Source organism: Mesorhizobium sp. WSM4871 (assembly GCF_055811295.1).
In genome coordinates this window covers 109263-274050 of the sequence record NZ_JBVVPU010000012.1, presented here as the reverse complement: position 1 = coordinate 274050, position 164788 = coordinate 109263, and the positions used below count along the sequence as shown (strand labels likewise).

The 164788-nt window shown below is 61.0% G+C and carries 135 protein-coding genes, 1 tRNA gene and 3 pseudogenes (1 of these 139 running past the window's edge); 55 read left to right on the top strand and 84 right to left on the bottom strand.

What is annotated here, in order from left to right; all coding sequences use genetic code 11:
• Window positions 1-233: 233 nt before the first annotated feature.
• On the bottom strand, window positions 234-1556 hold the full coding sequence (locus AC0L2H_RS24590) for a DUF3422 family protein (protein WP_473592654.1): 1323 nt from the start codon (window positions 1554-1556) through the stop codon (window positions 234-236).
• Between the two features lie 206 nt (window positions 1557-1762).
• Between AC0L2H_RS24590 and AC0L2H_RS24585 the strand changes: the two genes are divergently transcribed.
• The 3 genes from AC0L2H_RS24585 to AC0L2H_RS24575 all read left to right on the top strand — a co-directional run bounded on the left by AC0L2H_RS24585 (window position 1763) and on the right by AC0L2H_RS24575 (window position 4639).
• On the top strand, window positions 1763-2566 hold the full coding sequence (locus tag AC0L2H_RS24585) for a FadR/GntR family transcriptional regulator (protein ID WP_473592653.1): 804 nt from the start codon (window positions 1763-1765) through the stop codon (window positions 2564-2566).
• 18 nt (window positions 2567-2584) lie between these two features.
• The gene (locus tag AC0L2H_RS24580; RefSeq protein ID WP_473592652.1) at window positions 2585-3721 is read left to right on the top strand and encodes an alpha-hydroxy acid oxidase; all 1137 of its coding nucleotides are present in this window, start codon (window positions 2585-2587) and stop codon (window positions 3719-3721) included.
• Between the two features lie 123 nt (window positions 3722-3844).
• Entirely contained in the window at window positions 3845-4639 is a 795-nt protein-coding gene (locus AC0L2H_RS24575) for a metallophosphoesterase (protein WP_473592651.1), read from the top strand.
• Between the two features lie 60 nt (window positions 4640-4699).
• Here AC0L2H_RS24575 and AC0L2H_RS24570 read toward each other — a convergent pair whose 3' ends face one another.
• The gene (locus AC0L2H_RS24570; protein ID WP_473592672.1) at window positions 4700-4840 is read right to left on the bottom strand and encodes a hypothetical protein; all 141 of its coding nucleotides are present in this window, start codon (window positions 4838-4840) and stop codon (window positions 4700-4702) included.
• A 412-nt stretch (window positions 4841-5252) separates the two neighbouring features.
• A complete protein-coding gene (locus tag AC0L2H_RS24565) occupies window positions 5253-5951 on the bottom strand; it encodes a type 1 glutamine amidotransferase (RefSeq protein ID WP_473592650.1) in 699 nt (232 codons plus the stop codon).
• An 88-nt stretch (window positions 5952-6039) separates the two neighbouring features.
• On the opposite strand from AC0L2H_RS24565, the gene AC0L2H_RS24560 reads away from it, so the two are divergent.
• The 4 genes from AC0L2H_RS24560 to AC0L2H_RS24545 all read left to right on the top strand — a co-directional run bounded on the left by AC0L2H_RS24560 (window position 6040) and on the right by AC0L2H_RS24545 (window position 10173).
• On the top strand, window positions 6040-6681 hold the full coding sequence (locus tag AC0L2H_RS24560; protein WP_473592649.1) for a hypothetical protein: 642 nt from the start codon (window positions 6040-6042) through the stop codon (window positions 6679-6681).
• A gap of 31 nt (window positions 6682-6712) precedes the next feature.
• The gene (locus AC0L2H_RS24555; RefSeq protein WP_473592648.1) at window positions 6713-7447 is read left to right on the top strand and encodes a 16S rRNA (uracil(1498)-N(3))-methyltransferase; all 735 of its coding nucleotides are present in this window, start codon (window positions 6713-6715) and stop codon (window positions 7445-7447) included.
• 164 nt (window positions 7448-7611) lie between these two features.
• Entirely contained in the window at window positions 7612-8985 is a 1374-nt protein-coding gene (locus AC0L2H_RS24550) for a glutamate--cysteine ligase (protein ID WP_473592647.1), read from the top strand.
• A gap of 102 nt (window positions 8986-9087) precedes the next feature.
• Window positions 9088-10173 carry a DUF937 domain-containing protein gene (locus AC0L2H_RS24545; protein WP_473592646.1) on the top strand — a complete coding sequence of 362 codons (1086 nt, stop codon included), beginning with the start codon at window positions 9088-9090 and terminating at the stop codon, window positions 10171-10173.
• A 437-nt stretch (window positions 10174-10610) separates the two neighbouring features.
• Here AC0L2H_RS24545 and AC0L2H_RS24540 read toward each other — a convergent pair whose 3' ends face one another.
• Window positions 10611-10898: a DUF1127 domain-containing protein gene (locus AC0L2H_RS24540; RefSeq protein WP_473592644.1), complete on the bottom strand. Its 288-nt coding sequence runs from the start codon at window positions 10896-10898 to the stop codon at window positions 10611-10613.
• 178 nt (window positions 10899-11076) lie between these two features.
• Between AC0L2H_RS24540 and AC0L2H_RS24535 the strand changes: the two genes are divergently transcribed.
• Window positions 11077-12033 (top strand): LysR substrate-binding domain-containing protein, encoded by a 957-nt coding sequence (locus AC0L2H_RS24535; protein ID WP_473592643.1) that lies wholly within the window; start codon window positions 11077-11079, stop codon window positions 12031-12033.
• 84 nt (window positions 12034-12117) lie between these two features.
• Here AC0L2H_RS24535 and AC0L2H_RS24530 read toward each other — a convergent pair whose 3' ends face one another.
• Complete coding sequence (locus AC0L2H_RS24530) at window positions 12118-14334, bottom strand: bifunctional diguanylate cyclase/phosphodiesterase (protein WP_473592641.1); 2217 nt, start codon at window positions 14332-14334, stop codon at window positions 12118-12120.
• A 118-nt stretch (window positions 14335-14452) separates the two neighbouring features.
• Between AC0L2H_RS24530 and xseA the strand changes: the two genes are divergently transcribed.
• Both xseA and AC0L2H_RS24520 read left to right on the top strand, forming a co-directional pair.
• Window positions 14453-16027: an exodeoxyribonuclease VII large subunit gene (xseA, locus tag AC0L2H_RS24525; RefSeq protein ID WP_473592639.1), complete on the top strand. Its 1575-nt coding sequence runs from the start codon at window positions 14453-14455 to the stop codon at window positions 16025-16027.
• 40 nt (window positions 16028-16067) lie between these two features.
• A complete protein-coding gene (locus AC0L2H_RS24520) occupies window positions 16068-17198 on the top strand; it encodes a DmpA family aminopeptidase (RefSeq protein WP_473592670.1) in 1131 nt (376 codons plus the stop codon).
• A 61-nt stretch (window positions 17199-17259) separates the two neighbouring features.
• Here the strand turns inward: AC0L2H_RS24520 and AC0L2H_RS24515 are convergent, their stop codons facing one another.
• From AC0L2H_RS24515 to uxuA, 3 genes are all read right to left on the bottom strand, one after another.
• Entirely contained in the window at window positions 17260-17514 is a 255-nt protein-coding gene (locus tag AC0L2H_RS24515; RefSeq protein WP_473592638.1) for a hypothetical protein, read from the bottom strand.
• 319 nt (window positions 17515-17833) lie between these two features.
• Window positions 17834-18175 (bottom strand): hypothetical protein, encoded by a 342-nt coding sequence (locus tag AC0L2H_RS24510; protein WP_473592637.1) that lies wholly within the window; start codon window positions 18173-18175, stop codon window positions 17834-17836.
• Window positions 18172-19356: a mannonate dehydratase gene (gene uxuA, locus AC0L2H_RS24505; RefSeq protein WP_473592636.1), complete on the bottom strand. Its 1185-nt coding sequence runs from the start codon at window positions 19354-19356 to the stop codon at window positions 18172-18174. The genes AC0L2H_RS24510 and uxuA overlap by 4 nt, the downstream gene beginning before the upstream one ends.
• 167 nt (window positions 19357-19523) lie before the next feature.
• On the opposite strand from uxuA, the gene AC0L2H_RS24500 reads away from it, so the two are divergent.
• The 3 genes from AC0L2H_RS24500 to AC0L2H_RS24490 are packed head-to-tail and all read left to right on the top strand — an operon-like array spanning window position 19524 to window position 22234.
• Complete coding sequence (locus AC0L2H_RS24500) at window positions 19524-20315, top strand: FadR/GntR family transcriptional regulator (RefSeq protein WP_473592634.1); 792 nt, start codon at window positions 19524-19526, stop codon at window positions 20313-20315.
• Entirely contained in the window at window positions 20308-21093 is a 786-nt protein-coding gene (locus AC0L2H_RS24495) for an SDR family NAD(P)-dependent oxidoreductase (RefSeq protein WP_473592633.1), read from the top strand. The genes AC0L2H_RS24500 and AC0L2H_RS24495 overlap by 8 nt, the downstream gene beginning before the upstream one ends.
• Window positions 21094-21097: 4 nt before the next feature.
• Window positions 21098-22234, top strand: a complete 1137-nt coding sequence (locus tag AC0L2H_RS24490) for a mannonate dehydratase (RefSeq protein ID WP_473592632.1) — start codon at window positions 21098-21100, stop codon at window positions 22232-22234.
• A 52-nt stretch (window positions 22235-22286) separates the two neighbouring features.
• On the opposite strand, the gene AC0L2H_RS24485 is transcribed toward AC0L2H_RS24490, so the two are convergent.
• From AC0L2H_RS24485 to AC0L2H_RS24370, 24 genes and pseudogenes are all read right to left on the bottom strand, one after another.
• Complete coding sequence (locus AC0L2H_RS24485; protein WP_473592669.1) at window positions 22287-23060, bottom strand: SDR family NAD(P)-dependent oxidoreductase; 774 nt, start codon at window positions 23058-23060, stop codon at window positions 22287-22289.
• A gap of 86 nt (window positions 23061-23146) precedes the next feature.
• Window positions 23147-24430 (bottom strand): ABC transporter substrate-binding protein, encoded by a 1284-nt coding sequence (locus AC0L2H_RS24480; protein WP_473592668.1) that lies wholly within the window; start codon window positions 24428-24430, stop codon window positions 23147-23149.
• A gap of 103 nt (window positions 24431-24533) precedes the next feature.
• Entirely contained in the window at window positions 24534-25304 is a 771-nt protein-coding gene (locus AC0L2H_RS24475; protein WP_473592630.1) for an L-iditol 2-dehydrogenase, read from the bottom strand.
• A 195-nt stretch (window positions 25305-25499) separates the two neighbouring features.
• On the bottom strand, window positions 25500-26672 hold the full coding sequence (locus tag AC0L2H_RS24470) for a hypothetical protein (protein ID WP_473592628.1): 1173 nt from the start codon (window positions 26670-26672) through the stop codon (window positions 25500-25502).
• On the bottom strand, window positions 26669-27067 hold the full coding sequence (locus AC0L2H_RS24465) for a hypothetical protein (RefSeq protein WP_473592627.1): 399 nt from the start codon (window positions 27065-27067) through the stop codon (window positions 26669-26671). Before AC0L2H_RS24465 ends, AC0L2H_RS24470 begins: the two co-directional genes overlap by 4 nt.
• A 79-nt stretch (window positions 27068-27146) precedes the next feature.
• Window positions 27147-29105: a mechanosensitive ion channel family protein gene (locus AC0L2H_RS24460; protein WP_473592625.1), complete on the bottom strand. Its 1959-nt coding sequence runs from the start codon at window positions 29103-29105 to the stop codon at window positions 27147-27149.
• A 20-nt stretch (window positions 29106-29125) separates the two neighbouring features.
• Window positions 29126-29482: a DUF1622 domain-containing protein gene (locus AC0L2H_RS24455; RefSeq protein ID WP_473592624.1), complete on the bottom strand. Its 357-nt coding sequence runs from the start codon at window positions 29480-29482 to the stop codon at window positions 29126-29128.
• Entirely contained in the window at window positions 29482-30399 is a 918-nt protein-coding gene (locus tag AC0L2H_RS24450; RefSeq protein WP_473592667.1) for a formylglycine-generating enzyme family protein, read from the bottom strand. The genes AC0L2H_RS24455 and AC0L2H_RS24450 overlap by 1 nt, the downstream gene beginning before the upstream one ends.
• Window positions 30400-30549: 150 nt before the next feature.
• A pseudogene (locus AC0L2H_RS24445) lies at window positions 30550-32040 on the bottom strand (arylsulfatase); the annotation flags it as partial.
• A 14-nt stretch (window positions 32041-32054) separates the two neighbouring features.
• Window positions 32055-32231: a hypothetical protein gene (locus AC0L2H_RS24440; RefSeq protein ID WP_473592671.1), complete on the bottom strand. Its 177-nt coding sequence runs from the start codon at window positions 32229-32231 to the stop codon at window positions 32055-32057.
• Between the two features lie 94 nt (window positions 32232-32325).
• Window positions 32326-32769 carry a YidH family protein gene (locus tag AC0L2H_RS24435; RefSeq protein WP_473592622.1) on the bottom strand — a complete coding sequence of 148 codons (444 nt, stop codon included), beginning with the start codon at window positions 32767-32769 and terminating at the stop codon, window positions 32326-32328.
• Between the two features lie 62 nt (window positions 32770-32831).
• A complete protein-coding gene (locus tag AC0L2H_RS24430; RefSeq protein WP_473592621.1) occupies window positions 32832-33242 on the bottom strand; it encodes a hypothetical protein in 411 nt (136 codons plus the stop codon).
• A 92-nt stretch (window positions 33243-33334) separates the two neighbouring features.
• On the bottom strand, window positions 33335-34339 hold the full coding sequence (locus tag AC0L2H_RS24425; RefSeq protein ID WP_473592619.1) for an HAD family hydrolase: 1005 nt from the start codon (window positions 34337-34339) through the stop codon (window positions 33335-33337).
• An 86-nt stretch (window positions 34340-34425) separates the two neighbouring features.
• Window positions 34426-36804 (bottom strand): arylsulfatase, encoded by a 2379-nt coding sequence (locus AC0L2H_RS24420; RefSeq protein ID WP_473592618.1) that lies wholly within the window; start codon window positions 36802-36804, stop codon window positions 34426-34428.
• A 65-nt stretch (window positions 36805-36869) separates the two neighbouring features.
• Window positions 36870-39299: a sulfatase-like hydrolase/transferase gene (locus AC0L2H_RS24415; RefSeq protein WP_473592616.1), complete on the bottom strand. Its 2430-nt coding sequence runs from the start codon at window positions 39297-39299 to the stop codon at window positions 36870-36872.
• Between the two features lie 420 nt (window positions 39300-39719).
• Complete coding sequence (locus tag AC0L2H_RS24410; protein WP_473592666.1) at window positions 39720-41015, bottom strand: alpha/beta hydrolase; 1296 nt, start codon at window positions 41013-41015, stop codon at window positions 39720-39722.
• A 1-nt stretch (window position 41016) separates the two neighbouring features.
• Window positions 41017-41343 (bottom strand): hypothetical protein, encoded by a 327-nt coding sequence (locus AC0L2H_RS24405; RefSeq protein WP_473592615.1) that lies wholly within the window; start codon window positions 41341-41343, stop codon window positions 41017-41019.
• A gap of 25 nt (window positions 41344-41368) precedes the next feature.
• The gene (locus AC0L2H_RS24400) at window positions 41369-41989 is read right to left on the bottom strand and encodes a L,D-transpeptidase (protein WP_473592613.1); all 621 of its coding nucleotides are present in this window, start codon (window positions 41987-41989) and stop codon (window positions 41369-41371) included.
• Between the two features lie 107 nt (window positions 41990-42096).
• Window positions 42097-43065: an ABC transporter substrate-binding protein gene (locus AC0L2H_RS24395; RefSeq protein WP_473592612.1), complete on the bottom strand. Its 969-nt coding sequence runs from the start codon at window positions 43063-43065 to the stop codon at window positions 42097-42099.
• A gap of 186 nt (window positions 43066-43251) precedes the next feature.
• The gene (locus tag AC0L2H_RS24390; protein WP_473592665.1) at window positions 43252-44052 is read right to left on the bottom strand and encodes a hypothetical protein; all 801 of its coding nucleotides are present in this window, start codon (window positions 44050-44052) and stop codon (window positions 43252-43254) included.
• A gap of 65 nt (window positions 44053-44117) precedes the next feature.
• On the bottom strand, window positions 44118-44453 hold the full coding sequence (locus AC0L2H_RS24385; protein WP_473592610.1) for a hypothetical protein: 336 nt from the start codon (window positions 44451-44453) through the stop codon (window positions 44118-44120).
• Entirely contained in the window at window positions 44450-45265 is an 816-nt protein-coding gene (locus tag AC0L2H_RS24380) for a DUF2092 domain-containing protein (RefSeq protein ID WP_473592609.1), read from the bottom strand. Before AC0L2H_RS24380 ends, AC0L2H_RS24385 begins: the two co-directional genes overlap by 4 nt.
• A 110-nt stretch (window positions 45266-45375) precedes the next feature.
• Window positions 45376-46152 carry a transporter gene (locus tag AC0L2H_RS24375; protein WP_473592664.1) on the bottom strand — a complete coding sequence of 259 codons (777 nt, stop codon included), beginning with the start codon at window positions 46150-46152 and terminating at the stop codon, window positions 45376-45378.
• Window positions 46153-46231: 79 nt separating this feature from the next.
• Window positions 46232-46540, bottom strand: coding sequence for a hypothetical protein (locus AC0L2H_RS24370; protein WP_473592608.1), 309 nt, complete (start codon window positions 46538-46540; stop codon window positions 46232-46234).
• Between the two features lie 323 nt (window positions 46541-46863).
• Between AC0L2H_RS24370 and AC0L2H_RS24365 the strand changes: the two genes are divergently transcribed.
• Window positions 46864-48582 (top strand): tetratricopeptide repeat protein, encoded by a 1719-nt coding sequence (locus AC0L2H_RS24365; protein ID WP_473592606.1) that lies wholly within the window; start codon window positions 46864-46866, stop codon window positions 48580-48582.
• A 119-nt stretch (window positions 48583-48701) separates the two neighbouring features.
• Window positions 48702-49229, top strand: coding sequence for a hypothetical protein (locus AC0L2H_RS24360; protein ID WP_473592605.1), 528 nt, complete (start codon window positions 48702-48704; stop codon window positions 49227-49229).
• A gap of 246 nt (window positions 49230-49475) precedes the next feature.
• Here AC0L2H_RS24360 and AC0L2H_RS24355 read toward each other — a convergent pair whose 3' ends face one another.
• Genes AC0L2H_RS24355 through AC0L2H_RS24325 form a run of 7 tightly spaced genes read right to left on the bottom strand, consistent with a single transcriptional unit; the run spans window position 49476 to window position 56834 of the window.
• Window positions 49476-50345, bottom strand: a complete 870-nt coding sequence (locus tag AC0L2H_RS24355; RefSeq protein WP_473592604.1) for an ABC transporter ATP-binding protein — start codon at window positions 50343-50345, stop codon at window positions 49476-49478.
• Complete coding sequence (locus AC0L2H_RS24350; protein ID WP_473592603.1) at window positions 50329-51309, bottom strand: ABC transporter ATP-binding protein; 981 nt, start codon at window positions 51307-51309, stop codon at window positions 50329-50331. The genes AC0L2H_RS24355 and AC0L2H_RS24350 overlap by 17 nt, the downstream gene beginning before the upstream one ends.
• Complete coding sequence (locus AC0L2H_RS24345) at window positions 51306-52157, bottom strand: ABC transporter permease (RefSeq protein WP_473592602.1); 852 nt, start codon at window positions 52155-52157, stop codon at window positions 51306-51308. Before AC0L2H_RS24345 ends, AC0L2H_RS24350 begins: the two co-directional genes overlap by 4 nt.
• A 28-nt stretch (window positions 52158-52185) precedes the next feature.
• Window positions 52186-53187 (bottom strand): ABC transporter permease, encoded by a 1002-nt coding sequence (locus AC0L2H_RS24340; protein WP_473592601.1) that lies wholly within the window; start codon window positions 53185-53187, stop codon window positions 52186-52188.
• Window positions 53188-53215: 28 nt separating this feature from the next.
• Complete coding sequence (locus AC0L2H_RS24335) at window positions 53216-54973, bottom strand: ABC transporter substrate-binding protein (protein WP_473592600.1); 1758 nt, start codon at window positions 54971-54973, stop codon at window positions 53216-53218.
• A gap of 37 nt (window positions 54974-55010) precedes the next feature.
• Window positions 55011-56171, bottom strand: a complete 1161-nt coding sequence (locus AC0L2H_RS24330) for a mandelate racemase/muconate lactonizing enzyme family protein (RefSeq protein WP_473592599.1) — start codon at window positions 56169-56171, stop codon at window positions 55011-55013.
• Window positions 56172-56174: 3 nt separating this feature from the next.
• Complete coding sequence (locus AC0L2H_RS24325) at window positions 56175-56834, bottom strand: GntR family transcriptional regulator (RefSeq protein WP_473592598.1); 660 nt, start codon at window positions 56832-56834, stop codon at window positions 56175-56177.
• Window positions 56835-56963: 129 nt separating this feature from the next.
• Between AC0L2H_RS24325 and AC0L2H_RS24320 the strand changes: the two genes are divergently transcribed.
• Entirely contained in the window at window positions 56964-57785 is an 822-nt protein-coding gene (locus AC0L2H_RS24320; RefSeq protein ID WP_473592597.1) for an NAD-dependent epimerase/dehydratase family protein, read from the top strand.
• Window positions 57786-57794: 9 nt separating this feature from the next.
• Complete coding sequence (locus AC0L2H_RS24315) at window positions 57795-58667, top strand: SMP-30/gluconolactonase/LRE family protein (RefSeq protein WP_473592596.1); 873 nt, start codon at window positions 57795-57797, stop codon at window positions 58665-58667.
• Between the two features lie 46 nt (window positions 58668-58713).
• On the opposite strand, the gene AC0L2H_RS24310 is transcribed toward AC0L2H_RS24315, so the two are convergent.
• The 7 genes from AC0L2H_RS24310 to AC0L2H_RS24280 form a co-directional block, all read right to left on the bottom strand.
• A complete protein-coding gene (locus tag AC0L2H_RS24310) occupies window positions 58714-58998 on the bottom strand; it encodes a hypothetical protein (RefSeq protein WP_473592595.1) in 285 nt (94 codons plus the stop codon).
• 172 nt (window positions 58999-59170) lie between these two features.
• Complete coding sequence (locus AC0L2H_RS24305; RefSeq protein ID WP_473592594.1) at window positions 59171-60124, bottom strand: alpha/beta hydrolase family protein; 954 nt, start codon at window positions 60122-60124, stop codon at window positions 59171-59173.
• A complete protein-coding gene (locus AC0L2H_RS24300; protein ID WP_473592593.1) occupies window positions 60121-61152 on the bottom strand; it encodes an ABC transporter ATP-binding protein in 1032 nt (343 codons plus the stop codon). Before AC0L2H_RS24300 ends, AC0L2H_RS24305 begins: the two co-directional genes overlap by 4 nt.
• On the bottom strand, window positions 61149-63077 hold the full coding sequence (locus AC0L2H_RS24295) for a dipeptide/oligopeptide/nickel ABC transporter permease/ATP-binding protein (protein ID WP_473592592.1): 1929 nt from the start codon (window positions 63075-63077) through the stop codon (window positions 61149-61151). Before AC0L2H_RS24295 ends, AC0L2H_RS24300 begins: the two co-directional genes overlap by 4 nt.
• Complete coding sequence (locus AC0L2H_RS24290; RefSeq protein ID WP_473592591.1) at window positions 63074-64018, bottom strand: ABC transporter permease; 945 nt, start codon at window positions 64016-64018, stop codon at window positions 63074-63076. Before AC0L2H_RS24290 ends, AC0L2H_RS24295 begins: the two co-directional genes overlap by 4 nt.
• 12 nt (window positions 64019-64030) lie before the next feature.
• Window positions 64031-65551, bottom strand: a complete 1521-nt coding sequence (locus AC0L2H_RS24285; RefSeq protein WP_473592590.1) for an ABC transporter substrate-binding protein — start codon at window positions 65549-65551, stop codon at window positions 64031-64033.
• Window positions 65552-65586: 35 nt separating this feature from the next.
• A complete protein-coding gene (locus tag AC0L2H_RS24280; RefSeq protein ID WP_473592589.1) occupies window positions 65587-66771 on the bottom strand; it encodes a CaiB/BaiF CoA transferase family protein in 1185 nt (394 codons plus the stop codon).
• Window positions 66772-66946: 175 nt separating this feature from the next.
• Between AC0L2H_RS24280 and AC0L2H_RS24275 the strand changes: the two genes are divergently transcribed.
• Window positions 66947-67864 carry a LysR family transcriptional regulator gene (locus AC0L2H_RS24275; protein WP_473592588.1) on the top strand — a complete coding sequence of 306 codons (918 nt, stop codon included), beginning with the start codon at window positions 66947-66949 and terminating at the stop codon, window positions 67862-67864.
• 351 nt (window positions 67865-68215) lie between these two features.
• Here AC0L2H_RS24275 and AC0L2H_RS24270 read toward each other — a convergent pair.
• Window positions 68216-68432, bottom strand: a pseudogene (locus AC0L2H_RS24270) (antitoxin); the annotation flags it as partial.
• A 566-nt stretch (window positions 68433-68998) separates the two neighbouring features.
• On the opposite strand from AC0L2H_RS24270, the gene AC0L2H_RS24265 reads away from it, so the two are divergent.
• Window positions 68999-70375, top strand: coding sequence for a carbohydrate porin (locus AC0L2H_RS24265; protein ID WP_473592587.1), 1377 nt, complete (start codon window positions 68999-69001; stop codon window positions 70373-70375).
• Window positions 70376-70515: 140 nt separating this feature from the next.
• Here AC0L2H_RS24265 and AC0L2H_RS24260 read toward each other — a convergent pair whose 3' ends face one another.
• Genes AC0L2H_RS24260 through AC0L2H_RS24250 form a run of 3 tightly spaced genes read right to left on the bottom strand, consistent with a single transcriptional unit; the run spans window position 70516 to window position 73705 of the window.
• On the bottom strand, window positions 70516-72072 hold the full coding sequence (locus tag AC0L2H_RS24260) for a DHA2 family efflux MFS transporter permease subunit (RefSeq protein ID WP_473592586.1): 1557 nt from the start codon (window positions 72070-72072) through the stop codon (window positions 70516-70518).
• Window positions 72069-72587: an isoprenylcysteine carboxyl methyltransferase family protein gene (locus AC0L2H_RS24255; protein WP_473592585.1), complete on the bottom strand. Its 519-nt coding sequence runs from the start codon at window positions 72585-72587 to the stop codon at window positions 72069-72071. Before AC0L2H_RS24255 ends, AC0L2H_RS24260 begins: the two co-directional genes overlap by 4 nt.
• Complete coding sequence (locus AC0L2H_RS24250) at window positions 72584-73705, bottom strand: type III polyketide synthase (protein ID WP_473592584.1); 1122 nt, start codon at window positions 73703-73705, stop codon at window positions 72584-72586. Before AC0L2H_RS24250 ends, AC0L2H_RS24255 begins: the two co-directional genes overlap by 4 nt.
• 392 nt (window positions 73706-74097) lie before the next feature.
• On the opposite strand from AC0L2H_RS24250, the gene AC0L2H_RS24245 reads away from it, so the two are divergent.
• Both AC0L2H_RS24245 and AC0L2H_RS24240 read left to right on the top strand, forming a co-directional pair.
• Complete coding sequence (locus tag AC0L2H_RS24245) at window positions 74098-74877, top strand: alpha/beta fold hydrolase (protein WP_473592583.1); 780 nt, start codon at window positions 74098-74100, stop codon at window positions 74875-74877.
• Window positions 74878-74994: 117 nt separating this feature from the next.
• Window positions 74995-75861, top strand: a complete 867-nt coding sequence (locus AC0L2H_RS24240; protein WP_473592582.1) for an MBL fold metallo-hydrolase — start codon at window positions 74995-74997, stop codon at window positions 75859-75861.
• Window positions 75862-76101: 240 nt separating this feature from the next.
• Here the strand turns inward: AC0L2H_RS24240 and AC0L2H_RS24235 are convergent, their stop codons facing one another.
• Complete coding sequence (locus AC0L2H_RS24235; RefSeq protein WP_473592581.1) at window positions 76102-76452, bottom strand: DUF1330 domain-containing protein; 351 nt, start codon at window positions 76450-76452, stop codon at window positions 76102-76104.
• Between the two features lie 699 nt (window positions 76453-77151).
• Between AC0L2H_RS24235 and AC0L2H_RS24230 the strand changes: the two genes are divergently transcribed.
• The 4 genes and pseudogenes from AC0L2H_RS24230 to AC0L2H_RS24215 all read left to right on the top strand — a co-directional run bounded on the left by AC0L2H_RS24230 (window position 77152) and on the right by AC0L2H_RS24215 (window position 79942).
• Entirely contained in the window at window positions 77152-77424 is a 273-nt protein-coding gene (locus tag AC0L2H_RS24230) for a hypothetical protein (protein WP_473592580.1), read from the top strand.
• 131 nt (window positions 77425-77555) lie between these two features.
• A pseudogene (locus AC0L2H_RS24225) lies at window positions 77556-78025 on the top strand (malonate decarboxylase subunit alpha).
• 154 nt (window positions 78026-78179) lie between these two features.
• Window positions 78180-79022, top strand: coding sequence for a formate/nitrite transporter family protein (locus tag AC0L2H_RS24220; RefSeq protein ID WP_473592579.1), 843 nt, complete (start codon window positions 78180-78182; stop codon window positions 79020-79022).
• Window positions 79023-79324: 302 nt separating this feature from the next.
• Complete coding sequence (locus AC0L2H_RS24215) at window positions 79325-79942, top strand: sigma-70 family RNA polymerase sigma factor (protein ID WP_473592577.1); 618 nt, start codon at window positions 79325-79327, stop codon at window positions 79940-79942.
• 163 nt (window positions 79943-80105) lie between these two features.
• Here AC0L2H_RS24215 and AC0L2H_RS24210 read toward each other — a convergent pair whose 3' ends face one another.
• A complete protein-coding gene (locus tag AC0L2H_RS24210; protein WP_473592575.1) occupies window positions 80106-80765 on the bottom strand; it encodes a response regulator transcription factor in 660 nt (219 codons plus the stop codon).
• 530 nt (window positions 80766-81295) lie between these two features.
• Here AC0L2H_RS24210 and AC0L2H_RS24205 point away from each other — a divergent pair.
• From AC0L2H_RS24205 to AC0L2H_RS24180, 6 genes are all read left to right on the top strand, one after another.
• Window positions 81296-82357, top strand: coding sequence for a helix-turn-helix transcriptional regulator (locus AC0L2H_RS24205; RefSeq protein WP_473592574.1), 1062 nt, complete (start codon window positions 81296-81298; stop codon window positions 82355-82357).
• Between the two features lie 99 nt (window positions 82358-82456).
• Window positions 82457-84745, top strand: a complete 2289-nt coding sequence (locus AC0L2H_RS24200) for an FdhF/YdeP family oxidoreductase (protein WP_473592573.1) — start codon at window positions 82457-82459, stop codon at window positions 84743-84745.
• Between the two features lie 1130 nt (window positions 84746-85875).
• Window positions 85876-86601, top strand: coding sequence for an alpha/beta fold hydrolase (locus AC0L2H_RS24195; protein ID WP_473592663.1), 726 nt, complete (start codon window positions 85876-85878; stop codon window positions 86599-86601).
• Between the two features lie 393 nt (window positions 86602-86994).
• The gene (locus AC0L2H_RS24190; RefSeq protein WP_473592572.1) at window positions 86995-90168 is read left to right on the top strand and encodes an efflux RND transporter permease subunit; all 3174 of its coding nucleotides are present in this window, start codon (window positions 86995-86997) and stop codon (window positions 90166-90168) included.
• A gap of 92 nt (window positions 90169-90260) precedes the next feature.
• The gene (locus AC0L2H_RS24185; RefSeq protein WP_473592571.1) at window positions 90261-91415 is read left to right on the top strand and encodes an efflux RND transporter periplasmic adaptor subunit; all 1155 of its coding nucleotides are present in this window, start codon (window positions 90261-90263) and stop codon (window positions 91413-91415) included.
• 280 nt (window positions 91416-91695) lie between these two features.
• Window positions 91696-91932 carry a hypothetical protein gene (locus AC0L2H_RS24180; protein ID WP_473592570.1) on the top strand — a complete coding sequence of 79 codons (237 nt, stop codon included), beginning with the start codon at window positions 91696-91698 and terminating at the stop codon, window positions 91930-91932.
• 162 nt (window positions 91933-92094) lie between these two features.
• On the opposite strand, the gene AC0L2H_RS24175 is transcribed toward AC0L2H_RS24180, so the two are convergent.
• The 6 genes from AC0L2H_RS24175 to AC0L2H_RS24150 all read right to left on the bottom strand — a co-directional run bounded on the left by AC0L2H_RS24175 (window position 92095) and on the right by AC0L2H_RS24150 (window position 101049).
• Window positions 92095-92880: a sensor histidine kinase gene (locus AC0L2H_RS24175; protein WP_473592568.1), complete on the bottom strand. Its 786-nt coding sequence runs from the start codon at window positions 92878-92880 to the stop codon at window positions 92095-92097.
• A gap of 378 nt (window positions 92881-93258) precedes the next feature.
• Window positions 93259-96156 carry an ATP-binding protein gene (locus AC0L2H_RS24170; RefSeq protein ID WP_473592567.1) on the bottom strand — a complete coding sequence of 966 codons (2898 nt, stop codon included), beginning with the start codon at window positions 96154-96156 and terminating at the stop codon, window positions 93259-93261.
• Between the two features lie 663 nt (window positions 96157-96819).
• Window positions 96820-97572 (bottom strand): response regulator transcription factor, encoded by a 753-nt coding sequence (locus tag AC0L2H_RS24165; protein WP_473592566.1) that lies wholly within the window; start codon window positions 97570-97572, stop codon window positions 96820-96822.
• Window positions 97573-97574: 2 nt separating this feature from the next.
• A complete protein-coding gene (locus AC0L2H_RS24160) occupies window positions 97575-97964 on the bottom strand; it encodes a response regulator (protein ID WP_107648337.1) in 390 nt (129 codons plus the stop codon).
• Window positions 97961-98608: a response regulator transcription factor gene (locus AC0L2H_RS24155; RefSeq protein WP_473592564.1), complete on the bottom strand. Its 648-nt coding sequence runs from the start codon at window positions 98606-98608 to the stop codon at window positions 97961-97963. The genes AC0L2H_RS24160 and AC0L2H_RS24155 overlap by 4 nt, the downstream gene beginning before the upstream one ends.
• Window positions 98605-101049, bottom strand: a complete 2445-nt coding sequence (locus tag AC0L2H_RS24150) for a PAS domain-containing protein (protein ID WP_473592563.1) — start codon at window positions 101047-101049, stop codon at window positions 98605-98607. The genes AC0L2H_RS24155 and AC0L2H_RS24150 overlap by 4 nt, the downstream gene beginning before the upstream one ends.
• A 537-nt stretch (window positions 101050-101586) precedes the next feature.
• Between AC0L2H_RS24150 and AC0L2H_RS24145 the strand changes: the two genes are divergently transcribed.
• Window positions 101587-101883, top strand: a complete 297-nt coding sequence (locus AC0L2H_RS24145; RefSeq protein ID WP_473592562.1) for a hypothetical protein — start codon at window positions 101587-101589, stop codon at window positions 101881-101883.
• Window positions 101884-102148: 265 nt separating this feature from the next.
• On the top strand, window positions 102149-103675 hold the full coding sequence (locus AC0L2H_RS24140) for a DegQ family serine endoprotease (RefSeq protein ID WP_473592560.1): 1527 nt from the start codon (window positions 102149-102151) through the stop codon (window positions 103673-103675).
• A gap of 163 nt (window positions 103676-103838) precedes the next feature.
• On the opposite strand, the gene AC0L2H_RS24135 is transcribed toward AC0L2H_RS24140, so the two are convergent.
• The 7 genes from AC0L2H_RS24135 to AC0L2H_RS24105 form a co-directional block, all read right to left on the bottom strand.
• Window positions 103839-104897 carry a helix-turn-helix domain-containing protein gene (locus AC0L2H_RS24135; RefSeq protein ID WP_473592559.1) on the bottom strand — a complete coding sequence of 353 codons (1059 nt, stop codon included), beginning with the start codon at window positions 104895-104897 and terminating at the stop codon, window positions 103839-103841.
• Window positions 104898-105135: 238 nt separating this feature from the next.
• On the bottom strand, window positions 105136-105312 hold the full coding sequence (locus tag AC0L2H_RS24130) for a hypothetical protein (RefSeq protein WP_473592558.1): 177 nt from the start codon (window positions 105310-105312) through the stop codon (window positions 105136-105138).
• Window positions 105313-105747: 435 nt separating this feature from the next.
• A complete protein-coding gene (locus tag AC0L2H_RS24125) occupies window positions 105748-106095 on the bottom strand; it encodes a hypothetical protein (RefSeq protein ID WP_473592556.1) in 348 nt (115 codons plus the stop codon).
• Window positions 106096-106328: 233 nt separating this feature from the next.
• Complete coding sequence (locus AC0L2H_RS24120) at window positions 106329-107231, bottom strand: hypothetical protein (protein WP_473592555.1); 903 nt, start codon at window positions 107229-107231, stop codon at window positions 106329-106331.
• 80 nt (window positions 107232-107311) lie between these two features.
• The gene (locus AC0L2H_RS24115) at window positions 107312-107740 is read right to left on the bottom strand and encodes a hypothetical protein (RefSeq protein ID WP_473592554.1); all 429 of its coding nucleotides are present in this window, start codon (window positions 107738-107740) and stop codon (window positions 107312-107314) included.
• A 1045-nt stretch (window positions 107741-108785) separates the two neighbouring features.
• The gene (locus tag AC0L2H_RS24110) at window positions 108786-111926 is read right to left on the bottom strand and encodes an efflux RND transporter permease subunit (RefSeq protein ID WP_473592553.1); all 3141 of its coding nucleotides are present in this window, start codon (window positions 111924-111926) and stop codon (window positions 108786-108788) included.
• Window positions 111923-113095: an efflux RND transporter periplasmic adaptor subunit gene (locus tag AC0L2H_RS24105; protein ID WP_107648327.1), complete on the bottom strand. Its 1173-nt coding sequence runs from the start codon at window positions 113093-113095 to the stop codon at window positions 111923-111925. The genes AC0L2H_RS24110 and AC0L2H_RS24105 overlap by 4 nt, the downstream gene beginning before the upstream one ends.
• Before the next feature lie 219 nt (window positions 113096-113314).
• Here AC0L2H_RS24105 and AC0L2H_RS24100 point away from each other — a divergent pair, with 219 nt between their 5' ends.
• The 4 genes from AC0L2H_RS24100 to AC0L2H_RS24085 all read left to right on the top strand — a co-directional run bounded on the left by AC0L2H_RS24100 (window position 113315) and on the right by AC0L2H_RS24085 (window position 118837).
• Window positions 113315-113842, top strand: coding sequence for a hypothetical protein (locus AC0L2H_RS24100; RefSeq protein WP_473592551.1), 528 nt, complete (start codon window positions 113315-113317; stop codon window positions 113840-113842).
• Between the two features lie 572 nt (window positions 113843-114414).
• Window positions 114415-115713 carry an HlyD family secretion protein gene (locus AC0L2H_RS24095; protein ID WP_473592550.1) on the top strand — a complete coding sequence of 433 codons (1299 nt, stop codon included), beginning with the start codon at window positions 114415-114417 and terminating at the stop codon, window positions 115711-115713.
• Window positions 115710-117296, top strand: coding sequence for a DHA2 family efflux MFS transporter permease subunit (locus AC0L2H_RS24090; RefSeq protein WP_473592548.1), 1587 nt, complete (start codon window positions 115710-115712; stop codon window positions 117294-117296). The genes AC0L2H_RS24095 and AC0L2H_RS24090 overlap by 4 nt, the downstream gene beginning before the upstream one ends.
• Before the next feature lie 41 nt (window positions 117297-117337).
• Complete coding sequence (locus tag AC0L2H_RS24085) at window positions 117338-118837, top strand: efflux transporter outer membrane subunit (RefSeq protein ID WP_473592547.1); 1500 nt, start codon at window positions 117338-117340, stop codon at window positions 118835-118837.
• 174 nt (window positions 118838-119011) lie between these two features.
• Here the strand turns inward: AC0L2H_RS24085 and AC0L2H_RS24080 are convergent, their stop codons facing one another.
• From AC0L2H_RS24080 to AC0L2H_RS24055, 6 genes are all read right to left on the bottom strand, one after another.
• Window positions 119012-119308, bottom strand: coding sequence for a hypothetical protein (locus AC0L2H_RS24080; protein WP_473592545.1), 297 nt, complete (start codon window positions 119306-119308; stop codon window positions 119012-119014).
• 263 nt (window positions 119309-119571) lie between these two features.
• A complete protein-coding gene (locus AC0L2H_RS24075; protein ID WP_473592543.1) occupies window positions 119572-119994 on the bottom strand; it encodes a hypothetical protein in 423 nt (140 codons plus the stop codon).
• A gap of 447 nt (window positions 119995-120441) precedes the next feature.
• On the bottom strand, window positions 120442-121338 hold the full coding sequence (gene rpoH / locus AC0L2H_RS24070) for an RNA polymerase sigma factor RpoH (protein ID WP_473592661.1): 897 nt from the start codon (window positions 121336-121338) through the stop codon (window positions 120442-120444).
• 136 nt (window positions 121339-121474) lie between these two features.
• Window positions 121475-121849 (bottom strand): response regulator transcription factor, encoded by a 375-nt coding sequence (locus AC0L2H_RS24065; RefSeq protein ID WP_245436999.1) that lies wholly within the window; start codon window positions 121847-121849, stop codon window positions 121475-121477.
• A 117-nt stretch (window positions 121850-121966) separates the two neighbouring features.
• The gene (locus AC0L2H_RS24060; RefSeq protein WP_107648319.1) at window positions 121967-122635 is read right to left on the bottom strand and encodes a response regulator transcription factor; all 669 of its coding nucleotides are present in this window, start codon (window positions 122633-122635) and stop codon (window positions 121967-121969) included.
• A complete protein-coding gene (locus AC0L2H_RS24055; RefSeq protein ID WP_107648318.1) occupies window positions 122632-124071 on the bottom strand; it encodes a sensor histidine kinase in 1440 nt (479 codons plus the stop codon). Before AC0L2H_RS24055 ends, AC0L2H_RS24060 begins: the two co-directional genes overlap by 4 nt.
• A 388-nt stretch (window positions 124072-124459) precedes the next feature.
• Here AC0L2H_RS24055 and AC0L2H_RS24050 point away from each other — a divergent pair, with 388 nt between their 5' ends.
• From AC0L2H_RS24050 to cyoD, 6 genes are all read left to right on the top strand, one after another.
• Window positions 124460-125041 carry an HdeD family acid-resistance protein gene (locus tag AC0L2H_RS24050; RefSeq protein WP_473592542.1) on the top strand — a complete coding sequence of 194 codons (582 nt, stop codon included), beginning with the start codon at window positions 124460-124462 and terminating at the stop codon, window positions 125039-125041.
• Window positions 125042-125303: 262 nt separating this feature from the next.
• Complete coding sequence (locus tag AC0L2H_RS24045; RefSeq protein ID WP_473592540.1) at window positions 125304-126530, top strand: oxalate decarboxylase family bicupin; 1227 nt, start codon at window positions 125304-125306, stop codon at window positions 126528-126530.
• A 133-nt stretch (window positions 126531-126663) separates the two neighbouring features.
• Window positions 126664-127614, top strand: coding sequence for a ubiquinol oxidase subunit II (gene cyoA / locus AC0L2H_RS24040; protein WP_473592539.1), 951 nt, complete (start codon window positions 126664-126666; stop codon window positions 127612-127614).
• A gap of 1 nt (window position 127615) precedes the next feature.
• Window positions 127616-129619: a cytochrome o ubiquinol oxidase subunit I gene (cyoB, locus tag AC0L2H_RS24035; RefSeq protein ID WP_473592537.1), complete on the top strand. Its 2004-nt coding sequence runs from the start codon at window positions 127616-127618 to the stop codon at window positions 129617-129619.
• A complete protein-coding gene (locus AC0L2H_RS24030) occupies window positions 129616-130287 on the top strand; it encodes a cytochrome (ubi)quinol oxidase subunit III (protein WP_473592536.1) in 672 nt (223 codons plus the stop codon). Before cyoB ends, AC0L2H_RS24030 begins: the two co-directional genes overlap by 4 nt.
• Window positions 130284-130685 carry a cytochrome o ubiquinol oxidase subunit IV gene (gene cyoD / locus AC0L2H_RS24025; protein ID WP_107648313.1) on the top strand — a complete coding sequence of 134 codons (402 nt, stop codon included), beginning with the start codon at window positions 130284-130286 and terminating at the stop codon, window positions 130683-130685. The genes AC0L2H_RS24030 and cyoD overlap by 4 nt, the downstream gene beginning before the upstream one ends.
• 198 nt (window positions 130686-130883) lie before the next feature.
• Here the strand turns inward: cyoD and AC0L2H_RS24020 are convergent, their stop codons facing one another.
• The 3 genes from AC0L2H_RS24020 to AC0L2H_RS24010 form a co-directional block, all read right to left on the bottom strand.
• Complete coding sequence (locus AC0L2H_RS24020; RefSeq protein WP_473592535.1) at window positions 130884-133727, bottom strand: ATP-binding protein; 2844 nt, start codon at window positions 133725-133727, stop codon at window positions 130884-130886.
• A 492-nt stretch (window positions 133728-134219) separates the two neighbouring features.
• Window positions 134220-134296: transfer RNA gene (locus tag AC0L2H_RS24015), tRNA-His, on the bottom strand.
• Window positions 134297-134724: 428 nt separating this feature from the next.
• The gene (locus AC0L2H_RS24010) at window positions 134725-135183 is read right to left on the bottom strand and encodes a phasin (RefSeq protein ID WP_473592534.1); all 459 of its coding nucleotides are present in this window, start codon (window positions 135181-135183) and stop codon (window positions 134725-134727) included.
• A gap of 262 nt (window positions 135184-135445) precedes the next feature.
• Here AC0L2H_RS24010 and AC0L2H_RS24005 point away from each other — a divergent pair, with 262 nt between their 5' ends.
• Window positions 135446-139183, top strand: a complete 3738-nt coding sequence (locus AC0L2H_RS24005; protein ID WP_473592532.1) for a PAS domain S-box protein — start codon at window positions 135446-135448, stop codon at window positions 139181-139183.
• Window positions 139184-139412: 229 nt separating this feature from the next.
• Here the strand turns inward: AC0L2H_RS24005 and AC0L2H_RS24000 are convergent, their stop codons facing one another.
• Window positions 139413-141389, bottom strand: coding sequence for an acetoacetate--CoA ligase (locus AC0L2H_RS24000; protein ID WP_473592531.1), 1977 nt, complete (start codon window positions 141387-141389; stop codon window positions 139413-139415).
• Between the two features lie 202 nt (window positions 141390-141591).
• On the opposite strand from AC0L2H_RS24000, the gene AC0L2H_RS23995 reads away from it, so the two are divergent.
• Window positions 141592-143442: an AsmA family protein gene (locus tag AC0L2H_RS23995; protein ID WP_473592529.1), complete on the top strand. Its 1851-nt coding sequence runs from the start codon at window positions 141592-141594 to the stop codon at window positions 143440-143442.
• 25 nt (window positions 143443-143467) lie between these two features.
• Here the strand turns inward: AC0L2H_RS23995 and AC0L2H_RS23990 are convergent, their stop codons facing one another.
• The 6 genes from AC0L2H_RS23990 to AC0L2H_RS23965 all read right to left on the bottom strand — a co-directional run bounded on the left by AC0L2H_RS23990 (window position 143468) and on the right by AC0L2H_RS23965 (window position 150554).
• Entirely contained in the window at window positions 143468-144286 is an 819-nt protein-coding gene (locus AC0L2H_RS23990; RefSeq protein WP_107648307.1) for an ABC transporter permease, read from the bottom strand.
• On the bottom strand, window positions 144283-145254 hold the full coding sequence (locus AC0L2H_RS23985) for an ABC transporter permease subunit (RefSeq protein WP_473592526.1): 972 nt from the start codon (window positions 145252-145254) through the stop codon (window positions 144283-144285). The genes AC0L2H_RS23990 and AC0L2H_RS23985 overlap by 4 nt, the downstream gene beginning before the upstream one ends.
• 9 nt (window positions 145255-145263) lie before the next feature.
• Complete coding sequence (locus AC0L2H_RS23980; protein WP_473592525.1) at window positions 145264-146403, bottom strand: ABC transporter ATP-binding protein; 1140 nt, start codon at window positions 146401-146403, stop codon at window positions 145264-145266.
• Between the two features lie 69 nt (window positions 146404-146472).
• On the bottom strand, window positions 146473-147573 hold the full coding sequence (locus AC0L2H_RS23975) for a polyamine ABC transporter substrate-binding protein (RefSeq protein ID WP_473592524.1): 1101 nt from the start codon (window positions 147571-147573) through the stop codon (window positions 146473-146475).
• Window positions 147574-147923: 350 nt separating this feature from the next.
• Entirely contained in the window at window positions 147924-148877 is a 954-nt protein-coding gene (locus AC0L2H_RS23970) for a DMT family transporter (protein WP_473592523.1), read from the bottom strand.
• Window positions 148878-149105: 228 nt separating this feature from the next.
• Window positions 149106-150554, bottom strand: coding sequence for a helix-turn-helix domain-containing protein (locus AC0L2H_RS23965; protein ID WP_473592522.1), 1449 nt, complete (start codon window positions 150552-150554; stop codon window positions 149106-149108).
• 244 nt (window positions 150555-150798) lie between these two features.
• On the opposite strand from AC0L2H_RS23965, the gene aceA reads away from it, so the two are divergent.
• The 4 genes from aceA to AC0L2H_RS23945 all read left to right on the top strand — a co-directional run bounded on the left by aceA (window position 150799) and on the right by AC0L2H_RS23945 (window position 153623).
• On the top strand, window positions 150799-152088 hold the full coding sequence (aceA, locus tag AC0L2H_RS23960) for an isocitrate lyase (protein WP_473592521.1): 1290 nt from the start codon (window positions 150799-150801) through the stop codon (window positions 152086-152088).
• Between the two features lie 52 nt (window positions 152089-152140).
• On the top strand, window positions 152141-152383 hold the full coding sequence (locus AC0L2H_RS23955) for an SMc00767 family acetate metabolism repressor (protein WP_473592519.1): 243 nt from the start codon (window positions 152141-152143) through the stop codon (window positions 152381-152383).
• A gap of 300 nt (window positions 152384-152683) precedes the next feature.
• On the top strand, window positions 152684-153073 hold the full coding sequence (locus AC0L2H_RS23950) for an ANTAR domain-containing protein (protein WP_473592518.1): 390 nt from the start codon (window positions 152684-152686) through the stop codon (window positions 153071-153073).
• A gap of 55 nt (window positions 153074-153128) precedes the next feature.
• Complete coding sequence (locus AC0L2H_RS23945; protein ID WP_473592517.1) at window positions 153129-153623, top strand: DUF305 domain-containing protein; 495 nt, start codon at window positions 153129-153131, stop codon at window positions 153621-153623.
• 49 nt (window positions 153624-153672) lie between these two features.
• Here AC0L2H_RS23945 and AC0L2H_RS23940 read toward each other — a convergent pair whose 3' ends face one another.
• The gene (locus AC0L2H_RS23940) at window positions 153673-154389 is read right to left on the bottom strand and encodes an HAD family hydrolase (protein ID WP_473592516.1); all 717 of its coding nucleotides are present in this window, start codon (window positions 154387-154389) and stop codon (window positions 153673-153675) included.
• Window positions 154390-154533: 144 nt separating this feature from the next.
• Between AC0L2H_RS23940 and AC0L2H_RS23935 the strand changes: the two genes are divergently transcribed.
• The 3 genes from AC0L2H_RS23935 to AC0L2H_RS23925 all read left to right on the top strand — a co-directional run bounded on the left by AC0L2H_RS23935 (window position 154534) and on the right by AC0L2H_RS23925 (window position 158446).
• Complete coding sequence (locus AC0L2H_RS23935; RefSeq protein ID WP_473592514.1) at window positions 154534-155970, top strand: glutamine synthetase family protein; 1437 nt, start codon at window positions 154534-154536, stop codon at window positions 155968-155970.
• Window positions 155971-156106: 136 nt separating this feature from the next.
• On the top strand, window positions 156107-157393 hold the full coding sequence (locus tag AC0L2H_RS23930; RefSeq protein ID WP_473592513.1) for an NAD(P)/FAD-dependent oxidoreductase: 1287 nt from the start codon (window positions 156107-156109) through the stop codon (window positions 157391-157393).
• Between the two features lie 225 nt (window positions 157394-157618).
• Complete coding sequence (locus AC0L2H_RS23925) at window positions 157619-158446, top strand: SH3 domain-containing protein (RefSeq protein WP_473592512.1); 828 nt, start codon at window positions 157619-157621, stop codon at window positions 158444-158446.
• Between the two features lie 62 nt (window positions 158447-158508).
• Here the strand turns inward: AC0L2H_RS23925 and AC0L2H_RS23920 are convergent, their stop codons facing one another.
• A complete protein-coding gene (locus AC0L2H_RS23920; protein WP_473592511.1) occupies window positions 158509-159804 on the bottom strand; it encodes a Mur ligase family protein in 1296 nt (431 codons plus the stop codon).
• A gap of 85 nt (window positions 159805-159889) precedes the next feature.
• Complete coding sequence (locus tag AC0L2H_RS23915) at window positions 159890-160636, bottom strand: SDR family oxidoreductase (protein WP_473592660.1); 747 nt, start codon at window positions 160634-160636, stop codon at window positions 159890-159892.
• 222 nt (window positions 160637-160858) lie between these two features.
• On the opposite strand from AC0L2H_RS23915, the gene zwf reads away from it, so the two are divergent.
• From zwf to edd, 3 genes are all read left to right on the top strand, one after another.
• Window positions 160859-162328, top strand: a complete 1470-nt coding sequence (gene zwf, locus AC0L2H_RS23910) for a glucose-6-phosphate dehydrogenase (RefSeq protein WP_473592510.1) — start codon at window positions 160859-160861, stop codon at window positions 162326-162328.
• Complete coding sequence (gene pgl / locus AC0L2H_RS23905) at window positions 162310-163020, top strand: 6-phosphogluconolactonase (RefSeq protein WP_473592509.1); 711 nt, start codon at window positions 162310-162312, stop codon at window positions 163018-163020. Before zwf ends, pgl begins: the two co-directional genes overlap by 19 nt.
• Before the next feature lie 70 nt (window positions 163021-163090).
• Window positions 163091-164788 carry the 5' portion of a phosphogluconate dehydratase gene (gene edd / locus AC0L2H_RS23900; protein WP_473592507.1) on the top strand. Its footprint extends 147 nt past the window's final position, so only the first 1698 of its 1845 coding nucleotides appear in the window; the start codon lies at window positions 163091-163093; its stop codon lies off the right edge, out of view.

The window sequence follows — 164788 nt, the reverse complement described above, 5'->3', positions numbered from 1 at the left end:
CCTTGTGGGGAGGGGCTAGGGGTGGGGGTCCATCGTAAAGCGAAAGCCTTGGCTTTTCATCTGCGATTGCCCTGCCCTTGAGGGGGAGATGGCCGCGAAGCGGTCAGAGGGGGTCGTCTCTCGTAGATCGCCGACGCCATCTTCTGTCGTGAGCGAGGTTGGCGCTCCACGCGAGGCGACCCCCTCTGTCGCCTTCGGCGACATCTCCCCCTCAAGGGGGGAGATTGCGCGACCTACTCGCCCGGATGTTTCGCCGGCTCGGAGTGCGTCCGGCGCACGCGGCGCACGCCCCACCAGACGAGCAGGATGGCCAGCGGCACCGAGGCGGCGGTGACGACTTCCGGCGCGATGGCATGACCGAAGATCGAGGCGCCCTTGGCGAGGTAGCTGATGAGGCCGACGACATAGTAGGAGACAGCGGCGACGGACAGGCCTTCCACCGTCTGCTGCAACCGAAGCTGCAAGCGGGCGCGGTTGTTCATCGACGCCAGCAGGTCGCGGTTCTGCTTCTCGACCTCGACATCGACCCAGGTGCGCAGCAGCGTGGTGGCGCGGGTGAGCTTGCGTGACAGGTTGGCCTGGCGCTCCTCGACCGAGCGACAGGTGCGCATGGCGGGCGCGACGCGCCGTTGCAGGAAGCCGCCCCAGGTGTCGTAGCCGGGCACCGCCTCTTCCTCCAGCGCTTCCAGCCGCTCGACGACGATGCCGTCATAGGCGCGGCTGGCGCCAAAGCGGTAAAGGCTGGAGGCGGCGTCGGCCTCGAGTTCCGCGGCAAGCTCGGTCAGGTCGGCAAGCAGGGTCTGGCTGTCACGGGTCTCGGCCACCTTCATTTCAAGTGTCGTCTGCGCCAGCCTGTCTTCGATGCGGCGGGCGCGGCCCGACAGCGTCAGCGCCAAGGGCAGGCCGAGCATGGCCAGCGTGCGGTAGGTTTCGATGTCGATCAGCCGCTGCGACAGCGCCCCGGTGCGCGCCGGCGTCAGGCCGCGATCGAGCACCAGCATGCGGGTCAGGCCATCGCCATCCTGACGAAAGTCGGTGACGATGGCGGCGTTGCCGCGCTCGACCAGCGAATAACACAGGCTGGTCGGATCGAAGCCGGCGATGAGCCTCTCGCTGGCCTGCGTCCATTTGCGGATTTCGAGCCTGATGCCTGAAATGACTGTTCCCGGCGGCGAAAATCCATTGCCGAAGGGAGAGTCCTCCTGCGCCCTGCCGCTTTCGGAAAGCGGCCCTTCCCACAGATAGGTCGAGAATTCCGTGTGCCGCTCCCAGCGCAGCGAGCCCTGGCCCCATTTCATGGCGTGGTGGCGGGCATGACGGTCGGGCGCGGCGATGCCAAGGCGGCGCGACAGTTCGGACAGCACGGCCATGTCGACGCCGGATCCGCCTTCGGTCATGAAGGAAAGCTGGATCAGAACGCGCGGCTTTTCGACCAGCGGATGCGGCCGGGCGTGGACCTCGCCAAGCGCGCCGGGCCTTCCCTCGTATGCCGGGAAGCCCATGACGCTGCCCTTGGCGCGCGGCTGGAATTCGAGATTGGACGGATCGTCCGACACGGCTGGTCCCCCTCTTTTTGACCCTTCGTGCAATGGCGTCCTCTAGAGACAATCGTCCTGGGACGCAAACAACAAAGTTTAGCCGAGGGCGATACTGCGCCATGGCGTCGAAGCGACCCGATCGGGGCGAATTGGATAAATAATTTGACCAGTTCGCGACACTGGCTTTATCCTGCGCGACACCGGTTCAATTCCCAGGCGCCCCTTTGAGCGACATTTTCTCCAGGATCGAGCATTCGCGCACTGCCGACGAGGTGGTGCAGCAGATCGAAAACCTGATCCTCGAAGGCGTGCTGCGCACTGGCGACAGGCTGCCCGGCGAGCGCGAGCTGGCGCGCCAGTTCGAAGTGTCGCGGCCGATCCTGCGCGACGCGCTCAAGGAGCTCGAAGGTCGCGGGCTTTTGACGACACGGCCCGGCGGCGGCACCCATGTCGCCGATGTCATCGGCCAGTTGTTCACCAAGCCGGTGACGGACCTGATCTCCATGCACCGCAAGGCGGTGACCGACTATCTGGAATACCGCCGCGAGATCGAGGCCGTAGCGGCCGAATACGCGGCGCGGCGCGCCACCAAGGACGATCTGGCCCTGCTCGACCGCATCATGGCGCGCATGGACGAGGCGCACCGGACCGGCGACTTCGACGACGAGGCGGAAATCGATGTCGAGTTCCATCACGCGATCTGCGAATGCGCGCACAATATCATTCTTTTGCACACGTTGCGCGCCTGCTACCGGCTGCTGTCAGAAGGCGTGTTCCAGAACCGGCTTCTGGTGTTCAGCGTGCCGGGCGCGCGCGAGGCGCTTTTGGCACAGCACCGGGCGATCCATGCCGCTGTGAAGGCCGGCGACCCGGCCGCGGCCAGGCAGGCGGCGATGGACCACATCAACTACGTCGAACGATCCATGGCCGAAGCCGAGCGCAGCGGCGACTGGCAGCGCGTGTCACGGCTGAGGCTCAAGCAACGCTCCGACGCCGGCGACAACGTACCGGCACGTAGACATTCCTAAGGACAAGTCGAGACCATCATGAGCGCCATACTCACCATCGCCGATCTCAAGGATCTCGCGCGCCGCCGGGTGCCGAAGATGTTCTTCGACTATGCCGATTCAGGTGCGTGGACCGAAAGCACCTATCGTGCCAACGAGGAGGATTTCGGCAAGATCAAATTCCGCCAGCGCGTGCTGGTCGACATGAGCAACCGCTCGCTGGAATCGACCATGATCGGCGAGAAGGTGGCGATGCCGGTGGCGCTGGCGCCGACCGGGATGACAGGCATGCAGCATGCCGATGGCGAGATGCTGGCGGCGCAGGCGGCGGAAGAATTCGGCGTGCCGTTTACGCTCTCGACGATGAGCATCTGTTCGATCGAGGACGTCGCCTCGGTGACGAAAAAGCCATTCTGGTTCCAGCTCTATGTGCTGCGCGACAAGGATTTCGTGCTGGGCCTGATCGACCGGGCGAAGGCGGCAAAGTGCTCGGCGCTGGTGCTGACACTCGACCTGCAGATCCTCGGCCAGCGTCACAAGGATGTCCGCAACGGGCTTTCGGCGCCGCCCAGGATGACGCTCGCGAACATTGTCGACATGGCCATCCGGCCGCGCTGGTGCCTGGGCATGGCCGGCACGCCGCGCCGTACCTTCCGCAACATCGTCGGCCATGCCAAGGGCGTTGGCGACATGGCCTCGCTGGCGTCGTGGACGACCGAGCAGTTCGATCAGCATCTGTCATGGAAGGATGTCGCCTGGATCAAGGAGCGCTGGGGCGGCAAGCTGATCCTGAAAGGCATTCTCGACAAGGAGGACGCGCTGATGGCGGCCAGGACCGGCGCCGACGCGATCATCGTTTCGAACCATGGCGGACGCCAGCTCGACGGCGCGTCGTCGTCGATCATGGCGCTCGAAGAGATCGCCGATGCGGTCGGCGACAGCATCGAAGTGCATATGGATGGCGGCATCCGCTCGGGCCAGGACGTGCTGAAGGCGCTGTGCCTCGGCGCCAGGGGCACCTATATCGGCCGTCCCTTCCTTTACGGGCTGGGCGCGCTCGGTAAGGAAGGTGTTACCAAGGCGCTGGAAATCATCCGTAAGGAGATGGACATCACACTGGCGCTGTGCGGAAAGCGCCTGGCGACGGACATGGGCAAGGACCAGCTTCGGCGCTAAAGCGCGCCGCGTTTGTACGGAAACATGCGATGACCGCGAGGCTGCCCTATCTTCTTGTTTGACCATCACTTTTCCGAAAACCGGTTTCCACTATATGGGATCATGGTCTAGACTCGTCATGGCATGAGCACTGAAGCGACACAGGCATTGGCCGCATCCGGCATCCACTTCCTCAACGCGCGCGCGCCCGACGGCGTGCGGCTCTATGCGATCGGCGACGTGCATGGCCGGCTCGATCTGCTGGCCGCCATGCATCGAGGGATCGCGGCGGAGATCAGCAAGGAACGGCCGGCCGACTGGCGCGTGGTCCATCTCGGCGACTATGTCGATCGCGGGCCGGCCTCCAAGGACGTCATCGACTTTCTGATCGAGGTGCGGAAGCGCGATCCGCGTTACCTGATGCTCGCCGGCAACCACGATATCGGCTTTCTCGATTTTCTCGATGCCCCCGAACCGGATGGGCTGTTCATGCGCTATGGCGGCATCCAGACCGCGCAGTCCTATGGCGTGGCGCTGCCCCAAGGCAGCGCATGGTTTGGCAGAAGCGAGGCGGCGCTACGCCAAGGGCACGCGGCACTTGTCGAGGCTGTGCCGAAAACCCATGTCGACTTCCTGCGGTCGCTGCCGTTTTCACTGACATTCGGCGACTTCTTCTTCTGTCATGCCGGCATCCGGCCCGGCGTCGCGCTGGAGGAGCAGGACACGCAGGACCTGATGTGGATCCGCGATGTCTTCCACAACCATCCCGGCCTCTATCCGAAGATCGTGGTGCATGGCCACACGCCCGTGCCGGAGGCCGAAGTCATGGCCAATCGTGTCAATGTCGACACGCTCGCCTGGCAATCGGGAAACCTGACCGCGCTCGTCGTGGACGGGGCGGACAAGCGCATTCTGGCGATATCGGGGGAAAAGGGCTAGAGCGGGGAGAACACGTTCAAAAGCTACTGCGTGTGCTCGGTTCAAGCCCGGCAAATCGTATCAGCGAAGCGCGGCGGTAACGCCGTAACCGTCGACGGCGTTGTGGTTGTTGGCCACGTCGCCGGCATAGGTGCCAAAGCCGAAAAGCACGATGGCGGACAGCATGGCAAAGGACAGAAGCGCTGCTTTCACGGACGTCATCTCTGGTTGAGCTTTCTGCATTTGTGCATGAAGACTGTTACGAATCTGTTGAAGAAGCGAGTTACCAAGATCTTTTAAGGTTTCGCGCTTCTAGGCGTTTCCTGTATCGGCCGTGTGTCGCTTCGCGGCGAAAAAAGGTTCATCGCGTTGCGCGGAAGATGCAGAGCGCGCGTCTTCTAGGATGGCAGGCGGACACAAGCCAAGGATGAAACAAGCAGTCCACAGCGGATTTTCGCTCGCGTGCTAAATATGCAACGTCCGGTATGGCAATCGGAGCGCGGCGCCTTGCAGGCGCAAATATCTTCCAAAGCGCGTCGCGTTCGACCGGCCTTATGCGACGCGCTTCAGATTCTTGCTTTTACGCATGTCGCTACCGCAAAACCGCTGCACACTTTTGCGCGACATGCATTAGTCAGATCGTCGCCACCCAGGCGCGGGCGATGGCCAGGCCAGCGGCGTCGGCCAGCGGTCCGTTGCTGGCCATTTCGCCGTCGAGCTTGCCTGCCCAATCCGGATTCCGGGCGGCGATGAGCGGGGCAAAGGACGCGCTCCAGTCGCGAACCATCGGCTGGTCGGCCTCGAAATGGAACTGGAAGCCGTAGACCGCGCGGCCGATGCGGAACGCTTGGTTCTCGGCGACGTCATTGCCGGCCAGCCGCACGGCGTTTTCGGGCAGCACAAACGTATCGTCGTGCCATTGGAAAATGGGAAAGTTTTCGGGCAGCGTTTCGAGCACCGGATCGACCTTGGCATCGGGCGTCAGTGAGACGCCACACCAGCCGAATTCATTGGCCGCGCCGATCCGGTTCTCGCCGCCGAAGGCGCGGGCGACCAGCTGGCTGCCGAGACAGATGCCGAGCACGGCGCGGTCCTTGCCGGCGAAATCGCGGGTCAGTTCGAGCAACGCGGGAAAATACGGATAGTCGTCGTCGGCCAGCGCATTCTGGCCGCCGCCAAGCACCACCATGGCGTCATGCTGGGCGGCGTCCTGCGGCAAGGCTTCGCCCTGATAGGGGCGGCGCAGATCGAGGTCGGCTCCCGCTTCAGCAAGGGCGGCGCCGACCTGGCCAAGGCCGGTGTTGTCGTAATTCTGGACCACCAGCACCCGCATGGAAGAAACCTGCTGACATGTAAATGATGCCACGAGCGATATCATGGCACCGGCGTTTCAGCCAAGATGCGTATTCGGGGAGAAAGCTATGCCACTGCAGAACCGCGTCGATCCGTTCGGCGCCATCCACGCCGTCCCCGAACGCGGCCTGTTCACGGGCAATCGCGGCATCATCCATGACCCCCAGACCAAGACGCTGCTGAAAAAGCGCTGGGCGCTGCAGGCCTGGATCATCTGTGTGTGCCAATTCCGCGATGTCAGGCGCGAGCCGATGGGGCGCAACCGGCCAGGCGGCAAGGCAGGCTGGACCGAGTTGTTCTTCCTCGATGAAGTGACGGCGCTCGCTGCCGGGCATCGGCCCTGCTTCTTCTGCCGACGCGAGCATGCAAGCGACTTCGTCCGGCGCTTTGGCGAGGCTTTCGGCATAGCCAAGCCACGCGCGCCGATGGTCGACAAGCGGCTGCATCGGGAGCGGCTGGCATCGGGCGGGCGACCACCGGCTGTGGATGATCTTGCCGGGCTGCCGGACGGCGCCATGGTCGCGGATGACGCCAAAGTCTACGCGCTGCGCGGCGGCAAGGCATTGCTCTGGTCGTTTGCCGGCTATGACGAAGCGGTGGCGTTCGATCGCTTTGCCGGCCGTCCGCTCGGCCTGCTTACGCCGGCAACAACTCTTTGCGTGCTGAGGCAGGGCTACGAGCCGGTCTGGCATCCCACCGCCGAGGCTTGACGGCAACGGCCGGCTCGCCCATTCCTCGGCGATGCGTGCCAATTACAAGATGCAGCGGCTGTTCGTGCCGGACGACCTCGGACCCGACATCGAGTTCGAGGCGAGCCCGCAGCAAAGCCACTATCTGATGCACGTGCTGCGGCTCCAAGAAGGCGCCGAAATCCTGCTGTTCAACGGCCGCGACGGCGAGTGGTCGGCGGCGATCGCCGCCAAGTCGAAAAAGGCGGTGCGCCTGAAGACACTGGCCCCGCAGCGGCCGCAGCCGCCGTTGCCCGACCTCGTCTATTGCTTTGCGCCGCTCAAGCAGGGGCGGCTCGATTATCTCGTGCAGAAGGCGGTCGAAATGGGCGCCGGCATCCTGCAACCGGTCATCACCCAGCACACGCAAGTGGCAAAGCCCGGCATCGACCGCCTGCGCGCCAACGTCGTCGAGGCGGCCGAACAATGCGGCATACTGGCGGTGCCGGAGTTGCGCGAAGCGGAAAAATTCGAACGCCTGCTCGGCAACTGGGACAGAGAGCGGCGGCTGATCTTCTGCGATGAGGACGCTTCGACCAACAATCCCCTGCCGGCGCTGCAAGTGTTGAGAGAAAGCAAGCTCGGGCTGCTGGTCGGTCCGGAAGGCGGCTTTTCCGAGGACGAGCGCAAGATGCTGCGGGCGCTGCCTTTCGTCACCGCCATTCCGCTCGGGCCCCGCATCCTGCGCGCCGACACGGCCGCGGTGGCCGCCCTTGCGGTGATACAGGCGACGGTGGGCGATTGGTGAGACCGGCCATGAATCAATTCCTCTTGACCTGTGGCTCAGGATTTTTCTCTTGATCGGCTACTGACATTTCGTCCATCTAGCGCCGGCGGCCATCCGGCCGCCTGCAGCGCCGTGCGTCCTTTCGGACGCGCAAAGGCCGCTGTAGCACTTTGATCGGAACTTTCATGGCGCGCGACACAACCGATTTCAGGCCTATCGAAGGCGTCGACGAGCTTGTCGAGCATCTGGCCGAAGGCAACAAGCCGCGCGACAAATGGCGCATCGGCACCGAGCACGAGAAATTCCCGTTCTATGTCGACGGCAACGCGCCGGTGCCCTATGGCGGCGAGCGCGGCATCCGCGCCATCCTCGAAGGCATGCAGGAAAAGCTCGGCTGGGATCCAATCATGGACGCAGGCCGCATCATCGGCCTGGTCGAGCCGACCGGCCAAGGGGCGATTTCGCTGGAGCCCGGCGGCCAATTCGAACTGTCGGGCGCGCCACTGGAAACGATCCACCAGACCTGCCGCGAGGGCAATGCGCATCTGGCGCAGGTGCGCGAGATCGCCGAGCCGATGGGCATCCGTTTTCTCGGCCTCGGCGGCAGCCCGAAATGGTCGCTGGCCGAGACGCCGAAAATGCCGAAGTCGCGTTACGAGATCATGACGCGCTACATGCCCAAGGTCGGCAGCAAGGGCCTCGACATGATGTATCGCACCTGCACCATCCAGGTTAACCTCGACTTCGAGAGCGAAGCCGACATGCGCCGCAAGATGCAGGTGTCGCTGAAGCTGCAGCCGCTGTCGACGGCGCTGTTCGCCAACTCGCCTTTCACCGAAGGCCGACCCAACGGATTTCAGAGCTGGCGCGGCGACATCTGGCGCGACACCGACAATCAGCGCTCCGGCCTGCTGGAATTCTGCTTCTCGCCCGAATTCGGCTTCGCCGACTATGTCGAATGGGCGCTCGACGTGCCGATGTATTTCGTCATCCGCGACGGCCGCTATCATGACATGACGCACGTCACCTTCCGCCAGTTCATGGCGGGGGTGGCCCGCAACGAGATACCGGACGGGCTGCCGACAATGGGCGACTGGGCCAACCATCTGTCGACGCTGTTCCCCGACGTGCGCCTGAAGCGGTTCCTTGAAATGCGTGGCGCCGATGGCGGGCCGTGGCGGCGCATCTGCGCGCTGCCGGCCCTCTGGGTCGGGCTGCTCTATGACGAGGCGGCGCTCGACGCAGCCGAAGCGCTGACCTCGAACTGGACCTATGAAGAGGTGCTGGCGATGCGCGACGCCGTGCCGGAGCAAGGCATTTCGGCGTCCTTCCGCAACACGACCTTGCGCGAGATCGCCCGCGACGTGCTTGTCATTTCACGCATGGGATTGAAGAACCGCGACAAGAAAAACCGCGACGGCTACGACGAAACCTCGTTCCTCAACACATTGGACGAAGTTGTCGCGCGCGGCACCACCAGCGCCGAAGAGCTGCTCTCCGCCTATCATACGCGCTGGGGCGGCTCGATCGAGCCGGTGTTCATGGAGTACGCGTATTAACCGTTCGCTATCCGCTTGGCCGACTGCTCGGCAGAAGTCGCTTCAATCAGTGATGGAAACGAATTAAGTTCTCTCCACGAGGATTTTCCGGAGGAGAAACCAATGCCTTCCTTGTTCGACATTCTGGCGCAGGCCCAGAACGGCAACGGCATGCAGGCGCTTGCCCAGCAGTTCGGGCTTTCGCAGCAGCAGACGCAATCGGCGGTCGAGGCGCTGCTGCCGGCCTTCTCGCAGGGGCTGAAGCGCAACACGTCCGACCCTTATGGGCTCGGCTCCTTCATGACGGCGATGGCCAGCGGCCAGCACGCCAAATATTTCGAAGACGCAAGCCGGGCCTTCTCGCCGCAAGGCGTCGATGAAGGCAACGGCATTCTGGGGCATCTGTTCGGCTCGAAGGATCTGTCCCGCGCCGTTGCCAGCCAGGCCGCGCAGGCGAGCGGCGTCAGCCAACAGGTCTTGCAGCAGATGCTGCCGGCCGTGGCTTCGATGGTCATGGGCGGCCTGTTCAAGCAGACCACAAACCAGATGCAGGCGGCAGGCGGCTTCGGCGGCGGCGGCAATCCGCTCGGCGAGCTCATCGAGCAGATGATGCGGCAGGCGGGCGGTGGCGCCCAGGCTCCACAGCAACGCCAGGCGCCGCAGCCTGCCAGCCCGGCCGACAATCCGCTTGGCAAGGTGCTGCAGGATATGTTCGGCGGTGGCGGCCAGCAGCCGCAAGGCCAGTCCCAGCAGACACAGAACCCGATGGGAGACAATCCGCTCGGCAAGGTGCTGCAAGACATGTTCGGAGGTGGCGCGCAGCAGCCGCAGCGCCAGCCCCAGCAGACGCAGAACCCCATGGGCGACAATCCGCTCGGCAAGGTGCTGCAGGATATGTTCGGCGGCGGCGCGCAGCAGCCGCAGGGACGGACCCAGCAAACGCAGAACCCCATGGACGACAATCCGCTCGGCAAGGTATTGCAGGACATGTTCGGCGGCGGCCAAGGAGGCGGCATGGCTGGCGGACAGCCAGCGCCGCAGCAGCGCCAGGCGCCGCAGCCGGCGCCCAATCCGAGCGGCAGGCCGAGAAACCCATTCGACGATCTGTTCGGCAAGATGTTCGAGACGGGTGCGCAGCAGCGCGACGACTACCAGAAGGGAATGGAGTCGATCTTCGACCAGTTCAAGCAGGGAATGGGTCGGCGGTAGGTTGAGTATATTGAAGAAATGAGCTTAGGCCAGATTGTCACCAACGTCTTGATAATTGCTTCTATACTCGGAGCTGCCTACGCCTTTCTTCGATATGATCTTGTAGACCCAAGAAAGACCCCTAGCTTCCGCGACATTCAAGACGCTCTGAAGCACGGCAAGCCGATTTCATCACAGTGGAAGCCATTCGACGAAGCCAATCGCACCGGATATGGAATTTGGGTCCTGTGCTTTTTGGCTTTCGGGACTTTGATCTTTACTCACGACTGGCTTGCTCATTTCATCGACCAGTTTTGAGCAAAAAAATGCCCGGTCCTCGCGGGACCGGGCAGGATGCAGGCGGCCGGGGGGAAACCGGCAGGGAGTGGGAGCCTGCGATAGTCCTTGGCCGCGTCGCCCCTCAAAAAAAGTTCAACGCGACCGAAACAGCAACGCAATCAGGCCACTTTGCGGGCCAGATCCTCGATGGTGTCGGCGCGGTCGGTGGCGATCGCGCGCAGCCTGACCGTCGGATCGCGGCCGAACGGCACATTGGCGACGTGCAGGTCGGCGCGCGTCAAACCGATATCGGCGAGCTCGGCGTCCGACATCTCGCCGAGGCGATAGAAGGCGCGGCGATTTTTCCAAGCGCGGCAGGCATTGGCGACCGCATTGGCCACGCGCATCGCAACGGCCGGACGCGTGGTGATGCGCGAGGTCTCGGAGGCGAATTCGAACGTAGCCATGTCAATCTCCTTCGGATGCGAACGGGCAAAACCAAGCGTATCGGCGCCGGGAAAAGCGCCGTTCCGGTCCGGATTCACCTGCGTTCATGTGGACAATCGAGAATTTGCCACGGCGCGATTGATTAATCCAACGAATGTTTCTAATCCTAGACATCAACACTAGTGATGGATTGGGCCGATGAAAGCACCTCTCGATCTCGATCAGTTGCAGACCTTCATCTCGATCGCCGACACCGGCAGCTTTACCCGCGCAGCCGAGGAAGTGCACCGCACCCAGTCGGCGGTGTCCATGCAGATGCGCCGGCTGGAGGAGCGGATCGGCAAGCCGCTGTTCGAGAAGGACGGGCGCACCAACAGGCTGACCGAGGAAGGCGACAAGCTGCTTTCCTACGCAAGACGGTTGCTGTTCCTCAACCGGGAAACGCTGGCCGCGTTCGACGACCGACGCCTCGAAGGCACGATCCGCATCGGCACGCCGGACGACTATGCCGATCGCTTCCTGCCCGAGATCATGGCGCGGTTCGCGCGCTCCAATCCGCGTGTCGAGCTGACCGTGATCTGCGAGCCGACGCCGGGGCTGGTCGAGCATATCAAGCGAGGCAATCTCGATCTGGCCTTGGTGACGCACAATGACGCGCATGGCCAATCGGAAGTGGTGCGGCGCGAGCCGTTGCTGTGGGTCACCTCGGCCAACCATGCGACGCATGAGCAGGACGTGCTGCCGATGGCTTTCGGCCGGCCGAACTGCATCTGGCGGCGCGCCGCCGTCGATGTGCTCGACCGGCAGAACCGCGACTATCGCATCCTGTTCACCAGCTTCTCGGCAACCGTCATCACCGCCGCGGTGCTGTCCGGCCTGGCGATCTCGGTGCTGCCAGAATGCGCGCTCAGGCCCGGCATGCGGGTGCTGGGCGACGCCGACGGGTTCGGCGTCCTGCCCGATTGCCGCATCGGCATCATGCGCGGCCAGACATCGCGGCCGGAGATCGTCGAGGCGCTGGCCCGCCATATCTCGGAAAGCCTGGACAATATTTCGGTGCCGCTCGGCGAAGAGGCGGGAAGCTTCGACTTCGCCGCGCTCGCCGTTGCGAAGATGAAGCGGACCAAGCCGAACCAGATCCTGCCGGGCTGGTAAGTTCTCTCTGTTTTAGGCATGGCGTCTTTCCAGAAGCGCCAGGCACCCCCGGCTCAAGCCGAGGGCATGCTTTGGGCGGCTTTATCAGGCGTGGGCGATGGCATGCCCGCTTTGGTCACCGGTCGACAGGCCCGGAAGGGTGAGCAACTGGGTTGTCTCCAGCGGCGGCGACAGCAGGTAACCCTGCAATTGATGGCAGCCCATGCCAACGAGCTGCGCTTTCTGTTCCTCTGTCTCGACACCTTCCGCGGTGACTTCGACCTTGAGGGCGACGGCGAGGTCGATCAAGGCCCGCACGATCGCCGACGAACTGCCGTCGCCGTCGTCGAGGAGGCGCACGAAAGAGCGGTCGATCTTGAGCTTGTCGATAGCATGGCGGCGCAGATAGCTCAGCGACGAATACCCCGTGCCGAAATCATCGAGCACGATGCCGACACCAGACTGCCGCAGGGCAGCCAAAGCCATTCTGGTGGCATTGCTGCTTTCCAGAAGAACGCTTTCCGTGATCTCGATCTGCAGGCGCTCCGGCGCCAGCCCGGTTTCCCTGAGAACGGATGCAACCTGCTCGGCAAAACCGAAATCGCGCAATTGCAGCGGTGACACATTGACCGCCACCCAGGGCAATCTGGTGCCAATGGCGAACCGGCAGGCCTCGTGCAACACCCATTTGCCGAGTTGACCGATCATGCCACGCTCTTCCGCGATGGCGATGAATTGCGCCGGCGGCAAAGCGCCGTGGACCTCGTGCGCCCAGCGGATGAGTGCTTCCGCGCCGAGGATCGTCCTGCCATCGGCTGCAAAGATCGGCTGATACACCAGTTTGATGCCGGTTCCCCCATTCAGGGCATTGCGAAGCTCGCTCTCGACTTTGCGTTTGCGCAGCAGAAGATCGTCCATGTCGCCGGCGAATACCTGATAGCGGCCACGACCGTTCTTCTTGGCCTCGTAAAGAGCGATGTCGGCCTTGCGCAGCAAATCGTCGGAGTCGACATCGGGACCCGACGAGATCGCAATCCCGATGCTGGCGCTGATGAAGACCTGATCGTCCATCAGCTTGAAGGGTTCCTGCAGCCTTTGCAGAAGTTGTTCCGAAATATCCTCGGCGGTCCTGATATCGCGGATATCGATCAGGATCAGGGCGAATTCGTCACCGCCGAGCCGAGCCACCGTATCGATTTCGCGAATTGTTTGCTGAAGCCTGGCCGCGGTCTGGCGCACGAGTTCGTCACCGGCCGGATGGCCAAGCGTATCGTTGACATGCTTGAAGCGGTCGATATCGAGGTAAAGCAACCCGACCCTGGCCTTTTCGCGACTGGCTGTCAGGAGGGCCTGCCGGAGCCTGTCCTCGAAAAGAGCTCGATTGGGAAGACCCGTAAGCGTATCGTGAAAAGCCAGATACTGGGCCTGGTCCTGGCTGGTCTGCAATGCGAATGAGGCCCGGCGAAGACGTCGCAACAGGAATGCCAGCACGCTTGCGGCGAGCAACGCGCCGATGACCAGTGCCGGCCCCGCCTTGCGCACCAGCGTCAGGCCAGGACGCTCCTGGTCCCAGCCGATATAACCCAGAATGACACCATGCGAATCCACCAGCGGAATGGCGGCCGAGCTGATCGGCTGCGACAAGGGCAGCAGATGTGCACCGGCCAGCAGGTACTTCCCGGCGATCTTGCCGATGACGCGATCATTGATGAATTGCACCGAAACATGGAGGTATTCACTGCCCGGCGCCTGGGTGACACGGTCGGTACTCGGTATCAGCGGCATGATGCTGACGATGGCAGGTTCGCCACCGAGCGGCACCAGGTCTTCGGCAATCAATTTGGCGGGGTCGCCAGTCTGGTTTTCTTTCGACGCCTGGCTGATCAGTCGGCGCAGTCTTTCGACGGTAGGTAGCAGGGCGGGCTTGTCCTCGCCATAGGTCGCCGGCGCCACCACCTGTCCTTCACGCATCGCATGGACCGGATTGTTGGCCGCGTCCAGCACATAGACCCGGTCATGTCCGTAGTAGGAATACATCCAGACGCTGATGTTCTCGACCATCCAGTCCTGATTGCCCGCCTTGACGTTGACGACGGCATCGTCCCAGACAGCGATACTTTCCTGCTCGCGCTCCACCGCCGCGATCTGATCCTTAAACCCATTGGCGAAAAAGATTTTCTGGCGTTCGAGGGAGACATGGTCGGCCTGCACAACAGCGTAGAAGCCGAAGCCTACGACCATGGCCAGCGCAAAAGCGGCGAGCGCCAGCACGGTCAGAGTGACGTGGAACGTCAATGGACTGCGGTTTACACGTGCGCTCATGCGTCGTGGGCACCTCCTTGCCGCAGAGTCAACCAAATCAGGCTTAAGATGACGTTATGAGATCAGCCATGACGGGGAACGCCTTGACGCGGGCGGACAACCGCCCCTCAATCGTTCCATGAGCGACGCTGCATCCGAATCACGCACCAACGCCACCGAATACACGGTAAGCGAGATTTCCGGCGCGCTGAAACGCACGGTCGAGGATGTCTTCGGCCACGTGCGCGTGCGCGGCGAAATATCGGGCTATCGCGGGCCGCATTCTTCCGGCCATGCCTATTTCTGCCTGAAGGACGACCGTGCGCGGCTCGATGCGGTGGTCTGGAAGACCACGATGAGCCGGCTGAAGTTCCGACCCGAGGAAGGCATGGAGGTGATCGCCACCGGCAGGCTCACCACCTATCCCGGAAAATCCAACTACCAGATCGTCATCGACAATCTCGAGCCCGCCGGCGCCGGCGCGCTGATGGCGCTGCTGGAGGAGCGCAAGCGGCGGCTGCAGGCCGAAGGCCTGTTCGATGCCGGGCGCAAGCGGCGGCTGCCTTTCATGCCGCGCGTCATCGGCGTCGTCACCTCGCCGACGGGTTCGGTCATCCGCGACATCATCCACCGGATCAAGGACCGGTTTCCGCTGCATGTGCTTGTCTGGCCGGTCAGGGTGCAGGGCGAGACGGCGGGCGCGGAAGTGACCGCCGCCGTCAACGGCTTCAACGCGCTTGCCAGGGATGGCGCCATCCCACATCCCGACCTGTTGATCGTGGCGCGCGGCGGCGGCAGCCTCGAGGACCTCTGGGGTTTCAACGACGAAGCGCTCGCCCGTGCCGTCGCTGCCTCGCGCATTCCGCTGATTTCGGCCGTCGGCCACGAGACGGACTGGACGCTGATCGACCTGGTGGCGGATGTGCGGGCGCCGACGCCGACGGGTGCCGCCGAAATTGCCGTGCCGGTCAAAGCAGATCTCGAAGCGACGCTTGCGGGTCTCGGCGCACGGCTCAAAGCTGCCGTCTCCCGCAATTTCGAACGCAAACGCCAGCTCGTGCGCGCTGCCGCCCGCGCGCTGCCCTCACCCGATCAATTGCTGGCGCTGCCGCGCCGCCGCTTCGACGAGGCAACAAGCCGGCTCGGCCGGGCGCTGTCGGTCAGCATCGATCGCAAGCGGGCCAGGCTGCAAGGACAAAGGCTGACGCCGGCCACCCTGTCGCGACGCATGAACGAAGCCCGCACGCTCACCGGCCGCGATCTCGCCCGCGCGCAAGCTGCGTTCTTCGCCATCGTGCGCGAGCGGCGGGCGCGGTTTTCACGCAACGCGGCGCGGCTGTCGCCCGCGCCGATCGCAAGGCGGCAGAAATTGCAGGCCGATGCACTGACGAGGCTGACGCGGCGACAGGACCAGGCGATTTCACGGCGGCTGGACCGCCTGCGCGGGCAACTGACCCAGGCCGACCGGCTGCTGGCGACGCTGTCGCACAAGGCCGTGCTGGCGCGCGGCTTCGCCCTGGTGAAGGACGCCGACGGAGCGGTCGTCAAGCATGCGGCGGAAGTGGCGCCGGGAATGGCGCTTTCGCTGGAGTTCGCCGACGGCGCCGCGGAGGCCATTGCCACCAGCGGTATGGCACAACCGGCAAGACCGAAGGCAATTACGAGACCGGCCGCCAAATCCAGGGAGCCTGGCAACCAGGGTTCCCTGTTCTGAGCAGCCATGGCTTTTGAACACCTATGACTTCTGTGCACCCATGACCGGCAATCCGCACCAACAGACACCTTCCGGCAGATGGCGCGCAAGAGCGTTCGGCATCGGTTTTGACGGCGCGCCCGGCCGGTTCAACGCCATCACCGACGTGCCCGGTGTCGCCGTGGGTTACACCACGCTGATTATGGGCGACGGGCCGCTGGTGGTCGGTAAGGGACCGGTGCGCACCGGCGTGACCGCTATCCTGCCCAGACCGCACGCCGATCTCGCCACGCCGGTCTTTGCCGGCATGTTCAGCCAGAACGGCAATGGCGAACTGACCGGTTCGCATATCATCGAGGAAACCGGCGCCTTCAATTTTCCGGTCACCATCACCAACACGCATTCCTGCGGCGTCAGCCGCGACGCGACCTTGCGCTGGATGCAGAAGACATTGCCGCAATCGCTCGAAAGCGCCTGGGCGCTACCGGTGGCGGGCGAAACCTATGATGGCTTCCTCAACGACATCAATGGCCACCATCTTGGGGTCGAGCATGTCTTTTCCGCTCTCGATGCGGCCGCAAGCGGGGCGATCGAGGAAGGCAGCGTCGGCGGCGGCACCGGCATGATCAGCTTCGGCTTCAAGGCAGGCTCCGGCACCGCGTCGCGCATTGTCGAATGGCGGGGGAGCAGCTACACGGTCGGCGTGTTCGTGCAGGCAAATTTCGGCAAGCGGCATAATTTGACCATTCGCGGCGTGCGTGCCGGGCCCGATCTCAAGGAGCCGGCGATCCGCGAAGGCACGCCACGCGCCGAAAAGGGCTCGATCATCGCCATCGTCGCCACCGACGCACCGTTCCTGCCACATCAGATGAAGCGACTGGCGCGGCGGGTGCCGCTTGGCGTCGCCATGACCGGCGGGTTCGGCTATCATAGTTCGGGCGATATTTTCCTGGCCTTTTCTACGGCCAACCCGGAGGCGTCGCTGGCGCCGTCAGGGCGCATCGCCAAGGCCGATTTCATCCCCGACAGCGATATCGATCCGTTCTTCGACGCGGTGATCCAGGGGGTGGAGGAAGCGATCCTCAATGCGCTCACCGCCAATGACGACATGACCGGGCGCGACGGCAATTTCGTGCCGGCGCTACCGAAGGCATGGCTCAAGGACAGATTCGGTGCGGGTCCAACGGAATAGGGCCGTACGGGCTGTCAGGCGGGCTTGAAAGCCGCGACCTCTTTCCCCGGATTCGGCATTTCTACTCGGCAGCTTTGCCCGCGTTCTTTTCGTCTTCTTCGGCCTCGGCTGCCTCTTCCAGCCGCGACGCGATGAGCTCCTGGATGTCGCCGACCTCTTCCTGGATATCCTCCAGGGGTATGCCGGCTTCCGCAGCCTTGGCCGCGCACTCCTTCGCAAGGGTCTCGGCCTGCTTCTCGATCCTCTCCGGCGAGGGCTGGCACTGGACCTTTTCGCCGATCCACCCCTGCAAGAACTCGATCGCGTGTTCACTCATACTGCTGTTCCCTGGCGGTCGCCGCATCGGCCCGAAAATCGGAATCGATTTTCGGAAAGCACGATGCGCAAGCTTAAGTTCTTAGAGCGTCCTTTGCGCGTCCAACGGACGCGCGGCGCTCTAACCCCGTTGGTAATCATAAACGTCGCCACCCCGCAAAGGATGCATATTCCATTCCAGCCGAGTCGTCGTCACCCGGCAAGCCAATCTTGTCCAAGCTCCACAGAGCTGATGGAATCGCAGGTTCAAGGAGCACGTTCTGTTCTAGAGGAGACTGGTACCGTTCGCTGGGATCCATGGCGATCCCGCGCTATTGTTTCTATTCGCTTTTTCCCGGTTTTTTAAGACCGACATTTATCACAAAAGGTGTCACAACATGTAGCGCATTTACGGTCGCTCCACGGACGTGAGCCGTCGAAGCCGCCGCTATATAGTGACATCCCCATGCAATGTCGACTCTGCTCGCCATCCTGCTTCCTTCCGCCGCGCCGCACCACAAACTGCCCTCGCCGGTCTTGAGGTCATAGCGGAAGATGCCCGAGCGATTGTCCTCGCCAACACTGTCCGACACGTAGAGCCAGCCTTTGGCTTCATCAACGATCGGATAGGCAAATAGTTTTACATACGCAAACAGCGACCGCTTATCCGCCGAGACTCTCAAGCCAGCCCGAATCGCTCCACGGCGCGCATGATGCCGCGCAGCTCGGCGAGGCCTTTCAGCCGGCCGATCAAGGAGTAACCGGGGTTGATCCTGGTCTTGCCGATATCGTCGGCGAGCAGGTGGCCATGGTCCGGCCGCATCGGAATTTGCCAGTCGGCGCGGCCCTCCTTGCGACGGCGCGCTTCCTCCTGCATCAAGGCGAGGATGACATGCGCCATGTCGGTGCCGCCCTCGAGATGCTCGGCCTCATAGAACGAGCCGTCGTCCTCGATGGTGATGTTGCGCAGATGGACGAAATGGATGCGGTCGGCGAATTCCTTGACCATGGCGACAATGTCGTTGTCGGCGCGCGTGCCGTAGGAGCCGGTGCAGAACGTCAGGCCGTTGGCTGGGCTGTCGACGGCATTGAGGATGAAGCGCGCATCCTCGGCGGTCGAGACGATGCGTGGCAGGCCGTAGAGCGAGAAGGGCGGATCGTCGGGATGGATGCACATGCGCACCCCCTCCTCTTCGGCCACAGGAATGATCTCGCGCAGGAACCAGGCAAGATTGTCGCGCAATTCCTTCGGCCCGATCGCATCGTATTCCGCCAGCGCCTCGCGAAAGCTGTCGCGGTTATAGCTGCGCTCGGTCGCCGGCAGGCCGGCGATGAGGTTGCGCTCGATCTGGTCGATCTTCTCGGCGCTCAGTTCCTTCAGCCGCGCTTCCGCCTCGGCGATGCGGGCGGCGCTGTAGCCTGCCTCGGCATTCCCGCGCTTCAGCACGAACAAATCATAGGCCGCGAAATCAATCGCATCGAAACGCAAGGCATAACCCGTCGTTGGCAGCCGGTAGGCCAGATCGGTGCGGGTCCAGTCGACCACGGGCATGAAATTGTAGCAGATCGTTGCGATGCCGGACTTCGCAAGCGCTCGAATGCTGTCGCGATAATAGCCGGCGTAGCGCACGCGTTCCGGTGCGCCGATCTTGAAGGAATTATGGACCGGGATGCTCTCGACGACCGACCAGGTCAGCCCTGCCGCCTCGATGATCCGCTTGCGCTCCTGAATGCTCTCGAGCGGCCAGGCGCGGCCATCATAGATATCGTGCAGGGCCGAAACCACGCCTGTCGCACCTGCCTGCTTGACATGATCGAGTGTCACCGGGTCGTCCGGTCCATACCAGCGCCAGCACTGTTCCATAAGGCCTCCTAAGTGTGAGACGGCGACCATATTGTTGGACCACAGCGCTGTCAACACGCTGGAATACGCCTCGCATCGACCGTTTCTGGCCTACCGGCAGCACATCGGTTGATTTAATGCCCGTTTGACGGTAGTTCTGGTCCAACAAATATCGAGGAGACAATCCCTTGGAGCAGATTGGTCAGGACCCAGCGGAAGCGACGGAAGATGCCGGGGTCAGCAGCTCGGCCGTCGACCAGACGGTGCGGCAGATCCTCGACCTCATCCGCAATCGCGCCATGTCCGTCGGCGACGTGCTGCCCACCGAACGGGAGCTTTGCGAATTGTTCGGCGCCAGCCGCAACACGATCCGCGAGGCGCTGCGCACCATCCGCACCTATGGGCTGATCGATCCCAAGCCGCGCGTCGGCGCGGTGCTGGCCGATCGCCAGAACGTGGCGATCCAGAATTTTTTCGCCGCGCAGATGGATATCTCGAAGACCTCGTTCCACGACATCCAGGGGTTTCGCCGCATCATCGAAGCGAGCATCGGCGACCATGTCATTCTCAACGCCAGCGCCGCCGAACTCGACGCCCTGGACGAGGTCAACGGCCTGATCGAAACCAGCAAGGATGTTCAGGAGGCGGCACAGCGCGATTTCGATTTTCACCTGGCGCTGGTGAAGCTCGCCGGCAACCGCATGCTGGTACAGACCTATCAGTTCCTCTCGCCAGTCATCCTGCACATCATGACCGTCGGCAAATCCATCCGGCCGATCCTCAGCGAAACACGCCGCGCCCATGGCGAGATCATCGCGGCGCTGCGCGCGCGTGATCGTATCGCCTATAGCTACCTGATGAGCCGACATCTCGATTTCGGCTTGCGCTTCGTTCCCGACGATCTCGAAAACGTCCGCACCTCACCGGCGATCCCGGCGCAGCCGAACCCGGCATCTTCCAAGGATTTGCATCATGTCTGACTTTGAGAACAAGGTTGCGCTGATCACCGGCACGACCGGCATCGCGCTCGCCACCGCAAGCCGTCTGGCAGAAGGCGGCGCCGCGATTATCGCCTGCGGCATCGACCGGGCGGCCAATGCCGCGATGCAGGAAAGCCTCGCCAAAACCGGAGCAAATGCGCTGGTGCAGACCGTCGATGTCTCCGTTTCCGACCAGGTTCGCGACGCGGTCGCGGCCGGCGTCAAGCGGTTCGGCGGCATCGACATCATCGTCAATTCCGCCGCGGTCCATCCGTACGGAACGGCGACGACGACCGACTGGGAAACCTGGAACCGGGCGATGACCGTCAATATCGGATCGATCTACCTGACCGCACATTTCGGCATCCCGGAAATGATCAAGCGGGGCGGCGGCGCCATCGTCAACGTGGCTTCGGTGCAAGGCTTCGCCTGCCAGCAGAACGTCGCGGCCTATGCCACCACCAAGGGGGCCATCCACACGCTGACGCGCTCGCTGGCGCTCGACTACGCGGCGGCCGGCATCCGGGTCAATTCGGTGAGCCCAGGCTCGATCCGCACGCCGATCCTCGAGAAGGCGGCGCGTGGCGACAATGGCAGCGATGCCGACGTCGAAGAGGCCTACAGGCGCTTCGGCGCGGCCCATCCGCTTGGCCGCATCGGCGAGCCGGAGGAGGTAGCGGAGCTCATCGCCTTCCTGTGCTCGGCGAAGGCCGGGTTCTGCACCGGCGCGGACTACAAGATCGATGGTGGCCTGACCGCCGGCATCGGCGTGAAATAGAGCCATGAAGATCGGTCTTGGCCTTTACCGGGAATCGCTGACGCCGGAGAATTTCCGCTTTGCCCGACAGGCGGGCGCCACCCACATCGTTGCCCACCTGACCAACTATTTTCGCGGCCGCGATCCCTCGCTCTCCGCCGGCGGCGAAGAGGCAGGCTGGGGCGACTGCTCCACCGATGAGCTGTGGAACCATGAGGATTTCGCCGGCCTGGTGAAGACGGTGCGCGACAGCGGACTGGAGATCGCCGCGATCGAGAATTTCTCGCCCCGCTTCTGGTCCGATGTGCTGCTCGGCGGTCTCGATCGTTCGAAGCAGATCGAAGGGCTGAAACGCCTTGTCCGCGATGCCGGGCGCGCCGGCATCCCCTGCATTGGCTACAACTTCTCCATCGCCGGCGTCTGGGGCTGGTCGCGCGGCCCTTTTGCCCGCGGCGAGGCGATTTCTGTGGGTCTCGACCTCGCCGCCATCGATGCCGATCTGCCTCTCCCCGACGGCGTCGTCTGGAACATGCGTTACCGCGCCGGGCGGCCGAACGCCGAGCCGGTGACGGTCAGCAGCGACGAGCTTTGGCAGCGGCTCGAACTCTTCCTGCGCGAAATCGTGCCGGTGGCCGAGGAAGCCGGTGTGATGCTGGCGGCGCACCCCGACGACCCACCGGCCGAGTCGCTGCGTGGCGCCGCGCGGCTCGTCAACCGGCCGGAGAAATACGACCGGCTGATGGACATAATCGACTCGCCGGCCAACGGGCTGGAGCTCTGCCTCGGCTCGCTGCAGGAAATGCCGGGAACCGACGACATTTACGGGCACGTCAGGCGCTTCGCCCGACGCCGGCGCATCGGCTACATCCACTTCCGCAACGTGCGCGGCAAAGTGCCGAACTATCACGAGACCTTCGTCGATGACGGCGATATCGACATGGCCGAGATTGTCCGCATCCTGCGCGACGAAAATTATGACGGCGTGATGATCCCCGACCATACGCCGGAAATGTCCTGCGACGCGCCCTGGCACGCCGGAAAGGCTTTTGCGCTCGGCTATATGCGCGCGCTGGTCCAGAACGCAGCGGCGCTGGGGCCTTCTCGTACCAATCCGACAAGCCGCCGGACGCGACGCGATCTATGGGCGACCAATACCTTGTGATCCTGCCATTCCGCACACCAGAATCGCCGCCTGTGGCAATTCGGGCTCCCCGTCACCAGATGGTGTATCCGCAATCGACGGGCAGTGTAACGCCGGTGATGGCGCTGGACGCATCGCTTACGAGGAATAGGATCGCGGAGGCGATCTCGTCCGGCCGGGCGACGCGCTTCATAGGCGTGAAGCTCATCCAGATCGGAAAGCGGGCCGGATCGGTGAAACTCGAGTTCGACATCGGCGTGTCGACATAGGTCGGCGCTACGGAATTGACGCGGACGCCCCGCTCCGCCCATTCGCCCGCCAGTGACTTGGCAAGGTGATGGATTCCCGCCTTCGACACGTTGTAGTGGGCCTGCCTTTGCGGATTGTTGGATATAAGCCCCGATATGGAGCCGACGGCCACGATCGAGCCTCGCCCCCGCGCGAGCATAGGCTTGGCGAATTCCCGGCAACCCCAGAACGCGCCGTTCAGGTTCACGTCGAGGATCTTGCGCCAGTCCGAATCCGTAATGGATTCAGCTCCCGTATCCGGCAGCGTGATCCCGGCGTTCGCGACCAGGATGTCGATGTTTCCGACGCGTTCGTTGGCATCGGCTGCGGCTCGTTCTACGGCATCCGGGTCGGAAATATCGAGCGTTATCGCTTCGGCCTGATAGCCCTTCGCCGCGAGATGCAGCAGCGCCGTGTCGAGCAATGCCGGATCGCGATCGGCAATCACGACCTTCGCGCCGGCCTCCGCCAGAGCTTCGGCTGTCGCCAAGCCGATGCCGCGACCGCCTCCGGTAACGACGGCGACCGACCCGGCCAATGCATACTTCACCAAGTACATCAAAATGTCCTCCCAGCAAAATGCGGCAGGCCGTCGACGGTCCGCCGCATTGCCGGCATCGTCCATGAAAGCCAGCCAGAGCGCGCCTACTTGATATAGCCACCTTCCGTCATCGTGTTCTCGACACTCGCCTGCGCTTCGCCGAGTGCCTGGTCCACCGTCTGCTGGCCACCAACCACCGAGGCAATCGCCTGGCCGACGGTCGTGCCGATACCCTGGAACTCAGGTATCGCGACAAACTGGATACCCGTATACGGCACGGGATCCTTGGTCGGATGGCTCGGATCAGCCTTCTGCAGGGCCTGCAGAACCATCTCGGCGAAGGGTGCGGCCTTCTTGTAATTCTCGTTGGCATAGGTGGATTTGCGCGTGCCTGGAGGCGCGGCGACCCAGCCCTCGGTCTCGCCGACCCTTGCGACGTACTCCTTCGACGTAGCCCACTTCACGAAGGATTTTGCGGCGTCGAGCTTCTTGGTGGTGGCGGGAATCGCGAGTGACCAGGCCCAGAACCAGCCGGCGCCCTTGTCGGTAACCTTCACTGGCGGCTGCGCATAGCCGATGGCGTCGCCGACCTTGGAGAAGTCCTTGTTGTAGAGGCGGCCAGCGGCCGACGTTGCGTCGACCCAGATCGCACACTTGCCGCTGGCGAAAAGCGCCTGGTTCTCATTGAAGCCGTTCGAGGTGGCGCCCTCCGGGCCATCGGCCTTCAGGAGTTCGGAGTAAAAGGTGATGGCGCCCTTCCACGGCTCGGAGGTCAGTTGCGGCTTCCAGTCCATGTCGAACCAGCGACCGCCGAAGGAATTCACGATGGTACTGACGAGACCCATATTCTCGCCCCAACCTGGCTTGCCGCGCAGACAGATGCCGTATTGTTCTTTTGATCGATCGGTCAGCTTGTCGGCGAACGTCTTGATTTCATCCCAGGTCGGCTTCTCCGGCATCTTCAGACCGGCCTTTTCGAACAAGTCCGTTCTATAGAGCGTGAATGAGCTTTCCGCGTAGAAGGGGACCGCATAGAGCTGTCCATCGACGGAGAGACCATTGCGCAGGGATTCGAACACGTCTTCGTAGTCGTAGTCATCGCCGAGGTCGTTCAGCGACGAGAGCCAGCCTTGCTTGCCCCAGATCGGAGTCTCGTAAGCGCCAATCGTAACGATGTCGAACTGACCGCCCTTGGCGGCGATATCCGTGGTCACACGCTCGCGCAGAACATTCTCTTCGAGCACCACCCAGTTGACCTTGTTGCCGGTTGCCTTCTCCCACTCCGGCGCAAGCTTCTGCATGATAATCATGTCGCCATTGTTGACGGTGGCGATCGTAATGTCCTCGGCTTGCGCGATAGCGGTCCCGCTCAACAGGGACCCGAGCATCAGGTTCGCAATTGTTGCTTTCCTCACTTCACTTCTCCTTGCGATCCGTTTCTCCTCCTTCCGTCAAGCCACGAAAAGATCGCGACACGTGGCTTGACGAACCTCAGGCCATCCAGTTGCCGCCATCGACCCCGTAAGTCTGGGCGACAATGTAGTCGGCATCGTCACTGGCCAAGAATGCCGCCATGGAAGCGATTTCGTCGGGCTTCCCCATTCGCCCGTAAGGCACGCCGGCCGAAACCTGTCGCTTGTTCTCGCCCACGGGGATGTTCATGTACTTGGCGCAGAGAGAATCGACGTAGTCGTACATCGGCGTGTCGATGACGCCAGGCGCGATCGCATTGACGTTGATGCGATGCTTGGCCAACGCAAGCCCCGCGCTCTGCGTCAAGCTGATGACCGCCGCCTTTGAGGCACAATAGACCGAGACCAGTGGCTCGCCGCGACGTCCTGCCTGCGATGCCAGATTGATGATCTTGCCGCCCTTGTCGCGCTCGACCATGTGGCGCGCGACAGCCTGTAAGGTGAACAGCAGGCCTTCGACATTTACGGAAAAGACCCTGTGGTACGATTCCCGCGTTACCTCGAGCAGCGGCAGCATGTCGAAGACGCCCGCGTTGTTGACGAGGACGTCGATGCCGCCAGCCTTTTCGGCGATCATCTGGATCATATTCTGCACCGACGCTTCGTCGGTAACGTCCACTGCTATGGGCTTGGCGCGCGGCCCGATCGCCTCGGCCGTGGCGCGCGCCTCGTTCTCGACCCTGTCGGCGATAAAGACGTCGAGGCCCTCCAGCGCATAGCGCTCAGCGATGGCGCGCCCGATGCCCTTGGCCCCACCCGTCACTACCGCAACCCTGGCAGTGAATTTCATCGACCGCTCCTACCCGACACCTGCCCTCAACAACGACAAGCCGGAGGGTATGGCAGCGAGGATAGCTACGGATGTTCACCGGTGCAAGATATTTCAGAAATTTTATTCACCGCCTTGGAAATTCATGCGCCATAGGTTCAGCAGGGTGTCGCCGACGGTCAGCGCGAACACCGAGACGCGTTTCCCTCACCTCGTCTAGAAAAGCAGCCCTTTTAGATCTGCGAGGATTTGTTCAGCGGGCAGTACCAAAAACACGACCGGGACGAATGGAAGCAGCAAAGCGACACCGAGGGCGACAACGCTTTTGAGGTCGATCGGGACCAGCCGCAGCGAATAGACATTGGCGACGATCGCGTACAAATCAGTAGTCGCCGAGAAGTCTGGCCTTTCCAGCGCGGAATTGTCCACAAGTCGACCGCGCCCAATCCATTTCTCTTCGAAGGCAGCGCCAACCCTGTTGGCAAGCGCTCCGTATTCGAACGAACCGTTCTGCAACGTCTTCATCAAGATCGGCGTAAAAAGGAACAAAGGCGCGGCAAACAAGGCGCCGACAGCCACCAATAGGCTTGCGCTAAAAATCAACGTGTCTCTCGGCATCACGCCGTCGACCAAGACAATCTGCGCTGAACGCCCGGCGACGATCGCAGCAAGGGCCATCGCGATTGGGGAAAATGCCCGCAACGAATATCCGAGCACGGCCAGGCCGGCCGCACCATCCGGATGGGATGCCAAGAGCCGAAGCTCGGTCCTGGCGATCCGCCACAGGAAGCGCGCCCACAGAGCAAGCCTCCACGCCCAGCCAAAGAGCAAAATGAGGAGCAGAGGGAGGCTAACCAGCACGTGCCACCAGCCTGCCAGCGAGAAGGTAGGCACGGGGTTGGCAGTCTTGTGCCAGACCGCAAACTGATCGAACGGCAGCGAAAAGGCCACCGCAAAGACAACGAGATAGGCAAGAGCGATTACTACGATCTCTGCGGCGTTCGAATTGAGAAGCACGCGGGTAGATGCAAGGGCGGTGTCATAAGATCCACGGTCCTTGTCGGTGACAAGCCCGGCATCCGCAAAGTGGCGCACGATGGCATTGAGCCTTGGCGCGCACTGTGCTTCAGCCAAAACGAGGAGTGGCGCGGTGATCAGGTACCGTGCATGCACAGCCACATCCCAAAGCAGCGACGTAATTCCACCGGAATGCACAGCACTTTGAAGGCCTGCCAAAACGAGAAGAGGTAGCCATCCTATCAATCCAACTATCAGTGCGCGGCGGCCAACGTTGAGATGGCTGCCCTTCACTAACCCGAGACGACGCTGAATACGTACAGGCGGACCATTCTCAAATATTGCGTCGCTTGCGTGCTGAGTTTCAATCATGTTTGCGGCCTGGAGCTAGACAGTCGGGACCGCGACCACGCAACACCGAGGAGCACGGTCACGACGACATGAATCGCGGCCGCTGGCCACAGGAGCAGCCCTGCGAACTCACCCTGAAGGCCCAGGAATGCGAAGTAGACTGCCACGAGAACGTTGTAGAGCAGCATCGCAGCAAACATCGGGACAGTGCCGGAACCTCGCCCCGCAAGCCAGCAACCAAAGCTCAGCGCCAATAGCGTGACCCCTGCCACCCGCGCCACGACTGTGGCTATTGCCGGAAGTTCCACGCCAAAGAGCAACCAGGCGACGATGCCGGGGACAACGATAAGGGCCATACTGGTAATGCCCTCTATCGCCGCTTCAACGCGCAGCAGCACGGTCGCTGACATATTCACTCCGTCGCTCCTATTTCAGCTCGAAACTCATAGAGTTCGCCGATCCGGCGCAAGGCTACCGGCAGATGTCACAGCTTTCCTACTCCGTTGTGCTGGCCTTTCTTCTGCGCCGATTGGTGTGCGCCTGCGCGACGGCCAGTTTCAGTTCGGGTGTGATCTCCAACGGCGCATTCTCTGCCTCATGCGGGTTCTGCAGCCCCTGGACATGGACGGTCGGAAATGGGAGTTCGACGCCCTGCTCCTTGAAGACTTGGCGGATGCGTACATAGAATTGGCGTTTCATAGCGAAGGCGCCTCCGGGTCGGGTTGTGGCCTTGACCCTCAATACGATGCCGTACTCGCCGAACTCCTGTACGCCCTGCATCTTGATTGGCTCGATCACCCAAGGCTTGAACTCCGGATCTTCCGCCAGTTCGAGGCCGACTCGCTTGATCAGCTTGCGAGCGAAGTCGATATCGGTGTCATAGCCAACGGTGATGTTGAATTTGTCGGTAACCCAGTCACGGCTGAAGTTCTCGATTTTGCCCATCTGACCATAGGGAACTGTCGCCAGGGAGCCTCGGGTGCCGCGCAGCGTCATGGATCGAACGGAGATTTTCTCCACAGTACCCTTGGCACCAGTTGTTTCGATGTATTCTCCAGCCCGAAACGCATCGTCGACCAGGAAAAACAGGCCGGAAACGATATCCTTGACCAAGGTCTGGGAGCCAAATCCGATCGCCAGCCCAAAGACACTGAGTCCTGTGATCAATGGCCATACGTTGACGCCAATTGAAACCAGGATCGAGAGCGAAGCCATGACGAGAACGCTCGACTTGCCGATCGCCCCCAACAGAGGAACCAGTGTTCCAAGCCTCGAGCGCGGCATGTTTGGACTGGGTAGGTCGCTTGGATTGGGCAGGCCGTCAATACGCGAAATCCGGTCGATCGCCGTCGAGATGAGATTCCACAGGAAAGCGGCCATCAGCGCGATCAACGCGACTCCAAAAGCCTCGCGGGCGACCGATCTGAGATCGATGCCGAGGCCGACCGCCAAAGGCGTCGCCCATATCGTCCCAAGCAAAGCAACCACCACGATCACCAGCGCCAATCTGGCGGTCTGGCGCGAAGCCACGGCAGCGGTCGAGGTGCTGCGGGATTCCAAGCCGCGCTGGGCCCAAGCCCAAACGATTGCGTCCAGATGCGGAATGGCAACAACCATCAGTGCGCTCGACAGCACCGCCAAACCTGGAAGCGCTACACCTAAAGTACGCGCGATCTGGGCGTTAGCCGCGATGAAAAGCAGAATGCCAATCACGATTGCAGGCCATACGCGCGCGAATCCCGCCCGCCACCGGCCTCTGGGGCGATGGCCCGCTACCGATCCAGCCATGGTTCGCCGATTGCGCCAAACCGCCCTGATCAGCAGGACCAGGGTCGGGATGGTCACCAGAGACGTTCCAATCAAATCCGTTATGCCTGGTCCCGCGCTCCACATTCGCAGTGTCGCAACCACCGAAAGGCCGCCAAGCGCCCATATGAGCGCGAACGTCAGATCCCTCGCCTGGGCAACGAGATGGATTGGACGGTCGCGAAATTCAGGGCGGACTTTTGCGAGGATGACGGCCTGCACGGCGAAGATCATGATGCATGCCGCGACGGTCAAGGCTGTCCAGAGCCGCAACGTCCGCAGGGGCAGGCCCGGGCCGGCGAGCAGCTGCGCGACGAGCAGGCCGGCCGCCAAAGCCGCGACAGCCGCGGCCGAACGGTATAGAAAGCGGCGCCATCTGCTGCCGTCGGCACTCTCCGGCTTCGCCTGCCGGCTTATCAGTACGAATGTGCCGGCGACGATCCCTGAAACCAGAATGATTTGTAAGCAAAGGCCAATAAACGATGTCGACGCGGCAGCCAGCGAGGTCCGCAGGCTCTCGAACTCGGCAGGCGTTTGCAACCAAGCCAGGTAGCGCGCATGCACGCCCTCCGCGAAGCGTCCTGAAACTTCCTCCAGTGCCGTGGTGAGTGAAGTGACGTCCGCGCCCGCCGTTGGATTGTCGCTCACGTTGCTCGTCCTATTTTATGTTAAGATGTCTTCTCTCGAGCGCCTAGATCTTCGCGGACCTCCGACATGTCCCGCTCAAGGAAATAGTTGAGGAACGTTCGGATCACCGCAATCGACGCCAGGCGTCCAATCTCGTCCCAACTTGGGTTGATCGAGGTCTGGATGATGTCGGCCGCAAGCTGGAAAGTCAGGCCCGCCACCAGCCAACGTGCATAGCGAAGCCAGACGACGCGTCCCTGCGTGCGCGTCGAAGGGAAAAACACGGCGCGAATGGCGCAGACGAATGCCTCGATTGTTCCGTACACGATTGCAATGAGGGCGATTGCATCGATAAGCAGGACGGCATACCCGGTGATGACGGCGAAGCCCTCTTGCATCACTCCCTCACGAGTGAACGAACGATGCAGCGCAAGCCGAGATGGCAGGTCGATGTATCAACCGGCTGCGACATGCGCGCTGCAGGCCGATATCGCCGACAGTAATTGGGCGCGCATAGATAAGAGCCGCCTTTGGTTACCTTGCGCGGGATCATGATCTCAGGGGTATGAGGGTCAAAACTAGCTTCGCGCTGGCCGCCCCGCGGATTGTCGATCGTACAGCACGGGCTGTCGATCCACGAGTGCTCCTGATACCAATCCTTGGTCCACTGCCAGACATTGCCCGCCATATCGTGGAGCCCGAAGCCGTTGGCCGGGAACGAACCGACCGGAGCCGTCCACTCGTAGCCATCCTCGTTGCTATTTTCGTAGGGAAACTCGCCTTGCCAGGTATTGGCCAGATGCTTGCCGCCTGGCGTCAGTTCATCGCCCCAGACAAATTCGGCGCCGTCGAGTCCACCGCGGGCTGCGAACTCCCACTCGGCTTCAGTCGGCAATTCCTTGCCCGCCCATTTCGCATAGGCTTCGGCATCCTCGAACGCGACATGGACCACCGGGTGGTCGCCCAGCTTCTTGATGGAACTCGCCGGGCCGCGCGGATGGCGCCAATTGGCGCCGCCTACATAGACCCACCAGTTGTAGGAGTTCCGGATATCGACCTTCTGAGCCGGCTTCTTGAACATGGAGGAGGACGGCACCAGAAGTTCTGGTATCGCTCCGGGGTAGTCCGCGGGATCTGCCGGGCGTTCGGCCAGCGTCACATAGCCGGTCTCTGCTACGAAACGTTCGAATTCGCGATTGGTTACCGTGTGGCAGTCCATCCAGAAGCCGTTCACCTTGACACGGTGAGCCGGCGCCTCTTCCGGGTAATGCTCGTCCGAGCCCATGAGGAACGTGCCGCCAGGAATCCACACCATGCCTTCGAAAGGCGGCACGCCGTTATTCCGATCGAGCGTGGTCAGATCAACAGAGTCATTCAACAGAGCACCTTTTTGTACCGTCCCAATTACCGAAGGCGATCATAGGCGGCGCCGGGAGGCGGGATGCCCGCCGCCCGGCCAACGGCGCTAGTGTCCGCCTCCGCCCGTAGCGGTCACTGCCTCCATCACATGATCGAGGTTGAAGCTTCCTGGCTTCTGGCGCGGCGGGAACTCGCGGAAACTCTGCAGCCATCGTCCCACGAAGGCGCCCGCGGGTGCGATCATAAACATGTGCTCGGCGAACCAGCGGCCATAGTCCATGCCGATCTGATGCGCGAGCTCAAACGGGTCCATCCGTAGATTGGTCAACATCGGTGCACGCAGCGCCACGAAGGGCTCCTGCCAAACATGCAGGCCGTGTGCGTCTTGCCGCAGGAAGGTAACCTTCCAGTTGCCGTAACGCAGGGCGGCGACGCTGCCGTCATCGGTCCAATAGATGAACTCCTGGCGTGGCCATTTGGCCTCGCCCTTCAATGCGGTCGTGAGGTCGTAGCCGTCGAGGTGGACCTTGTAGTCCCGGCCCATGGCCTTGTGACCTTTCAGGAGCTTCTCCTTGATGTCAGGCTCTCCAGCCGCGGCCAGGATCGTCGTGAGCATGTCCTCATGCGATCCGATATCGTTGATGACCGTGCCGGGTTTGATCACGCCGGGCCAGCGAATGGCACAGGGCACCCGATAGCCGCCTTCCCAATTGGTGTTCTTTTCACCCCGGAACATCGTCGTGCCACCGTCGGGCCAGGAGAAGGACTCCGAGCCGTTGTCGGTAGAGTACATTACCATGGTGTTCTCATCGAGACCGAGTTCCTTGAGCTTGGCCAGCATCTCGCCAACCTGGCGGTCGTGCTCGACCATGCCATCGGCATAGATGCCAAGTCCCGTCCTTCCCTGCACCTCCTTCTTGAGATGCGTGAAGATATGCATCTTGGTGGAATTCCACCAAAGGAAGAACGGCTTGTCCGCTTTTTTTGCACGCTCCATAAAGTCGATCGCCTTGGCGGAGACCTCTTCGTCGAAGGTCTCCATGCGTTTCTTGGTCAGCGGACCGGTGTCTGTGAGGCGGCCGTCAGCGAAGCTGTGAATGACGCCGCGCGGACCAAAGTTCTTCTTGAAATTCGGAAACTCCGCTTCCTTCGGATAGTCGGGGTTTTCCGGCTCTTCCTCTGCGTTCAGGTGGTAGAGGTTGCCGAAGAACTCGTCGAAGCCGTGGTTCGAAGGCAACATCTCGTCACGGTCGCCGAGGTGATTCTTGCCGAACTGCCCGGTCATGTAGCCGTGGTTCTTGAGCAGGCCGGCGATCGTCGGATCTTCCTTCTTCATGCCCTCAGGCGCTCCCGGCAGGCCGACCTTGGTGAGACCGGAGCGGATGGGCGACTGCCCGGTGATAAATGCCGCACGACCTGCGGTGCAGCTCTGCTGCCCATACCAGTCGGTGAACAGCGCTCCCTCCTTGGCGATGCTGTCGATGTTGGGCGTCTTGTAGCCCATCATGCCCTGGTTGTAGGCGCTGACATTGAACTGGCCGATGTCGTCGCCCCAGATGATAAGAATGTTGGGTTTCTTGTCTGCCATTTTCGTCTCCTCCCTATGTTTTCTTACGTTTTCGTGTTGCCACTCGGATGCCGCGCCATCCTTGCCTTCATGCCCTGGTGGTAGGCGCTGGCATGGTGGTCCGGCCCCATCTGGAAATTGCCACCGGGAACCCAAACCATGTTTTCAAAAGGCGCCGGCGCGGAGTCCCGGTCGCTGCCGAGGCCAACAGACCCGCTCATGGAAGTTCCCTCGGTATTGTCGCAACCGCTGCCGTCCGCGATGCTGAGTCGAATTTCGTGCCGATGGAGTTCATCCTTTTAGCTCCTTGACGGACTAGGCTACGCGGAAGAGCACCACGCCAAAGGCAAGCAGCCCGGTAAGCATCAATATGACCGCCAATGCGAGGATCGGCGTTCGCATTTCGTGGACCTGAGCCCCTGCGATGGGGCGATACGGTGCGCTCCACAGATAGCGGACGCCCCAGCGATACTGGATGAGTGAGATCGCCAGTGCCAATATCCCCGCGGCTATGAGGGCGAGCCCGATGTAGCGTGGGGCCTGAGGGCGAAGCGCCTCGGCGACTCCCTGCATGGAATCAAGGCGATCGAAGAACTGAACGATCGTGAAGCCGAAGCCGATGCAAGCAATCGACGTGCGAATCCATGCCATCATCGTGCGCTCGACACTGAGACGCGTACGCAGCCAGGAGAAATGGCTTTCCGCAGTGACATGGACCGCGAACCTCGCTTGATTATCTTCCACCGGCTGGCTCGCCATTTTGGTACCTTTCTCTATCGATTGGCTCGTTCGCCCTTCCCCAGATGAGTCTTTTCGGTCAGTCACGATCGGCGGTCCTCAACGCGTCCGCTCCACCAGCGCGCGATGCGCGCCGCCGGGCCTCGGATCAGGAGATAGGGAACGAAGGCGAGGACAATCGCGACGGCCACGGCTTCAAAGGGATAGAAGGTGCCGAGTTCGATAATCTGATAGGCCGCGTCCAGGATCAGCGCGAGCACCATGATCTTGCCTGTCGACCTCACGCCTTCGCTCAGCCGCTGGCGGCGTTCGTCAGGCTTGGACAGGACCGTCCAGAAATACGGCGATCGCCCTTCGCGCGCGTCCTTGATGCCGTCGCGTATCGCAAAAAGGGTCGCCATTGCAGGCTGAAGGACGAACCTGAGCGCCAACGGCCCACTAGGCCTTGCGACGAGGTCTTCCCAAAAACGTTGCAGAATGTCTTCGATTGCCATCCCTGTTCATTCCTCGTGCGGAAACGGTAGCCTAGTTCCGGCTCTGCGCCTCTCCGATGCTTCATCAGATACTCTGACGTCGGTGATGTCGCTCATGGCTGGGCCTTGTGAGGGCTCGGGAAAATGGTGTTCCAGTCGTCCTTCATGTTCACGACGGTCCAGCCGTTCGCCTCGGCTTCATCAAGCGCCTTGTCGAGACGGCCGATGGACGATTGCCGGTCATAGGCCCATTCGCGTTCCGCATCGGTGTGATGAACGATCAGTCCGAAGCGCGCCCCAGACGCGGCCGTCGTCCATTGCAGCATCTGCAGATCGCCGTCGGAATTGCCGAATGCCGCGATCGGCCGGCGGCCGATATGCTTCTGGATGGCGACCGGCTTGCCGGCCTTGTCGTCGATGAAGTCGACCTCAGGCAGCTTGACGAGAACCGGCTTGCCATCCCGGATCTCGAATTTCAGCCTGCCGCTGCTGCCGATCACCTGCTCCGGCGGGATGCCGTAGACTTCTTCGGCGAAGACCCGCATGAACTCGATGCCACCGCCGGAGACGATGAAGGTCTTGAAGCCATTGGCGCGGAAATAAGCGAGCAGTTCGAGCATCGGCTGATAGACCATTTCGCTGTACAAGCGGCCGGTCTTCGGATGCTTCGCGGTGGCGATCCAGGTATGGACAACACCCGCAAATTCCTCGGATGTCATCCCCGCATGGGTCGCGACGATGATCTCAAAAACTGCCGGCTTGCCTCCGGCGAGCGCAACTTTGAGGTCGCCCCTGAGCAGAGAAGAGAAGGGTTCCTTGTCCTTCCACTCGGGACGCCGTGGCGCCAACGCCCTCACGCGATCGAGTGCAAAAGCAAGCTGGAAGTATGCCGGCTGCTCGGACCAGAGCGTGCCGTCATTATCGAATGTCGCGACGCGTTCGGACTCGGGCACGAAATCGGGAGAGCCTTGCGCTGTCACCCGCTCGACGAACGCGACGACGGACTGCTTGGCTTGACCTTCGTTCCAGGATGGAAGTGCATCGGCAGCGTGTGCATTGGTGGCGGCAGCCAGAGTGCCAGCGAACACCGCAGTCATAAGGCCGTCTTTGATTTTCATTGCACGTTCTTCGTTCGCTGGAGTCACGCCCGCCATCGGGACGGGCGCGACCTTTGAATGAACTTGGCGTTTTCTTCAGCGCCGCATCACTGCCGAGCCATCGCGACGCGGAGAGCCTCTTCAGGCGAGACCATGTGGTCTGCGGTCTCCGCACCCTCGGCGATTGCGAGTTGCACGCCCCTGACACTGCCGTTGAATTCGTTGCCGTGTGGACCGTAGTCAGGCGATACCGAAGCACCGGTATCACAGCCCACGTCGAGGCCGTCATCTGCCGAGAACACCATCGGGGCGGTGGCTTCGACTTTGCCTTCCCCGACCTTCTTGCCGTCGACGAAGAGTGTGGCCACACCGCCCTTGCCGAGCCCGCCGCCCGCATAGGCGAACTCCATGCGCACCTGATGGGATCCTGCCGGAATGTTGCTCGAAGACTCGGCGTAGAAATGCTTCACGCCGATCAGGTTGTAGCAATATTTCAGCTTGCCATTCTTGGCGTAGAACGCCCAGCCGCCGATATTGCCACCTTGCGCGACAATCACGCCCTCGGCGCCGCCTTCCGGCACATCGATTTCGGCCGTCACGGAATGCGACTTGTTCTTGATGCTGATCACAGAGTTCTCCGAAAGCCGCCCCATGCCGCCGAAGAGGATCTGCGTGTTGCCGCGGATCAGTACGGGCCGACCAGCCAAGTCGGAGTTGAAGCGCTCTGCGGCGCGATCGTCGAGCGGAAGCACGTTGTAGCGCGTCGCCTCGATCAGCCAGAGCCGCTGCAGGGCGTGCAGCTTGTCCGGCATCTCCTTCGCGAGGTTTTTCGACTGGCTCCAGTCCTTGTTCGTGTCGTAGAGCTCCCAGGTATCGTCGTCGAAGGCGGGGATATTATCGCCGACCAGAAGCCAGGGCGTCTTGTGCCGCGTCACCGCGGTCCAGCCCTTGTGATAAATGCCGCGATTGCCGAACATCTCGAAGTATTGAGTTTCGCGGCGCTCGGCCGCCTTCGCATTATTCATCGAGTAGACCATGCTGACGCCCTCGATCGGCGCCTGCAGGACACCCTCGACCGACACCGGATGTGGCAGGCCCGCCGCCTCGAGAATGGTCGGCGCGACGTCAATGACATGATGGAATTGCGAGCGAACCTCGCCTTTGGCCTTGATGCCTTTCGGCCAGCTCACGATCGTGCCGTTGCGCGTGCCGCCCCAGTGGGAAGCGACCTGCTTGGTCCACTGATAGGGCGTGTTCATCGCGTGCGCCCAGCCGACCGCATAGTGGTTGTAGGAGTCCGGCCCACCCAGCTTGTCGAGACGCTCCATCAGGAATTCCGGCGTCTCGAGTGCCGCGAGGCCGTTGAAGTTGGCCATCTCATTGTAGGCACCGATCAACGTGCCTTCCGCCGATGCGCCATTGTCACCGATGATGTAGTAGATCAGCGTGTCGTCGGTGATCTTGAGCCGGTCGAGCGTGTCGAAGAGCCGTCCGACATGATGATCGGCATATTCAAGGAAGCCGGCATAGACTTCCATCTGACGGCGCAGCACGGGCTTCATCTTCTCGTCCATGCTGTCCCACGACGGAATCTGCTCGTGCCGAGCGGTCAGCTCGCAATCCTTGGGAATGACGCCCAGCTTCTTCTGCCGCGCATAGGTCTCCTCGCGCACCTTGTCCCAGCCCTGGTCAAACTTGCCCTTGTACTTGTCGGCCCACTCCTTCGGCACATGGTGCGGCGCGTGCGCGGCGCCGGGCGCAAAATAGATGAAGAAGGGTTTGTCGGGCATCAGCGCCTTCTGCTGACCGATCCACCCGATCGCCTTGTCGGTCATATCCTCCATGAAGTGATAGCCCTCTTCAGGCGTCTTCTTCACCTCGATCGGCGTCGTGCCTTCGTAGAGCGACGGATACCACTGGTGTGCCTCGCCGCCGATGAAGCCGTAGAAATACTCGAAGCCGCCGCCGCCGGTCGGCCACGCCGTGAACGGGCCGGCCGGGCTCGTTTCCCAAACGGGGACCTCATGGCACTTGCCGAATTGGGCAGTGGCGTAGCCATTCAGCTTCAGGGTCTTGGCGAGGGGAGCCATGGTGTTCGGTAGAACCGAGGAATAGCCCGGAGAGCCGGTCGCGGCTTCCGTTATGCAGCCCATGCCGACCGAATGATGGTTGCGGCCGGTGAGCAGAGCCTGCCGCGTCGGCGAGCACAACGCGGTCGTGTGAAAGCGATTGTATTTCAGGCCGCGCGCCGCGAGGCGGTCAGCGTTCGGTGCGTTGCAGGGGCCACCAAAAGCGCTTGTCGCGCCAAAACCTACGTCATCGAGCAAGACTACGATGACATTGGGCGCGCCCTTGGGCGGACGCAGCTGCTCGATCGGCGGAAACTTGGTGTCTGGATCCTTGGCATCGTAGGTGATGAGGCCCGTTCGCGGCCGTGATGGAATCGGCAGGGCGGTGCGGTTGACCTTGTCGTTTTCATTGCTCATGGTTGTTCTCCTCTGATGCATGCGCAACGCGAACAACGTCGCCATTGCGGGCTGCTGGCATTGCCTTACTGTCGCGCCATCGCGACCTTGAAGCGCTCCTCCGGCGAGATCATGTGGTCGTGATCGTCCTTTTCGAGATCGATCTGCACCCAGTTCACTTCGCCGCTGAACTCGTTGCCTGTCGGCCCGTAGTCCGGCGACACCGGCGAGCCGCCTTCCTTGCCTACGTCGCAGGTCTCGTCGGCCGAGTAGACCATCGGCACCGTCTGCTCGAGACGGCCCTGACCCACCTGCTTGCCATCGACGTAGAGCGTGATGTCGCCGCCCTTGGCGAGGCCGCCGCCGTCGTATTTGAACTCCACGCGCAGCTGATGGTGGCCCGCAGGGATGGACTGCGTCGACTCGATGAAGGTGAGCTTGATGCCGAAGAAGTTGTAGCAGTATTTGAGCTTGCCGCCCTTCGCGTAGAGGCTCCAGCCGTTCGTGTTGCCACCCTGCGCGATGATGACGCCCTCGGCGCCCGATTTCGGCACCTCGACATCAGCGGTGACCGAGTAGGATTTGTTTTTGGTTGAGACGACCGAGTTCTCGGAAAGCCGGCCCATGCCGCCGAAGAGGATCTGGGACTTGCCCTTGATCAACTGAGGGCGTCCCGCAAGGTCAGGGTTGAACCGTTCAAAGGTCCGATCATCGAGCGGCAGCGCGTGGTATTTGCAGGCTTCGATGAGGAAGAGCCGCTGCAGCTCGGCGAGTTTCCCAGGGTTCTCCCTGGCGAGATCGTGCGCCTGTGTCCAGTCCTTGTTCGTGTCGTACAGCTCCCAGACATCCTCGTCGAAGCCGCGCTTGTAGGCTCCCACCCAAGGGACGCCGTGTCGCGTCACCGCAGTCCAGCCCTTGTGGTAGATGCCTCGGTTGCAGAACATCTCGAAGTACTGGGTTTCGCGCCGCTCCGCCGCTTCGGGGTCGTTGAATGCGTAGAGCATGCTGACGCCCTCGACCGGCGCCTGCTGCACGCTGTTGACGATCGTCGGGTGGGGAATCTTGGCCACTTCCAGGATGGTGGGCGCAATGTCGATCACGTGGTGAAACTGGTTGCGGACTTCGCCTTTCGACTTGATGCCGTTCGGCCAATGCACGATCGTGCCGTTGCGCGTGCCGCCCCAGTGTGAGGCGACCTGCTTGGTCCACTGGTAGGGCGTGTCCATGGCGTGCGCCCAGCCTACTGCATAATGGTTGTAAGCGTTCGGCCCACCGAACTCGTCGATCTTCGACCTCAGGAACTCCGTGGTTTCGAGGGTCCCCATGCCATTCAGGACAGCCATCTCGTTGAAGCAGCCGTTCGGCGTGCCCTCGGCCGAGGCGCCGTTGTCGCCGATGATGTAGTAGATCAGCGTGTCGCCGAGCACCTCCAGTTCCTTCAGCGCGTCGACCAGGCGCCCGACGTGGTGGTCGGTATGCTCGAGGAACCCGGCATACACTTCCATCTCGCGCGCGAAGATGGGCCGCATCTCCTTCGGCGTCTCGTCCCAGGCGACAATTTCTGCCGGCCTCGTCGTCAGTTCGGCACTCGCCGGGACGACTCCGAGCTGCTTCTGTCGGGCGAAGATCTCCTCGCGCAGCTTATCCCAGCCCTGGTCGAACTTGCCCTTGTACTTGTCGGCCCACTCTTTCGGCACGTGGTGCGGCGCATGGGTGGCGCCCGGCGCGAAGTACATGAAGAACGGCTTGTCGGGCATCAGCGCCTTCTGCTGGCGCACCCACTTGATCGCCTTGTTCGCCATGTCCTCGGTGAAGTGGTAGCCTTCCTCGGGCGTTTTCTCCGGCTCGATCGGCGTGGTTCCTTCGTAGATCGCCGGGTACCACTGGTTGGTCTCGCCGCCGATGAATCCGTAGAAATACTCGAAGCCCCCACCTCCCGTGGGCCACTGGTCGAACGGTCCCATCGGACTCGTCTGCCACACCGGCACTTCATGACACTTGCCGAACTGTGCCGTCGAATAGCCATTGAGCTTGAGCGTCATGGCGATGGGCGCCTTCTCCTTCGGCCAGATCGAGCTGTAGCCGGGCGCCGAGGTGGCGATCTCGGTTACGCCACCCATGTTCACCGAGTGATGGTTGCGGCCCGTCAGCAGCGCGGATCGCGTCGGCGAGCAGAGCGCCGTGGTGTGGAAGCGGTTGAACTTGAGGCCGTTCTTGGCGAGGCGTTCGGCGGTTGGCGTGTGGATTACGCCGCCAAACGCGCTCGACGCGGCAAAGCCCACGTCGTCGAGAAGCACGATGAGCACGTTGGGCGCCCCTTTCGGCGGCCGTAATTGCTCGATCGGCGGAAATTTAGTGTCCGGGTCCTTCGCATCGTAAGTTGTCAGTCCGACATATTGCGGGTCCGGTATCGGAAGGATGCCGCGGTTGATCATGTCTTTCCCGTCGCCCACAAGTTGTTCTCCCCTCCTATGCCTGCTTCCCTGACGGCGAATTAGGCGGCAGCGTTCGACCAACGCTGCCCGTCCGTATCGCCTGCGCTAAACGCAGTCGTGGCTAACGGGCCGTGGCAGGCAACTTTCTTCGTGGCACCTGGTTTGTGCCCGTTTGGCTGGGTCAGAGTATTGCTTGGAGACAGCGGCGGAACGTAAGTTACGTGGGGGGAAGTGTAAGCGCTGTGGGCAGATGGCCTGAACTTGTTGATACATATCGAAGATCCGACGGCGGCGAGGCCTGCGTGCGCCAGCGACGCGAAAACAACCACTTGACCAGCCCGCCCCAACGACGCGTCGACCCAGACGTGTCCGCCAGAGCAGCCTGGGCTCTTCCTCATGCAGAGCTTTGAAGGCGTCCGACCATTCGGCATGGACGTGGTAGCAGGGATGCCGGGGACGCCGCGCCGGTTGTTCGAGCTGTTCCATGCGCAAGGACGCACATCACTGCTTGCATTGAGGCGCCTTCGCCTTGCCACTGTCACAGGCAATACCGGCTGCGGGTTTTGACTTGTTCGAGCCGGCTAGTGACTCGACGTGCTTGCTATAGTTGTCGCGCGTATTCTGATCGACCACCGCAACGGGTGCCGAAATCACCAGCCCTGCTGCGCTGCCAGCTGCCGCTGCCGCGCCGGTCGTGGCTTGTACGATCGTGTCGCCCAAGCCTATCCTGTTGTCGGTCAACGTCTGGCCGCCGGCCATTCGCCGCCCTATCAGCTGCACGATCTGCGGAGATGAGGCAAACTTGCCGTGATGCAAGCGGTCTCCGGATTTGATCTTCGTCAGGTCGATGACGGTTACATTGTTACCAGCGAGTTCTTCCTTGTAGGGAGCCTGCTCAGGATCGATGGATCCGAGCCGCGGGATATTGCCCCAGACCCGCCGGGAAGCTTTGAGGGCGCGATCGTCCTGCGAGACAAAGAGGGTGAACTGCGGATGCTGTTTGCCCATGTCGGCAATCTGCGTGCGAAACACGTCGACATCGACGTCAGGTGCTGCCAGCATGACGTTCTTGAACTTCGCCGGCAGGCCGCCATTGCGGATTGCCATCTGGCGCAAGGCCTCCAGCGCGAGCCAGTTGCCCATCGAATGGGCGAGTATCGAAACCTCTTTTACTTCGCCATCGCGCGCAAGATATTGGAACAGCGTCTCGAGCGCATTTCGCGTGTAGTTGGTGCTTTCGCGATCGTAGCCATAGGCCAGCGTACTGCCTCGGGAAGGCCATGTGACCAAAATCGGAGCACTGTCGGTGCCCGTATCGTGGGCGATCTGCGCAAAGCGATAAAGCGAGTCTTCAAAGCGGTTGTTGAAGCCGTGGACGAAGACCAGGACACTGTGGTCCGGGCTCTTTCTCACCGAGGCATGTAACCACGCCTTCGCGCCCTCTACCGATAATTCCTGGGCTTTCAGAACCGCGAAATCCTTAGCCGGGTTCGATGGCAGCTTCTTGGGCCACGCGACCTCGCCGACCTTGCGCACCGACGCCGGTGGGATAGACACCGTAATGTCTGAAAATGCAGGAGCCAGTCCGCGCTCGCCCGTATACATCTCGGCCGGATTGGCAGAACGAGCGCGGGTCGTCGCCACCAACACCTCCACCTTGCTGGACGTAGGAGAGGTATCCGCTACCGGCAGCAGCACGTTGGTTGGCCGGGACGCACATCCGGCGATTGAGAACAGCAGGGCGCATACGAGGGCGCGTCTCGCCGACAAGCCGATCCGCCAATTCACCCGACGCATATCAGGTTGGTTCCACGGATTTGACATTGCCGTCCGTATCCACCAGGCAGTTGGTCTTCTTGCCGCCGGCATCGAGTTCGACCTGATAGGTCTTGGAGTCGACCTTGCTCGAGGAAACCGGAAGCAGCTTTGCGCTGTCGACGCCGCTCGCCGTGGCAACAGCGTTGGCACAAAGCAGCTGGAGGTCAGCCGGGGCCGTCTCAACCGTGGTCCTCGACATCTGATCGGGCGCCGGCGGAGGAGTGCTGGTGCACGCGCTCAAGGCCCCCGCGAGTAATCCAAGGCCCACGCCCACGATCGATCTTCTGACTGCATGTTTTGCCGACATTGCCGGTCCCTCCTCGAACGCTGCCTCATACACCCCTGTAAAGGGCCGCCCCCTGCATCAGCACGATAACCTTGGCTCCGACCTTAACGCGCGAGGCGAGGTCGGTGATGTCGTCGTTCCTCATCCGGATACATCCTGATGACACGTCGAGCCCGATCGTCCATGGTTCGGGCGTGCCGTGTATTCGGTAGATTGTGTCCTGATCGCCCTCATAGAGATAAAGCGCCCTTGCCCCGAGCGGATTGTCGGGGCCGCCCGGCATGCCTGCCGCAAATTTCACTGCTTTCGGATCACGGGCGACCATTTCGGCTGGAGGCGTCCAGGTAGGCCATTCCGCCATGCGGCCGACGCGCACGATACCGGCCCACCCAAACCCTTCCCGGCCGACGCCAATGCCGTAGCGCATCGCTTGCTGACCGGGCTGCACAAGATAGAGAAAATGCTTGTTGCCATCGACGATGATCGTACCGGGCACCTCAGCGGTGCGGAACTTGACCATCTGCGGGCGAAATGCCTCGGGCACCTGCTTGTGGGCGGCGTAGTATTTTCGCGCTTTCTTCTTGTCGTATTCGACCCATTTATGGGTCTGCGGATCGAAGACTTGCGTCTGAGCGGCATACGCCAATGTCGCGCCGATCGCAGTCATGACAAGCACCGCGCCAATGACCAGGCGGCGGCCTAAAACTCCGCGATCATTGCTTTTCGGACTGTCCGACCGGTTTGCGAGCGAAAGCGTCATGTGCGTCCCTGTCCCTATTTCGACCAGGCGTTCAGCCGGCCTTGGTGCTTTGCGACCCAGGCCTGCGCGAATTTGGCGGGATCTTGCCTATCGACCTGCAATGCGTAACTCATCTCGGTGACTTCCTCCGGTGTGAAGTCGATATGGGAGAGGAAGGCCGCTACTTTCGGCAGGCGCTTCGCCGTCGACGAGGCAAACCCGATGTAGAAATGCGATGCGTCCCAGGCCACCGGCGCCTCCGATTTCGACAGCCAGTCAGGGTCGTCGCTCGGCATCACGATATGCCACTTGGCGGGATCGAATTTCGGCTCAGTCAGTTGGACGATGTCATGGAGCCTGAACATGTGGTGCGGACTGTAGCAGTAGAATGCTATCGGCTGCCCGGTGGCCGCAGCCGCATCCACTGCAGCCATTGCCATGTCTTCCGGCATCTGAAGGAGCGTCATCGTTTTTTCATAGCCGTAGCTCTTCGCCCGGATCTTCTCGATGCTCGTCGACGACCAGCCTAGCGCACCTATCCATATTTCGCCTTTGCCATCGCCGTCGGTGTCGAAGACCGCCGCCTTTTTCGGATCGGCCAGGTCAGAAATGTCCTTGACGCCAAATTTGTCCGCCGTCTCACGCGTCACGCAGATGCGCTGCGCCGACGGCACACCCTTTGGGCTGAGGTCCACGGTTTTGCGCCCATCGACGTATTTCTTGACGAGTGAATCGAAGTTTGGAAGCCAGACTTCCGGATAGACGTCGACCTCACCAGTATCCATTCCGGCGAATGCCGTCATGGTGCCCATCTCGCGCACGTCGGCGTCCAGATCGAGTTTCTGCTTGATGCCGAATTTGATGATATTGGCCGCTGCCTGGCCCGACGGCCAATTGGGCATTGCGATGACAAGATCCGCCGCATGGGCCGGGCCGTATGCCGCCAACAGTGTCAGCGCCACCAGCGACACTTTCCGCAGACACCGCCGCAATCGACTGCCCATATTCTTCTCCTCGCCTTGGGACTGGCGTGAACCGCGGTGCGCCGGTCTCCCAGCATAGCTCTGGGTAGACTGGAGAAGTGACTTCCCGCGAGGAAGGTAACTAACTGTATGCTACGGCAGAAACGCACCTCTTGGCGTGGAATGGACTTTCAGCCGGCTGTCTTCAGGAACAGCATGGATTGCCACCTAGAAACGCATGACCAGGCCCATTATCGGACCCTGCTGCACAACGTCGAACACAAAGCCGTCATTGTCGTATTTGACGCCCAGGGCGCGGTAGCCGGCGACTGCCGAAAATCGCTCGTTGAACCGATAACCCAGTGCGGCTGCGACATCCCAGTCGACACTGGCGCCTCCTGCACCAACCATGCCCCAGCCCGTCAGATAGACTTCGGGCGTGAACGAGTAGGTGGCGCGGACGCCGACCAACCCATCCACCCAGGTCTTTCCATCGCTGGCAGAGACTCCGTCCAGGATACCGCCATGGAAGTCCAGGTTGTTGTGTACGGACCAGACCTTCATACCTCCGACGAGATCGAGACGTCCGGCGTCAGTCTGGAGGATTGAATAGCCTGCTCCGATCAACCCCGCGAATGTTTCGGACGTGAGATCGACACTGGTGGCCAGCACGCCTCTCGGCGTGCCATTGCCGGCGGACACCTTGACATACATGAGGTCGCCGAAAATGCTGTAGCGGTCGTAGCGTGCCTCGGCGACGGCCATCGCCGCGAAATCAAGGTTCTTCAGGATATCGCCGAAATCTGCATCGACCTCGACGGTGGGGAGACCGAACGATCCCACCTCACCAGAGAGGCCGGCCGCCCAGAAATACGGAGCGACGGCGAACGTCCAACCTTGTTCGGACGCCACAGGCTTCAGATCCGGCGTCACCGGGGAGACCAGATCGGCCGCTCCGGCAGGATGGGCGAGGCAAAGGAGACAAAGAACGGCACCGCCGCGAGTTAGTACCTGATAGAAGGTTTTCATCATCCTGGCTCGCTTCCGGGTTTGGCTCGCAGTGCCGGCTTCATTGGGAATGCGGAGTGTGACCGTCAATCGACATATACCACAACGTATCGACCGCCGTATGGCTGATAGTAGGTCCCACCGCATTGCGACAGCGTCATGCCATTTACAACCACCCTTACGCAGGCGGCCGGCAGCGCGGCTACGTAAACGGTGGACCGTCGAACCACGCGGCGCGTTGTGCGACGGGCAACGCCAGCGACACTTCGCGGCGTGGCAGGCCTGCCGACCCGCGCTTCGGCGCTGGAGACGAACGAACCGAGCGGGACAAGCCGGCTGTCCAGCAGGCCATCGGTAACAAGGAACCCTGCGACGAGGCCCAGGGCCAATGCGAATCTACGATACTGCGCTATGCGTTTCATTCTGCGTCCTCCAGGGAAAGTTCGCCGATCTGGTCCGAATATATCTGTTCAATCTTTTTCGCGTCGGCCGGCGGCGTGAATGAAAACAGCTTGGCGTCGATCTTGGGGGCGACGTTCCAGTTGCTCAGCTTTAGTGCGTATTGTGGTGCTCCTGTCACCCACTTGGTGGTGATGACATATTTGAGCGGCAGCGGCTGGTCGCCCTTGCGGATCCAGATCTGCCAGTCGACGTCTTCCGTCCGGAACGCCAGATGATCGCAGACCTCGCCACCGATGACGGCGTCGCCGACCAATTTGCCTTCCGCGGCACCTTCGGTGAGGACCGAATAGGGGTCCGATGACATCAGGTCCGCGCCGGCAGCATCCAGCCCGGTCGACACCCTGAACTCCTCGACCGCCTCGTCGATACTTGGACCGGGGCTTTCGATTTGGGCAAAGGCATTTATGACTTTGCCGTAGAGCGAGATGGCCTTGCCGTCGAAGGTTACCTCGACATCGGCATAAGGACCCTTCCGGGTCATTCGGAACCCTTCGCCACGCGAGGCCGTGAGCGAGCCCGAGGCGCTGTACTGGATCTTCTGGCCGGCCTTGTCGACGATCTCGTGGTCGGTATCGTAATCGACGCTGAATGCCTTCAGGCCCTTCAAGTAATTCATCGAGGCGACAAGGACGTCGTTCGCGTCCTTGTCTATGGCGCTCTGACTCCATGCCGGAGCACAGGAGAGCGCCAATCCGACGGATGCCGCCAACAGAAGCCTGCCCCTGGGCTGCAGTCTCGATACCAGTCTGGAATTCAATTTGGTCCGGTTCATCTTCTTCACCCGCTGTGCGATTGCGATTGCATGCATTTCCAAGCCATGCCGAAGCTACCTTTGAGGCGTCGGGCACATGGTTATTCTCGGCTAGCCATTCGCCTCCGATCTCATTGCTTCGGAAAGAGGAACGTGACGGCAGTGCGGAAGCCGAAACCGTCAGGACCGCTGTCAGGGCTTTCAGCCCAGTAGCGCACGCCCGCGGTCAGGCTGATTGGCTGCTTGTCGATGACCACCAGCTTCGAGACCTGGAAGTTGATCGGGGCCGACCACTGCTGCGCTTCCCAATTGTAAGTGCTCTCGGTGTTCAGCGTGAACGTCCAGGCGTCCTTCGTCGTGTAAGAGACAAACGGCTGCAGGAATGTGGAGCTTATGTCGCTGCGATCGCTGTCGCCGGCAAACGACCAGATATGGTTGGCCAGCATACCGACCGTCCACCCGTCGAATTGCTTCAAGACGACGGCAGTCGGGCCCGCCCCCCATTTTTGGCCGCCAAGCAGCTCGTCGGTCGCAATTGGCAAAAGGAACACCGGACCGATACCCCAGATGATCCCGCTGGCGGTGGGCTTGGAAGGCGAGAGGAACAGGCTTTCGGATATGTCGCCGAGACCGAACTGCTCGCCGGACGGTCCCGCAATGTCATTTTGCCAGGCGATCGGCACGATGGTGCGCGAAATCAGGTTCCAGTCGTCGTTGAGCGTGAACGGGATGACCGGCTGGACATTGACATAGGCCTTATCGCCATCGTTCGGACCGTAGCCACTGTCGTAATTGAACTGGATCGGAACGCTGATCAGCGAGGCAATCGGATTGGACAGCTTCTTGGCAAGGTCCTGGGTATCGTCGGCCCGGGCGGCCGTCCCGACCAGCAGCACAGAGAGCAGCATCGCGGCCATTTTCAGGTGCCGATCGCTTGACAGAACTTTCAAAGCCAACCCTCCGTTCGACAAAGGTGATCGCAGCCGCTCAACGCTGCGAACCGGGATTGAAGCCAGCTCGTCGGGCAGCCTCCGATTCCAGGACGACTGCTCCGACTTCACCGATCAACCGGTCCACCAGTTCCTGCCACTCAATTCGCCTGGCTTCGCGCAATTCCGGCGCGGCCAGATCTACCTTGGACAGTGCAAGCTCGGCCTCCGCGAGTTCCTCGCACATCTCGCGAAAGCTTTCGTTGCGATCGATCAGACGATGGATCGTCAGTTCGAACTGCGGAAACCGACGCACCGCCGCCGAGGCCGCATTATGTTTTCTGAGCTGTCCGTTTTGGGTGGCCATGGCACAATTCAATGATCTGGCCGAACTATATTGGCGGGGGCCAGCTGCGGAATGTAAGTTACGTGGAGGAGTGTGTAATTGGCGAAGGAAAAAGACGGCAAAAAAGCGCCCGGCAAGGCAAACATCCGGTGCCACAACCGGGGACAACCATAGCGAGAGAAAAATATCTCATTTCTTGGGGATGGCCGCTCTCGGATTGCCCTCATTTATCGATCCGGCCGAATTATGTTGTCACGATCTATCCGCGAGGTGTAAATTACTTTGAGGAGTATATTGTCCAAGGAAAAGCCCGATAAACGGGCGTCTGGGCAAGCGGGGAAACGTTGATACAACCGGGGACAGCGGCAGCCAGAGAGCAAGATCTCTTTTTGGGAGATTGCCGCATCCAGCTTGCCCGCATCCTCAATAGTACAGATTTCGACGCTACAGGCCGAGAACATCGATTTTTTAGCTACGTCGTGGAAGAAACGCTGGCTGGACGGGGCGATCGTATCAAGGCCTATTCGATTGCGGTCGAAGTGTTCGGTCGCGGTCAGTCCTTCGACCCTCAGTCGGATCCGATCGTGCGCATCGAGGCTGGTCACCTTCGTCGGGCGATCGAGCGCTATTACCTGACCTCCGGTCAAGCCGATCCTATTGTCATCACGATACCAAAGGGCGGCTACGTGCCTGTCTTCTCGTATCGCGAGCAGACAGCCTTGGCGGAGCTTCCGGCCCCGATCGTTTCGCGCCACGTCACGGAGCATGCCGTCCGGTGGACAAAATCGCGATTGCTGATGCCAGCTGTCCTTGTGGTGCTTCTTGCAGTCGCTGCATCAGCGGCCTGGTGGTGGTGGACGTCGGACAGATCGGTTGCGCCAGAGAGGCCTCGACTGCTGGTGGAAGCGTTTGACAGTCCAGCCGGCTCCGACGCCGCACATGCGGTGGCGATCGGATTGAAGGAGGAGATTGTCCAGCAGCTTTCCAAGTTCGGGGATATCCTGGTGATGGAGTCGGCCGCAAGGGAGGGCGATACCTCGATACCGCCTCCCCGATTTGTCGTCGCTGGAAGCGTAACCCTCTCCCCAGACGGCTTTTTGCTTCGGGTCAGATTGATCAATCGCGCCGACAATTCAATTCTATGGGCAGATAGCTACAATGGTCCGTTGCAAGTCACGGCATTTGTGAATGCCGAAGCCGAGATTGCGCGCAGCGTATCCAAGAACCTGGCCCAAACGTACGGGATAATCTTCCAGGCGGACCAGAATCTCGACATGAGCAAAGCACCAGACGATTGGGCAGCCTACGCCTGCACCCTTTCGTTCTTTGAGTATCGGATAGAGGTCGACGCGGAACGGCGTTCATCGGTGAGGACTTGCCTCGAGAAGACCGTGGACAGATTCCCGGCTTACGCGACTGCATGGGGCCTTCTCTCGTTGATTTACATAGACGACTATCGTTTCGAGTTTGCAGCCGATCCTGCGTCCTCATCAGCAACGCTCAAGCGTGCCCTGGACGTAGCAAGCCGAGCGATGGCGCTTGATCCCTTAAATATGCGAGCTCGCCAGGGTAAAATGCTTGCGCTCTACTTCAACAAGGAAATCGACGCGGCATTGAAGCTCGGCAAGCAAAGCCTGGAAATCAATCCCAATGACACCGAGTTCATGAGCGAATATGCGGAGCGCTTGTCTCTTTCCGGAAATTGGCACGACGGATGTGCAATACTCACCGAGGCGCGCGGACTGAATCCCGGAGCCACGGCTTACTATGAGACGGATCTGGCCCTTTGCTCGTATTTTACCGGCGACTATCCGCAAGCAGCTTCCTGGCTGGCGAAAAGTCCCGCTCCCTCAAATCCTCTCTACCATTTGGTCAGCGCAGCTGTGTTCGGTGAAGGCGGAAACGCAGCCGAAGCCAATCGCGAGCGCATCTGGCTGGAGCAGAATAGTCCAGACCTGGTAAAAAACCTTCGCAAGGAAGTCTCAAAACGTTTGGGACGTCCGCAAGATGTCGAATTCTTCCTCGGCTCGCTGAGGAAAGCTGGGCTGAAGATCGCCGGTTGATCTGACACGGGTAGCATACAGTTAGTTACCTTCCCCATAGGGCGGAAAGGCAGCAGTTTTTGCGGACGCCGAGGTTCCTGATCACTTGGTGCCAACGTCCACAAAAGAGGGGAATATTTATGCGAAACTTCATGACACTCATCGCGGCAACGTCAGTAGCAATGTCGTCCGCGATGGCAGCCTACGCACAAAATCAAAATCCCCTTCCCAAGGCGAGCGATGTGCTTGTCCGATACGGGGACGACATCGAGGGCTGGACGGTCTATGCAAATCAAACCCGCGGAGATTGCTTGATCGTGCGCCAAGATGGCCCAAGTTCGGTGCAAATGGGCGTTACTGCAAATCAGGAGGTCGGGTATCTTGGCGTGTTCACGAAGGTGGATATCGGCCTTCAGAACGGGACCCAGTCGCAGATCTTCGTCTCCATCGACGGCCATCTCTATAGCGGTGTGGCCACCAGTTCGAGCGGCGAACTCAAGGGCGGATATTCTGGCGGCTACATCTTGACAGACGACCCGAAATTCAAGCGCGACGTGGCGAAGAAATATACAATGATCGTATTTCCGGAAACCAAGGGGACCTTCGTCGTCGATCTGAAGGGCACTTACAAGGCAATGGCAATGGGCCGCAAGTGCCTCAAGCAATGACCGCACGCCCGGTCACAGTCGAAATTCAAACTGAGACACGACCGGGCACAGCGGCCCTTGAGACGTCGGTGCGCCTCGGGAAATGGAGGGCAAGCGGAACTCCTGCGCCTTGTCGGGTTCGAATGAAATTCGCTGGCTCGCGAAGCAATGCTGGTCAGACCACACAGACCATCCCGTTAATTTCCAACTGACTCCACTATCGCTTCGGCCAGCCGGCCGCGCAAATGCCGGCTGCTCGGCGCTCGCCTAGTGGATCACAGCCTGTTCGGCTGCCTTCATCTCCGCGACCGCTGCCCCGATGTCCTCGCCGTCGCCCCAATGGCGGTCGAGGTCCGGCCAGGGTATCGAGTTGACTAGCAGGCGGGTGTAGGGATGCTGCGGGTGCTCGATGACATGGCCAGCGTCGCCGCGCTCCACCACGACTCCCTTGTGCAGCACGCAGACGGTATCGGCGATGTGATAGGCCGTGGTTATGTCATGTGTGATGTAGATGATGGACACGCCATACTCGCGCCGCAGCGAGGCGACGTTGTTCAGGATCGTGGCGCGCAGCGAAGCATCGACCATGGACACCGGCTCGTCCGCGATGAGTATCTTGGGGCGCATCATAAGGGCGCGGGCCACCATAAGCCGCTGCCGCTGGCCTCCGCTCATCTGGTGGGGATAACGCCCGAGCGTGTCGTCTGGATTCAGACCGACGCCGATGCACGCCTCCTCCATCAGGCGGCGCGTCGCAGCGCCACGCGCCGCGAGCCCGAACATGCGGATCGGCACGGTCAGCGCGTGGTCCACCTTATAGAACGGATTATAGGCGGAGAACGGGTCCTGTGTCACAGCCTGAACCTCGCGCCGGAACGTCATCAGCGCCGACCGACCGGCGTGGCTGAGATCATTGCCCCGGTAACGCACCACCCCCGTCGAAGGCTTGTGAAGACCGAGCAGGATGTTGCCCAGAGTGGACTTGCCGCTGCCGCTCTCGCCCACCACGGCGATGATCTGAGGGTCGGCATCGTCCAGCGTCAGGCTGAAAGGCTGCAGCGCGGGCTTGCCGGCACGGCGAAACAGGCCGTGCGTGTAGGTCTTGCTCACCGCGTCGAGCTCAAGCAGGTACGACATGCGGCTTCTCCTCGAGATAGCATGCGACGACCCGGTCCGCGTCCACAGCGAAGTTGCCCGGAGGCTTGGCGCGGCAGATGTCCATGACCGACGGGCAGCGCGGCGCAAAGGCGCATCCGGGCGGCAGCCGGGCAAGCGACGGCGCCGTTCCGGGAAGGCCTACCATGCTGCCGCGGTTCTTCAGCGTCGGGACGGACTGGATCAGCATCCGCGTGTAGGGATGGCGGGGATCGCGAAAAATCTGCTCGGTCGTGCCCAGTTCGATGATGCGACCCGCATACATTATGGCGATCTTGTCAACGAACTGTGCCATCAACCCCATATCGTGTCCGATCAGGATCAGGCAGCATCCGGTCAACTTCTGGAGACGGCCGAGCGTGCCCATCACCTGGCGCTGCGTGACGACATCGAGCGCGCTCGTCGGCTCGTCCGCGACGATCAGGCGCGGCTTCAGCATCATGCCGATGGCGATGCAGACCCTCTGCTTCATGCCGCCGCTAAGCTGGTGCGGATAAAGCTTGGCCGTCTCGGCCGGCAACTCGACCCCGGCAAGCGCTTCCGCCACGATCTTCTGCACGTCGGCGGTAGCGGACGCCACGTCATGGTCGACGATGGCGTCCGCCATCTGCGAATAAATCGTCTTGACCGGATTGAGCGAATTCATCGCCCCCTGCGGGATATAGCTGACCAACTTAAGGCGCGCGGCGCGGAATTCTCTGTCGGTCAGGCCGGTCAGGTCGATGCCGTCCAGGCGGATCGTGCCGGCGGCGATATGGCCCGGCGGCGTGACCATGCGCATAAGCGCATGCGCCGTGGTGGATTTTCCCGACCCGGATTCGCCGACGATGCCGAGACGCTCGCCCGACCGCACGGAGAAGGTGACGCGGTTCGCCCCCCTCACCGTCCGTTCAGGGAGGCGGTAGTCGACCGTTAGATCTCTGACGTCCAGACCAGCTTTGCTCATGACTGCCTGCTCCTCAAACGGGGATTTGCAAACGAGTCCAGGCCGGCGCTGATCAGATAGAGGGCGATGAACAGGATGGTGAGCACAGTGACAGGCGCCAGGATCCACCACCACAGCCCCCGCATCAGGGCGGTGTAATACAGCATCCAGAAGATGGTCATGCCCAAGGTCGGCTCGTCCATCGGCCCGAGGCCCAGCGCCTCAAGCCCGATCGCCGACAGGATCGCCGAGGACGTCGCCAGGACGAAACTCGCAGAGAGATAGGGCAGCAGGTTCGGCAATATTTCCTTGAAGACGATGCCGACCCCGCCAACGCCGCCCAAGCGGGCCGTCAGGACAAAACCGGCCTCGCGCAGCACCAACGCCTGGGAACGGACCTGACGGGCCGGACCGAACCAGGCAAGCGACCCGATCGCAAGCGCCATGCCCGTCGAGCTGAGCTGGCCGCGAAACGCCGACGCTATGACCACCAACAGCAACAGGGGTGGAATTGTCAGCCCGACGTCGATAATCCAGCGGGCGATAAAATCGACGGCGCCGCGATAGTAGGCGGCGAGAAGCCCGACCGTGGCGCCGATTGCCACCCCCATCAGGCCGGACAGCACGCCGACTTTCATGGTGAGGCCTGTGCCCAGGATGATCACGGCAAGCAGGTCCCTGCCCTGACTGTCCGTGCCGAAGGGTGCTTCTAGTGAGGGAGCCAGGTTCGGCATGGCCGACAGCGGCTCCGACAATTCCATGTTCCAGAACAGCTGTCCGCAGACCGCGAACGCGATCAGCGTGGCCAGCATGAATGATCCGATGACCAGGGAGGGACTGCCGCGGCGGATGAACCGACGCGCTTGCACGAACAATGCTCCCGGCGTGCTCTGCACTCTATCCATGACCCACCTGAACCCGGGGGTCGAGCAGCGGATAGATGAGGTCGAGGATCACCATCGACACCCCCGTAACCAGAACGAGAATGAGGACGCATCCGTTGATCGTGAAGTAGTCCGACAGCTTCACGGCTTGGAACATCAGTGTCCCGATGCCCGGATAGTTGAACACCATCTCAACCAGGACCGACCCGGTGATGAGCTGGCCGAAGGTCAGCGCCAGAGCGGTGATCTGCGGAAGCATCGCGTTGCGAACTCCATAATGCAGGAAGACGCGTCTCGGCTTCAGCCCCTTCGCTTCCGCGAAGGTCATGTAGTCCTCGCCCTGGATGCTGACCATCATGCCGCGCATGCCGATCGACCAGGTGCCCATGGACGCGATGATGATGGCAAAGGCGGGCAGCAGGGAATGATAGAGGACGTCCAGCACGAAGGAGACGGACATTGTCCGCTCGACGCCAAGTTGGTGACCGCCGCCATTGGGAAACCACTGCAGGCGGAAGGCGAACACGTAAACGAGCACCAGCGCGATGAGATAGAACGGTATTGCCGCCAGCACCATCTGGAACGGCAGCGACACGCGAAAAATGCGCGGTGCACGCGGCCACGCGGCCAAGGCTCCAAGCAGGCCTCCGATCAGGAATGCCAGGATCGTCGTCGTACCGAGAAGACCGATTGTCCATGGCAGCGCGGCCGCGATCTGGTCGGCGACCCGGGTCGGATAGTTGGCGATCGAGTAGCCGAGATCGAACCGCAGCACGCTGCCTATATAGTCCAGATACTGCTCCCAAAGCGGACGATCGAGACCGAAACGCTCGGTGTATGAACGCACCATGTCCTCGACGCCGGTCATCGAGCCGCCGCCCTGGCCGGCGATTTCGGCAAGCCGCTCCTCGATCGGATTCGTGCCGGTGAGACGCGGCACGAAGAAATTGAGTGACGCGGCAGCAAGGATCATGCTGAAGAGCATGGCCAGCCGCGTGGCCAGGGTTATGAGCATCTGTGCGTTACCTGCCAGGATACCCGTCTCAGGCGACGGGCTTTACCATGTGGGCGATATAGGTTGACGTGGCGACGTGGTTCGGCGCGGGCGGCATGTAAGGGTTGGAAGTACCCGGCCAATTGGTCCAGTAAGTCTGGTTCATCGGCAGCCGATGGATGTGCTGGGAGATCGGCACCTCCGGCACCGCCGCATACCAGATGTCCATCGCCTTCTTGACGTGCTCATCAATGGCCGGATCGCCGGGCTTCAGGGCGACGATGGGATCCACGGCCGCATCGTATTCCGGATTCTGCATCCTCGCGAAATAGAGCGAGGGCTTGCCGACTGGAATGAAATTCTTGCTGTGGAACGCCTCCAGCGTTGCGAGCGGGTCGAAGATGCTGCTGTTTCCATGGCCGGAAAGAACCAGCGGACAATTTCCGGATCGCATGATCTTCGAAGAGTCCGGTGTGGAGTAGAAGGTAACCTCGAACCCACCGCGGCGCAGCTGCTGCTGCACCAGAGGTCCTATCTGGTTAAGCAGGGCCAGCCCGTGCATGTCGCCGCCGGCGCGCTTGCCGTCCTTGGACCAGAACTTGTCGCCGTCGCGTTCGTAGCCGGCCTCCAGCATCAGCTTCTCGCTGGCGGCGAGATCATAGACGCCGACATCGTTCTTCTTGGCTGAGTCCTCGATCAGATCGATGTATTTCACGAGCGGCGGGAACGCCGGGAACGGACCACGGCTCGGCTCACCCGCGCCGGCAAATGCGACGTCGATGATCTGCTTGGCGTTGATGGCATAGGCAAAGGCCTTGCGGACACGCACGTCGTTCCAACGCTCGTCAGCGCTGTTGAAGAAGACCGACACCGGCCACCAGTCGAGGTTGCCTAGCGGATTTTCGGCGCCGGAGAAGGTGGTCAGCTTGTCGTTCTGGCGCAGCAGTTCCTGGATGAGCTGGGCATCCTGGATATCGGCCGAGATGTCGATCATGTTCGAGACGGAGAGCTGCGCGACGCGGTCGCGCGACCCGCTCGGAACGGTGATGATCCGCTCCGGGCCCGGTAGCGGGCGGAACCCGGTCTTGGCCCCCCACCAATCCTCGCGCCGTTCGCAGATGATTTCGCTGGGGGCGGTGCTCACCACCTTCCAGGCCGACGTCGACACCGGCAGCCCCTTGGCCAGATCGAAGTTGGTGAAAGTGGCCTTATCCGCGACATCCTTCCAGATATGTTCAGGAACCCACTGCAAGCCAAAGGCAAAGTAGGCAATTCCAAACTGGAACATGTGGCGCGGATCCGGCTGGGTGAAGTCAACCCGGACCGTCTGGTCATCGATGACGGTTGCGCTCGCCACTTTCGTCGACACGATCGCCGCATCGCGCATGTTCCTGGCGTTCTTGCCGTTGTCGACCAGCATATTGTAGGTGAAGGCTACGTCACGCGCCGTGAAAGGCTGGCCGTCGCTCCACTCGACGCCCTTCTTCAGCTTGATCGTAACCGATTTGAAGTCAGGCGCGTATTCGAAGCTCTCGCCGATCCACGGAATGACCTCATCCTTGTACAGGTTGTAGTAGAACAGCGGCTCCGTCGCGTACATGAAGCCGTTGCGCAGGTCGACGCCCGGGGAATAGTAGTTTGCGTTGGACGTATTGGTGAAGACCGGACCGTCGACCGAACTGGCGACGATGTAGGTGCGGTTGCGCTCAGGAGCGGACCAGCCGACTGAGGGCATGGTCGCGGCCAGCGCCAAGGTGGCAGTGCCAGCCAGAAATTTCCTGCGGTTGACCTGATGAAGCGTGCTCATTGTTTCCTCCCTGGAACAAAATCGAAATGGTGGCGTGTCACCAGTTGGTGAGGGCTCCGTCGGCGCGGTAAAGACGCGGCATTTGATAGAAGGTGAACTCTCCGGCCTTGCCGAGTTCGCGCTCGTCAATCTCGATGCCGAGGCCAGGGGCCTCCGGGATCGGAAAGTTCGGACCGGCAAGCTGCGGCTTGGTGGTGAACACGGACGATTCCTGGCGGTTGTGCTCCTCGCCCGGGCTCTGTCGGCATTCGAGCCAGCTGAAGTTGGGGATCGCGATGGCGAAATGGATGCTGGCCGCCGTGCATACCGGACCAAGCGGGTTGTGCGGCATCATGTCGATGTAATGGGCCTCGCACAGCCCTGCGACTTTCATCGCTTCGGTGAAACCACCGACATTGCAAATATCGATGCGGGCATGTTGCGTCAGACCCCTCTCGACATAGGGCAGGAACTGCCATTTCGAAGAAAATTCCTCGCCAATGGCGAACGGGATCGGGGTCAGGGTGCGTAGCGTCGCGTAGGCGTCCGGAGTTTCATCCCTGATGGGCTCTTCGATGAAATCGAGCGTTCCCACGGGCATGCGCTGACAGAAGCCGGCGGCTTCCGCTACAGACAGGCGGTGATGCCAATCAATGCCGAGAACGACTCCGGAGCCAAGGACCTTGCGGCACTCGATCATCCAGCCGGCGGTGATCGATAGCGATTCCCACGGCTCCAGCCGACCCGGGTTCTCCGGCGAAGGATCGGCCCGCCCCAGGCGCAGGCACGTCCACCCCGCGTCGACGACCTTCTTGGCCCGCGCGATCATCTCGTCGAGCTTAGCCGCCTTGACCGTCGCGAAGGTCGCCACATGATTACGCTGGCGACCGCCAAGCAGCTGGTACACCGGGACTGCAAGGGCTTTGCCCTTGATGTCGTGCAGCGCGATATCGATCGCCGAGATGGCCGCCGTGAGAACCCGCCCACCCTCGAAATACTGGCTGCGGTACATTTCCTGCCAGAGCGCGCCGATGTCCATGGGGCTGCGGCCTATCAGAATGCGCTCGTAGTGCTCGACCGCCCCCATGACTGCACGTTCCCGGCTGGCAAGCCCGGATTCGCCCCAGCCATAAAGGCCGGCATCGGTCTCCACCTTGACGAGAAGCTGGTTTCGATCCCCGACCCACAGCGGGTAGGATTTCACGGCGGTTATTTTCATGAACTAATGCTTCCGCCTGAATGCTGGAGGGAGACGCGACAGGAGGTCGTCCCTCGATGACCGGACATGCAGCGCCGCGACCTGGCGCGCGCGAGCGCCGTCCCGCTGCTTGAACGCGTCGATGAGTTGGTGATGCTCCTGCTGCACCGTTTGCAGCCGGCTTTCGCTGAAGCCGCAATTGAGGCGCAGCGCGCGGGTCAGCGCGAGATGTCGTTCGATCACCTCCAGCGCCTCCCTGTTGCGCGACGCGTTGTTGATGATCTGGTGGAATTCCCGGTTCAGATCGAAGGCGTCGATGAGGCGCCGTTCGGCGACGGAGAGGTCGTGCTTTTCCTGCAGGGCCTCGAGCAGCGAGATCTGATGCGGCGACGCGGCCTCGGCGAACGCCGCCGTCAGGAAGCTCTCGATCGCCTCGCGCACGTCGAAGATGTGGATCAGGCGCTGTTCGTCTATCGCCCGGACGCGCGCGCCGCGGTTGTGCTCCATGACGATCAGGCCCTCTCCCTGAAGCACCTGGAGCGCCTCGCGTACGGGAGCGGCGCTGACGCCATAACGCTCGGCAAGGACGCGGACCTTCAGCCACTGGTCGGGAACGAGCAGCCCACGCGCAATGTCGTCGCGCATGCGGGCTGCGACACGCGAGTAGCGCGTCTCGCCATCCACCTCTTCCGTCTGGCCATTCAGCTCTTGCAAGACACCAATCCCCAACGCGGAATATTTTCTTGAAAATAATATACCAAAATGTAAAATCGTACGTCAATCCAGGTTTTCATATTTTTAAAGGAGAGCGCATTGGAGCGGAAGGACGTGCTCATCACCGGTGCGACGGGCAATCTCGGCCGCAAGCTGGCGGGTCATTTCAGCCTCATGCCGGGTCTGAGGCTGCGGCAGATCTGCTTGAATCCGGAAAACGACCCTGCGGTGATCACGGCCGACCTGAGCGAAATGCGCGATGATTGGATCTCGCAATTCGACGGCGTCGATGTCGTCGTTCACCTGGCCGGCAATCCCAAGCCATCGGCCAGCTGGTCCGTCGTGCAGAAGGGAAACGTCGACGTCACACTGAACGTCTACGAAGCCGCCCGCCGAGCCGGCGTCAAACGCGTGGTGTTCGCCAGTTCAAACTGGGTTATGGCGGGCTACCGCTTCGGCGACGAGCGTCTGACGACGGATCTGCCCCCGCGCCCGATCAATGGCTACGGCGCCGCCAAGCTGTTCGGGGAACGCCTGGGGCTCAGCCTGCTTGCCGGCAACGGCATCTCCTTTATCGCCCTGCGCATCGGTTATTGCCAGCGCACCCCCGGGAACCTGCCCGGCCCTCACTTGGCATACGGCGCATGGGGTCAGCAGATGTGGCTGAGCGACAGGGATCTCTGCCAAGGCTTTGAGCGCGCCGTGCTTGCCGAGAACGTCGACGCCGCGATCCTGAATCTCATGTCGGACAATGCCGGCATGAGGTGGGACATCTTGCAAACCATGCGCACCATTGGATATCGGCCGGCGGACGGCCATCGTCTGGTGACCGACGACAATGTCGTGCGGTCCGACGAGGCGGCGCGCGCCGATCTCGAGCGCTGGCATGAACTGACTTCCGTCTTGTCCACGAAAAACTAAGGGAACCACATGCTCACTGGCTTGCGCCGTCTCGGGTCGACGAATGACTTTCTTGGCGAGGGTCCGATCTGGTCCGTCGCCGACGAGTGCTTCTACTGGGTCGACATCCGCGGCTGCCTTGTGCGGCAATGGACGCCGGCGACCGATGAGGTCCGAACATGGGTCGCGCCGAGCTTCGTCGGCTCGATAGCGCCGCGGGAGAAAGGCGGCCTGCTCGTCGCCCTTCAGTCCAGCCTCGCGCTGTTTGAACCGGACCGCGGCGTATTCGAGCACTTCGTTTCGCTGCCCGATGTGACATCGGAGCAAAGGACAAACGACGGTAAATGTGATCCGGTCGGGCGCTTCTGGGTAGGCACGATGAACATTGTCACCCGTCTTCCGGATGGCGTGCTCTACTGTATCGAGCCCACCGGCGCGGTGCGTATCGTGCTTCGGGATCTGGCCGTGCCAAACAGTCTGGCCTGGGATAGCTCGGGCGCGACGATGTATTTTTCGCAGACGCGCGACCGCAAGATGCTGCGGTACGCTTTCGACGTGGACAAAGGCGCAATCGATGCGCCTGATCTCTTCTTCACCACCGAACCGCCCGGTACTCCCGATGGTGCCACAGTCGACGCCGAAGACCACCTGATCTTCGCGGAATACGGCAACGGCCGGCTGGTCAGGCTGGACCCTCAGGGACAGATCGCCGGCATGACAACAGTTCCCTGCCAATACCCGACCAACTGCGCGTTCGGGGGCGAGGATTTTCGCACCGCGCTGATCACGTCGTCGAACTGGCTGATCCCGGAAGACCAGAGGTCCAGCAACCCCAAGGAAGGCGCCGTGTATGTCGCGATGAGCGACGTCCCGGGCGTCGCGGCGACCTGCTTCAAACTTTGATCGGCGGGTGCCTCGACTTGCCGCAAGGTGGGGGCGGCATCGGGCGTTACGGCTCGGACTGACCGGCCTTGTTCATGGAATTCAGGAGATCGAAGCCCCTCGACTTCAGCCATCGGACGCCTGCGCATAGGTCCCGGATAGCGCACTCCAGAAGCAGCGCCACGTCACTGCCGAGATAACGCGTGTTCAAGCCGAGCGCGGCGATCCCGCGCTCGACGAGCGACGGCAACGGATAATGGCCCATGAAGTTGCTGGTCGGGTGGATGACAATTGCGGCCACACGCGCTTTGGGCGGCGCGGCAAAGGAACCCCAGATGCGCGGTCGGAGCATGGCGAGGCCGGATTGCGTATCCGCCTGGGCCCGGCTGTGCGCTGTTCCCAAATCCGGCCGATTGCCAATATTTCAATCCGCGCCTTGCGTTTGAAGTTCTTGGCTATGCCGATCATGAGGCCCGGTACTGGCGAAACCCGGTTTCAGGTTGGAACGATGAGGACACTTGCAGCTATTTGTGCCTGAACAGCAGCGGGCACTCGCAGACCTGGCCGGCTATCCCTCGTAGCCACGCCTTCGCGTACGGGTCGCTTGTCAGATAGGCGTCGAGGAAAGCGAGCGTGAGTTCCTCGACCGCCTCTTTCTGTGCCGGCACGTGAGATTGCACCGGGCGCGCAATGCCGCCCAGATAATGATCGGCATCGGTGAGCACGGCGAGGTATTTGTCGCCAGGTGGTGCGAACTCGTAAGGCTCGACTTTCCCACGCCAGTCCTGACCCTTGGCTCCACCATCCAAGGTACCCGTGATATTCAGCATCGGCCCGCTGATGCCATTCCATGAGCCTTCGCGCAGACCTTGCTGGTCACGTCCTTGGGCGCTGAGCAGGATCGCGGCTTCAAAGCGCTCGTCCCTGAAGCTACGTGTTCCCTCGCCGGGCAGATCGATCTCTGCGCCAGCGAAGAGCTGGGCTGTATAGGCGCCGAAGGAATGACCGGCGATGGCACTCGTAACGGGCCGGGCCGGCCGCCCGCATGTCGCGGCGAAAACCGTATCGAGCGCGTCAAGCACTTCGCGCACGATGCGGATGCGCTCCAGCCAGTAGAAGGGAGAATGCAGGATTTCATACATGCGCGGCCGAATTCGAGTGTCCGCGGTCCAGCCGTCGAGCTCGCCAGTCGGGTCGACGCCAAGTTCCGGTTCGGCAGCGACGACGGCGCCCACCCAGTCCGGAAAGGTCGGATGGACGACGAGAAAGCCATGCGCCGCCCAGCGCTCGGAAAGCGCGGCATAGTCGCGCCCGCTCGCGCCCAGCCCATGACAGAAGATGACACACGCCTTGGGGGCGCCGGCGGCCGGCCAGCGGCAGGTCAGCGGCAATACCGTGCTGCCGGTCACGCCCGCTAGCACGATGTCCGCACGGACTATCGGGGCACCGGATGCCGGAAGGTAACGCTCGCCGGTCATGAGACAACGGATCCCATGCGCTCCGGCCGATCAGTCGGCCGCTCCGCATCGATCGCGTAGAGGAAGCAGTTGGCGACCCCACCGCCTTCGACAGGATATGCGGCAGGCACCTCGGTTTGACACCGCGGCATCGCAAGCGGGCATCGGTTCCGATAGGGGCAGCCGATGTCGGCTGTGCGCGGTGCTTGTTGCGCGGGCTGCAGCTTGCGCCTGGCGCGACGCTCGCGCTGTCTGGCGGGATCGAGAAGCGGAACCGCATCCAGCAGGGCCCGCGTATAGGGATGCGCCGGTTGGGAATAGACGCGGTCGGCCGGTCCCTCCTCGACGATGTGCCCGAGATACATGACAGCGATGCGGTCCGAAATATGGTGCACCAGCGCGAGGTCGTGCGCAATCAGCAGATAGGCCATGCCGAGTGCGTTGCGGCGCTCGTAGAGCAGGTTGATGATCTGGTTCTGCGTTGACACGTCGAGCGCGCTGACCGGTTCATCCAGCACGATCAGCCTCGGTTGCAAGGCCAAGGCCGATGCGATGGCGATACGCTGCCGCTGCCCGCCTGAGAATTGATGCGGATGCCGGGAAAGGTGCTCCGCCGAAAGCGACACCATCTCGAGAAGCTCGACCGCGCGAGCGCGCCGTTGCGTCCGGCTCATCGTTGCATGCACACGCAGCGGCTCGGTGACGATGTCTTCGACGGTCATCGCCGGATTGAGGGACGAGAACGGATCCTGGAAAACCGCCTGGATCTGCCTGCGGATCATTTCGGGATAACTCCCCTTCATGCTGGCGAGTTCGGCGCCATCGAACCGGATCGATCCCGATGACGCCGCCACGAGGCCGAGAACCGTGTTTGCGATCGATGATTTCCCAGAGCCGGATTCGCCAACCAGGCCGAGCGTCTGTCCGGCCCGTATCGACAGTGTCGCGCCCTTCACCGCATGAAAGGGCTCCGGACGAATCCGAAAGGCGGAGCGGCGCCAGTAGGTGACCCAGAGATCGTTGATTTCGAGCAGGGGTTCGCCGGTCATGTCACGCCCCCGAGTTCCAGGTCGCCGGCCCTAACGCAACGCACCTGCCGGTGGCCGCCAATCAGGTGAACGCGGCGTTGGCAGACATCCTGGCTGAACGCGCAACGGTTCGAGAACCTACAGCCGGAAGGCCACGTTCCCGGCCTGGGCACGGTTCCGCGGATCGTCGGCAGTGGCGGATTGCGGGTTGCCCCATGCGGGCTCGCTGCGATCAGCCCGGCGGTGTAGGGGTGGCGAGGTTTCGCGAACAGTTCGTCGACGGTCGCGGCTTCGACGATTTCGCCGGCATACATCACCGCTATCCGGTCGCAGATGTCGGCGGCCACCGCGAGGTCGTGCGTGACGAACAGGATGGCCATGCCAAACTCGTCCTGAAGATCGCGGAAGAGATCGAGGATCTCCTGCTGCACGGTCACGTCGAGGGCCGTGGTCGGCTCATCGGCGATGAGCAGTTTCGGATTGCAGCTAAGCGCCCTGGCGATGGCGATGCGTTGCGCCATGCCGCCGGAGAGTTCGTGCGGATAGGCCCTGGCGCGCTCAGCCGGATTGGGGACGCCGACCCGGTCGATCAATTCGACGGCCCGCGCCCAGGCCTGCTGGCGCGAAAGCCCCTTATTCGTCCGCAGGACTTCGGCGATCTGGTCTCCGACGGTAAAGGCCGGATTGAGGCTCGTCGTGGGGTCCTGGAAAACCATCGCCACCTCGTTGCCGCGGACTTCCCGCAGCTCGCTCTCAGAAAGCGAGCGCAGATCGGTCCCGCCAAGCGTGACCGCGCCCTGGGTGGCGCGGCCGGCAGCGCCGATCAGGCCGAGGATCGCCAGGCCGGTGATCGTCTTGCCGCTGCCCGATTCACCGACGAGCCCCAGCGTCTCGCCGCGTGCGATAGTGAAGGAGAGATCGGTGATGACGGATACCTCGCCGCCGTCCCTCGGTGAGACCACAACCTTCAGGTGCTCGACCCGCAGGATATCGTCTTTCCCGGCGGGCGGCGGCGGGGAAAGATCCTGCGCGTCGACGCCTGCGGCATCGCATGCTTTCGTCGGCCGTGCCGGGCTCGCACCAACCGCAATGCCGCGGCCCATCGAATCGCGCAGCACGTCGCCGAGCAGATTTACCGACAGAACGGTGACGATGATCGCAATGCCGGGCGGAACGGCGAGGAACCAGTTCAGGTCCATGAACGCAGCCGCCGAATTGAGCATGGTACCCCAGCTCGCATCCGGCGGCTGAACGCCGAGGCCGATGAAGCTGAGCCCCGCCTCGGACAACAACACCGCGCCGACGGTGAGCGTCACCTGCACGATCAACGGCGGCGCGATGTTCGGCAGGATGTGGCGCAGCAGAATGCGCCTGTCGGACGCGCCGATCACGCGCGCCGAGCGCACATAAACTTCCTCGCGTTCGGCCAGCACCACGCCGCGTGCGAGCCGGAGGAAGGAGGTCGAATAGAGTATACCCAGTGCAACCATCGCCTTGTGCAACCCCGCCCCAAGCAGCGCGATGATGACGATCGCCACCATGATGCCCGGGATCGAGACGAGCGCCTCGACCATGCGCATCACGACCCAGTCCCACCAGCCGCCGCGATAGCCAATGAAAAGCCCTAGCGGCACCCCCAGCACGATTGCGATCGCCGTGCCTTCGGCAGCGGCGATGACGGCGATGCGACAGCCGTAGATCAACCGGGACAGCACGTCGCGGCCGAGGTCGTCGGTGCCGAGCCAGTGTGCGGCCGACGGCCCTTGCAGCGCCTCGATGAGGTTCTGCTTCAAAGGATCGTAAGGTGCGACCCAGGGTGCGAAGACTGCGAGAAACGCGAGCAGCGCGAGTATCGATACCGCGATCACCACGATGATGCCGGAGGCGCCGAGACGGAGCCGGCCGCGCCTGGATTTATCGGTTCTCGCGAGAAGAGGAGTGGTCACGACGGCCGCGCTTTTGGATTTAGAAATCCGTAAAGCAGGTCGGTGGCCAGTTGAACGATCACCACGAGGCCGACCATCACCAGGACCAGCCCCTGGATCATCGGGATATCCTGTTGTCGTACCGCCCCAATTGCCAGGGTGCCGAGGCCGTTTATGGCGAAGACCTGCTCGACCACCAGTGCGCCGCCCAGCAGGACGGTGATCTGGAACGATAGGACCGCCACTACCGGCACCATCGCGTTTGTCAGCGCATGCTTGAAGATCACGCGCCGCGCCGACAGGCCCTGGGCGCGGGCCGCACGTATGTAGTCCTGCTGCAGCACCCCGGCCATCGCCGAGCGGACCTGGCGCGCGATCGCCGCACTGGAGGACGTGCCGAGCGCGATCGACGGCAGCAGGACGCTGCGCAGCCAGCCCCACGGAGAATCGGAAATGGCGGTGAAGCCGGTCGCCGGGAACCAGCGCAGGCTGACGGCAAAAATCGCGACCAGGAGGAGGCCGAACCAGAAGTTGGGTACCGCCTGTCCGAACGTCGCGCCCAGCGTGGCAAAGCGGTCTATCCAGGAGCGCGGACGCAGCGCCGCGGCTACCCCGGCAAGAACGCCAACAACGATGGCGATCACCGCCGAGACGGCCGTCAGCGAAAGCGTGACGGGAAGCCGCTGCATGACCGCCCCCGTCACGCTGACGCTGTTGAAAAAGGAATTCCCCAGGTCCCCCTGCACGGCACGGCCGAGCCATTGCACGTAGCGGACGTAGACCGGCTCGTTAAGGCCGAGCCGCTCGCGCAGCATCTCGTACTGTTCCTGCGTGCCGTTGTCGCCGAGGATCAAGTCCACCGGGTCGCTCGGCAGCAGCGACGTGAACGAGAACGTCAGCACCGAGACGATGAACAGCAGGGGTATCAGCGCAAGAAGCCGCCGCAAGATCAGTCGGAGCATGGGAACCTGGTATCAGTTGGCCTTCAGGCCACGCAGATTGATCGAATCCTCGGCGAACCGGTAGACCACGGTGGGATTATTCGCCGTCTTTTCGCTCACGCCGATCAGGATCGGCGTATTGCTGACGAAGATCAGGAATGCCTCCTTGGCCAGGTCCGCCGCCATCTTCTTGTAGATCGGGGCCCGAACGTTCGTATCAGGCGACTCCAATCCCTGCTGCGCAAGTGACAGCAACGCCTGGCTCGGCTTGGCCTTGAAGGGATTGTAGGCGGCGTCTTCGTAGATATAGCGGAGCGCCACGAATTTCGGGTCGGTGTTGGTGGCCCATACGAGATTGGTCGCCGGGAAGTCCGTCGTGCGGCTGCGGCGGGCAAGAGTGCCCGGCTCCACCGGCACGATGTTCATGGTGATGCCGATTTCCTTGAAGAAGCCAGCCAGTGCCTCCAGGCGCGACTGGTAGATCGGGATCGACGGCATATCGAAAGTGAAACCGTTGGGGAACTTCGACTTCGCCATGAGCTCGCGTGCCTTGTCGAGATTGTAGGCGTAAACGCCGTCAACCGCCGGGTCATACGCCCAGTCGCCTTTAGCGTAAGGCTGGTAGGATTCATCGGCGAGTCCGAACTGCACGGCTTTGCCGAAAGCCGCGCGATCGATGGCGAATGCCATCGCCCGGCGGACGTCGACGTCGGCAAAGGCTGGCACCTTCGTGCCTTCCCGGTCGGAGATCACCACATGATAGTTGAGGCCGCCTGCGCCTCGGATGAGCTTCAGTCCGGGTGTGCGATCGATGATCGCCGACTGCGGGTTGGCAAGCCAGTTGCCGGCGTCGATCTGGCCGGTCTTCAACGCATTGAGGCGGGCGGTATCGTCGGGAAGCTCCCACACTTCGTAGCGCTCCAGGCCGATCTTGTCCTTGTCCCAATATGTCGGGTTGGGCTTGTAGACGCGCACCTCGCCCTCGCGCGAGTCTTCCTTCGAGTAGACATAGGGACCGGTTCCAATCGGATTGCGATCGATAGCCGGATCGGCCATCGCCGCCGGCGCGAGCATCATGCCACCGGTGGAGCAAAGGCTGTCGATGATTGCCGGATCGGGCTCCTTCAGCTTGATACGAAAGCTGTATTCATCGGCCGCCTCGGCGCTGTCGACGGTCTTCAGGCCCTCAATGATACCCAGCTTCAGGCCGCGGTTGATGTTCTCCGCCGCGACCTTGGCGTTGAACGCCTCGCCATTGCTGAAACTGACGCCCTGCCTGAGCGTGATGGTCACGTTGAGACCGTCGATCTTGTAGTCGGTGGCGAGCAGCGGGACAGGCTTGCCGTCGAGACCCTTCTCGAAGAGCGATTCATAGACGGGCCGCAGATAGGGAACCCCGCTGCCGCTCTGCTGCTGCGGATCCATGGTGATGAGCTTGACCTGTTCGGCGTATCGGAACGTACCCGACGGTTCCGCGCCCGCGGCGGTGACGCCAAGGCCTACGCTCAAGGCGACGGCCATCGAGACCATCGCATTTCTTATCCAGCGTTTCATGACTTTCCTCCCTAAGATCGCCGGAAGCCCTTTCGCTATGACCGTATCGTCCTTGCCGGACGGGCCGTCGCGAAAGAGGTACCGGAACTGAACATGTCGTTGTCCGCGCCGAGCTTGGGCGCCGGCGGCAGCGATGGTCGTCCACCATCGCTCCAACGGAATGCGGGACCAAGCGCGAGGGGCTCACCCTCGACGCCGATGCCCGGGGTCAGCGGATAAAGTTCGGCGAGATATTCGTTGAGATCACGGACCCGCGAAGCGGGCACGCCGGCGGCGTTCAACGCCGCCTCAAGCTCGGCAGCCCGATTGACAGCGAAAGCGGCAGAAAGCTGCCGGCGCAGCCCGTCCGTCGCCGCATCGGCGAGAAAGGAGCCGGCCGGCAGTTTGGCCGGCACATGCGGCGGCCTTGCCAGTTCGGGGCAGCCAAGCAGCCGGCAAAGCGTGGCGAACTGCCCCATCGTGTTGGCGGCAACGGAAATATGCCCATCGGACGTAGCGAACGTCTCCGCGCCCGGGCTGCCGACGAAGCCGCGGTTTCCTACTCGTACCGGCGCCTTTCCTGTTGCGATCGTGTTGGCGGCCGGTCCCGACATCAGCGCGAGCGCGCAATCGACCATTGAGACGTCCAGCGTTATCGACGCTGTATCCCCACGCAGCCGGCGGACGATGGCGGCGAGGATCGCCTCCGCCGCCGACATTCCCGTCGCGATATCGATGACCGGAAAACCGACCTTGATTGGTGGATCGTGCGGGTCGCCACCCTGCAACGCCATCATGCCGGTCGCCGCCTGAATGACATGATCGTAGGCGCCCCGCTCGCTGTTTGGTCCGCCCTGACCCCACCCCGAAATGGAACAATAAATGATATCAGACTGCGCCTTCGACAGGTCCTCGGGGGCAAGCCCGAGCCGCCGCGCCACGCCCGGCCGAAAATTCTCGACGAAGACGTCGCAGGTTTCCGCAATGCGCAGCACCGTGGCAAGGCCTTCCTCGGCGGCGAGGTCGACGACAATGGACTTCTTGCCGGCGTTGAGCGCGCGAAAGCCTGGCGTGAGGCCCTCGAGTTCGGGCTGCATGTCGAGCGCGCGCATCGGATCGCCGCCGCCGGGGCGCTCGATCTTGATCACTTCGGCGCCCATGCAGCGAAGATGATGGGTGGCGCAGGGACCGGCCAGTACGTGAGTGAGATCGAGCACTCGAAAACCTTCGAGTGGCAGCATGCGGTTCTCCTGTCCTCGGGCGCGAGGCTGCGCATCGATCGCAATCGGCGGATCGAGGCGTAGCTCGCGAGGCTCCTCCCCAGAGCCGAAGGCGAGCATAGGATCGAGCATGATGTTACTGGTAGTTATAATTACTAAGGTCTGTGTTATGAAATCCTGAAACCAGGATGGTGCGATGGACCTCAGGCAAATCCGCTATTTCGTCGCTGCCTGCGAGGAAGGTTCCCTAAGCGCCGCCGCGCAGCGGCTGAACTGCACTGCGTCCGGGGTGAGCCAGCAAATGAGCGCACTTGAGGCGAGGCTCGGCGCCGGACTGCTCGAGCGTACGAGGCGCGGAGTGAACCCGACTGCCGCAGGATGGCGCTTCTATGATCGTTGCCTCACTGTACTGAAGTCGGTCTCCGAAGCGGAGATGGAGCTTCAAGACTTTTCGGCCGGATTGAGCGGGACCGTATCGGCGGGATTTGCGCCCGGCCTTGCCAGGGCTGTGCTGCCGGCGGCGCTGGCGCGTTACACGAATGACTATCCGCGTGTCGACATCGAGATCGGCAGCGGAACGGCGGACGCCCTGGTGGCGGAAACCTCGGAAGGCGCGCTCGATTTTTATGTCGGCCAGTTCGTCAAGCCGCAACTTGGGCTCGCTGCCATGCCGATCGGGCGATTTCCCGTCGCCCTGATCTCTGGTTCGGGCTGTGGTTTCAGGCCGATGGAGCCCATTCGGCTCCATGAAATCAAACCGCTCAAGCTGTCCATACCGGCGGGGACCCACAGTCTGCGCCCGCGCATTGAGGAGGCCGCCCGCAACGGTGAGATTTTGGTCGAGCGAACCATCACGATCGCCAGCCTTTCCGCCGGACTTGAGTTCGTGGCCCAAACCGACTGGTCGTCGATCCTCCCCTTCTGGATCGGCCTAAAGGAACTCGGGAACGACCGCGTCACAGTCAATCCGATCGCCGATCCACATCTGAGCGTGGAACTTGCGCTGATCCATCCGGCTCAACGCCCGTTGTCTCGTCCGTCCCGCCAACTCTACGACCATTTTCGGCTGGAGTTGCAGCGCTGCGAAGAGGAATGGCAGTCCATCATGCGCTGACCTCCCTTTCTAACCTTCTGTCGGTGCGCGCTCCCTCTTCCGCGAAGAACGTGCGTGGATCCACGGCGGCATAGCGAAAGAGAAACTTATTCATACGCACCGACAAATGGTGACCGAAGGAGACCAAAAATCCTATAATAAATTCAATTACTTAGCTGGAAATCCGATGGTACCGTTGGCTGGGATCGATATGCCTACCAAGTTGTTGTTTTTGTTGAATTTTGTTCGCTTAATGCCTCGATTTGTATCACAATAGGTAGCACAATAGGTAGCACATTTCTGGCGACTGTCTGGGCGTACGCGAGCCGCGAAGACGCCGCAATGTCGATCCGCCCTGATGTTCCGGATCATTAGAGGCTTGGATGAAGCGTCTTTGCGGCGCTGCCAGGTTCGCAGGCCACTCATGCCAACCGCCTTTTCGATCGACGCTGTCTTGTTGATGAAGACCAGCTGTCCGACGAGGTGATTTAGCGCCGAGCCCGCAGACCGAGTAGAAGCAGTTCATGCGCGTCAAGGGCACTGTCGATCGACGCGACAGTATACGAGACCCGCCGAGCAATGCCTCCACCCTTTGGAGACCTTGCCGGAGCTGAAATACGGAATCCCAATCAGGCGGTCGCGAGAAGCAGTTTGGCCTGCATCTCCTCAAGCAGCCCCAAAATGGGGCTGTAACTTGAATGCGTTAGTCACGCTTCGCCGTTGATCCGTTAGCTCCCGCCAAGGACGGCGTTCTTCATTGCGAAGCCCGGAGGATTTACCAGAACACTGGTCTCGTTGACGTTTTCGTGTCTCAAGATCACAGTGTTCCCGGATCATTCCGCTACGCCAACGGGGGGTAACTTGGCGAGCCTGATTTCCACCTCACCGAGCGAGGTCAACGAGGGCATTTCCATCAGCGAGCGTTCAAACTATGGCCACCGCCAGAAGCACATGTATGCAGTGTTTGCATACGACAGGACTTTGTCGCTAATTTAGTACTGCGGCTTAAGGGATGTCGACGCATCAGCGGCTGACTCGGCTGCAACGGATGATGAAGTCAATTGCAATGCTGGATCGCAATGCATGATCTCGCTTCGGGGACTTAGTCGTTTTCGGAATGACACAATCCGCATGAGAACTAGTAGGCCGTCGCGCATGGCTCGACTCAAGTCTCAATGTGGGAGCGGCATTTGCGGAATCGCAGTTTTTGCGATGCTGACATTTCCAACACTCGCTGCGGATGCGACGCCGCATTCCATTTGGGAGTGGGGCAATTTGACCGGCGACTGGTCCGGTGCACGAACAGCGCTCACCGATCGTGGGATCACGCTTACACTGGACTACGTAAGCGAAATGATAGCGAATTTGCGAGGCGGACTCGAGCGTCAAACGACTTACGAAGGCCGTCTGGAAGCTTCGGCGGACTTCGATTTCGACAAGCTTACGCACTGGCGAGGCGGTTCAGCGCATGTGACGGTCTATCAGATCCACGATGTGAACCAAAGGAACGCGGCTGACAGCGTCGGAAGCCTTGGAGACCCTAGCAACATCGACGCGTTGCCCACCACACGTCTTTTTACGGCCTGGGTTCAGCAGGAGTTTCCCAATAAAAACTTGTTTCGGATAGGCCAATTGTCAGCCGATGAAGACTTTTCGGTAATGAAGTCAGCAGGCAACTTGCTGAATGGAGCTTTTGGCTGGCCGGTTCTAAACGGGGCAGATATGACGAGCGGCGGCCCCGCATATCCGCTCGCCACCCCAGGCGCCCTGGCGGTGTTCTATTTGCAGCCGGATGTCGTTCTTCGTGCCGGGGTATTCAGTGGGAATCCAGCTGGGAACGATTGCCAGGACGACCCGCAGGTTTGTAACCGGCATGGAACCACATTCAGCACTAGCGGCGGTGTGCTGCTGATGGGGGAACTAGCCTACGAGATCAACCAGGAAGACGGGGCCGGCGGTCCCGCCATCGCCCTTAAGATCGGCGGTTGGTACCATACGGGCACATTTGCAGACCAGCGGTTCGGCCGCGACGGTGTCGGCAACGTTGTATCGTTGGCAAATCCCAGCGTGGTTGAACCTCTTACGCACCGAGGCGATTGGGCGTTATATGGCCTGGTGGACAATACGCTTTTCACTTCTAGTCAGATGAGTGTCAGTGCGTTCCTGCGGGGGCAGTTGGCACCTTCCGACCGCAACCTTGTATCATGGGGGGTGGATGCCGGTATCGCTATCGAAGGTCTCTTCGAAAATCGGAAGGACGACACACTGACCATGGCTGTAAGTCATTCTCGCATTAGCGCCAGGGCGGCCGGCCTGGATAGGGATACATCCGCTGGTTCAGCCGGCTATCCGATTAGGGATGCCGAGACGGTTTTTGAACTGAATTACTTCGTCGCGGTTTCGCCTTGGTGGTCAATTCAACCCGACATTCAGTATGTTGTTCATCCCGGCGGAAATGTTCCTGATAAAACGGGAAAGCAAGCTGTCAACGATGCGTTCCTGGTAGGCGTGCGCAGCTCGATCAGCTTTTAGCATCAGCGAGCGGGCCTAAACCATCATGCGAGGCGCTGCGTGTAGCTTAACCGGGCTCCCGTCGCGTTCCGCGGGTACACCCAGCCCGCGCGGGATCTAGATCTGCGATCCTGTATTTGGATCGGAGACAGGCTTACTGTTTACGCCGTCGCTGCCTGAGGTTGTGTCGGCCGCCGTGTCGCCGGCACAAGCAAGGCAAGGGTAAACCCTAAGATCATGGCACAAGCCAGCATGGCCCACGCCTCATTAATGGCTTGGGTGAGCGCCGCCTTTTGGATTAGCGGCTGCACGATGGCTTCGACGGCGGGGTCGATATGCTTTGAAACGGGGCCTGTCACGAATCCGGGTGGCAGACCGATGAGCGTCGCAATCTTGCTGTCGCCTGCCAGGAGATCCTCGCCAAGGTTTTTCGCAATCGTTGGAGATCGTCCCCAAATGACCGTGTCGATCAACGCCAGGCCGATGGCCCCGCCAAGATTGCGCATGAGATTGAACAAGGCGCTGGCGTCAGGGAGATTTTCTGGTGAAATGTCGCCAAGCGCCAGCCGGGTAGGAGGCAACAGGCATAGCATGATGGCGGAGCCACGGATGACCTGTGGCCAAAACATGCCATCGAAGTCTGTCCCGGTCGTAGAGAAAGCACTCATCGCTAGGCCCGAGCCAAAAACCGCGAACCCAAACATGGATAGAACTTTCGCGGAGATGCGCGGCTCTAACCAGACAGCGACAGGCGATGTCGCCATTTGCGTGATGCCAGTGACGAGCATGATGAGCCCGACGGTCAGCGAGCCGTGATCGCGTACGAAAGACAGAAAGACGGGCATCAGATAAACCGAGCCGTATAGTCCCATGCCAAAGATGAAGCTCAGTGCGCAGCCGAGGGCAAAGCTCCGCTCGCGGAAGAGGTGCAGGTTCAGGACTGGCGATCGCTGTCTTAGCACGCGGGCTCCCAGGGTAACGCCTGCTCCCAGACTGAGGACCAGCAGGAGCGGGGTAGGTCCTTGGAGCCAGCCGAGGGTAGGCGCTTCCTTCAGCCCGATCTCCAAGGAGGCCAGGCAGGTCGCCATAAGAGCCAGACCCAGGACATCCAGAGTGCGTAGCAGCGATCGGTCCAAGTTTTCTTTCGCCAGCATCGTCATGCCCAACGCACAGGCGATGATGCCGGGAGTCACATTGACCAGAAACAGCCAATGCCAAGAGGTCGTCTCTGTAATCCAACCGCCAGCTACCGGGCCGACGCTCGGCGCGAGGACCGCCAGCATTCCAGCGATCATTGTCGCAATCCCCTGGAGATGTATGGGGAACAGCAGGAAAACAGCGGAGAATACGAGCGGGATAAGCATTCCGCCGGAAAAGCCCTGCAATATCCGCCAGGCGATCAGGGTCTCGAATCCGTGGCTTGCCGCACAGCCGATCGAGGCAACTGTAAAGACGCCGACGCCCGCCGAAAACAGGATGCGCACCCCCAAGGCGCGTGTCAGAAATCCGGTCAGCGGGATCGCTATCACCTCGCTGATTAGATAGGCGGTCTGCACCCAACTCATCCGATCGTCGCCGATGCCAAGAGCAGAGCGGATTGCTGGCAGCGCAGTCGCGACAATCTGCACGTCCAGCACGGCCATGAACATGCCGAGGCACATCGCAGCAAAGCCTATCCATGTTGCGAATTGGACCCGGACCGGTTCGTCGTCGGTCATAATGCGCGACCGACTGGCCTCGGACGCGCAATGCCAAGAGCTTTGTTCTCAGCCGGGATGCGCACAAACAGCATAGCCGCATTCAAAGCGGAAAATATCAGGGCATACCAGCCTAGATGGAAAGCCATCGGCAGCAGTGCAATCTCGGCGACGACCACCAAATAGTTGGGATGCGAGATCACCGCGTACGGTCCGCGCACAACCAGAGGCGAGTTCGGCAATATGATGATACGTGTCGTCCAGCGTCGTCCCAACGTCGCCAGGATCCAAATCCGAAGGGGTTGGACGGCGAGGTAGGCGAGCAGGAACCCCACGTCGACGGAACGGCCCGGCGCCAGCCACCACAATCCCCCGAGCCAACTTGCATGAAGTATAACCAGGAACGGGTAATGAGCAGGCGCCGCTTCCCACGCGCCTTTGTCGAGAAGCCTTTTTGTGTTGTGATGGGACAGGATCAGCTCTCCAAGCCGTTGGAGAGTTACCAATGCAAGGACCAGAACCGCTTCCATCGTCATGTCGCCCGCACGAGAGACACACATGATGCGCTGAAGCCCGGTCCCATGGCCAAAAGAGCGGTCCGCTTCGGCAGTCCCTCGGCAATTGCCCTCGCCAGAACGAACAGGACGGTTGGTGCCGACATGTTTCCGAAGTCGCTTAGCACCGTTCTCTCGTGATCAAGCGATCCTTGGTTTAATTCCAGCGAGCGCTCAATTGCAGTTACCACCTTCGCCCCTCCGGGGTGGCAGATGAAGCGTCCGATGTCGGCCGCGCCGAGCCCTATGCGTGCCAAGACACCTTCTACCGCCGGGCCCAGGTTGGTCGTGGCGAAAGCCGGCAGGTTCGGTGCAAGCAGGACGCCAAATCCCACGGGATCCATGTTCCATCCCATGATGCCGAGAGTATCCGGCCACAGATGTTCGCCTGCGCCGTCGATCATTGCGATGCCTGCCTGACCAGAGCGCAGGACACACGCTGCGGCGCCGTCACCGAAGAGCGCCGTGGAAATCACGTTGGTCTTGTCAACAAGGTCCGAACGAAAGGCCAGCGAGCACAACTCGAGAGACACCATGAGGACTGTCGACCCGGGCCGAGCCGCAGCCATGCGCGAAGCAATGGCCAGGCCGCTCACGCCGCCGGCACAACCAAGGCCGAATACCGGAACGCGTTCGATATCGGGTCGGAATCCCATCTGTCGATGCACGACCGCGTCCAGGCTCGGTGTCGCAATCCCCGTGGAAGAAATGAAGACAACGACATCCACGTCTTTTGCCACGCATCCTGCGGCGTCGAGCGCCTTGTTTGCAGCCTCGACGAACAAACGGCTACCTTCCTCCACGTACACAGCGGTGCGCTCAGGCCAACCCCGCGGTTCGAGATACCAGGCAACTGGGCGCGCGACGTGCCGCGTACGTATGCCAGTGTTAGCGAAGACGCTCGCCATACTCGGTGAGCGCTCGAAAAGATCCGTGAAAAGGAGTTGCGCCATCGCGGCTACTTCCTCCTGCCCGACTACATACGGTGGAAGCGCCGTGGCCAACGAAAGCAGGCCGACGAGGTGGCTTGCGCCGGATACGCCAGCCGAAATATCAACGTCGTGCTGCAGGGGTGCGGTGAAGTCAATCCTGTTAAGCATGGTACCATAACGACCCCAGTCGCCAACTGCAGCGCTGGACGTCGTCCTCAATCCGGGTTTCATCACTCCAGCGAAGCCCGGGCATATCTTCGTTATGCTCGATAGATATCTTCCGGCCTTCACAGAAGATCAATAAATAGCCAAATCGAAATATAAATTATACGCTATACCTTGGTTTTAATTTCTAGCTAAATGTTCAACCAATATATACCTTTGTATAGATTGGCCTTGCGATTGCCGTGGCGGCATATCTGCGCCTGCGCTTTGCCTAGCGCCTTGAAGCTGTTTCTGCAGTTGCTGGAAGTCCCACCCGGAGCTCAGGCCGCGTATAACCACGCATAACCGTTTGGCGATTTCCCACACATAACTTTCTCCATCATGGACGAAACATCATGCGCAAAACGATCAAGAACCTGGCACTCGCAGCAGCTGTCGGCTTTTCGGGAGCTGCGCAGAGCGCCGACGAACCGATGCCCACGATCGTCTTGGTACACGGTGCCTTCGCAGGATCGTCGAGCTGGAACGGCGTCATCGAAGAGTTGGAAAAGGATCGTTTCCACGTCATAGCGGCCGCCAATCCGCTGCGTGGAGTGGCCAGCGACGGAGCCGCTGTGTCAGCCGTGGTCAAGTCCTTGACGGGCCCAGTGATCCTGGTCGGTCACTCATATGGCGGTGCAGTGATCACTGAGGCTGCGAACGGCAACGCGAATGTGAAGGCCCTTGTCTATGTGTCGGCATTCGCCCCCGAAACGGGCGAGACTAGTCTCGGCCTGACGGAGAAGTTTCTGGGCAGTACACTTGGCGACACGCTCGCTCCGCCGGTGGCGCTGAGCAATGGCGTGACCGATCTCTACATTGAGCAGTCCAAATTCCCTCAGCAATTTGCCGCCGATGTACCGACGGAGCAGGCACGGTTGATGGCTGTGACCCAGCGGCCGGTGGCGCAGGCAGCTCTTACCGAGGCCTCGGGTGTGGCTGCCTGGAAGGCGGTGCCCTCATACTGGATCTACGGCACGGCTGACCGGAACATCCCGCCGGCCGCGATGGAGTTCATGGCCCACCGGGCCAAGTCGCGGGCCACGGTGGCAATCGACGGCGCTTCCCATGTTGTCATGATATCCCATCCAAAGCAGGTGGCTTCACTGATCAGGGACGCGGCAAGCGCAAAATAGTCACTGGTCGATGGCAGAACGAGCCGTCCGCCCGGGCTGCCCCGTCGTCCATCCCGCATCTGTCGAACGCGGGCGGTTCCAGGGTATACGGTAAAGTTATGACTAAGGACCTTGACTATGACATCGAGCACACCTCACCTCAGCGACCTCCAATATGATGTGCTGACGGTCACACGGCCGGGGCTTGCCCGCGATCTGCCGCCGGGCAAGGAGGACCTGGCGTGGGTGGCAAACTCCTCGACGCTGATCCACGGCGCGCGCTACGCGGTGCTGGTGGATACGTTCCTGACAGTAGAGCAGTCACGCACGCTGGTGGACTGGGTTGCTGTCAGCGGCAAGAAGCTCATCACCATCTATGTGACGCATGGTCACGGGGATCACTTTTTCGGCTTGGCGGCATTACTGGGACGCTTCCCGGAAGCACGGGCCCTCGCCGCGCCAGAGGTGGTTGGAGCCATGCGGAGCCAATTGACCGAGGCGTGGCAGAAAGACTTCTGGCGCCGCCTCTTCCCCAACCAAATTCCGGAGCATCTGCGCGTCGCCGATCCGCTTGAGAGCGGCACGATGGACTTGGAAGGCCACAAGCTGGATGTTGTGGACACCGGCCGCACGGACACCGCCCATTCCACCGTCCTGCATGTGCCGTCGATCGGCCTGATCGTTGGGGGCGATGTGGTCTACAACGGCATCCACCCGTATCTCGGCGAGACCAATACCGAAAGCAGGCTCGAGTGGATTGCCACGCTGGACAGGCTGGCTGCCCTGAAGCCGAAGGCGGTGATCGCGGGCCACAAGGTGCCGGCGAACAGGGACGACCCAAGCATCGTCGCGGAGACGCAACAGTATCTGCGAGATTTCAATCGCCTCGACGCGGTCACGTCCAACGCACGAGAACTCTATGACGCGATGCTGGCGCTGTATCCGGGTCATGCAAATCCCGGTTCGCTGTGGGGCGGTGCAAACAGGGCCAAGCAGCGCAGCTAGGACAGACGGGCGACGCCACTTGCCATGGGCATTGACTAGCCGGGGCTTGCTAGGTTTCCCTAAATCGCGTGTGCCCTGCACGAGCGAACATCAGGATGCGACAGATTCATCAAAATCTGCGGACCTGCGCAGGCTGCCTATCGCCCTCGAACATCAGAGTTGACGTCGACAACGCGCACGCGTCCGGACACGGAGATGGCGCCAGCACGTCGCTCGGACCAATCGAGACAAGCAAACGTTTCAGGCTCTTTTGAGCGCCCGACGGATGTCCTTGGCGAATTCCTTGATCGTGAAGCCATCGGGCAGCGAGTCGATCAGGACGAGGTCGGAGATGGCGTTGCGGACACGCAGAGGCGCGATCGCCTGATATACGGCTGAATTGTACCAAGCGCTCGCAGTATCGCGGCTTGGGAACTCCATCAGCACGACCGAGCCCGGCCAAGCTCCCTCGAGTACGTCAACTGAGCCCTGCGCCAGCCACTTACCGCCATAGGGTGCAACGGTAGCCTCGACCTGCTCGAGATAGGACAGACCTTCACCGTTGGGTACATCGCCAGGGATTCGCAGATGGTTGATTAGATAGGTCGACATGGAAAATCCTCAATGGAACGCATGGTGTCGCGGCAACGAAGAAGAGGGCGTGCGACATCGCCCTCGCACCGCTTCCAGATCACTCCGGACTGATATCTGGCCCGTCGTTTGGAAATTCGCGAGTACCGTCTCTTCCATGACGTGCTTCCTTGGCACTATGTTAGGCATCCCCAAACACGGCGACCGGCATCGGTGGTCGGCTCGCCGGGATGGCGCTCGCACCGGAGGGGGTGCGACCCTCACCATCGGTACGCCCGCACACGGTACGGATCAGGTATTGACCGACGCAAGGAACGCCGATGCTGGGCGCCGCGATACTTGCAAAAGCAGAGGCAAGAGGTCTTTTGAGAACGCCGCTGTGATTTCAATATTGCCCGATTCGAGCCGCCCACAGGGGGGATGGCGCGCCTCAGACAGATCTCCCGCTCGTAGGCACGCTGATCTTCCCGCCTGCGGCCCAGCGCACGACGTCCAGACTATGGCCGGCCCCCTGACATAACCCGGCCCAGCCAAAATGACGTTCGTCGCACCTCCATTGCTGCGACCGCATTCGTCATGGCACGGCCAGTCATCAACAGTCTTTCAGACAAAAGCCTAGCGGTTAGAGAAAATACATAAGTCAGGTTGGGGGTTAATTTTTCTACCCACCAACGCAATTTGTCGCTGGTACCACCATTGAACTAGGAAGGACCATACCCCGTGAACATCAAAGCTATCTGCCTCGGTGCCGCAATTGCATTTTCCCCGTCTGGCGGCATTGCACTTGCCGGCACGCTGGGTGAGCCGGACACTATGAAACCGTTCTTTACGGATGCCAGCATGAAAACCATGAAGCCGCTGAAGGAATTCAAGCACGTATTCATGGCTATGCCTGCCGAAAAGCAACAAGCGATGAAGAACGAGTGCAAAGGCATGGAGCAACCATACACCGCCTTCTGCGCGAATGTGAATACGCTCGGTGGCCATAACTAAGGCCCAGTCAGTCACGCTCAACACCGGCCGCCGCGCGTGGAAGACCAAGCCGATTTGGGACCTGGTCGCCAGCAACGACTAGATCACCAATCCCGACATCGAGCGCTTCCACCATGTGAGCGGCCGGCAAGATCGAGCTCTGTGCGGATCATACCTGTCTCGAGCTGTTCTCGCGCTGCTTCATCAATCTGACCCCGCATGCCCCGCTCACCGTGGCACCCTGTGCGGATCGCGAGGGCAATCTTGAGATTGGTCCAACGCCGAGGATCCACCTGTCGTTATCAAGACGACCGCAGTCAGCAAGGGATCCTCATTGCGCAGCAACGAGTTGGTCGACAAGATGCCGCGCATCGACGTGCCGGGCGACCGGTCGATTTCGTCGTGGCGGCACGTCGACTTCTATGTCGAGCCGCTGTTCATGCGCGACGCGGCGCAGATCACCGAGATGCAAGATCCTCACCGCCATGCTGGCGCGTCGATCGCCTTCGACCTCATGGCGCGCCGCGCAGCGTCCATGGACTCGACGTCGCCATCGTCAACGGTCCGCTGCACGTCCTCGTCGGTGAGTGCGCGGCGGTCACCGGACCGGCACCCGACCTGACCGCGGCCGACAAGGCATACCAAGGAATGTCTGGACCTAAATCAAGCGCCTAATCCGGTTGCCCTGCGTAGGATGTCGCCGCGAAATGCCGACGGCTATCCAGTCCTGGTTAGCGGCGCACGGGAAACGTGCCTGACCCGAAAGGACAGCGATCATGAATGACAGCCTCTCACCGCTCGAAATCGCGCGGTCAATGGTGGATCTTGGCGCCGCCAAAGCCGCTCACGGCGTTCCCGATCTTGTGGTCCGCGGCATGCTTTCCGGAGCGCTTCTCGCCTTCGCGACGAGCCTGGCCCTGCAAGGTGCGCTTCAGACAAATGTCCCACTCGTTGGCGCTCTCATCTTCCCGGTGGGATTTGCCATCATCGTCATCCTTGGCCTCGAGCTCCTGACCGGGAATTTTGGTCTGGTTCCACTGGCCGTCCTGGCTCACCGCACGACGGTCGGCCGGATGTTGGCCAACTGGTTCTGGGTTTTTGTCGGCAACATGCTCGGCTCGCTGGCCTTTGCCGGGCTGTTCTATGTCGTCCTGACCGATGTCGGCAATGTCGGGGCGGGTGCGCTCGGAGATCATCTGCGCGCGCTCGCAGAAGCGAAGACGATCGCCTATGAGCCATATGGATATGATGGACTGGTGACCGGCTTCGTCAAGGCCATGCTCTGCAACTGGATGGTCTGCCTCGGCGTCGTCATGGGAACGAGTTCGAAGTCCGCCGTCGGCAGGATCGTCGGATGCTGGCTGCCAATATTCGCTTTCTTCGCGCTCGGTTTCGAGCACTGCGTCGTCAACATGTTCGTTATTCCCATGGGGATGATGCTCGGGGCCAAGATCAGCTTCGCAGACTGGTGGTACTGGAACCAGATACCCGTGACCCTGGGCAACATTGCTGGCGGATTCCTGTTCACGGGGCTTCCTCTTTATTGGACCTATCTGAGGGGCGGTGCGGAAGGCATGCCTGCCCCCGCGGCGAGGATGTCATTTGGCCCAGCCGAGTGATGGCCTGGCACTCTCGCGAACACCTCCTTCCTAAACATCGATTCGCGCACATTGCATCACGAAAGAATGTAGTCGTTTCGAAAAGAAGCCCTCGGTCGGGTCCGCCATGGTAGCGCCGACGGCACCCAGCCGACAGCATCGATTGGATGCAGCAAAAGTCAGGAGAGGCAGCCGCACATGCATCGGAGACCAGACGTGCAGTCTCGAACTAGCGGATGGTTGTGGCTATCTGGTTCGTGTCCGACCGGGTTCAGTCTAGATGGCGAGTTGCAATCGCCGCCATTGCGCACCGCCTGAAGACCATGAACACGACCCATCTCAAACTTCCGCCCAGTGCTTCGCGGCAGCCGCGTTTTCGCACGGCAAGCGTCGCGGAGGCCGAAATCGCCGACGAACGCAGGCGAGCGATCGTTGAGGAGATTCCACGGCTGCGCGGCTATGCGCGCGCGCTGATGCGGGACCGCGATGCCGCCGATGACCTTGTGCAGGACAGCCTCGAACGGGCGCTGTCGAGGATGGCGAATTGGACGGTAGGCGATACGCCACGCCGCTGGCTGCTCACAATCATGCACAATGTGTTCATCGACCAGTTGCGGCGCGCCAAACGCCACGCCCAGGCGGTGACCACGATCTCGGAAACGATAGATGCGATCGCGATGTCGCCAGAGGCCGAGAGGCTGGTCTCGGTGGATGTATTCTCCGCGCTTCAGCGGATCAACCCCGAACGGCGCGCAGCACTCGTGCTTGTCGCGGTTGAAGGCCTCTCCTACGACGATGCCAGCAAGGCGCTGGGCATTCCAGCGGGCACGCTGACGTCTCGGATCGCCAGAGGCAGAGAGGAGTTGCGATCGATCCTCGAAGGTGTTGCGCGGCCGCGACGACCAGGGCGAGCGAAGACTGAACCGGCGCCGTTTTCATGACGAGCCCAAGGAACACCATCCATGCCGGCGCGGCGTCCCGGGGTCATTATCCGGCGAACGGCGGAGCGCAGTGTGTGGTCGGACTGCGGCAACAGCATCGAGAACATCTGGAGGGGCGGGATCGGAAGATTTTCGTCCATACCGAATGACGACTTTGACATCTCTAGCGGTTTACGCTTCGAACGCCCAACCGTTCTGCAATCCGTACCAGGTCGGGCAAGGTTCGGACCGCCATCTTGCGCATGAGATGTCCGCGATGAATCTTGACCGTAATTTCGCTGAGGCCCATCTCGCCCGCGATCTGCTTGTTCATCAAACCCTTGGTCACGAAGAACATGACCTCCTTTTCGCGAGAAGTCAGTGTTTTGTAGAGGGCTGATAGCGTTGCCACTTCCTGGTCGGTTTCCCACCTTATGCGGTCGTTCTCGAGTGCACCGAAGACCGCATCAAGCATGTCCTGTTCACGGAACGGCTTAGTCAGAAAATCGATTGCCCCGGCTTTCATCGCGCGCACCGACATCGGGACATCGCCGTGGCCCGTCATAAAGACAATCGGCATTTGAATGTCCGACTTTGCAAGATGAGCCTGGAAATCGAGTCCGCTTACGCCGGGCAACCGGATATCGAGCACGAGGCAGCTTGGCGTTTCCGGTAGATTGCCCTGTAGGAACTGGCTGGTGGAGGCGAACAGCTCGACATGCAGCCCCACAGATCTGAACAGGCCGCTCAGGGCATCCCGCACAGCGTCATCATCATCGATGACATAGACGGTCGACGCAAAAGCGGTCGACGCGGATGGGCCTGGATTGGAACCTGCTGTCACGATAGCAATACGCCTCTCACGATTCCGGCTGCGGATGGCACAGCGCCATCTTAGCATATTAATCTGGCAACGAGACCCGCCAGGGCAAGACGTAGGCGATCCTCGAAACCCGCCTGGAATTCAACCGCACAGGTTGGCGGTAATCTTCCTGGAACGAACGCAAGTGCCGATTGGGAACGTGAGCGACTTTGCTCCAGGAGCATGGAGATGGCAGCGCTTGGATAACCACGAAGAGGTCATTCCGGCTTGTTTTCGCGTTACCAGTTTATCGCGTCGGCTATGCACCGGATCATGGCGCGGCGTCAGAGGCTTGTAGAAGACGCTGCCGCCGCCAAGCGGCCTCCCTGCCCAAGATTGCTGTGATCGCCAGAGCGCCGAAGGCGCCGCCGCCAATAGTTGATACCATCGTATGCGCCGCATAGCTGATGATATGATTCATTCAGACTGCCATTTAATGGAGCAGTTTTCCCACCCGTGTACCTTGGCCCGGCAAGCAGAGGAAAACTCTGAAGGCAGAGGAGCATGGTCCAATGCAGTTCGACTCATCGTCTGAATCCGAACATGACGATCGACGGCCGGGAGAGGATCGGCCCGTCCTCCCTCGACGCAAAGGCATAGCGCAATCGATGCAAGCCGACGGTCAGCGCCGAACGTCCGAATTCGGCTCGTCATTGTTCGACCCATTCGACGCAAGGCGCGACGCCTATCCGATGGCGCCAGATTCCGGCATGATTTCGATCCCCCTCACTCATATGAATGTCGTTCTCTCGGTGTCCGCCGCAGCGATGCAACGACCGCTTCGCGGTGGTCTGATGATGCATGCAAATGCCGCGGCAGACCCTGACCCCGCGGCGGTACCCGCCTTGGCACAATGCACCGAAGCAGACCGAAACGCGATCGACGGGCTGAGTATCTCCGACCGGCCCCGGGATCTCGGCCTTGCCGAACTGGTCCCGCAACGGCATTCCTCTGATCCGGTCGTCGAGCGTCTTTCCCGAGCGCTCGAGGCGGCCGAAGGCAGTCATGATGGATTTGGCGACCTCTATGCCGACGCAGTCCGCCTTGCTATCGTAACCCGCTTGCTCACGCTGCGCTCAAATCCAGAGCCAGACCTGAGGGCACGCGCTACGGCCGCCCTGCCGAGATGGCGATGGAAGCGGGTCGTCGAATACGTCGATTCACATCTCGATGAGGCGATCACGCTCGCCGACATGGCAGCAGTGGCGGGGCTCAGCCGAATGTATTTCGCCGCACAGTTCCGGGCGGCCACCGGCATTCGTCCGCATGAATTCCTGCTGCTGCGGCGGATTGACCGCGCCAAGCAGATGCTCATCGAGACCGAGATGACCCTGGTCCATGTGGCGCTGAGCGTGGGCTTTCAGAACCAAGCCCATTTCACCACGGTCTTCAGACGTTTCGTTGGCGAGACACCCTATCGCTGGCGTTGCGGCAACCGCACGGATGTCGCTGATCGCCCTTCCGACAGCGATCCCGCCTGTTGGTGCTACCCGCCTCGTGGGTCGGATACGCGGCCCATTCAGCTGGCATCTCCGGGAGAGTTGCCACCCCGCAGCGCTGCCGGCGCAACATAGTCGACATGGCTGGCAGCACCCCTGCGATGGAAAGATGTTGCTTGCCGGAATGCTCCTTGCCCAGGGAGGATTCTTCAGCTCTCCGTAAAGGTATCTCCGATGGCCAATGATATCCGTCCCTACAATGCCCCGGCCGGCGGGTGGGGAGCGCTCAAGGCGCTGGGCGAACACCTTGTCGAGCAGGGAATCCCGATCAAGGGGGCAGCCACTCTGGGGCGCATGAACCAGCCGGAGGGATTCGATTGCCCCGGCTGCGCCTGGCCGGACCCCAAGCACACTTCATCCTTCGAGTTTTGCGAGAACGGGGGCAAGGCGGTTGCTTGGGAAGCTACGGCGAAGCGCTGCACGCCGGAGTTTTTCGCCGCCCATACCGTTGCCGAGCTTTCAAGCTGGAGCGATTTCGATCTCGAGATGGTTGGGCGACTGACCCATCCGATGGCCTACGACGCCGCATCCGACCACTACGTGCCGGTCGGTTGGGACGAGGCCTTTGCAACCGTTGCCCGCCACCTCAACGGGTTGCCGGATCCCAACATGGCCGAGTTCTACACATCCGGCCGCACCTCGAACGAGGCAGCGTTCCTCTACCAGCTCTTCGTGCGCGAATTCGGCACCAACAATTTCCCTGATTGCTCGAACATGTGCCACGAGGCTACCAGCGTCGGCCTGCCGCACTCGCTCGGCGTCGGCAAGGGTACCTGCCTGCTTTCCGATTTCGACAAGACGGACTGCATCTTCATCTTCGGACAAAATCCGGGCACGAACAGTCCTCGCATGATGACGAGCCTGCGCAACGCCTCGCGGCGCGGCGCAACCATCATGTCCTTCAATCCGTTCCGCGAGCGCGCCCTGGAGCGATTCCAGTCGCCCCAGAGTCCGGTCGAAATGGCAACGCTTACGTCGACGCCGATCAGCGCCAAACTTTATCAGGTGCGTGTCGGCGGCGATGTCGCGGTCGTCAAGGGACTCATGAAAGTTCTCATGGAGGCTGACGATGCGGCGCGCGCAGACGAACTGCCGGCTGTCCTCGACTGGGACTTCATCAAGGGCCATACGACGGGTATCGAAGCGCTCACCGCCGACCTGCGGGCGACGCGATGGGAGGACATCGTGTCTCAGTCGGGGCTCGCTCGCGACGACATCGAATACGCCGCTCGCGCCTATATGCAGGCCGAACGAGCGATCGTTGTATATGGCATGGGCATCACGCAGCATCGGCGGGGCGCGCAAAGCGTGCAGCAGTTGGCCAACCTCACGCTGCTGCGCGGTCATATCGGCCGTGAGGGCGCCGGGCTTTGCCCCGTACGCGGCCATTCCAACGTCCAGGGCGATCGCACGGTCGGCATCACCGAAACGCCGACAAGGGAATTTCTCGATCGGCTTGAGCGCCGCTTCGGCTTCAAGCCGCCGTCCCATCACGGCCACAACGTCGTGACCGCACTAGAGGCCATGAAAGACGGCAAGGTGAAAGTGTTCTTCGCCATAGGTGGCAACTTCGTGTCCGCCATCCCCGACTGGGAGGTGACACGCGCTGCCTTGCGCAAGCTCGACCTGACAGTCCAAGTGTCGACCAAGCTCAATCGCAGCCATCTGGTACACGGGCGCGACGCGCTGATCCTGCCTTGCCTCGGGCGCACCGAAATCGACGTCCAGGCAACAGGGCCGCAGTCGGTCACGGTCGAGGATTCGATGTCGATGGTGCACGCCTCGGCGGGCCGCAATGCTCCGGCGTCAGAGTACCTGAGGAGCGAACCTGCAATCGTCGCCGGCATTGCGCGGGCAACGCTGGGCGCACGTTCCGTCGTCGACTGGGAAAGCTTTGCCGCCGACTACGACCTTATCCGCGACGCGATCGAAGACGTGTTCCCGATCTTCCAGGGCTACAATGCCCGCATTCGCATACCCGGCGGCTTCCATCTGACGTCAAACGCGCGCGAACGCATCTGGACGACAGCTTCCGGCAAGGCGAATTTCCTTGTCTTCGATGGCCTCGGCGAGGATCCGCCTCAGGACAGCCTCGACGTGCTGTGGCTGACGACGGTGCGCAGTCACGATCAGTACAACACCACGATATATTCGATGTCCGACCGCTATCGCGGTGTCTTCGGTCAGCGCGACGTGGTCTTCCTCAACGAACAGGAGATGGAAAGGCGTGGTCTCCAGGCCGACGACCGCGTCGACTTGATCACTCAGTCCACCGACGGCGTTGAGCGCCGCCTGTCCAATTTCCGGATCGTCCCGTATGCGTTCCCGAATGGCAGCTGTGCTGCCTACTATCCCGAGGCAAACCCTCTCGTGCCGCTCTATTCGCACGATCCGATGAGCTTCACGCCCTCCTTCAAAGCAATTCCAATTCGCATTTCGCGCTCGCGTGCCGAGGCGGTTTGACCATCGGCGCGATCGAACTCGCGTGCCTTCAGCCCTCACCATGGGCCTTTTCCTGCCGTTTCGATGTCGTGTGCTTCTCGTTGACGAACATTACTTCACGAAATCGAACGTGCTCAACCGCAATACTTTTCGAGGCATTCGTTGTTCACTGGAATCTACGAGATTTACTACGAAAGCAACCGGAGTGGCAAAATGATTTCCCATGACCAATGCCGATCTGCCCCCAGGAGGCTCCGCAGTAGCGATCTTGGAGTCGCATCGCGCTGGGTCGCAGCCAAGTGGCTGGATGGGTTCCGTTGCGGCACCGATGGCGCGAGCGGCAGTGTCGAGTTGGCGCAGTTTGGGGTTTTGGAACCCTATCTTGCCGAAGCAATCGTGCTGGAGCGGGGAGTTGACTTCGTGTTCGCGAAATGCGGCGCGGCGCTAGGCACGCTTTGTGGGGGGGACCGTAGCGGTCACAGGCTGTCCGCGCTCCCTCAGCCCAGCCGCGGGCAGCTCCGCCGCCTGTGTGTGCGGGCCGCTGCGGAGCAGTTGCCGCAAGCGCGACACGCAACCTGGGCGCTCGATGGGCGGATTTGGCAGTGTGCCATGCTGGCGCTGCCGACGGCCGGCGACGAGCTCTCCGCCACGCGACTTCTCGTCGCCCTGTTCTTTGCCCCTCACCCAATGTTTGCCGCCCAACCTGTTCCGCGCGGCGAAGCGTTGCGTTGGCGGCGAAGCTCCCATGCACGCCGCGCACGCGCCATTCTGCCGAACTCCTGAGGCGCTCGTCCGCTCCTCCCGCGGGCGCCCGAACTGGCGGTGGGTCGCATCAGCGATCCCCGCCCTTTTTTGGCTTCTAGGACGGCTGGCGCGCCCGTCACGTTCGCCACCGGACCTGTCCGTGCGGGGCGAGAAAGGCAGGGGCGTTTCTGAAAGACGCCGAACCGCGAAATCGGGATTGTCGCAACGAGCTGCCTCCGCCAACGCCCCGGCAACGGAGCCGGCCGCAGGATTTGCTACCGCATCGCCGGCCCTCATCTCGGTCATCGGCGCGTTCAATTGTTTGAAAAAACGGAAGGAAGAGACCCGTGCGCGAGATCATCAATGCCATCGCAATTGCCATCACTCTCGGCCTGTCGGGGGTCACCGTGGCGGATGCCGCCGACAATCCCAAGCCCGCGCCCAAGCCCGCGCATACCGTGGCGCGCAACGTCGTGCTCGTGCACGGAGCGTGGGCGGACGGATCGAGCTGGGCCGAGGTGATCCCGCTCCTTCAGGCAGCCGGCCTGAAAGTGACCGCGGTGCAGAATCCGCTGACGTCGCTGGCGGACTCGGTCGCGGAGACGCGCCGGGCGCTGGCGCTGCAGGATGGGCCGACCGTGCTGGTAGCGCATTCCTGGGGCGGCACCGTCATCAGCGAAGCGGGGACGGATCCCAAGATCACATCGCTGGTCTATGTGGCTGCGCGAGCACCGGATGCCGGTGAGGATTTCGTCGCTCTCTCCGCAAAATTTCCCGCAGGACCCGTCCGGGCCGGCATCCAGGTGAATGATGGTTTCTCCAGATTGTCCGAAGAATCATTCCTGAAATACTTCGCGAACGGTGTCGCACCCAGGCAAGCGAAGGTCCTGTATGCGGTTCAGGAACCCACCGCGGCGACTATCTTCGGCGGACGAACCACCGAAGCTGCATGGCATTCCAAGCCATCGTTCTATGCGGTGTCGAAGCAGGACAAGACGATCAACCCTGACCTCGAACGGTTTCTCGCAAAACGCATGCACGCGACAACGGTGGAGATCGATTCGGGCCACCTGTCGCTGGTTTCCCATCCCAAGGAGGTCGCCGACCTCATTCTGGCTGCCGCGGGCCGATGACATTGGATTTGAAACCGCCCCGGCGAAGCGATGCGGACGGGCCTGACGGCCTGGGCGGGCCGTCCTGACGACGACCCGCCCGCTGCCCGCTGCATCCACACGCTGGCAGGATTGGTCTCGCTCGCAGCACTGACGTGCCCAAACCGGTCCGTGCCCGGCAAACTGACGATGACTGACCAGTCGCGCCCGCCGGGGCGGATTGCGTCCAGCCATGAGCCTGGCGGCGTCACAGGGCAACGCTCGGTGCAGACGCTTTTTGGGCGCAAGCACCGGACATTCAAAGCAATGGGCGCAAAGCCATTTTGCAGACACTCACTAAAATCCGGCAACACGGCGACGTTCATCGCTCGAGCCGTTCCGACTAACGTCGCCAGGAAGGTCATCGGCTGAGACATGGGCATCGTTCGGTTCGCGCTGCGATTTCCGCACACGTTCTATGTGCTGGCTGCCTTGATTCTCTTTCTCGGCGCCGTCGCAAGTCGCGAGATGCGGTTGGACGTCTTTCCGGAAATCAACATTCCGGTGGTGACTGTAATCTGGAGCTATAGCGGCCTCAGCACGCCAGAAATGGAACAGCGCGTCACCACGTACAGCCAGTATGCGATCAGCTCCAACGTCAATGGCATCAAGAACATCGAGGCGCAGACCTTAGGGGGGCTGTCGGTCCAGAAGATCTATTTTCAACAGGATGTGAATCTCGACCTCGCAATCGCGCAGATCGTTTCGGCGACAAACGCCATTCGCGCCCTCCTGCCACCGGGAATCCAGGCACCGCTCGTGGTGCAGTTCAACGCCTCTAGCGTGCCGGTCCTGCAGATCAGCCTGAGCTCCGACACCCTCAACGAACAGCAGCTCTACGACTACGGCATCTATCGGATCCGCCAGCAACTGGCCCCGATCCCGGGTGTCACGCTGCCAACACCCGCGGGCGGAAAATATCGCCAGATCATGGTCGACCTCGACCCGTCGAAGCTCCTGGCCAAGGGCCTGACGCCGCTCGACGTCGTCAGCGCGGTCAACGCCCAGAACCTGACCTTGCCGTCGGGCACGGCCAAGATCGGCAACACACAGTATGTCGTGCGCACCAACGCCACGCCGGCAACCATCGACGAGCTCAACAACATTCCGGTCAAGGTCGTGAATGGCGCCACGGTGTTCGTCAAGGATGTCGGCCAGGTCCATGACGGATGGCTCGTTCAGCAGAACATCGTTCGCGAGAACGGCCGGCATTCGGTTCTGCTCAGTATCATCAAGAACGGCAATGCCTCGACGCTGGAGGTGGTCGATGCCGTTCGGGATGCCTTGAAGACGGCGCGTGCCGCAGCGCCTCCCGGCATGGAAATCAGAGAGCTCTTCGACCAGTCGGTGTTCGTCAAGCAATCGATCGCCGGCGTGCTGCGGGAGGGCGTGATCGCGGCCGCGCTCACCGCCTTGATGATCCTGCTGTTTCTCGGATCGTGGCGATCGACGCTGGTCGTCATGATCTCGATCCCGCTTGCGATCCTGTCGTCGGTCGTGGCGCTGTATTTCCTGGGCGAAACGCTCAACACGATGACGCTAGGGGGGCTGGCGCTGGCGATTGGCATCCTCGTCGACGATTCGACGGTGACGCTCGAGAACACCCATCGCCTGCTCACCGAGGAAGGACAGACGCTGCCGCAGGCGACACTGCATGGAGCTGCCGGCATCGCCGTGCCGACCCTGGTGTCGACGCTGGCGATAAGCTGCGTGTTCACATCGGTGGTCTTTCTGGAAGGTCCGGCAAAATATCTGTTCACGCCGCTCGGTCTTGCCGTCGTGTTCGCGATGCTCGCATCCTATGGACTTTCGAGGACGCTCACCCCAATCACCATCGGGTTGCTGCTAAAAAGAGAGCGCCACGACGCCTCGACGGGCTGGTTCGGCAGGTTTCACGCCAGGTTCGAACGTGGTTTCGAGGCCATGCGCCTGCACTATGCCGAGCTGCTGGCCGTACTCCTCAGGCGCCGGTTCATCGTTCCCGTCATTGCAGCCCTCGTGGTCGCATTGGGCGCTGTGCTGTCGACGCTCGTCGGTCGCGATTTCTTTCCCGCGATCGACGGCGGCCAGATCCAACTCCATGTGCGGGCCCCCGCGGGAACCCGGATCGAGGAGACGGAGAAGATCTTCCAGGCTGTCGAGGACAAGATCCGCGAAATCGTTCCCGATCGCGACCTTGAGCTTGTCGTCGACAATATCGGCCTGCCGGCGCGTGCCTACAATTTGGCGTTCACGGATGGATCGACTATCGGCGTGAATGATGGCGTGATCCAAGTCGCATTGAAAGACGGCCACGCGCCGACTGCCGACTATGTGCGCAAGTTGCGCGCCGCGCTGCCCAGCGCCTTTCCGGACGTTCTGTTCTACTTCCAATCGGCCGATATCGTCACGCAGATCCTCAATTTCGGACTGCCGGCACAGATCGATGTCCGTACGGTCGGCTATGACCGGGCTACCAATCTGCGGATCGCGATGGAACTGCGGCGCCGCATCGCAGCCATTCCCGGTGTAGTCGACGCACACCTGCAGCAGGAAGTCGACGCGCCGGCGTTCTATGCCGATATCGATCGCACGCGGGCCGCGCAGCTCGGCCTCGATGCCAGCACGATCGCCAACAACATCAATGTGAGCCTGAGTTCCTCCGAGCAGGTGTCGCCGAACTTCTGGACCGATCCGACCACGGGCATTCCCTACTATCTCGCCGTTCAGACGCCGGAAAACAAGATCGCGTCACTGAACGATCTCGGCAACACGCCCGTGTCCTCAACCATCAACACCGCCGGTGCACAGGTTCCTGGGCAGCTCAGCAACGTCGCGACGTTCAAGCGCGACAGTCTCCCGACCAACGCCAACCAGGCGAACGTCCAGCCGGTCTACGAAGTCTATGCAAGCGTCCAGGGCCGTGATCTGGGAAGTGTCTCCACTCAGATCAGCGCGGTCGTTGCCGACCTGCAGAAGCAGCTTTCGCCTGGAAACAACATCCAGGTCATAGGCCAGATCCAGAGCATGAACGACGCCTTCTGGGATCTCGGCGTCGGCATCCTGTTCGCCGCCGTGTTCGTCTATCTGCTGATGGTCGTGAACTATCAGAACTTCGGCGACCCCTTCGTCGTCATCCTTGCCTTGCCTGCGACCTTCTGCGGCATCGTGACGATGCTGTTCATCACGGGCACGACGCTCAACGTGCCTTCACTGATGGGAGCGATCATGGCGGTCGGGGTCGCTTCGGCCAATTCCATCCTGCTCGTGACCTTCGCCCGGGACCAGCAGTTGGCGGGCAAGTCCGCGTTCGACGCGGCGATCGAAGCCGGTCATACCCGGATCAGGCCCGTGCTCATGACCGCGGCCGCGATGATCGTCGGCATGGTCCCCATGGCGATCGGCGGAGCGGGCGAAGAGCAGAATGCCGCGCTGGCGCGCGCGGTCATCGGCGGACTTTTGTTTGCAACGCCCACGACGCTCCTCGTCGTGCCGTACCTGTTCGCGATGCTGCGCAGCGGACAGGACGGCAAGACGGCTCACGGCGTCTTCGACGAGGAAATCGCATGAAACCGAGGGACCATCTGGATCAGCCCGACGACACGGTGAGGGATGGCGCAACGGAGCGGCCGTCGCGGCGAGGCGGAGGCTGGCTGCTAGCATTGGGCGCGCTGACCCTGCTGACGACGGGACTGGCCTATGGCGTCCAGGGATACTATTCGCGCAACCGCGAGCTCGCGGCAGCCGCCGAACAGACGCGTGACTTCGTCCCGCAGGTGCGTGTTGCGGCGGTAAGGCCGAGCGACGACATCGTGCAAGTCAGTCTGCCCGCCACCACAACGGCTTACGACGTCGCCGACATCTTCGCACGAGCCAGTGGCTATATCGAGACGCGCGAGGTCGACATCGGGGACAAGGTCAAGAAGGGACAGTTGCTGGCCAAGATTGCGGTGCCGGAACTCGATGACCAGATTTTGCAGGCCCAGGCAACCTTGGGACAGCTCCAGGCGGCGCTGCAACAGGCACAAGCCAATCTCGATCTTGCCAAGGTGACGTGGCAAAGGGACAAACCCCTGGTGGACCAGGGCTGGATCACCAAGCAGCAGGGTACGATCGACGTTCAAAGCCTCAAGGCACAGGAGGCGGCTGTCGGCGTTGCGCAGGCCAATGTGAATGCACAGCAGGACCAGTTGCGCGTGCTCGACCAGCAACAGGCCTACCAGCAGGTCGTCGCCCCGTTCGACGGCGTCATCACTCAACGCAACGTCGATATCGGCAGCCTGGTGCAGGCCGACACGACCAACAGCACTTTCCTGTTCGCCATCATGCAGGGGGATGTGATCCGTGCCCAGGTTTACGTCCCCCAGGACCAGGCCTTTGGACTGACCCCGGGGGTCAAGGCTGTGCTCCAGGTCCCCGAAATCCCCGGCCGTACCTTCCCGGGCACGGTGACGCGGATTGCCGATGCGCTGGCACCGGGCACGCGGACCTTGCTGACCGAAATCGACATTCCTAACCCTGACGGTGTCCTCACGCCCGGCACCTATTGCACGGTCGAACTCCAGATCCCGCGCAAGACACCCAGCTTCTCAGTGTCGGCAGATGCGATCATCTTCAACGCCGATGGGTTGCAGGTTGCCGTGGTCGAGGGCGGCGTTGCGCATATTCGAAAGATATCGGTGGCGCGCGATCTCGGAACGGAGGTCGAGGTCCGTGACGGCGTCAAACAGGGCGACCTGGTGATCCTGAATCCGCCGGTCGAACTTGCCGAGGGCAGCAAGGTGCAGATCAGTCCTGCCGCCGTCGGTACGCCCTAGTTCCGTTCACGCTGGCTCAGTTCAAGGCGCCCGGCGTGAAATCGCGACCATCGTCCTTCGCGCCGTATATACGGGCCGAACTCCAGCACTCCATACTACATTATACATACATGATACCTTGATATACTATGTATTACTTCAGATCGTTGCTAAATAACTGATGCAGACCGAGAACAGCAGAGGCGAGACGAACATCGTAACCCGAAGCTTCCCGAATGCCTGTAGCCGGAATGCGCGGTGGACAAACGGCCGCCTTCCTCAATGAAAAGGAGATTTAATCATGCGTTCTATCCCTCTGAAGGCGGCGCTTGCCGCGATGATCGTCGCCATCCCACTCACCGGCGCCTTTGCCGCCTCGTCGCGCGGCGGCGACCATGACAGCAATCACGATCATGGCCGAGGCGGCAGCAGCGAATACGGCGACTTCTCGCAGAATGGATGGTTTGACGGTATCAACTCGTTCAAGGCCCATCCGACTGCGGGCAAGAACCTCCTCCAGCAGTTCATGGGTGAATGAGAAGACCCTACCGTCTCGCCGCAGCCCCGCCGTCTCTCAGGAACGGCGGGGTCTGCAGCATGAAACCTATCCATGCCAAAGGCGCGCCTACAGGAAAGCCTGGCTAGCTGGAGTATTCCTCAAACCAGGCATGTTTTCGACTTCTCATGCCGCCGAACGAGATCATGAACATGCAGCGCCGCTGACAAACCTTTCGACCTGGCGGTTCGTTCGCATCGTCTGCCGGCATCGACTTGGCGCAACTGTTTTTGACCCAACCGTGCTTGGGACGACGAAGCGGAAAATGCTGCCGTGCGGAAGATTGGGCGCGGCCCACAGCCGGCCGCCGTGGGCCGTGACGATAGAGCGGCATATCCACAGTCCCAAACCCATGCCCTCGCATTTGGTCGTGAACAGGGGATCGAAGATGCGCTCGACAAGCGCCGGATCGAGCCCAGTGCCGGTGTCCTCGACCGCAACCTGCACATCGCCATTTTTGTCGAGCCGGGTACTGATCCGCAGTCTTCGCTGTCGTTCCTGCACCGTGCTCATCGCCTCGATGCCGTTTGCGATCAGGTTAGCAACCACCCGTTCCAATTGAGCGTGGTCGCCTCTGATCGGCTCCAGGTTCTCAGCGAGTTCGACCTCGACCGCGATGTGTTGAAGGCGCAAATCGAGACTGACGAGACTGAGCAGGTCCTTGATCAAGTCGTTGATGTAGAGGTTAGCCGCTATGGGCGGGCCTTTCCGGACGAGGTCCCGAACACCTCTGACGACATCGGCGGCGCGAAGGGTATTGCCGATGATCCGTTCGATCGCCTGTGTCGCCTCATCGAGATCCATCGGATCTCTCTTCAACCACAGGAGAGCGGTTTCCGCATTGGTCAGAATGGCGGTAAGCGGTTGGTTCACTTCATGGGCGATGCACACCGTGCGATCGATAAGTGTTTTCGATTGTTTGCCATACATACGGTACGGGTTCCTGCGGCAAGAGGATGCGATTTGGTCGTGTGCGATACCGAGGGCTGCAGAGGATCAATCAGCCTGACCTTGCGAATGGACACCACAAGACTATTCCTCTGGAGCGGAGGAAATCTGCCAGGGAGGTCGGTGTAACGAAGCTATGCAATATCCCAACATCATCACCTCCCTTCAGCGTGGCGATTGCCTGGAATTTCATGCCATGGATTATGCGCCCTATGAGCCATGACGCGAGTTTAGCGTTGCAAATAGCTGTAAATATTCGCGGCCAAGACAGACCGTGAATAGGCACATGGAGGATCGCTCCAGACGCTTGGCGGTAGACATGAAAGAGGTTGAAGGCGAAACGCGACTGGTTTGCCGAGTTCAGTCGGTCGAACTCAGCTCTTCGAGAAATCGGCGCGCGGTGACGAGGTCTCGCGTTTCAAATCCCTCTGTAAATCGCTGATAGATGTCTTCGAGCATAGAGCGGGCGTCCTTGCCCCGGTCGTGCTCCTTCCACATGCGCGCCAGCGGGATTGCGGCTTTCAGCTGCCAGCTCAAGGCCGATTGCTTGTGGGCACAATCGAGCGAGCGAAGCAGTATACGCTCAGCCGTCGCAAGGTCAGGTCGCGGCTGCATCAGTAGGATTTCGCCTTGGGCCCGCAGCAAGTCGGGCAGCCACAATATCTCGCCAACCTGCTCAGCACGCGCCACAGCCTCGCCTATCGTGGCCAACGCTTCGTCCGACTGTCCGGAATGGGCCAGTCCTTCAGCCAAGGCGCGCCGCGTCGGCAGCGTCACGATCCGGTACTGATCTGCATCCATCGCCTTCAAGGCCGCCCGCAAAGTCGCAACGCCGGACGACGCTTCGCCGTGCGCGACCATGAGTTCACCTTTCAGCGCGAGGCCGACTGCGCGATAGGGAGCAAGGGAGTATTTGGTAGCCTGCTCGAATACGATTTCAGTATATTCCTGCGCTGCTCTAAAGTCGCCACTCCAGTGGAAAACAGGGACGAGATAGATGAGAGCAATGCAACTTGAGACTGGGTGATCGTGGCTCTGCGCCGTTTTGATTCCCTGACGTGCGACTTTGCAACCTTGATCCGCGAAGCCACACAGCCACAGGGACCTGGCGAGCGTCGCGAGCCCCGATACATGGTGGTCGTGGCCAAAGAAGCTCACCCTCCCCAGCCTGAAATCCGACGCCAGCTTCGAGCCTTGCTTGCAGTGTCGTAGCGCTGCCGCCTGATTGCCGGTCAGGTGATATGATCCACCCAACATCCATTCCGTCATTGCGTTTTCGATCGGACCTCCGCTGGCCTTGGCAACGGCAGCGTTCCGTTTGGCGGCCGCCAACGCGCCGCTGAAGTCCCCCTGGCGCATGAGGAAGATGTAGAGTCCGGAAAGCAGCTGGAGTTGATGCCTTCCATCCTGGAAAATCTCGGAGAGTTCCAGTCCGCGCTCGATCCCGGCCCTGACTTCTAGGCTGTTGCCGCGGGAGTACATGGATGACATCGCCAGTGCTCCCTGGAGTTCCAGTTCCCATTGCGTCCCGTGATCCGCTTCCAGCAGCGCGCGCAGGGCTCGCCGGCACCATTGCTGACACTCATCCAGCAGGGAAAGTCCCAGAAATAGCGGGGCCGCATGGGCAGCCAGCTCAATGGCGAGGGACCGGTCATCCAAGCTCGAAAAACTCCATGCGAGCGCTTTGCGAACGTTATCGATGTGCGGAGCGTGAACGGCAACGTTGTGGCCATCAAAAGCCGACCCTTTGGCCATGCCCTGCTTGAGAAGGCCGGTGAAGTAGCCTGCGTGACGTCGTTCGGCGGCTACCGCTTGCCCGTCTTCGGCGAGCTTGGCCGCAGCATAAGCGCGTGTGGTATCTAGTAACCGGTAATGAGTAAGTCCGCTCGTCGGCTCGACCCGCATGAGTGACTTGTCGACCAGGCTGGCGATCGCGGAGGTTACCGTCTGTATCTTACCCCCCGCGTCCCCGACGACCGCATGCGCCGCCGCCAGCGTGAAATTGCCAACGAACACGGACAGCCTGCAGAGAACTCTCTGCTCGTCCGCCGTCAGGAGCCTGAAACTCCAGTCGAACATGGCCTGCAACGTTTGATGCCGAGGCAATGCACTGCGCCAGCCTGGCAGGAACATCCCGGCGCCGCTGTCCAGCAGTCCGGCGGTTCCTTGAATGCCGTGAGTACCCACACGACTGGCGACAAGCTCTATTGCCAAAGCGATCCCGTCTAGCCGACGGCAGATATTCGCAACAATTGGAGCATCGCTGTCGCTGAGCTGGGCATGGTGCCCACTCGCTGCTGCCCGCTCCATGAAGAGCCGAACGGCGGGCGAGGCCAGCGCTTGAACGGCGGATGGCGTTTCGTCAGGAGGACTGTCGAGAGGCATCAGCAACTGCACATGCTCGCCCTCAACACGCAACGCCTCGCGACTCGTCGCCAATATGTGCACCGACGGCGCTGCGTGAAGGAGGCGTACGCAGAGCGGGGCGACCGTCTCGATCACATGCTCGCAATTATCGAGAACGACGAGAATCCGCTTGTCAGCCAGGAAGGCGCGTATGTACGGCTCGTGGTGCGGGCCTTGGACAAAGCAGCCGAGTGCCGAAGCCACGGCACTTGGTACGTCAGCCGGGTCGGTGAGCGATCCAAGGTCGACAAAGCAAACCGCATCGTCGCCAAATTCCCGGCGCAGTGCGTTGCCGACCGCCACAGCGACGGTCGTCTTGCCTATCCCACCTGGTCCGACCACACTGATAAAGCGCCGCGACAAAAGCAGCGAGCACATTGTGGCCACGGTCTCGGTGCGGCCGACGAGCAGTTGCAATGGCGTCGGGAAATTCGGGGATCGCGCGGGGCTTGCACAAACAGCAATTGACGCAGTGCCGCCGCCCGCGCCGGAACGCCGGACCGGTGCAACGAAGGTGTAGCCCCGGCCGGGAACATTGACGATGTAGCGGACATTATCCTTGCCGTCCCCCATCACCTTGCGAAGGGCGGCGATGTGCACGCGAAGATTGGCTTCCCCTACGAAGACGGCCGGCCAAACGAGATCGATCAGTTCTCGCCTGCTCACAACCTCGCCCGGTCGGCCGGTCAACGCAATCAGCACGTCGAGAGCGCGGCCGCCGATGGCAACAGGTTTGCCATCCCTGACCAGCACCCGCTCTGCCCCGATCAAGCGAAAGGGGCCGAAAGACAGGACTTCACCCGTCTCTGTCTGGTCGCTACTTGTGACGACAACCGAACCGGTTCCCGGCACTCTGATGCTCAAAGATCCGGTCGGCCTTGTTTGCATCTTTTCACGACCTTTAGCTTGTCAAGACCCGCCATGCGGGGTCATGTCGAGCGGCGTCCGAAGGAAGTAGCGAACGAGAGCCACCAACCGGGGCTGCGCCGCGCGCCGCGAAGAAACTACAATTCGTAGGCGGCAATGGAATCCATGCGCAAGCCCTTGTTGAGGAGGCTTGGGACCGAGGTCCGTTCAAAGCTGAAAGGCGAGTCGAAGGTAAGAGATTTTCCTCGCGCAAATCCGTATTGCATTTGACGCTGGCAAGCCCTCTTTCGGATCGTCGCATTGGAAATGCTCCTGTGGCAGCTGGGAATGGACCGCCCGCTCAAACTCGCCGTAGCGCTTCATGCAACGGTTCCACGAAGGGCAGCGACTGGGCCATGAACGGAGCGAACGCCGTTTCGGTCAGCCGCCATGCCGACAACGAAGGGCAAATCTCCTTCGGCCACGCTCCAGTCGAGAATGTCATGCAACTCCGACATCGATGACCCCGCTCCAGGTCCCCTCGACAGCGATCGGGCAGAATGTCGTTCCACGCTCTGCCAGAGAGAGAGAGCGCAAGGATAAAGGAAGTGTGTCCGAGTCTCCATTCTGGCTTGGTACAGATCCGTATCCGATCGGCGGGTTGGACTACTACTTTGGTCTATCCAGAATGGCCCTGAGGCTGGTTACGGGAGCAGGTGCCGAGCGCAGCAGTTCGGCCATCCTGACCAGATCTGCCAGGGATTGCGCGCGCATCCTTTTCATGACTTGAGCACGATAGATCTTAACCGTGGATTCTACCACGCCAATCCTTCCGGCAACCTGCTTGTTCATCAATCCTGCCGTCACGAGATCCATAACCTCGCGTTCGCGCTCGCTTAGCGTCTGAAATCGGGCGAAGGTCTCGATCGCCTGCCGATCGCTATCGAGGCGCATGCTGTCCAGCTCGATGGCCCTTGTGACGGCATCCAGCATTTCCTGTTCGCGAAACGGCTTCGTCAGAAAGTCGACTGCACCCGCCTTCATGGCTCTCACCGCCATCGGAACGTCGGCGTGGCCCGTCATGAATATGATTGGAACTCGAACGCCCGCGGCGACAAGGCGGGCCTGAAAGTCGAGACCGCTGATGCCGGGCAGACGAATATCCAGCACGAAACAGCCCGCAAGGTCCGGCAGTTCCATATTCAACAGCTCGGTCGGAGACGAAAATGCCCGGCTCTGCAAACCGACGGATTCCAACAAATCGATCAGCCCTTCGCGCATCGAAAGATCGTCCTCGACGATGAAGACAAACGCATCTTGGGTAGCCCGGGCATAAATGGGAGCAGCCACCGCACGAGTGTATGACTGCGTCGGCTGCAGCAGCAAGCGTTCATATTTCCGACTCATCAGATCACTTGTCATCACTATTCCCCTCGGGATGAGGCCAAAACGGCCAGGGCGACCGCCGCAAGCAGGGCTGAAGCATCGAAGGGCTTTCGAAAGAAGCCATGATGACTCTCAGCAGCAGCGCGCCTTTGGTCTGTGGCTTCATGGCGCGCCGTAATGAAAATGACGGGCAAGTCCGGGCGCACATTTCGCGCTCGCCGGCGAAGCTCGAAGCCGTCGACAACTGGCATGCCGATATCGGCAATCAGGCAATCTATCTTACGCAACACGTCGTGTTCGAGGAGAGACTGAGGAGATGAGAACAAACGAACCGAGTGTCCCGCCGACTCCAGGAGGTCCTCGATCGACTCGAGGACCCGAACGTCGTCATCGACAACCGCGATCGTTGATTTCCGTGCAGCGTTCATTTCGAAGATGTTCCCGTGCGCCGAGAATGGGTTACTGGTACTTGCAGCCTTTCGGCGATCCTCACGAGATCGGCCAGCGATGCAGCCTGCATCTTGTGCATGATCTTGCTGCGGTGGATTTGCAGCGTCACCTCACTGATCCCAAGTTCCGCAGCCGCCTGCTTGTTGAGCAGACCGCTGACGACCAGCGGCAGAACCTGTCGTTCGCGGGAGGTCAGGGAGGAAAGGCGGCGCCTTAGCGTCATAAGCTCGGCCCGCTCCAGGCGGGCGTCGCAATCCCGATCGATGGCCGTGTGGATGGACTTCATCAACTCGGTTTCGCTGAACGGTTTGGTGAGGAAGTCCACGGCGCCGCGCTGGATGGCACGTACAGAAGATGGAATATCGCCGTGTCCTGTGATGAAGACGATAGGCGGATGTTGCTCGTGGTCGGTCTGTTTCTGGAATTCCAGCCCGTTGATATCAGGGAGTTCGATATCGAGGATCAGGCAACCGGGCAGGTCCGGTCGGGGAAAAGCCAGATAATCGGCAATCGAGTTGAAGGCGACGGACGCCAGGCCTCTTGCCGCCAGAAGTTCGCTCAGCGCCTCGCATATGCGCTGGTCGTCATCAACGATGAAAACGATGCAGTCGTCCCGGGTCATGCCGCGTCGCCCGATTGGATCGGCAGCGTAAACGAGAACATCGTTCCCCTTGGCTCGATGTTCTCTGCCCAAAGCCGGCCGTCGTGTGACTCCAGTATCGAGCGACAGATTGCCAGACCCATGCCCATCCCCCCCGCCTTCGTCGTGAAGAACGGTTCGAAAATTCGCTCTGGTTCGGCAATTCCGTCGCCGTTGTCGCGGACGTCGACCAGGATAGCATTCTCTCCATGGCGGCGTGATCCAAACTTCAGTGATTTCGACACGTCGATTGTCGACTTCATTGCGTCGATCCCGTTGCGGACCAGATTGACCAACACCTGCTGCATCTGTACGCGGTCCGCGAGCACCGGCGGCAGGGCCGCATCGAGATCCGTTTCAACGAAGATGCCCTGCGAGATTATTTCATCGAACATCAGCTGACGCACCTCGCTGATCACCTCGTTGAGATTGATTGAAGTTCTGGACGAAGCGGTCTGTTTGAACAGTGCTCTTATTCGGCTGACGACCTCGGCCGCTGCCATGGAATCGCGAACCATTCGCTCCGCGGTAATGCGTGCCCGCTGCAGGTTTGGAGGATCCGCCGACAGCCAGCGTTGGCAGGCGTGACTGTTGGTGATGACAGCCGCCAAGGGCTGATTGACCTCATGCGCGATCGAGGCCGACAGCTCGGCGAGGCTCGCAAGCTGCGAAGCGCGCGAAAGCTTGTCCTGCGTCGCGCGAACGATGTCATGGGCTCTCATCTCGTCATCGATGTCGATGATGACGCCATACCATTTCACGATGCGGCCATCGTCGTCCCGTAGCGGCTGGGCGCGATTATCAACCCAGCGATAGATGCCATCGCCCCGGCGGTTGCGGTACCGCATGGCGAAAGGCTCCCCGGTCTTCAATGAGTGGATCAGGCTTCTCTTCACAGCCTCCAAGTCATCGGGATGCATAAGGCGTCCAAGTGCCCCGTCCAGCTTGGTACCCTCCTTGGGCTCGCTGTGGTCGATCTTGCGGCCATAGTAGGCTTCCAACTGCTTGTTGATGTAGGCTGGTTCACCCTCGGGAGTGACGGACCAGACGAGTGTCGGTATGGTGTCGACAAGCTGCTGGAGTTCATACTGTCTGGCTCGCAGCGCCTCCTCGGCCTGCTTGCGATCGTCGATATCGGTGTTACTCCCGAACCAATGGATCACAATGCCGGAGGCATCGAGCACTGGTTCGCCTTGGAAAAGGAACCAGCGGTATTGGCCATCGAAGCGGCGCAGCCGTGCCTCGATCTCGCCCGACGCACCCGTTGCCAGGAGAGATCGCCAGTATTCGACAAGCCGGTCCTGATCGTCCGAATGTATGGCGGCAGTCCAACCCCAGTCGCTTGCCTGCTCCTGAGACAGGCCCGTGTATTCGAGCCATCTCCGGCTCAGGAATTCGGTGGACCCGTCTGGGTGGGCGGACCAGACCAGTGTCGGAAGAGCGTCGATCAGCCGCTGGAGCTGAAGCTCTTTGGCCTCCAAAGCCTGTTCCGCTCTCTTGAGGTCATCGATGTCGGTGAACAGGCCGTACCAGCGTATGACTTTGCCATCCTCGTCGAAAATTGGTTCGACGCGCGCATGGAACCAGCGGTATACGCCATCGTGTCGCCGCATGCGGTACGCGCGGTGCATTGGCTCGCCGGTTTGAATGCAACGCTGTCGCGCTGCCGCAACGCTGTCGCGTTCGTCGGGATGAATGATGCTGAGAAAGCCCAGCCCACTCAGTTCGAGGAGGTCCAGTCCAAAATAATCCCTTTGCGTCTTGTTGGCGTAGTCTTGATTGCCTTCGGAGTCAGCGGTTGCGATCATCCCCGGGATGTTGTCGAGTATTGACCGGATGCTGTGCTCGCTCGCGCGCAGAGCTTCCTCCTGGACCTTCTGGTCATCGATATCGAGCAAGATTCCATACCACCCGTTGAATTTGCCGTTCCGATCGTGCCTGGGGCGGGCCGCGACACGGAACCAGCGATAGGTGCCATCGTGGCGACGAAGCCGGTACGCGCCATGAAATTCCTGGCCAGTCTCCAGGCATTGCGACATGAGGCCTGCAGTTCGGTCGAAGTCCTCAGGATGAATAACCTGTCGACAATGGAGATTACCGGTGTCGCCGGTGCCGAGATAATCCCGAAGGCTCGTGTTCACCTTGGCCAACCGGCCTTCCGTGTCGACGATCCATGCCAGTCCGGGAATGCGCTCCACGGATTCACGCGCGTCATACACAGCGCGATCCAATGCAGCCTGCCTTTGCGACTCTCGAATGAGAAAGCCGGTCACGATCGCAATTGCGGCAAGGAGGGCCAAACGCATGTAAGTATGGCGTACGGTGATTTCTTCCTGTTCGCCGGACAGCCAGAACACCAACAAGCCGACGCCGGAAATGGCTATGGCCAAGCCATATGTCCGCAGCGGCGACATTGCTTTCATTCTCGATACTCCCGACGCGGCTCCTGCTGCCGCGCGAGCGACCTCAGGGCCTCGCCCCACAAGAAGGCAACATGATCGGTCCCCCGAGATGTCGGACTTCCACCGCACTATATCAGAATAGAATGCCGCCCAGGCATAATGGAAAGACGTGATGGACAGCCGGTCGCCCGCCGCTGCCGTTGCACCGTGAACTGAGCGGACAGCAGCGGGTGACGCTCAAATATGTGTAGCCCCGGCGCACCGGCCGACTGACACCGGTCCGCTAAGCATCCCTCGGGACCGACAGGCCCGGACTGGACATGCAGCGTCCATCGACAGGTACACGCTGTAACCTCAGGACTGATAACCGCAAGGAAGGGCCAGTGGCCGCAAAGCAGACAAAGCCGTTCCACAAGCCAGCCTGTATGCTGCTGTCGAACCTGATCGAAGGCGGCCCAAGGTCACGATGTGACCGTCTGCGACGTACGGCTTCCAAGGTCGAAGCCGCCGATTTTTCTGCGGTAGCGGTTGCCGGTGAAATAAGACGAGGAGACTACAATGAACTGCAATCGGCTGCTGCTGCAGATTTCATCGATTGGCGCCGGCGTTTTCATGTCGATCTGTCTCACGGGCACCGTAGCGACCGCCGCAGCCAAAGACCAGGACACCGCGGCAACCGTCGTTGCCGACCAGGTGCGAAGCCAAGGCTTCCGTTGCAAAAATCCGACCTCTGCGGAGCGCATTGAGGCCGAGTCCGCCCCCAATCAGACCGTCTACCTGCTCAAATGCGAGGGCATGACCTACAGGGTGCTCTTGATTCCAGATCAGGCAGCTGAAGTGGCCAAAGTTGACTGAAGCCCAATGCGGGCCTCGGCGAGGAGACACTTCCATGCGAAATGGTCGGTCTTTTTCGAAAGAAACCGCGCCGTCCCGCAAGTAACCGCCGCAGCCTTGCAAAAGACACAACCCGGAAGCGGGCCAGTACCAGCTTAAGTAAATCGGTTTGATCGGAAGTCCATCAGCGAGGCTAGCGCATCCGATCGGCCATACGCCGGATAGACGGTTCCGCACGGGGAACACGCCACGGCGCCAGGACCAAGGCCTCGCACGGATCGCGACCATGTCAACTTTCGATATCCTCCGCAGACACCGCGCCGTGCTGCTTTTCTCCGCCGTCATCGTAGCGCCGCTCGCTGCTGGGGCCGTTCTGGACGCGGGTTTGGCCGATACGCAAGCAGGCCCGTCCCCGGTTGCCTCCGCCATGCCCGCTTCGGTCACCTCCTATGCTCCGATCGTTGCGGCCGACAAGCCGGCGGTGGTGACGATCACGTCGATCGTGAAAACTGCATCGAGGCCCGATGATCAAAGCCAGCCCTCGGACAGCGGTCTGTCGTCCGATAAGCGGTTGCCTCAATTCTTCGGTAATCGGGGAATCCCGGCACCCAAGACACCACCGCAAGGAGCGACGCAACTGGCAGAGGCCCTCGGTTCCGGCTTCATCATCAGCTCGGACGGCACCATCGTAACCAACAACCACGTCATCGACGGAGCTTCCGATATCATGGTGACGCTCGACGATGGAACCGAGCTGCCGGCGACCCTTGTCGGCCACGACGCAAAGTCGGACCTTGCGGTCCTGAAAGTAAAGGCTGGGAAGCTCCTTCCTACTGTTGCCTGGGGTAATTCCGACGGACTGAGGGCAGGCGACCCGATTCTGGCAATTGGCAATCCGTTCGGCATCGGAACGACAGTCACAGCGGGAATCGTGTCCGCCCGCGGGCGCGATCTCAACAGTGGTCCCTACGACGATTTCCTTCAGATCGACGCGCCAATCAACCACGGCAATTCGGGTGGACCTCTTGTCGACACCAGCGGCGCTGTCGTGGGTATCAACACCGCGATCTACTCGCCCAATGGCGGCAGCGTCGGCGTCGGATTTGCGATCCCTTCCAATGAGGCCAAACTGATCGTCGCCAAGCTGGTGAAGAACGGTTCGATCGAACATGGGCTGCTCGGCATCGAGATGCAGCCGATTACAATGGACCTCGCCAACGCCCTCGGTCTGCCGACGCCTGAAGGTGCTTTGGTCGCTCATGTCGGCGATGGATCGCCCGCCGCTCATGCGGGCATCGAGACCGGCGACGTCATCACCGGATTTGCCGGTCAAACCATCAGCGAGCCCAAGACCCTGTCTCGAGCCGTGGCGGATCTCTCGCCGGGGAAAAGGGAGACGCTGTCAGTTTGGCGCAATGGGAAGACAGTTGCGTTGTCGGTGGTCGTCGGCGGCAATGAAGACAGCGTCAAACAGCTGGCCGCAGTCAACTCTTCCCAGCCGGTGCATTCCAGTTTTCCAACACTCGGCCTGGCGCTTGGTGACCTCGATCAAACCGTCCGCCAGGCCCTGAATGTGCCTTCGCAGGTGCATGGTGCCATGGTCGAGGGTGTCGATCCAGACCAGCCGGCCGCCACCTCCGGCATCGAATTGGGCGACATCATCGTCTCGGTCAATCGCGTGCCGGTACAGACTGCGAAGGAGGCGAGCCAGGCCATCAGCGCCGCAACAAAATCCAGCAAGAAGTCGGTGCTGCTGCTGATCAAGCGCGGCGAACAGCAGACCTTCATCGCCGTGCCATACGGCAATGGTTGACATGAAACATAAGGCGCCCGCCAATTGCGCCAGAAGCCAGATCTCCGATCAAGGGTAGAGAAGGTGGGAGCCAGCACAAAATCTCGATCGAAGGGCGCTGGCTTCACCGGGGGGCGGGTTTCACCAACTGCCAGATTCCCAGCCAGACCGGGCTTTTCAGGGTCTATCCGAGGCTCCGCTGGTAAGCACTCGGCGTCAGGCCGGTCGCCTTGCGAAAAGCGGCCGTGAATGAACTGGTTTCGCTGTATCCAATAGTCAATCCGATGTCCGTCACCGAATGAGCGCGCGTGGCGAGGAGACCTTTGGCATGCTCGATTCGACGGCTGGTGAGGTACCGATGCGGAGGCATCCCAAAAGACAGCTTGAAGGCGCGGCAAAAATAGCATGGGCTCAACCTGGCAAGCTGCGCGAGAGTGGCGAGCGGTACCGGTTCGCCCAAATGCGCCTCGATATGCGCCGTAACTATCCGCTGCTGCCAAGCTGCAAGCCCGCCTCGAAGCTGAGGTTCGGCTCTCGGCGTCCCCTCGTGGAAACGGATCAGTTCATGAGCCAGGACGATGCCCAGTGCTTCCAGGTAGTACCGACTCTCCGGGGTTGGACTTTCGAGCGACCTCATGAGTTTGAGCGCCGTGCCTAAAAGCGTCGCGTCCTCAAAGAAAAGCTTCGCCGCGAACGCCACATCTGTCATGCCGGCGTTGAAAGGAACTTGCAGCTTGGCGGGATCGAGATAGATAAACATGAGACGCGCAAACGTCCGCGGCGCATGCCATTCAAGATATTCGCGACCGGCGGGCACCAAGGTCAGCCGGCGGCCAAAATCCCGCAGTTTCGATCGGGGTAAACCTTCGACGAAGGTATCACCGTCTTGCCGCGTGCCCTGCTCGTAGACCACCAGCAAGTGGATGGGCGCGCGAAACCGGAATTCGAATTTGTCACGACCGGCGGCTTGGACCACCTCGGCAACGATCCCATCCGAAATCGCCGTGCGACTGCTCACGGCGTCGGCTGAAGATATCTCGACACGGTAATCGGCCGCCTCGGCGCTCCGGCGCCGGAACTGCGCATGCGCCACGGAGTTGGTACGTTGTGCTTTTCCGCTGTTGAACGGAGCACGCCAATCCGCCGACAGGAACGATCCCGTTTGCTCCGGTCGCCGAGCATTGGCCGCGAAGGCAGCAATCGCGAGTGTATCGATGTCACTGGAGGCCGGATTCATCAACATGGCTTGGCGCATATCCTTCGGGTTATCCCAATCGGATGTTAGCGTAAGGCACCGGCTATGATTTAGCCCATTCTACATCCGTCGGTGGGTATAGAGTATTGGTTTGGACTACTCATACCTTGGTTTGTGATTGGACGTCACAATCGATAGTAATGGTATTTGTGCCGCACGGACCAATTGGCTGCTTCTTCAATTGCGGCCGATCCCAGGTGATTGGTCGATTTGGCGCTACTGGATGTCACGCCTTGATGATCTTGAACGAGGTTCCCTGCATGGCTTGGGCTTTTGACGTTTCGCGCGAAATCCGCAAGCTGGATGCAAAGCCGGCAAGAATGACGAAGCGCCGACGGCAAAAAGCACTAGGTTGCAGCTCGGCGCTGTGATCGGTGGTTTCGATCCCATTTCCGTCCACCATCGTGGCAGCGCTCCAACTCGTGCCAGATTGATCCTGCGGGCCTCTCCCCTCCCTCGCCCGCTGATCGATTGTGAAGGCGCTCTTCCCCCCGGGAGCGTTCTCACCGCTCGGGTTCTTGGGCCGATGACATGCTGTCATCGGCCCATCTTTCCTCCTGCCCTCCGGGCAGAACCGATTCACGATCGATCGCCGAAGCGCTGCCGGCGATCGGCACCTTCGGTGATGCGACTTGACTGCGCGATGTATCGCGCGATTTCGCAGACAGGGATCCGATGTCGCAACGCTCGACCGCCTCATCGCGACGTCCTGGGCAGGGAGGAAGGAACAGCGCTGCCGGCAGTTCGCCAAGCTCTTTCACCGGTGGGGCCAACTCAAGCCGACGGCGCGGTCAAGGCAGCCTAAACCGCAATCACCGCGTCGCGTGGGGCCTTGTGATCAAAGCCCGTCCATACCCGAAAACAGGTCGGAATCGGCCGAGGGATACTCGTCCCCGTTATTATTGGGTTGCGCTACGGGCTTCTTGGCCGATCCGGCTGTCGGTGCTTTAACGTGCCTCGGCAACAATGAGTGGTTGCTGTTTGTTTTTCGTTCGACATGATCGAACTTCGCCTGCGTATGTCCAGGAGGCGAACTTGCTGCAGCGGCCCAAGCAGTCGACAGCAGGACTGCCGCGACTGCAGCCGCGGTTGAGAGAGAGTTCATGTGTTTCACCTGTTGTTCTGTTGCACAGCCGGCGAAACTCGAATTGGCGACAGAATTGTCGCTCATGCCGGCGATGTTCATATAGGTTTCGAAACACGTCTCGAGGCACTATACGTAACACATCCAACTGGATTTATTTGTTTATCTTCATAGCCTTGGAGTATAATTCGACCAACAAGAAGTGAGGCGAAGCACAAGGCCAGGGCGTTCCTCGTCATCGACTCTCGCCGATTGGTCCGAGGTCCTTGCATGGCGGCCCTCGCTTCTAGCCGGGAGGGATCCTGGTCATGTTCATACACAACGCGGGCGCGCGGTCAGTCGAAGATCGGCTTTCCGATCGCGTTCGAAAAGATGTTGCCGAGATAGAAGTGAAGCTGTGCACGCACGCCGATGTCACGGCCCGAGCTCTCATTGATCGGAATGATCGCCTCCACCCCGAGTTGGCCGTACTCGCCCACCCAGATGACGCCAGGATTGATCGTGCCCGTGGTCTCTCCAGCCGACGGCCCGTTCAGCGGCGTCTGCATCGCAAATTCCACCAGCGGCACCAAACCCTCGGCGAAGCGATGAGCATTCCCCTTGCCTACGGAATGCGAATTGGTGAGCAGGCTGTATTCCAGGGCAAAGCCCCATTGCAGGATGTCTGGGTTGTCGACCGAGGTGGCACCGGTCACGGTGGTGGATTCGGTTGGCAGTGCGACACCGAGGGTCGCGGTGACATTGACCGGGCGCAGCCATGCCATCGAGTCCGACAGATCGCCGAAGCCCTTGCCCACGTAAACGGTCGGCGTCAGCGTGGAGAACGACTTGGCAATGTCGGACGACCCGGTACCGCCCAGCGCCAGAGTGCCGCCTGCCGAGAGCACGAACTCGTGCTCGGCGCTGGAATAGAGTTCGTACTGTGTGCCAAGCACCAGATTGTCGAAGCCCGCCCGTGTGCTCCCCTGATCGATCATGCGGTAGTTCGCGGTGAACGAGACCGACCAATCCGGGGTGATGAGCTTGCTGTAGGAGAAAGGAAAGTCGACCTCGCGCGAGGCGGTGTCAGGCAACTGCGTCAATTGGGGAAAATTGATGAAGTCGGCCGGGGTGGGAACGACGGTCGCCAGGGTGGAGGGAAAGAAACGGTCCCCAACGTAGGACGCCGACGCTTCCGAACTTGCAACGAGAGAGAATAAGAAGCTGGGCACCGTCAGGTGCCAGGCCCGGTTAGCCATAACACTCTCCTACCGAAAAATTCGCCCTTCAGGCCAGGCGCTCACAATTGAAGGCGACGGTGATCAGGATTGGGCCTCGATCACCTCGAAGCGCCCGATGCCGAGCGCTTCGTCGTCCATGGGTTTTCGCCCACAGCCACTGGCTGCAGGAATTGCGGACGATCATCCCCTTGACCCTTGACGCATCGGACCGTCCGCCAGGGGCGCGGATGAGATGGGAGCGGTTCAGTCTGGGCATCGTCTTTCTCTACAAACCAAAGCAAGGCGATCAACGCGTCCGAATAGATGGCGAGGCAAATCAAAAACGATCTGGCGCCGGCGTCCGTAGTCCAGCCCGCGAGCACGGCGAAAAGACAGGGCGGTGCCATCACGGCGAAGAGTCCGCACCAGCGCGACTTACCGAGACACTCGCGCCATGACAACGCATCGACGATCGGCGAGTCGAGCGGGCCTATGCCGGCAGCAACTGCGGAGGACTTGTAGGGTCGCATCGACTTCCTGGACGCCATGCATTGAAATCCTTGTGGTCGAGCGTCGAGTGTTGCGCTCAAGCAAGGAAATATCTTTCGCAAACGCCGCTCTGGTTCGAGTTTCGCCCGTTGCGTTCCCTGTCTTCAATCGGCTTCCAAGCAAAGCCGACGTGTCGAGCGTTGATCGCGCACGACTCTAGCAGTGTTCGCCGTTCTTGCCAGGGATACCCGTCCGATACCTACTCGATAAGACACCATAAGTAGCCGTTTCACCAATTGGCTTACGCAGCCATACCAATGGATGATTCAAGTCGATGGCAAAACCTATGCATGCTTCCAGAAGGAGAAGGAGCAACGAATGAAATGCCTAAGATGCGTGCGTGAGGTGAAAATACCTCATCAGTACTACTTTTGCTCTCTGGAATGTTTCGATGAGACAACCCGCAACACCAAATGGAGGATGCTAAGCGATGGACTTCCGCCTACTGGTTTTCCTGCTGGTGGCCAGCCCCGCACTGGCTCAGGACCACACTTCCCACGTTCCGGCTGGCCCTCCCGAGGGCAACTACGGCCAGGGGCACGAGAAGTGGCACAACATCTACATGGGGATGCATAACACGCTGGGTGGCTCATGCTGCCACGGAGGCGACTGTCGGCCAACGGTCGCCAAGTTCGAGGGTGGAAAGTGGTGGGGTAAACTTAACGGAGTATGGACGCCGATCGAGCCGTCCAGAAGGGTGCCTGAGCACCCCTACTCATGGAACGAAACAGCCCACATTTGCGCGGCTGGGAAAAACGTCTACTGCTTCATACCCCCTGACAACGGGACCTGAACCTCCCTCGCTGAGCCGCGAACCAAGCTCATCGTACTGTCTCGCGTCGGCGGACCGGACGAGCCGCGCAGGTCTGCCCCCGGACCGCGCGCGACGACTTGACGCTGGGCAATCTATGAGAACATGACCGGGGCAATCACGACCATTCACCGCTTGGAGCCTGTTCCATCCCGAGGAATCGGGACGGGCCCTATCTCAATGTTTGACCGTGATCTTATCCTGAAACCGGTTCCCACTGTCGGGATCGTGGTCTAGCCGGCTGGAGGCGTCGTTTCGGAGAAGAGTTCGCCTTGCTCGGGTTCCACATGCGGTGTTCTTGCGCCTCGCAAACCACCCAGGAATTTGCCGAGCCGCTCAAGATACAGGTAGACCACCGGCGTCGTGTAGAGCGTGAGAACTTGCGACAGCACCAAGCCACCCACGATCGTGTAGCCGAGCGGCTGGCGGATTTCCGATCCGGCGCCAGTGCCCAGCATCAACGGCACGCCGCCCAGCATCGCCGCCATGGTGGTCATCAGGATCGGCCTGAAACGTATGGTGCAGGCCCGGTAGATCGACTCCTGCGGACTGAGACCTTCGTTCCTCTCGACCTGGAGCGCAAAGTCGACAAGCATGATGCCGTTCTTCTTGACGATGCCGATCAACAGGATGACGCCGATCATCGCAATCACGCTGAAGTCCATATGGACCGCCATCAGCAGCAACAAGGCGCCAATGGCGGCTGAAGGCAGCGTCGATAGAATAGTAATCGGATGGATTAGGCTCTCATAGAGTACTCCAAGGATGATGTAGATCACCACCAGCGCCACTCCGATCAGGATTGGCGTGCCTGACAGCGCCGACTGAAAGGCTTGCGCATTGCCCTGGAAGCTGGTTGCAAGCGAAGCGGGCTTTCCGGCATCGCGTTCGAACTGCCGGATAGCGGCGACCGCATTTCCGAGCGCCGCCCCGGGTTTTAGATTGAAGGAGATCGTGACCGCCGGGAACATGCCTTGATGATTGATCACGATCGGGGCGGCCTTCGTCACGCTGGTCACCAGGGCGCTCAACGGCACCTGCTGCCCTGTCGAGGAATTCAGATAGATATCCTTGAGCGCTTCGGGACCGTACTGGAATTCCGGGCTGACCTCGAGAACGACGTGATACTGGTTGAGCTGGGTAAACATCGTGGAGACGATGCGCTGACCGAAGGCATCGTCGAGCGTGTTGTCGATCGTCGATGGAAGGATACCGAAACTCGACGCGACTTCGCGATTGACGGTCACATCGAGTAGTGGTCCTGCATTCTCCTGATCGGTGGCGACGTCGACGATTCCCGGCATACTTTTAAGCTTGTCGAGGAAGATCGGCGCCCAATGGTTGAGCTCGTTGGAATCGGCATCGGCCAGAGTATATTGATACTGCGTCTTCGAAACCCGACCGCCGACAGTGATGTCCTGCGCCGCTTGCATGTAAAGCGCTATGCCTTGGGTCTTGGCGAGTTGGGATGACAGCCGGCTGATCACCTGATCGGCGCTGACATCACGCTGGTTGTTGGGCTTCAAGGCAATGTACATCGTCCCTCGATTGAGTGTGCTCCCGCCAGTTGCTCCTATCGAGGCTCCGACCGAAGCTACCGCCGGATCCTTCAGCACAACGTCGGTTATCGCCTGCTGGCGCTCGGCCATAGCCGGGAACGAGATATCCTGATCGGCCTCTGTGACGCCGATAATCAGGCCGGTGTCTTGTTGCGGGAAAAAGCCCTTCGGGATGACAACGTAGAGATAGCCGGTGACGGCAATTGTTCCGAGCATGACGAGCAGCGTAATGAAAGTGTGCCGCAGGACGATCTTTAGGCCCCGTTCATACAACCCAAGCAGCGCGTCGAACCCGCTTTCGCAAATATTGTAGAGCCGCCCGTGCCGGACGTTGGCCTCATTCTTGAGCAGACGTGCGCACATCATTGGCGTTAGCGTCAGCGAGACCACCAGCGACAGGACCAATGAGACGCTCACCGTCACGGCGAATTCCTGGAAGAGTTCGCCGACATAGCCTCCCATCAGAAATAGTGGAATGAATACGGCGATGAGCGACAGCGTAATCGAAATGATGGTGAAGCCGATTTCGCTCGAGCCCTTTAGCGCAGCCTCCATCGGGGTAAGGCCTTCTTCGACGTGGCGGACAATGTTCTCGATCACGACGACTGCATCGTCGACGACGAAGCCGACCGCGATCGACAAGGCCATGAGCGACAGATTGTCGAGGCTGTAACCAAGCGCATAGAGCACGGCAAAGGTGCCGACGAGCGAAAGGGGCACGGTTACTGCGGGAATGACTGTGGCCCAGAAATTGCGCAGGAACAGGAAGATCACCATCACCACCAGAGCGACGGTCAGCATCAACGTGAACTGAACGTCCGCGACCGAGGCACGGATGGTTTGTGTGCGGTCTGAAACGACCGATACCTTGACGCCGGGCGGGATCGAGGCTTGCAACTGAGGCAACAAAGCCTGAATGCGGCCGACCGTCTCGATCACATTGGCACCGGGCAGGCGCCGGATGGCCAGCAAGATAGCGGGCTTCTTGTCGAACCAGGCGGCTACAAAGTGGTTCTCCGGCCCGTCGATCGCGGTGCCGATGTCGCGGATGCGGACAGGCGAGCCATTGCGATAGGCGACGATAATATCATTGTAGGGGTCAGGTTTGAGCAGCTGGTCGTTGGTGTTGAGCGTGAAGGTTTGACGCGGGCTATTGAGCGTGCCCTTCGCAATATCGACATTGGCCTCGCCAAGCACGTTGCGAACATCTTCAAGCCCAATGCCGCGGGCCGCGGCGGCTTGCGGATTGATCTGCACACGGATCGCCGGCTTCTGCTGGCCGCCAATGCCGACAAGACCGACACCGGAGATTTGCGAGATCTTCGGCAGCAGGATGTTTTCCGCATAGGCATCGACCGTCGTCAGCGGCAAGGTATCGGATGTCAGTGCGAGCACCAGGATCGGCGTATCGGCCGGATTAACCTTGCGGATGGTCGGCGGATAGGGGATGCCCAGCGGCAGATCGGGGCTGGCGGCGTTGATTGCCGACAGCACGTCAACCGCTGCACTGTCGACGCTCCGGCTGAGGTCGAACTGAACGGTGAGCTGTGTGCTGCCAAGCGCGCTGGTCGAAGTCAGCTGGGTCACGCCGGGGAGCTGGCTTATCTGTTGCTCAAGCGGGGTGGCTACCGACGACGCCATGGTTTCCGGATCGGCGCCGGGCAACTGCGCTGATACCTGAATCGTAGGAAAGTTGACATTCGGCAAGGATGCGACCGGCAGAAGCTGATAGGTAGCGAGCCCACACAGCAGCAGACCCACCATCAGCAGGCCTGTCGCGATCGGCCGGTGAATAAAAGGGGCCGAGATGTTCACGGGATTGCTTGCTGCACTGCGCTTTGCAGGGCGGCTTCATCAGCGGCTTTGCCCTGGAGCACTTGGACGGGGGTGCCCTGCGCGAGCCTGTACTGTCCGTCGACCACGACAGTTTCGTTCGCCTTGAGACCCGAATCGATGAGTGCTTGTCCCCCGGTCAGCTGTGCGACAGTGACAGGCCGCATCTGCGCGGTTCCGTCAGGTGCGATCACGTAAACATAGGAGCCATTCGGACCTTGCTGCACCGCCGACCCGGCGATCGTCAGCCCCCCTTTGCGGGTATCAACAAGCAAACGCGCATTCACGAGCGCACCCGGCCAGAGTTGCTTCCCAGCGTTCGGAAACGTGGCCCGGAGGCGGATCGTACCCGTCGTCTGGACGATCTGGTTGTCGACAAGCAGGAGTTTGCCTTCGTCGAGCTTGGTCTTGTCGTCCTGGCTGTACGCAAAGACCGTAAGCGGCCCCTTGGCCATCTGCTGCTGGATTTGAGGGAAGGTTTCCTCGGGCAGCGTGAAGATCAACGAGATCGGTTGGACCTGTGCAACGTCGACCAGACCAAAAGTATCGGTCGGATGAATGATGTTGCCTTCATCGATCTGCCGGATGCCCGTTACACCGTCGATCGGCGAGGTCAGGCGGGTGTAGCTCAGATTGATCTGAGCGGCCTGTAACAGAGCCTCGTCTGCCTTGATTGTCGCCTGGAGTTGGATGACCTGAGCCTTCTGCGTGGCCACCAGCTGGGAAGTGGCAAAGCCTTTCGCCAGCAGTGGCATGTAGCGATCCAGATTTGCCTGCGCGTTCACGAGTTGCGCCTTGTCGCGATCACGGGTCGCGGTAATCTGGTCGATTTGTGCCTGATAGGGATCCGGGTCGATCTGCGCCAGCAGATCGCCCTTTTTCACTGTCTGACCTTGCGTGAATGCGATCTTCGTAATCGGTCCTGAAATCAGGCTGTGCACCACCACGTTGTTGTAGGCGATCACCGTTCCCACTCCGCGAAGGTAGATGGGCACGTCGTGACTGGCCACTTTTCCGGCAACGACCGGAACCGCCGGCGCAGGAACAGAGGCCGCCGCAGGTTCGGAAGGATCGTAGACATGCTTGGCTGCGAACCCAACGCCGCCGATCAAGATCAGCAGCGCGGCAACAATGACGGGTCGCTTGCGCATCGAGGGCTCCTACAAAGACGGGATCGCTTTTTTCAGCAGCCGGAAGCCGACAACGTGTCTGTGCCTGTCACACCCGTGCTACCGCAGGTTGGAACCGTTACCAGTGGACTTGTCACCGGATCGGCTAAATCGGGTGCTGGAATGCTAATTATCGGGCTCACTCCCAAATTGCTGAGTTCCGAAGACCCCAGCGGAATCCCAACCGGGGTCCCAAAACCCGTGGACGATGTGCCAGTGGTGGTGGACAGTATCGATGTGGTGCCGGGAGGCGACGCGCTCGACGCCGTCGAGCCGCAGGTGTCCAATGCTGTTGAAGGCATCGGGTTCACAGACGACGTCCCACTCATGGTCGTGGTTCCATCAACGCCTCCGCCATCGAAAGTGGAGAGGGCGGAGGTCGTTCCGGCAACTTCGGAAGGTGACGCCAGAACACCAGGCGCCAGGACATTGGTACACCCGGAACTGCTCGTGCCTATGGAGCCAGATGTCGTTGGCGAGCCAGGCGTGGTCAAGCCACCAGGATCGAGTTCGACCGCGCCCAGGGGAATACCAACCGGATTGAGGGGCGAACCAACGGCAGAGAGGGGCGAAGTCATTCCTATTGCGGGCGTGCTGACCTGCGCCAGGCTCGGTCCGCTGAACAACAGCGCGGCTACAATTGCGGTCAGCAAGAATGGCATCGCAACATCATTGTCATTTCGCATTGGAACTACCGTCGTTTCGTGTGTCCAGGTGAGGCATGCGTAAAGGAACGTCGTTGGGCCGTTCGAAGGCATTTCGCCCGGTCAGATCGGAGAGGATGCCAGATGGAGGGGAAGCGCTCTTCCGTAAAGGCGGCTGGATTTCCCTATTCGCACGCCGACCCCGAGCATTTGACGGTTCCTCGTCATTGGACTGTCCCGGCGATGGTGACGGGGTCGAGAAAAACCCGGGCGGCACTTCCAGTGAAGTGCAACGATGCGAGGCAATCTTCGTTGTTCGGTAGCGATTTCGTGTTGGCGGGTCCGAGAACCGCATCCGCAAGGTGAAGTCTCCGCTACAAACCAATGTATGAGCCATTCAGACTTATGCTGCGCTCTCGTATACCTTTGTGGGATGGATCGCGTGATGGCCAACACTCTAATCTAAACAGAAGGAGAGACAGCCAATTGCCCGAATAACGCATGGGTCGAAAGAGCCCGTGACCGCTAGTTCCTGAGTGGCAAGCTGGCTTCCGCCGAAGCCTGTGAGCGGCCTCGCGGGCCGACTGCGGTCGCTACAGGCGAAATCGTCAACATCGGGAAACGGTCTCAGGTCAGTTCGCATGAGAGAGGCGCCCGATGTTCCAGACCGCCAGCATCAGTGTACTCCGCCAAGCCAGCGGCGGGCCCAGGATGCCGACGGCCAGCGCCCCTATCGGTGAGACATTTGCGATCGCTCGCGCTCCGAACCGCACCATCTCCATAACCGCCGATAGCCGCCCTGGTGAAGGCGATCATGGCCAACAAGCTCCTGGAGGCCCGCTGCCCGCGGACGAGCAGTCCGAGGCGACCGTCGGAAGCAAGTATGTGCGTGGACCAGGCGGTTCAGATACCGGACACCAAAACCGCCGGCCAGCCGTCTTCATCATCGGTTTCATTGTCCTGGCTGCTCTTGTCCTTGGCGGGTCCTACTACTGGTACGCGAACCGCAACTTGGTGAGCACGGATGACGCCTATGTCGATGGGCGGGTTGTCACCATCGCGCCGCAGGTTTCGGGCCTCGTCGTGTCGCTGGACGTGACTGACAACCAATATGTCCACAGGGGTGATCCGCTAATCCATATCGATCCGCGCTCCTACATGAGCGAGCAGAACCAGGCGCAGGGGACCCTGGACAGCGCCAAGGCGCAAGCTGCGGGGGAACGGCTGGCGACCGAGATCGCCCGCAAGAATTTTCCGGCCCTGTTCCAACAGGCCCAGGCTCAATTGTTGACGGCACAGGCCAATTTGACAAAGGCCCAGGCCGACTATGACCGGCAGAGCACTCTGCCCAAAGCCGCGACAACGCAGCAGGAGGTCGATGCCGCGTTGGCGGCGCTGCGCCAAAGCAAAGCGCAAGTCATGCAGGCCGAAGCCCAGGTTCAGCTGAGTTCACCGGTCGATCAGCACATCGGCCAGAGCGATGCGCAGGTCGAACAGCAGAACGGTCAAGTCGAGCAGGCTCAAGCGCAGCTTGATCAAGCCGAACTCAACCTAGCCTGGACGGTCGTGACGGCGCCGCAGGATGGCTGGATAACCCGGCGCAACGTGGAAATGGGCAACTACGTCACGCCTGGGCAGCAGCTTTTCTCGATCGTTTCGCCGGACGTGTGGATCACGGCCAACTTCAAGGAAAACCAGCTTGATGGTCTGCGGCCCGGCCAGAGCGTAAAGATCGACGTGGATGCCTTTCCTCGGCTCGACCTGCGTGGCCATGTCGACAGTGTCCAGATGGGGTCCGGCTCGAAGTTCACCGCCTTCCCACCCGAAAACGCCACCGGCAATTTCGTAAAGATCGTCCAACGCGTGCCGGTCAAGATTGTTATCGACAGCGGGCTCGATCCCAAGCTTCCGCTGCCGCTCGGCATATCGGTGGTTCCGACGGTATCGGTTCGATGAGCAGCGCTCCAGCCGAGGTCGGCGCGACCTGGAAGCCCCGCTACAATCCCTGGCTCATCGCGGTTTCGGTGACCCTTGCCGCTTTCATGGAAGTCCTCGACACGACGATTGTCAATGTTGCCTTGCCGCACATCGCCGGCAGTCTATCGGCGAGCAATGACGAGGCGACCTGGGCGCTCACCTCCTACCTGGTGGCAAACGGGATCGTGCTGACCATTTCTGGCTGGCTGAGCGATCTCTTCGGGCGCAAACGCTATTTCCTGATCTGCATCACCATGTTCACGGTCTTCTCGTTCCTGTGCGGGACGTCGACCAGTCTGGGTGAACTGATCGTCTTCCGGCTGCTGCAGGGTTTTTTTGGCGGCGGCCTGCAACCGAACCAGCAGTCGATCATCCTGGACACGTTCCCGCCGTCCAGGCGCGCGGCCGCATTCGGCGTGACGGCTATCGCTACGATCGTCGCACCGGTCCTCGGCCCGACGCTGGGCGGCATCATCACCGATCAGTCGACCTGGCGCTGGATCTTCTTCATCAACATACCCGTGGGCATCCTCGCCGTTTTTTTGAACGCGATCCTCGTCGACGATCCGCCTTGGGTGAAGAACAGGAAGAGCCGGGGGCTCGACTACATTGGCCTGTCACTCATCACGCTTGGTCTCGGATCCTTGCAGATTATGATGGACCGCGGCACGGACGACGATTGGTTCGGTTCGCCCTTCATCATATTGATGGCGCTGCTCGCCTTCCTGGGAATCGCGGGCGCGATCGGCTGGCTGCTGATTGCCAAGAAACCGATCGTCAATCTGGACGTGTTCAAGGACAGGAATTTCACCGCCGGCTGCGCAATGATCGCGGCGATGGGCAGTATCCTCTACGCTAGTGCCGTCGTGATCCCGCAGCTCGCGCAGCAGGTTCTCGGCTATACCGCAACCTGGGCGGGACTCATTCTTTCTCCAGGCGGCATCGTCGTCATCGTCCTCATTCCATTGGTTGGACGTCTCATGACAATCGTCCAGACGCGGTTCGTCGTGGCTGCCGGTTTTTTGGTGATGGGCTTTGCGCTCTTCTTCTCGAGCCATCTGGCACCGAACATCGATTTCCCGACACTCGTGCTGATGCGCAGCTTGCAGGCGGCCGCGCTTGCATTTTTGTTCGTGCCCATAAGCACGACCACCTATCTCAGTTTGCCACGCGAACTCAGCGGCGACGGGGCTGCCCTCTTTTCCATGGTTCGCAACGTGTCCGGTTCGATAGGTATTTCCGTCGCAACCTCGCTCGTCACCGAGCGGAGCCAGATCCGGCAATCATACCTGTCGGAATGGGCCTCACCTTTTCATCAACCCTACAACGCGTTGGTTGATCAATACGAACGTGCGTTGACGGCAACAGGGCATGCTGCGGGATCAGTCCATGGAATGGCGGTTGGAAAGGTCTACCAAGACTTCCAGACGCAAGTTGCCGTCCTCGCCTATTCGGACGTCTTTCTGTTCTTCTCCTTTGTCGCCTTCCTCGCCGTTCCATTTTGCCTCCTGCTATCCGGTAAGAAGGCAGCCGATGGCGAGGGCGCCAGCCACGCGGATTGATCATGGGCCAAAATTTGCGCGCTGTTGCAGCGATTTCAGTCATGTTCGCGCTGGCAGGTTGCACTGTCGGACCGGACTTCGTTCGGCCTGATCCGGGCTTGCCGAAACGCTGGTTTGCGGACGGCGCGGCAGCTGCGCCGGCGGACTCCGAGGGGTCCAGCGCGACGGCTCTCGAGCCCGTCGATCCCGCTTGGTGGCAGGCCTTTCGAGACGAGACCCTTACCTCGCTCATGCAGCGCGCCGCCGACGCCAACCTCGATGTGAAGACCGCGACCGTCCGGCTCGCAGAAAGCCGTTTTCAGCGCGCCGCCGTGGCCTCCGCCCAACTGCCTGGCCTGAATGGCAGTGCCAGATACCAACATCAGAATCTTAGCGATGTGAGTGCCAAAGGCAGCCTGATCGAAGGTCTCCTTGGTTCGCCGAGCATTTCTTCCGCAAAGCCTGCCGATCTGTTTGCCGGCGGTTTCGATGCTTCGTGGGAACTCGATCTTTGGGGGCATGTCCGCCGCCAGGTCGAAGCTGCGGATGCGCAGGTTCAGTTTTCCGAGGAACAGCGGCGTGACGCGCTCGTCTCGAGCCTCGCTGAAATCGCACGCGACTACATCCAGCTGCGCGGCACGCAAACCCTGATCAGGATCGCCAACCACAATCTGAAGATCCAGCAGGACATTTTGCAGCTGACGCAGACGCGGCAGCTGCAAGGCTTGACGACCAGTCTGGACGTCGAGAACGCCGCCGCGCAGGTCGAAGCCATCCGTGCCCAACTGCCCAGCCTGCAACAACAGGAAGCGCGGCAGATCAACGCAGTGAGCTTTCTGCTCGACCTGCCGCCCGATGCACTGCGCGGCGAACTCGCCACCGGCAAACAGGTGGTGCCGATGCCTGCCCGGTTTCCGGCCGGCATTCCTTCCGATCTCGCGCGGCGGCGCCCTGACATTCGCGCCGCGGAAGCGCAGCTTCACGCGGCCACCGCCGACATCGGCGTGGCAGTGGCCGAATTCTATCCATCCATCCAGCTGAATGGATCGGTGGGCTTCGACGCCCTCAAGGTCGGGAGCCTGTTGACGGCCAGGGCGATCACCACCAATCTCGGCCCGAGCATTTCGATACCGATTTTCCAAGGTGGCCGGCTGAAGGCGACACTGGAGCTTCGCAAGGCCCAGCAGGTCGCGGCGGCGATCGCCTACCACAGGACGGTGCTGCGAGCCTGGCACGAAGTTGTCGATGCCCTCATCGACTACCGCACCGAACGGCAGCGACGCGCCCGACTGGCAAGGCAGGTCGAGCATCTGCGACAGGCCTTGTCGCTGGCCCGTGAGCGCTACAATGACGGAGTGACCGAGTTCACCACCGTGCTCGACACCGCACGCACACTGCTGCAGGCCGAGCAGGATCACGCACAGAGCACGACCAACATCTCGATCGACCTCGTCCAATTGTATAAAGCGCTCGGTGGCGGGTGGGAATTGACGTATCCGAACGCGCCGCCCGAGCCACCGATCAGCGCTCAACGACCTTCGAAGGCAAGGAAACCGACATGACCATGTCGAGCTTTGCTGAAAGCCGGTGCTAGATCACTTCCTGGGTCCCGTCACGGCGTTGAAAATCGGTCAAGCCCCTTATGGGCGGACTTGACCGTTGAACCATGGGGACTGCGCCGCCATCGGGGAAATAGAACCGCTTCGATCCGAACCACTCCAGTCGGCGAGGTTGGATCACGGGCAAGAGTGCCACATTCCACTGGGTCCATCGTAACTCTGATTTACGGCATCGAACGAGCAGTAAGCAGCATCGGTGTCGTAGTTCCACCAAGGCTGAAAGTGATATTCCCCATCGCTAAAAATGACCTTGTGGCGCGGGTGCTGGTGCTGGCGGTTGCCAATGGCACCACTGCTAAAGTCTACGGCATGACGATTGCTACCGTTGCCGTGCGCCATGGAGACCGTCGCCGTGCCGACCGCCAGCATTATGCCCAAAGTAATATTTGCCAATGCTGTTGTTAATGTTGTCACGATAAGCTCCTCTTGAGAACAATTATACTTTTATTGCAACGATAAAATTAATCTGTATCGTGCGATTGATATAACTCTTATGTTTTATAGAGGTATATCTTGCACCTATAAACATGGCCCGTTGGGTGAATGGTGGTATCGGCGGTGCGAAACGAAATTCCAGTCGGGCCGCGGTTCGGCGGGCTGGCCAGCCAAATCCTTCGGTGTTCGAATCCGGCCCCCACGCGCGCCGCGGGGCCCGGATTCGAAGAGGCCGTGATGGATCACGGACAATATGGGTAAAGGCCGAGATATCCTTCGTATGGATACGGATACGGGTAACCGCAGTAGCCGTCGTCATAATAATCGCTGCCGAAACCGCGGCCCCTTCTGAACCTGTGACCGTCGTGGATATGGATGCCATGGACATGCGCCTCCCCGCCCAAGCCCGCGATCCGACCGCCACCGGCGATGCCTACGCCGTGCTCGCCGCCAAAGCCGCCGCCGCCAAAATGGCTGCCGCCAAAGCCCCCGAAATGGCCGCCGCCACCCATGATTGCGGAATGGCCGCCACCGAAGCCGCCACCGCCAAAGCCGCCGCCGTGTCCGCCGCCGCCACCGCCGTGCGCCATCGACATCGTCGCCGAGCCGGTTGCCAGCACAGCGCCCAGAGCAATCGTCGCCAAGACTGTTGTTACCTTCTTCATAATAAACTCCTGTAGTTGAAGCTTTCCAAGTCTTCGAAAGCTGCATTTAATGTATATACAGGAGGTGTTTTTCAGTATAATATGCTTGTTTGGTGCATATATATCTTATGGCTACACACATTACGTTTTGATCGCATGGCAGTGCCGGCAATCCGCCCTACGGGGCAGGCAGCGCTTCGGCTCTGGCGGGTGCGAAGTACGCAGCTCCGCGAATGCTAGCCATCTCGTGGCAGCTCACACGGGCGGCCGGAATTGCTTAATGCAAGTCGCGCAAAGGTGCGCAGCGGTTTTGCGACTACGATATGCATAAAAACAACAACCCAAAGCGCGTCGCGTGAGTCCGGTCGGGCCGGGTGCCTCGTTCTATTTGTTTGCGATTTTCCGGAATCCCGACCGTGCGCCATCATATTGCTCAGCGCCGATTTGCGCTCCGGTCCGACCGTCCATCTATTCCACAGTGACAACGGCCTGGATTTCATCCCGTCTGGCATAGACAACCTTCACTGCATTTTGCAGTTTTTCGAAGGCGCGCATCTCAATCTGGCGCACACGCTCGCGCGAAACACCGAATTCGTTGGAGAGATCCGCCAAACTCCTCGGGTCATCCGCAAGCCGGCGCGCCTCGAGGATACGCCGTTCGCGCGCGTTGAGCACGCCAAGCGAATCGATCAGCGCCCTGCGCCGGTTGGAGGCTTCCTCGAACTGAACGAGTCTGTACTCCTGGTTGTCCTCGCTCTCGACCAGCAGATCTTGCCATTCGCTTTCGGGCAGACCTCGCAGGGGCGCGTTGAGCGACGTGTCACCGCCCATGCGGCTGTTCATGTAGATAACGTCCTTCTCCGTCACGCCAAGGTCGCTTGCAATGAGTTCCACCTGATCTGGATGCAGGTCACCGTCGTCCAGTGCCGAGAGGCGAGCCTTGAGCCGCCGCAAATTGAAGAACAACTTTCTTTGATTGGGCGTCGTACCGATCTTCACCAGCGACCAGGAGCGCAGGACATATTCTCGAATGGACGCCTTGATCCACCAGATCGCATAGGTCGCCAAACGAAAGCCGCGCTCCGGTTCGAAGCGATTGACCGCCTTGATCAGACCGATGTTGCCCTCTGATATCACCTCCGACATCGGCAGCCCGTATCCGCGATAGCGCGTGGCAACCTTGGCGACGAGGCGAAGATGCGACACCACCAACTGGTGAGCGGCCTCCGCATCGTTGTCCTCGCGCCAGCGTTTCGCCAGCGTTTGTTCCTGCACTGGCGTCAGCATGGGGAAATGTCTGATCGCGTCGAGATAACGGTGAAGCCCGCTTTCGCTCGAAAAGTTTGTTGTTACTGCGCGTGCCATCAAGCACTCCTTGCCTACGTTGCGGGAGATCAGTTGTCTCTCGACGCCCATAGACCTTCGATGTTGGCTTCTCTGTTCGACGCTACCCTGTTTGCCGCGCTCTTCGCTTGAAGGGCGAAGGTGCACCCAGGAGCCGCTAGCGCGTGCCATGAAGCACAGAATCGATACAGCTGATCATGGCCTGGCTATCCAACGGCTTGCGGAAGAAGCCGATGGCGCCCGTTTCCCGAGCGCGTTTGCGGACGCGTTCCTCGGGAAAGGCGGTGATCAAGATGGTTGGTATGTGATAGCCATGTTCGATCAAATGATCCTGCAGCTCTATTCCTGTCATTCCGGGCATCTGGATATCGCAGATCAAGCATGACGTATCTTCCAGTCTAGATGATCTCAGGAAATCCTCGGCCGATTCGAATGCAAATGCGATGAAACCTAACGATCTAACGAGGCTTGCGGTTGCAAGTCGAACGGACTCATCGTCGTCGATGATCGAGATCATCGCGTTACGGGTCAATTCACTAATCCTCCGTGCTTGCCGATGGCCCAAGCATTGCTGTTTCAACGGCTGTTTCTCGGCGAGATATTGCGCCTGCGCCCGTGGAAGCGGAAGTTATACAGAGGTGTAACAAAGTTATTTCCCGGGAGCGTCTATTCCCAGGGCGCCGGCCATCTTGACCAGGTCGGCTAGAGTTCTGGCGCCCATCTTCTTCATTAGGCGCCCGCGGTGGATTTTCACCGTGATTTCACTGAGTTGCATCTCGCCGGCGATTTGCTTGTTCATCAATCCAGTCGCGACAAATGCCATCACCTCGCGCTCCCGAGGGGTCAGGGTGCGCAGAAGGCTCTGCAGATCCGAGAGCGCCCGATCTCTCTCTCGCCGCTGCCTGTCGCGCTCCAAAGCGCCGGCGACTGCATCCAGAATATCCTGATCTCGGAAGGGCTTGGTGAGAAAATCGACCGCGCCGGCCTTCATGGCGCGCACCGACATCGGAATGTCGCCATGTCCGGTCATGAAAATGATCGGCAGGTGAATGCCTGCCTTGCTCAACTGCGTTTGAAATTCGAGTCCGCTCACCTCCGGCAGCCTGATATCGAGTACAAGGCAGCTTGGACCGTCGGGAAGCCGACTGTTCAGCAGTTCGGGAGCAGAACCGAAAAGCTCGACGCGCGTACCAACTGACCGGAAGAGGCTGCTTAAAGCTTCACGTAGCGACGGATCGTCGTCCACGACCAGAACAGTTGGAGGCACGGCGCCGTTGTTGCCTTGTGACTGGGAGGGAGAGACGGGGCGTCGGATCATGACCCGGCATCCTTTTCGACGCGTGGCAGGGAAAATTGGAATATCGCGCCGCCGCCTGGATTAGGCACGATCCATACATCGCCTCCGTGTGACTCAACGATCGACCGGCAGATCGATAGCCCCATGCCTATTCCGTCCGCCTTGGTGGTGAAGAAGGTCTTGAACAACTGACGCGCATTATCGGGATCGATGCCTGGTCCAGAATCCCGGATCCTCACATTTGCCTGGTTCGATTCATCGATCGACGTCGTAACGAGAATTTCGCGTAAGTCGCTATTACCGGAGGCCATTGCCTGAATCCCGTTGATCAGCAGATTGATCAGGACCTGTTGAAGCTGGATACGGTCACCAAGCGCGGGCAGCGGCCGGTTGGCTAGGTCCAGTTTCAGGGTGATGTGATTTGCAATGAGCTCATGCTGCACCAACACGAGGGATTCGTTGACGATCTCGTTCACGTCGACAAGGGCCATCTGGATGTCACCCTTCTTGGACAACGCCCGGATGCGATGGACGATATCGCTGGCGCGTTGGGCGTCAGCGATGCTCCGCTTGACCGCGCTGCGGACCTCATCCAGATCGGGCTTGTCTCGATCGATCCATCGCAGGCACGCCTCGCCGTTCATAACGATGCCGGCTAGCGGCTGGTTCACCTCGTGCGCGATCGAGGCCGTCAATTCACCCAATGTGGTGAGGCGTGTCACATGGGCGAGTTCAGCCTGGGCCTTCAGGACCTCGGTTTCGGCTCGCCTGCGCTGTGATATGTCCGTATTCGTTTCGAGAACCGCCAACGGTTTGCCATCGGCATCCTTCTTCAGCGACCAGCGGCTGGAAACGACAACGACGGATCCGTCCCGCTTCGTGTGCAGGAGTTCACCTTCCCAGCGGTCGGAGCTGAGCAGTTGCCGATTGATCTCGTTCAGCTTGGCTGGAAAGACTGTCTGCAGAAGCTGATGGGTGGACTTCCCCGCCGCGTGTTCGGCGGACCAGCCGTAAATGGCTTCAGCACCACGATTCCAATAAGTGATCAGATCGCCCATGCTGCGTACGAAAATCGCATCATGCGTCAAATCGAGCAATTGGGCCTTTTCAGAGAGATCGTTCGAGGTCGACTGGTTCTTAAGGACAAGAAGGGTGGTAATGGCGATGGCCGCGATGCTCATCAGGCAGCGGCTGAACGCGCCTCCACTGGCTTCTTCTCCGTGAACAAACCAGAAGCTCAATGAGGTGAGGGCTATACAGGCGAACGAGCACAAGACAATGCCACGCCTACGGAAGGTGGTACCTGCGAGCAGAATAACGACCACATAGAGGACCGCGACAGCTCCAGAAAATGGATCAATCGTATCGACAACGAATATCCCGGCCGCCAGAAGAATGGCTAGAGGCGCCACCAGCCGCGAATTGCCGGATGCTGGCGGAGATAATCTGTGCCGCATAAGGTCTCTGCTCAGTTCCTGGTCGACGCTTGCGCTGCTGATCGACTCTCTGTGGCGCGCCGTTCAACCTAGGCAACAGAATCCTTTCCGCTTGTTCGAAATTGCGGTCGTCAGAGCCTGATTGCACCTTTGTCACTGCAACACCTCCAAATCCCCAGGGATCGAGCGCGCCATCAACGACACAGGCTTGAGAGCGAGCCTAAGGTCCGGCGGAAAACACGCAAGTCAGAGCCGGTCAAGGCAACAACGCACAAGTCCTGGCAGCAACGAGAGCGGTATCACGAAACAGGATTACGCCCGGTTCAACGCCCCCCTGGGCGGAACCCACCGCTCGCCTTGTTACATCTACGTCCGGCGGCGTTTCTCGACTGAACTGAAGGAGGAACTCATGGCACATGCGATCGAACGGTCCCGCAGTCTCGGCTCAGCGTTCCCGGAGTTGCGTGCAAAATGCTGGCTTTTCATAATGCTTGGCATCGTTCTGCTAAGCTTGGGCTTTCTGGGATTCGCGAACTTGTTCGCCGCTCCGGTGCTATCCGTCTTCTATATTGGCGTGTTGATGTCGGTAGCCGGCATCGCGCAGGTTGTGCACGCTTTCAATATTCAGGGATGGAGATCGTTTGCATTCTGGCTGTTGAGCGGCTTCGCCTACGCAATCGCCGGCATTGCCGCGTTCCACAATCCACTGCTTACGGTCTCGGCTTACACGCTCGTGCTGGCAATCACACTCATTGCGGCAGGTATTCTGCGGTTCTGGGTAGGCCTCCAGTCCAGGCACCATCTGGCCTGGGGCTGGGTTGCCTTTTCAGGGACAGTTACGCTTCTTGCGGGCCTTGTCATCCTCTTCGGACGGCCACTCGATACTCTGGCGGCGCCAGGCGCGATCCTGGCAATCGACCTGACCATGCAAGGTGCGACGCTCCTGGCGTTCGGCTTTGGCCTGAAGAGCAGCGCGTTGTCGTGGATATAAAAACAGAAACAGGCGGGCGCGATAGCCAGAGCATTTCCATTTGCCGCAAGCCGCCCGAGACGATCGCGAGCAGCGTTCCTCCGCATCGCTCCACCTGACAGCCACGATCATCGTGCGATTCAGCTATTGCGTGCGTCAACAAGAAAGACCTCGTCAGCGCCAGATCGCTACCGTGTGTCTTGCGCGCCAGGCGGACACTCATGCGGTCCGCGTCCCAACCAATTGGCGGCGTCGAAAGCCCCCGCAGCAAGGAAAGAAACAAATGAGCATAGTCACCGACAAGATATCCCGTCGAGCCATGCTGGCTGCGACAGCAGCCGGCGGCTTGCTCACGACGGCGACACTGGCCCAGGCGCAGAAAAGTGACCCGATAGCCAACGGCCGCGGCGGCACCAACCCTGGTCCGATGAATCCTTCCCGAATAGCTCAGAATCCGGACCTGACGGTGCCACCGAGTACGGATGCGGGTGAGCTGCCGAACCTGCGTTTCTCATTTGACGATACCCACATCCGACTGTCTGGCGGCGGCTGGACCCGGCAGGTGACCGTGCGCGAGCTCGGTGTCTCCAAGGACATCGCCGGCGTGATCATGCGCCTGAATGCCGGCGGCGTGCGTGAGTTGCATTGGCACAAGGCCGCCGAGTGGGCCTATGTTCTGTATGGGAGAGCACGCATCACGGCGGTCGATGCCGATGGCCGTAATTTCGTCGACGACGTCGGCGCCGGCGACCTGTGGTATTTCCCGTCGGGTATTCCGCACTCGATCCAGGGCCTTGATCCAGACGGGACGGAATTCTTGTTGGTGTTCGATGACGGCGACTTCGACGAGGACAACACCTTCCTCTTGAGCGACTTTCTGAAGCACACGCCTCCCGAGGTGCTCGCCAAGAATTTCGGCGTTCCGGCGTCGAGCTTTGCGGGCGTCCCCGATCCCAGCGAGCTTTACATGTTTCCCGCGCCGGTTCCGGGGCCGCTCAGCGCGGACAAGATCGCGGGCGCGGTTGAAGTCCCGCACGTTTTCAGCCACCGCATGATGGCACAGGCTCCGATCAAGATGAAACATGGAACTGCGCGAATTACCGACAGCAGCGTGTTCCCGGCTTCCAGAACAATCGCGGCTGCCCTGGTTGAGGTCGAGCCGGGAGCGATGCGCGAGTTGCATTGGCATCCCAATACGAACGAATGGCAGTACTATATTCAGGGTCAGGCCCGCATGGGGGTGTTCGCGGCGTCGGGCGCGGCCCGCACATTCGACTTCCAGGCCAACGACGTCGGCTACGTACCCTTCGCCATGGGCCACTATATCGAGAACACAGGCAAGACGACGCTGCGATATCTGGAGGTGTTCAAGAGCGACCACTTCGCCGACGTGTCACTGAATCAGTGGCTTGCCCTCACACCGCCGGAGTTGGTCCGCGCCAGTTTGCGCGTCGACTCGCAGTTTCTGCACGCCTTGCGCAAGGAGAAGTCGCCGGTCGTGCCGGCTTAGCATCGCGCAGCCGGGTGCGCGAGCCGGTGACGCTGCCCTCGCTTCTCTTGCAGTTCTTGTTGTCGTTCCGAGCCCGCTGCTCGGACGCGAAGCATACACCAGGATGCTCACGACGGCGTGAGGGAGCGCAGTGATGCCCGCCAGGTCGGATGGACTGCCAGGCCGCGAACTGCTTTTGCCGGGTCGTCGATCGACGAGCGCCAGGGTGGCGCAATGCGCCGTCCTCCTGGCGCCGATCGTTTTGACCGCATGCCAGCCAGCGGTTCTTGATCCACAAGGGACGGTCGGGATTGCAGAGAAAACGATCCTGATAGATTCGCTCGCCATCATGCTCGCCATCGTGGTGCCGACGATCGTCGCCACCTTTATCTTCGCCTGGTGGTTTCGAGCCTCCAACACAAGAGCGACCTACCTGCCGAATTGGGAGTATTCGGGCCGTATCGAACTCATCGTCTGGTCCATTCCCCTCCTTGTGATCATGCTCCTAGGCGGAGTGGCCTGGATCGGATCCCATGAACTCGATCCCGCGAAACCGTTGATATCAAACACGCCACCGCTGGAGGTCCAGGTGGTCGCATTGGATTGGAAGTGGCTCTTTATCTACCCAGGCCAGCGTATAGCGAGCGTGAACCATCTTGTCGTTCCTGCCGGCACTCCCATTCATTTCTCACTGACATCCGCGAGCGTGATGAATGCGTTCTTCGTACCGCGGCTCGGCAGCATGATCTACACGATGAACGGCATGACAACGCAGTTGAACCTGCGCGCGGACGCTCCGGGCACCTTCCACGGCCTTTCGAGCCACTATAGTGGCGATGGTTTCTCGGACATGCATTTCGAGGTGCAGGCGGTGTCTGCGCAGCGGTTCGCTGCCTGGATTGATGCCACGCGCGGCATGGGGCCAAGCCTCGATGCCAAGAGCTACGTTGCCTTGGCCAGGCAAAGCGTGAACACCACTCCTTTCACCTTCCGTGCAGTCGATCCTGGCCTCTTCCAGCAGATCGTCACACAGCAACTGCCGCCTGGACCTGGCCCGCAGACCGGCCGGCCCAATCCGAGCGTATCCCCACAGACGGAGGACTAGGATGTTGGGCAAACTCAGCTGGGCAGCTATTCCCCTCGACCAGCCGATCCCACTGTTCACGGCCGCCCTGGTGGGTGTGGTGATTGTCGGCGTCCTCGCATGGGTCACGCTGAAGGGCTGGCTTCCGTACCTTTGGCGCGAGTGGATCACCAGCGTGGACCACAAGCGGATCGGGATCATGTACATCCTGCTCGCTATGGTGATGCTGCTGCGCGGCTTTGCCGACGCGATCATGATGCGGTCGCAACAGGCGCTGGCGTTCCGCTCCGAAGGCTACTTGCCACCCGAGCACTACGACCAGATTTTCTCCGCCCACGGCACGCTGATGATCTTCTTTGTCGCAATGCCCTTCGTGATCGGGCTGATGAACTTCGTCATGCCGTTGCAGCTTGGGATCCGCGACGTGGCGTTCCCGACCCTCAACTCGGTCAGCTTTTGGCTCACCGCCACCGGCGCGTTGCTCATCAATATTTCGCTGGTCGTGGGCGAGTTCGCGCGCACCGGGTGGCTGCCGTATCCTCCCCTGTCGGAGATAGCCTACTCGCCCGGCGTCGGCGTCGACTATTATCTTTGGTCGCTCCAGATATCCGGTGTGGGAACCTTGCTCACCGGCGTCAACTTCGTCACGACGGTCCTGAAGATTCGTGCACCTGGCATGACCTTGATGCGGATGCCGATGTTCTGCTGGACGACGCTCGCCTCCAACCTGCTGATCGTCGCGGCATTTCCCATCCTAACGGCGACTTTGGCGATGCTGCTGCTGGATCGCTACGTCGGTTTTCACTTCTTCACCAATGAAGCCGGCGGCAACGTGATGATGTTCATGAACCTGATCTGGGCGTGGGGACATCCTGAAGTTTACATCCTGATCCTGCCCGCCTTCGGCATATTTTCGGAAGTGATCTCGACCTTTTCCCGCAAGCCGCTGTTCGGCTATCGGTCGATGGTCATGGCGACGATGGCCATATGCGTACTTTCCTTCACTGTGTGGTTGCACCACTTCTTCACCATGGGGGCCGGCGCCGACGTCAACGCGATTTTCGGTATCGCTTCGATGATTATCGCGGTGCCCACGGGCGTAAAGGTCTTCAACTGGCTCTTCACCATGTATGGTGGCCGGGTCGTCTATTCCCAACCGATATTGTGGTCGATCGCCTTCATGGTCACATTCGTCATCGGCGGGATGACTGGCGTGCTGCTGGCGGTGCCCCCGGTGGACTTCGTCCTGCACAACAGCCTTTTCCTTGTGGCCCATTTCCACAACGTCATCATCGGAGGCGTGCTCTTCGGTGCCTTCGCCGGCTACACCTACTGGTTTCCGAAAGCCTTCGGCTTCCGGCTGCACGAAGGGCTTGGCAAAGCATCGTTCTGGTGCTGGATCGTGGGCTTCTACGTCGCCTTCATGCCGCTTTATGTCCTAGGCCTGATGGGTATGACGCGTCGCATGCAGCACTACGATGTTCCCGAATGGCGTCCCTGGCTGCTGATCGCTGCCGGCGGCGCGGCCATCATCCTGGTCGGAATAATCCTGCAGATCGCGCAACTCGCCATCAGCATTCGCCGGCGTAAGGAACTTCGCGACGAGACCGGCGACCCCTGGCATGGACGCTCGCTCGAGTGGGCGACACCCTCTCCGCCACCATCCTTCAATTTCGCGGTGCTTCCGAGCGTCGAGGGCGACGAGGCTTACTGGGGCATGAAGCAGCGCGCGCGCCAGCAGGCCACGCCGGGCGAAGAACCTCCCTATGCGGACATCGAGATGCCGAGGAACAGTCCCACGGGCTTCATCTGCTCCTTCTTCGCCACCTTCATGGGTTTCGCACTGATCTGGCATATCTGGTGGATCGTGGTCCTGGCTGCGGTGGGCGCGCTCGCAACCTTTGTTGTCTTCGCCTGGCGGGATGAAGTCGAGTATGTGATTCCGGCTGACGTGGTAGCACGCATCGATCGGGCCAACCGAACCGCGCGCGGCGAGACACTCGCCCTATCGGGGACGGCGCCATGAGCGCGTTCGACGCGGCCGGCGGCCGCGACGTCCCGAACCGGGTCGAGCGTGTCCAGAGTTCGCCGGGTCTCCAACACACCGCGAAGCATGCGGCCGGTGCGCTGGCGTCGAAGCGTATCATCGCAGGCTACGGCTTCTGGATTTTCCTGCTGAGCGACATCGTCATGTTCTCCGCCTTCTTCGCGGCCTACGCGGTGCTGGTTGACGCGACAGCCGGCGGGCCGAGCGGGCGCGGGCTGTTCGACCTCGGCAATGTCGGCATCGAGACGGCCTGCCTTCTCCTGTCGAGCTTCACTTGCGGCCTCGCAGGCATCGGCGCCCGGACGCGCAACGGAGTCTGGTTCTATGGCGCGATGGCCGCAACCTTCATACTGGGGGCTGCATTCCTTGGCATCGAGATCCGCGAGTTCATGGGCATGATTGCGCTCGGGGCAGGCCCAACGCGGAGCGCGTTCCTGTCGGCCTTCTTTACGCTGGTTGGCTGCCATGGCCTGCATGTGGCCATCGGCTTGTTATGGCTGCTCACGATGATGGCGCAGGTGTTCGCAAAGGGCTACCGGCCGGACATTCTGCGGCGCCTGCTTTGCTTCAGCCTGTTCTGGCATGCCCTTGATATCATTTGGGTCGGATTGTTCACAATGGTGTATCTGATGGGAGTCACCCAATGAGCCACGCCGAGCAGGACGAAGACTCGCACTACGTCGACACCGCACCGGGTGACGAGAGCCTCGATGGATACGAGGCTGCCGAAGAAATCAGGACTTACCTGATCGGGCTAGGGCTCGCAACGCTGCTTACCCTGGTGTCTTTCTTTATCACTCGCACCGCGCTGGTTTGGGAACCGAGCATTCCTGTCGCGCTGGCCGTCCTCGCGATCGCGCAGATGGGCGTTCACCTCGTCTTTTTCCTCCACATCACCACCGGCCCCGACAACGTCAACAACGTCTTGGCGCTTGCCTTTGGTGTGTTGATCGTTCTCCTAGTCATCGTCGGATCGCTCTGGATCATGGCACATATGAACCACAATATGATGCCCATCGATCAGATCATGCAGATGCAAAGTTGACCCAAAGCAAGGCGGACGCGATCTATCGCGGCAGAGGTGCCCGTGCGCGTAGACAAAGCTCAGCCAATGCGTAGCACATTTTCCTATGTTTCGTGGCGCAACCAGTGGAGCAGATTCGCTTACACAATCGCCGGCGTTGCCGCGTTTCACAATCCACAGCTTGCAGCCCTCGGCTAAGGTTCCCACCCCTTTGGGCTGTTAGAGCTGGTCCAGAAGTTGACATGCTGCGATAAGATCTCGCGTTCCAAATCCTTCAGTAAATCGCTGATAAACACTTCCTAGCAGCGATCTGGCCTCCTGATTTCTACCCAAATCCCTCCACATTTGGGCAAGGGGAATTGCTGCCTTTAGTTCCCAACTGAAGGCGGATTGCTCTCGCGCGCAAGAAATTGACCTCAGAAGAAAATGCTCGGCAGAAGCAAGGTCCGGCTGCGGCATCATCAACTCGATCTCGCCCTGAGTTCGTAGCAACTCTGGCCGCCAGCATTGTTCGTTAACCAAATCGGCGCGCGACAACGCTACTTCAAGCACTTGCCGCGCTTCTTCGCCTCGTGCTGAAGCTGCCAACGCTTTTGCCAACACACAGGACGTCGAAGAAGCTATTATGCTATAGTGGCTGGAAAGCATGCTTGAGTAGCCTTGCTGGAGCATCTCCAACCCCGTCGAATCGTCCCCATTTACAAGCAGGAACTCGCCCTTCTGTGCACGGGCGATGGCCTGAAAGGCAGGGAGAGAATACTTGGATGCATGTAATAGCGCGCTCTCAATCGGCTCGGCCGCCATCTTATATGCGCCGCACCAAAAGAAGACGGGGATCGTCCAGACTAAGGCAAAGCAGTAGGAAGCATGATGGCTGTAGGCGCGCAGGTGTTCTATTGTCTCATGGGCGGATTCGAGAGCTTGATCGGGAAAACCGCGCAGCCACAGGGATCGCGTCAAGGCCAGCCGCGCACGCGCTTCGCTAGCCAGGTCCAATTTCAAAGACGAGGCGGGAAACGCCTGCAACAGGAAGCCATTCTTGCAATGACGCAGCGCAACCGCCTGATTGCCAGTCGCGTGATATGAGGCGCCAAGCAACCACTCTGAAAGAATTTTTTCGGCGGGGTCGCCCGTTCGCTGAGCGATAGCGGCGCTTTCCTTCGCTGTAGCAATCGCGCCTTCGAAATCACCATTGCGAACGAGATAGACATTGAAATCGGCGAGCAGATCGAATTGACGACGTTCGTCGTGTAAAGTCTCTGACAGATGCAATGCGCGTTTGAATGCGTCCCTGACCTCGTTGACGCTTCCAGGAGTGTAGAGCGCCGATCGCGCCAGTGCGTAATATAATTGTAGCTCTAGTGATGTCCCACGATCTCTTTCAGAGAGCCCAGATATAGCTTGACGACACCATCTCTGGCATTCTCCAAATTGGGAAATTTCCAGAAATATTGACGCGGCATTGGCGGCAAGCTCGCGTCCGATGGCGGGATCGCCCTGATCGGAAAAACTCCACTCAAGCGCCTTGCGGATATTGCCTAGATGAGGAGTGTATTTGGCCGGCTCCCTGCCATCAAAACCTTGTCCTGCAAAGCACGATTTGAGGAAACTGTCGAAGTAGAGGGCGTGGCGCCCGGCTATTGCCCTTTCCTCGTCGCCAACCTTGAGCTTGGAAGAGGCGTATGCGCGCGTCGTATCCAGAAGTCGGTAGTAAACAAGGCCGCTAATCGATGAGATCGAAATCAGAGATTTGTCAGCTAAGCTTGCAATGGCGGTCGCGAGTTTCTTTCTGTCATTGTCCACAACACCCGCAACCGCATAGGCTGCCTCGAGGGGGAATTGACCGATAAAAATTGAGAGTGTGCAGAGCGTCTTTTGCTCGCTTCCCGACAACAGGTTGAAACTCCAGTCAAGCATCGCCTGCAACGTTTGGTGCCTCGATGTGGCGCCGCGCCGACCTTGCAATTGTAATGGATCCGCCTCATTGAGGAGGCTGGCCACTCCTCTAATGCCATACGTTCCCACTCGGCTTGCAGCGATCTCGATCGCCAACGCAATCCCATCAAGCCGTCGGCAGATGTCAGCTACAATGGGGGCATCGCTGTCCTGAAGGCCGTCGAAATGCCCCCCGGCAGCAGCCTTTTCCATAAAAAGTTGCACTGCCGGCGAAGCGAGAGCCGAAGCCGCAGACGGCGCGGCGTCAGGCGGCCAAGCAAGCGGCGGGAGCAAATGGACGTTCTCTAACTCAAGGCGAAGTGCTTCTCTGCTCGTTGCCAAAACATGGATGGACGGCGCCCCAGCGACTATGTGTTTTGTCAGCGGCGCGACTGTCTCCATAACATGCTCGCAGCTGTCCAGCATGAGCAGGGCACGCTTGTCCGCGAGAAACGCAGGTATAGTGTGATCTGGTATAAGACCTTGCACAGAACATCCAATAGCGGCGGCAACAGCACTCGCAGCGTCGGCTTTGTCGTTCAGGGAACCAAGATCGACAAAGAAAACCATTTCGTTTCCAAAGTCAGACAGAAGCGCGTGGGCAACCGCTATCGTGACCGTGGTCTTTCCAATGCCGCCCGGCCCCACAACTGTTACCAAGCGGTTTGATTGTACCTGCGCGATCAACTCTGCCAACGTTTCGGCGCGGCCAGCAATTGACCGCAACGGTGCAGGCAAGTTCTTTGATTGCGGCAGCCCGGCTTCACTGTAGATAGAGCTAGTGCCGCTATGGGGTGAGCGCAAAGGAGCAACGAACGCGTATCCTCGACCAGGTACGGTAACAAGAAAACGATTTCCGTCTCGAGCGTCGCCCAGGACCTTACGAAGAGCGGCGATGTGGACGCGGAGATTGGCCTCTTCGACCGTCACATCCGGCCACACGATATCAATCAATTTACGCCCGCTCACGATCTCCGTGGGCCGATCGGTTAAAGCGATCAGAATGTCGAGCGCTCGGCCACCAATTGCGATTGGCTCGCCATCTCTCGTAAGCAATCGTTTGATTGGTGTCAGCACGAAGCGGTCAAAGGCAATTGTCGAGGTGCCAGATTCGCTGTCGTTTGCCATGATCAAAGCCCTTGGCCTGGCCGGAGCTCGTCTCGTACATACCCTAATTCGCTATATGAGAGACGTTAAGTCAAGGCGTTGTGGGGGCGCCAGTCGATGCCAAACTGCCGTGTTCACTATTGATCGGCGCCTTGCCCGCCCAGGCTTTCGCACTCTCGATCGTTTTGAAATCACTCAACGACCGCGTAACCGTGCTGGGATCCGTCCTCGCTACCATTTCGCTGACAGAAGATCCCGGGCCAAGTTCCAGAAAGCGGGTGGTCCCTGGCGGTACCCGCCTTCATGCGATCAGTGGTGTCGAGGGCGCGGCGCACGAATACGCCACGCTCGTCGAGGTCCCTGACCTCTCTGGGCACCCGCCGGTAGTAATGGAAATGGTCGCCCCTCAGTTGCAGGAAGCGGTTAGGATCATGTGCTCCGCGTCGTCTTCCCACGGCCTCTAAAGAATCGGGAAATTCTATAAAAAATACAAAGACTTAGCGGAGGAGCCGATGGTACCGTTGGCTGGGATCGAACCAGCGACCTCCGGATCCACAATCCGGCGCTCTAACCAGCTGAGCTACAACGGCACATTTGCCTGAGCGGATCGAGGTTCATTCTCCAGGATACGCTCTGTCGTTCGGCGATGCGTCCATACGGGCTATCGGAATTTAATTCAAGGCTCTTGGCAGCGCAGGGCCCTGAAAATCAGAATCGGTTTTCGCCGGGATCATGCGCAAACCCAAAGTTTCTACAGCGCCCTTTGCGCCTCCAAAGGACGCGCGGCGCTGTCGCAAAGATTGCTGGCCGCCTTCGCTAGGCAAAGAAAAAGGCCGGCGGGAGGAGGTGCCGGCCTTTTCCTGTTACGAGCCAGCGGGAGGAGGTGCTGGCTGGTCACCCCGGAGAGCAGAGGGAGGAGGTTCCACCCGCCGGGTATTCACTTTCACCAATTTTATCGCATATCTATTTGTCTGACGAAATGCGACGTTTTGATGCATCTTCGAGTTGTGCGCAAATATTAGGCGGCCTTGATGTTCGTTACGGCCTTCTCGAAGGCGGCCTTGATCGGCTTCGAGACGTCCTCGGCCGCCTTGGAGGCGACGGTCTGGAAGTCCTTGGCCTGCTCGACGGTCGTTTCGACGTGCTTGCGCAGAAATGCGGTCTGCAGCTCGACGACTTCCGAAAGCGACTTCGCGCCGATCAGAGCCTCGATATGCGAAAAGCCGGCTTCGGCATTGGCACGCAAAGCAGCGATGGTCTTGAGCGACAGGTCGCTGGAAACGGTCTTGGCGGTCTCGAAGGTCGACTCAAGAGCCTTCTGGGTCTCCTCGGCGCCGGTCTTCAGCTTGGCATAGGCCTCTTTCGACTGCTCAACGCCCTTTTCGGCGAAAGCGCGGATCTGGTCGGTGGCCTTGGATGCGTCGAAGCTCGGGAATTCAACGTTTTCAATCGTCTCGGCAGTTTTGGTCTTGGACATTTTCCATCCTTTGTCGTAGCGGCGGCCTTGAAGGAAAGCCGTCTCGTTCATGTATGATGGCAATATAAAGGCAAATTTTGTGCATTGCAATATCTTTGTTGCAGCGCAACATAAAATCCTACCGGCGTTAACCAAGCGCCCAGAGATTCCGACTGCTGCACGCAATGGCTTGTAGACCTTCGCGCCGTCGGCTTTTATTAACAAAGCGTTAACTGCAAACTGCCCGCTCCGTGAGGGTTCGCCCAGAGGGTCCGCCAAGCGCATGCCGTCCGAAAACTACTCCTTCCTCGACGTCGCTGTGCTCGACGCGGTCCGCCAGCGCTTTGCCGCCGGCGACGCGATCGCCGTCCTGTCGGCCGACCTCGAACAGGTGATCTGGGCCAACGGACCGGGAGCGGCCGTGTTCGGCTACCCGGACATCGAGGCCATCATCGGCAGCTCGGCAGGGCTGCCGATGATCGCCAGACGCCAGATCATGGCGACAAGCGGCTTTCCGGAGATCGGCCGCGACCGCGCCATTACGGTCCGGGTGGCCACCGGCCTGACCAGCCGCGCGATTGGCTTCCTGGCCACCGCCATCACCATGCCGGACGGCGAGAATGCGATCATGCTGGCAGTGCCGGCAGCGCAAGCCGGCTCACGCAACGCCGCCGAGATTGCCGACCGGGCGATCAGCGGCTTCACCGAGGATGGTCACTTCATCGCCTTTGTCGACGCCAAGGGCGGCATCGAGGCTGCTTCGGATGGTTTTTCGGCGCTTGGCATCCTGCCCGAGACGCTGGCAGCGCTCGTGGCCGATGTGACGAACGAGAGCGAGCGCATCGTCAAGCGCCTCGTTCCAGGCGGCACCATCTCCTATCCGGCCGGCCTCGCCCGGCTGACGGACGAGCGGCACCTGCTGGTGGTGATCGACGAGGACAAGCTCGACAGCGAAGCTCCTGGTGCCGAGGACCCGGCGGAGACGGAAGCCGGCGCCGATGCGTCGACGGAGGCCGTACCGCCAATTCTCGAAGAAATCCACGCCGCGGCTGAGCATGACATTGCCGATGTGACCGAACAAAGCCCGCAGGCTGCCGATAGCGATCGCCTGGCGGCCGGCGGAACGCCGGCGCAGCATGACCATTGGTATTTCAGCGCCAGTGAGGATGAGACGCGAGAGCCAGCAGGGCCGGAAGCGCCTTTGCTTGGCGAAGCACCCGCCGGGGCGGATGGTCCGGCACAACGCAGCGCGCAAGACACCCCCGAACCCGCCTCCCCCGCCGGGCGCCCCATGCGGGGTATCGACCGCACCGCGGCGCCGCTGCGCTTCGTCTGGCGCACCGACGCCGAGGGCAAGTTCAGCGCCCTTTCACCCGAATTCGCCGAGATCGTCGGCAAGCCCGCCGCCGATGTGATCGGCAGGCGCTTCAGGGACGTCGCGGCCGCCTTTGGCCTCGATGCATCCGGCGAGATTGCCGGCTTGCTCGACCGGCGCGACACCTGGTCCGGCCGTTCGGTGCTGTGGCCGATTGCCGGCACCGATCTCAAGATACCCGTCGATCTGGCGGCGCTGCCCGTCTATGACCGCAGCCGCGCCTTCGAAGGCTTCCGCGGTTTCGGCGTCGCCCGCACCAGTGATGCGGCGGTCGACCCGGAGGCGATCGGGATGGCGCTTGTCCCCAATGATCAGGCGCCGACAGTCGTCGGGGACCAGGCGTCGGCAGCGGGCGAGTCCAAGATCGCCGGGCCTGAGATCCCGGAGACTGCGCCGGTAGCACCAAAGGAACCCGATCCGTTCAAGGGCGAGGTCCCGGCGCTGACCATCGTGCCAAAGCCGGAGCGTCGCTTTGCCGACAAGGTGATCCGGCTGGCGGAGCACAGGCAGCCGGCCAACGACAAGGGCCTGTCGACCCTTGAACGCAGCGCGTTCCGCGAGATCGGCGAACGGCTCAGGAAGGAGAATATTCCGGTCGAGCCGGCCGATGTCGAAAAGCCGTCGGAGCCGGTGGTGGAACCGGCCGAAACCGATAGCGAAGACGAGAAGGATGTCGCAAGGCTCGACGGCGAGCAGCCGGACGAGGCCGTGCAGGAACAGCCGGAGGCTATCCAGGAGCAGCCGGCCGGCCAATCAACCGTGTCCAAGATCACGGGTTCGCTGCTTAATTACGCCGACCGGGACCATGTCGCCGACAATAGCGACGACGCACCTGTCTCCGAGCCGGACAAATCGGAAGCGCGGGAGATCGCCCAACCAACCGAAGCGGACAGTGGATCGATCGCCGGCGTAGTACCGCCGAGCGCCGGGGCCACCGAAGACGACGACAGCATGACGGCCGATGATTTCCGCGATGCGGAGGACAGCGAGGATTGGGCGCGCGCCGATAGCAACGAAACCCGTTCTTCGACCGAAGACATTGGCGATGCCGGTGACGTGGAGCCAGCGGCCGTCGGCAGGCCGCGTCTCCAGGCGCCGCCGCTCAAGCTCGACGGGTTCGTGCCGTCGGCTTTTTCAGCCGCAGACGACAAGGCACCGGATGTTTCGATCCTCAGCAAGCTGCCGGTGCCGCTGCTCATCCATTCCGGCGACGACCTTCACTACGCGAATGAGGAATTTCTCGGCCTGACCGGCTATGACGCGCTCGACGACCTGGAGGAGGCAGGCGGCCTCGGCGCGCTGTTTGCCGATCCTTACGACGACAGCGGGTCCGAGAGCACCGATCACGCGCTGCGGTTGAAGACGCGCGACGGCCTGGAGTTTCCGATCGAGGCCATTTTGCGCGCGGTTCCGTGGCGTACCGGCAAGGCGCTGATGCTGGTCGTGCGCCGTTCCGGCGACGACGACGCACCACCAGCGGCCCTGCACGCTGCCGCCGAAGAGCAGGCGCAGCCGGACATCACCGAGCTCAAGGCGCGGATCGCCGAGATGCGCACCATCATCGACACGGCGACCGACGGCGTCGTGCTGATCGGCCGTGACGGAACGATCCGCTCCATCAGCCGCCCGGCCGAAGCGCTGTTCGGCTTCGACAGCGACGAGGTGACCGGCAAGCCCTTCGTCTCGCTGTTCGCGATCGAAAGCCAGCGCGCTGCGCGTGACTATCTCGACGGGCTCTCCGAACCAGGCGTGGCAAGCGTGCTCAATGACGGCCGCGAGGTGATCGGGCGCGAGGCACAAGGGCGCTTCATTCCGCTGTTCATGACCATCGGCAGCCTGCCCAACGACAGCGGCTTCTGCGCGGTGGTGCGCGACATCACGCAATGGAAGCGGGCCGAAGAGGATCTGACCCAGGCGCGCGCGGTGGCCGAGCGCGCCTCCTCGCAGAAAACCGATTTCCTCGCCCGTATCAGTCACGAGATCCGCACGCCGCTTAACGCCATCATCGGCTTTTCCGAGCTGATGGTTGACGAGAAATTCGGGCCGGTCGCCAATGACCGCTACCGTGACTATCTGCGCGACATCAACCGGTCGGGCAACCACGTGCTCGACCTGGTCAACGATCTGCTCGATATTTCGAAGATCGAGGCTGGCCAGCAGGAAATGGCCTACGAGGCGGTGTCGCTCAATGATACGCTCGCCGAAACGGTGGCGATGATGCAGCCGCAGGCCAACCGCGAACGTGTCATCATCCGCTCCAGCTTCGCATCGCGGCTGCCGGAAGTGGTGGCCGACCTGCGCAGCGTGCGCCAGATCGCGCTGAACATCCTGTCGAACGCCATCCGCTATACGCAAGCTGGCGGCCAGGTGATTGTTTCGACCGCCTATGAGGTTTCGGGCGATGTCGTCATGCGCGTACGCGATACCGGTATCGGCATGAGCCAGTCCGAAATCGAACAGGCGCTGAAGCCGTTCAAGCAGATCAACGCGCTGAAACGTGGACGCGGTGACGGCACCGGTCTTGGGCTGCCGCTGACCAAGGCCATGGTCGAGGCGAACCGGGCCCGCTTCACCATCAACTCGACGCCCGGCGAAGGCACGCTGGTCGAAGTCGCTTTCCCATCGACGCGCGTGCTGGCTGAATAAAGAAAAGGCGTCCAACAGGACGCCTTGAATAATGAGATTGCTGTCACAACGGGGCTTGAGCGAATTCAGATCCTCTGGGGATTTCGAGGAACGGGATTTCTCCCTCAAGTTACGCACGACTATCGATGCCGGCCCTTAACAAATCCTTACCGGCGCGCCGGAAAATTTACCAATGTGTACCACTCATGAAATCTAGGTAAATTCGAGCGACATAATTCGTTAACCATGTTCAGTCGGCCAGCGCCGGCAGGTTGCGGAACAATTCGAGCGCCTCGGGATTGGCCAGCGCCTCCTTGTTCTTGATGGCGCGCCCATGCACCATGTCGCGCACCGCGAGCTCGGTGATCTTGCCCGACTTGGTGCGTGGAATGTCGCTGACGGCGACGATTTTGGCCGGCACGTGACGGGGGCTCGCCCCGGTGCGGATTTTCGTACGAATGCGTTTTTCCAACTCGGCGTCGAGCTCGACGCCGGCGGCCAGCCGCACGAACAGCACGACGCGCACGTCATTGTCGAAATCCTGGCCGATGCACAGAGCTTCCAGGATTTCCGGCATCTGCTCCACCTGGTTGTAGATCTCCGCCGTGCCGATCCTCACACCGCCCGGATTGAGCGTGGCGTCGGAGCGGCCATGAATGATCAACCCGTCATGAGCGGTCCATTCGGCGAAGTCGCCATGGCACCAGACGTTGTCGAAGCGCTCGAAATAGGCCGCGTGGTATTTCTTGCCTTCGGGATCGTTCCAGAAGCCGATCGGCATGGCCGGAAACGCCTTCGTGCAGACGAGTTCACCCTTCTCCTGGCGGAGCGGGTGACCTTCGTCGTCCCAGACGTCGACGGCGAGGCCGAGACCGGGTCCCTGGATCTCTCCGACCCATACCGGTTCCGTCGGCACGCCGAGCACGAAGCAGGAGACGATGTCGGTGCCGCCGGAGATCGAAGCGAGGTGCACGTCCTTCTTGATACCGTCATAGACGAAGCGGAAATCCTCCGGCGACAGCGGCGAGCCGGTCGAGGAGATGGTCCGCACGGTGGAAAGATCGTGCGTGTTGACCGGCTTGAGGCCGGCCTTGCGCACGGAATCGATGAATTTGGCCGAGGTGCCGAAATAGGTCATCTTCTCGACGTCGGCGAAATCGAACAGTGCGTTGCCATCGGGATAGAAGGGCGAGCCGTCATAGAGCAGAAGGGTCGCGCCCGACGCCAGGCCTGATACCAGCCAGTTCCACATCATCCAGCCGCAAGTGGTGAAATAGAAGAAGCGGTCACCATCGAGCAGGCCGGCATGGAGGCGCTCTTCCTTGACGTGCTGGATCAGCGTTCCGCCAGCCGAATGAACGATGCATTTGGGAATGCCGGTCGTGCCCGAGGAAAACAGGATGTAGAGCGGGTGCGCGAACGGCAACCGTTCGAAGGTGACGGACTTGGCGGCAAAGGGAGAAAGCGCCTCTTCGAGCGCCGCTGCCTTGTCGATGGTCACTGCAACGTCGGCAGAGGTGCCGAGATAGTCGACGATGAGAATCTTGCGGACGCCGGGAAGCTTTGCCGCCACGGCCGCGATCTTATCGGCGACCTCGATGGCCTTGCCATTGTACCAGTAGCCATCCGGCGCGATGAAGACGACGGGCTCGATCTGGCCGAACCGGTCCAGCACGCCCTGCTCGCCGAAATCGGGAGAGCAGGACGACCAGACGGCGCCTATGGAGGCGGTCGCCAGCATGGCGGCGACGGTCTCCGGCATGTTGGGCATCATGGCGGCAATGCGGTCGCCCTCTTTCACCCCGAACGACAGGAAAAGCTGCTGCAGGCGCGAGGTCAGCGCATGGAGTTCGTTCCAGGACAGTCGCCGCTCGACCTTGTCCTCGCCGCGAAAGACGATGGCTGTGCCAGAGCCGGTTTTCTTCAGGAGGTTCTCGGCGAAGTTCAGCTTCGCGTTGGGGAAGAAGGCGGCGCCGGGCATCTTCTCGCCATCGACAAGGACGCGTTCACCGGCGTTCTCGCCAGTCCCCTTGTCGCCCAATATCCCGCAAAAATCCCAAACCAGGTCCCAGAACGCCGCGCGCTCGTCGACCGACCAGCGATGGAGGTCGGCGTAGGAAGAAAATGTTTCGCCGGTTTTCGCCTCGGCTGCCTTCATGAAGGCGGTCATCGGGGCGGAGTCGATCTGGTCCTGCGTCGGTGTCCAGAGTGGTGTTTCGGCAGCCATGATCGTTCCTCCACGGTCACCGTCGCTTATGCATATCGCAGCGCAGCAGAGCAAGATTTTGTTAAGCCCGCCGCGATGGATGTGCGCAAACGCCATCGCCGGGCCATAAAGACTTGAAATGCGTCAGCCCTAAGTCGTAGTGACGACTGGGGTTACTACACCCATCGGGCGATTTTGTCGGAATGGAAGCAACCGGGGCAATATGGCATCACCTTTGATCCGGCGCGGAATATGGGCGATCGGCGTTGCCGTCCTCGTCGTCGCGCTGGTCGTCGCCGCCCTGCCGCTCGTCGCCTCGACCCGCATCGTGCGCGACCGCATCGCCTGGGAGATGAGTGCGTGGAGCGGTTTCAGGGTCACCATCGACGGCGCGCCGCAGATCGAAGTCTGGCCGAATTTTCGCGCCATCCTGACCGATGTGACGCTTTCCCAGTGGACGGAGACCGATGCGCCGCCGGTGATCGAAGCCGAACGGGTCGAGGTCGATCTCTCCGCCATGGCGGCGCTGCGTGGCGACGTGGTGTTTTCGACGGCGCGGCTGGTGCGGCCGACGATCCGGGTTCAACGTGCCGCAAATGGGCTTTTCCTACCCGCCATACCTTCGGGCGGGCGCATCACGCGCTCCATCGATGCGGCTCGCGCCGTGGTCAGCGCCGATCGCGCCAAGCCGGATCTGAGCAAGCTGCCGACAGATCCTTTCGGTACGGTGGAATTCAGGGATGGCCGCGTGGTGACCTCGATCGGCGGCAAGGATACCGAGATCCTGAGCAGCTTGAGTGGCCAAGCGAACTGGGCCGCGATGAACAGCAATGCGACGCTGTCGGCGACCGGTATCTGGCGCGGCGAAAGCGTCTCCATCGATGCCGCATCGCCGAACCCGCTGGTGCTGTTTGCGGGAGGTGCGGCGCCGATCACGCTTTCATTCAAGGCGGCCCCCGCCAGTTTTTCCTTCGATGGCGTGGCCAGCATGTTCGAGAATGCCTATTTCGACGGCCAGGCGAAATTTGCCGCACCCTCGCTGAGGCGGGTGCTCGAATGGTCGCAGGCCGGCATCGCGCCGGGTGCGGCGATCGGCTCTATTTCCGTTTCGAGCAAGGTCACGGCGACCGCCGGCCGCGTCAAACTGGAAAACACCGCGCTCGCCCTGGACAACAATCCGGGAATGGGCGCGCTGGATCTTTCCTTCGGCGAGGCGCGCCCGGTGATCGCCGGGACGCTCGCCTTCGACACGCTCGATTTGTGGTCGTTTCTTTCCGCCTTCACGCCCTTGGCGCCCAGTGGTGGAACCGGTCCCGCCGAGATCGACACCAGCTTCGCCGACCGGATCAATCTCGATCTCAGGCTGTCGGCGGCTCATGCCACCGCAGGCGCCATCCAGCTTGCCGATGTCGCCGCCACCGCCCAGGTCAAGAACGGTCTTGCCGTCTTCGACATTTCCGATGCATCGGCATTTGGCGGCAACATCCAGAGCAGTCTTCGTTTCGACCGCAAGCCGGAGGGGACGCAGGTCGAGATCAGACTGCTTGCCTCCGGTATCGACGGTGGCGCGTTCGCCACCGCGGCCGGGATGACCCGACTGGTACCGATCGGTACTGGAACCGTCTCCGTCATCCTCAAGGGGCCAGGCAGAACCTGGGATTCCATTCTCGAAAATGCCGACGGCTCGGTCTCGGCAACATTCGGCCAGGGCGCGCTGAGCAAGCTCAATCTGCCGGCATTTCTCAAACACACAGAACAGGGCGGATTCTTCGCGCTCGACGATGTCTCCGACGGAACGCTGCCGATCGATGGAGCCGAACTCAAGGCGAGCATTTCGAACGGGGTGGCGAAGATCGACAAGGCCGAGGCCAATTCGGCGAAATACAAGCTCTGGCTTTCCGGCATCGCAACCTATGCCGGACGCGGGCTGGCGCTATCCGGCGGCATCATCCAGCCGGACCAGGCGGCGACGCAGACAAACGGCCAGGGCCCTAGCCAGTCATCGTTCTTCGTCGGCGGCACCTGGAGCACGCCGTTCATCTCACCGATAAGCCGCGGCGTTTCAGGAGAATAGGCCGCCTGAAGGTGGCGGCCCATTTTCAGCCGCGTTGCGCGGCCTGCTCGTCCAGTTGCCGCTGCACCTCGCGGCGCTTGTTGACGACCGACGCGGCGATGACGCCAACCGCGACGATTGCGATCAAAATGGTGCAGGCGGCGTTGATCTCGGGCGTCACGCCGAGGCGGACCTGGCTGTAGATCTTCATCGGCAGCGTGGTGGCGCCGGGCCCGGAGGTGAAGCTGGCGATGACCAGATCGTCGAGCGACAATGTGAACGCCAGCATCCAGCCAGACACGATCGCCGGCATGATGACGGGCAGCGTGATCTGGAAGAAGGTTTTTACCGGCGGCGCGCCCAGATCCATCGCGGCCTCTTCCAGCGAGCGGTCGAAGGTGACCAGGCGCGACTGCACGACAACGGCGACGAAGCACATGGTCAATGTGATGTGGGCAAGGGTAACGGTCATCAGCCCGCGGTCCATGCCGATGGCGACGAACAGCAGCAGCAGCGACAGGCCGGTGATGACTTCCGGCATGACCAGCGGCGCAAAGACCATGCCCGAAAACAGCATCCGCCCCCTGAAGCGCGTGTAGCGCGTCAAGGTGAGCGCCGCCAGAGTGCCGAGCACGGTCGCCACCGTGGCCGAAATGACGCCGACACGCACCGTCACCCAGGCAGCGTCCATCAGGCCCTGATTGTGAAACAGCGAGACGTACCATTTGGTCGAGAAGCCGCCCCAGACGGTGACCAGTTTCGACTCGTTGAAAGAGAAGACGACGAGAAGGACGATCGGCAGGTAAAGAAAGGCAAAACCCAGCACGATCGAGGTGATGTTGAAACGGCTCCAGGTGGCGTTCATTTGTCTTGCTCCTGGGCGCGCGCCTGGGCTCGCTGGAAGAGCATGATCGGCACGATCAGCAGCAACAGCAGGATGACGGCGACGGCCGACGACACCGGCCAGTCGCGATTGGCGAAGAACTCGTTCCATAGCGTCTTGCCGATCATCAGCGTCTGCGACCCGCCGAGCAGGTCGGGGATGACGAACTCGCCGACGGCGGGAATGAACACTAGAAGGCAACCGGCGATGACGCCGGGCAGCGACAGCGGAAAAGTGATCTTCCAGAAAGCGCTGGCCGGCGGGCAGCCGAGATCCTTGGCTGCCTCGATCAGCGAATGATCCATTTTCTCAAGGGCGGAATAGAGCGGCAGCACCATGAACGGCAGATACGAATAGACGATGCCGATGAAGATCGCCGTATAGGTGTTGAGGATAATCAGTGGCTGGCTGATGATGCCGGTGGACAGCAGCAACTGGTTGAGCAGCCCCTCGGGTTTCAGTATACCGATCCAGGCATAGACCCGGATGAGGAACGAGGTCCAGAACGGCAGGATCACCAGCATCAGCAGCGTCGGCCGGATCGACGCCGGCGCACGCGCCATGCCATAGGCGATGGGATAGCCGACCAGCAAGGTCAGCACCGTCGAGATGGCGGCAATAATGACGCTCGATACATAGGCGTTGAAGTAGAGCGCGTCCTGCGTCAACCAGGCGTAGTTGTCGAAATTGAGCTCGCCAAATCCGGCGAAGAACCCGGAGATGCCATCCCTGAAATCCAGCACGGGCGTGTAGGGCGGCATGGCGATCGCCGTCTGCGACAGCGAAATCTTGAAGACGATGATGAAAGGGACGAGGAAAAAGAACAGCAGCCACAGATAGGGGATGATGATAACCAGGCGGCCAACGAAGGCCTCCACCAGCCTCGCCGGAACGGTTTTGCCGTCATTGGTTGCCGAGGAGGCTGATACGGCGGTTACAGCGTTCGACATGCCCACCCCCTACCGTGTCAGAACGACGCCGGCATCCGGCCGGAAGGAAACCCAGGCCCGGTCGTTCCAGGTTAGTGGATCCTCGGTGACGCGGGCCGCGTTCATCGCGCTCGCCCGCACGACATGGCCGTCGTCCAGCTTGATGTGGTAGACAGTCATGTCGCCGAGATAGGCGATATCGTACACCTCCCCCTCGATGGCGTTGACGGCATCGGCCGGCTTCTTCGACGACACCTTGATTTTCTCCGGCCTGATGGCGAAGGCGACGGTGGCGCCAGCGGCGGCATCGCCGGCGTTCTCGGTGCGGATGGTGATGCCGTTGCCGGCATCGATGCTTGCGGCACCCGCCGCGCCACGCGCGACCTTGCCTTCGAACATGTTGACGTTGCCGACAAAGCCGGCGACGAAACGGGAGCCTGGCGCCTCGTAGACTTCCGCCGGCGTCGCCACTTGCATCACCTCGCCCTTGTCCATGATGGCGATACGATCGGCCATGGTCATTGCCTCTTCCTGGTCGTGGGTGACGACGACGAAGGTCAAGCCAAGTTCCTGCTGCAGGTCCATCAATTCGAACTGGGTTTCCTCGCGCAGCTTCTTGTCGAGCGCGCCAAGCGGCTCGTCGAGCAGCAAGACCTTCGGCCGCTTGGCGACCGAGCGGGCAAGCGCGACGCGCTGGCGCTGGCCACCGGACAATTGGTGCGGCTTGCGCTTGGCGAACTGCTCGAGCTTGACCAGCTTCAGCATCTCGCCAACGCGCTTTTCGATATCGGGCCTGGCCATGCCGTCCTGCTTGAGGCCGAAGGCGATGTTGTTCTCGACAGTCATGTGCGGAAACAGGGCGTAGGACTGGAACATCATGTTGACCGGCCGCCGGTAGGGTGGGATGCCGCGCAAATCCTGGCCATCGAGCAGGATGCGACCGGCGGTCGGCTCCTCGAAACCGGCGAGCATCCTGAGCAGCGTCGACTTTCCGCAACCGGACGCGCCGAGCAGGGCGAAGAACTCGCGCTCGAAAATGGTCAGCGACAGATTATTGACGGCGGTGAAGTCACCGAACCTCTTGGTGACATTTTCGAATTGAATGTAGGGCTTGGCGTTCGGGTCGTTCCAGGGCGCAAAATCCCTGCGGATGCTGCCAAGCGATTTCATGTCCTACTCCGTCCCTTGCCCCTGAAGAACTCGACCCCGGCAGCCAGCCGCCGGGGTCGCGTCAGATTATTATTGTCCCGTAATAACCTTGGTCCACGACCTGGTGACGAGACGTTGCGTCTTGGGATCGTATGGACCCACGGTGAACAGCTTGGCCAGCATCGCATCGTCTGGGTAAACGCCCGGGTCATCAAGGATTTCCTTGCTGACGAGCGGCTGCGAGGCCTTGTTGCCATTGGCGTAGAAAACATAGTTGGTGGATTTGGCGATCACTTCGGGTTTCATCATGTAGTTGATGAATTCGTGGGCCTCGGCGACATGCGGCGCATCGGCCGGGATCGCCATCTGATCGAACCACATCTCCGCGCCTTCCTTGGGGATGGAGTAGGCGATTTCGACCCCCTTGTTGGCTTCCGCCGCACGGTCGCGAGCCTGGAAGAGGTCGCCGGAAAACCCGACCGCCACACAGATGTCGCCATTGGCGAGCGCATTGATGTATTCCGACGAGTGGAATTTGCGGATTGACGGGCGAATGCTCAGCAAGAGATCCGTGGCCTTGGCAAGGTCATCGGGAGAGGTCGAGTCGGGCTTGAGGCCGAGATAATTCAGCACGGTCGGAATTATGTCCGTCGGCGAATCCAGGAAGTAAACGCCGCAACCTGCGAGCTTGGCGATATTCTCCGGCTTCAAAACCGCATCCCAGCTGTCGATCGTGTCGACGCCAAGGGCTTCCTTCACTTTCTTGGTGTTGTAGCCAATGCCGGTCGTGCCCCACATATAGTTGACCGAGTATTCGTTGCCGGGGTCGAACTTCGCAACCCGGTCCGCCACCTCACCCCACATATTGGTAAGGTTGGGCAGCTTCGACTTGTCCAGCTTCTGGTAAACCCCGGCCTGTATCTGACGGGCCAGGAACGGGCTTGCCGTCGGCACCACGACATCATAGCCGCTGCCACCGGCAAGCAGCTTGGTTTCGAGAATTTCGTTGGAATCATAGGTGTCGTAGACGACCTTGATGCCGGTTTCCTTGGTGAAGTCGTCAATGATCGAACTGTCGATATAGTCCGACCAGTTGAAGACGTTGACGACGCGGTCCTGGGCATGAGCGCCGGACGCGAACAGAGCCAACAATGCCGAAGTCGCCGAAAGCCAGATCGCTTTGCGGATCATGCCATTCTCCTTTGGTGATTGTACCGTCGCCGGCCCGGCAGCGTCCTCGCGGCCGGCATCTGCTTCAGATTATTGAGCTTTCCAGAAAGCAACAAGCGTGAATCGCCGGCGCCATGCCGGAGCGATGCAGGCAGAGCCTGGTGTTTCCATTGTGGTCGGGATGGCGCTCCGTCGCCGTCAGAAGCTTTCGCCGCTGCGCGGGCAGAAATACAATGATGCGCTCCGGTCTGGATCAGGCCGGCGGAGAGACTTGGCAAGATACGCCTGTCTTGTTGTTGCCGTATTTGCAGCCTGCCCGCGCGGCTGCCGCATTGTCAATGGCCCATCTCGGTTTGGCGCGTGCGCTGCCATCAATTAGGCGACGGCATGCCGGTGACACCTGGCCGCACGGGCCGCGCCTGACGCTTGAATTCGCGCCCGATATGGACGAGCAGCGCCGTGACCACGACAGCGCCGCCGACAATGGTGCGTGCCGATGGCACCTCGGAGTGGATGAGCCAGACCCAGATCGGTCCGAGGATCGGCTCGAATGTGCCGAGCAGGGCGGCGATTGCCGCCGGAACGAGCCGGGCGCCGGTGGCGAAGAAGGCAAGGCCAAGACCCAGGTTGACCACCCCGAAGGCAAAGAGGAAGCCCATGTCGCGGCTGGAAACGGCGAATTCCGATGCCTGTGACGCCGCGAATGCGGCGGCGAGCATCGTGCCGAGCCAGGTCGCCGGCGTCATGCGCACATGGGCAAAGCGGCGAGTGATGACGGTGGCGATCGAGAACATGACGGCGATGAGCAGGGCCAATCCGTCGCCGATGGGCGAGACGGCGCCGTCGAGGGATTCCGACACCATGATGGCGACGCCGGCAATGACCGCGCCAATCGCCGCCCAGGTCGCCATGGCCACTCTTTCACGAAACAACGCCCAGGCCAACAACGCCGCCAGCAGTGGCACGCCGGCCTGCATCAAGAGGATGTTGGCGACGGTGGTATAGGCTAGCGCCACGACGAAGCAAGTCGAGGCGGTGGCGAAGCAGAAGGCCACGGCAAGGCCGGGCAGGCCCATGTCGCGAAACAATTTCAGCGTACCGCGCCAGCCGTCGCGCCAGATCATGAAGCATACCAGGAAGGCGGCGGCCCAGACCGAGCGCCAGAACACCACGGTCCAACTGTCGCCGGCGTCGATGAAGCGGGCGATGGTACCGCCGAAACTCCACATCAGCGCCGACAGGAACACCAGGAGGAAGCCGATGCGCTCGCCGTGCGGCGAGACAACGTGCGAAACGCCCATCGGCGATGATGCGGTATCGGTCATGGGCGCGACTGTCGGCGATTTAGGTTCGTGTTTTGTGCATGTCGTCATCGCAAAACCGCGGCGCACTTTTGCGCGACATGCACTATGTTTCATGCACTAGTCTAGAGCGGCACGATGCACAACGGACGACAAGAACGTGCCTCATTCGCGTAACGCAAAGGCAGCGGCCGGGCGTGATCCACCGGACGGCGACAATTGTGGCAAAGACGGCAAGGCGCCTGCGACGTCTCACTGAAAATCGAAGGCGCTCAGTCCGGTCACCATCTCATCGAGGCCGAGCGGGCGCGTGACCGGCGGCTCGGCGCGGGCGAGGCAGCCGATGCGTTCGCAGAGCCGGCAGGCGGGGCCTATCGGTGTCGCCGCATTGGTTCCCTGTCCAGGTTTTGCGGCGGCAGCCACGCCCGGCAGTGCCGCGCCGTAGACGATCTCGTCGCGAAAGCCGATGTCGCAGCCCAGCAGAAGTGCCGTGCGGCGCGGGCGTTCCGCAAACGCGCCCTGCGGCCCTTCGAGCGTGCGGGCGACGCACAGGAATTCGGCGCCATCGGGCATTTCCACCGCCTCGACGAAGATCTGGCCGGGCTGGGTAAAGGCGACATGGACAGGCAGTTTCGGACAGCCGCCGCCGAAGCGGCTCTGCGGAAAGCCCTGGCTGCCCGCCTTGCGGAAGCGGTTGCCGGCATTGTCGACCTCCAGCATGAAGAACGGTATGCCCGACGCGCCAGGCCGCTGCAGCATGGTCAGGCGGTTCGCGGCCTGCTCGAAGGAGACGCCGAAGCGCGAGCGCAACACGTCGATGTCATAACGCGCGCGGTGGGCGGCCGCCTGAAAGGCCTGATAAGGCATCATCAGCGCGTGGGCGGCGTAGCGGCCAAGTTCGAAGCGCGCCAGCCGGCGGGCCTCGTCCGTGGTCAGCTTCAGCGCCTGGATCTCACCCGCCACCGCGACCGTCATGCGGATCAGGCAGGCCTCCATCGCCACTTCGCGCAATTGGTCGAACGGCGACAGGCGCTCGGACAGAAACAGGCGCTGCGAATGGCGGTCGTAGCGGCGGCGCCAGTTCGGCATGGTAGCGACCGGCAGCACCTTGACGACGATGCCGTATTCGCGCTTCAGCCAGGCTTTCAGCACACCGAACAGATCGTCGCCGGGATCGAGCACCGCCGTGAAGGCTTCGGCCTCCGCCTCGAGCCCGGCGAAATGGTTCGGCCGGCGCTCAAAAATCTCGTGCACTTCGTCGATCGGCAAGCGGGCGCCGGAAAGCGCGGTAGCCCTGCCTTCCCGCGCCAGCAGTTCGTTGAGATCGGAAAGCCGCTCCGCCTGCTCGCGATAGGCGCGGAACAGTTTCACCATCGCTGCGGACGCATTGGGCGCCGCCTCGGCAAGCTCGATCAGTTCCTGGTCACCCGGCAATTCGCCGGCCAGCAACGGATCCGCGAAGACTTCCCGCAAGGCGGCGACCGCCCCTTTCGCCTCGCCCTGCAATTCGTGCGGGTCGACCTTGTAGGCGGAGGCCAGCTTCAGGATCAACTGGACCGTGAGCGGCCGCTGGTTGCGCTCGATGAGATTGAGATAGGACGGCGAGATGCCGAGCCCTTCGGCCATCGCCGTCTGGGTCAGGCCCTTGGCGTTGCGGATGCGGCGAATGCGCGGTCCAGCGAATATCTTTTGCTCAGCCATGATTTCTTTACACGAATTTACAACAGGATCGTTTTCGATTTGCGGTTGCGCCTTTACAATATTTACAAATTTACAGCCACACGCTGTCAAACGCAACACAGGTTTTCCCTTATTTTCCTGCCACCCTTGTGGATTTTCTGGCCAATTTTCCGTGGCAGTGTAAATGATGTCACATCCAACGACGCGAAGTTTTCCATGACCTTGGCGTTTTCAAAACCCGACATAGATGCATTCGGAGTGACCAATGACTGATTTTTACAATCTCGTCCCCTCGGCGCCGGAAGGCCGGTTTGACGGTGTCGAACGGCCCTATTCACCCGAGGATGTGAAGCGGTTGCGCGGTTCCGTCCAGATCAGGCAGAGTCTCGCCGAAATGGGCGCCAACCGGCTGTGGAAGCTCATCCACGAGGAGGATTTCGTCAACGCGCTCGGCGCCATGTCGGGCAACCAGGCAATGCAGCAGGTGCGGGCCGGCCTGAAGGCAATCTATCTGTCGGGCTGGCAGGTCGCCGCCGACGCCAACACTGCGTCCGCCATGTATCCGGACCAGTCGCTCTACCCCGCCAACGCGGCGCCTGAACTGGTCAAGCGAATCAACCGCACGCTGCAGCGCGCCGACCAGATCGAGACCTCCGAGGGCAAGGGGCTTTCGGTCGACACCTGGTTCGCGCCGATCGTGGCCGATGCGGAGGCCGGCTTCGGCGGGCCGCTCAATGCCTTCGAAATTATGAAGGCCTTCATCGAGGCGGGAGCCGCCGGCGTCCATTATGAGGACCAACTGGCGTCTGAAAAGAAATGCGGCCATCTCGGCGGCAAGGTGCTGATCCCGACCGCCGCCCATATCCGCAACCTCAACGCCGCGCGGCTTGCCGCGGACGTGATGGGCACGCCGACGCTGGTTGTCGCCCGCACAGACGCCGAAGCCGCAAAGCTGCTCACCTCGGACATCGACGAGCGCGATCAGCCCTTCGTCGACTATGACGCGGGCCGCACGGTGGAAGGTTTCTATCAGGTCAGGAACGGCATCGAGCCCTGCATTGCGCGGGCTATCGCCTACGCGCCCCATGCGGACCTGATCTGGTGCGAGACCTCGAAGCCCGACCTGGCGCAGGCCAAGAAATTCGCCGAGGGCGTGCGCAAGCACCATCCGGGCAAGCTGCTCGCCTATAATTGCTCGCCGTCGTTCAACTGGAAGAAGAACCTCGACGACGCCACGATCGCCAAATTCCAGAGGGAGCTCGGCGCCATGGGATACAAGTTCCAATTCATCACGCTGGCCGGCTTCCACCAGCTCAATTTCGGTATGTTCGAGCTCGCCCGCGGCTACAAGGCGCGGCAGATGGCTGCCTATTCCGAACTGCAGGAAGCCGAGTTCGCGGCCGAAGCCCATGGCTACACGGCGACCAAGCATCAGCGCGAGGTCGGCACCGGTTATTTCGACGCCGTGTCGATGGCGATCACCGGCGGCCGGTCCTCGACCACGGCCATGCATGAATCGACCGAGCACGCCCAGTTCAAGCCGGCAGCGGAATAGCAGAACGGAAACAAGTAGAGGAAACGCCCAGAAGGGGCCAAGGAGAAAACCAATGGCATCGATCAGCCGCGTCAAGGAACGAGCCGAAGAACAGGCCACCACCATGAATGTCGATCAGCAGGCGACCATCCGCATGCTGGCGAATGACCTGCACAGACTCAACCAATCCGTCATGAAGGCCGTCGAGGCGGGCGTGTCGGTGGAGCTCGTGCGTTCGGCAAGACACCATGGCGGCGACGGCAACTGGGGCGACCTGCTGATCCCGGTGATCGTCACGCAGCGGAGCCAGAGCTGACTGAACCGATGAATTCGTAACTCACCTGCGCAGTTTTTCTGCGCAGGTGAATTTCGTTTTCACAGCTCTTAATGCAGGCTCAAGGTTGAAGATTTAACTTATATTTTATCGCTTGAAAGCGACCTCTTCGATACCCGCCGTTTCAACTTGACATGGGGCGCGATCTCACGCCAATTGTCGCTCTGTTTCAACTCTGCATTGAAACAGAGACAAGTGGTTGTCCTGCCCATGCGCCCCGTGAATCGCGAGACCAAGACTGCAAGCCACCTGACTTTGGTGAGCCGGAACGGGGAGTCCGAGATGCTCATGGACTTCACCCGCGTGCTCGTCGTCGGAAAATCGCCGGTCAATCGGGTGGTGGTTTCGAAAATCGTTGAACGATCCGGGCTGAAACCGATCTCGGAATCGCCCGAAACCGCGGCAGCGGCGTTGCGATCGCTCATTCCCGGCGCTGTCGTCCTCGATGGCGGAGCCGACAACAAGGACTGCGACGCGCTGCTGTCCGGTATCGGCGCGCTGCGGCGGACGTCGGGCAAGTCGCTGCCTTCGGTGATCCTGCTCTCAACCAAGAATGGCACACCCGAGAGCTTGGGCTTGTCCAGCGTCGTCGACGTGGTGGTGGTCAAGCCGATCACGCCCGAACGGCTGCAGCCGGTGATCGACCAGCTGGTCGCGCTCGGACGCGGCTAGTGTAGGACCCGGGGAACTTTTCGAGATTTGTGGCGTCTTGTTTCCGGAGGCCCGCATGTCCTACGTCCGCTTTGCCGCAATGATTATCGCATCCACCATCGTGATGTTTGGCTTGATGTACCTGAATACGTGGTCGGTTGATCACCTATTCTACAGCCAGACCCGTACTTGGATGGCGTTTCTGATGGGATCGGCGATGGCGATGATCATGCTCAGTTTTATGTGGGATATGTACGGGAACAAGAAAGCGAACGCCGCTATATTGCTAGGTAGCATCGCCGTATTCGCAGCGTCCTTATGGCTCGTTCGAAGCCAAGAGACCGTCTCTGATATCGCCTACATGAAGGCAATGATTCCACATCACTCCATTGCCGTGATGACGAGCGATAGGGCGCATATACGCGATCCGCGCGTGAGGAAACTCGCCGATGGTATCCTGGACGCTCAGGTCCGAGAGATAGGCGAGATGAAAAGTCTGATTGCAGACCTCCAAAAATCACCAACGCCTGCGGGCGCCGCCGATCTGCCCCCCAAGCAAGTGGGACAATGAGGATGCCCCCTTTACACGGGGATGGGACTACGCAAACGCCGGGACGCGGTCAGCCGGCTTGCCCGATGCTTTCGATCAGGCCGGGAAGTTCCGACAGATCGGCTATCTGGCGGAAGCGAGATGCGGCAACGGGCGGCTCGACATGTTCCAGCACCCAGGTCAGTTCATGCGGGACGTGGATGCCCCAACCGCCGGCCTCGATGGCCGGCACCACGTCCGACTTCAGCGAGTTGCCGACCATCATGCTTTTTTCCGGGCCATCGCCGTGGCGGCTGAAGATCCTGGCATAAGTGGCGGCGCTCTTGTCGCTGACGATCTCGACCGCATCGAACAGATCTCCGAGGCCCGATTGCGCCAGCTTCCGCTCCTGGTCGAAGAGGTCGCCCTTGGTGATCAGCACCAGGCGATACGCACCTGCCAACTTTTCCACGGTTTCGCGCGCATGAGGCAGCGCCTCGATCGGATGGCCAAGCATGTCGCGGCCCGCGGCAAGAATTTCAGCGATGACCGAGGCAGGCGCGCGACCTTCGGTGATCTCGATCGCCGTCTCGATCATCGACAGGGTAAACCCCTTGATGCCGAAGCCGTAGATTGCGAGGTTGCGCCTCTCCGCCTCCAGCAGTCTTGCAGAGACATGCCCCGCTTCGGCGTGGTCGGCGAGCAGCGCGGCAAAACGCTTCTCGGTCATGCGGAAGAACTGCTCGTTCTGCCAGAGCGTGTCGTCGGCGTCGAAGCCAATCGTGGTCAATTCATGGTTGCTGTGCATGCGTCGTCCACCGAATTCGAGAGACGTCGAACCTAATAAGCTCCCCGCAGCGATTTTCAACCGCGCAGACGATACCGGCCGGCTCCCCTTCCCTTCCATCACCGGCCCCGGCTATACTCCAAAATCCGCAACTCAATCTGGTGCATGATGCCGCCTGCAAAAAAGGAAGTCCGTCCGTCGAGCCGCGGAGGACGTGCCCGCACGCCTGCGTTCGTGAAAAACCAACGTGGCGTGAAAAACTGGAAGGAAGCCAGCGCCTGGCTGGAATGGCGCGGCATCGAGGACATCGAATGCATTACGCCCGACCAGGCGGGTGTTGCGCGCGGCAAGATGATGCCGTCGAAGAAATTCACCTCGAACACCTCGCTGGCGCTGCCTTCGGCGGTATTCATGACGACGATTTCCGGCGGCTATCCCGAGGACGGTAACGGCTTCCACTATCCAGAGGACGATGGCGACCTCAAGCTGATGCCGGATCTTTCGACCTTGACCGTGGTGCCGTGGGAAGAGGATCCGACGGCGGCGGTCATTTGCGACCTCGTCCATCAGGACGGCCGTTCGGTCGAGTTCACGCCGCGCAACGTGCTGAGGCGCGTGCTTGCGGCCTACGACAAGCGCGGACTGAAGCCGGTGGTGGCGCCCGAGATCGAATTCTACCTGGTGCGCAAGAACCCCGACCCGGACTACCCGCTGACCCCGCCCGTCGGACGCTCGGGACGGCCGATCGGCGGCGGCGCCGGCTATTCGATCGCTGGCGTCAACGAGTTCGACGAACTGATCGACGACATCTATCATTTCTCCGAAGGCCAGGGCCTGGAGATCGACACGCTGATCCATGAGGAAGGGGCGGGCCAACTCGAGATCAATCTGCGCCACGGCGATCCGATCGAACTCGCGGACCAGGTGTTCATGTTCAAGCGCACCATTCGCGAGGCGGCGCTGAAGCACGAGATCTATGCCACCTTCATGGCCAAGCCCATCCAGGGCCAGCCCGGTTCGGCCATGCATATCCATCAGTCGATCATCGACAAGAAGACCGGCAGGAACGTCTTTTCGGCCGAGGACGGCTCGGAAACCGACGATTTCTTCCATTTCCTCGGCGGCATGCAGAAACATGTGCCGAACGCGCTGGTGATGTTTGCGCCCTACGTCAATTCCTACCGCCGGCTGACGCAATCGGCTTCGGCGCCGGTCAACAACAAATGGGGCTACGACAACCGCACCGTCGCGTTCCGCGTTCCGCGTTCCGACCCAGCAGCCAGGCGCGTCGAGAACCGCATCCCCTCTTCCGATGCCAATCCCTATCTGGCGCTGGCCGCATCGCTCGCCTGCGGGCTGATCGGCATGACCAACAAGATCAAGGCCGAGCCGCCGGTGCTGACGACCGCCAATGCGGCCGAGATCGACCTGCCGCGCAGCCTGCTCGAAGCCGTCGACCTGTTCGAAGCCGACGAGGAACTCGGCACGCTGCTGGGCAAGTCCTTCGCCGCGACCTATGCGGCGATCAAGCGGGCGGAATTCGAGACCTTCATGGAAGTGATCAGCCCGTGGGAGCGGGAGTATCTGCTGCTGAATGTGTAGAGCGGCGACTTCGTCGCGTGAATGGTGAATGGTGAATGGTTTTTGCAGCACTTCGCACGGGTGAGAACATACGCTCGGCCTCAACCCCGATCATTCACCATTCACCATTCACCATTCACGGCTCGCGGTGCGAACCGTGAGCTACCAATCCCCCATCTCCCCCGGCCGCTCCTGGTATGAGGACACGGCCGGACCACGGCCCGAGTACAAGGCGCTCGACGGCGACCGGACATGCGACGTGGTCATCGTCGGTGGTGGCTTCACCGGCCTGTCGGCGGCTGCCCATCTGGCCAAGGCCGGCGCCAATGTCGTGCTGATCGAGGCGTATCGTTTCGGCGACGGCGCATCCGGCCGCAATGGCGGTCAGCTTGGGACAGGCCAGCGTGCCTGGGCGGAGGAAATGGAGGCCGAGTACGGCTTTTCCCGCGCCAAGGCGCTGTTCGACCTAGCGGAGGAGGCCAAGGCGCATCTCATCGAATTCGCCGCCGTCAACCGGATCGAGATCGACTATATGCCGGGCCAGATGTCGGTGGTGCACAAAAAGCGTTATGTGGACGACTACAAGGCGCATGCCGAGATCATGGCGAGCCGCTTCGGCTATCCGCATATCTCCTTCATGGAAGCCAGGGAGACGGCGGAGCGGCTGGGATCGACCGCTTATTTCGGCGGCACCCGCGATACCGGCACCGGCCACATCCATCCGCTGAAGCTGCTGATCGGCACGGCAAAGGTAGCGGCCGAGGCGGGCGCGCAATTGTTCGAGCAAACGCCGGCGACCGGCATCAACTCAGTCGGCGGCAAGGTCAAGGTCACCACGCCGAGGGGCACGGTATCGGCCGAAAAATGCCTGGTCGGCGTCAATGCCTATGGCGGCGCGTTGGAGCCGGTGAGTGCGGCGCACATCATGCCGATCGGTTCTTTCATCGGTGCGACGGTGCCGCTTGGGGCTGACACAAAAGTGCTGCCGGGCGGCGAGGCGGTCGACGATTCGCGCTTCGTGGTGCGCTATTTCCGCAAATCCAGGGATGGCCGGCTGCTGTTCGGCGGGCGCGAGATCTATGCGGTCAACGATCCAAAGGACATCCATATCCACATCCGCCGGCAGATAGCAGAGCTTTATCCCGAGCTCAGGGATGTCGAGATCACCCATGGTTGGGGCGGCTATGTCGGCATCACGGTGCCGAGGAAACCTTTCGTGCGCGAAGTGATGCCCAATGTGATCTCGGTCGGCGGCTATTCCGGCCACGGCGTCATGCTGTCGAACTTCTTCGGCAAGCTCTATGCCGAGACCGTTTCAGGCAACCGAGATCGGCTGAAACTGATCGAGGATCTGAAAATTCCCGCCTTTCCAGGCGGCCGGCGCTGGCGCACGCCCCTGCTCTTCCTGGCGCTCAACTGGTTTGCCCTAAGGGACAGGATTTAACCACAGATTGCAGAAAACCCTTGGCAGAACACCTTCCAAGGGTGCAGAATCACCGGCAAATGGCGCAGTGATGCCACAATCGCGGTTGAAAGATGCGAACTGTGGGCAGTTAAGCGGGGCTTTTGCGGGCTTGCCCGCGCGTGTTTTTTTGGGACCGATGCCGATCGAATGCCGGCTTTGTGGCACCGATTGAAAGAACATCGGCCCGCAAATGGAGGTAGCAGAGTGAGAGAGCCCTTCAGTTTCGGCGCGCCGGAACGACGGCGCTTTGCGATGCAGTTCGGCTACGACATGCGGCCTACCTTCTGGCAAGGAGTCCGCTCGAACTCGCATCTGGTGATCGCCGCGCTTGGCACCGCAGCGCTGCTTGGCGTGGCCGCGGTGGCGCTATGGCTGGCATTGCCGGCCAGTGAGAGACAAGCAGTCGCAAGCCCCGAGCAGGCCGTCCCGACCATTCCGGTAAAGACAACGAAGATCATCTCGGCAGCAGCCGCAACGGCTGCCGAGCTGCCGCGGGCCGCTGGCAAGGCCGACGCGGTTTCGCCGGCTGTGGCCGCGGCGGAGGCCGAGATACCGGCGCTGGCGCCCAATGACCCCCGCTGGACGGGATCAAAGACCGCATCCGCTTCCGCCGCTCCATCCAGCCAGAGTGGGCAGGCGGCCGAAAAACCGGCCGTTGCGGCGGCATTCGCCGATCCGGCGGCAAAGAACGATGCCGCAACGATGCTTGCCAAGGTCGCGGCCCCGGGTAAGACGACGACGGACGGCGCGCAAACAGCCGCCATCCCGACCGCGAAACCACAAGCGCTGGCGGCAGCGCAAGACGACAGCGATCAAGCCAAAGCCAAGTCCCGGAAAGTCGCCGCAGCCGCCACCGGACGCATACTGAGGGCCGTCACCATGCGAACCGGCCCGAAGAAGAATGCAGCCGCCATGGTCACCGTTCCCGCCAAGACTTCCGTACAGGTGATGGGCTGCAAGCAATGGTGCCAGATCGTCTATAACGGCAAGCGCGGCTGGATCTACAAGAGTTATATCAAGACCGGCGCCTGATGCCCGCGCCGGTCTGGAGAACCGTCGATCCCTGACGGTCGCCCGGCTCCACGAAATCTCTGTCAGCCGCCGAGCAGGTGGCGAAGGCGCTGCCATCGTCTGGCATGCCTGCGTTGCCTGACATGGTCGCGGTGCTCCTCGAACGGCACCTCGAACAAGCCGCACGTGTCGCACCCTTCCCGCTTGCCGCAGACCGGGACCCAGCATTTGACATCATGCGTCCAGGCAAGCGCGATCCTCTCCAGATGGAGCCTTGAGGAACTTTTGAGCAGGATAAGTTCGCCGGCAACGGCCGTTTTCTTGATATGCTCGGAGACCTCCCTTGGCGTGCGCAATTCCTGAAACCGGCCGCTATCACGATCCTCCTGCCCGGCTCCCGAGCGGTGCGCATTGTCGCCGACATAGATGACCTGATCGGCGATTTCACGCGCGGTCTTGTAGGCGAAGTGGTATTTTCTGGTCGAGCCCGCATAGTCCGAGATCTGCCCCAGAACGATGCGCTTTGATTTCGCCGTGGCCTTGGCCATCATGTCGAAGGCAAGATCGATCGAATGCCAGGGCGACTTGGCGGCGTCGACGATAAATTGGGGACCACCCTCGGTGACGAGCACCTTGCAGCGGTTATCCAGAGGCTGGAACGTCTCAACGCTGGCCGCTACTTTTTCGGGGGGCACGCCAAGCTCCAATGCCGCGCAAATGGCCGCGGCGGTCGGCAGCCAGAAATGTTCGGCCGGAAACGGCGTCTTCAATTCCAGCACGCCGCCCCGCCAATGGACGGCCAGCGTCAGCCTGTCCGGATAGGCGGCATGGACGTTGGTCACACGATAATCGGCCTGTTCCGACATGCCGAAAGTAACGACGCGATGCCTGGCGGCGGAAGCCATTTCGATCACATGAGGATCATCCGCATTGAGGATGGCCAGGCCGCCCGGCTGCAGCGCGTCGACCAGGGTGCGCTTTTCCCGGGCGACGTTCTCCAGTGTCTTGAACGCTGAAAAATGTTCGAGGCGAACCATGGTGACAACGGCTACATGCGGCTTCAGCATATCCGCCATCGGCTTGAGCGTACCCGGTCCGCTGGCTCCGGCTTCGAAAATGACGTAGTCGAGTTCGGCCGGATTCTTGATGCGCTTGTAGAGCATCCTGACCAACGAGTTCATCGTGTTGGCGAGAACCTGGGTATGCACCGAACCATGACTGGCCAGTATGTGGCCAAGCAGTTTGGTGACGGTCGACTTGCCCGAACTGCCCGTTATGCCGATAATGGTCGCTCTAATTTTTGCGCGGGCGCGTTTTGCCCGGTAGGCGTCAAAGCGCTTATCCAGGTCTTCGCGAACCTTCCGCAATTTCGCATTCATTGCGCCACCGACCCCTGCCATTTCGGTGTCTTATGCCTTTCGCCGGACGCTCAAGTCAAATTGCGGTCCGATATGGCCCGACGGTTCAGATACAACGCCCGCCATCGACTTCGAGCGCCACGCCGGTGATGAAAGCCGCCTCGTCCGACGCCAGCCAGAGGGCCGCGTTGGCTATGTCGAGCGGCGTCGAGAGCCGGCCGAGCGGGATCGACGCACGGAACTTCTCGCGTATTTCAGGCGTGTCGGCGCCCATGAATTTCTCCAGCATGCCGGTCTCGCCGGCGACCGGACAGAGGCAGTTGACGCGGATGTTCTTCGGCGCGAGTTCCACCGCCATCGACTTGGTCGCGGTGATCGCCCAGCCCTTCGACGCGTTGTACCAGGTGAGGCCGGGCCGCGGCCTGATGCCGGCCGTGGAAGCCGTGGTCAGGATGACGCCGCCGCCCTGCCGGTCCATGATCGGCACCACGGCAAGCGCTGCATGATAGATCGCCTTCATGTTGATGGCGGTGATCAGGTCGAAGGTCGTCTCGTCGACCTCGAGCATGTCGCCGTTGCGATGGGTGTAGCCGGCGTTGTTGACCATGATGTCGATGCGGCCAAAGGCGCTCTTTGCGGCATAGACCATCTCGTCGAATTCGGAACGCAGCGAGACGTCCGTCTGGGTCCAGATCGCCTTGGCGCCGATCTCGCTGGCAACGCGTTCGGCGCCCTTGGCATTGAGGTCGGCGACGACGATGCTGGCGCCCTCCTCGGCAAAGCGCCGCGCCATGCCCTGGCCGAAACCGGACGCCGCGCCGGTGATGATGGCGACCTTGTTTTCCAGGCGCATGCTTTTCTCACTCATTGAACCGCTCTATGCTGCATCTGCGAAGGCCTCCCGGAGCCTTTGCTCGCGACAAGCCTCCGGGTCGCGCCGGTGTCAAGGGCACATGTCAGGATCAATCGGTGAAGACAGATTGGCCTTGGGATGTGACACCATGGCACTGGAAAATTTAAATCGATTAGAATATATCAGCCGCGTACTTGCGACCGGCGTCAGAGCGGACAGACCATGACCAGCCAGATCATCCCTGTCGACCCTTTCGACTTCATCATTTTCGGCGGCACCGGCGACCTGTCGGAACGCAAGCTGCTGCCTTCGCTCTACCATCGCCAGCGCGACCATCAGTTCTCCGAACCGACCCGTATCATCGGCACCTCGCGTTCGAAGATGACCGACGAGGAATTTCAGGCTTTCGCCAAGCAGGCGATTTCGGACCATGTGAAGCCGGCCGACATCGACGCCAAGGAACTGAAGACGTTTCTGGCGCGGCTCTCCTATGTCTCGGCCGACGCCACTACCGGCGCCGGCTTCGACAAGTTGAAGAAGGCGATCGGTGACAGCGACCGTATCCGCGCCTTCTACCTGGCGGTGGCGCCGGCGCTGTTCGGCGACATCTCGCACAAGCTCAGGGAACACGATCTGATCACGCCGAACTCGCGCATCGTGCTGGAGAAGCCGATCGGGCGCGACCTCTCTTCGGCGCGCACGCTCAACGACCTGGTCGGCGACGATTTCCACGAGAGCCAGATCTTCCGCATCGACCACTATCTCGGCAAGGAGACTGTGCAGAACCTGATGGCGCTGCGCTTTGCCAACGCGCTCTACGAGCCGCTGTGGAATTCCGCCAATGTCGACCATGTGCAGATCACCGTGGCCGAGACGGTCGGCCTGGAAGACCGCGTCACCTATTACGACAAGGCCGGCGCACTGCGCGACATGGTGCAGAACCACATGCTGCAGCTGCTCTGCCTCGTCGCCATGGAAGCGCCATCGTCGATGGACGCCGACGCCGTGCGCGACGAAAAGCTGAAGGTACTGCGGGCGCTGAAGCGCATCAACGGCAACGAGGCGCCCAAGCACACGGTGCGCGGCCAGTATCGCGCCGGAGCCTCGGCCGGAGGGCCGGTGAAGGGCTATGTCGAGGAACTCGGCAAGGACAGCAACACCGAGACCTTCGTCGCCATCAAGGCCGAGATCGGAAACTGGCGCTGGGCGGGCGTGCCGTTCTATCTCCGGACGGGCAAGCGGCTGGCGACCCGCGTTTCGGAAATCGTCATCGAATTCAAGCCGATCCCGCATTCGATCTTCGGCGACAGCGCCGGACCGATCTTCGCCAATCAACTGGTGATCAGGCTACAGCCGGACGAAGGCGTCAGGCAGTTCATCATGATCAAGGATCCGGGGCCAGGCGGCATGCGGCTGCGCCAGATTTCGCTCGACATGAGTTTCGCGCAATCCTTCGACGGCCGGGCGCCCGATGCCTATGAGCGGCTGATCATGGACGTCATCCGCGGCAACCAGACGCTGTTCATGCGCCGCGACGAGGTCGAGGCGGCATGGCAGTGGATCGACCCGATCCAGAACGCCTGGGAAAGCGCAAGGCAGGACGCACAGGGCTATACGGCGGGCACCTGGGGGCCTTCGGCCTCGATTGCCCTGATCGAACGCGACGGGCGGACATGGCACGAGAGCAATTGAACGCCTACAACTGGAACGGCTTCGCCGACCGCCCCCAGCTGGCGGCGGCGCTTGCCGGCCACGTTGCGGGCCGCCTTACCAAGGCGATCGCCGAGCGCGGCACGGGGCTGCTCGCCGTTTCAGGCGGTACGACGCCGGCGAAATTTTTCGCAGCGCTTTCGAAGATACCGATCGCCTGGGACAGAGTGACGGTGACGCTGGTCGATGAGCGCTTCGTGCCGGCCTCCTCGCCACGCTCCAACGCCGGCCTGGTTGCCGCCAACCTCTTGCAGAACGCGGCGGCAGCCGCAAGTTTCGTGCCGCTTTGTCACGAGGCCGCGGCCATCGAGACCGCCGCTGCGTCCGACGATGCGGCATTGCAGTCGCTGCCCTGGCCGCTCGATGTCGTCGTGCTCGGCATGGGAACCGATGGCCACACCGCCTCGTTTTTTCCCGATGCCGACGATCTGGCAAAACTGCTCGACCCGTCCTCGACAAGGATCGTGCTGCCGGTGCGCGCGGCGAGCGCCGGCGAGCCGCGACTGACGCTGTCGCTGGCGCGGATTGTCGCGGCCGGTTTCATCGCGCTGCACATCGAAGGCGAGGACAAGCGCACCGCGTTTGAAGGCGCCATGGGACCGGGCGCGAGAAAGCCCATTCGCGCCGTGATCGACACAGCGCCCAAGGCCGTAGAGGTTTTCTGGGCACCCTGATTTTCAACTCGCCAATGGTCCCGGCAGACGGTGGGAGGATGTTTTCCGGGACCCGAAAGGACCGACCGCCATGGCCGCAAGACGCGATATCGAAGCCATCACCGAGCGCATCCGCCAACGTTCCAGACCAGGCCGCGAGGCCTATCTCGGCCGTATCGCAGAGGCGTCGAACCGCACCGCCAACCGGGCCGTGCTTTCCTGCGGCAACCTCGCGCATGGCTTCGCGGTTTGCAGCCCTTCTGAAAAGGTGGCGCTGGGCGGCGACCAGGTGCCGAACCTCGGCATCATCACCTCCTACAACGACATGCTGTCGGCACATCAGCCGTTCGAGACATTTCCGGCATTGATCAAGGACGCGGCGCGCGAGGCCGGCGGCATTGCCCAGGTGGCCGGCGGCGTGCCGGCGATGTGCGATGGCGTCACCCAGGGCCAGCCCGGCATGGAACTGTCGCTGTTTTCGCGTGACGTGATCGCCATGGCCGCGGCAATCGGCCTGTCGCACAACATGTTCGACGCCGCCGTCTATCTCGGCGTCTGCGACAAGATCGTGCCGGGGCTGGTGATCGCCGCACTCACCTTCGGCCATTTGCCGGCGGTGTTCATCCCGGCCGGGCCGATGACGACGGGCCTGCCCAACGATGAAAAGGCCAAGGTCCGCCAGCTCTATGCCGAAGGCAAGGCAGGCCGCGCCGAACTGCTCGAAGCCGAGTCCAAATCCTATCACGGGCCGGGAACCTGCACCTTCTACGGCACCGCCAACTCCAACCAGATGCTGATGGAGATCATGGGCCTGCACACCCCTGGCGCCTCCTTCGTCAACCCCGGCACGCCGCTGCGCGACGCCTTGACCCGCGAAGCGACGAAGCGGGCGCTGGCGATCACCGCGCTGGGCAACGCCTACACGCCGGCCGGGCGGATGATCGACGAACGCTCGATCGTCAACGGCATTGTCGGCCTGCATGCCACCGGCGGCTCGACCAATCACACCATCCATCTGGTCGCCATGGCGGCGGCGGCGGGCATCGCCATCAACTGGCAGGATATTTCGGACCTGTCGGAAGCCGTGCCGCTGCTGGCCCGGGTCTATCCCAACGGCCTTGCCGACGTGAACCATTTCCACGCCGCGGGCGGGCTCGGCTTCCTTATCCGCGAACTGCTCGACGAAGGCATCCTGCATGAGGACGTGCAGACGGTGTGGGGCGAAGGCTTGCGGCCCTATGCGGTCGAGGCCAGGCTCGGCGCCGACGGCAGCGTGGTGCGCGAGGCGGCCCCCCGCGAAAGCGGCGACGAGAAGGTGCTGGCGCCGTTCAAGAAGGCGTTCCAGCCGACAGGCGGACTGAAAATGCTCTCCGGCAATCTCGGCCACGCCGTCATCAAGACTTCCGCCGTGAAGCCGGAGCGGCGCATCATCGAGGCGCCGGCCAAGGTATTCGACAGCCAGCAAGGGTTGAACGAGGCGTTCAAGGCCGGTTCGCTGACCGGCGACTTCATCGCCGTCATCCGCTTCCAGGGGCCGAAAGCCAATGGCATGCCGGAACTGCACAAGCTGACCACCGTGCTCGGCATTCTGCAGGATCGCGGCCAGCATGTGGCGCTGCTGACGGACGGGCGCATGTCGGGCGCATCCGGCAAGGTGCCGGCGGCGATCCATGTGACGCCGGAAGCGGTCGAGGACGGACCGATCGCCCGGATCCATGATGGCGACATCATCAGGCTGGACGCCGAGGCGGGAACGCTGGAGGTGCTGGTGCCGGCGGCGGATTTCGCG

Bases quoted from the DNA above. Each gene is read 5' to 3' on its own strand.
- AC0L2H_RS24290 (WP_473592591.1), bottom strand. From the start codon at position 64,018: ATGCTCCGACTGATCTTGCGGCGGCTTCTTGCGCTGATACCCCTGCTG.
- xseA (WP_473592639.1), top strand. From the start codon at position 14,453: ATGAGCGACGCTGCATCCGAATCACGCACCAACGCCACCGAATACACG.
- AC0L2H_RS24490 (WP_473592632.1), top strand. From the start codon at position 21,098: ATGAAGATCGGTCTTGGCCTTTACCGGGAATCGCTGACGCCGGAGAAT.
- AC0L2H_RS24090 (WP_473592548.1), top strand. From the start codon at position 115,710: ATGAGCAGCGCTCCAGCCGAGGTCGGCGCGACCTGGAAGCCCCGCTAC.
- AC0L2H_RS23935 (WP_473592514.1), top strand. From the start codon at position 154,534: ATGATGCCGCCTGCAAAAAAGGAAGTCCGTCCGTCGAGCCGCGGAGGA.
- AC0L2H_RS24565 (WP_473592650.1), bottom strand. From the start codon at position 5,951: ATGCGGGTGCTGGTGGTCCAGAATTACGACAACACCGGCCTTGGCCAG.
- AC0L2H_RS23955 (WP_473592519.1), top strand. From the start codon at position 152,141: ATGGCATCGATCAGCCGCGTCAAGGAACGAGCCGAAGAACAGGCCACC.
- uxuA (WP_473592636.1), bottom strand. From the start codon at position 19,356: ATGGAACAGTGCTGGCGCTGGTATGGACCGGACGACCCGGTGACACTC.
- AC0L2H_RS24140 (WP_473592560.1), top strand. From the start codon at position 102,149: ATGTCAACTTTCGATATCCTCCGCAGACACCGCGCCGTGCTGCTTTTC.
- AC0L2H_RS24395 (WP_473592612.1), bottom strand. From the start codon at position 43,065: ATGGGCAGTCGATTGCGGCGGTGTCTGCGGAAAGTGTCGCTGGTGGCG.
- AC0L2H_RS24400 (WP_473592613.1), bottom strand. From the start codon at position 41,989: ATGACTGCGATCGGCGCGACATTGGCGTATGCCGCTCAGACGCAAGTC.
- AC0L2H_RS24280 (WP_473592589.1), bottom strand. From the start codon at position 66,771: ATGCTGCCACTCGAAGGTTTTCGAGTGCTCGATCTCACTCACGTACTG.
- AC0L2H_RS24535 (WP_473592643.1), top strand. From the start codon at position 11,077: ATGAAAGCACCTCTCGATCTCGATCAGTTGCAGACCTTCATCTCGATC.
- AC0L2H_RS24115 (WP_473592554.1), bottom strand. From the start codon at position 107,740: ATGGCGTCCAGGAAGTCGATGCGACCCTACAAGTCCTCCGCAGTTGCT.
- AC0L2H_RS24255 (WP_473592585.1), bottom strand. From the start codon at position 72,587: ATGACGATGGAAGCGGTTCTGGTCCTTGCATTGGTAACTCTCCAACGG.
- AC0L2H_RS23920 (WP_473592511.1), bottom strand. From the start codon at position 159,804: ATGAATGCGAAATTGCGGAAGGTTCGCGAAGACCTGGATAAGCGCTTT.
- AC0L2H_RS24540 (WP_473592644.1), bottom strand. From the start codon at position 10,898: ATGGCTACGTTCGAATTCGCCTCCGAGACCTCGCGCATCACCACGCGT.
- AC0L2H_RS24190 (WP_473592572.1), top strand. From the start codon at position 86,995: ATGGGCATCGTTCGGTTCGCGCTGCGATTTCCGCACACGTTCTATGTG.
- AC0L2H_RS24300 (WP_473592593.1), bottom strand. From the start codon at position 61,152: ATGACCGGCGAACCCCTGCTCGAAATCAACGATCTCTGGGTCACCTAC.
- AC0L2H_RS23990 (WP_107648307.1), bottom strand. From the start codon at position 144,286: ATGAACGCCACCTGGAGCCGTTTCAACATCACCTCGATCGTGCTGGGT.
- AC0L2H_RS24150 (WP_473592563.1), bottom strand. From the start codon at position 101,049: ATGAAAGCAATGTCGCCGCTGCGGACATATGGCTTGGCCATAGCCATT.
- AC0L2H_RS24055 (WP_107648318.1), bottom strand. From the start codon at position 124,071: ATGCGGCACAGATTATCTCCGCCAGCATCCGGCAATTCGCGGCTGGTG.
- AC0L2H_RS24560 (WP_473592649.1), top strand. From the start codon at position 6,040: ATGCCACTGCAGAACCGCGTCGATCCGTTCGGCGCCATCCACGCCGTC.
- AC0L2H_RS24220 (WP_473592579.1), top strand. From the start codon at position 78,180: ATGAATGACAGCCTCTCACCGCTCGAAATCGCGCGGTCAATGGTGGAT.
- AC0L2H_RS23980 (WP_473592525.1), bottom strand. From the start codon at position 146,403: ATGAAATCGCTTGGCAGCATCCGCAGGGATTTTGCGCCCTGGAACGAC.
- AC0L2H_RS24310 (WP_473592595.1), bottom strand. From the start codon at position 58,998: ATGCTCCGACCGCGCATCTGGGGTTCCTTTGCCGCGCCGCCCAAAGCG.
- AC0L2H_RS24580 (WP_473592652.1), top strand. From the start codon at position 2,585: ATGAGCGCCATACTCACCATCGCCGATCTCAAGGATCTCGCGCGCCGC.
- AC0L2H_RS24380 (WP_473592609.1), bottom strand. From the start codon at position 45,265: ATGAACCGGACCAAATTGAATTCCAGACTGGTATCGAGACTGCAGCCC.
- AC0L2H_RS24405 (WP_473592615.1), bottom strand. From the start codon at position 41,343: ATGTCGGCAAAACATGCAGTCAGAAGATCGATCGTGGGCGTGGGCCTT.
- AC0L2H_RS24555 (WP_473592648.1), top strand. From the start codon at position 6,713: ATGCGTGCCAATTACAAGATGCAGCGGCTGTTCGTGCCGGACGACCTC.
- AC0L2H_RS24130 (WP_473592558.1), bottom strand. From the start codon at position 105,312: ATGGTGGACGGAAATGGGATCGAAACCACCGATCACAGCGCCGAGCTG.
- AC0L2H_RS24455 (WP_473592624.1), bottom strand. From the start codon at position 29,482: ATGCAAGAGGGCTTCGCCGTCATCACCGGGTATGCCGTCCTGCTTATC.
- AC0L2H_RS24305 (WP_473592594.1), bottom strand. From the start codon at position 60,124: ATGACCGGCGAGCGTTACCTTCCGGCATCCGGTGCCCCGATAGTCCGT.
- AC0L2H_RS24265 (WP_473592587.1), top strand. From the start codon at position 68,999: ATGGCTCGACTCAAGTCTCAATGTGGGAGCGGCATTTGCGGAATCGCA.
- AC0L2H_RS24425 (WP_473592619.1), bottom strand. From the start codon at position 34,339: ATGAAAATCAAAGACGGCCTTATGACTGCGGTGTTCGCTGGCACTCTG.
- zwf (WP_473592510.1), top strand. From the start codon at position 160,859: ATGACCAGCCAGATCATCCCTGTCGACCCTTTCGACTTCATCATTTTC.
- AC0L2H_RS24155 (WP_473592564.1), bottom strand. From the start codon at position 98,608: ATGACCCGGGACGACTGCATCGTTTTCATCGTTGATGACGACCAGCGC.
- AC0L2H_RS24120 (WP_473592555.1), bottom strand. From the start codon at position 107,231: ATGGCTAACCGGGCCTGGCACCTGACGGTGCCCAGCTTCTTATTCTCT.
- AC0L2H_RS24205 (WP_473592574.1), top strand. From the start codon at position 81,296: ATGCAGTTCGACTCATCGTCTGAATCCGAACATGACGATCGACGGCCG.
- AC0L2H_RS24245 (WP_473592583.1), top strand. From the start codon at position 74,098: ATGCGCAAAACGATCAAGAACCTGGCACTCGCAGCAGCTGTCGGCTTT.
- AC0L2H_RS24285 (WP_473592590.1), bottom strand. From the start codon at position 65,551: ATGAAACGCTGGATAAGAAATGCGATGGTCTCGATGGCCGTCGCCTTG.
- AC0L2H_RS24030 (WP_473592536.1), top strand. From the start codon at position 129,616: ATGAGCGCGTTCGACGCGGCCGGCGGCCGCGACGTCCCGAACCGGGTC.
- AC0L2H_RS23915 (WP_473592660.1), bottom strand. From the start codon at position 160,636: ATGCGCCTGGAAAACAAGGTCGCCATCATCACCGGCGCGGCGTCCGGT.
- AC0L2H_RS24275 (WP_473592588.1), top strand. From the start codon at position 66,947: ATGGACCTCAGGCAAATCCGCTATTTCGTCGCTGCCTGCGAGGAAGGT.
- pgl (WP_473592509.1), top strand. From the start codon at position 162,310: ATGGCACGAGAGCAATTGAACGCCTACAACTGGAACGGCTTCGCCGAC.
- AC0L2H_RS24045 (WP_473592540.1), top strand. From the start codon at position 125,304: ATGAGCATAGTCACCGACAAGATATCCCGTCGAGCCATGCTGGCTGCG.
- AC0L2H_RS24235 (WP_473592581.1), bottom strand. From the start codon at position 76,452: ATGTCGACCTATCTAATCAACCATCTGCGAATCCCTGGCGATGTACCC.
- AC0L2H_RS24020 (WP_473592535.1), bottom strand. From the start codon at position 133,727: ATGGCAAACGACAGCGAATCTGGCACCTCGACAATTGCCTTTGACCGC.
- AC0L2H_RS24355 (WP_473592604.1), bottom strand. From the start codon at position 50,345: ATGTCGTACCTGCTTGAGCTCGACGCGGTGAGCAAGACCTACACGCAC.
- AC0L2H_RS23940 (WP_473592516.1), bottom strand. From the start codon at position 154,389: ATGCACAGCAACCATGAATTGACCACGATTGGCTTCGACGCCGACGAC.
- AC0L2H_RS24470 (WP_473592628.1), bottom strand. From the start codon at position 26,672: ATGATTGAAACTCAGCACGCAAGCGACGCAATATTTGAGAATGGTCCG.
- AC0L2H_RS24330 (WP_473592599.1), bottom strand. From the start codon at position 56,171: ATGAAAATAACCGCCGTGAAATCCTACCCGCTGTGGGTCGGGGATCGA.
- AC0L2H_RS24315 (WP_473592596.1), top strand. From the start codon at position 57,795: ATGCTCACTGGCTTGCGCCGTCTCGGGTCGACGAATGACTTTCTTGGC.
- AC0L2H_RS24440 (WP_473592671.1), bottom strand. From the start codon at position 32,231: ATGAGCGGGTCTGTTGGCCTCGGCAGCGACCGGGACTCCGCGCCGGCG.
- aceA (WP_473592521.1), top strand. From the start codon at position 150,799: ATGACTGATTTTTACAATCTCGTCCCCTCGGCGCCGGAAGGCCGGTTT.
- AC0L2H_RS24430 (WP_473592621.1), bottom strand. From the start codon at position 33,242: ATGGCAATCGAAGACATTCTGCAACGTTTTTGGGAAGACCTCGTCGCA.
- AC0L2H_RS24175 (WP_473592568.1), bottom strand. From the start codon at position 92,880: ATGTATGGCAAACAATCGAAAACACTTATCGATCGCACGGTGTGCATC.
- AC0L2H_RS23950 (WP_473592518.1), top strand. From the start codon at position 152,684: ATGCTCATGGACTTCACCCGCGTGCTCGTCGTCGGAAAATCGCCGGTC.
- AC0L2H_RS24075 (WP_473592543.1), bottom strand. From the start codon at position 119,994: ATGAAGAAGGTAACAACAGTCTTGGCGACGATTGCTCTGGGCGCTGTG.
- AC0L2H_RS24520 (WP_473592670.1), top strand. From the start codon at position 16,068: ATGACCGGCAATCCGCACCAACAGACACCTTCCGGCAGATGGCGCGCA.
- AC0L2H_RS24485 (WP_473592669.1), bottom strand. From the start codon at position 23,060: ATGTACTTGGTGAAGTATGCATTGGCCGGGTCGGTCGCCGTCGTTACC.
- AC0L2H_RS24570 (WP_473592672.1), bottom strand. From the start codon at position 4,840: ATGACGTCCGTGAAAGCAGCGCTTCTGTCCTTTGCCATGCTGTCCGCC.
- AC0L2H_RS24060 (WP_107648319.1), bottom strand. From the start codon at position 122,635: ATGATCCGACGCCCCGTCTCTCCCTCCCAGTCACAAGGCAACAACGGC.
- AC0L2H_RS24495 (WP_473592633.1), top strand. From the start codon at position 20,308: ATGTCTGACTTTGAGAACAAGGTTGCGCTGATCACCGGCACGACCGGC.
- AC0L2H_RS24475 (WP_473592630.1), bottom strand. From the start codon at position 25,304: ATGAAATTCACTGCCAGGGTTGCGGTAGTGACGGGTGGGGCCAAGGGC.
- AC0L2H_RS24390 (WP_473592665.1), bottom strand. From the start codon at position 44,052: ATGAAAACCTTCTATCAGGTACTAACTCGCGGCGGTGCCGTTCTTTGT.
- AC0L2H_RS24000 (WP_473592531.1), bottom strand. From the start codon at position 141,389: ATGGCTGCCGAAACACCACTCTGGACACCGACGCAGGACCAGATCGAC.
- AC0L2H_RS24545 (WP_473592646.1), top strand. From the start codon at position 9,088: ATGCCTTCCTTGTTCGACATTCTGGCGCAGGCCCAGAACGGCAACGGC.
- rpoH (WP_473592661.1), bottom strand. From the start codon at position 121,338: ATGGCACGCGCAGTAACAACAAACTTTTCGAGCGAAAGCGGGCTTCAC.
- AC0L2H_RS23945 (WP_473592517.1), top strand. From the start codon at position 153,129: ATGTCCTACGTCCGCTTTGCCGCAATGATTATCGCATCCACCATCGTG.
- cyoB (WP_473592537.1), top strand. From the start codon at position 127,616: ATGTTGGGCAAACTCAGCTGGGCAGCTATTCCCCTCGACCAGCCGATC.
- cyoD (WP_107648313.1), top strand. From the start codon at position 130,284: ATGAGCCACGCCGAGCAGGACGAAGACTCGCACTACGTCGACACCGCA.
- AC0L2H_RS24375 (WP_473592664.1), bottom strand. From the start codon at position 46,152: ATGCTGCTCTCTGTGCTGCTGGTCGGGACGGCCGCCCGGGCCGACGAT.
- AC0L2H_RS23995 (WP_473592529.1), top strand. From the start codon at position 141,592: ATGGCATCACCTTTGATCCGGCGCGGAATATGGGCGATCGGCGTTGCC.
- AC0L2H_RS24340 (WP_473592601.1), bottom strand. From the start codon at position 53,187: ATGCTCATAACCCTGGCCACGCGGCTGGCCATGCTCTTCAGCATGATC.
- AC0L2H_RS24575 (WP_473592651.1), top strand. From the start codon at position 3,845: ATGAGCACTGAAGCGACACAGGCATTGGCCGCATCCGGCATCCACTTC.
- AC0L2H_RS24145 (WP_473592562.1), top strand. From the start codon at position 101,587: ATGAACTGCAATCGGCTGCTGCTGCAGATTTCATCGATTGGCGCCGGC.
- AC0L2H_RS24095 (WP_473592550.1), top strand. From the start codon at position 114,415: ATGTTCCAGACCGCCAGCATCAGTGTACTCCGCCAAGCCAGCGGCGGG.
- AC0L2H_RS24240 (WP_473592582.1), top strand. From the start codon at position 74,995: ATGACATCGAGCACACCTCACCTCAGCGACCTCCAATATGATGTGCTG.
- cyoA (WP_473592539.1), top strand. From the start codon at position 126,664: ATGCCCGCCAGGTCGGATGGACTGCCAGGCCGCGAACTGCTTTTGCCG.
- AC0L2H_RS24200 (WP_473592573.1), top strand. From the start codon at position 82,457: ATGGCCAATGATATCCGTCCCTACAATGCCCCGGCCGGCGGGTGGGGA.
- AC0L2H_RS23965 (WP_473592522.1), bottom strand. From the start codon at position 150,554: ATGGCTGAGCAAAAGATATTCGCTGGACCGCGCATTCGCCGCATCCGC.
- AC0L2H_RS24515 (WP_473592638.1), bottom strand. From the start codon at position 17,514: ATGAGTGAACACGCGATCGAGTTCTTGCAGGGGTGGATCGGCGAAAAG.
- AC0L2H_RS24135 (WP_473592559.1), bottom strand. From the start codon at position 104,897: ATGTTGATGAATCCGGCCTCCAGTGACATCGATACACTCGCGATTGCT.
- AC0L2H_RS23970 (WP_473592523.1), bottom strand. From the start codon at position 148,877: ATGACCGATACCGCATCATCGCCGATGGGCGTTTCGCACGTTGTCTCG.
- AC0L2H_RS24005 (WP_473592532.1), top strand. From the start codon at position 135,446: ATGCCGTCCGAAAACTACTCCTTCCTCGACGTCGCTGTGCTCGACGCG.
- AC0L2H_RS24370 (WP_473592608.1), bottom strand. From the start codon at position 46,540: ATGGCCACCCAAAACGGACAGCTCAGAAAACATAATGCGGCCTCGGCG.
- AC0L2H_RS24125 (WP_473592556.1), bottom strand. From the start codon at position 106,095: ATGAACATCGCCGGCATGAGCGACAATTCTGTCGCCAATTCGAGTTTC.
- AC0L2H_RS24420 (WP_473592618.1), bottom strand. From the start codon at position 36,804: ATGAGCAATGAAAACGACAAGGTCAACCGCACCGCCCTGCCGATTCCA.
- AC0L2H_RS24180 (WP_473592570.1), top strand. From the start codon at position 91,696: ATGCGTTCTATCCCTCTGAAGGCGGCGCTTGCCGCGATGATCGTCGCC.
- AC0L2H_RS24165 (WP_473592566.1), bottom strand. From the start codon at position 97,572: ATGACAAGTGATCTGATGAGTCGGAAATATGAACGCTTGCTGCTGCAG.
- AC0L2H_RS24480 (WP_473592668.1), bottom strand. From the start codon at position 24,430: ATGCTCGGGTCCCTGTTGAGCGGGACCGCTATCGCGCAAGCCGAGGAC.
- AC0L2H_RS24360 (WP_473592605.1), top strand. From the start codon at position 48,702: ATGCGAAACTTCATGACACTCATCGCGGCAACGTCAGTAGCAATGTCG.
- AC0L2H_RS23985 (WP_473592526.1), bottom strand. From the start codon at position 145,254: ATGTCGAACGCTGTAACCGCCGTATCAGCCTCCTCGGCAACCAATGAC.
- AC0L2H_RS24105 (WP_107648327.1), bottom strand. From the start codon at position 113,095: ATGCGCAAGCGACCCGTCATTGTTGCCGCGCTGCTGATCTTGATCGGC.
- AC0L2H_RS24435 (WP_473592622.1), bottom strand. From the start codon at position 32,769: ATGGCGAGCCAGCCGGTGGAAGATAATCAAGCGAGGTTCGCGGTCCAT.
- AC0L2H_RS24250 (WP_473592584.1), bottom strand. From the start codon at position 73,705: ATGCTTAACAGGATTGACTTCACCGCACCCCTGCAGCACGACGTTGAT.
- AC0L2H_RS24335 (WP_473592600.1), bottom strand. From the start codon at position 54,973: ATGAGCACGCTTCATCAGGTCAACCGCAGGAAATTTCTGGCTGGCACT.
- AC0L2H_RS24550 (WP_473592647.1), top strand. From the start codon at position 7,612: ATGGCGCGCGACACAACCGATTTCAGGCCTATCGAAGGCGTCGACGAG.
- AC0L2H_RS24260 (WP_473592586.1), bottom strand. From the start codon at position 72,072: ATGACCGACGACGAACCGGTCCGGGTCCAATTCGCAACATGGATAGGC.
- AC0L2H_RS24010 (WP_473592534.1), bottom strand. From the start codon at position 135,183: ATGTCCAAGACCAAAACTGCCGAGACGATTGAAAACGTTGAATTCCCG.
- AC0L2H_RS24160 (WP_107648337.1), bottom strand. From the start codon at position 97,964: ATGAACGCTGCACGGAAATCAACGATCGCGGTTGTCGATGACGACGTT.
- AC0L2H_RS24215 (WP_473592577.1), top strand. From the start codon at position 79,325: ATGAACACGACCCATCTCAAACTTCCGCCCAGTGCTTCGCGGCAGCCG.
- AC0L2H_RS24410 (WP_473592666.1), bottom strand. From the start codon at position 41,015: ATGCGTCGGGTGAATTGGCGGATCGGCTTGTCGGCGAGACGCGCCCTC.
- AC0L2H_RS23975 (WP_473592524.1), bottom strand. From the start codon at position 147,573: ATGATCCGCAAAGCGATCTGGCTTTCGGCGACTTCGGCATTGTTGGCT.
- AC0L2H_RS24350 (WP_473592603.1), bottom strand. From the start codon at position 51,309: ATGAGCAAAGCTGGTCTGGACGTCAGAGATCTAACGGTCGACTACCGC.
- AC0L2H_RS24385 (WP_473592610.1), bottom strand. From the start codon at position 44,453: ATGAAACGCATAGCGCAGTATCGTAGATTCGCATTGGCCCTGGGCCTC.
- AC0L2H_RS24450 (WP_473592667.1), bottom strand. From the start codon at position 30,399: ATGGTGTGGATTCCTGGCGGCACGTTCCTCATGGGCTCGGACGAGCAT.
- AC0L2H_RS24050 (WP_473592542.1), top strand. From the start codon at position 124,460: ATGGCACATGCGATCGAACGGTCCCGCAGTCTCGGCTCAGCGTTCCCG.
- AC0L2H_RS24085 (WP_473592547.1), top strand. From the start codon at position 117,338: ATGTTCGCGCTGGCAGGTTGCACTGTCGGACCGGACTTCGTTCGGCCT.
- AC0L2H_RS24530 (WP_473592641.1), bottom strand. From the start codon at position 14,334: ATGAGCGCACGTGTAAACCGCAGTCCATTGACGTTCCACGTCACTCTG.